This is a genomic window from Pseudomonas sp. Irchel 3E13, assembly GCF_900187455.1.
Lineage (GTDB): Bacteria > Pseudomonadota > Gammaproteobacteria > Pseudomonadales > Pseudomonadaceae > Aquipseudomonas.
This window is the reverse complement of record NZ_FYDX01000005.1, coordinates 56,391-284,232: the sequence shown is the minus strand read 5'-3', so window position 1 is coordinate 284,232 and position 227,842 is coordinate 56,391. Positions and strand designations below refer to the sequence as shown.

Below are 227,842 nucleotides of genomic sequence, written 5' to 3'. Positions count from 1 at the left end.
AAACGCGGCTGATCAGCGCTGACCCGGCAGCATGGCCCAGGAGGCCAGCAGCGCTTCGAGCAACAGCACGCGATTGAGGTTGGCTTTGGACAGGACTTTCTGCCGTTGGGCAAGAATCCAGTCCTGAATGTCCAGCACCTTGGCCTGCGAGCTCTTCTGCGCCATGTACTGCACCACTTTGCGCATATCGGCCAAGCCAAGGCCGTCTTCATCCTGGGTCAACTGATAGCGCAGGATCAGGTTCGACCAGTCGCAGAACCAGTCAAAAAGATGCAACAGGGAAATGGCATTCCAGGATTCGGCAAGCTGGGTCGGGGATTGCTGTTGCTTGAGCAGCTTCTTCACCCCTTCGACCACCTGCGCCCGATGCTCACGCACACCCTGCGCCTGCAGGCTGACGGCCATCAACGGGGAGCCCGCGGCCAGGCTCAACAGCTCGGCGCGCTCCTGCTCATCACTATCCGGTAGCGCCGAGGCCAGCCATGCGAGGCTCTGCGCTTCGCCCGGCTGGGGGCAGGCCACTTGCTGGCAGCGACTCTTGATCGTAGGCAGCAGGCGGCTTGGCTGATGAGTGACCAGCAACAGCACGGTATTGCCCGAAGGTTCTTCGAGGCTCTTGAGCAAGGCATTGGCGGCATTCACGTTCATCGCTTCGACCGGCTCGATCAGCACCAGTTTGCGTCCGCCCAATTGGGCGGTCTGGGTGACGAAGCCGACCAGGTCACGAACCTGATCCACCTTGATAGGCTTGTCCGCTTCTTCCGGCTCCAGCACGTAGTTGTCCGGATGGCTACCCGCGGCCAGCAACATGCAAGACTTGCACTGCCCACAGGCTTGCAACGCCTCCGGCCGCTGGCACAACAGCAGCGCCATCAGACGCTCGGCCAGCGCGCGCTTGCCGATACCCTGCGGGCCATGCAGCAGATAGGCATGGGCATGACGGCTGCGTCCGGCAAGTTGCTGCCAGAGCGTCGCCTGCCACGGATAGGCCTCAGCCACGGCAACGCTCCACGATCTGCCCGACCAGGCCATCCAGCGACTGCTGAACCTGAACCAGCGGCTGCGCCGCGTCGATCAGGCGATAACGCTGAGGATCCGCCTTGGCGCGATCGAGATAGGCCTGACGCACTGCCTGGAAAAAGTCCTGCCCTTCCTGCTCGAAACGGTCCAGACGCCCCCGCGCGGCAGCGCGGGACAGACCCACTTCCACCGGCAGGTCGAACAACAGGGTCAGGTCCGGCTGCAAGCCACCCTGGACAAACTGTTCCAGCATCGCGATGCGCTCGACGCTCAGACCGCGGCCACCGCCCTGATAGGCATAGGTGGCATCGGTAAAGCGATCGCACAGAACAACGGCGCCACGCGCCAACGCCGGGCGAATCACCTCGGCCAGATGCTGGGCCCGGGCCGCAAACACCAGCAACAGCTCGGTATCGGCGTTCATTTTCTCGTCGCTGGGGGCCAGCAACAGCTCGCGAATCCGCTCGGCCAGTGGCGTGCCGCCAGGCTCACGGGTCAGCACCACATCCAGACCCTGGTCGCGCAGGTGCCCGGCCAGATAGTCACGGTTGGTGCTCTTGCCCGCGCCTTCCGGACCTTCCAGGGTAATAAACAAACCGCTCACAAGCCGTCCTCGTTAGTGTTCATTGCGAAGGAGATTCGCCAGTGGCAGGCGCCTCGACCGGTGCCGCCGGGGCATCCGCCGGCTCGGCAGGCGCGTCCTGTTGTTCAGTGGGCGCCGACTGCTCGTTGCCATTTGCCGGCTGAGGTGCCGGGCTGGAGCGATAGTCCGCGCGACGCTTGAGCTGATACTCGCGGACCGCCGAATTGTGCGCATCCAGATCATCGGAGAACACATGACTGCCATCGCCACGGGCAACAAAGTACAGGCTACTTCCCGACGCGGGGTTGAGTGCCGCATGAATCGCCTCGCGGCCGACCATGGCGATCGGCGTCGGCGGCAGCCCGGGAATCACATAGGTGTTGTAGGGCGTGGACTCACGCAGGTCGGCACGAGTGATCTTGCCGTTATAGCGCTCACCCATGCCGTAGATGACTGTCGGATCGGTCTGCAGCAGCATGCCGATGCGCATCCGCCGGACAAACACACCGGCAATCTGCCCGCGCTCCTGCGCAACGCCGGTTTCCTTCTCAACCAGCGATGCCATGATCAGCGCCTGATAAGGATCGCGATAAGGCAGATCAGCGGGACGCTCGGCCCACTCCTTCGCCAGGACTTCTTCCAGACGGGCGTAAGCCTGCTGCAGCAGTTCTTCGTCCGTCATGCCGCGAACGAATTTGTAGGTATCCGGGAAGAACCGGCCTTCAGGGAAAACAGCGGGATGCCCCAGGCGATCCATCACTTCGCTGTCACTCAGGCCGTCGAGGGTGTGCTTGATCTTGTCATGCTTTGCCAGCGCGGAGCGCACCTGACGGAAGGTCCAGCCCTCGACCAGGGTCAGGTTGTATTGCACGACGTCGCCACGCCGCCAATCTTCGAAGAGGTCGCTGACAGTCATGCCGGGTGTCATCCGGTATTCACCGGTGTGCAGCGGCACGCCCGCCATGTTGAAGCGCCAGTAGAGGCGCAACCAGAACGCGTCATCGATCAGGCCGCTGTTTTCCATGCGATAGAACATGCGATTGGGGTTGGTGCCGGTGGGGACATCCAGCAACTGCTCGCCGGACAGGTGCAGCGGCTGCTTCACCGCTGAACTGACTTTCCAGGCGGAATACCCAAGCACCAGGCCGGCCAGGATCAGACCGATCTCCAGCAACAGCAACAATTTACGTCTCACGAATCAGGCATCCAGTAGCGTACGGGCAATGGCCTGCAGTTTACGGGTGAGAGGCCCCGGCGACCAGTTCAGCGATGCAAATGAACGCACCGGCCAGATGCCGTAGACACTGTTGCAGACGAACACTTCATCGGCCTGCTCGAGGTCTGCCATCGACAGGTCGGTGACGCTCACCGCGACGCCCTCCCCGGCCGCAGCCTCCAGCAAGGCCGCACGCATCACCCCGGCGACACCGCAGCGACTCAGGTCAGCGGTCAGCAGGGCATTGTTGCGCACCAGGAACAGGTTGCTGTAGACCCCTTCGATCACCCGACCCGACACATCCAGCATCAATCCTTCTGCATACTCAGCGCCCTGCCATTCAGCGCGCGCCAGTACCTGTTCCAGGCGATTGAGATGCTTGAGACCCGCCAACAAAGGCTGCTCGGCCAATCGGGTACGACAGGCAAAGAGGCGGACCCCCTGCTCGGCATGCTCGATGGGATATGCGGGGGCAGGATTGCCCTGGAGGATACGTCGCGGAATCGCACCTGCGGCGGCGGCGTAGCCTCGCTGGCTATCACCCCGGGTGAGAATGAGCTTGAGCACGCCATTGCCAAGCAAGGCGGCGTATCGACACAGCTCATCACGAATCAGCGCGTGATCAGCCTCGATCGCCAGGCGCTGGCAACCCAGCGCCAGGCGGTCGAGGTGATACTCGAGCAGGGACGGTCGCCCTGCGATGACAGCGATGGTCTCGAACAGACCATCGCCGTAAGCCAGGCCGCGGTTGTGCAGCGCCAGGGAATCGGCACTGTGACCATCGACCCAGGCTTGCATCAGTCCGCGAACCGGCGGAACACCAGCGAACCGTTGGTACCGCCAAAGCCGAACGAGTTGGACAGCACCACATCGATGGGCATGTTGCGCGCCTCATGCGGAACGAAATCCAGGTCACAACCCACATCGGGCTCGTCCAGGTTGATGGTCGGTGGCGCCACCTGCCCATTGATCGCCAGGACACTGAAGATCGCCTCGACAGCACCCGCAGCACCCAGCAAGTGACCGGTCATCGACTTGGTCGAGCTGACTGCCAGCTTGTAAGCGTGCTCGCCGAACACCGACTTGACCGCAGCAACTTCCGCCAGGTCACCCGCCGGCGTCGACGTGCCGTGGGCGTTGATGTAATTGACCTGGGCCGGGTCGACACGTGCATCACGCAGGGCGTTGGCCATGCAGCGAGCCGCGCCGGCGCCGTCTTCGGGCGGCGAAGTCATATGGTAGGCGTCACCGCTCATGCCGAAACCGACCAGCTCGGCGTAGATGGTTGCGCCTCGAGCCTTGGCGTGCTCCAGCTCTTCCAACACCAGGGCGCCGGCACCGTCGGACAGTACGAAACCGTCGCGGCCTTTGTCCCAAGGACGACTGGCGCGAGTCGGCTCGTCATTGCGGGTCGACAGTGCGCGCGAAGCACCAAAGCCGCCCATGCCGAGCCCGCAGGCAGCCATCTCGGCACCGCCGGCAATCATGACATCAGCTTCGCCGAAAGCGATGTTGCGCGCCGCCATGCCAATACAATGAGTACCCGTGGTACAAGCCGTGGCAATGGCGTAGTTAGGCCCCTGCACACCCAGGTGGATGGACAGGAAACCGGAAATCATGTTGATGATCGAACCAGGCACGAAGAACGGCGAAATACGCCGCGGGCCCTGATCATGCAAGGTACGGCTGGTTTCTTCGATATTGGTCAGGCCACCGATGCCTGAACCCATGGCCACGCCGATACGCTCACGGTTTGCATCGGTAACTTCCAGGCCGGCGTTACGAACCGCCTGAAAACCGGCAGCCAGACCGTACTGAATGAACAAATCGAGCTTGCGAGCTTCCTTGAGCGACAGATACTGCTCAACCTCGAAGCCCTTTACCGAGCCGCCAAAACGGGTGGAGTAGGCAGAAAGGTCTGTATGCTCGATCAGACCAATGCCACTGCGGCCAGCCAGAATGCCCTGCCAACTGCTCGGTACATCGGTACCCAATGGCGACAGCATACCCATACCGGTGACCACGACGCGTCTACGCGACACAGCACTCTCCTTATTCTGGATGTCTACATTTCTCGCAAAGAAAAAACCGCACGCCAGCAAAGGCAGTGCGGTTTTTCCCTGACAAGAAGCAACGACTACAAAGTCTTAAGCCTGGTGGCTGTTGACGTAGTCGATAGCAGCTTGAACAGTAGTGATCTTTTCAGCTTCTTCGTCAGGAATCTCGGTCTCGAATTCCTCTTCCAGAGCCATCACCAGCTCAACGGTATCAAGGGAATCGGCACCCAGATCTTCTACGAAAGAAGATTCGTTTTTCACTTCTTCTTCTTTAACGCCCAGTTGCTCGGCGACGATTTTCTTGACGCGTTCTTCGATGGTGCTCATACCTTGTTTTCACTCCTAATGGACATATGTCAGGCAGCTGGCCGGTGTGTAAGTTTATAGAAAGACGCCTGCTTTTCAAGCGTAAAGCGCCCTTCGAACATGACACCTGCCGGCTGCCTAGAATTTGATTGCAGCTTTATAACGGATTTTAGTCAGCTCGTATGACATTTTTTTAAAGCAATCCGTCACATTTGACTACATGTACATCCCGCCGTTGACTGGAATGGTTGCGCCAGTCACGTATGCCGCGCCGTCGGATGCCAGGAACGAAACCACTTTCGCGATTTCATCAGCCTGCCCCAGACGACCCAGCGGAATTTGCGTCTGCAGCGCTTCGCGCTGAGCTTCCGGCAACTCACGGGTCATGTCGGTATCGATAAAGCCGGGAGCCACCGAGTTGACGGTGACGGCGCGGGAACCGACTTCGCGAGCCAGCGCACGGCTGAAGCCTTCCAGGCCGGCCTTGGCCGCAGCATAGTTCACCTGGCCAGCATTACCCATGGCACCTACCACCGAGCCGATGCTGATGATACGACCCCAACGTGCCTTGGTCATGCCACGCAGAACGCCCTTGGACAAACGGTAGAGGCTGTTGAGGTTGGTGTCGATGACATCGAACCACTCGTCGTCCTTCATCCGCATCATCAGGTTGTCGCGGGTGATACCGGCGTTGTTCACCAGGATGGTCGGTGCACCGAACTGCGCCTGAATGGCAGCCAGAACCGAGCTGACAGATTCATCGCTGGTGACATTCAGCTCCAGCCCGGTACCCGTGATGCCGTGCTCCTTCAGGGTGGCAGCAATGCGCTCTGCACCCGAAGCGGAAGTGGCGGTACCGATGACGGTTGCGCCCTGGCGCCCCAGCTCCAGCGCGATGGCTTGACCAATACCACGGCTGGCGCCGGTGACCAATGCAACTTTACCTTGCAGACTCATGCAAGCTCTCCTAATTCAGGCCAGCGCCGCACGGGCGGCGGCGACGGCATCCGGGGTATTGAGGTTGTAAGTGGTTACGCCATCGGCGCACCGCTTGTTCAGGCCGGCCAGAACCTTGCCCGGGCCACACTCGACCAATTGCACCGCGCCCTTGCCGGCCAGCGCCTGTACGCACTCGACCCAGCGGACCGGTTTGTAGAGTTGTTCCAGCAGATCACGCTTGAGGGTATCCAGGTCGGTCGCCACGCCAGCACTGACGTTCTGGACAACCGGAATCTCGGGAGCTTTCCACTCGATGGCGTTGACCGATTCGGCAAAGCGCTCGGCAGCCGGACGCATCAGTTCACAGTGCGATGGAACGCTGACCGGAAGCGGCAGCGCACGCTTGGCACCGCGAGCCTTGCAGCCCTCGATGGCACGCTCGACCGCAGCCTTTGCACCGGCGATGACAACCTGGCCTGGCGAGTTGAAATTGACTGCGCTGACCACTTCGCCCTGGGCCGCTTCGGCACAAATGGCGACAACATCAGCATCGTCCAGACCAAGAATCGCCGCCATGGCGCCTTGCCCGGCCGGAACGGCCTCCTGCATCAGTTGACCGCGACGCTCGACCAGCCTGACCGCGTCAGCCAAAGTCAGGCTGCCGGCGGCGACCAGGGCACTGTATTCACCCAGGCTGTGGCCCGCGACAAAAGCAGGACGCGCACCACCTTCAGCCAGCCACAGACGCCACAGGGCGATAGAGGCGGTCAGGATGGCGGGCTGGGTTTTGTCGGTTTGATTGAGTTGCTCTTCCGGGCCGTTCTGGATCAAAGCCCAGAGATCGTAGCCCAGAGCCTCGGAGGCCTCACGGAAGGTGTCGATGACCAGCGGGTGCTGGGCGCCCAGCTCGGCAAGCATGCCGAGCGACTGCGAACCTTGACCAGGAAAGACGAATGCGAGGGATGCAGACATTGAACAAGCCCCTAGTGATCTTGTCGTCGAAAATTAAGTGTCCAGCCGTAGCTGGACACAAGAAACTGAACGTTGGATGGTAACGAGAACCAAGCGGTCACATTTAACCACTTCCTTGCGAATGCCTAAAGCAACAGATCCTCGAGACGCCCGTGCAAGCGTTGCGGCAGGTTCTCCTGGATTTCGATCAGCGCGCGCTGGATCGCACTTTGAAAGCCCTGGACGCCGGCCGAACCGTGGCTCTTGATGACGATACCCTGCAGCCCGAGAAAACTTGCGCCATTATGCCGCGCCGGAGCGAGGTCGGCCTGCAGGCGCTTGAGCAGTGGCATGGCCATCGCCCCCACCAACCGCGTGGCGATCCCGCCGCGAAACAAGGCCTCGATACGCGCGGCGATCATGGTCGCCAACCCTTCGCTGGACTTGAGCAGAATATTGCCCACAAAACCGTCACACACCACCACATCCGCCTCACCACGATACAGGCCGTCACCTTCGACAAAACCGATGTAGTTGAGACCGCGCGCCTGCTGCAAAAGGCTCGCCGCAAGCTTGACCTGCTGGTTGCCCTTGATGTCTTCCGTACCGATATTGAGCAACGCCACGCGCGGCCGGCTGATACCCAACGCCTGAGCCGCCACCGAACCCATTACCGCGAACTGATAAAGATGCTCGGCACTGCAGTCGACATTGGCCCCCAGATCGAGCAACTGGCAATAACCAGTCTGGGTCGGGATCGCCGCCACCATCGCCGGGCGATCAATACCTGGCAACGTTTTAAGCACGTACCGTGAAAGCGCCATCAGCGCACCGGTATTCCCGGCACTGACACAGGCCTGCACCTTGCCATCGCGCAATAATTCGAGGGCCACGCGCATTGATGAGTCGGGCTTGCCACGCAATGCCTGCGAGGGACGCTCGTCCATGCCGATCACTTCGCTTGCCGCAACGATTTGCAGACGCGCGCGATCCGCAGCCGGTTGGCCAACGATCAGGTCTTCAAGAAGGGAGGGTTGACCGACGAGGGTCAGGTGAAGCGAGGGTGTAGCAGAAAGGCAAGCAAGACTCGCCTGAACAATGCTGCGGGGACCGAAGTCCCCGCCCATTGCATCAACCGCAATGATCTGAGCGGACAAGGATTACTCGTCAGCGCCCTTGTCGATCACTTTACGACCACGGTATACGCCTTCTGGCGAAACGTGGTGGCGCAGGTGAACTTCACCGGTGGTTTTTTCTACGGACAGTGCGCTGGCCTCGAGGGCGTCGTGCGAACGGCGCATGTCACGGGCAGAGCGGGATTTTTTGTTCTGCTGAACAGCCATAATTGATTAACTCCTAAACGTTTGGGTCACGCTTTAACTGCGCCAATACACTGAACGGGTTGGACCGCGTTACCTCGTCCTCGCTCGATTCGGGCTCATCGGCGCCCGCCGGCTGCTGGCATTCTTCCGGATGATGAGCAGGCACAATGGGCAAGGCGAGCAGAAGCTCTTCCTCGATCAATGCCTGCAGATCCAAAGGATCCTCGCCCAGTTCCAGCACGTCATAACCTTTCGGCAACGACTGGGTATTCGCACCCTCCTTCACCACAACGTAAGTACATTCGCTGTGGATCGGCAGGGTGACCAGCTCAAGACAACGCTGGCAAACCATCTTGACCTCGACGTTCAAGTCGGTGTGTACAACCACCGAGTTCTGCTCGTCTCGTTCAAAATCGAATTTGGCCTGCACCGTACCGACATTGTCGGAAAGCGGGTCGCAGAGTCTCTCCAAACTGGCAAGCGTTACGTTTCCTTGGATGGAAACGCCACGATCGGCCAATTTGCGCGGGTCAACGTGAGGTGGAATCGGGTCATTCAACATAGGCGCAGCATTCTAGGGATGCCCCCCGCCCCTGTCAAAGGAAATTCAGCCCAGTTCAACATGTTAGGATCTGTACGAAATGCATTCGAGCGAAGGCCAGGCCTGTTTTCAACGCAGCATGGGGCGAGTTCGGATGCATTTCGTACAGAGCCCTGAATCGGCCAATCTGCACTGGAGTAACTCATGCTGCCCTTGATACTGGCTTCCAGCTCCCCTTATAGGCGCGAATTGCTGGCGCGCCTGCAACTGCCCTTCGACTGGGCCTCGCCAGACATCGACGAGCGCCGCCTGGACGAAGAGCCTGCCGTTGAGCTGGTCAAGCGCCTCGCCCGGGAAAAGGCACACGCCCTGGCCCAGCGCTATCCCACACACCTGATCATCGGCTCCGATCAAGTGGCGGTCCTCGGCGAACAGATCCTCGGCAAGCCGCACACCTTCGACAAAGCCTGCGAACAACTGCTTGCTGCCAGCGGAAACCATGTCACCTTCCTGACTGGCGTCGCTCTACTCAACAGCGATAGCGGGGAATGCCAGGTCGACTGCGTGCCCTTCACCGTGCACATGCGCGAGCTTGACCTGGCACGCATCGAGCGCTACCTGCACATCGAGACGCCCTACGATTGCGCAGGAAGCTTCAAGTGCGAAGGCCTGGGCGTGAGCCTGTTCCAGAGCACCCACGGCAGCGACGCCACCAGCCTGATCGGCCTGCCACTGATCCGCCTGGTGGACATGCTTATAAAAGAAGGCGTCAGCATCCCTTGACCCAATAAAAAGCCGGCCCCTCAGGACCGGCTTTTTCATCGCACCAACAATCAGCGCAGCGTCGGACCCTGGAAGCCCATCCACATGGCCAGGTGCTCAGCAACGCTGGCACCCAGACGCTTGGAAAAGCGATCAAACGGCGACTCCTTGACAGTAAAGTCCACCAGATCCTTTTCGCCCACGACATCCCGCGCCACATAGCCCGCACTACCCAAGGCATCTACCAGGCCCAGGCCTACGGCCTGCTCGCCAGACCAGATCAACCCGCTGAACAGCTCAGGGTGCTCCTTGTCTTTCAGGCGCTCGCCACGGCCCTGCTTCACGCTGGCGATGAACTGCTTGTGAGTGGTTTCCAGCACACTCTGCCAGAACGCCGTCTCTTCGGGCTTCTGCGGTTGGAACGGGTCAAGGAACGCCTTGTGCTCCCCTGCCGTGTAAGTCCGCCGCTCGACACCGAGCTTTTCCATGGTCCCGACAAATCCGTAACCGGCAGCCGTCACACCGATCGAACCGACGAGACTGGCCTTGTCGGCATAGATCTGATCAGCCGCGCTGGCGATGTAGTAAGCACCGGAGGCGCCCAGGTCGGTGATGACCGCATAAAGCTTGATATCGGGATACTCGCCGCGCAGGCGACGAATCTCGTCGTAGACGTAACCGGACTGTACCGGGCTACCACCAGGACTGTTGATACGCATGACCACAGCTTTGGTCTTGGGATCCTTGAAGGCCGCGCGCAGGCTGGCAATGAGGTTGTCAGCACTGGCTTCTTCCTGATCGGCAATCACACCACGCAATTCCACCAGCGCGGTATGCCCGGAACCACCAACCGCCCCCTTCTCCATATCCATCAACGGCGTCAGCAGGAACAGGAGGCCGAACAGGTAGAGAAAGGTCAGCAGCTTGAAAAATATCCCCCAACGCCGCGCTCGGCGCTGCTCCTGCACACCGGCCAGCAGGGTTTTCTCCAGCAACTTCCAGCTTTTGCCATCTTCGCTCTGCTCTTCGCGAGGCGCCTTCCACTCATCGACCATGCTTACCTACCCTGGAGTTCCGGTGCAGCAACCCGACCAAGCCAGGCCTGCAACTGTGAGAAGTGTTCGATAGACAACTGCGGTTCATAAACGCTCAGCGCTTCCAGCGACATTGCCCCATAACCCACCGCCACCGAGTGCATCCCGGCGTTTTGCGCCATGAGCAGGTCGAACGAAGAGTCCCCGACCATCAAGGCACGGGACGCGGGGACTCGGCAATGATCGAGAATTTCCTGCAGCATCAACGGATCAGGCTTGCCCCGACTCTCATCGGCAGCGCGGGTGATATCGAAGAAATCCTCCCAGCCATTGGCCCGCAGCACTCGATCCAGCCCCCGCCGGGCCTTGCCGGTAGCCACTGCCAGACGGTAGCCCTCGGCGCGAAAAGCGTCCAGCGCCTCGATAACACCGGGAAACAGCGGCGAAGGCTGGTCATCCAGAGCCATGTAGATATCGGCGTAGTGCTGACGGAATGCCATGACTTCGGCCTCCACCAACTCGGGGTACAGCGTGCTGATCGCCTCAGGCAGCGCCAGGCCAATGATGCCCTTGACCGCGTCGCCCTCGCACAATGGATAGCCCGCACGCTGCGCGGCAGCGTGCATCGCCTCGACAATGCGACCGATCGAGTCGGCCAGCGTGCCGTCCCAATCGAAAATCAGCAGATCGTAATCACGCTGCACTCAGTCGCTCCACGGTCTGGGACCACATTTCATCCACCGGCGCCTCAAGCTTCAGCTCACCACCATCCGGCAGCGGCACGGTCAGGGCATAAGCATGCAGGAACAGACGCTTGCCACCCAGCTCGCGGATTTCCCGCGTGAAGTCTTCGTCGCCGTATTTGCTGTCGCCAGCGATGCAGTGCCCGGCGTGCAAGGCATGCACGCGGATCTGGTGGGTCCGACCCGTGATGGGGCGAGCCTCGACCATGGTTGCGAAATCACCGAAACGGCGCAGGACACGGAAGATCGTCAGCGCCTCCTTGCCTTCTTCATTGACCTCGACCATCCGCTCCCCGGAGCGCAGGTTGCTCTTGAGCAACGGAGCATTGACCTGCTTCTTGGCGGTCGCCCAGTGTCCGCGAACCAGAGCCATATACCGTTTGTCGATGCCGTCGCCGCGCAACGCAGTATGCAGATGGCGCAACATGCTGCGCTTCTTGGCGATCATCAACAGCCCGGAGGTGTCACGGTCCAGGCGATGGACCAACTCCAGCTCCTTGGTGTCAGGACGCAACTGCCGGAATGCTTCGATCACGCCAAAGTTCAGGCCGCTACCACCATGCACGGCGATGCCGGCCGGCTTGTTGAGCACGATCAGCGCCTTGTCTTCGTAGACAATGGCGGCTTCCAGTCGCTGCAACAGGCCCTGGGCTACCGGAACCGGTGCGTCGCGCTCAGGCAGACGAACGGGCGGGACACGGACAACATCGCCGGCCTGCAGCTTGTATTCAGGCTTGATCCGACCTTTGTTAACCCGCACTTCGCCTTTACGCACAATGCGGTAAATCAAGGTCTTGGGAACGCCCTTGAGGACGTTGATGAGGAAATTATCGATGCGCTGGCCGGCAAGTTCCGGCGCGACTTCAATCAGTTGAACACTGGAAGCCGGGGGGGTATTGGTCGTCATTTGCGGGATCATAACAATTTTTTATGGATTTGAAGCACTTAATGATTGCTGCTATAGTCGCGAACGCCGCCAAAAGCGGCTGGCCAGCGGACCAATGGCTTCAAGCCTGCCCTGACCTACGCAATTCTTGAGGACGCGAGGCCGTCCGACGGGGCTTTCGCCAGTTTACAGAAATGCCTGGAATCGCCACCAGCACCGATGAGAGAAGACCGATAAAAAACAATAAGAGCGGTATTTGACCCTCCCACCCCGTTTTTTTTCGATGCCACTCCTTCAGTGCCAACGCTTCCACGCAGTCATGGCGAATACTTCGGAAATACCAGCCTTAGCCATGAAAATGCGCGGGCTCCCGAATTGAGCCGGCGATAAATGCAACCCGTTGCGGATTCAGCGCGCGGCAGCACCCGACTTTCAGGGATACGTGTAGGGTGGAGATGCACAACCGTCGGACCGTGTAGTACCGCGTCCAACCCGCGGGCCCCTGGCTCCGCGACAGGACCTGGTCTTGATCGAGATGCCCCCGGGCGTCCATGGCCGAAGGCTGATTCCTCCTCCTGACTGAGTGCATGACACCACAGCAAGCAGGAAGCGTCGTCGCGGTTTCGTGAGCACTGGATATCAGTCGACCGAATACCGCTGGACACGGGATGGTTCGCCACCCCTGACGCACCTGACACCGACCGTGAAGAAGTCGTGTGTGCCGAACGCCGTTTCCGGCAGCCCGGAAACCGACGGTATTACATGAAAAGAATGCTGATTAACGCGACTCAACCCGAAGAGTTGCGCGTTGCTCTGGTAGACGGCCAACGCCTCTACGACCTGGACATCGAGTCCGGTGCCCGCGAGCAGAAGAAGGCCAACATCTACAAAGGCCGGATTACCCGTATCGAACCCAGCCTCGAAGCCGCTTTCGTCGACTTCGGTTCCGAGCGTCATGGTTTCCTGCCCCTGAAAGAAATTTCCCGCGAGTACTTCAAGAAGTCGCCCGAAGGCCGGGTGAACATCAAGGAAGTGCTGAGCGAAGGCCAGGAAGTCATCGTCCAGGTCGAGAAAGAAGAGCGTGGCAACAAGGGCGCCGCCCTGACCACCTTCATCAGCCTCGCTGGCCGCTATCTGGTCCTGATGCCGAACAACCCGCGTGCCGGCGGTATCTCCCGCCGCATCGAAGGCGAAGAGCGCAATGAACTGCGCGAGGCCCTCAACGGCCTGGTAGCCCCTGCCGACATGGGCCTGATCGTTCGCACCGCCGGCCTTGGCCGCAGCAGCGAAGAGATGCAATGGGACTTGGATTACCTGCTGCAACTCTGGACCGCGATCAAGGAAGCTTCGCAAGACCGCTCCGCGCCATTCCTGATCTACCAGGAAAGCAACGTCATCATCCGCGCCATCCGCGACTACCTGCGCCAGGACATCGGCGAAGTGCTGATCGACAGCATCGATGCCCAGGAAGAAGCCCTGACCTTCATCCGCCAGGTCATGCCGCAGTACGCCAGCAAGATCAAGCTGTACGAAGACAGCGTTCCGCTGTTCAACCGCTTCCAGATCGAAAGCCAGATCGAAACCGCCTTCCAGCGCGTAGTCGACCTGCCGTCCGGTGGCTCGATCGTGATCGACCCGACCGAAGCCCTGGTTTCCATCGACATCAACTCGGCGCGCGCCACCAAGGGCAGCGACATCGAGGAAACCGCGCTGCAGACCAACCTGGAGGCGGCCGAGGAAATCGCCCGCCAACTGCGTCTGCGTGACATCGGCGGCCTGATCGTCATCGACTTCATCGACATGACGCCGGCCAAGAACCAGCGTGCCGTCGAAGAAAAAGTCCGCGAATGCCTCGAAGCCGACCGCGCTCGCGTTCAGGTCGGTCGCATCTCGCGCTTCGGCCTGCTGGAAATGTCCCGTCAGCGCCTGCGCCCTTCACTCGGCGAGAGCAGCGGCATCGTTTGCCCACGTTGCAGTGGCACCGGCATCATCCGTGACGTCGAGTCCCTGTCGCTGGCCATCCTGCGCCTGATCGAAGAAGAAGCCCTGAAGGACCGCACCGCCGAAGTCCGCGCCCAGGTCCCGATTCCGGTCGCCGCCTTCCTGCTCAACGAAAAACGCAACTCGATCACCAAGATCGAACTGCGTACTCGCGCCCGCATCATCATCCTGCCGAACGATCACCTCGAGACGCCGCACTTCGAAGTCCAGCGTCTGCGCGATGACAACCCGGAAGCCCTGACCGGCCAGTCCAGCTACGAAATCGCCGCTGCCGAGGTTGAAGAAGTTCAACCCGCCGCCGCGACCCGCACCCTGGTTCGCCAGGAAGCTGCGGTCAAGACTGCCCCGGCCCGCGCCAACGCCCCGGTACCGGCCGCTGACGAGCAACCTGCTCCGGCCCCTGTGCATGTCGCACCGGAACCAAGCCTGTTCAAGGGCCTGGTGAAATCGCTGGTCAGCCTGTTCGCCGGCAAGGATGAGCCTGTCAGCGCACCTGCTGCTGCCGAGAAGCCTGCCGCCGAGCGCCCGCAGCGCAACGAAGAGCGTCGCAACGGTCGCCAGCAGAGCCGCAACCGCAACGGTCGTCGCGACGAAGATCGCAAGCCACGCGAAGAGCGAGCGGAACGCGCCCCACGTGAAGAGCGTCAGCCTCGCGAGGAAGTGCAGAACCGCGAAGAGCGCGCACCTCGTGCCCCACGCGAAGAACGCCAGCCGCGTCCACCGCGTGAAGAGCGTCGTCCTCGCGAAGACCGTCCGGTCCGCGAACTGCGCGAGCCACTGGATGCCACCCCTGCCGTTCGTGAAGAACGTCCTGAGCGTGCGCCACGCGAAGAGCGCCAGCCGCGTGAAGAACGTGCACCACGCGAAGAGCGCGCACCGCGCGAAGAACGTGCACCTCGTGAGGAACGCGCTCCACGTGAAGAGCGTGCACCTCGTGAAGAACGCGCCCCCCGCGAAGAACGTGCACCCCGCGAGGAGCGCCAGCCGCGTCCACCGCGTGAAGAGCGTCAGCCACGCCCTGCCGAGCAGGTAGAAGAGGCTGCTGAAGAGCAACTGCCAAACGAAGAACTGCTGCAGGACGATAACCAGGAAGGCGCCGAAGGCGAACGTCCACGTCGCCGCTCCCGCGGTCAGCGTCGTCGCAGCAATCGTCGTGAGCGCCAGCGCGATGCCAATGGCAACGTCGTGGAAGGCAGCGAAGATGGCACCGACGAAGACCTGGAGCCTACCGGCGCCGAACTGGCTGCCGGCCTGGCCGTAACGGCCGCGGTAGCGACCAGCAACATCAGCGCCAACGCCGAGGCGCAAGCCAACGAGCAGGCCGAGCGCGCTACTGCTGTAGTTGAAGAAGCGGTCAAGCCAGTCGAAGCAACCTCCCTGCAAACTGAAATCGCAGAAGTTGCCGAAGCGGTCCAGCCTGCTGCCGAAGCGGTCGAAACCAGCATCGCGCCGGTCGTCGAGCAACCCGTCGCCGTAGTCGAAGTTGTCGAGCCGACTGCCGCTCCGGTTGTTGAGGTCGTCGAAGCTGCACCACAGCCAGTCGAAGCCCCTGTCGAGGTGCCTGCACCTGTCGAGGCCGAGCCAGTCGCCGCTGTGCAACCTGAAGTTCAGGAGCCAGTAGTGGTGGTCGAGCCGGTTGCTGCTGAACCCGCTCCGGTAGAAGCCCCAGCTCCGGCGGCGCCAGCCGTTGTTGCCGAGGAAGCGCCGGCAGAACAGCCAGCCGAAACCGAAGCACCGGTAGCAACCCTGGCGAATGGCCGTGCACCTAACGACCCTCGTGAAGTGCGTCGCCGCAAGCGTGAAGCCGAAGCAGCCGCTGCTGCTGCAGCCAGCGCAGCGGTCACTGCCGAGGTAGTTGTTGCCGAAGCCGGGCCAGTTGTCGAGGCTCCGGTCCAGCAGGAAGAAACGCCTGCCGACGCGGTTGAAGCGCCAGCTCCGAAGACCCTGGAAACCACGGAAGAACAGAAGCCACTGTTCTAACGCCAAGGCAATAAAAAGCCCCGCCAGTGAAAGCTGGCGGGGCTTTTTTATTCAGCCTTGAAAAAAGCGCGGAGCACCAAGCCCTCCGCGCCCAAAAACCTCAGTACAGATTCGGCTCCATCTCCAGCTCGACACCAAAGCGCTTGAAGATATCAGCCTGGATCTTCCGGGCCAGCTCATGCAACTGCGAGCCGCTGGCTTGACCATGATTGACCAACACCAGCGCCTGCAACTGGTGCACACCAGCATCGCCATCGCGATACCCCTTCCAGCCCGCCGTTTCGATCAACCAGCCCGCAGCCAGCTTCACCTGGCCATCAGCCTGTGGATAAGCCACCAGGCTCGGTTGATCCAGACGAATACGCGCCGCCAGTTCAGCACTGATCACCGGGTTCTTGAAAAAGCTCCCGGCGTTGCCCAACTGCGCCGGATCCGGCAGTTTCTCCCGGCGAATGCTGCAGATGGCGTCGCTGACCTGCTGCGCGCTCGGCTGTTCGATGCCGTGCTCGCTGAGACGCTGACGTACAGGCCCGTAATCCAGATGCAGCGGCGCGTTGCGGCCCAGCGCGAAGCGCACCCGCAAAATCACCCAACGCCCCGGGTTACGCTTGAAGTAGCTGTCGCGATAAGCGAAGTCGCACTCTTCCAGGCTAAAGTCGCGCAACTCGCCGGTCTGGCGGTCCAGCGCGGTCAGGCCGGCGAAGACATCCTTGATTTCGACGCCATAGGCGCCAATGTTCTGCATCGGCGCCGCACCCACGGTCCCCGGAATCAGGCTCAAATTCTCCAGCCCGACCAGACCATGCGCCAGCGTCCACTGCACGAACGGATGCCAGGGCTCGCCCGCTTCCGCCTCAACCACCACCCGCCCGGCATCGTCGGACAGCAGCCGGATACCGGAACTGTCCATCCGCACCACCAGCGCCGGAATGTCCTGAGTCAGCAGCAGGTTACTGCCACCGCCAATCACCATCACGGGCAATTGGTGCTCGCCGGCATAGGCCAGCAAACCACGAACGTCGTCATCGCTGCGGGCTTGGGCAAAGTAACGCGCCTTCACCTCGATACCGAAGCTGTTGAACGGTTTGAGGGAGACCTGAGATTGCACGGCCGCGCTCATAGACGCCCCTTCAATTCGACAACCAGCCCGCGGCACGCCGCCTCGATCAGGTCGAGCACCTGCTCGAAGCCCTGTTCGCCGCCGTAGTAAGGATCCGGAACTTCATCGATAGCGCCGTCGTAACGACGCAGGAACAGGTCCAGTTCAGCGGTCGCGTGCCCAGGCCGCAGGCTCTGCAGGTTGGCAAGATTGCTCTTGTCCATGGCCAGGATCAGGTCGTACTCGTTGAAGTGCTCGACGCGGACCTGCTGCGCACGCTGGCTGGACAGATCGTAACCGCGCAGTTGCGCGGCACGGCGGGTGCGGCTGTCGGGCTGCTTGCCGACATGCCAGTCACCGGTCCCGGCCGAGGCAACTTCGATCACATCGGCAAGCCCGGCTTCCGTCAATTGATGACGCAGTACACCTTCGGCGGTCGGCGAGCGGCAGATATTGCCGAGGCAAACGAACAGAACGCGCATCAAGCCTCCAGCAAGCGCCGCACGCGCTCCAGGTCTTCCGGGGTATCAACGCCAACAGGCGGCGCTTCCAGGGCATCGGCCACATGAATCCGCACGCCATGCCAAAGCGCTCGCAGTTGTTCCAGTGCCTCGGCCTTCTCCAGCCAGCACGGGCCCCAACCCACGAAGTCCTGCAAGAAACCCGCGCGGTAGGCGTACATGCCGATGTGGCGACGATAAGGCACGCCTTCAGGCAAGCGGTCACGGCTCTTGGCGAAGGCATCGCGAGCCCAGGGCAACGGCGCCCGACTGAAAGTCAGGGCCAGGCCGTTGCAGTCGGCGACCACCTTGACCACGTTGGGGTTGAACAGCGACTCGACGTCTTCGATAGGCTCGCCGAGGGTGGCGATGCCTGCCTCCGGATGCTCGGCCAGGTTGGCCGCCACCTGGTCGATGATCGAGGGCGGGATCAGCGGCTCGTCACCCTGAACGTTGACCAGGATGGCATCGGCCGGCAGGCCCAGGGCGGCGGCCACTTCGGCCAGGCGGTCGGTGCCGGATTCATGGTCTTCACGGGTCAGCAGCACCTCGGCACCGAAGGCCTTGCAGGCCTCGACAATGCCGGGATCGTCGGTGGCGATGACCACCCGGGCGGCACTGCTTTTACGCGCCTGCTCCCAGACATGCTGGACCATCGGCTTGCCGGCGATGGGCAGCAACGGCTTGCCTGGCAGGCGTGTCGAGCGCAGGCGGGCCGGGATCACGACAGTGAAGGCAACGCTCATTTGTCCAGGCGCTCGTCATCAGTAAGGGTACGGGCTTCGCTTTCCAGCATCACCGGAATGCCGTCCCGAACCGGATAGGCCAGGCCGGCGCCCTTGCTGATCAGCTCGGTCTTGTCGGCGCTGAGCTTGAGGGGGCCTTTGGTGATCGGGCAAGCGAGGATATCGAGCAGTTTGGTGTCCATGGAAAGTCCTCAGGCGTGTGGCCGGAAACAGAAAAGAATCAGGGCTGCCGGGCCGGCAGCAGGCGCGTCAGTTGCTCATCGAGCCAACGCACGAAAGCCGGCGACGGCTGTGCGTCGACGGCAAGGTACCACCAGTCCGGCGCGGCGAAACTGCGGCATTTCACAGCATCCTTCTCGGTCATCACCACCGGCAGCGTCGGACTGAAGCTCAGGGCTTCCGGGCTGAAGGCGGCGTGATCGGCGAAGGGATGCGGCACAGGCTGCCAGTTTAGTCCCTGCAAGGTATTGAAGAAACGTTGCGGGTTACCGATGCCAGCCACGGCATGCAACGCCTGGCCAGCGGGGAAGTGATCCAGCGGGCGGCGCTCGCCGCTGCTCAGGTTGACCAGCGCGGTGGGCTGGAGAGTGAACGCGAAACCGTCTTCGCGATCTGCCGCAGCCCCGTTGTAGAGCAGCGCATCGACCTCTTGCAGACGCTCGACCGGTTCACGCAATGGTCCCGCAGGCAGACAACGGCGATTACCGAGACCGCGGGCAGCATCGATCAGCACCAGTTCCAGGTCGCGAGCCAGGCGATAGTGCTGCAGGCCGTCGTCGCAGAGAATCAGGTCCAGCGGCTCGGCCTCAAGCAGCGCACGCACCGCTTGCGAACGGTCCGGGTCGATCATCAGCGGTACACCGCTGCGCTGGACGATCAACAGCGGCTCGTCACCGGCCTGACTGGCCGGCTGGTCGGCGCGTACCCGCCAGGGCAACTGTGGCGGCGTGGCGCCGTAGCCACGGCTGACGACGCCAACGCGCAGGCCGCGCTGGCGACAATGCTCGATCAGAAAGAGAATCAGCGGGGTCTTGCCGGTGCCGCCTACGGTGATGTTGCCCACCACCAGCACCGGCACGGGCGCGCGGTAGATATCACCCTGCCCCGCCAGAAAACGCTCGCGCTTGCCGCGCACCACCTTGCGGTATAGCGCTTCCAGCGGGGACAACAGCGCAAGCAGTGGATGGCCTTTATACCAGGCCTCCAGCAGGCGATCGGCGAAAGCCATCAGGGCGTCCCCGGCGCAGCCTCGACCGTGGTCATGCGCAGGTGGCTGAAGCCGAGCTTGCCGGCCGCGTCCATTGCAGTCACCACGGCCTGGTGCGGTGTCTTGCCATCGGCGCTGATCGCCAGCGGCAACTTGGTGTCACCACCCGCTTCTTTTTGCAGCGCTTCGGTCAGGGTTGCCAGGTCGCTCTTGGGCAGCAGGTGGTTGTTCACCGAATAAACGCCTTCGGCGCTGATGGTGATTTCCACCAGCTTCTGCTCGGAGTCCGGCACCGGCGCACCGCTCGCGGCCTCTGGCAGCTCCACGCGCAACTGGGTTTCGCGGGTGAAGGTGGTAGTCACGACGAAGAACAGCAACAGGATGAAGACCACATCGATCAACGAAGCCAGGTTGATATCAACGTTCTCGCGTTGCTTGCGCCGAAATTTCACGCCTTGCTCCCGGCAGCCAGATCAACGTCACGGTCGCCCTGCACCACCTCGACCAGCTTGATCGCTTCCTGCTCCATCCCGACCACCAGTTCATCGATCCGGCGCTGCAGGAAACGGTGGAAGAACACCGCAGGAATACCGACCATCAGGCCCGCAGCCGTGGTGATCAGTGCCTTGGAGATACCGCCAGCGAGAACTGCGGCATTGGTGGTCATGCCGGAGCCCATGAACGAACTGAAGATATCGATCATGCCCAGCACGGTGCCGAGCAGACCCAGCAACGGCGCCATCGCGGCGATGGTGCCGAGGGCGTTGATGTAGCGCTCCAGCTCATGGATGACCCGGGCAGCAGCCTCCTCAATGCACTCTTTCATGATCTCGCGACCATGACGGGAGTTGGCCAGGCCTGCGGCGAGGATCTCGCCCAACGGCGAATCGGCACGCAGCGCCTTGAGCTTTTCAGTGTTGAGCTGCTTGTCCTTGATCCAGCGCCAGACCTGCCCCAGCAGGTGTGGCGGCGTGACGCGACTGGCGCGCAGGGTCCACAGGCGTTCGGCAACGATAGCCATGGCAGCGATGGAACTCAGAATGATCGGCAGCATCATCCAACCACCAGACTTGACCAATTCCCACACTTTAAGGACCCCCTCGGAAAAAGTTCTGCACTCTACCATAGGGGGCCGTGGCTGCCGAAGACTGTCACGTCGGTTCGCGCCAGAAACGGCGCTGCTCGCGCAGGCCATGGGGCGCGCCGAAACTGCCCAGGCGCAGGCGTACCGCACCCAGCAGCGCGCTGTCGTAGGTAGCGATGCCCAAGGCCGCGTACCGAGCCATGACCAGCGGCGCGGGATGACCGAAACCGTTGTGACGTCCGCGAGAGATCAGCACGCCGCGAGGCGCCAGGGTTCTGAGGAAGCGCGAGCTGGAAGAACTCTTGCTGCCGTGATGTGGCGACTGCAGCCAGTCCACCGGGCCGGCCTGAAATCCCTCCAGCCACGCCTGCTCGGCATGACGGTCAATATCGCCGGCCAACAGCAAACTTTCACCGCTGGCCTCAACGCGAAGGGTGCAGGAATGCTGGTTGCTGTCAGTGGCCTGCGTCCACTGCCAAAGTGAAAACCGCACGCCATCCCACTCCCATTGCTCTGCGCTGCTGCACGGTTCGGCCTGCAGCGCTTCGGCCATCTCGTCCGGTTCGCCACCGAGCACCCTGCGCACCGGCAAGCCACGCTGCACCGCGAGCGCGCCACCGGCGTGGTCAGCATGGGCGTGACTGAGCACGATCAGGTCCAGGTCCTTCACTCCCAGCTTGTGCAGGGTCGGCAGCACCACCAATTCGCCAAGGTCCACCTCGGCCCGCGTCGGGCCTGCATCAAAGAGCATTGCGTGCTGACGGGTGCGCAAGACGTAAGCTTGCCCCTGTCCGACATCCAGTTGCCAGACCTCCACCTGCCCTTCGGGAATCCCCTCACGTGGAGTGAAACCGGCCAGCAAGAGCAACGGCCAACCAAGCACACGCATCGGCAGCCCGCTGGGCAGCAGCAACAAAAACGCCCCGACAGCCACCAGGAGCCAGCTCCACAGCGGTAATTGCGGGGCGATCCAGGCCGGTTGCCAGGCGGCCAGCCAAGCGAGCAGATCGAACAGGATGTTGAGCAGTGCACCGGCCAGCCAGAGCAGGCTTTCGCCAATGATTGGCAGCGGCAGAAACAGCGTACCCAGCAGTGCCAGCGGCAACACCAGGATACTGAGCCACGGCACCGCGAACAGATTGGCCAGCGGCGCGCTGAGGCTGACCGGCAGCCCAAGCGCAAGCAACACCGGCAGCAATCCAATCGCGATAAACCACTGCGCCCGCCCCCAGGCCAGCCACGCCGACCAGGCACCGAGGCGGCCGCTGAAAATCAGCAACAGCACCGCCACCGCCGCGAACGACAACCAGAAACCGGGCAACAAACTGGCGAGGGGTTCGAACAACAGCACGCCATTGAGGGCAATCAGCAACGGCCAGGCGATGCCAAGGTGCCGGTAGCGCAAGCGCCACGCCAGCACCACCGCGAGCATGATGCAGGCCCGCTGCACGGGCACCTGGAAACCGGCCAGCAAGCCATAGCCGAGCGCAGCGGCGAAGGCCAGCCCGCAGGCCCACGGCAACCACGGCAGGCGCCGCGGCCACCAGCCCAGTCGCGCCAAACCACTGACCAGCGCGTAGACCAGCCCCGCGAGCAAGCCGATATGCTGCCCGGAAATCACCAACAGATGGACCGTGCCGGTGGCCTGCAAGGTCTTCCAGTCCTCCCGCTCAAGCCCTGCGCCGTCACCGAGCACCAACGCAATCAGTGCGCGTTCGCGGCCATCGGCATCAACCGCCAGCAGGCGCTGGCGAATGCCATCACGCCACGCCGCACTGGCAAGCCCCAGCCGCTCGCCGGCCTTGACCGTCCCCAGCGCGCCGATGCGTCTGGCCAGCAACACCGCCTGCGGATCGGTCGCATGAGGATTGAGCAAACCGTGTGGGCTTTTGAGACTCACCGCCAGGCGCCAGCGCTCACCACTCCTGACCGGCGGCCCCTCCGGCCAGCTCAAACGCAGCAGATGCGGTAGCTCGGCGCGGCGGGATTGCGCCTCGGCCAACTCGAAACGGACACCACGCTCGCCCTGCTCCGGCAGCCCGACCACCTGCCCTTCGAGCCATAGCGTGCGGCCATCCAGATCTCGCGACAGACGATCATTCAGCGCGCTCTGGGCGCACAGACAAGCCCAACACAGGCCAAGCAGGAAAAACGCCAACGGGAAGGTGCGCCGCCAGAGGCAAACCAGCCCCAGCAACGCGAAGATGGCCAGCCAACCGACGGACGGCAGCTCCGGCATGAATCTCAGGCACAACAGCCCGAGCGCGAGCGACAACATCCCTGTGCGCGTCATTTGCACTCCGATTGAACAAAACCCCTCCGCAGGCTTAGATCAACACGGACCAACGCTCACTTATTAATTGTCACAAAGTCTGAATAGTCACTACTTGTAATACGTGCATACTTGCCCACTTCCGACCGCCGAGACCCCACATGCCGCGTCGACTTTTCAAACGCTACATGCCCGATCCGACGAGCATCCGGGAACACAAGTCCTTACGATTCCTCGGTCGGCTGCTGCATGACGCCAACCTCTGGCACCTCAATCGTCATTCGGTGGCCCGGGCCATGGCAGTTGGTATTTTCGCCGCCTTCATTCCGATTCCGATGCAGATGTTGCTGGCTGCCAGCCTGTCGATCCTGGTGCGCGGCAACATGCCGATCGCCGTCAGCCTGGTCTGGCTGACCAATCCGATCACCATGCCGCCGGTGTTCTATTGCACCTATCAGATGGGCGCCTGGTTGATGCAGATTCCGGCCCGCACGCTGCCGGAAGAAATCACCTTCGAATGGATCACCGACCAGTTATCCACATTGTGGCAACCCTTCCTTCTCGGTTCGGTAGTGTGCGGCGTGCTGCTCGGCGCCCTGGCCTACTGCCTGACCATGCTCTACTGGCGCTGGTGGGTAGGCCGGCAGTGGCGCCGGCGCAAGGCGAAATCAGCTGCGCATTCCACGTCCGCTGATCAGTAGGCGAACACACCCGAAATACAGCACCGCGGTGGCGACCAGCATGAAGGTGATGGCAACGCCGATACGGATATCGGACACGCCGAGAATGCCGTAGCGGAACGAGTTGACCATGTGCAGCACCGGGTTGGCCATCGACACGGTCTGCCAGAACGGCGGCAGCAGGTTGATCGAATAGAACACCCCGCCAAGGTAGGTCAGGGGCGTCAGGACGAATGTCGGAATAATCGAGATATCGTCGAAGTTGCGCGCAAAGACCGCGTTGATGAAGCCCAGCAGCGAGAAGATCGTCGCGGTCAACAACACCACCAGCACCGTCACCCCCAGGTGATGCACCTGCAGATGGGTGAAGAACAGCGACAGCAAGGTCACGATCACCCCCACCGCCAGCCCGCGCAGCACGCCGCCAAGGGTGTAGCCGATCAGAATGGTGTGCGGAGAGACCGGCGAAACCATCAGCTCTTCGATGGAGCGCTGGAACTTGCTGCCGAAGAAGCTCGACACCACGTTGCCGTAGGAGTTGGTGATCACCGACATCATGATCAGCCCCGGCACGATGTACTCCATGTAGGTGAAGCCACCCATGTCACCGATCTGCCGGCCGATAAGGTTACCGAAGATGACGAAGTACAGAACCATGGTGATCGCCGGCGGCAGCAGGGTCTGCGGCCAGATCCGGGTGAACCGACGTACTTCGCGGTAAACGATGGTGTTGAGGGCGACCAGATTGGCGCGCAGTTCCGAGCTCATATCGCCACCTTGGAGAGATTCTTTTCAACCAGGGACACGAACAACTCCTCGAGACGATTGGTCTTGTTGCGCAGGCTGATCACTTCGATGTTCTGCAAGGCCAGTTGGCCGAACAGCGCGGTGATGCCCACTTCCTTGTCGACCTGGACTTCCAGGGTGTGCGGATTGATCAGGCGGCAGGGATAACCGGCCAATTGTGGCGTCTGCGCCAGGTCATGCTTCAGGTCGAGCACGAAGGTTTCGACATGCAGCTTGCCCAGCAGCTGGCGCATGCTGGTGTTTTCGACAATGGTGCCGTGATCGATGATGCCGATGTTGCGACACAACTGTTCAGCCTCTTCCAGGTAGTGCGTGGTCAGGATGATGGTGATGCCCTGCTGGTTCAGTTCGGTGAGGAAGCCCCACATCGAACGGCGCAGCTCGATATCCACACCCGCAGTCGGCTCGTCGAGGATCAGCAGACGAGGCTGATGGATCAGCGCGCGGGCGATCATCAACCGGCGCTTCATGCCACCCGACAGCGAGCGCGACGGCACATCGCGCTTGTCCCACAGCCCCAGTTGCGTCAGATATTGCTCGGCGCGCTCGTTGGCCACCTTCGGCGGAATACCGTAGTAGCCGGCCTGGGTGACGACGATGTCGAAGGTCTTTTCGAACTGGTTGAAGTTGAACTCCTGGGGCACCACGCCGATGCTGCGCTTGAGCGCGGCGGGCTGGCGGTCCAGGTCGTGACCGAAGACACTGACGCTGCCGCTGGTCTTGTTCACCAGGGTCGAGAGAATGCCGATGGTTGTGGATTTGCCGGCGCCGTTGGGGCCGAGCAACGCGAAGAAGTCACCTTCGGCGACGTCCAGATCAATGCCCTTGAGGGCCTGGAAGCCGTTGCCGTAGGTCTTGGTTAGCTGCCGAATGGACAGAGCAGAACTCATAGCGGTTTTTTGCACCGTTGGAATTGTTCGTGAGTCAGGCGGCGAACGGGCGCACCCGTCGCATTAATGCGGGCCATGGTGCAAGCCCCGGCCACACAAGTACAGTCAAGCCTATCGATAATAACTATCGCATTGAGCGAAGCTTTCAGGTCAGCGCGGTCATGACCGCCGCCTGGTAGGCCGGACGCTCGCGCAGGCGCTCGTACCAGGCGCGCAGGTGACGCATCTCCGGCCGCTCGATGGGCATCTCGAACCAGGCGTAGGCGAAGCAGCCCAGGGGGATATCCCCCATGCCCGGCTCTTGGCCGGAAAGGAAGGGTTGCGACGCCAATGTCTCGTCGGCAATCGACAGCAGTTGCGCGCAGGTCTTGTGCGCGGCATTGATCGCCACCCAGTCACGCTGGTCTTCCGGCGTACGCAGGATGCCCCAGAACAATGGGCGAAATGGCGTCGCCAGCGACGACGTGGTCCAGTCCATCCACTTGTCGGCCTTGGCGCGCTCGACCGGATCCTCCGGATACCAGGCGGTGCCCGGTGCATGTTTCGCACCCAGATACCGCACGATGGCATTGGACTCCCAGAGCACCAGGCCATCATCTTCGATCATCGGCACCAGACCATTGGGGTTGAGTGCGCGATAGTGCGGTTCATTGACCTGCCCGAACGCACCACCGGCGTCCACAGACTGGAAATCCAGCCCCAGTTCCTGTGCGCACCACAATACTTTCCTGACGTTGCTGGAATTCTTCCGGCCCCAGATCTTGAGCATGACGACATCCTGATATCTGCAAGGGACGCCCAGTCTACTCCAGCGTGACGCCCAGGCAATCGCCGAGCAGTCCCGGCGAACTCCACCGCCAACAACCTGTCACTGTTCAGACAATGCCGTTCGGCAGAGGCCGGCTACGCTCTGTGGGACGTACTGACACGTGCAAGGTTTCCAGGAGGAAAGACTATGTTGCTGTTGTGGTTAGTGGTGCTCGTGCTGGGCTCGGCCTGGCTGGCGCACCGACGGACACCGGCGTTGCCGGCCCTGGCGCTCATCGCGGCCTACGTGCTGGCGATGGGTATCTTTTCGCGGGCGCCTGGCTGGCTGACCGTCCTGCTCCTGCTGGTGGTGGCCGCTATCGCCGCGCCTCTGCTGCTCCCGGACCTGCGCCGCAAGCTGTTTACCGCGCCGATGTTCAACTGGTTCCAGCGCACCCTGCCGCCCATGTCGACCACCGAGCGCGAAGCGATCGACGCCGGCACCGTGTGGTGGGACGGCGAACTGTTCAGCGGTCGCCCGGACTGGAACACGCTGCTGAGTTATCCAAAGGCCGAACTGAGCGCCGAGGAACAGGCATTCATCGACGGCCCCACCGAAGAACTCTGCGCCATGGTCAGCGACTGGCAGATCGGCCAGGACATGGACCTGCCCGCTGAAGCCTGGGCGCATATCAAGGCACATGGCTTCTTCGCCCTGATCATTCCCAAGGAGTACGGTGGGAAGGGCTTTTCCGCCTACGCCCACTCGCAGGTAGCAATGAAACTGGCCACCCGCAGCGGCGACCTCGCCTCCACCGTGATGGTGCCCAACTCCCTCGGCCCCGCAGAATTGCTGCTGCACTACGGCACCGATGAGCAACGTAACCACTACCTGCCCCGCCTCGCCCGTGGCGAGGAAATCCCCTGCTTCGCCCTCACGGGTCCCCTCGCCGGGTCCGATGCCGGTGCCATGCCCGACACCGGCATCATTTGCAAAGGACAGTGGCAAGGGCAGGAAGTCCTGGGTCTGCGCCTGAACTGGGAAAAGCGCTACATCACCCTCGGACCGGTCGCAACTCTGCTGGGCCTCGCCTTCAAGGCTTATGACCCTGACCATCTGTTGAGTGACAAGGAAGAGCTGGGAATCAGCCTGGCGCTGATTCCGACCGACACGCCCGGTGTCGACATCGGCAAGCGTCACCACCCGCTGGGCGCGGCATTCATGAACGGCCCCAACGCCGGCAAGGACGTGTTCGTGCCGCTGGACTTCCTGATTGGCGGCCAGGACATGCTCGGCAAAGGCTGGATGATGCTGATGAACTGCCTGTCGGTGGGACGCTCGATTTCCCTGCCGGCGGTAGGCACCGGTGCAGCCAAATTCACCAGCCTGGTCAGCGGCCAATACGCGCAGATTCGTGAACAGTTCAACGTGCCGCTGGCAGCCTTCGAAGGCATCCAGGAATCCCTCGCACGTATCGGCGGCAATGCCTGGCTGATGGACAGCGCGCGAATTCTGACCGCCAAGGCCGTGGACCTTGGCGAGAAACCGTCGGTACTCTCGGCGATCCTCAAGTACCACCTGACCGAGCGCGGTCGCGAATGCATCCAGCACGCCATGGATATCCATGGCGGCAAGGGCATCATCATGGGCCCGAACAATTACCTGGGGCGCAGTTGGCAAGGCGCGCCGATCTTCATCACGGTCGAAGGCGCGAACATTCTCTCGCGCAACCTGATGATCTTCGGCCAGGGTGCAATTCGCTGCCATCCGTTCGTTCTCAAGGAAATGGCGCTGGCGGGACGGGAAGACCATGAGCAGGCGCTCAAGGAATTCGACACCTTGCTGCTGCGGCATATCGGTTTCGCCGTGGGCAATGCTGCCAGCACGCTGGTGCTCGGGCTTGGGCTGGGGCATTTTGAAAAAGCGCCGGGTGACGCTCTGAGCCAGGGCTATTTCCGCGCACTCAATCGCCAGGCCGCGGCCTTCGCCCTGCTGGCGGATCTGTGCATGATGCTGCTGGGCGGCGAGCTGAAGCGGCGTGAACGGTTGTCCGCACGACTGGGCGATGTCCTCAGTCATCTGTACCTGAGTTCGGCGGCGCTCAAGCGTTATCACGACCTGAATTCACCGGAACACCTGCAACCGCTGCTGCGCTGGGCCATGGAAGAAAGCCTCGGCCAGGCGGAGAAAGCTCTGGACCGCCTGCTTGATAACTTCCCGAGTCGCCTGCTCGGCGGCGCCTTGCGGCTGATCGTGTTCCCCTTCGGCCGGCGCCATACCGGCCCCAGCGATGAACTGGACGCGGAAATCGCCGCACTGATCGGCCGCGCCGCCGGCGATCCGGCCCTGGAAGCCTTGCTCGCCGGCTGTTATCGCCCGACCGATGCGCAGGATCCGGTCGGTGCCCTGCAGCACGCCAGCCAACTGCTTGCCGACAGCGCCGCATTGCACAAACAGTTACGCCACGCCCTGAAAAATGGCGAACTGACCGTGGAGGCCGGCGAACCGTTGATCGACGCGGCCGTGCGAGCGGGCGTCATTGATGCCGAACAAGCCAGTCAGTTGCACGCCGCCGAAACCGCACGCAGACGCGTCATCGACGTCGATGCCTTCACCAAGGAGGAATTGTTGCCTGTCGAAGGCAAGGTGCGCTGAGCACAATCCGACCGGGACATCGGGCGTCGGGAGCCGTATACTCCCGCGCCCGTTTTTGCTTTAGAGGATCGCCAGCATGGCCAATGCACACCTGGACTACCATCTCGCCCTGCTCAACCACCTGCGCAGCATCCTCGTCGCCCTGGGCGAAGCCGAACAAGTGCCGGAGGAAAGTCACGGCCTGTTCCTCGAACGCTTCGACGATCTGCTGGAGCAACTGCCCCACGATCCGCTGGAAAGCCAGTACCTGGGCCAGGACCTGATGTGCCAGGTCATTCAACGTTATCCACAGATCGCCCACCTGGTACCGCGCGACCTGTTGTGGTTCTTTGGCGGTGATTGCCTGCATTTCATGCCGGACGACGAACTGGACCTGTACCAGGCCCTGGAAGAACGCCGCTACGATGCCGAACAGAATGAAGAGCCGTTTGACTGGAACCAGGAAAAACAACTGCTGAGCATGTCGCTCAACGACAGCAAGCACTGATAAAGACGCCGCTCATTGAAGCGGCGTTTTTTTTGCCTGAATGTTTGATGGCGCACAACGACGAAGCCCGCTTTCGGGCCCGCTAGACGTGAATGGATTTTTCCGCAGAAACGAAAAAAGGACCCGAAGGTCCTTTTTTCTTGGCTACAGGACTCGATTGAATCCTGTAGCACCATATTTGGAGCGGGAAACGAGACTCGAACTCGCGACCCCGACCTTGGCAAGGTCGTGCTCTACCAACTGAGCTATTCCCGCATATTGGCGTCCCCTAGGGGACTCGAACCCCTGTTACCGCCGTGAAAGGGCGGTGTCCTAGGCCACTAGACGAAGGGGACTCTGCCCAAAACATGCATCGCATGTTTCAGTGACCAGAGTTTAATCCTGAAGATTGAACCCTGGATTTCTTTACAAGCCCTGCCGTTAAGCAACGCCTTTGTAAACTGGAGCGGGAAACGAGACTCGAACTCGCGACCCCGACCTTGGCAAGGTCGTGCTCTACCAACTGAGCTATTCCCGCATTGGCGTCCCCTAGGGGACTCGAACCCCTGTTACCGCCGTGAAAGGGCGGTGTCCTAGGCCACTAGACGAAGGGGACACGCTACAACTTCACTCCCTGCCGCGTTTCGCTGTGTGCTTTACGCTGCAAGTGGCGCGCATTCTAGGGATGCTTTGAAAGGTCGTCAACCCCCAATTAGAAATTTATTTAAATCAATGACTTCGCCGTGTTTAGGACCGCCCGGGCAAGCCGCCCGCCCTATTCTTCCAGCCGTCCCTGCCGATAGAGGAAAGGACGGTAAAACAATTGCCCAAGTGTGACACAGGGCAAATTGCCATCAATCCTCCTCCAGCTTCCGCCAAACTGCTCTATCCGGGCAATAGGGAAGCCACTACACTCAATCGGTAACCCTGACTGACGAGGCGTGAACGGTGACACCACTATTGATTACCCTGCTTATCGTGGCGGGTATCGCCTTACTCATCGTGATCGGCTATCTGAATAACGTAGTCGAGAACAACAAGCTGGAGCGGGCGCGACTGAAAGTCGAGCTGGCCGAACGCTTGCGGCGTTGTGGCGAGATCACCGAAACGTTCCCGGGCCAGTTGATGACGCCGGCGCTCAAGCTGCTGCTGACTCGCCTTGAACTCAACCTCAACCAGCGCCAACTGTCGCTGGACAAGCACAACAGCAATATCCAGAGCCGTATCGCCGAGCTGGAAGCCCTGATCGCCCAGGGCGAATCGCTGCCGGTCAGCAACCCGCCCGGCCCGATCCAGACCGAAGCCCGCGCCAAGGATATCCGCTTCCTTCTGGAAGCTCTGCACAGCCAGGTCGTCCGTGCCTGCCAGGAAGGCTTCCTGGCCACCAACGAAGCCAAGTACTGGGTCAAGGAAATCCGCCACATCCTGGTCAAGCTGCATATCGAGTTCTTCAATAACCTGGGTCAGGCCGCCTTGCAGCAAAACCAGCCCGGGCACGCCCGCCTCGCTTTCGAACGCGGCGTGCAATACCTGCGCAAGCAGCCGGAGCCCGCGCAGTACCGCGAACAACTGGAATACATGGAAAAGCTTCTGGCCCGCGCCAATGCCATGGTGCTGGACACCATCGAGCCGACCGAGAGCGACGTCAACGCACTGACCGAAGGCCTGAAGACGGACGAAGAAGAAAACTGGAAGAAGAAAGTCATCTACGACTGAGAACATCAGATACAAAGAAAGAGGGGCCGCAATGGCCCCTCTTCTGTCTCCGCCAATCGCCAATCAGCAATCGGTCGCCTGCAGGAAAATCCCCGCCAGATGCTCCAGCCCCGCCTGATCCTCGACGGTAAAGCGTGCGAGCTTCGGACTGTCCAGATCCAGCACGCCAATCAGGCGTCCGTCCTTGACCAGAGGAATCACCAACTCACTGTTCGAGGCACTGTCGCAAGCGATGTGCCCAGGAAACGCATGGACATCCTCGACCCGTTGGGTCTGCAGACTGGCAGCGGCGGCGCCGCACACACCCCGGCCGAAAGCGATTCGCACACAGGCGACCTGACCCTGGAAAGGCCCCAGCACCAGTTCGCCATCGCGATTGAGGTAGAAGCCCGCCCAGTTCAGGTCATCGACCTGGTTATAGAGGAAGGCGGAAAACTGTGCGGCATTGGCGATGAAGTCACGCTCGCCCGAGAGCAAGGCTTCCAGTTGCGCCGCCAGCAGCGCGTAGCCGCCAAGCCCCGCTCCCGCCGCATTCAAGTCGATCATTTGTGTTGCTCCAGCAGTTTGAGTCCGACCCAGTAGCGGGCGAACTGGTAGGCACAGCGGCCATTTCGATTACCGCGACCGGTTGCCCAGCGAATTGCGGCCTTTTCCAGGTCCTCGTCGCGCGCCCAGACCAGACCCGGCCCCTTGGCCAGTTCGCGGATCCAGTGCTCGACCACATTGAGGAAATGCTCCTGGGTAAACGGATAGAACGACAACCACAGGCCGAAACGGTCAGACAAGGCGATCTTGTCTTCTACCGCCTCGCTGGGGTGCAGTTCGCCATCCACCATCTTCCAGTTTTCGTTGTCGCTCTGTTTCTCCGGCACCAGGTGCCGGCGGTTGGAGGTGGCGTACAGCACCACATTATCCGGGGCCTGTTCGAGCGAGCCGTCCAGCACGCTCTTGAGCACCCGGTAATCGCCCTCGCCGGCCTCGAACGACAGGTCGTCGCAGAACAGCACGAAACGCTGCGGCAACGTGTGCAATTGCTCCACCACCCGCGGCAGGTCCGCGAGGTGATCACGCTCGATCTCGATCAGACGCAAACCGGCGTCGGCGTGCTCGGCCAGCAGCGCACGGACCAACGAGGATTTACCGGTGCCGCGCGAGCCCCACAGCAGCGCGTGGTTGGCGGGCACGCCATCGAGAAACTGGCGGGTGTTGCGCCCGAGCTGGTCGCGCTGCTGATCGACCCCGATCAGGTCAGACAACCGAATGTCCAGGCTCACTTCCAGCGGCGACAGGTAACCGCTGCGCCCATCGCGCTGCCAACGCGCCGCCAGGCAGCGGCTCCAGTCGATTTCCGGGCGCAGCGCCGGCAACAGCGGTTCGAGGCGGGCCAGGACACTTTCGGCACGTTCGAGAAATGCGGTCAAACGAGGGTCCACGAGAATTCCTCAAGTCATATTCAGGCGAAAAGGAGCAAGCTGAATGTGCGACAGTACATGCCAGCAGCCGGGGTTGATCGGCTATGCTTGCGCAGCGCATGGAATGTGGAACTGGCTCGGGACCATGGATATCAAGTTCACCAATCGCCTGTCGTACAAGCAAGCCCGGTTGACAGTCCTCGTCGGCTTCATCCTGGGGACATTGCTCAGTTTCATCCAGATCGGGATCGATTATGCCAGCGAAGACGCCTCCATCAACCGCGAGATGCAGGCATTGCTGGATATCAGCCACAACACCGCTTCGCGCATCGCCTACAACATCGACGCCGAGCTGGCCCAGGAGCTGACCCTCGGCCTGCTGCAATCGCCCGCCATCATCCGCGCCCAACTGGTCGACAACAACGACACGGTCCTCGCCGACATGCAGCGCCCTCGCCAGGAAAGCGCTTACCGCGTTTTCAGCGACTTCCTGTTTGGCAACAACCGCCAGTTCAAGAATCGCCTGTATCTCAGCCACATGCCGGACGAATACCTCGGCACGCTGTACCTGGATGTCGACACCTTCGCCTTCGGCAGCCGCTTCCTCAAACGGGCCGAAGTGACGCTGCTCAACGGCTTCGTGCGCAGCCTGGTGCTGACCGGCATTCTCCTCGCGCTCTTCTATATGATGCTGACCAAACCCTTGGTGCGGGTGATCAGTTCCCTGAGCAGCAGTGACCCGCACGACCCCAACCAGGGCAAGCTGCCCTTCCCCGTCGGCCATGAGCATGATGAGATCGGCGTGCTGGTCAAGGTCGCCAACCAGCAGTTCGTCACCATGGCCACCGAGATCAAGCAGCGGCGCAATGCCGAGAACCGCCTGACCGAATACCTCAATGAGCTGGAAAACATTGTTTCCGCCCGCACCGACGAACTGAAGGCCAGCAACACGCGCCTGAGCCAGTCCAATGAGGAACTGGAAGACGCGCGACGACGCGCGCTGGACATGGCCCAGGCCCGCGCCGCCTTCCTGGCCAATATGAGCCATGAAATCCGCACACCGCTGAACGGCCTGCTCGGCATGATCGCGCTGTCGCTGGACAGCCCGCTCAACGCCGAACAACGTCAACAACTGGCCATCGCCCATGATTCGGGCAAGGTGCTGGTGGAGTTGCTCAACGATATTCTTGATCTGTCCAAGTTCGACGCCGGCCAGCTTGAACTGGAGCGAATCCCCTTCGACCTCGGCGCCCTGGTGGAAGACACCGCTAACCTGCTGTCGCAAAACACCGCGCCCAACGTCGAACTGACGTGCCTGATCGACCCGACATTCCCCGCCATGGTGCTCGGCGACCCGACCCGGGTCAGGCAGATCGTCAGCAACCTGCTGTCCAACGCCCTCAAGTTCACCCGCTTCGGACGGGTGGATGTGCGCCTGAGCACCTACAATGGCGGCGTGCGCATCGATGTCTGTGACACCGGCATCGGCATCGCCCCGGAAGCCCAGACCAGGATTTTCCAGCCCTTCATCCAGGCCGCCGCCGGAATTACCCGCCAATACGGCGGCACAGGCCTGGGCCTGACCCTGACCAACAACCTCTGCGAAGCCATGCAGGGACGCCTGAGCATCAGTTCCGAAAGCGGTTTCGGCAGCCAGTTCAGCGCCGAACTGCCACTGCCGAGCCATACCGGCGCCGTCACCTACGAGCGCCTCCACGGCAACGTGATCGCCCTCAGCAGCGCCAACAGCGGGCTGGCCGAGTTGCTGCAAACCCTGCTGCCGCGCTGGGGCGTGAATTATCAGCGGCACGATCGTATCGACGAGCTTGGCGACAGCAACCCGGACCTGCTGATTACCGACGATCTGGACAGCCTGATGAGCCTGCGCCCGGCCCTCAAGGCGCCAATCCTGCTGATCACTGCCTACGGCAATTTCCTGCCCGGCGACCAGGCCACCAGCCTCGCCCCGCTACAGCAACAGGCCCGTCCCCTGGCCCGGAGCGCGTTGTATCAGGCACTGCGCCGGGTGCTTTCGCGCGTCGATGAAGGCGCCCCCACCAAACAAGCCGAAAAACCTGCCAGCGTGCGCCGGGCACGGATCCTGCTGGTCGAGGACAACCCGGTCAACCAACTGGTGGCCAAGGGCATGCTGGGCAAGCTCGGCTGCGAAGTGAGCGTCGCCGCACACGGCGCCGACGCCCTGGAGCAATTGGAAAACGGGAGTTTTGATCTGGTACTGATGGACTGCAACATGCCGGTGATGGATGGCTACGAAGCCAGCCGACGCATCCGCCAGAGCGGACGCTGGCCGAACCTGCCGATCGTGGCCCTCACAGCCAACGCCATGCCCGAAGAGCGCGAGCGCTGCCGGGCGGCGGGGATGAACGACTATCTGGCGAAGCCGTTCCGCCGCGAGGAACTGCTGGCCGTGATCGACCATTGGGTGCCGCCGGTCATTATTTGAGCAGCGCCTCGATATCGGCGCTCAGGGCATCAGGCTTGGTGGTGGGCGAATAACGGGAGACGGTGCCGGTTCGCGGATCGAGGAGGAACTTGGTGAAGTTCCACTTGATCCCCTTCGAACCCAACAGGCCAGGCGCGCGCTTTTTCAACTCGACGAACAGCGGATGGGCATCGGCGCCATTGACGTCGACCTTCCTGAACAGCGGGAAGCTGACCCCGAAGTTCAGCTCGCAGAACTGCGAAATGGCCGTCTCGTCACCCGGCTCCTGCTTGCCGAACTGATTGCAAGGGAAACCCAGCACCACCAGGCCCTGCTCGCGATAGTGTTGCCAAAGCGCTTCGAGCCCCTTGTACTGGGGTGTGAAACCGCATTGGCTGGCGGTATTGACGACCAACACCGCCTTGGCGGGAAAGTCCGCCAGGGTCTTCTGCTCACCCTTGATGGTGGTGCAGGGGATATTCAGCAATTCACCAGCCATTCACATCGCTCCTTAATTGAATGAACGCGTTTTCAGCGCGGTACCAGGTCCAGGCACACCGAGTTGATGCAGTAACGCAGTCCGGTGGGTGGCGGTCCGTCGGGGAATACATGACCCAAATGGGCATCACACTGGGCACAGGTGACTTCGGTACGGATCATCCCGTGGGAGGTATCACGTATCTCGATCATCGCGCTGTCTTCGATCGGCTCGTAGAAGCTCGGCCAGCCACAGCCGGAGTCGAATTTTGCCTTGGAATCGAACAGTGGGGCCTGGCAGCAGATGCAATGGTAGACGCCATCGGTCCGGGTCGCGTTGTACTTGCCGCTGAACGGGCGCTCGGTACCTTTCAGGCGACAAACCTGATACTGATCGGGGTCGAGCATCGCACGCCATTCTTCAAGGGTTTTCTCTAACTTTTGCATGTGCAGGCCTCGGCAAATCAAAAAGCCCGTGCAGCTTCTTTTCGTCTGTACGGGTGGCACGTATTATTGCGCCTCAATTCAGGCGTCAGTCTGGCACCCGCGTTACTCGCATTTCAAACCTTTTCAAAGCGCAGTGCGCGGCGATCTTTTCCAAACGGGATCACATCATGCAGGTCAGCAAATCGAACAAGCTCGCCAACGTCTGCTATGACATTCGCGGCCCGGTGCTCAAGCACGCCAAGCGACTGGAAGAGGAAGGCCATCGCATCCTCAAGCTGAATATCGGCAACCCCGCGCCCTTTGGCTTCGAGGCGCCAGAAGAAATTCTCCAGGATGTGATCCGCAATCTGCCGACCGCCCAGGGCTACAGCGACTCCAAAGGCCTGTTCAGCGCCCGCAAGGCGGTCATGCAGTACTGCCAGCAGAAGCAGATCGACGGTGTCGGCATCGAGGACATCTACCTCGGCAACGGCGTTTCCGAACTGATCGTGATGTCGATGCAGGCCCTGCTCAACAATGGCGACGAAGTGCTGATCCCGGCCCCGGACTACCCGCTGTGGACCGCTGCGGTCAGCCTGGCCGGCGGCCGGCCGGTGCATTACCTGTGCGACGAGCAGGCCGACTGGTTCCCTGACCTGGAAGACATCAAGGCCAAGATCACCCCCAACACCAAGGCCATGGTGATCATCAACCCGAACAACCCCACCGGCTCCGTGTACTCTCGCGAAGTGCTGCTGGGCATGCTTGAACTGGCGCGCCAGCACAACCTGGTGGTGTTCTCCGACGAGATCTACGACAAGATCCTCTACGACGAAGCCATACACATCAGCAGCGCATCCCTGGCGCCTGACCTGCTCTGCCTGACCTTCAACGGCCTGTCCAAGTCCTATCGCGTGGCCGGTTTCCGCTCCGGCTGGCTGATCATCTCCGGGCCCAAGCAACACGCCCAGAGCTACATCGAAGGCCTCGACATCCTGGCCAACATGCGTTTGTGCGCCAACGTGCCGTCCCAGCACGCCATCCAGACCGCCCTTGGCGGTTACCAGAGCATCAACGACCTGGTCCTGCCGCAAGGCCGCCTGCTGGAACAGCGCAACCGTACCTGGGAACTGCTCAACGACATCCCGGGCGTCAGTTGCGTCAAGCCGATGGGTGCGCTTTATGCGTTCCCGCGGATCGACCCGAAAGTCTGTCCGATCCTGAACGACGAGAAATTCGCCCTCGACCTGCTGCTCTCGGAAAAACTGTTGATCGTCCAGGGCACCGCCTTCAACTGGCCGTGGCCGGATCACTTCCGCGTGGTGACCTTGCCGCGCGTCGACGATCTTGAGCAGGCCATCGGTCGCATCGGAAATTTCCTGAAGACTTATCAGCAGTAGCCTACAGTCATACCTGTGTCTGAAAAGGCGCAGGTACTTTCCCCTATTACTTCCCCCTTTCCTACCTGCGGCTCTGGACCGCGGGTTGGATTGGTGTGTCCGTCTCCCTGACATGTACACAGTTTGAAATAGTCGCTCGGTTGAATCCCAAAGGCGCGCACCTTATATACCCGCATACGCTACATATCTATCCGTCAGGAGAACGTAACAACCATGATGCGCATTTTGCTGTTTGTGGCCACTAACCTTGCGGTCGTGTTGGTCGCCAGCATCACCCTGAGCCTGTTCGGCTTCAATGGGTTCATGGCGGCAAACGGGGTTGACCTCAAGCTCGATCAACTGCTGGTGTTCTGTGCGGTGTTCGGCTTCGCCGGCTCGCTGATCTCGCTGCTCATCTCGAAGTGGATGGCGAAGATGAGCACTGGCACCCAGATCATCACCCAGCCGCGCACCGGTCATGAGCAATGGCTGCTGCAGACCGTCGAGGAGCTGTCGCGCAATGCCGGTATCAAGATGCCGGAGGTGGGTGTCTTCCCGGCCTACGAGGCCAACGCCTTCGCTACCGGCTGGAACCGCAACGACGCGCTGGTCGCGGTCAGCCAGGGCTTGCTGGAGCGCTTCTCGCGCGACGAAGTCCGTGCAGTGCTGGCCCACGAGATCGGCCACGTCGCCAATGGCGACATGGTGACCATGGCGCTGGTGCAGGGCGTGGTGAACACCTTCGTGATGTTCTTCGCGCGGATCATCGGCAACTTCGTCGACAAGGTTATCTTCAAGAACGAAGAAGGCCAGGGCATTGCCTACTATGTCGCGACCATCGTTGCCGAACTGATCCTGGGCATCCTCGCCAGCATCATCGTCATGTGGTTCTCGCGCAAACGCGAATACCGCGCCGACGACGCAGGTGCCCGCCTCGCCGGTACTGGCGCGATGATCAGCGCACTGCAGCGCCTGCGCTCGGAACAGGGCATACCGGTGCAGATGCCGAGCACCTTGAATGCCTTCGGCATCAACGGCGGCCTGAAGCAGGGCCTGGCTGGCCTGCTGATGAGCCACCCGCCGCTGGAAGAACGCATCGAAGCACTGCGCCGTCGCGGCTAAGCGACACTGAAACGAAAAAGGGCGACCCGCAATGGTCGCCCTTTTTTCATCCCGCCTCAGCCTCGCAGGACGTAGACCCGCTCCAGCAACCGGCTGACGCCCGCCTGGAGAAACTTCCAGCTCTGGCCGAGAATGTCCTGCTCGTCCTCGGCGAGGATCTGCCAACGCGGCGTGAACAGTCGCCGCACCTCGTCATCGGTGACGGCGAACGGAGGCCCGTCCAGTTGTGACTGATCGTAATCCATGGTCACCAGCACAGCCCCACAGCCTGTAGGCAGGATCGCATTCAGATGCGCTGCGTAACGCTCGCGCATCTCCGATGGCAGGGCGATCAGCGCGGCGCGGTCGTACAGGCCGACGCAATCAGCCACATCGGCGGCGCTCAACTGGAAAAAGTCTCCGCACCAGAGCTCGATGCCTTCACTGCGATAGCAAGTGAAGGCGCCATGCTCGAAGCACTCGGGCTCCAGTTGCTGCTCGGCAAAAAAGTCCTCCACGGCACGCTGCGACAACTCCACCCCCAGCACCCGCAGCCCCTGCCCCGCCAGCCAGGCCAGATCCAGGCTTTTGCCACACAGCGGCACCAGCACCCGCCCACCGGCGTTGATACCCAGTGACGACCAGTACTGCGCCAGATAGGAATTGACCTGCTCCTGATGGAAACCGATCTGGTTGCGCTCCCAGCGCTTGTGCCAAAAATCCGCGTGCATGCCGACCTCGAATAATTCGATCAAATACTGCGAAAACTTATATTAGATTTAGATCAATGATCTGCCTGAAGATGGTGGCCATCATAACCCTCAGGACTTCCGAGATGCTCCCCAGCCTGTTCATTTCCCACGGATCTCCCATGCTGGCCCTGGAACCGGGCGAAAGCGGCCCGGCCTTGGCCCGACTGGCTGCCGAACTACCTCAGCCAACAGCCATCGTGGTGGTGTCGGCACACTGGGAAAGCCACGACCTCTGGGTGACCAGCGCCCCAAATCCCGCCACCTGGCATGACTTCGGTGGTTTTCCACAAGCGCTGTACGCCGTGCAGTACCCGGCGCCCGGCGAGCCCGTACTGGCTGAGCGCCTGGTCGCGATGCTTGCAGACGCCGGCCTGCCCACCGGCCTCGATCCAAAGCGCCCGTTCGACCACGGTGCCTGGGTCCCGCTGTCGCTGATGTACCCGGCGGCCGATATTCCGGTGGTGCAGGTTTCCCTGCCCAGCCTGCTCGGCCCGGTCTTCCAGGAGCGCGTGGGTCGTGCCCTGGCCCCGCTGCGGAAAGAAGGCGTGTTGTTGATCGGCTCCGGCAGCATCACTCACAACCTGGGCGAGCTGGACTGGCGCGCCAGGGATAACGGCGCCGCGCCCTGGGCCCTGGCGTTTCGTGACTGGATGGTGGAAAAACTGACAGCCAATGATAGCGCCGCTCTGCTCGACTATCGGCGCCAGGCGCCCTTCGCCGTTCGCAACCATCCAAGCGATGAGCACCTGCTGCCGTTGTACTTCGCCCGGGCCGCGGGTGAACGATTCGGCATCGAACACCAGGGCTTTACGCTAGGTGCGCTGGGAATGGACATCTACCGCTTCGATTGACCTTGCCCAACCTTCCGTCATCTCACAGGCAAAAAAAATCCCCGAACCAGTCGGGGATTTTTTATTTACTCGCGGATCAGTCTTCGCGATAACGGCGCAGTTTCAACTGCTTACCGGCAACGCGGGTGTCCTTGAGCTTGGTCAGCAGACGCTCCAGACCATCTTCCGGCAGTTCAACCAGGCTGAAGCTGTCGCGCACCTGGATGCGACCGATAGCTTCACGGGCCAAGCCGCCTTCGTTGAGGATCGCGCCCAGCAGGTTTTTCGCGGCGATACCATCGCGAGCACCCAGAGCGGTACGGCAACGCGCACGGCCTTCACCCAGCGGGATCGGCGCACGACGCTCACGCTCGCCACGCTCCGAACGCTCACCGGTACGCTCGCGCGGAGCGGAGGTCGGAACCAGCGGCTGCTCTTTCTCTACAGCTTCCAGGGTCAGGGCCTGACCGTTGGTGGCCTTGCGCAGCAGCGCAGCGGCCAGGGCACGTGGGCTGCAACCGATATCGGCGGTCAGGCGATCCAGCAGATCACCATGGGTCGATTCTGCGTCAGCAACCAGCGGCGCCAGGCTGTTGGTCAGTTTCTTGATGCGGGCATCGAGAACTGCCTGGCCGTTCGGCAGGCGAACTTCGGCAACTTTCTGACCGGTAACACGCTCGATCACCTGCAGCATGCGGCGCTCACGTGGAGTGACCAGCAGCAGGGCACGGCCTTCGCGACCGGCACGGCCAGTACGGCCGATACGGTGAACGTAGGATTCCGGGTCGTACGGCATGTCAACGTTGAACACGTGAGTGATGCGCGGTACGTCCAGACCACGGGCAGCGACGTCGGTAGCGACGACGATGTCCAGGCGACCATCCTTGAGCGAGTCGATAACGCGCTCACGCTGGTTCTGGGCGATGTCACCGTTCAGTGCAGCAGCCTTGTAGCCTTTGGCTTCAAGAGCGCTCGCCAGATCCAGGGTGGCCTGCTTGGTGCGCACGAAAGCGATCAGCGCGTCGAATTCCTCGACTTCCAGCAGACGCAGGACGGCGGAAACCTTCTGGTCGGCGTGGACCATCAGGTGAGCCTGCTCGATGGCAGTTACGGTCTGGGTCTTGGTCTGGATCTTGACGTGCTTCGGCTCGCGCAGGTGGCGCTCGGCGATGGCACGGATCGAGGCAGGCAGGGTGGCCGAGAACAGAACAGTCTGACGGCTTTCCGGCATGGCCTTGAAGATGACTTCCAGGTCATCCATGAAGCCCAGTTTCAGCATTTCGTCGGCTTCGTCGAGAACCAGGTGGTTCACGGTAGCCAGGACTTTCTCGTCGCGACGCAGGTGGTCGCACAGACGGCCAGGGGTAGCGACGACGATTTGCGCGCCGTTGCGGATTGCTTTGAGTTGTGGGCCCATCGGGGCACCACCATATACAGCCACCACGGTAACGCCCGGCATCTGCTTGGCGTAGGTTTCAAAAGCGGTGGCTACTTGCAGCGCCAACTCACGGGTTGGCGCCAGGATCAGGGCTTGCGGCTCGCGCTTGCTCGGGTCGATACGATTCAGGATGGGCAGAGCGAAAGCGGCGGTTTTGCCGGTACCGGTCTGCGCCTGGCCGATCATGTCATGACCGGCGAGAATGATCGGGATGGATTGTTGCTGAATGGCCGAAGGCTCTTCGTAGCCAGTAGCGATTACGGCGGCAACAATACTTGGGTGAAGATTGAGAGCGGCGAAGCCGCCGATTTCCTGGGTCATGGGTCTGCCTCTAAGTGCATCCGCAAAGACCCATGCTCCAAAGCTGCACATGCCTTGTAAGACCCGAAGGTCACCCTGGCAGCTTTGTCGGCGGGGATTTGCGAAAACGATTGAAGATAAAAGAACGTCCAAGAAGAGTCCGCGATGCGGACGCGCAGCCGAAGCTGACTTCGGGAATTGCACGACTTGAACGAGGTCCGTTGAAAGACCGGCGCGCACTATACCCGATTTTGTCGCCTCCGTGAGACCTTTTTTCGGAAAACGACGAGCGCAAGCCTTGGAACGACAAGCCTTGCCGAACTCCAAGGCCCCAGGAGTGCCTGACACTGGGGCTGATAGCTGAAACGTTTTATTCAGGATGCCGGACGAATCACCTCGATCAACGGTTGCAGCGAGTAGCCCAGGCGCGGCGCCAGGGCCTCGGCGCGGGCCCGCAGGCCGGCCTGGTCAAGGGTCTGGTCGAGGTCGGCCGGCACCAGCAGGATCACATTGCCCTCCTTCACCGGCAGCTCCCAGTAATGACGATGGTAGAGCCCGCGCAGGAGTGCCGCGCCGAGTGGCTTGCCGTCATCGCCGGCCCACTGGTTGATCACCAGCCAGCCGCCCGGATTCAGATGTTTCTGACAGTTTTCCAGGAAGCTCCAGGCCAGATGCGCAACGCCCGGGCCGTGGTCGGTGTAGAGGTCGACGAAAATCAGGTCAGCCATTTCCGCAGTTGGCAGCAGTTCCATCGCATCACCGACGCGGATATACAGACGCGGGTCGTCATCCAGACCGAGGTATTCGATGGCGAGGCGCGGCACGTCGGGGCGCAGTTCGATGGCCTCGACGTCCTCCAGCGGCAGGAACTTCAGGCAGGCCTGGGTCAGCGTGCCGGCACCGAGGCCGAGAAACAGCGCGCTTTCCGGCAGCTCATGGCAGAGCGCACCAATGAACATGGCGCGGGTGTAGTCGTATTCCAGCCAGCTCGGGTCAGCGGTAAAGACGCAGCTTTGCTCGATCGCTTCGCCGAATTCGAGAAAGCGGTAGTCCTCGACCTCGAACACACTGATGGTGCCGAATTGATCGTGGACCTGCGCCAGCAGCCGCTCTTCCCGGTCTGTCATGCTGTCTCCCGGCAACCTGCGTGCCCAAGCAAAAGGCGGCATTGTCCGCCAATGTGTCCAGTGCAACAAGGCGTGTGCCTGGTGATAGCATGGCGGCAGACCTTTCCGCTTCTTTGCGATAACAAGACAGAGCCTGTGATGAGCCAACCCTGGAGTCCCGATAGCTGGCGCGCCTTGCCGATCCAGCAACAACCGACCTACCCCGACGCCGCGCGCCTGCTCAAGGTCGAACAGACCCTGGCCAGCTACCCGCCGCTGGTCTTCGCCGGGGAAGCCCGCGAGCTGCGCCGGCAGTTCGCCGAAGTCACCCAGGGCCGGGCCTTCCTGCTGCAAGGCGGTGACTGCGCGGAGAGTTTTGCCGAGTTTTCGGCGGCGAAAATCCGCGACACCTTCAAGGTGCTGCTGCAGATGGCGATCGTCATGACCTTCGCCGCCGGCTGCCCGGTGGTGAAAGTCGGGCGCATGGCCGGACAGTTCGCCAAGCCGCGCTCGGCCAATGACGAAACCATCAACGGCATCACCCTGCCCGCCTACCGCGGCGACATCGTCAACGGCATCGCCTTCGACGAGCCGAGCCGGGTGCCTGATCCCGAACGTCTGTTGCAGGCCTACCACCAGGCCACCGCCACCCTCAACCTGCTGCGCGCCTTCGCCCAGGGCGGTTTCGCCGACCTGCACCAGGTGCACAAGTGGAACCTGGACTTCATCGCCAACTCGGCCCTGGCCGAGAAATACAGCCAACTGGCCGACCGCATCGACGAAACGCTGGCCTTCATGCGCGCCTGCGGCATGGACAGCTCGCCGCAACTGCGCGAAACCAGTTTCTTCACCGCCCACGAAGCGCTGCTGCTGAATTACGAAGAGGCCTTCGTGCGCCAGGACAGCCTCACCGGCGACTGGTTCGACTGTTCGGCGCACATGCTCTGGATCGGCGACCGCACACGCCAGCTGGACGGCGCCCATGTCGAATTCCTGCGCGGGGTGAACAACCCGATCGGGGTCAAGGTCGGCCCGAGCATGAATACCGAAGACCTGATCCGCCTGATCGACATCCTCAACCCCAGCAACGACCCGGGCCGGCTGAACCTGATCGTGCGCATGGGCGCGGAGAAGGTCGGCGATCACCTGCCGGGGCTGATCCGCAGCGTCGAGCGCGAAGGTCGCCAGGTGCTGTGGAGCTCGGACCCGATGCACGGCAACACGATCAAGGCCAGCAGCGGCTACAAGACCCGCGACTTCGCGCAGATTCTCAGCGAGGTGAAGCAGTTCTTCCAGGTGCACCAGGCCGAGGGCACCCATGCAGGCGGCATCCATATCGAGATGACCGGGCAGAACGTCACCGAATGCATCGGCGGCGCCCGGCCGATCACCGAAGATGCCCTGTCCGACCGCTACCACACCCATTGCGACCCGCGGATGAACGCCGATCAGTCGCTGGAGCTGGCATTCCTCATCGCCGAAACCCTCAAGCAGGTTCGCCGCTGAGTTCGACCCGGGCCAGCGCTGCGCGCAAACGCGCGGTGCCGGCCCGGGCACAATTGATCTGCACCCGCTCCAGGCCCAGCCAGCCTGCCAGTCGCCAGAGACTGACGGCCAGGGCCTCTATCCCCTGCTCATCCAGCCCCTGTTGTTCCTCGTGCAACGCGTACACAGCCAGACGCTGGTGCGCACGTTCGGCGCGCAAATCGACCCGCGCGGCAATCCGTTCGTGGTGCAGGAACGGCAACACGTAATAGCCGTAAACGCGCTTGTGCGCCGGGGTGTAGATTTCCAGCCGGTAGCGGAAATCGAATAGCCGTTCGGTGCGGTCACGCTCCCACACCAACGAGTCGAAAGGCGACAGCAAGGCACTGGTTTCGACCTTGCGCGGTATGCGCGGGCGATCGAGGCAGTAAGCCGACTGGGACCAGCCCTGAACCTGGCAACGCTGCAAGCGACCGTCCTCGACCAATTCGTGCAGACGCTGACGGCTGTCGGCGGGCGAAAGGCGGAAGTAGTCACGCAGGTCTTTCTCGGTCGCCACGCCCAGCGCCTGTGCCGCGTGCAACAGCAAACCGCGCTGGGCCTCGGCTTCATCGGGAACCGGCTGCGCGAGCAACGACGCCGGCAGCACCCGTTCCGGCAGATCGTAAAGCCGCTCGAAGCCGCGACGGCCGGCGACGGTGACCTCGCCAGCGGCGAACAACCATTCCAGCGCGAGCTTTTCAGCGCTCCAGTCCCACCACGGCCCGGCGCGCTCCTGGCGAGTCGAGAGGCTGCCGGCGCCCAGCGCGCCCTGCTCGGTTACCGCGGCGAGCACCCGAGCAATAGTCGCCTGCTGTTCGAGACCGAATTCCGCCAGTTGCCGATAGATGCCCTGGCCCTGCCGCGAGCGCTGCATGCGCCAGCGCAGCAGCGGATACAGTTCCAGCGGCAGCAACGACGCTTCATGCCCCCAATACTCGAACAGCTTGCGCTGACGGCCACGGCCCCAGGCCAATTGATCGAAGGTTTCAGAGGAATAATCGCCCAGACGGGAAAACAGCGGCAGGTAGTGGGAGCGCACCAGCGCGTTGACCGAATCGATCTGCACCACGCCCAAACGCCGCAGCATGCGCGCCAGTTGCGCGGTGCCCGGCGGTTGGCCGAGCGGCGGGCGGGAGAATCCCTGGGCGGTGAGTGCCAGGCGTCGCGCCTGGCTCAGCGAAAAGGACTGCGCGGTGGGCATGCCTGACTCCTTGTGAACAGGCCCACTACAGTAGCCGCGGAACACCGGGGCGGCGACTCATTTTCTTGCAGCAGCAGCGATCAGATCTTGAACCCCAGCATCAACGCGCAGACCACCAGGAAGCCGCAAAACAGCGAGCGCAGAACTTTTTCCGGCATGGCGTGGGCCAGTTTCACGCCCCAACTGATGCTGAGCAGGCCGCCGGCTGCCAGCGGAATGCCCATGGCCCAGTCGACATGCTGGTGCACGCCGTAGGTGAACAGGGTCACGGCGGTACTGGGCAGTGCCAGCGCCAGCGACAGGCCTTGAGCGACCACCTGAGTAGTGCCGAAAACGCTGGTCAGCACCGGAGTCGCCACCACTGCGCCACCCACGCCGAACAGACCGCCCATCACCCCGGAAAAACTGCCGAGCACGCCCAGCCATGGCCACGGATGGCGCAGTTCACTGGACGCTGGCTTGCTGCGCAGGAACATCCGCAACAGATTCCAGGCTGCCAGCGCGACCAGAAACGCCACGAAACCAATGCGCATCGCCCTCGCGTCCAGCCCCACCGCCCAGATAGACCCGAGCCAGGCGAAGACAAAACCGGCGGCGGCCAGCGGCAACGCATGGCGCAACTCGATGCGGTTGCGCTGGTGATAGCGCCACAGCGCCAGCATCACATTGGGCACCACCATCACCAACGCCGTGCCTTGGGCGAGTTGCTGATCCAGGCCGAACAACACGCCCAACGCCGGAATCGCGATCAGACCACCACCAATGCCGAACAACCCTCCCACCGTGCCCAGGGCTGCGCCCAGGACGATATACATCAACCACTCGATCATGCCGGCCTCGATTCAATAACCAATCGCGGCATGCTACCGGGACCGGTCTAGCGGGGAAACGCACAGCAACGCACAATGGCTTTGCCGATTTCGCATAAGCGAGCCCACTGATGAATCCCGATGCCCTGACCGAACAGCTCAATCTGTTCCTCGATGTACTGGAAACCAGCAGCTTTTCCGCCGCCTCCCGCCGCCATCCATTGACGCCCTCAGCGGTGGCGCGGCGCATCGACAACCTGGAAAACGCAGTAGGCAGCCGCCTGTTCGTGCGCAGCACCCACGCGGTACGCCCGACCCCGGCCGGCGTCGCCTTCGCCGAGCGGGCCCGGCGCATCGTCGAGGAACTGCGCCTGGCCCGGGCCGAAGCGGTGTCGCTCAGCAATGCGCCGGAAGGCCTGATCCGCATGGATGCGCCGGCAGCCTTCGGGCGCCGGCACCTGGCGCCGGCGATCGCCGATTTCCTGGTCGCCTACCCGGGTCTGGACGTGCAGTTGCGCCTGATCGACAGCTTCGTCGACATGCACGGCTCCCACTTGGGCGAGGTGGATCTGGTGTTGCGCGCCGGCCCGCTGGCCGACACCCGGCTGGTGGCCACGCCATTGGCGTACATGGTGCGCATCGCCTGCGCCAGTCCGGCCTACCTGCGTCAACGCGGCGTGCCGGCCAGCCCGGTCGAACTGGTACAACACGACGGCCTGGACTGGGACGGCCTGGCCCCGCCGTTTGCCTGGCGCTTCGAGGTGGACGGCCAGATGCGGGTATTCCGCCCCTCGCGCATGCGCATGACCGCCAACAACGCGGAAACCCTGTTGTTCGGCGCCCTCGCCGGCCTCGGCATCGCCCACTTGCCCACCTGGCTGGTCAGCGAGTACCTGCTGCGCGGCGAATTGCTGCCGCTGTTCTGCGAAAACGGCCTGCCGCAAGCCGAAACCAGTGGCATCTACGCACTGCGCCTGGAACATGAAACGAACTCTCGGAGCCGTTTGCTGCTCGAATTCCTCAAGAGCCGCTTCAGCCCGGTTCCGCCCTGGGATCTGGCCCTACAGAGCGAACTGAGCTGGCGATCGCACTAAAATCTTGCGTGCTAACATCCAAGGGTCCACCGAAGAAAAGGATTTGCATGAACGCTGACACCAAAGCCTCCGACAACTGCGACGAGTTGCTGCTCGACAATCAGGTGTGCTTCGCCCTGCACTCCACCTCCTTGTTGATGACCAAGGTCTACAAGCCACTGCTGAACGAGCTGGGACTGACTTATCCACAGTACCTGGCCATGTTGGTGCTGTGGGAACAGGACGCGTTGACCGTCGGCGAGATCAGCCATCGCCTGCTCACCGATCCCGGCTCCCTCACCCCGCTGCTCAAGCGCCTGGAAGCCGAGGGCCTGCTCAAGCGCACCCGCAGCCGCGAAGACGAGCGCGTGGTGATCGTCGAACTCACCGATGCCGGGCGCGCCTTGCAGGAACAGGCCCGCCGCGTGCCGCATTGCATTCTCGGCGCCAGCGGCCAGTCGGTTGAACGCCTCAAGGCCCTGCAGGCGCAATTGCTGGAGCTGCGCGACAACCTGCAAAAAAGTCTCTGACCGCTCTGCGAAGGGGTTTCTGGCCTGATGACCAGCCCCGTCGCAACGACCGTTGGGAAAAATTCGGAAATTTATCTTGCGCACTAAATATTTGTGAACTAACTTTATCTCCGTACCCAGACGGCGCCACACACGACGCCACACACGATCAACGTTAGAGGACACCTCCATGAAATCGCTCTACATCGCACACGTAACCTCCACCGGTGGCCGCGACGGCCGTGCCGTTTCCAACGACGGTATCCTCGACGTGAAACTGGCTACGCCCAAGGAACTCGGCGGTGCCGGCGGCGCAGCAACCAACCCCGAGCAACTGTTTGCCGCCGGTTATTCGGCCTGCTTCATCGGCGCGCTGAAGTTCGTTGCAGCACAAGGCAAACGCCAACTGCCAGCAGATGCTGCGATCACTGCAGAAGTAGGCATCGGCCAGATCGAAGGCGGGTTCGGTCTCGACATCGACCTGCGTATCAGCCTGCCCGGCCTGGAACACGCTGACGCCCAGGCTCTGGTGGACGCCGCACACAAGGTGTGCCCGTACTCCAACGCCACTCGCGGCAACGTCGATGTGCGCTTGCACGTCAGTGTCTGAAGCGTTTTCCAGGCATAAAAAAACCCGGCCAAGGCCGGGTTTTTTGCGAAGCCGCCAGTCTTACTTGGCGCGGCCCTTGTAGGAACCACCTTCGCGGGTGTCGATCTCGATCAGGTCGCCGATTTCGATGAAATCAGCAACGCTCAATTCGGTACCGTTCTTCAGCTTGGCAGGTTTCATGACCTTGCCGGAGGTGTCGCCACGGGCGGAACCTTCGGTGTAGTCAACCTGGCGAACGATAGTGGTCGGCAGTTCAACCGAAACCAGACGGTCTTCGAAGAACACGGCTTCGCAGACGTCGGTCATGCCTTCTTCGATGAACGGCAGAACGGCCTCGATGTCTTCGGCGTTCAGCTCGTACATGGTGTAGTCGGTGGTGTCCATGAAGGTGTAGGTGTCACCGCTGATGAACGACAGGGTCGCTTCTTTGCGATCCAGGATCACGTCGTCCAGCTTGTCATCGGCAGAGTAGACGGTTTCAGTCTTGTAGCCGGTCAGCAGGTTCTTCAGCTTGGTCTTCATGATCGCGCTGTTACGACCCGATTTGGTGAACTCAGCTTTTTGCACCAGCCACGGGTCGTTGTCGATCCGCAGTACGGTACCGGGTTTCAGCTCTTTACCAGTTTTCATTACGAAGTATCCGAATTTGGATGGATTTATAAAAATCGAGGCCGCGTATCATATCCAATTTCGGTAAAACTGTACCAGCGTCGTGGCAAGGTCCGGTCCAGCGGCCTGTTCCGAGCACCATTTACGGGCATGAGCGGCCAGTTCGTCCCAGTGTTGCAACAGCGCTTTCCACGCCTCGCCCATATCGCGATCCATGTTCCAGGCGCGCCACAACTCGACCAGCGCCACCGCCGCGGGGGCCGACAAACCCGGCGTGTAGAGATCGAGAAATGCTTCGAGCTTCTCCCAATGCGCGTACTCCTCCTGCACATAGATATGCCAGAGCAGCGGCCGCCCCGCCCATTGCGCGCGGACGAAGGAGTCCTCGCCCCGCACCGCGTTGAAGTCGCAGCTCCAGAGCAGCCGGTCGTAGTCGTCCTGGCGGACGAACGGCAGGATCTGCACCGTCAGCGCCCCGCGCCGATGCACCTCGCCAACCCCCAGTTCGTCCAGCCCCAGCCAGTTGCGCACATCGCCTAGCACCCGCCCCTCCGGCACCAGCACATGGTTGGGCCGGCTGTCTTCGGACAACACCTGCAGCCAACTCGCCAGCCCCGGATTTTCATAAGCGAACAGCGACAGCAAGCGAGCTCCCGGTTCAGGTGCGATATCCAGCCGCTGCAAAAATGCCTCGCGCTCGTCCTGCTCGAACGCCTCGCGCCGCTCCAGCAAACCGGCTTCACGCAGCAGACCACCAGTGCGCGGGGTGAAACCGGGGAAGAAGAACACCTTGCGCAGGCCATTCGGCTGAGGCGACGGCAGACCATGACAGCCTTCGACCCAGTCCTCGGCACTGAGGTAATCGAGGTTCAACCACAATGCAGGCTTGTCCCGCTGGACCATCGCATCGATATAAGGCTGCGGAATCTGACAGGCGAACGCCCCGATCACCACATCGGCCACCGCCACCGGCTGCCATTCGGCATCCCAGCGACAAACCTCCACGCCCTCCCAATACTGCCGCTCCGCCTGCGGATCGGCTTCAGGACACAGGCGAGCGAACGCGTTCAACTCATCGACCCACAGCCGCACATTCAGCCCATGCTCGGCCACCAGTTGTCGGGCCAGGCGCCAGGTGACGCCGATGTCACCATAGTTGTCGACGACGCAGCAGAAGATATCCCAGCTCGGCTTCATATCAGGCACCTCTTGCACCGCAAACGAATAATCGCCGATTGTCCTGATATTCGAGCGCAGACAAAAGTGTTGCCGGCAACGGAAACCAGCTTCTGTCGTGCGACAATCCCGTCCCTGTCCTGGCCAGGAGGCTGCAATGTCCTACCGAGCGCGTCGTCGCGAACTGAAGATTTCCCACAAGATCCTGCCGCTTGCCCTCGGCGTGGCACTGGGCCTGTGGCTCGGCGTTGTCGCTATCGGCCTGACGTTGTGGGCCGCCTGGCAATTTGTGCCGTCCCTGCATGAGCCGCTGGCCGCAGTGATCAGCCAGCCCGCAACACCACCACCCGCCGCGCCAGCCCGCTTGCCTGCACCGGCCCGCCTGCCGGGTGCGCAGGAACAATCGCCGGAACAGAACCAGATGTTCGACCAGTACCAGCAGGCCCTGCGCACCCAGCAGATCGATGATGCGCAGAGGCATGCCGAGGAAAACCCGCGCAACCTGTCCAACCCCAGGTGCCAGTTCTGGCTGCAACAGGACCGCACCGCTCCTAACGAGAAAAGCCGGGCCAATGTCCTTGAGTTCTGCCGCTGAAATGAACAAGACCGATTTGCTGAAAGCCATCATCGAGCGCCTGGAGATTGACCTGGACATGATCCAGCGCGCTGCCCAGACCGCCTATGAAACGGCCACGGCGGAAGAAAACATCGCCGAGAACAAGTACGACACCCTGAGCCTGGAAGCCTCCTACCTTGCCACCGGCCAGGCCCGACGCATGGAAGAGATTCGTCAGGCGTGCAAGGCGTATCAGCAACTGACGATGCGTGATTACGACCCCGAGCGTGGCATCCAGATCAGCAATCTGGTGCAACTGGAAGACGCCCAGGGCAATCAGCAGTTGCTGTTTCTCGGGCCGGAAGCGGCCGGTCTGCAGATCGGCACGGGGCCATCGAAAGTCACCGTGATCACCCCGCGCTCGCCACTGGGCCAGCAACTGCTGGGCAAATTCGAAGGTGATGAAATCACCCTGGTGCTGGGCAATGGCCGGCAGGTTCAGGAAGTCGTCAGCGCCTGGTAACACTCAGGCCAACGCGTCGAACCGCCGCGCCAGCCCCTGTTCGGAAAACTGCTCCAGGATGAAATCGACAAACGCCCGGGTCTTGCCCGGCAGCAGTTTGTGCTGGGCGTAATACAGCGAAATATTGCCGTCATCCACGTACCAGTCGGGCAGCACCCGCAGCAGGCTGCCGCGCTGCAGATAGGGCACGGCGAACGGCATGCTCACCAAGGCGATACCCAACCCCTGCTCGGCCGCAGCGCAGGCCGCTTCGGAGTCGGTCATGGTCATGCGCGGGCGCAGGGTCAGCGGCGAGTGATCCTGCTCGCGACTGGTCAGCGGCCAGGAACGCACGCGGCCGGTCTGCGGCGAGCGGATCAGGATGCCGTCCGCCTTGTTGAGATCATCCGGCTCGCGAACGGCCCCGCACTTGTCCAGATAATCGGCGGACGCCACCAGCACCCGGTGCGCGGGTGCCAGCTTGCGGGCCACCACGCCCGGCGGCAGGTCGAAGCCGCCGCCGATGGCCGCATCGAAGCCCTGGGCGATCAGATCGATCTGACGATTATCAAAGTGCCAATCCGGCGTGATTGCCGGAAATCGCCGGAGGAATTCTCCCAGCAGCGGCAAGATGTACAAACGCCCGAACACCGTGCCCATGCTGACTTTCAAGGTGCCCGCCGGCTGCCCCTCGGCACTGGCCAGGTTGGCCACGGCGTGCTGGATGGTCTGGAAGCTGTCGCGTACCTCGGCAAGAAAACGCTGGCCGGACTCGGTCAGGGCCAGGCTGCGGGTGCTGCGCTGAAACAGACGAACCCCGAGCCGGGCCTCCAGGCCGGCGACGTTCTTGCCCACCGCGGCAGGCGTCAGGCTCAGGCGGCGGGCGGCTTCGGCGAAGCTGCCGACCTCGGCGCTGCGAATGAAGCATTCAATACTGGTGAAGGTTTCCATGGCGCACTCTAAACCCGTGGTTTATTCAGACTATAGCGATTAGTGGATTATCAGAGGGTAATCCAGCGCCGATACTGAGCCCATCAACAAGGCACTCGGCCTTGTCCTTTCGGGAGCATCACCATGTCGAATCAATCCAGCCTCAGCGGCAAAGTAGCACTGGTCCAGGGCGGCTCACGCGGTATCGGCGCAGCCATCGTCAAGCGCCTGGCCGAACAGGGCGCCGCAGTCGCCTTCACCTACGTCAGTTCGCAGGCAGTGGCCGACGACCTGCAACAGCAGATCCGCAACAACGGCGGCCAGGCCCTGGCGCTCAAGGCCGACAGCGCCGACGCGGCGGCGGTGCAACAGGCCGTCGCGCTGACCGTCGAGCAGTTCGGACGCATCGATATCCTGGTCAACAATGCCGGCGTGCTGGCGGTCGGCCCGCTGGACGACTTCAGCCTGGAAGACTTCGATCGCACCCTCGCCGTGAACGTGCGCAGCGTGTTCGTCGCCACCCAGGCTGCGGCCCGGCACATGGGTGAAGGTGGCCGGATCATCAATATCGGCAGCACCAACGCCGAGCGCATGCCTTTCGCCGGCGGCGGCCCCTACGCCATGAGCAAGGCGGCGCTGGTCGGCCTGACCCGCGGCCTCGCCCGTGACCTGGGGCCGCGCGGCATCACCATCAACAACGTCCAGCCGGGCCCGGTGGACACCGACATGAACCCCGCCGAAGGCGAGTTCGCCGAGAGCCTGATGGGCCTGATGGCGGTGGGCCGTTATGGCCGGGTGGAGGAAATCGCCAGCTTCGTCGCCTATCTCGCCGGCCCGGAAGCGGCCTACATCACCGGTGCCAGCTTGACCATCGACGGTGGCTTTGCCGCCTGATACCTCAGTCGGCAGCCCTGGCGGCCAGGGTTTGTTCCAGCAACTGGATGAACGCACTGGCGGCCGGGGTCGGCGACTTCGACCAGATGGCATACAGATGACGAATCGGCGCATCGCTGACCGGCAAGGCCACGACGGCCTGAAAGCCGGCAGCGATCCGCGCGGGCACCAGGCCAACGGCCAGCCCGCGCTGGACGAAGCGCTCAATCAGGCTGGTGGTACCCACCTCGAACTGCACCCGATGACGCAGGCCGGCAGCGGCAAACGCCTCGTCGGTTTGCCGGCGGGCCCCGGTTCCGGCCTGGAAGTCGGCCAGCGGCTGGTCTTCCAGTTGCGCCAGGGACAAGCGTTCGTCAGCTGCCAGCGGATGATCGGGCGGCAGCACCGCCACCAGCTCTTCCTTCGCCAGCAGGCGCCACTCTACCCCCTCCAGCGATTCCCCCGGCCACACCCCGATAAACGCCACATCCAGGCGACGCTCGCGGACATCGGCAATCATCAATTCGCTCTTGCCCATCAGCCAGCGGATATCCACCCGCGGGTACTGGTGGTGGAAGCCGGCGAGCAGGTCCACCAGGTCCAGTTCGGTCAGCGAACTGATCTCGCCGATGGACAAGCGCCCGCGCACTTCGCCGCAGGCGGCAGCCACCTCGTCGCCAATCCGCCGCGCCGCCTCCAGCGCGGTGCGGGCACTCGGCACGAACGCCTCGCCGGCCGGCGTCAGGCGCACCCAGCGCGAGGTCCGCTCGAACAGTTGCGCACCCAGTTGTTCTTCCAGCCGGGCAATCTGATGGCTCAACGCCGACTGCACCACGTGACAGCGTTCGGCCGCGCGGGTGAAGCTGCCGGTGTCGGCTACCGCCAAGGCGTATTCGATCTGTTTAAGGTTCATGCTCATCTATCTGATTTCAAGATTGATCGAATGAAAACGATACATTGGCGTCATGCTAGCGCATTTTCGATACTGCTCACCTTCACCTACGGATAGCGAGACGGTCCATGACCTCCACAGCCCCACTCAGTCGTGCACTGATCCTGCTGATGGCGACCGCCACCGGCCTGGCGGTCGCCAGCAACTATTACGCGCAGCCGCTGCTGCACAGCATTGCCGAGCATTTCGGTCTGAGCACCGCCAGTGCTGGCGGCATCGTCATTGCCGCGCAACTGAGCTATGGCGCCGGCTTGCTGCTGTTGGCACCGCTCGGCGACCTGTTCGAACAGCGGCGACTGATCGTCAGCATGATCGCCATCAGCACCCTCGGCCTGTTGATAAGTGCCTTTTCCCCCAGTCTGCCGTGGCTGTTGGTGGGTACCACGCTGACCGGCCTGTTCTCGGTGGTGGCGCAAGTGCTGGTGCCGATGGCCGCCGGCCTGAGCGAGCCGGGTGAACGCGGTCGGGTGGTGGGCACGCTGATGGGCGGCCTGCTGCTGGGCATCCTGCTGGCGCGTACCGCCGCCGGGTTCATGGCCACCCTCGGTGACTGGCGCACCATTTACCTGCTCGCCGCCGGCTTGATGGCCGTCAGCGCCATCGCCCTCGCCCGCGCATTACCGCAGCGCCGGCAACATGCCGGGCTCGCCTACCCGGCGCTTATCGCCTCGGTATTCCGCCTGTTCGCCGACGAGCCGGTGCTGCGCCTTCGCTCGTTGCTCGGCGCCTTTTCCTTCTGCCTGTTCGCCTTGTTCTGGACGCCGCTGGCGTTTCTGCTGAAGGCCGAGCCTTATCAGTATTCCGATGGCGTCATCGGACTTTTCGGCCTGGCAGGCGCTGCCGGCGCGCTTGCCGCCAACCTGGGCGGACGCCTGGCCGACAAGGGCAAGGGCGCGCAAGGCACGACCTTCGGCCTGCTTGTCCAGTTGCTGTCATGGGTGCCACTGGCGTTTGCGCCGACTTCGCTGGCGGCGCTGCTGGCCGGTGTCCTGCTGCTCGACCTGGCGGTGCAACTGGTCCACGTCAGCAACCAGAACGCGGTAATCGCCCTGCGTCCCGAAGCACGCAACCGGTTGAACGCCGGCTACATCACCTGCTACTTCATTGGCGGGGCCATCGGCTCGCTGCTTGGCACCCAATTGTTCCAGGCCTACGGCTGGAACGGCATCGTCACCGCCGGGCTGGGCATTGGTGGGCTGGCACTGCTGGTATGGGGTATTGCGGGACGTCGGGTGATGCACGTCAGTACTGTCTGACAGATGCATTACCCTCCGTCGCCTGACGATTGACTTGGCGGTAGCCGGGGCGCTCAGTAGGGATTGGTCAATAGCCCTCTCAACCTGGATACCCCTATGACAAGACTCACGGTTCAGTCCGGCGATTTCTTGCAAGGTGAAGGCGAGTACCGCAATGGATCGCTCACACTCAAGACCGCCAAAAGCCCCTCACCGGGCGAAAAAATCGCACTCTCGCGCATCAAGGACATGCAAGTCGCCAATCAGGAGTCCAGCCGCAATATCGGCAGCGCCATTGGCTGGGGCATGGCCGGTGCACTGGTGGCTGGCCCCTTCGGTCTGCTCGCCGGGCTCTGGCTTGGCGGCAAGGATGAGGAGGTGACCTTCCTGGCCACCTTCAAGGATGGGCGCAAGCTGTTGGCCGTTACCGACAGCAAGACCTGGTCGAAACTGGACGGGACCTGGCGCCGCCAGCACACGCAACCGCCCGCCCGTCACTGAATAAATCCCTTCTCCATTCGTTTCCCGCAGTAGAAGACTCACGGCAATTCGGGGCACCGCAACGCGGTCGCCCCTGCTAAGATTGCGCCCGCGCTCCGGCGCCCACTGGCGCAACGCCAGTAGCCTTTCGCACTTGCGCGCCCTTTTTGCGCCTTCCTGTCGCCGTACCGGGCTTTCAGTCTTCGGTAGTCGCCGAGTCATAACGGCGCGCCCGCTGCCGGCCCTCAAGGAGTTTTGCCGCATGTCCCTGCAACGCCCCCGCCTGCCCCTCAGCCTGCTGAGCCTCAGCCTGGCCCTGAGCACCTCGACTGCCCTCGCCCAAGACAATGTGACCCTCGCCCCAGTGAACATTTCCGACACCCAGAACGATGGTTACCAGCCACGCCAGGCCCAGGTCGCCGGCTTCTCGTCGGCGCCGCTGCTGGACACCCCGGCCTCGGTGTCGGTGTTCACCGAGCAACTGTTGAAGGACCGCCAAGTGCGCCTGCTCAGCGAAGTGCTGCAAAGCGACGCCTCGGTAGGCGAAAGCTATGCGCCGATCGGCTACTACGAAAACTTCAACGTGCGCGGCTTCAGCCTGGACGCGGCGCACAGCTACACGATCAACGGCCAGACCATCGCCGGCGAACAGAACGTGGCGCTGGAGAACAAGCAGCAGGTCGAACTGCTCAAGGGGCTGTCGGGCCTGCAAAGCGGCGTGTCCGAACCCGGCGGCGTGATCAACTACGTGACCAAGCGGCCCGAGGACGTGCGCTCGGTGACGGTGTCGAGCAACGAGCAAGGCGAACGCTATATCGCCACCGACCTTGGTGGCTGGTTCGGCAGCGAGCGGCAGTTCGGCCTGCGCGCCAACCTGGCCCATGAAGATATCCGCAGCTACGTCGACCATGCCGACGGCAAGCGCGACTTCGCCTCCCTGGCCTTCGACTGGCAGATGAACCCCGATGCGCTGCTGCAACTGGACGTCGAATATCAGACCCGCGAGCAATACTCGGTGCCGGGTTACCAGTTGCTGGGCAACACCAGTCTGCCTCACGGCATCGACCCGAAAGACCGCCTGGCCTGGCAGGACTGGGCCAAGCCGGTGAAGAGCGATTCGCTGAACCTCGGCGGGCGCTTTGAATACCGCTTCAACGAGGCCTGGACCGGAGCGCTCAGCGCATCGCACAGCCGGGTGGTGATCGATGACTACAGTTCGTTTGCCTGGGGTTGCTACGGTTCGGCCAGTTGCGGCGCCGACGCCGTGCCCAACTATTTCAGCGCGGAAGGCGACTACGACATCTATGACTTCCGCAGCCCTGACGACACCCGCCGCACCGATGAAGCGCAGGCAACGTTGAGCGGTCGCTTCGCCGCGCTCGGCGTTGACCATGAACTGACCGTCGGCAGCAGCGCGCAAAGGCGCACCGTCGATCAGCGTCCGACCTTCAACGAGTGGGTCGGCACCGGCAACATCTATCAGGACACCCCCGCCGTCGATCCAGCGCCAGGCACCCCGGGCCACAGCGAACGCCGGCTCGACAGCCGCCAGTACGGCGTGTTCTTCAGCGACCGGATCACCTTCGACGAACACTGGCAGACCGTACTCGGCTCCCGCGTAGTGCGCCTGGACGAAAAAGCCTTCGGCGAAGACGGCGAGCTGCGCCGGCAAACCCGCCAGTACGAACTGCTGCCCAACGCGGCGCTGATCTACAAGCCACGCCCCGATGTCTCGCTGTACGCCAGCTACAGCAAGGGCCTGTCGTCCGGCGGCGTGGCGCCATGGTTTGCGCTCAACAACCAGGACATCCTCGCCCCGACCACCTCGCACCAGATCGAACTCGGCATCAAGCGCGACTGGCACCGAATGAGCTTCGGCGCCGCGCTGTTCCAGTTGCGCCAGGCCTACCAGTACGCGAAACCGGACGGCGGCGATTTCGTCTACGTGCAACAGGGCCAGCAAAAGAACATCGGCCTGGAACTGTCCGCCAGCGGCTGGCTGACCTCCGACCTGCAGATCAACGCCAGCGCCGCGGCGATCCGCGCCCGGGTCAAGGGCAGTGGCACCGAGGCCTACGACGATCACCAGGCGCTCAATGTGCCGCGGCTGCGCGCCTCGCTGCAGGCCGACTACAGCCTGCCGGTTCCCGGCCTGGCCCTGCTCGGCGGCATGCGCTACAGCGCCAGCAAGTACGCCAACTACGCGGGCACGGTGGAAGCCGGGGGTTATACGGTGTTCGATGTGGGGACGCGCTACCGCACGCGAATCGCTGGCTACGACACCACGCTGCGACTGACGGTGGATAACCTGTTCGACCGCCGCTACTGGCGGGATGTCGGCGAGTACCTGGGGGACAACTACCTGTTCCAGGGCGCGCCGCGGACGGCGCGGGTCTCGGCGTCGGTGAACTTCTGATCGCGCCGATCGCGGGCCGGAGGCGGCCCGCGATCGACTGCCGGGGCAGTTATCGCGAACCCAGGTAGAACAAGCCGCCGATGAAAATAACGAAATACAGCGGCCCACGGAAGGCGACCGGGATTTTCCAGACCCCCAGGCCCCACAACCCCCAACTGCCCACCAGCAGCAGGAGCATCTGGAAGGCCATGAACATCCTGTCCTGGGAGAGCGCCTTGGGAATGCCAATGAATATCCCCATCGAGAGAATCAGCAGCCCGAGGACGATGAAAATGTCGGCACGGCACAGATTGCCTTCGTTGAGTTTTTCCTCCTCCCGCACATAGGAGGAGTTAGCGTTCTGGGCATTCTGCTCACTGTTGTGCAACTTGCCACGCTGGTCTCGATACTTGTTGTCGAACACGCGAAGTACTCCTGTAAGTTCATGCCGCCGGTCCCATCCGTTTGAATGTAGCCGATTATGGCAATACGCCATAATTTTAACGAAGGCATACAAAGACTGCGCTTTTGGAGCTGAGTTCAGGCTGACCAGAAAAAATCGACGCCACGCTGACCAGGACGGTCGAGAGATAAAACGCAGGCAATAAAAAACGGCGATTTGCAGGGTTAACCTACAAATCGCCGTTCTTTGCGCCCGGCAAGTCAATGACTTGCGAGGCGTTTGAAAGTGGCGGTGAAGAAGGGATTCGAACCCTTGATACAGTTTCCTGTATACACACTTTCCAGGCGTGCTCCTTCAGCCACTCGGACACTTCACCGGATCTCTTCAAGCAGTTCAGCCTGTCGAGGCGCGCTAATGTAGTCGAAAGGTTTATCGATGGCAAAGGTTTTTTTCAGATTTTTCATGCGTTTAAGCCAATCCGCGAAAAATGGCGGGTGGCAATGGCAATTTGGCCAATCTGTGGTGTGCTTTGCCAGTCCTGGTCAGGCGAGCCCCGTCGAGCAAGGACGGCAGGCGATACGGTGACCCACCGGTCAGTCATCGTGCTTTACCTGACTGCGGCGGCTGGGTAACGTCTTTGCCACTTCTTATAAAGGAACACCGCCATGAGTGAGCTGATTACCTACCAACTGGACGACGGTATCGCGACCCTGACCCTGAACAACGGCAAGGTCAACGCCATTTCGCCCGATGTGATCGCCGCCTTCAATCAGGCGCTGGACCGCGCTACCCAGGACCGGGCGGTGGTAATCGTCACCGGCCAGCCGGGCATTCTCTCCGGCGGCTACGACCTCAAGGTAATGACCGCCAGCCCACAGGCCGCTGTGTCCCTGGTCACCGCCGGCTCGACCCTGGCCCGGCGCATGCTCTCCCACCCCTTCCCGATCATCGTCGCCTGCCCCGGCCATGCCGTGGCCAAGGGCGCGTTCCTGCTGCTGTCGGCCGACTACCGCATCGGCGTCGAAGGGCCGTTCAGCATCGGCCTGAATGAAGTCCAGATCGGCATGACCATGCACCACGCCGGTATCGAGCTGGCCCGCGATCGCCTGCGCCGTGCGGCGTTCCACCGTTCGGTAATCAACGCCGAGATGTTCGACCCGGTCAGCGCCGTGGACGCCGGCTTCCTCGACAAGGTGGTGCCTGCCGAGCAACTGACCGCGGCGGCCCTGGCCGCGGCGCAACAGTTGAAGAAGATCAACATGAACGCCCACAAGCACACCAAGCTCAAGGTGCGCAAAGCACTGCTGGATCTGCTCGACGACGCAATCATCCGCGATCAGGAACACCTCGGCTGAATCCAGCCACCGGGCCAGGCGCAGCCGCGTCTGGCCCTTATCCATTTGCCCGGTAACACAGGACGTTTGCCGCCATCAGTGCACGACCGTACACTGGCCCGTGTTTTATCGAGTGAGTCGTACGATGCTTTTCCTTCCTCGCATGCTCCTGCTGGGTGTCCATTTCATCCTGGCGGGCGTGATCGGCGTGATCATTGGCCTGTGCCGTCCCTTCAATCCCGATAACAGCCGACTTTATGCCCGCGTGTACGCCTGGCCTTCGAGCTGGCTGCTGCGGCTGAAGATCGAGGCGGAAGTCGGGCCGCTGTTCGACCAGCCACCCGGCTGCGTGATCATTGCCAACCACCAGTCCAACTTCGACCTGTTCGTGCTCGGCAACGTAGTGCCGCCACGCACCGTGTGCATCGGCAAGAAGAGCCTGGGCTGGATCCCGCTGTTCGGTCAGTTGTTCTGGCTCGGCGGCAACGTTCTGGTCGATCGCGGCAATGCCTTCCAGGCCCGCCGCGCCATCCAGACCACCACCCGCACCCTGCGGGAAAACCACACCTCGATCTGGGTGTTCCCGGAAGGCACGCGTAACCCGGACGATCAGTTGCGCCCCTTCAAGAAAGGCGCCTTCCACATGGCCATCGACGCCGGCGTGCCCATCGTTCCGGTGTGTGTCAGCCGCTATGCGCGGCGCTTGAGCATCAATGGCTGGCGCCGCCAGCGGGTCATCATCCGCTCGCTGCCGCCGATTGCCACCGCCGGCCTGAGCCAGCAGGACGTCGCGGCCCTGGTGGAGCAATGCCGTACGCAGATGCAAAACTGCATCGATCTGATGGAGCGCGAGGTCGGACGCGGCTGAGCATTTGCCGATTCGCCAGGGTCAGACCAAGCTGTCAGTCACGTTAACGCAGAGAAATGGACAACCATGGGTCGAGTCGTTGCAGCGGCGGTGTACAGCGCCGGCAGGAAAGTTACCAATATCAGCCTCGACGAAGGCGCGGAGTGGGCGAAGAAGCCCGGGCACTTCGTCTGGATCGGCCTGGAAGAGCCCAACGCCCAAGAGCTGGCCAACCTGCAACGGCAGTTCAACCTGCACGAGTTGGCCATCGAGGACGCACTGGAAAAACACAGCCGACCCAAGCTGGAAACCTTCGGCGACGCGCTGTTCATCGTCACTTACTCGCCGGTGCGCCAGGAAGGCAAGCTGGAGTTCATCGAAACCCACATCTTCGCCGGCAATGGCTACATCATCACCTGTCGCAACGGTCACTCGAAGTCCTACGCCCTGGTCCGTCAGCGCTGCGAGGCGCGGCCGCTGCTGCTGGAACACGGTGAAGACTTCGTGCTGTACGCCCTGCTCGACTTCGTCACCGAAAACTACCAGCCGGTCAGCGAAGCCATTCATGGCGAGATCGAAGAGCTGGAACAGAGCGTGCTCAGTGGCTCGCTGAACGAACAAGACATCCGCCGCATTCACGGTCTGCGCCGCGACATCCTGCGCCTGCGCCGCTATGTGGCGCCGATGGTCGAAGTCAGCGAGGAATTGCAGCGCCTGGCCTTCCCCTTCATCGACAAGAACATGCGCCCGTACTTCCGCGACGTGCAGATCCACGTCACGCGGCAGATGGAGGACCTCGCCGGCATCCGCGACATCGCCAGCCAGACCATCGAGATCGGCATGCTGCTGGAGTCGTCACGGCAGAGCATCGTGCAACGCAAGTTCGCCGCCTGGGCGGCGATCCTGGCGTTTCCTACAGCGGTGGCGGGCATCTACGGCATGAACTTTCAGAACATGCCGGAGCTGAGCTGGCACTACGGCTACTTCGCCGTACTGGGGGTGATCGTGGTGGGTTGCACCGCGCTTTATGGCAGTTTCAAGCGTTCGGGCTGGCTTTAGGCTGCGCCACGAAACGCATCATCCATTCCGCGACAGTCTGGCCCTGGTGATCCACGCCCAGGCTGTCGACGCCCTTGCGATACACCTCCTGCCCCAGATGCTCCTGACGTAGCTCCAGCAGCGCGCGGGAATAGTCGTGGATAAATTCCGGGTGGCCCTGGAAACACAGCACCTGGTCGCCGATGTGATACGCCGCGTAAGGGCAGAAGTCACTGGAGGCAATCACGGTGGCGTTTTCCGGTAGCGCGGTGACCTGATCCTGGTGGCTGATCAGCAAGGTCAGCTCTTCAACCTGCGGACTCATCCATGGCGCCTTGGCGGCCATCACATAGCGGTGGGTGCCGACGCCCCAGCCCTGGCTGGCGCGCTCGCTCTTGCCGCCCAGCAGCAGCGCCAGCAACTGATGGCCAAAGCACACGCCCAGCAGCTTGTCACCGCGGCGGTAGCGCTCCAGCAGGAAGGTCTTGAGCGTCTGGATCCACGGATCGTCGCCGAAGGAGTCGGCCTTGCTGCCCGTCACGAGGTAGGCATCAAAGACCTCGTCATCAGGCGGGTACTCACCGTTCATCACGTTGTAGACCGTGAATTCGGCGGCGATCGGCTGGCGGGTAAACAGTTGCTCGAACATCCGTCCATAGCCCTGATACTGCTCGACCAGCTCAGGTCGCAGGACGTCGGTTTCCAGGATGCAGATGCGTAACGACATAGACTTGGCCCTGAACGACAGTGGTGAAAAAAGACCGGTAGAGCCTGCCGCGAATATGGGCTACAGGCAAGCGTTGCCTCGGACGAACGGTCATTTCATTGCAAGGCGTGTGTGTATCCCGCGCACGCGTCTAGTCGGGCACGTCTTACGCATATGGCATAAAGCCTCATAAGAAAAAACGTTAACAACACTAAAGTCGAGACGAAACCGATCTAAAACAGCGGTAACGTTGCCCCTAAGGTTGGTTGTATACCGATATCCAGCAGGTTTGTAGCCGGTACGGGAAATCCCGTGCATTTCGTGGCCAGCGGACCCTGGAAAAGGATGTCTCTCGCTCTCAGGAATAACAACAAGAAGGCAGTCAGCCATGTTCAAACAACACAAAGTACGTCAGGCCGGACTCATTCTGTTCGCCACCACACTGCTGCTGATCCTGCCGAACCTCACGCGCCTGTTCGGCTGATCGCGCCCGGTATTCTCAGCGTTCCTGCGCTCTGGTATATGCTGCCGACCCTCACTGGTTGGAGACCGTCCATGCGCCTTCGCTTCGCCCTCCTGCTCAGCGTGCTGAGCCTGCCGTTGCACGCGGCGCAATTGACCCTCCAACTGGGCGACAGCGACAAGCAATGGCAAACCGCGGAGTTGCTCCAGCACCCGCAGGCCCGGGACATCCGTATCGAGCAGGATGTGTCGTACAAGAAGCCCATGACGTATCGCGCGGTGCCTTTGGCGGTCCTGCTGGAAGGGATCAAGCCGGATGACCATCTGCAGGCCGTGGCCCTCGATGGCTTCGCTGCCGAAATGCCCGCCGCCGCGTTGCTCAAGCAAGGACCGGCACAAGCCTGGCTGGCGGTGGAAGACCCGGCTCACCCGTGGCCGCCACTGGCCAAGGACAAACCTGGCGCCGGTCCCTTCTATCTGGTCTGGACGCACCCCGAGGCCGGCAATATCAGCCCCGAGCAATGGCCCTTCCAGGTGGCCAGCATCCGTCGCCTGTCGCCGGTGGCCGAGCGTTTTCCCGCCCTGCTCCCGGCCCCCGGCCTGGCCGCGAATGACCCGGTGAACCGCGGCTTCGCCCTGTTCCAGAAGAACTGCCTGGCCTGCCACCGCCTCAACGGCGCCGGCGATGCCCAGTTCGGTCCGGACCTGAACCTGCCCTACAACCCCACCGAATACTTCCGTCCCGAGTTTCTTCGTCGCTATATCCGCGACCCGCAGAGTCTGCGCCAGTGGCCGCAAGCGCGGATGCCCGGCTTCAGCACAAGCATACTGCCGGACGCCGACCTCGACGCCCTGCTCGCCTACCTCGGCCATATGGCCAAACGCAAACCCTGACGCTTACTGCTGCGCCGAGAGCCCGGATGTCACCAGCACGTTGGCGTGCATCTGCTCGTACCCGCCGCCGCGGCGCATGCCGCGCACCGGACACGCATCAAGGTAATCCAGGCCCACCGCCAGCTTCAGATGGCGCTCGGGCACCGCGAGCTGGTTGGTCACATCGAAGCTGTACCAGGCGCCGTCCAGCCAGGCCTCGGCCCAGGCGTGGCTGGCCATGTGCTGGCTGTCGTTGTCGAACAGGTAGCCGGACACATAACGCGCCGGCACCAGCAGGCTGCGGGCGCAGGCGATAAAGGCGTGGGCGTGGTCCTGGCAGACGCCCGCACCGCCGGCGAAGGCCTGGGCGGCGCTGGTGTCTACCGCGGTGGCACCAGGGCGATAGGCCATACGCTCGTGCAGCGCCCCCATCATCTCGATCAGCGCGCTGCGATCACGGCGTTGCCCGCACTGCTGGCCGGCAAACCCACGCAGCGCCTCGTCGGCCTCGGTCAGGCGGGTGAAGCGCAGGAACGGCAAGGGTGACTGCGATTCGTGTTCGGCTTCGCGAGTCGGATCGATCTCGACTTCACCGCGCGCGGCGATCAGCAGGTCGGCATGCGGTTCTTCCAGGCTGAGCACATGCAGGATGTTGCCGAACGGATCGCGCCGGGCCTGCGCGGGACGCGGCAGGTCCAGTTCCCATTGCAGCACCTGCTGGCGCTCGTTGTCCGGGGGCGTCAGGCGCAGGTACTGGATGCTGGTTCGCACCTGGTCTTCGTAGTGGTAGGCGGTTTCGTGGCTAATGGTCAGTCTCATACGACCTCCAGGTAAGCGCTGTGAATGGCGTTGCCCAACTCACGCACTAGCGGAATGTAGTGGTTCAACCAGGGATGCAGCCCTTGCGAGAGGATTTCGTCGATGCCGGTATAGCGCAGACGGGCATCCACTTCCGCCGCCAGGCGCTGGGCCGGACGGCCGTTGGCGCCGGGCAGGCTGGCGAGGATCTGGTCGATTTCTTCCGTGCAGGCACGCAGGGAACGGGGGACATCGGCACGCAGGAGCAAGAGTTCGGCAACATGGCGCCCCGTGGGAGCGTCGCGGTAGATCTCGGTATAGGCCTCGAACGAGGACAGCGCGCGGAGCAAGGCGCTCCACTGGTAATAACCGCGGGCAGAGCTGTCGCTGACGGTTTCGGCGTCCTCACCGAACATCTCGTAACGGGCGTCGAGCAGGCGCAGGGTGTTGTCGGCCCGCTCGATGAAGGTGCCCAGGCGAATGAAGCGGAAAGCGTCGTTGCGCATGATGGTGCCGTAGGTGGCACCGCGGAACAGGTGCGAGCGCTCCTTGATCCACTCGCAGAAACGGCTCATGCCATAGCGCCCCAGGCCTTGCTCGGCGATGCCGCGAATCTCCAGCCAGGTGGCGTTGATGTTTTCCCACATGTCTGCGGTAATCCGCCCACGCACCGCATGGGCGCTGGCCCGCGCGGCGCCCAGGCAACTGTAGATGCTGGCCGGGTTTTCCGGGTCGAGGGCAAAAAAGTGCAACAGACGCTCGGCGTGCAGTTGCCCATGCCGGCCCAGGTAGTCATCCAGGGTGCCGGTGATGCGCAGCGCCAGCGCCATTTCGTCCAGGCCATCGCCGCGACCGTCCTGCGGCATCAGCGACAGCGAATAACTGACATCGAGCATCCGTGCGAGGTTTTCCGCCCGCTCCAGATAACGCGACATCCAATACAGGTCCGAAGCCGTTCTACTGAGCATGATTCAATCCTCGACCACCCAGGTGTCCTTGGTACCGCCCCCCTGGGACGAGTTCACCACCAGCGAGCCCTCGCGCAGCGCCACCCGCGTCAGGCCGCCGGGCACCACGCGGGTCTCCCGGCCGGCCAGGACGAACGGGCGCAGGTCGATGTGCCGCGGCGCAATGCCGTTCTCGACGAAGGTCGGGCAGGTCGACAGCGACAGGGTCGGCTGGGCGATATAGGCCGCCGGGCGGGCCTTGATGCGTTCGGCGAAAGCGGCGATTTCCGCCTTGGTCGACGCCGGCCCCACCAGCATGCCGTAGCCGCCGGAGCCCTGGGTTTCCTTGACCACCAGGTCCGGCAGGTTGGCCAGCACGTGGGAAAGCTCTTCCGGCTTGCGGCATTGCCAGGTAGGCACGTTCTTCAGGATCGGTTCTTCGTCCAGGTAGAAACGGATCATCTCGGTGACGTAGGGATAGACCGACTTGTCGTCGGCCACCCCGGTGCCGATGGCGTTGGCCAGCACCACGTTGCCGCAGCGATAGGCCGACAGCAGGCCGGGCACGCCGAGCATGGAGTCGGGGTTGAATGCCAGCGGATCGAGGAAGGCGTCGTCCAGCCGGCGATAGATCACGTCGACCGGCTTGGGGCCGTCGGTGGTGCGCATGAATACCCGCTCGTCGCGAACGAACAGGTCCGCCCCTTCCACCAGTTCCACACCCATCTCGCGAGCGAGAAAGGCGTGTTCGAAGAACGCGCTGTTGAACCGCCCCGGGGTCAGCACCACAACGCTGGGGTTATCCAGCGGACTGGAGCTTTTCAGGGTGTCGAGCAACAGGTTCGGGTAGTGGTCGATCGGCGCGATGCGCTGGGCGGCGAACAGCTCGGGGAACAACCGCATCATCATCTTGCGGTCTTCGAGCATGTAGCTGACACCGCTGGGCGTGCGCAGGTTGTCTTCGAGCACGTAATAGCTGCCGTCGCTGTCGCGAACCAGGTCGACCCCGGAAATGTGCGCGTAGATGTCGCGGTGCAGGTTCAGGCCCTGCATCGCCAGTTGGTATTGATCGTTGGCCAGGACCTGCTCGGCGGGAATGATCCCCGCGCGGAGGATGCGCTGGTCATGGTAGAGGTCGGCGAGAAACATGTTCAGCGCCTTCACGCGCTGGATACAGCCGCGCTCTACCACCCGCCATTCGCTGGCCGGGATGGCCCGCGGAATGGTGTCGAAGGGGATCAGGCGCTCAGTGCCCTGCTCGTCCCCGTACAGCGTGAAGGTGATGCCGGCGCGGTGGAACAGCAGGTCCGCCTCGCGGCGGCGCTGCGCCACTTGCTCAGGCGGCGTCTGCGCCAGCCAGCGGGCGAATTCCCGATAATGCGGACGGAGCTGACCGTCGGCGGCGTACATCTCATCATAGAACGTGCGAATCATGCCGAACTCCTTGTCACCCGTGCACAGGCACTGTCGCAAAGCCCGTGCCAGCGGAATTAATCCTTTTCAATCAACGGGTTGGGAAGTTCAGGAAAAGACGCCGCACCAGACTTGTGCAGCCAGCCCCACGCGAATGGGGCACGCGCTTCATTGCGAAGCGTGTGGGTTCCCGGGACGGCCAGGCCGCCCCGGGGTGCATTTCAGGTTACCGCGCGCTCCTGCTTCACTCCCCAGCCCTGGGCTTCACCGCCCAGTGGCACGACCACGGCTTCGAAATCCTGTTCGAATTCGCCGATGCCACCATAGGTGGCGTACATGATCTTGCTCAGTTCCAGTTGCCAGCCGTCGTCACTTTCATGCACCTGGGCACACAACGACTCACCCCGGAACTTTCCTGCAGCCCTGCGCGCCCGTTCCTCGTCCGGGAATACCGCATAGAACTCGATTGGATGGATTTGTGCGAAGTTGAAACCGCCTTCTTTCATGCGGCGCAATACCGTGCTGCTGATGTCCTCGTACAAGTTGCTCATGAATCGTCCTCCTCAATCACGATGGATAGACTTTCAGTGCTTGCGCACTTACCCCTGGCGCGGGACGCGGGTGGGGTTCTCGAGCGAATGCAGCAATGTTGCGGTAATGAATGTAGCGGTAATGGAAGACCAAGGCCGTCGCCATAACCGACGGCCCTGCATGCAGCGTAGCGGCTGGTGAGGCACAACGCCAGCCAGCCTGTGGATTCAGGTCCGTTCAGTGATGTCGGTGATCTCCACCCCGTTCTGTTCCTTCAGCCACTTCGCGGTCGGACAGTCGGCACGGTCCTGGAAATCATTGAGGTCGAGTTCATCCATGACCGGGAACAGGTGGCCCCTGATCCGCCGCGCTGCGTCTTCAATGCTCGGGCGGTCCGCGGCGGCAAGCAACAACGAAGTGCGTTCGCCCTTCTGGTCCACAAAAGTGATTTCCCACTCTTTCATCTGGCGTGTCCTCGATGGCAGGTACAGGAGTGTTTCCAGCCTGTCTTCCGTTGACCCTCGCCTGCGGACATTGTTCAAGTCGGTTGGCCCGGCGGCGCACCCATAAAAAACCCCGGCCAGGCCGGGGTCTTGTGCAACGAACGGATTACGCCAGGGCGATCAATCCGGGATGCCGTGGACAACACCGGCGGTATTGTCCAGCAGGCTCTTGGTTGCGGTCTGGATGAAGGACTCGAGTTTCTTGAGCATGGCGTCCTGCTCCGGATGCTCGATCAACTCGGCCTTGAACTCGCTGCCCAACTGATAACGGTACAGGCGCGGCGACATGTCCTTGGACTCGATCAACACGCGATCACCCTGGATCAGGCCGACGATCTGCTCGCTGCCCGAAGGCTTGATCATGCCGATGCCCTGGTCGCCTTCCGGCAGGTTCAGCAAGTCACGCCCCCAGCACTGGTGACGGGTTTCGCCACCCAGGCGGCCCATGACGGTCGGCACGATGTCGATCTGGGTGCCAACGGTGTGGTTGCGCTTGCCGAACTTTTCCTGGATGCCCGGAGCGATCAGCAACAGCGGCACGTTGAAACGGCCCAGGTCCAGCTCAGTGACCTGCTGGTTATTGCCGAAGCCATGGTCACCGACGATGACGAACAGGGTTTCCTTGAAGTACGGCTCCTTGCGCGCCTTCTCGAAGAACTGGCCCAGGGCCCAGTCGGAATAACGCATGGCGGTCAGGTGTTCGTCCAGGCGACCATGACCGGTCACCGGCTCAACCGGCAGGTCTTTCGGCAGGGCATACGGGGTGTGGTTGGACAGGGTCTGGAGCAAGGCATAGAACGGCTTCTTGCCATAGTTGTTCGCCAACTCCTGGTTACCGCGGTCGAACATGTCCTGGTCGGACACGCCCCAGGTCGGGTCGGAAAACACCGGATTGACGAAGTCATTACGACCGATGAAGGTGGTCATGCCCTGGTTGCCGAAGAAACCGGACTGGTTGTCCCAGGCGAAATCACCGTTGTAGACGTAGACGTCGTCGTAGTCCCGGGCGCTGAGCAGCGCGGGCAGGCCCGACAGTTTGTGGCCGCCTTCCGGGGTCTGCATCAGGTATTCGAAGCCCGGCAGGTTGGGGAAGCAGGCCATGGTGGCGAACATGCCCTGGTGGGTATGGGTGCCGTTGGAGAAGAAGCGGTCGAACAGCAGGCCTTCCTCGGCCAGTTTGTCGAAGTACGGGGTGATGTTGCCCGAAGCCCCCAGCGCGCCGACGGAATGGCCGGCGAAACTCTCCATCAGGATGACCACGACGTTCTTGATCGGCAGGGTGTTCTCGGCCGGCGGCGTGAAGTCACGGCGAATCGCGGCGCTGTCGGCGTCGACCAGCTTGTCGCTCGGCGTCAGCAGCATCTGGCGCACCGTGTCCTGGGCGACCTTCTGATCGAGGGTGGACTTCCAGATGTTGTCGCGGTCCTCGGACATGCGGCTCTTGGCCGCGTCGATCAAGGTCAGGGTGCCGTTGAGGCCCAACTGGTTGACGAAGTTCGAGTCGGTGGTGAAGGCATCACCCCAGCGCATGGGCGGGCCTTGGCGCAAGGTGCCACGGGCGGCAATCACGGCCACCAGCAGGATCATGAAAAACACCACGCCGCGCACGTACCACGGCGCCACGCTGCGAGCACCGGCGAGGTTGCTCTGGTACTCGCCACGGGGCCGGGTCAGGCGGTCGATGCCTTTGAACGCCAGGCTCATCACGATCGTGCCGCCGACCCACGCCAGCAGGTAGCGCACCACCGGGAAGCCGTACCACAGCATGCTGCCGACGGTCTTCGGATCTTCCTTGATGTACTGGAATACCAGGCCGTTGAGGCGCTGGTGGAACTCGCGGTAGAAGTCCATCTCCACCAGGCCGAGGAACAGCACGATGCTGGAGGTCAGGGTCAGCCACAGGCGGAAGAAACCGCGCGCCGCCATCACCCGCGCACTGAGGATCGCCAGCAGCAGCGGAATGCTCAGGTACACCACCACCCGCAGGTCGAAACGCAGGCCGTTGAGGAAACCTTCCACGACAGTGGACGACGGCGTATCGCCAACCATGTCGCTGTTGTAGGCCAGCAACGCGAGCCGCACCAGGCTGAGCATCGCCATGATCGCCAGGCCGCACAGCAGGGTGTAGAGCAGGTGTGATTTGACCGTTGGTTGCAACAGGCGCGAAGCAGCCCGCTGTTGACTCAAGGCGTCCGTATTAGCCATGAATTGGAAGATCCCTGGGATTCGGTTGTGGAAGGCATTGACGCGAAGCGGCGGCAGCGGCTCGGGTTATACCCGAAAAGTGCCGAACCATTAGGCGAATGGATAATTGCGCGCGCGGATTGTCTGCAATCGATTGTGAAAATTTCGTTGAGAACACCGGGGCCGCGGATCAGGCTATCTTTATTGCCCTCTCAAGCAAAGAGCCCGCCCACATGCACTATCGCTATCACCCCAGCCCCATTGGCCAGTTACTGCTGGCGGGCGACGAACAAGGCCTGCACCTGTTGCACATGGACAGCGCCCATCCCTGGGAACTGGATGCCACCTGGCGCCAGGCCGACAGCCAGCTCGACGACGTGGCGCGGCAGCTGGACGAGTATTTCGCCCACAAGCGCGAGCGCTTCGAACTGCGCCTGGCTGCCCGCGGGACGCCGTTTCAACAGGACGTCTGGCGAGCACTGGTGAACATCCCCTACGGCACCACCACCAGCTACGCCCAACTGGCCCGCACCATCGACCGGCCCAAGGCGATCCGGGCCGTCGGCACGGCCAATGGCGCCAACCCCATCGCGGTGATCGTGCCCTGCCACCGGGTGATCGGCAGCGATGGCAGCCTCACCGGATTTGCCGGCGGCCTTGAGCGCAAGCAACTGCTGCTGCAACTGGAAGGCGCGTGGCTGATCTGAAGCGCCCTACAGCCGCACATCGCCTCGCGGTCCGGCGATGGCCCAGATGATCAGACCGAGCACCGGCAACAGCAGGATCAGCAAGATCCACAGCACCTTGGCGCCAACCCCGGCGCTGCTCTTGATCACGTTGATGATCGCCCAGATATCCAGGGCAAGGATGATCAGGCCAACCAGCCCGTTGAACGCGGAACCCATGATGAAGCTCCCATGTATGAGTGAGCCTTCAGGATAGCTGGCTATTGGCCTGATAGACGCGTTTGCTTCGGCTCCGCCCTGCCGCTGTGCTTACACTCGCGCCATTGCCTTTCGGAGAAATGCGTTATGCCCTCGACGTCCAGCCACAGCCACTCCGCCCCCGTGCCGCTCTACACCGCGTGGCTGCAACAGGCGCAATCCTCGCCCTGGATGAGTGCCGGCCTGGGTCTGAGCCTGCTGGCGGTGCTCTGGCTGATGGGCGCCAGCGCCTGGAACGCCATTCACGGTGACCACCAGGAAAACCTGCACATGGCCCTGCTCGGCGGGCTGGCCGGTTTCTCCGCCACCGCCCTGGGCGCATTGCTGGCCATCGTGCTGCGCGATGTCAGCAGCCGGATGCAGGACGTGATGCTCGGCTTCGCCGCCGGGATGATGCTCGCCGCCAGCTCGTTTTCATTGATTCTGCCGGGCCTCGACGCCGCCCGGGAGATTACCGGCAGCGGCCCCTACGCGGCCCTGACGGTGGTGGTCGGCATGGGCCTGGGCGTGTTGCTGATGCTTGGCCTCGACCGCTTCACCCCGCACGAACACGAAAGTACCGGCCCTTGCGGCCCGCAGGCCGAGCGGATCAATCGGGTCTGGCTGTTCGTGCTGGCGATCACCTTGCACAACCTCCCCGAAGGCATGGCCATCGGCGTGAGCTTTACCACGGGTGACCTGAGTGTCGGCCTGCCGCTGACCAGCGCCATCGCCATTCAGGACATCCCCGAAGGCCTGGCGGTGGCCCTGGCGCTGCGCGCCACGGGGCTGTCGACGTTGAAGGCGGCGCTGGTGGCGGTCGGCTCGGGCCTGATGGAGCCGATTGGCGCGGTGATCGGCCTGGGAATTTCCAGCGGCTTCGCCATCGCCTACCCGGTGAGCATGGGCCTGGCGGCGGGCGCGATGATCTTCGTGGTGTCCCATGAAGTCATCCCGGAAACCCACCGCAATGGCCATCAGACCTCGGCGACCCTCGGCCTGATGGGCGGCTTCGCGGTGATGATGTTCCTCGATACCGCGCTGGGTTAAACGTGCAGCGCCACCCGCAGCGCTTCCAGGGCGGGCGCTGCGGTGATGTTCAGTTCGGCGCACAGTTCCAGCACCCGCGGCAGGTCATTGCCGCACACCAGCACCATCTGCAACTCGTCGTCCAGCAACTGGCTGAAGTTCATCAGCACATAGCCGCCGGCTTCCTTGTTCATGCTGCCCATCTGGATCTGGATGCGGTTGAGCGCGGTCAGCGCCTCGACCTTGGCCAGTTGCTTGGGTTTGATATTGAACGGGACGCTCTGGTCAAACGAATCGGTGATCTGCGCGAGCAGGTCCTGGTAGCTGTCGGCCTGGAACAGCACGGTGTCCGGCAGGCTGCCCACCACCACCCATTCACCCAGCGGGATCGGGAAGGTGTCGTCGTAGTTGATATCGGGGTTGGCGGCGAGGAAGCCCGCAGGATCGGCATAGGCCTGCACCGCTTCGTCGGCGATCCGCTCGATGTCCTGCTCGGTCATGCAGCCGGAGCTGATTTTGCCAAGGAGTTCGACCAGTTGGTTTTTCATGAGAGGCCCTGCGACGCTGGAAAAAAGTCGCCAAGGATAGCCGCAAAAGCCTCCCGCCGGTTAGGCCAGCGCTTGCAACTGCTGCGTGGTGTCAGCAGCGCCCATGGCCTGGGCGGCGCCGAGGGCATCGATGCCACGGGCGTCGCGGCGCTTGGGGTCGGCGCCGTGCGCCAGCAGGTAGTCGACGATCGCTGTGCGGTTGAACATCGCCGCCATCATCAGCGCCGTGCGCCCGTCGCCTGCGGCCGCATCCGGCTCGGCGCCCTGCTCCACCAGCAACCGGACCATTTCCAGGTTTCCCTTGAACGCCGCGCCCGCCAACGGCTGTTGGTTATTGTCGTTGGCGATGGACGGATCGGCGCCATGCTGCAACAACACCCGCGCCGCCTCCAGATGACCGTGATAGCTGGCGAGCATCAGCAAGGTGTCGCCCTTCTGGTTGCGCAAATTGGCTGGCAGACCGTTCTCCAGCAGGCGGGCGAGCATCGGCGCATCGCCCTGTCGGGCCCGGTCGAAGACTTGCGCGGCAAAGGCGGCGGCTTCATCGGCGTCCATGGTGACGGGCTGACGTTGATCGGACATACGGAACCTCCTGACGGGGATAAAGCCCAAGTCTTGTGAGGATTGGTCCCGAAATGGCTGTGGATAATTCCATGGCGTCGGCAGAAAAAACGCGAGGGCGGACGACCCTTGCAAAATGCACTGTGCAAAATGCACGACCTTGCACAATGCACGGCGGCCTTATTGCCAAAAAACAATAAGACACTGATTTATAAAGTATTTTTAATTACCGGAAAGCTGGCACAGTCGCTGCACCCATCACTCCATGTCTGCCACCCACAGCCAGGAGCTGATATGGACCTCATTCAGGAAAAATTCGCCTCGGTATTCTCCGCCTACCAAGTGGCCACTCAAGCCCGCCCTGATGGCGGCATCCTGCTGACGCTGCGTGCTGCCGACGGCACACAGGTCAAACGCTCGATTTCCTACGCTCAACTGCACAGCGCCGAACAACTGTCGTGGGCCATCAGTGCCATTCGCCGTGACCTGGCCGAGCAAGCCAGCGAGTTGCCGGTGATTTCGATGTTGCAGAGCCAGCAGCGCTTTGCTTTGCCGACTTATCGCTGAGCGCTGACACTATCGCGAGCAAGCTCGCTCCTACAGGGTGTAGGAGCGAGCTTGCTCGCGATGCGGAACCGGAAAAATCTCAGAACGTGTCATCCAGCCCCGGATACAACCGGGCGCTCTCATCACCCGTCAGGTGCACCGCCCGTCCTTCCTCGCTTTGGAACAACCGCACCAGCACCAGGTTCGGCTGCTCGCCGATATCGAACCAGTGCGCAGTCCCCGCCGGAACGCTGACCAGAGCGCCCCGCTCCGCCACCAGCGCATACACGTAATCGCCGATTCGCAGATTCAGCAAGCCGCGCCCGCTAATGACAAAGTGCGCGCCCTTTGCCGAATGACGACGCTCGTCGATCCAGCCAGCGCGCAGTTCATCCTTCTGAGGATGCTCGGGATTGACGCTGAACACCTCCACCACCGCGCCACACTCGGTTTTCAGCGCCTGGAGCTGTTGATCCAGCAGCGCGATCACCTCCTCTGCGGCAGTCCCGGGACGAATCCGCTCGGCCACTTCCCGCTGTTCGAAGTGCACGCCCTGTTCGGCCAGTGTCGCGCCGATATCGTCATCGTGGGTCAGGACTTTGTTGGGGGTATCCGGGGTGGACTGGTGATAAACGCTGAGGATGCTCAAGGGCAACTCCTGTTCTTTCAAGACGTGATGCGGACGCTAGATAGCGTCCTCTTTCAACCGGGTCGCAATGATAACGGCTGCGGCCAGCGCCGCGACGGCGGCAATACTAAAGGTGATACCCGGGCCCAGGGCCTTCCAGCTATAACCCGCATATAGGGCGCCCAAGGCGCCGCCGGTGCCGGACAACGCAGCGTAGAACGCCTGGCCCTGGCCCTGCTGGCGCGCGCCGAAACTGCGCTGGACGAAGGCGATGCAGGTGGCGTGGAAACTGCCGAAGGTCGCCGCATGCAGCAGCTGGGCGAACAACAGCACCAGCAAGTGCTCGGCAAAGCTGCCCAGCAACAGCCAGCGCAGCGCCGCCAACAGGAAACTCGCCAGCAGCACCCGGCGCAATGACACTCGCGCCAGGATCCGGCTCATCACCATGAACAGCAGCACCTCGGCCAGCACTCCCAGCGCCCACAGCATGCCGATGGTGCCGCGGCTGTAGCCGAGGCTTTCCAGGTGCAGGGTCAGGAAGGTGTAGTACGGGCCGTGGCTGAGTTGCATCAGCGCCACGCAGGTGTAGAAAGCCAGCACGCCGGGGCGGGTCAGTTGCTTGAGGAAGCCGCCACCGGACGGCCGCTCGGCCTGCTCCACCGGCTGGGCGTTGGGCACCCAAAGGCTGGCAAGGACGATACCGGCCATGATGCACACCAGCGCCACCGGGTAGATATCCAGGCTCAACCACTCGAACAGTCGGCCCAGGCCGACCACGGTGAGGATAAAACCGATCGATCCCCACAGCCGCACCTGGCTGTAGCGGCCGGTCTGGCCTTGCAGGTGCGCGAGGGTAATGACTTCGAACTGCGGCAGCACCGCGTGCCAGAAGAACGCATGCAAGGCCATGACCAGCGCCAGCCAGGCGTAGCTCTTGTCGACGAAGATCAGCGCGAAACTGGCCAGGGTGCACAGCACGCCGAGGCGCACGATCAACAGGCGCTGGCCGCTGCGGTCGCCCAGCCAGCCCCACAGGTTCGGCGCCACGCAACGCATCAGCATGGGAATGGCCACCAGCTCGCCGATGCGTGCGCTGGAAAACCCGAGGTGATCGAAATACAGCGCCAGGAACGGCGCGGTAGACCCGAGCAGGGCGAAATAGAAGAGGTAGAAACTGGACAGGCGCCAGTAAGGCAACGCCACGGCTAAAAAGCCGTGGCGCGATGGGCAGTGCGGGGCATCAGAGCTGGCCCAGTACCGGGGTGCTCACACGTACGTCAGCGTTCTGCCCGCGGTGGCGCAGCAGGTGGTCCATCAACACGATCGCCATCATCGCTTCGGCGATCGGCGTGGCGCGGATCCCGACGCATGGGTCATGGCGGCCCTTGGTGATGACTTCAACCGGGTTGCCATCCTTGTCGATGGAACGGCCCGGCGTGGTGATGCTGGAGGTCGGCTTGAGCGCCAGGTGAGCGACGATCGGCTGACCCGAGGAAATGCCGCCGAGGATGCCGCCAGCGTTATTGCTGAGGAAGCCTTCGGGCGTCATCTCGTCGCGGTGCTCAGTGCCGCGCTGGGCAACCGAGGCGAAACCGGCGCCGATCTCCACGCCCTTGACCGCGTTGATGCTCATCAGCGCATGGGCCAGTTCGGCGTCCAGACGGTCGAAGATCGGCTCGCCGAGGCCCGGCATCACACCCTCGGCGACCACGGTGATCTTCGCGCCGACCGAGTCCTGGTCACGGCGCAACTGATCCATGTACGCCTCCAGTTCCGGGACCTTGTCCGGGTCCGGGCTGAAGAAGGCGTTCTGCTCCACCGAGTCCCAGGTCTTGAACGGGATTTCGATCGGGCCGAGCTGGCTCATGTAGCCGCGAATGCGAATGCCCTGGCTGGCCAGGTATTTCTTGGCAATGGCACCGGCCGCCACGCGCATGGCGGTTTCGCGTGCCGAGCTGCGGCCACCGCCGCGGTAGTCGCGCTCGCCGTATTTGTGGTGATAGGTGTAGTCGGCGTGGGCCGGGCGGAACAGGTCCTTGATGGACGAGTAGTCCTTGGACTTCTGGTCGGTGTTGCGGATCAGCAGACCGATGGAGCAGCCGGTGGTGCGGCCCTCGAAGACGCCGGAAAGAATCTCGACCTCGTCGGCTTCCTGGCGCTGGGTGGTGTGGCGGCTGGTGCCGGGCTTGCGCCGGTCCAGATCGCGCTGCAGGTCTTCCAGAGAAATCTCCAGACCCGGCGGGCAGCCATCGACAATGGCGACCAACGCCGGACCATGGCTTTCGCCAGCGGTGGTGACAGTGAACAGCTTGCCGTAGGTATTGCCGGACATGCAGGACGCTCCGCGAATCAGCCTGATTTGAACAAGGCCGCCAGTATACGCAGGCTAACCATTCAGTTCATCCCTGCTGGCGAACCTTCTGCACGGGGTCAGGTCCAACCGGCATCCCCCCGCATGTAGCCCGATGATGTCGCGCCTCGCCGTCCTGCTCCTCCTGATCGTTTCCGGCCTCGCCCAGGCCGCCGCCCCCGCCGTGTTCCAGCGCCCGGTCAGCCTCGACACCGGCCAGGGCATTCTTCATGGCAGCCTGCTGCTGCCGCGCGGCGAAGCCCCGCCGCCGGTGGTGCTGATCATCGCTGGCTCCGGCCCCACCGACCGCGACGGCAACAACCCTGCAGTCGGGCGCATCGACATTCTCAAGCGTCTGGCCCTGCAACTGGCTGCCCAGGGCATCGCCAGCGTTCGCTATGACAAGCGCGGCGTTGCCGAGAGCCTGGCGGCGACCCCGGACGAGCGCCAGTTGAGCGTCGAGCGCTATGTCGCCGACGCCGTGGCCTGGAGCCACAAGATCAAGGCCGACCCACGCTTCGGCCCGCTGATCCTGCTCGGCCACAGCGAAGGCGCGCTGATCGCCAGCCTGGCCGCGGAACCGGGCGGCGCCAGCGCGGTGATCGCCCTGGCCGGCAGCGGCCGGCCGGTAGACCAGGTGCTGCGCGAACAACTGGCCGAACGCCTGCCACCGGCCCAACTCAAGCAAGCGCAACAGGTGATCGATCAACTCAAGGCCGGCCAGCCGAGCAGCGATGTGCCGCCGGCACTCGCCAATACCCTGCGCCCCAGCGTGCAGCCTTATCTGATTTCGTTGTTCCGCCAAGACCCGGCGGCGGCCTTCGCACGCTTGCAGATTCCGGCGCTGATCATTCAAGGCCGCAACGACATCCAGGTCAGCCCGGCCGACGCCAAGGCCCTGCAGGCGGCCAAGCCCGATGCGCAGCTTGCGCTGATCGATGGCATGAACCACATGCTGCGCATCAGTCCGCCAGGCATGGGCCAGCAGCGCGACAGCTACACCAATCCGGCACTGCCCCTGGCCAGCGCACTGGGCGAGCGGATCGTGGTTTTTGTGCGGCAGTTGACATCCGCCTGAGCAAATCGGGCTCCAGTCCTCGGCGAATCGGCCGATAAATCCGATGCAGGCGCTGTCACCGTAGACGGCCTGTTGCGCACACGAGGACCCTGTGATGACTGATGCACCCACCCAGGACGCTACCGCAGCGGCCGACGAACCGGTTGTTCCGGAAGCCGCCCCGCTGCCCTGGGCGGACCTGGCACCCGAACACTTCCAGTTGCTGCGCCTGGCGCCGCTGCCGACCGACCGCAACAGCGGCGCGCGTCCGTTGCGTTTCGTCGAGTTCGGCCATGCCGAGCGCCACAGCAAGGAACACAGCCTGCTGCGCATGGAAATCCGTCTGCCCGGGCAAAAAGTGCGCAAAGAACAGAACGTGCTGGATATCCGTGTCGACCACGACAAGCGCCTGGTGACCATCGGCCCCGACAGCGGCTTGCAGATCGAACCACTGAACCGCGGAATAGGCCGCTTCATGCTGGCCCAGGCCGTGCAGTGGGCACAGCGCAAGTGGTCGCACTACCGGCTCGAGGGCGGCGCCCTGGCGAACAAGGACGCACTCAACGAAGACACCCGCCTGCGCCGCGACCATGTGCTGCGTAGCCACGGCGTGGAAGTCGAATACGCCGACGCCCAGCACCTCAAGGGGCGCTACGTCGAAACCCAGGTGGGCGAGCTGAAAGGCGGCTGGAATACCGACAAGCTGCAGCGGGTCGAGATCATCGAAGCGGCCAACATGTTGCAGCAGGCCGATCAGAAGTTGCAGGAGAAGGAATCGCAACTGCGCGAGCGCGACGAGCGGGTTTCCAAGTACCGGCGCGAAGACAGCGGCCTGCGGTTCACCATCACCTGCCTGGTGGCGTTCGCAGTGTTCCAGGCCGGCTTGCTGATCTGGATCGCCACCCACCGCTGAGGGCGAAACGCGGGACTGGCTGACAAGCCGTCCCGCGCAACACCATCAGACCCGCGAAGCGAACAGCGCCTGGTGCTGGCGGCATTGCTCGGCAGTGAGCATGAACACGCCGTGACCGCCGCGCTCGAACTCCAGCCAGGCGAAATCCACTTCCGGGTACAACTGCTCGACATGCACCTGGCTGTTGCCGACCTCGACGATCAGCAAGCCCTTCTCGGTGAGGTGGTCCGCCGCCTCGGCCAGCATGCGCCGCACCAGATCCAGACCATCATTGCCACAGGCCAGGCCCAGCTCCGGTTCGTGCTGATACTCGGCCGGCATGTCGGCGAAGTCCTCGGCATCGACATACGGCGGGTTGGACAGGATCAGGTCGAAACGCTGCGCCGGAAGGCCGGCGAAACCGTCACCCTGGACGGTGTAGACGCGCTGGTCCAGGCCATGTCGCTCAATGTTCTGGTTGGCCACTTCAAGCGCTTCGAAGGACAGGTCGGCCAGCACCACTTCGGCGTCGGGGAAGACTTCGGCGCTGACGATACCGATGCAACCCGAACCGGTGCACAAGTCAAGGATGCGCGCGGGCTCGTCGGCCAGCCACGGCTCGAAGCGCTTCTCGATCAGTTCGCCGATCGGCGAACGCGGCACCAGCACCCGCTCATCGACGATGAACGACATCCCGCAGAACCACGCCTCGCCCAGCAGGTAAGCGGTCGGCACGCGGTCTTCGATACGGCGCTTGAGCAGGCGTTGCAGCTTCACCAGTTCGTCGTCTTCCAGGCGGCAATCCAGATAGCTGTCAGCCACTTCCCAAGGCAGGTGAACCGCTCCCAGCACCAGCAACCGAGCCTCGTCCCACGCGTTGTCGGCACCATGACCGAAGAACAACTCATGCTCGTGGAAGCGGCTGACGGCCCAGCGAATGTGGTCGCGCAGTGTGCGCAGGCGGGAAGTGATCACGGCAGACTCCTTGGAAGACGACCGGCGATTCTACCAGCCTCGCGCAACAAGTGGCCGCAATTGCATCGACGGGCGATTGGCTGACATGGCTGAGAGCCACTAACCACGCCACTTGTACGCTAAGCGATTCACATAAGTGTCCAAGCAGGGGAGAATAGGTAAAAAGCCCTACCCGAAGGAGCCCCTGATGTCTGTTCCAATGACGATGTTCCACCTCAGCGGACGTGGCTATCCGCCCGCCAAACTGAGCAACGCCAGCCTGATCATTATCGATGCGCAGAAAGAGTACCTGAGCGGTCCCCTGGCGCTGTCGGGCATGGACGAGGCAGTGGCGAACATCGGCAAACTGCTCGACGCGGCGCGCAAGGCCGGTCGTCCGGTGATTCACGTGCGTCACCTGGGCACCGTCGGCGGTCTGTTCGATCCTCAGGGTGCGCGCGGCGAATTCATCCCCGGCCTGGAGCCACAGGGCGATGAAGTCATCATCGAGAAGCGCATGCCCAACGCCTTCAAGAACACCAGCCTGCATGAAACCCTGCAGAACCTCGGCCACCTGGATCTGATCGTCTGCGGCTTCATGAGCCACTCCAGCGTCAGCACCACCGTGCGCCGCGCCAAAGACTACGGCTACCGCTGCACCCTGGTCGAAGACGCCTGCGCCACCCGCGACCTGCCGTTCAAGGATGGCGTGATCGCCGCCGCGCAGATCCAGCAGACTGAAATGGCGATCATGGCCGACAACTTCGCCTGCGTGACCCCTACCAACAGTCTGATCTGACCCTTGGCGCGCGGAACCACCTCCACGACTTTCGGTCCAAAACCGGATATTCACTGAGGAAATCGGAATGAAAATATCCGACGGTTTCGACGCCAAACGCCTGCGTCCGCGCCAGCCGGGCAATTGGCGTTCGCGCCTGGCCGCGGCGTTTTCGGCCCTGCTGGCCAGCGTCGGCGTGCTGCTGGCCATGGCTGGAGCCGCCAGCCTGCTGGGCCACCCCGCCGCACTGGGCGAGCTCAATGCCAACCCCGCCGCCGCCAGCCTGGTGCTCGGCGGCGGTTTGCTGGTGCTGTACCTGGGCGTGTGGCTCTGGCGCCGACGTCGCCTGCGTCTGCGCCGCGGCCGCGAACTGAACCTGTCGCCCCACCTGATGAAAAAACACGATTGACTGCAACGGCGTGTGGACTCGCGTAAACTGCGCCGCTCGCGGCGGAGACCTACATGCAAGACGACGATTTTTCCCTGTTCAAGAGCGAGGTGCGCGGCGTCAAGCCGATCAAGCATGATCGCGCCGACACCGGCAAACCCAAGACTGATCGCAAGCAACTGAACAACCTGCGGCAGAATGCGACGGTGCGCAGCGACCAGACCATCGTCGACGGCCTGTCCGACCAGTTCGTCATCGACGTGGGCCCGGAAGACGATCTGCACTGGAGCCGCGACGGCGTCCAGGAAAGCCAGATGCGCAAGCTCAAGCTCGGCCAGATCGGCTTTGAAGGCAGCCTCGACCTGCACGGCATGACCGTCGAGAAAGCGCGCGAAACCCTTTGGGCCTTCCTTGCCGAGGCCACCCGCTTCGAAATCCGTTGCGTGCGCGTCACCCACGGCAAGGCCGTGCGCCTGGATGGCAAACGCCCCATGATCAAAAGCCACGTCAATACCTGGCTGCGCCAGCACGCTCAAGTGCTGGGCTTTACCTCGTGCCAGGCCAGACACGGCGGCACCGGCGCGGTGTATGTGATGCTGCGCCGGACCATGCTCGAAGGTCGCGACGAGTAACGCCGGACTTGCGGCGCCGCCACAGCCGCCGTACCCTTCGCGTTTGCGAAATACACCACAGGTAGATCCATGTCCCTGGAACAGAACTACACCGCAATCCTCGGCCAGCTCGGCGAGGATGTCTCCCGCGAAGGCCTGCTCGACACGCCGAAACGGGCCGCGAAGGCCATGCAGTACCTTTGCCGCGGTTACACCCAAACCCTGGAAGAAGTGACCAACGGCGCCCTGTTCAGCTCCGACAACAGCGAGATGGTCCTGGTCAAGGACATCGAGCTTTACTCGCTGTGCGAACACCACCTGCTGCCTTTCATCGGCAAGGCGCACGTCGCCTACATCCCGAGCGGCAAGGTGCTGGGCCTGTCCAAGGTGGCACGGATTGTCGACATGTATGCCCGTCGCCTGCAGATCCAGGAAAACCTGAGCCGCGAAATCGCCGAGGCGGTGCAGACGGTTACCGGCGCCCTGGGCGTCGCCGTCGTCATCGAAGCCAAGCACATGTGCATGATGATGCGCGGCGTCGAGAAGCAGAACTCGTCGATGATCACTTCGGTGATGCTCGGCGAATTCCGCGATAACGCCGCGACCCGCAGCGAGTTTCTCAGCCTGATCAAGTGATCGGGAGCGTTACGCGAGCCGACCTGTCCAGGTCGGCTTTTTCATTTTGAGGAGTTGCCATGATCGTCAAAGCACTGCGGGTCGGCCTCGGCCAGGTGATCGTCTTTCTCGACTGGATCAGCCGCCCGGCCAAACGCAAGCGTGACCCCGCCGCCCAGGCGCGGGTCGAGCAGGAAGCCCGCGGGTTGAGCCTGTACCAGTTCCACGCCTGCCCGTTCTGCGTGAAGACCCGCCGCACCCTGCACCGCCTCAACGTGCCGATCACCCTGCGCGACGCGAAGAACAACGAACAGGATCGTCAGACCCTGCTCACCGAAGGCGGCAAGATCAAAGTGCCGTGCCTGCGCATCGAAGAAGACGGCAAGACCACCTGGATGTACGAGTCCAAGGCGATCATCGCGTATCTGGACCAGCGTTTTTCGGCTGCCTGATCCTTTCGGGGCCTGCTGTGCAGGCCTTCGCGACGGTTCGGCGCCCCGACGAGCTCGCTCCTACAAGAACGTCAGCCTTCCATCGCTACATGCCGCGGATGCTCTGCCACCCGCGCCAGCCACTCCCGCACTTTCGGATAAGCGCTCAGGTCGAAGCCGCCCTCATGCGCGACATGGGTGTAGGCATACAACGCCACGTCGGCGATCGAATAGCGGTCGCCCACCAGATACGGCGTCACTTCCAGTTGCCGCTCCATCACCTTGAGCGCCTTGTGCCCGCCCTTGTGCAGCTTGCGGTATTCCTCCAGGCGCTCGTCTGGCAGTCCCAGATAGAACTGGATGAAACGCGCCACCGCGATATAGGGCTCGTGGCTGTACTGCTCGAAGAACTGCCATTGCAGCACCTGGGTGCGCAACCGCGGCTCAGAGGGCAGGAACTCGCTGCCGTCGGCGAGGAAATTGAGAATCGCGTTGGACTCCCACAGGCAGGTGCCATCTTCCAGTTGCAGCACCGGAACCTTGCCATTGGGGTTCATCGCCAGGAATTCCGGCGTCTGTGTCTCACCCTTGAGAATATCCACCGGCTGCCAGGTGTAGGGCAGATCGAGCAGGTGCAGCATCAGCTTGATCTTGTAACAGTTGCCCGACTGGTAATCCCCATAGACCTTGTACATCTTGCCCCTCCCCCTTTTCTGCAAAAGCGAACCGACCTTCATGGTTGGCGACTGTACGGCTAAATGCAACGGTTGCTGTATTGCAATCGACACCCTGTCGCACGGTAGTCTGAAAAATCTGCTGACACCCGTATAAGGATTTCGCCATGCCCGACGCCACCTCCGCACAATTGCGGCCGCTGGCCGACTCGTCACCCTCCGCAGTGGTCGCCGGTTTCATCGCCATGCTCACCGGCTACACCAGCTCATTAGTGCTGATGTTCCAGGCCGGCCAGGCCGCAGGGCTGACCAGCGCACAGATTTCCTCGTGGATCTGGGCGCTGTCCATCGGCATGGCGGTGTGCAGCATCGGCCTGTCGCTGCGTTACCGCACGCCGGTGACCGTTGCCTGGTCGACGCCGGGCGCAGCATTGCTGATCACCAGCCTCGGCGGCGTGACGTACGGCGAGGCCATTGGCGCCTACATCACCTGCGCCGTGCTGGTGGTGATCTGCGGCCTGACCGGCAGTTTCGAACGCCTGGTCAAACGCATTCCCGCGTCGCTGGCCTCGGCGCTACTGGCCGGGATCCTGTTCAAGATCGGCAGTGAAATATTCGTCGCCGCCCAGCACCGCACCACCCTGGTACTGGGGATGTTCTTCAGTTACCTGCTGATCAAGCGGGTGTCGCCGCGCTACTCGGTGCTCGCCGCGCTGGTGGTGGGTACGGCGCTGTCCGGCGCGCTTGGCCTGCTGGACTTCAGCGGTTTCAAGCTGGAAGTGGCGACACCGGTGTGGACCACGCCGAGCTTCTCCCTCGCAGCGACCATCAGCATCGGCATTCCGTTGTTCGTGGTGGCGATGACTTCGCAGAACATGCCCGGCGTCGCCGTGCTCCGCGCCGATGGCTATCAAGTGCCCGCCTCGCCGCTGATTTCGGTTACCGGCCTGGCCTCGCTGGTGCTGGCACCGTTCGGCGCCCACGGGGTCAACCTGGCGGCGATCAGCGCGGCAATCTGCACCGGGCCGCATGCCCATGAAGACCCCAAGAAGCGCTACACCGCAGCGGTCTGGTGCGGGATTTTCTACGGCATCGCCGGGACCTTCGGCGCCACCCTGGCGGCGCTGTTCGCCGCCCTGCCCAAGGAGCTGGTGCTGTCGATTGCCGCCCTGGCGCTGTTCGGCTCAATCATGAATGGCCTCAGCGTGGCGATGAACGAAGCCAAGGAACGCGAAGCGGCGCTGATCACCTTCATGGTCACCGCCTCGGGCTTCACGCTGTTCTCCATCGGCTCGGCCTTCTGGGGCATCGTCGCTGGCGTGTTGACGCTGCTGATCCTCAACTGGCGTAAAAGCGCCTGACAGGCATTTCCGGACTCAGATCCGGAAATGCCCGACCATCCCTTTCAACTCCGCACCCAACTGCGCCAGCTCGATACTCGAGCTGGCGTTGCCTTGCATGGCCATCGCCGACTGATCGGCGCTGCTGCGAATCTGGGTCACGCTGCGGCTGATCTCCTCGGCCACCGAACTCTGCTGTTCCGCGGCCGCGGCAATCTGCTGGTTCATCTGCTGGATCAGCGACACTGCCGCAGCGATGCTGCCTAGCGCACTTTCAGTTTGCAGCGCATCAGCCACCGCCAGTTTGACCAGTTCGCCACTGTTCTGGATCTGCGTCACCGATGACTGGGCATTGGCCCGCAGACTGCTGACCAGGCGCTCGATTTCTTCGGTGGACTGTTGGGTGCGCTTGGCCAAGGCCCGCACTTCATCCGCCACCACGGCAAAACCGCGACCCTGCTCACCCGCGCGGGCAGCTTCGATGGCGGCGTTGAGCGCCAGCAGGTTGGTCTGCTCGGCGACGCTCTTGATCACTTCCAGCACCGAGCCGATGTGCTGAATCTCGGCACTGAGGGTCTCGATGCTGTGGCTGGCCGAATCGGCGGCACTGGCCAGTCGCTCGATGCGCTGCATGCTCTGGCGCACCACCTGCTGGCCGTTTTCCACCTTGCCGTCCGCCGATTGCGCGGCTTGCGCAGCCTCCTCGGCATCACGGGCAACGCTGTGCACGGTGGCCGTCATCTCCTGCATGGCGGTGGCAACCTGATCCGTTTCTTCTTTCTGGCTGCTGACTTCGCGGTTGGTCTGCTCGGTCACCGCCGACAAGGTGTGGGCGTTGCTGGCCAACTTGTCGATCCCGGACTGCAAACCACTGACGATGCCGCTCAGGCCGCTGCCCATCTGCTGCATGGCCAGCAGCAACTGCCCCACCTCATCACGGCGATCGACGTTGATTTCGCCGCGCAAATCCCCTGCGGCAATTTCCTGGGCACGGCTGATCACCCGGCGCAGCGGCAGCACGATGGCCCGGGTAATGAGGACCGCCGCGACAATGCCCACCAGCAGTGCCAGCAATGACGACAGCAGAATCAGCAAGGCATTGCGCTTCAATTCGGCCTGCATTCCGGCATCGATGGCCGCGTTGATCTGCTCGACCCGCGCCGTGACCTGTTCGGCGCGCGCCTGCAACTGCTGGCGTAGTTGCTCCTCGCGGGCCAGCAGGTCCGTGTATTCACCAAGCTTCTCGCCAAAGCTGGCGATGTGGGTGGTCACCTCGCCGAGTACGCTCTGATAACCGGGGTCTTCGATACTGCCCTTGAGTTGCGCGGCCAGTTCCGCCGCCTGGTCAGCCTGCTCGATGCGCCCCTGACGCACATCATCGGCGCCCTTGCGGCTCTGCTCCAGGCGCACCCGCGCCTCATCCATCGCCTGCAGCATCAGCCGCGCCACCTGACCGACCTGGCCGGCCTGCTCGACGAACTCGGCGCCCCTCTGGCCTTGGGAGTCCTTCAGCGTCCAGGTGCCATCGTCCGCCAGCCCGGACTGCAACACGTCCAGGTTGTTGGCAACGCTCGACACCGACCAACTGGCCATGTCCAGCGCCAGCTCCTTGGCCTGGGTCAACTCGACGAATTGGTCGAAGGCCTGGCGGTAGGCATTCAGCTCGGCGCCGACATCGCTGCTGGCAAGTTCCGGCAACTGCCCGGCCTGGGCACTCAAGGCCTCCACGCCCTTGCGCAGTGCTTCGGCGGCCTTGGGATCAGAACGCTGGGCGAAGCGCTGTTCGTCCAGGCGCAGGGCCAGCACCCCGTTGTTGAACGCGGTCATCTGCTTGAGCCCATCGACGCGTTGGCCGAGGCCATACAGCGCGGCAATACCGATCGCGGCCACGACCGCCGTCAATAACAGCACCAGGGTGAATCCCAGCCCCAGCTTGCGGGCCATGCCCAGGTTGGCGAAACCACCATTTGCGCCCGATTTCATTGCTCGCTGCCCCCTTCTGCCCCTGGAAAACTCGCCGCATCGCCAAGGGTGCAGAGTGGCAACGGCGCCCGTGGCAGCACAAGACACCGGCGCCGGAATAATGGCAAAAAGCTACGGAGCCGTCGTTTTCAGGAAACTGAAGGTCGTCGCGACGATAGTTGGCCAACCGTCTGAAAAAACGCTTGAGCACGCACATCCTGGGTGTAGGCAACATTGATCCGCAGCCAGTCACTGTCGGCGCCCTCCGGATCGAATGCCGAACCCGGCGAGAGCACGACGCCTTCGCGCTGGGCGATCTGTTGCAGCGCGCTGGAGTCGACACCCGGGCAGCGGGCCCAGACGAACATGCCGCCGTAAGGCTCGGCAAAAACCTCCCAGCCGGTGGCCTCGAGCAGGCGCAACGCAGTGGCCATATGCTGGGCCAGACGCACGCGCAAGCGCTGCACGCTCTTGCGGTAAACCCCGCTGGCCAGCAGTTGCGCCAGCACCTGCTCGGCAAACCGCGACGTGCCAATCCCGGTGATCATCTTCACCTCGGCGAGGCGTGCGATCAGCCCCGCATCGGCGACGAGGTAACCGACCCGCAGCGAACTGCTTTGGGTCTTTGAAAAACTCGCGAGGTAAATCACCCGCTGCTGACTGTCGAGGGTCGTCAGGCGGGTAGCCTGGCTGTCCTGAAAGTCGGCATAGATATCGTCCTCGATGATCCGCACGTCGAATTCGCCGGCCAGTTCCAGCAAACGCTGGGCGGTGCGCGGGCTCAGGCTGGTGCCGGTGGGATTGTGGTAGAGGCTGTTGATGAACAGATAACCCGGGGCGTGCTCGCGCAGCAGATCAGCCATCACCTCAAGATCGGGGCCGTCCACCGTGCGCGGCACCGGCAGCATGCGCACACCGTGCAGGCGCAGCAGGTTGTAGAGGTTGTAATAGCCGGGCGTTTCCACCAGCACGGTATCGCCCGGCTTGAGCAAAGTGCGCACCAGCAGGTCGAGGGCCTGGCTGGCACCCTGGGTGGTGAGAATCTGCTCGGGCTGCACCTGAATACCCAACAATCCGAGGCGCTTGCGCACCTGCTGGCGCAAGACCGTGAGCCCCAACGGCGGCCCATAGCCGAACAGATCCTGCTCCGCACCGCGACTGACCTGACGAATTGCCAGGGCAATTTCCTCGCTTTGCCGCCAGTTGTCCGGCAGCCAGCCACAGCCAAGCCTGAGCAACGCGTCACGGTCGTCGCTGAACAACCGCCAGCGCCCGTCGATGCCTTCTTCCCAGTGCGGTTCTTCGGCGAAAGGCGCCTGGCCCTTGCGCTCGGCGACGAAAAACCCGACACCGTGACGCGCCTCCAGCCAGCCTTGCGATACCAACCGGTCGTAGGCCTCGATGGCACAGGACTGGCTGACGCCCTGCTCTTTCGCCAAATGACGAATCGACGGCAGACGGCTGCCAGGACGTAGCCGCTGGGCGGCAATCCAGCCCTGCAGGCCATCCGCCAACTGCTGTACCAGCGTGGCCGTCAATTGCCGATCAAGGTTCAGTTTCATGGTTCAGGTGTTTGGTTATTTTGGCCGAACAGTTAATCACAAAAGACCCGGAGGTGTGCCTTTCCCCCTGCCAACGGTCACCCGAAAATCGCCTTGTCACTACAAGGAGTCCCCCATGATTACCCGCCATGCGTCCGCCATACTGGCTTTCGCCCTGTGCCTGGTCACCTTTGCCGTCAATCTCCAGGCCCCGCTGTACACCGCCTACGCGGCGCTTTCCGGCCAGGGAGCGGCGGCGACAGCGGTCGCTTTTTCCGGTTATGTCGTCGGCGTCCTGCCGGTACTGCTGTTGCTCGGCGGACTGGCGGACCGGGTCGGCCACAAGCCGCTGATCATTGCGGCGCTCTGCCTGTCGATGCTGGCCACGGTGCTGACGATGCTCGCGCCCGGCCTGACCACCCTGGCCTTCGCCCGCACCCTGCTGGGCGTCGGGACTGCGCTGGCGTCGGCCACCGGCACCGCGTACATGGGCGAATTGATGCGCAACGGCGACAACCGCGCCGCAGCCAATCGGGTCACTGCCAGCACCTCGCTGGGCTTTGGCCTCGGCGCGGCGGTCACCAGCCTGTTCCTGCTACAAGGTCCCACACTCGTACCCGGCAGCTTTGCGCTGCACCTGGGTCTGGCGTTGGTTGCGCTGCTGGCGGTACTGGGGTTGCCGGATCCTGGCGTCCGTCGCCAAACCGCGCTGCTGCGCCTGCCGTTCTACCCGACGGGAAGCCTTCCCTACGGCCTGGCGATCCTGCTGGCCTGGGGCTGTGTCGGCCTGGTCATCGCTCTGATGCCGTCGATCCTGGCACGCCATCAACTGGCCAACTGGTCGGGGATGTCGACGTTCTGTGTCATCAGTTGCGGCCTGCTGTTCCAGCCACTGGCACGACGCATGACACCCGCCCGCTCGACCGGACTGGGCTTGCTGGTGCTGCCATGCAGTTACGCACTGCTGGCGTGGGGCGCGCATAGCGGCACATTGCCGGCTGTGTTGCTGGGAGCAATCGGGGCCAGCAGTGCCTGCTACGGGTTTATCTATCTGGGCGGGCTGTCGGCGGTCAATGCGCTGGCGAGAACAGAAAAAACCCGCGCCAGCGCCGGATTCTTCCTGCTCGCCTATCTGGGCTTCAGCCTGCCGGTGATCTTCACCGGCCTGTTGGCTGACCGCTTCGGTGCCGGCACCGCCTTGACCTTGTTCGGCGCGTTGTTGCTGGTGGGTTGCCTGGTGGTCGCCGGCGCCCTGCTGCGCTCCAGCAGAAACGCCGCGGTCCAGGCCATGCTGGCCGTCAAATAGCCGTGGCACCACCGTCCACCGCCAGGGCCTGGCCGGTGGTGAAGGCTGCGCCGTCGCTGCACAGGTAGAGCACGGCACTGGCGATTTCCTCGACCTTGCCGATGCGGCCAACCGGGTGCATGGCTGCGGCAAACTCCGCCTTGCGCGGGTCGGCTTCGTAGGCACGGCGGAACATATCGGTATCGATTACCGCCGGGCAGACGGCGTTGACCCGGATCTGCTTCTTGGCGTATTCGATCGCAGCGGACTTGGTCAGGCCAATCACCGCGTGCTTGGAGGCGCTGTAGATACTCATCTTCGGCGCCGCACCAAGGCCGGCAACCGAAGCGGTATTGACGATCGCACCACCGCCTTGAGCAAGCATCAGCGGCAACTGGTACTTCATGCACAGCCACACGCCTTTGACGTTGACGCCCATGATCGCGTCGAACTCCGCCTCGCTGCCTTCGGACAGGCGGCCCTGCTCAATCTCGATACCGGCGTTGTTGAAGGCGTAGTCCAGGCGACCATAGGCTTCGACGGTCCGCGCCAGCAACTGCTGCACCTCGGCATCCTTGGTCACGTTGCAGGCGACGAAGATTGCCTCGCCACCTTCTGCGCGGATCAGCGCCACCGTGGCCTCGCCACCCGCTACGTCCAGATCGGCCACCACCACCTTCAGCCCTTGCCGGGCAAACGCCTGCGCCGTGGCACGGCCGATACCTGCGGCGGCACCGGTGACCAGAGCGACCTGGCCGGAAAACGTCATACTCATCGAAAGCTCCTGCAACAAGGTGAGGAAAGTGGCGTGAGTCTAGTCAGCCGATAGAGCGGATGGGCAGCATCATCAGGGTTCCGGTTGATGCACTATGAGAACAGGTGATTATCAACGCGGCGCTTCATCACCTTGCTCGATAGTCAGGTATTCGCCGCGAACACCGAACTTGCCGAGCGCGCCGCGAAGGTCTATCACAAAGCTTTTGCCCAACCCTTGCGAGGCTCCCATGACTGCCCAGACCAACCGCCGCTTCCTGCTCGCCAAACGCCCAGTGGGCGCCGTGAGCCGGGAGGATTTCAGCTACGAGCAGGTGCCGGTAGGCGAACCCGCCGACGGCCAGGTGCTGGTGAAGAACCTTTATCTGTCCCTCGACCCGGCCATGCGCGGCTGGATGAACGAAGGCAAGTCCTACATCCCGCCGGTCGGCCTCGGCCAGGTCATGCGTGCACTGGGTGTCGGTGAAGTAATCGCCTCGCGTAACCCGAAGTTTGCCGTGGGCGATCACGTGAACGGTGCACTGGGCGTACAGGACTATTTCCTCGGCGAGCCGCAGGGCTTCTACAAGGTTGATCCAAAACTGGTGCCGTTGCCCCGCTACCTCTCGGCGCTGGGCATGACCGGCATGACCGCGTACTTCGCCCTGCTCGACGTCGGCGCGCCCAAGGAAGGCGAGACCGTGGTCATTTCCGGTGCCGCCGGCGCAGTGGGCAGCATCGCTGGGCAAATCGCCAGGATCAAAGGCTGCCGCGTGGTGGGCATCGCCGGTGGTGCGCAGAAATGCGCTTACTTGAAAGAAGAACTGGGCTTTGACGGGGTGATCGACTACAAGGCCGAAGACGTGCTGGAAGGCCTGAAACGCGAGTGCCCGAAAGGGGTGGACGTGTATTTCGACAACGTCGGCGGCGACATCCTCGACGCCGTTCTCAGCCGCCTGAACTTCAAGGCCCGGGTAGTGATCTGCGGTGCCATCAGCCAGTACAACAACAAACAGGCGGTGAAAGGCCCGGCCAACTACCTGTCGCTGCTGGTCAACCGCGCCCGTATGGAAGGCTTCGTGGTGATGGACCATGTCGCGCAGTATGGCGCGGCCGGCCAGGAAATCGCCGGATGGCTGGCAAGCGGCAAGCTCAAGAGCAAGGAAGACATTGTGGAGGGGCTGGAAACCTTCCCCGAGACGCTGTTGAAGCTATTCAGCGGTGAGAACTTCGGCAAACTGGTGCTGAAGGTCTGAAACGAAAACGGGGCTCCCTTGGGAGCCCCGCCTTGTCTGGTCTGGCCTTAGCCGCGGATTTCCGCAACCACCGCCGCCAGCGCCTTGGCCGGATCGGCCGCCTGGCTGATCGGACGGCCAATTACCAGATAGTCGGAACCGGCGTCCAAAGCCTGACGCGGAGTCAGGATGCGGCGCTGATCATCCTGGGCGCTACCGGCAGGGCGAATGCCTGGAGTCACCAGTTGCAGCGCCGGATGCGCGGCCTTCAGCGCCGGAGCCTCAAGGGCTGAGCAGACCAGACCGTCCATCCCCGCTTTCTCAGCCAGTGCAGCCAGGCGCAATACCTGCTCCTGCGGCTCGATATCCAGGCCGATACCGGCGAGGTCTTCACGCTCCATGCTGGTCAGTACAGTCACGCCAATCAACAGCGGCTGCGGACCACTGCGCTTGGCCAACTCTTCACGACAGGCCGACATCATGCGCAGGCCGCCGGAGCAGTGCACGTTGACCATCCATACACCCATTTCCGCTGCGGCCTTGACTGCCATTGCCGTGGTGTTGGGGATATCGTGGAATTTCAGGTCCAGGAAGACTTCGAAGCCCTTGCTGCACAGGGTCTCGACGATACCGGAAGCGCTGCTGGTGAACAGCTCCTTGCCGACCTTCACCCGGCACAGCGCAGGATCCAGCTGATCCGCCAGCTTCAGGGCAGCGTCACGAGTGGGGAAATCCAGGGCGACAATCAGGGGCGTCTGGCAGACGGACATGGGCAGGGTCTCTTGGCAAGTCGAAAACGGCGCGCATTGTAAACGATGCAGCGGCGCAACGGGGGCCGGCGATCGCGAATTCCCCGCGGCGTTCCCGCCCTATAATTGAACCAACACAGAGAAGTTTTACTCGAAATTACAGATACGGCCATATTCGCCGTGCAAAGGAGAGTGCCATGCCCTGGTATGCCTGGTTGATTCTGGTGGTGGCGATCGGCTCGATCGTCGGTGGCCTCATGATGCTAAGGGACACAGCGAAAAAGTTGCCCCTGACGGAAGAGCAGTTGAAGCGGGTTCATGAAAGGAATGCGGAGATGGATGCCAAGGAGGCGCAGGACCGATAACTCTGGCCACAGAGACAAGGGGCGAGTGGTCACACTCGCCCCTGAGGCTTAGTTGACGGTTATTTTGTCGCGATTGCGGTCGACCAGCGCCTTACCGATGCCCTCGACCTCCAGCAACTCGTCCACTGAGGCGAAATCACCATTGCGGTCGCGGTAGTTGATGATGGCTTGCGCTTTCGTCTTGCCTATACCCGAAAGTTCGCGCTGTAGCGTTGGAGCATCAGCGCTGTTCAGATTCAACTTTTCCGCGACTGGTAGCTCCACGACCATGGCTTCGGATAGAGAGGTGCCAGCGGGCGACGTGGGAGTGCCGCTTGCCACCAGCGAGAACGTCATAGCAACAGCCGCCAGAATGGAGGTGATGTAGTGCTGAGTCATAGGTGTTGCTCCTTGATGTCTTGAGTTCCCAAGGCAGCTTTTCCGTAGCTGCGGCTGAACCTTAGACCCGCGCAAATCCACTGGCAAACGTCTGGGCCGAAAGAGTATTTTCAAAACTATTCAGCGGCCCGTCATAACGCATGGGTAGCAGCTTTCTATGGCACTTTGATACTGATAAGCTGCCCGGCCAGCCTTCGCATGCCGTCCCGAGCCTACCTTGCAGCCACAGCCCGGCCCTTCCCTTTTCCTTTCTTTCTCGGCGAATAATCGAGGGCGGGACTTCGTCGTCGGCGATGTTCACGGACAATTCGATATGCTTGAGGCGCTGCTGAGCCAGATCGAGTTCGATGAAGCCGATGACCGTCTGTTCATGACTGGTGACCTGATTGATCGCGGGCCGTATTCTCATCAGGTGCTGGACTGGCTGGATAAACCTTGGCTGCATGCCGTCAGAGGCAACCACGAGCAGATGGCGCTCGACTGCGTTGCGGGAACAGGCGATCCACCGCGACACACACGCAATGGCGGCCGGTGGTTCCACGAACGCCCTTGTTCGGAACAACAGCAGATTGCCGAGCGCCTGGCATTGCTTCCGGTCGCTATATCCGTCCAATTGAGGAGCGGCGATCGCGCCGGGATCATCCATGCGGAGCCCCCTGGCTGGGAGCACAGTCTCGACTGGCCGCAAGCAATAGCACTGCTCGACAGCGCGGAGCCGCAACAACAGCACCATGCCCTGACCCAGGCGCTTTACGCCAGAACCCGGATCACAACACAGGACTGCCGACCTTTCAGTGGGGTCGACAAGCTGTACGTCGGGCATTCGACGGTCCCCGAGATACTGCATCTGGGTAACGTGGTCTATGTCGATACAGGCTGTTCATTCGCGGACGGCAAATTGACCCTGATTGACATGCTGAACGGAGAAGCATTCTCCGTGCGTCCACAACAACACATGCTCTGCCTCTGACAGAGCCCTTTTACGTGGGTGAGGAGTGCCCGAAACAATGAGACCCTTGAGCGAAAAGTGCATTACATTTTTCGACTTCCTGAGATTCAGCCTGGCCCAGGTCGTATTGATAGGACATGGTATCGGCATTTTCTACGGATACTGGGGCGGCTTCTTTCCCGAGCGCGTTCCCTACCCCCAGCAAATCGCCGTCGTTGGCTTCTTCTTTGTTTCGGGCTTCCTGATTTCCCGCAGCGTGATGGCCAACTTCAAGTACAAAGGCGCGGATGCCAGTCGATATTTCGTCGACCGCTTTGCCCGTATCTATACCACCCTGATTCCCGCGTTGATCTTCGTCTATCTGGTCGACACTCTGTTCGCGCGCTTCTTCCCGCAAGCGGAGCTGCTGGTTTATGTCAACCTGCAGACGTTCTTCTACAACCTGCTGCTGATCCCCTCCGTGCCTCTGGGTACCATGCGCCCGATCTGGAGCCTGATGTTCGAGTGGTGGATCTATATCCTGTTCGGCGGCCTGGTGTTTTTCCGCAAGCGCTGGATCCTCTGCCTGATCTGTATCTGGTTCGGGGCCAAATATACCTTCAAGGTCAACTCCCAGGGCGAAGCAGGACATCTGGAGCTCATCTGGCTCGCCGGCGCCATTGGCGCTTTCTGGTTCGACCGGCTGACCCGTTTTGCCAGCACCACCCGGGTTGCACTGATTGCCTTCGTCGCCGCTGGCGCCATCTACCTTTACACCAAGAACAGCTACCACCTCGTGGCAGGCCTGATTCTCTCGGCCGGGCTGGTGGCACTGGCCGCTCGGCTCAACGCCGATGAAAGCCCCGTGAGCGCGGCGAAGAAAAGTCGATATGCCACCTTGGCTGGCTTTAGCTTTACCTTGTTCCTGACCCACTACACCGTGCTCTTCTGGATTCAGAAGGTGCTCGGAAGCAACACGCTCGGTTTCATGCTCTCCATGTTCCTGTCCAATGTCTTGGCGTTCCTGATCGCATGGTGCACGGAGCGGCATCACAAGGCCGTTTCGGAATATCTTCTGGGATTGCTGCGCCAGGGGAAATTACGCTTGGCGAAATTCTCGCGCTGATCAAGGGTCAAGAAACCGGCTTTGTCCTATCCGATATGGATAACTTGCTGGGCAGCGCCCCCCGTGAGGGGGAACCAACAAAGTCGGGCTCGCTGCATTCAGTGCTGAATGTAGTGAGCCTGTGGCGCGTCTATCGAGGAAAGAGCACCGCCGCCTTGTCGCAAGCTACTGCAAACTCACGAAAGCGATGAAACGATAGACACATCGCGGCCAGTTTGCTCGGTGTTTAGAACAGAACCGTTTGTTTAAGAAACATAAAAAATCCGATGCGTGTTTCCATGCATCGGATTTTTTGTCTTCGTATCAACGGTTCAACGAGTCAGCACCAGACGTTGCGATTGGCATTTTTTGTCACGGGTCGAGACGTCGCTGCTGATAGATCCAGTCGACAATCTCTCCATCAGGCGCATAGCCGCTGACAGTTTCCCGCAGCAATTGCCTGACCCGATTGTAGTCATCCACTTCGATCGCCCTGAGCAGTTCGCTCAGGCGCTCCTTGAGCACATCCCAGGACAGGTAGTCCTCGTTGGCGGTCATGATCATTGGGTGTCGGGTGGCGGCAACGTTGTCGCCGATCAGCAATTCTTCGTAGAGCTTTTCTCCGGGACGCAAGCCGGTGAACTCGATAGCAATATCACCGTGAGGGTTGCGGTCGGAGCGTACGCTCAGGCCGGAAAGGTGAATCATCTTTTCCGCCAGCTCGGTGATGCGTACCGGCTCGCCCATGTCCAGGACGAAGACATCGCCGCCCTGCCCCATGGAGCCCGCCTGGATCACTAACTGGGCTGCTTCGGGGATGGTCATGAAATACCGGGTGATGTTCGGGTGCGTCACGGTGAGAGGCCCACCTGACTTGATCTGCTTGTGGAACAGCGGAATTACCGAACCGGACGACCCCAGTACATTGCCGAAACGGACCATGGTGAACCGGGTCTTGTTAACCTGGGACACATTGCCCTTGTCACCGAACAGGACCGGCGCCAGCTCGCGGCTGAGCGCCTGCAGGGTCATTTCGGCAAGACGCTTGGTGCTGCCCATGACATTGGTCGGACGCACCGCCTTGTCAGTGGAAATCAGGACGAAGTTGGCAATGCCGGCCTGCAGCGCAGCCTGTGCAGTATTCAGGGTGCCGATGACATTGTTCAGCACACCTTCGGCAATGTTGTGCTCGACCATGGGCACATGCTTGTAGGCCGCCGCGTGATAAACGGTATCGACGCGCCAGGTCTTCATAATGTCGAGCATCTGTCCCTGATTGCGCACGGACCCAAGGATCGGCAGGATCTTGGTCGGCAGCGACTCGCGACGGACCCGCTGTTCCAGTTCGGACAGGATGCTGTAGAGATTGAACTCGCTGTGTTCGAACAACAGCAGTATCCGCGGGTGCAGACCGAGAATCTGCCGGCACAGTTCGGAACCGATCGAGCCACCCGCCCCCGTCACCATCACCGACTGATCGGATATGCAGCGTTCGAGCAGGTCTTCCTGCGCGGGAACCGCGTCACGCCCAAGCAGGTCGGCGATATCCACTTCCTGAATGTCGTCGACCTTGACCCGGCCACTGGCCAGGTCCATGAACCCGGGAACGCTTCGAACGTGCAAGGGAAACTCTTCAAGGAAACCGAGAATCTCCCGGCGTCGCACACGGGTCACCGAAGGAATGGCCAGAAGTATTTCTTGCGCCCCCGTTCGATCTATCATCTTTTGCAAATGACGGGGCTTGTACACCTGCAAGCCGGAAATAACACGATCGGCGATGCTGCTGTCATCATCGATGAAGGCGACCGGGCGCATCATCTTGCCCAGACGCAGAGCGGCAACCAGTTGATTACCGGCGGAACCGGCACCATAGATCGCGACCTTGGGCAATCCATCGTCCCGATTGGTGAACGGCACATGTTGCGCAGCGGTGAACCAGTCGCCGAGGAAATACTGGCGCATGGCCAGACGCAAGCCACCCACCAGAATCAGGCTCAACCACCAGTAGTTGAAGATGATCGAACGGGGTACGACATTCTGGTGGTTGCTGTACCAGTAAACCGCCACACCCAGGATCAGGGCTGAGAGACTGACCGCCTTGATGATGGCGATGAGTGCATCGTTGCCAAAATAGCGCATTACCGCCCGGTACATACCAAAGCGAATGAAGAGGGGAATAGCGATTATCTGCGCGCTGATAAAGAGCCAGAGATGGTCGCGGATGGGGTTCGCCATATCGTCGATGCCCAGGCGCACGACGAACGCCAGCCATAACGCAGCCCAGACCAATACGACATCGGCCAATACCTGCAACAGGCGCTTTTGACGGCGGGGCAGCCCAAGCAGCACCGCCCGCAATCTATCCATAACCCCTTCAAACACCTTTACTGCTCCCATAGTGAATCCGTACCTGAAAACACGTGCCTCTGCGCATGCCCGCCAGAGAATCAATCCAGGTTATTCAAGCGCACCGGCACGGTAACGCACGGCCAGTATGACCAGCGGTACATAAGCGATGATCACACCCAGCACCCCGTCCAGGCCCAGCAGCATGACGCACAAGGCAACGGGTAACAACCAGAACAGGTTGAGCGCGCCAACCGCGACGGTCACAGGCAAATGCTTGCCGTAAAGGCGCGACGCGAACTGGTAGGCATGGCTGCGATGAGCCTCATAGACTTTATCGCCCCTGGACAGACGGCGAATCAGGGTATAGGTGGCATCAACGATGAACACCCCAAGCAGGATCAGCCAACACCAGAACAATTGCGAGGATACCCAGGCAGCTTGCAATGACAGCACGCCCAGGGCGATACCAAGAAAACCACTACCTGCATCGCCCATGAAAATGCGTGCTGGCGGGAAGTTCCAGTAAAGGAAACCAGCGACGGCCATTGCCAGCAAAAGCGGCAGCATCAACAGTTGCTCAAACCCTCCGAGCCAGTACAACAGGCAGGCCCCAAGACAGGCGCAGATCGCCTCGACGCTGGCAATTCCGTCGATGCCGTCCATGAAATTGTAGAGATTAAGCAGCCAGACCAGATAGAACGCCGCGATAATCGCGCCGAGCCAGCCAAGATCCAGCGTCGCGCCAAAGACCTCCAACGCAGGCAGTCCGCCCAGCCAGAACAGCGCCCATGCAGCGGCGAGGAAATGCCCCAGGAGACGCCAGCGCGCAGCGATATGACCGTGATCGTCCATGAAGCCGATGATCGCGATCAAGGCTCCCGCGCCCCCCAAGGCAATGATCCCGTGCAGCCCGGGGCCACTGTCCGTAACCAGTAATGCCAGAGCGAGGAGAAAGGCGAGCACGATTGCCACGCCACCACCTCGCGGTGTTGGCACCGCATGGGAGCTGCGCGCATTGGGGATATCCATGATGCTCCTGGCCAGCGCGTAGCGCCGAAGCACGGCGGTCAATATCAGGGACAGCCCCCCTACCAATGGAATCAGCCAGGCTTGAGTCATTTTCTTGTTTTTTCCTGATAGTCCCGGGCCGCCAGCCGAAGCGCGTCGTCAACGCTGATCGGTGGATTCCAGCCCAGCAAAGAACGCGTTTTTTCAATATCGACTTGCAAGGAGCCACACAACCGCTGCGACAAGGAGCGCTTGCCCAGCAGGCCTGCGCCCAGCTCCAGCAGGCTGCTGGGAACCGGCAACAGCCTCGCCGGCTTGTCCAAGGCCCGGGCCATGCGGCGCAGCAAGCCGCTAGTGGACAAATCTTCGCCATCGCTGACGAGGAAGGTCTGGTTGGCCGCCGCCGGGTGGGCGACGCAAGTGACCACGAGATCCGCCAGATTGCCCAGGGCTACCAGGCTGCGACGGTTATCGATGGCGCCGAATGGTAGCGGCACGCCCTTGTCCAGCCAGCGCATCATGGCCAGGAAATTGGCTTTCACCCCGGGGCCGTAAACCAACACCGGTCGCACGATAACCACCTCGAGCCCGGTCTCCTTGGCCAGCGAACGCAGCGCCTGTTCGGCTTCCATCTTCGACACACCATAGGGATCGGCCGGGGCCGGCATATCGTCGGCACCATAAGGGCGCCCCTTCGCTGTGCCCTCGCCGTTGACCTTGATCGAGCTGATGAACACGAAGCGACTGGCACCGGCCTGCACGGCCTGGCGCGCCAGGTTCAGGGTCCCATCGACGTTGACCTTGCGGAACGCTGCCAGCGGGTCCGTTTCGGTGTCGTTCATGACATGTACGCGCGCAGCGGAATGAATGACGGTACGCACCCCGACAAGAGCGGCCGCCCAGTCCATCGAGCCGTCCAGCGCCTCGAAACGGCTGACGGCCACGCGAGGGTCCAGATCGGCGGGCACACTGCGTAACGCCGCAACCACCGAATAGTCCCGCGCCAGAAGCCCTTCAAGGACAGCCTTACCTACAAAACCGGAAGCACCGGTCAACAACACGGTATGTGACATCACTTGCCTGCCTTGCGTAGGGTGGCTTCACGAAATAACGACTCCAGGCGAGCCATGAGCTTGGGCTTGGAATAATGTTCGAGGTAGTACTGACGCCCGGCCTCACCCATCGCGTTACGTTGCGCCAAGGCGGTATCCGCGAGGGTACTGGTGATTGCGGCAAGGCCTCGGGCGTCACTGGAGTCACAGGCAAACCCGGCACCGGACTCGCGGATGACTCGAGCTGCCTCGCCGTTGATCATGCCCAGCAAAGGACGCCCGGACGCCAAGTAAGCTTGCACCTTGCCGGGAATCGTCCTCTGGAAGACATCGTTGGTTTTCAGGGTCACCAGCAACGCGTCAGCCTGGGCGAACAGGCCGGGCATCGCCTCCAGCGGGTGACGACCAAGCAGGTGCACGTTGTGCAACTGGCGCGCTTGTACCTGCTCCGCCAGCCAGGCGCTCATTCGGCCATCGCCAACGATGACCCAGCGAATCGCCGCGGTATCACGCAGCGCCTGCGCCGCGTCGAGAACCGCCGGGAAATCCTGAGCCTCGCCAAGGTTGCCGGCGAAGACCACGGTGAACACCGAGGGATCCGCCGCTATCAAAGCACTCGTCGTCGAACCTGAGGAGGAAAAATCATCTTCCGCCCAACTGGGGAAATATACCAACCGCTCATCGGCGATCCGCCGTGTGCAATATTGCCTGACGTTGTCCAGGAAACCGTGGGACTGCAGCAGCAGGTAGTCGGTGCGGTTGTAGATCCACGACACCATCTTGCCTACCAGTGCCAGCAGACGCGGGTTGCGTATCACCCCAACGGCGCGCAGCGTTTCCGGCCAGAGGTCCAGCACCCAGACAAAAACCGGTGCTTTTTTCAAACGCCCGATGACGAGCGCCGGTATCGCCGCCATGATCGGCGATACCGCGTAAACGAACAGCACGTCGTACTGGCGGCCACGTAATTTGAAAGCACCAACCGTCGAGGCACTGAGAAAGAACGATGCGTAGTTGAGCATCAGTTGGATACTGCGCTTACCTCGCGGCAGCATCGGTACCCTGACCACATCGGCACCATGATAGGCCGCAAAATTCCCGGGAGAAGTGCGGTAGCTTTCGAACACTTCACCCTCGGGATAGTTGGGCAGCCCCGTGAGGACGGTAACCTCGTGGCCCTTTTCCTTCAGGTCGCGGACCAGATCATTGATCCGCATGTTTTCAGGCCAAAAATACTGCGTGACGACAAGCACTCTCAGCTTTTTATCAGACATGCATACCACTCGGTTCAGTAACGCTTCCATACGGTCCGATTCACATAGTCGGTATAACTATGAAGAATGCGGACAACCTTATCCGAGACGTTCGGCATACTGTAATCAGCCACCAGGCGCAGGCTACGCTCATCGCCTCGAGCCTGGCTGTCGAGAATGCTCAAACCTTGCAGAACACGGTCGACCTCCAGTCCGACCATCATCGCGGCGGCTTCCTCCATACCTTCAGGACGCTCATGGGCCTCGCGGATATTGAGCGCGGGGAAGTTCAGAATCGACGCTTCCTCACTGATCGTGCCGCTGTCGGAAAGAACGGCTTTGGCCTCAACCTGGAGCTTGTTGTAGTCCTTGAAGCCCAGCGGCTTCAATAAACGGACATTCTCGTGAAAGTTCACGCCCATGGCGTCGACGCGTTTCTGGGTACGCGGGTGCGTCGATACGATGACCGGCAGATCGAATTGGGCGGCGACGGTGTTGAGCACGTCCACCAGCTTGAGGAAGTTCTTGTCCGAATCGATGTTCTCTTCGCGGTGAGCGCTGACGACAAAGAAGCGGCCCTTTTCCAGGCCGAGCCGTGACAGCACGTCCGAGGCATCGATACCGTCACGGTAGTGATTCAGTACCTCGAACATCGGGCTGCCAGTCTTGATCACGCGATCCGGTGGCAGGCCTTCGCGCAACAGGTAGTCACGGGCGATGGTGCTGTAAGTCAGATTGATATCGGCGGTGTGATCAACGATCCGGCGATTGATTTCCTCCGGCACACGCATGTCGAAGCAACGGTTACCTGCTTCCATGTGGAAGGTCGGGATCTTGCGGCGCTTGGCAGGGATCACCGCCATGCAACTGTTGGTATCGCCGAGCACCAACAACGCCTCAGGTTGCACTTCGGCGAGCACACGATCGACCGCGATGATCACGTTGCCAATGGTTTCTGCACCGCTGGCACCAGCGGCGCTGAGAAAATGGTCCGGTTTGCGAATACCCAGATCCTTGAAGAAGATCTCGTTCAGTTCGTAATCGTAGTTCTGTCCGGTGTGCACCAGCACATGATCGCAATGCTCATCGAGCGCGCTCATCACGCGGGACAAGCGAATGATTTCGGGACGAGTCCCTACGACGGTAACGACCTTCAGCTTTTTCATACAAATCTCTCTTCTGAATCCGGCAGACTTACGGGCACACAGGCAGCGCGTAGGTGTCCGGTCGTTCACGGTCAAAAATTTCGTTAGCCCAAAGCATCACGATCATCTCGTCTTCACCGACGTTCGTGATGTCATGGGTCCAACCTGGCACCGTCTCGACGATGACCGGCTTCTCGCCCGAGGTCTGCAATTCATAGAACTCGCCGGAAAGGATGTGGCGGAAGCGGAAATTGGCGTGCCCCTTGATGACCAGGAACTTCTCGGTTTTCGAGTGATGGTAGTGACCACCCCGAGTGACGCCCGGATGTGCAGTGAAATACGAGAACTGCCCAGCATCCGGGGTTTTCAGCATTTCCACGAATGTGCCGCGCGGATCGCTATAGCCAGGCACCTCATAGGTAAAGGAGTCCGGAGGCAGGTAGCTGAGATAGGTCGAGTACAAGGCTCGCACCAAGCCTGTACCCACCCGCTCACTGATCAGGCTCTGACGGCTGTCGCGAAATGCCCGCAGCAGGTCAGCCACTGCACCGACGGTAGTGCTGTAGACCGGCTCGACCTGAACCGCGGGATCGGTGATTGTGCCATCGAGAATGGAGATGCAATGGCTGACTACATCGTCGATGTAGACCAGTTGCAAAGGCGCCTGCTCGTCATGGATCTGAATCGGCAGGTCACGAGCGATGTTGTGGCAGAAGGTCGCGACTGCCGAGTTGTAATTCGCGCGCGCCCATTTGCCGAACACGTTCGGCAGGCGAAGAATATGCAAGTCGATGACCTGTTGGCCGGCGAGCGCGCGCAAGGACTCTTCGGCCTCGCGCTTGCTATTGCCATAGGCATTGTCGCGATCTGCCTGGATAGAAGAGCTGTAGACAACCGGAATCCGCTTTCCGCCGGCAAGCAAAGCCTCACACAGGACCTGAGTGAAGTCGCGGTTGCCGGATGCAAACTCGGCAGGATCCTCGGGACGGTTCACGCCCGCCAGATGGAAGATGCAATCGGCTTCTGCGACCCGAGCCCTGAGACCATCCAGGTCATCCCGCGCACACCGCAAGATCTCTACATCATCGCGCTCGCGCAGATGACTCTCCAGGTTCTTGCCGATGAACCCATTGATGCCGGTAATCAGGACCTTCATCGATCACTCCTCCGGCGTCGCGTGCTCACCACGCTGGATCGCGTTGATGAAATCAAGCTTCAACAACAACTTCTGCATACCCGCAACATCTAGGCGCTCGGTATTGTGCGAGTTGTAATCTTCGGTATGGGAGATCTTCTCCTCGCCCTGCTCTACGAACTTGCTGTAGTTCAGATCACGCAGATCAGGAGGTACTCGGAAGTAATCCCCCATATCCTCGGAGCACGCCATCTCTTCGCGACTCAGTAGCGCTTCGTATAGTTTTTCGCCGTGGCGGGTGCCGATGATCTGGATCGGATGCTCCGGCTTCCCCATCAACCCGGAAAGCGCCTTGGCCAATACTTCGACGGTCGCCGCCGGAGCCTTCTGCACGAACAGATCACCGTTGTTGCCATGTTCGAAGGCATAAAGCACGAGGTCCACGGCATCCGCCAGCGTCATCATGAAGCGGGTCATGTTCGGATCGGTAATGGACAGCGCCTTGCCCTGACGAATCTGGTCCACAAACAACGGAATAACCGAACCGCGGGACGCCATGACGTTGCCGTAGCGGGTTCCGCAGATAACGGTTTTGGTTTCGTCAAGGTTGCGCGACTTGGCAACCATGACCTTCTCCATCATGGCTTTGGAGATGCCCATGGCGTTGATCGGGTACACCGCCTTGTCGGTACTAAGGCAAACCACCCGACGAACTCCGTTCTGAATGGCTGCTTCCAGAAGGTTTTCAGTACCGATAACGTTGGTCTTGACCGCTTCCATGGGATGGAATTCGCAAGACGGTACTTGCTTCAACGCCGCAGCATGGAAGATATAGTCCACACCTCGTGTCGCGTTGAGCACACTCTGGTAGTCACGCACATCACCGATATAGAACTTCAGCTTGCTACTCGCGTAGCGCTTGCGCATGTCGTCCTGCTTCTTCTCATCACGGCTGAACACGCGGATTTCAGCGATATCCGTATCGAGGAAGCGTTTGAGCACGGCATTGCCGAAGGAGCCAGTACCGCCGGAGATGAGAAGTTTCTTTCCGCTAAACATAAATAATCCTGAATATGATGCAGACGGTCCCGACTACCGGGAGTGCAAGGCCGAGAACACCAACTCGTCCTTCTGCTGGGCCGTGGGATAACTGATCAGTACGGCCCGATAAGGTCCTTTGAACACGAAAAAACTACCCGCAGCAACGCCCACGACACCACAAGCGGCAACAACCTTGGCCATGTCATCGAGCGAACCACCGCCGCCGAGAATTGTAACAGGGATGCTTACTGCCTCACGCAGCCGGGTAGCCAGGGCAACGTCGTAGCCCTTCATGCGACCGTCGTTGTCGATCGAGTTGATGACGATCTCGCCGGCACCGGCAGTCTCCATCTCCCTCGCAACGTCCAGAACGTTGCGCTTGGTATTGCGAGTGCCATTATGGGTCCAGACATCGTGCTGCTTACTGAGCATCCGTGGTTTGTGGTCCAGCACGACGACGACCGACTGCCGGCCGATTTCGTCGGCGATCCGCGTCACCAGCGAAGGGTCCTCCAGCGCCGCGGCACTGATGGCAACTTTCTCGACCCCAAGGGAAATGATCTTTCTTGCTTGCTCCGGTGTGCGGATGCCACCACCGTAGCAAAGTGGCATACGGCATTCGGCTGCCAGGTTGGCGATTCTGTTGTAGTCCGGTTCAACGCCGTTAACTGTGGCGTCGATATCGACGACGATGAGTTCGTCGGCCTCTTTTTCGTTGAAAATCTTCACCGCGTTGATCGGATCACCAACGTATTTGCCGTCCTTGAAACGCACTGTCTTGACCAGACCGCCGTCTTGAATCAGCAAGCAGGGAATAATTCGAGGTCTTAGCATTTCAGAGTTCCGCGAAGTTTTTCAGGAGACCCACACCAAAGTGATGGCTCTTCTCGGGATGGAACTGAACGCCAAAGACGTTTTCGGCCGCTACGGCACAACTGAAATCCAGGCCATAGTTCGATGCCGCGGCGCCGTGTTCAGCCTGCTTGCATTCAAAGTAGAAGGAATGAAGAAAGTAAAAACGTGCTTCATCCTCAAACCCCTTGAACAGCGGGTTTCCATTGACCGGCATAACATCGTTCCAGCCCATGTGCGGCATCGCAATGTTCTCCAGCCCATTCACCGAGCGGAACGAACGAACCCGCCCAGGCACCCAGCCCAAACCGGCCAACTGCCCTTCGTCACTGGTGTCGGCCAGCATCTGCATGCCCACGCAGATACCGAGTACGGGGATCTTCTCCTCCTTGACCATACGATCGACCGTGTCCCGCATGCCGGAATTATCAAGGCGCTGCATGGCGTGATCGAACGCGCCAACACCGGGAAGGATGAGCTTCTCGGCACCGGCCAGGTCTTCTACGGAACGAGCGACCCGCACAGGAATATGCAGGCGCTTGTACACGTTCACGAAGGCCTGAATGTTGCCCAGGCCATAGTCGATAATGGTGATCATCTAAAGAGCCTTCTCTCCAGACCCAGCGCGCTCATGACCCGCGCACCGATGCCGATCATAAACCGCTTACTCTTGTAATCGTGGAACGTTTGATTTTTGCCGTCGAAAATGGCTTGCAACTCAGCGACCGTCAGATCGAGCTTGTTGGCGACGTATTCGAACTCCGACTTGAGGAATTGCTCGTCAAGCTCCGGCTTGGCGATACGCTCCAGCGCCGCTTCGCGGGTCATCTGACCGGTCATGATCAAACTGGAGAAGTGAGCACGGCGTTTCTCGTAGCCGAATTTGCGAGGCATCCAGTAATCCTCGTAAAAACGAGTGAAACGCGACTCATGGTGCTTGTGCTGAAATTTCTTCCAGCCATACAGGCGACCGAGGGTTTCCTCGGCTTCATGCTTGACGTACGGCAACAGATTCAACGGCCTGACCACCTGCATACCCAGGACGTAACGGTAATAGAGTTTGTAGACCATCACATCAACGACAGGAAAGCTCTTGAGCTTGCGTGATCCAAAGCGATCATGGATGTCATTGATGAGGGTCTTGTCGATACCGGGGTAAGCGCCCCACTCTTCAGGCTCGCGACAGCATTCGGTGGAATAGTTCCCACCGGTCAGCACGTACTTAATCTTGTGTGCCTTGGCAAACTTGTAGAGCCCCGAGAAGAAAGCGGTGTCCTGTGGAATGTCCTGATCCGGAACCTGAGCTTTGAGGAAGGCGACCTGCAAGCTCTTCATCTCTTCCCAGTTAATCACCTCGGTGTAGAGATCAAGGCCCAGGCCATCCACCAGCTTCTCGATGTTGCCTACCGCCTGATCGGTGTTCCAACCAGCATCAACATGGAAAAGCAAAGGCCGCAGCCCCATTTTTTCCTTGGCTACATAGGCCAAGTAGGAGCTGTCCAGACCACCGCTCAGACCAATGATGCAATCGAAATCGCGACCCTTGCCGTCAGCCTTGATGCGTTCGGCGATCTTCGCCAACTCCGCTTCGCCGCGGGCATCGGTATGCCAGTTCGGCTGGATGTTGCTGCTGAAGTTCGCACAATACTCACAGCTACCATTGACATCGAAGCGAATATTGGGATCCGACGTGTCCATTATGCAGGTCTTGCAAATTTGGTATTCCATAGAGCCTCGTTGAAACCTCAAATACTGGATCTAAGGACACTCCATAAATTGCTCTACGGAGTCCTCATCCTTAAGAAAAACAACCTTCTTTCCCAGCGCCTTGTACTCATACCCGAGGAATGAGTCATAAGAAACCATGTACGCGCATTCCGGGAAGCACGCCGCGTCGAGCACCTTGTCGGCCAAGCCCGTCAACTGCGTGGCGGATGCCTCGTAGACATGCCTAGGGTGAAGCTTGACCACGATGAAAAAGTCCAGATTATTCTTGACGCGCTGAAGAAAATCAATCTCAAACTGAACATAAGGTGCGGAAGATGCGAGGAAAAGCACCGGCCGTCCTTCGCCCACCGACTGAAGATTGAATTTGGGACGAATGATCGCTGAGCGACGAAACTCGTAATACCGGGAAAATACTGCTTCAAACTCCTGATCGAATACGTAAAGACAATCCACCGCACCGAATGAGTAGGTGAACTCAAGATCACCATGAATATACGCATGTTGAATGATCGAGCATCGGCGACTCAGATGCGTAGCAATATAATCCCAACGCTGCAAGTTGCAGTCGGTAATGAGTGCTTTCTCTGCTCGCGACATGTTTGCGACGAACAAGGAAAACCAGGTCAAGGGCAGTATATCCACCGCATGAAATATCAAATCACGACGACGAACACCTCGATGGGCACGGTGAAGCAAAATGGTTGCCAGTACACGCCATACAATGAAAACTGCGCGAACATAATCCAACGCCGACAGATACGGCAGCATCGACCAGGGGCGCTTGCAGCGAAAGCTGATTCGCTGGGCGAAGTCATCGAAAAGATAGTTGAACAATTTCACGTGACTGGAATTGGGCAAGCAGATCAACTCAGGCAGATCAGCCACCGCCTTGCTCTTCGATGAGAACAGAGCCCGGACTGCCAAAAAAAGATTGCATAGTGCGGCAACGGCCAAGAGCGGCAACAACGCTATGCGTATTGCCCACAAAACCAGAAGAAACGTGTTCCCATAACGCTTCCACAAAGAGAATAGCGGCATGATTTTGTACTGAGGCAACGCATCCGCCACCTTCTCGTCGCCGAGAAACTTTTGTTTCAAGGCTTGATCGAGGCAAACCTCATTTACATACGATTCGTAGATGACTCGAGCCAGTGATGAGGTTTTATCAGCGGACATCAACATTCTCTTTGACAAAAAGCAGACGACTTCCACCCCAGAGCATCAGGTAGAATATGATATTGAACAGGGCGATCCATTGCAGCATGCTGCCGCGGAAAACGCTGAGGAAGAACAACAGTTCGCAGGTAAAGATAAAAAGAAACACGGGACCAAGACGATAGCGCAGCGAGTACAAAGTACAGATGTATAGCGAATACATGAAGACCGGAACGGCCCAGAATATATAATTCCCATAGTTCAAATAAAGCTCGGTTTCGATCGGCCACTGCTGGGTGGCGGATCCTTGGAACCACTGCTTGGGGAAATAGATGGACGTCAGCCAGCGACTGATGTCATGCATGTAGTCTTCCGAAGGTATGCCGACGAACGTCAGCCACTTGTTCATCGGGTAACCCATGGTCAGAAGAAAGTCAGGCTGCATATCCCGAAGAATCATGTCATGCAGGAAAATGGTATTGAAATAGCTGAGGAAATATTCGAGAAGCATTTCCGGCGTACTGTAGAAACCATTAGAGCGGAAATACATCGCAAAGCTGAAAGCCAAGGTGAAGAAGACAAAAATGACTGCCCCCTTCAGCAAGGTCAGACGGGCTACCGTGAGCCAAGGAATGCTGAAGAAAATCGTGAAGTAGAAGATCCGGCTCTTCACCCCTTGGATGTAAGCGCAGAAGACCAGTGCGACAAGCACGAACAAGACCAGAAAGTAGCTTTTGCTACGCGCGGTTTTCCAGTAGAACCCCAAGGCAAAGGCCAGGAAGTTTGAACTCATGATAAGCAGGAAGTTCAGCAGACCATAGCCTTTCTTGTTCTCCAAGTAGGTATCGCTATAGTTGCCGAACCAGGCTTCGATACCGCCTGTCACTTGGAAGAAGTAAAGCCCACCGACCAATACCAGACTCGTGAACACGAAGAGCATGAAGGTATTGACCCGATACTGCTCCAGCACCGTGGAAGCGGACGTTCGTGCCAGCAGCACTTCAAAGAGACGGGTAAACAGGAAGAACAAGGTGAATACATAGGCATAGGACAGAATTGCCTCATCTGAGAGCTTCGACCAATCATTGGTCTTCCCCCACGGCAATACATATACCCAATCAACCCATTCGAGAATATAAAAAAGGGTGCTGGGAAAAATGAAATAAAGAAAGTAGCTACCAAACACCACATTGGAGGGACACAGCAGTTCCTTGTTCCGAAACAAAAGGAAGACCGTCAGCATGAACATTACAATCAGAAATAACATACGCCACGCGCCTCCTAGCTCTTGGCTTCAAGGGCGTCGAGTGCCGTCTTCACGGATTCAAAAACCAAACCATTGCCCGCGACATTCAGATGATGGTTATCGCTCAGAAATATCTCTCCAACGACACCCGCTGGATAACACTTGTTCATGAAGCCGGCTGGGAACTGCTCCTTCAGCAGCTCGTTGTATTCCTCCACCGATTGTGCGATCAGTGGATTGCGGGCCTGATAAGCCAAAGAGGGCGGCGCAATCGGAACGATCAGTATCTTCGCTCCGGCGAAAACCTCCGACAACGCCAACAGATTTGCCCGGAAGGAAGCGGGAGGCACGTAGCGGATGCTACGGGAAACAATCAAACGGGCGTAAAAACGCTTGACCAGACGATGGACAGGGCGACTGATAAACGTGGGCAAGCGCAAAAGAATGGAAAGCTCCGCCTTTTTGATGGCTCGCGGATAGCAATCGACGATCCCTACCTGCACCACGACGATATCGGGCTTCAACGCAGCATAGTAGTCACGGGACAAGGACAACAACTGGCTGCTGTCCATGCCCGGAACACTCACGGTCCGCATCCTGAAACGCCCCGCGCAGTCATCGGCAAGGCGGTAAGTCCAGCACTCGTCATCAGTGATGAGCGCCGGACTTACTCGGGGTAACCCAAGGGAGTCAGTTAATACAAGTACTTTGTTCATGATCGCCTTGAGTACGGATTTTTTTGAAAAGAATCAACACCAATGCCCCAACCAGCACCGCATTGAGCAACGGCAGAAAAACGATGTGCGGCGTTCCCGTGTACAAATAACCGAAGGTGAACGACAGCCCAAGACCGACGACCATCAAACTCAAGTAAGCGACCGCCAACACCCGCTCAAGGCGTTGGGCGAGATAAAAATTGCAAACGAATCCCAGACAAATGAGCATCGTTTTGAGCAACAGCATCGATATCAAAATCTCGAAAAGCGGCCATTCAAAACGACCGATGACCAGCAAGAATAAGCTGATCGCAACGACGAAGAACGACACGACCGCAGACAGCCAAGCCCCACACTTGATCATCATGACCTTGAAGACACCGTGCTCCGCGTCATCGCCACTGAACCGCTTTAACAACCCGGGCGTGAAATAATAAAGTACCGAAGTCATCCCCAGGAAATAGATATTGGTGAGTACATCGACATACTGGAAGTCGGCCCTGACTTTCTCGGCAGCCCCCAACGTATTGAGAACCACGCGATCCAGCGTAAGCACCACGACCAGGCCACTCGCCATCAGAAACATGTACCGGGAGGCACTGAGAATCTTCCAGAACAACCTGAGGTTTTCAGAACGGTCGCTGATGGAAGCTCTCAGTTTGCCTCGGCAATAGACAAAGAACGCAACGACCACCGCAAAGGCCGCGAAAGCCCAAGCACCGAAGAATCTGTGCTCCAGCGTACTGTCGGAAAACAACAGAAATGCCAGGCCGAAGCTGACGAAGAATGCGCTCGCCCAGGAAACGTTCAGCACATTCAGGTGAAGGTCCATGCCCAGGAGACGGAACACCGTCTGGCAGGCCGTCTTCAGATGGTTGATTCCACCGATGAACAATCCCGCCATGAGGAAAAAGCGCTCATGACAAACTGCGGCTGCGAGCACCAGCAGCACGGCGATGAATGCCGAGAACTGGATTTCCAATCGTAAAATGCGCTGTTTCTCTTCCACCGAACCGCTGATGGCTCCATCGCGGATCGCACCATTGTGAAAACCCAGCGCAAGAAACGTGCTATAGGAGATCACGATGAATGCAATGCTGGAATCCGCGAGAGCCTGTTGACTCGCCATATTGGTGAAGTACAGCGTCAACAACGCGACCAGCGAAAACTCGCTGTAGGTTGCCAACACGTATTTAATCGCACCAACCATGCCCTCACGCCTCATCGAGCGGCGACTCCCGAACGGACCAGCACAAAATCACGCATAACCAGCGATACGTGCATATAGTCGACTGTTCTCAAGGTGCTCCGCCAGAGAACAGAGCCCGTCTTGATCACCGTTCAGGAACTTGTCGACCTGGAGGTAAAGCCCCGGTTTGTAGCGGGCATCAAGACTGTCATCAATTTCCACTGGAGAGACGGCAACACTGTTGATCAGTTGCACCTGAAGCTTCTCCAACGGTTTGAAAATGAATCGACGCTTCTTCGTCAACACTTCCACTGCCCAGCGCCCAGGCGCCTCCCAGTCGCCCGTATAGGCAAACAGCGCACCCTCGGCGGTTACGCCGGCACCGGCGAAACGCGCCGCACGCTCATGCCATGACAGCGAACCGGCGTTGAACGTACTCAACTGGCTCGGGCGACCGCCCAGGTAGAAGGCCAGGTCGGTGACGTGGGTCGTGTTTGCAAAGAACCAGTTTTCCTTGACCCCCTCAGCCTTGTGGATAGCCTTGATGGTGTCTGACCACTCGGTGATTTCAAAGTTGAAGCTGGTGACCCCACCATCTTCAGCGATCAGTTCACGCGCCTTGAGGACAGAGGCAAGGAAACGACGGTTGTAGGCGATGTACACAGACGCACCGTAGTGGTCTGCTTTCTGCGTCAGACGCTCGATAGACTCAAGAGTCAAGCCGCCTGGCTTCTCGATCAACAACTGCTTTACGCCTTGCTCCAGCAAGTAAGCGCTGGTGTATTCCAGTTGCTCGACGCTGACCGCAACAATGGCGAATTCAACTGCGGGATGTTCGCCATCGAAATAAGCTTCAACACCACCCGGTACAGGTTTCACACCTACCGTTTGGTGAAAGGTCTCGGCAGATTGCGCGCTGCGCCCAACCACCTGGAATGGCGTTTCCATGCCTTTCAGAACGTTGGCATATTGAACGGCCATAGGGCCGGCACCGACTAATAGCATCATGGGTTATCCGTTCTTGATCAGGTAATGGGGCAAAGCGTGTAAGCGCCGCCGTCGTGCGTGTTGAAGAACGCCAGCACCGTTCGCAGGAACGGCGCATGCAAAGCTGCCGACTCATCGAAGGGGGTCAGTTGGCATGGACTGCCACGATAAATGGACTCCGCGACACGGTGTGTCAGTTGGCTTTGGTACAGAACAGTAAACGGCAAGGCTTCAACAGCCCCGCTTGCCTTGTCCTGAAGTTCGCACAACCCAGCCCCCTCATTGAGCGTCACCCGATAGTCTTCGGTCTCGATCTCGATCCGCAATGGCTGTGAAGCGACCTCGGCATGACAGGTCAAGGAGAAACGGCTGTCCTGCCAATTGCCAGCAAGCGTTCCAATAAGTTCCTTGTAGCCGGGACGCTTGCTCTCGACAACCACTGGATCCAGTCCGGAAACATCGGCGACATACGAGCTCGCGCCGGAAAGAAATGCCCAGATATCGATGAAGTGGATGGCGTTGCAAGCCAGTCCCCATTGCTCGCCAACGACGCGCAGGTCGAACGCCCGCTGCCCACTCAGACGCTCACGCAGGACTTCATAACCCGAGAACATGCGGCGCGGGCAGTTGACCCAGACGTTGCACCCCACATGGGCAAAAAGCTGTGCCGCAGCGTTCAGTTGTGCCTCCGACTGGAACAGTACTTTTTCCAGCAGTAGGTTCCTGACCGTCAAGCGAGCAAGCATGTCTTCCAGCAATTGCAGGCGGCAGTCAGCGTTGGTGGCGACCACACAGAAATCAATGCTGCCTTTGACCTGAGCGATGTCGGTCAGAAAGTCGATACTGCGAATCGAAGACGAACGCTCGACCTGCTCCCAGCGCTCCTTGGCCCTTTCCAGCGACGCCGCGAACGGATCTACAACCTGAATGGTGATGTCGGCGAAATCAGCGAGAGCCAAGGCCTGCAGATGGCGGCTGCCAAGCTGCCCAGCCCCTACGAGAAGAATGTTGAACATGGTTGATCACTTTTATCCGGGAGGAAGACTACAAGCTAAAGCCATCATCGACGACGATGTTCTGACCATTGACATAGCTGGCATGGTCGGAAAGCAGGAACATGACGGATCCCACGACATCCTTGATATCCAGCATGCCCTTGCCCAGTGTGTGCTGCTTGTAGGCGGCGAGGAAACGCTCGGGCTGATGATCGAAGATTCCGCCAGGACTCACGCAGTTGGAGCGGAAGTCACTGCTGGCCACATAACTGGCCAGGTATTTGCTGAGATGAATCAGCGCGGACTTGATCGCGGCGTACTCCACCGGCATCGTCATTGGCGTGTCGTCATACACTTCGAATTTTGGCGCAACCACGCCATAGATCGACGAGATATTGACCAGCGAGAAAGGCCGACGGCTGCGCTCGAAATATTTCGCGCACTGCTGCATGAACAAGAACGATGACCCCAGATGCAGAGAAACGTTCTCGTTGAAATCGGCAAGGGTCACGTTCTCGAACTTGGCACCGTATCGCTTGTTGCGTGGATAGGTACAGTTCACGGCACCGTCCAGATCGTCCAGCGATGCAAACAAGTTATCGACGGACGCCGTATCATTCAGGTCCAAGGATACGCGGATCACGTCTGGATGATTCTCGGCAACTCCTTGTTGCAGTAGACGCTCGTTCATCAAGGAGAGATTGATGTCGGCCACTAGAACCCGCGCACCTTCGCCAAGCAAGGCCGCCGTGAGCTTACTGCCGAGCAGGCCTCCCGCACCAGCCACAAGAACTTTCTTACCCTTCAGCATGCCCTTTCTCTCTATCCGCATATAACATTTCGGCCATTTTGAAATCGTAGATATCATCGATATCCACAGCGCGTTGCCGCGGCACGACTACAGATTTAACCCGTCCGGAAAAGATCCGCTCCTGCTCCAATACGAACGCTGGACGGGTCACGTACGCCACGGTAGTCATGTCGAACACTGCCGGCGCATCCTGACGACGGTGCACCGCATTCCCCGAGCAGACCAACTGGCTGTTACCCGCATCATCCCGGACGACCATATTGAAGTAGGGGCTGCGCGATGCTGGCGTAACAGTCACCACCACGTCCGTATCCTGGTCAAGACTGGCCAGACAACTACGGACATCTTCACTGTTTCTCAGGGGACTGGTGGCAGGCAGGCTGATGAAAGTGTCGAACGATTCGCCACGCTCCTGGAGGTAACCGATTGCATGTCGCCAGGCCAACCATTCGGCTGCAGTATCGGTGGCCAGTTCTTCCGGCCTAACGATGACTTCTGCGGAATAGGCACGGGCCACTTCGGCAATTGCAGACGAGTCTGTTGATACGAATACCTTGCTGATCCCTTCAACCTGTTGCGCGACCAGAATCGAGTGCGCGATTAGCGGGATTCCCCCCAAGGGTCTGATGTTCTTGCCTGGCAGCCCTTTCGAATTGCCGCGAGCAAAGATAAAGGCGTAAACACTCATGCTTGAATGCCTCCAATGGCGACAACCTGACCGGCTGCGGCCGAACGCTTCATGGCCTCAATGAGATGCAGCGTTTCCAATGCATCGGCAATACCCACAGCAGGCCGCGCAACGCCCATTGCTACCTTGGCGAAATGCCGCAACTGATCCATGTACATGTTGTTCCGATCATAATTGGGGTCATCGAACAGCACGCTCTGCTGATCCTTTGCGCTATGCAGGGAAATACGATTGTTCAGGATGTCCCAGACCAGCGTCCCGGACTGTCCGACCACTTTGCAGGTCCGCACCGGAGCACGCTGCAGGAAATCCATGTGCACATTGGCGACCAACCCGTCGTTACGCACCAACAGGGCATCCACGGTGTCTTCAACATCGACTTCCAATGCTCCTGAATTGCGCGCCACGCAATAGGCGGTCTCGAACCGACCGAACAACCAGCCGATATAATCCAGCTCGTGACTGAGCTCGAGCAGAACGCCTCCCCCCAGAGCCCGGCGGGCCGAAACATTCTTGCGGTAATCGCTGGCAGGACGCCAATCGGGCAGGTACTGACCAACGTCGACGCTGACACTGCGAACCGCACCAACCCGGCCTTCGTCGAGAAGCGCCTTGAAAGCTACGGCCGACCCCATGTAACGAAGGTTGTAAGCGACGTCGATGATGGATTCTCGATCGATAAGCAGGTCGCGCAAGCCACTCAGACGCTCGAGACTGTCGGCGATCGGTTTTTCGATGAGTACAGGGATGCCCTGCGCCACCAACAAGGAAGCATGCTCGATGTGCCAGGGAGCGGGAGAGGCAATGACGGCGAAGTCGGGTTTAGTCGCCAAGGCTTCCTGAATCGAAGCGAAACGCAGTACATCCGCCCCCACATCCTCGACCTGCAATTCCCGGCCCGATGCGGAGACGCAAGCGACTTGGGCTGGCGCGAACAACTGTCGCAGATTGGCGATATGACGTTTGGCGATGCTGCCACTACCAATGACAAGAAAACGGGAGAACTGGCTCATAGGCCGCCGAACTCGTGCTGGGCTCGTTGAAAGTCCTCCATCCGCCCGATGTCCAGCCAATACTCATGTATCGGGAACATATTGACGTCGCGGCCGGCAGAAATTTCATGTTCCAGCAAGGTTGGCATGTCGACACGGGTACCTGCCGATACGCTCTTCACCAGCTCGGGCGAAAGCAGGTAGATACCGGCGTTGATGAAGAAGCGCTGCACCGGTTTTTCCACCATGGAGCGAATTCGGTGTCCGTCGCTCTGGATAACGCCATAAGGCACGCAGTATTCGTACTCACGCACACACATCGTGGCGGAACCGCTATGGGCCTGATGAAAATCCAGTACGTTTTCGAAATCCAGCGTGGTCAGCAAGTCACCATTCATCATGAACATCGGCAGATCGATTTCATCATGAGGCAACAGTCCTAGCGCTCCACCGGTACCCAGTGGCGACTCTTCGTGGATATAACGAATGCTCACCCCCCAACGACTGCCATCACCGAAGTGTTCGCGGATCATTTCCGGCATGTAATGAGTGGAAATGAAGAAACGGTGGAAACCAGAGTTGATGAAGCGTTCCAGAATCAGTTCCAGAATGGGCTTGTCGCCTACCTTCAGCAGCGGCTTCGGGCAATTGTGGGTCAGCGGGCGCAAACGCGTACCGAACCCGCCTGCCATCAGGAAGACCGGATTGTTTCTGCGCGGTTTATTGAGCAGGTCGTGCAAGGTTTCCAGGCCGATCACCACACCATTGGCGTCCAGCACCGGCAACTGCAGCAACTGGTAGCGCTCCATCACCGCCAGAATGCGTTCTTTGCTCCAATCCCGCTCAGCGGTCCTTGGAGTAGAACACATGACCTCGCTGACCGGCGTGGTCAAGGGCCGCTGCTTCAACAAAGCACGGCGGACGTCGCCATCCGTCAGGGTTCCCAGCAGTCGCCGTTCATGATCCACAATCATGACGATTCTCACCGCGACCTTATCCAGCGTCGCAATGGCTTTTTCCATAGAGCACTCAGGATCGACGAGTGTTAGTTCCCACTGCTTCATTGCATACCTTCTCTAATATTCACGAGTCCGGCACAGACCTTGTCCGGGCCGACGGACCGATCAGAACGCCTCGGGCGGGCACGTCGCGCACGACAACGGTACCAGCCCCCACCAAGGCGTCCTCTCCAATCACGACGCCTTGGATTACAGTGGAACCACTTCCTATAAATGCGCCTTCGGCAACGGTCACGCCGCCGCACAGGGTTACGCCCGGGGCAACATGTACGTGGGCAGCTACACGGGAGTCATGGTCGATGCTGGCGCTGGTATTGACGATACTCGCACAGCCAATGCGTACATCCGCTTGCAAGATCGCACCCGCCATCACCTGGACACCCTCCTCCAGAACGACCGTATCATCGAGCCAGGCAGCCGGGTGCACCAAGGGAGGGAAGCGAAACCCCTTGGCACTTGCGCTCTCATGCACTACACGACGCAAGTTTCCGCCGACAACCTGACCGATCCCGTTTATGAGCTCGATGTCACTGGGAGCGTATTGATCCAGCACATCGTCAGCGCCCAGCACCGCAATACCTCGCCAATGGCTGATGCCCTGCCTGACCAAGCCGGGATCACATACCCCGACAACGTCGTAACCACACGCCCTGACCAAGGAAAGTAACACTTTAGCGTGACCACCCGCACCCATCAGGATCAATGGCAAAGGACGCACATCGGACTGGTTCATTTCTCGATGATCTCACCCACCCCAAAGGCGCGGCGACTTGTGCTGCCTACCAGCTCCCACAAGGCTGTCGGAGGCAATCCAGAACCGCTGCGCGCGGTAGTCAGGTCATCCCGGGCAATGATCGCACCGGCAGCAATGTCACGTGCTGCGACTACCTGCTGGCGCGCGGCCTTGCGGGTATCCCATTCGCTGGGTTGCGGTACTTTGCACGGATCTCCGAGCGCAAGCTGTAGAGCCCGGATCTGGCTAACCATCGACTTGAGTTCGTCCGGCTCGAGCGATGCCTTGTGGTCCGGCCCCGGCATCGAACGATCCAACGTGAAGTGTTTTTCAATCACGCTAGCGCCACGGGCAACTGCAGCGACGGGGATGAGACAGCCCTCGGTATGATCGGAATAACCAACAGGTAGCCCGAACGCCCTCAGGGTGTCCATCGCCAGCAGATTGACCTCATGGGCCGGTGTCGGGTACTGAGAGGTGCAGTGCAACAAAGTCACGTGCCCCTGCAGACGTTGCCGGCTCACCGGGTCGCTCCAGCACTTCCAGACCTCATCCATGTTTCCGGGCTCGGCTGTCGAGGCCAGGGCATGGGCGATGATGGCCAGGCCCTGCTCCACTTCACTCATGGTGGCCATGCCAGTGGAAAGAACCAGCGGCTTGCCAGTGCGAGCAAATTGCCAAAGCAACGGCCCGTTCGTCAGTTCTCCAGACGGAATCTTGAAAAACGGCAGATCCATCTCGCATAGAAACTGCAGGCTGCCACTGTCGAACGCAGTGGAAAGGAACTCGATACCCTTGCTACGGGCATACGCCTGAAGCTCGAAATGCCACGCCTTGGGCAACTCCAGCTTCTTGAGCATCGCCAATTGGCTTTCCGATGCATCGGTGCTCTGTTTCTGATAGCTCGCCTTGGGCGCAGCCTTGGACGCCAGTCGCTCAGCATCAAAAGTCTGAAACTTGACGGCATCAACGCCGGCATCGGCTGCGGCATCGACAAGGGCATAAGCGAGGTCGCGCTCACCGTTATGGTTAACACCTGCCTCTGCAATGATATACACCGCGCTTGCATCGGATAACTTCATGGCTTAGACCAGATCTTGAAAAGACTTGTTAGGATTCATATCGAAGCGTTCAAGGACGCTTGCGATACTGTGCGAAGCGTTGCCCGCGCCGTACGGGTTTACCGCTCTTTTGCAAACCTCGGCAAACTCTTCGGAGAGCGCCTCGCGCAACGTGCCCTCGATAGCATCTGCCTGCGCCTTGCAGTGCAAGATTGATTCCGCCGCCAGACGCCCGTCCTGTCTTGCGCCGATATTCACCGTAGGCACAGCGAACGCCGGCACTTCGATGATCCCGCTTGAGGAGTTTCCAACCACAGCGTCGGCCAAAGCCACCGCAGACAAATAGCGCTTGAACCCAAGAGAAGGAATCGCCTTAACCCTTTCAGGCGTCTGCTGGGCATAGGCTTCAAGCAGAGGAATAATGGCACGCCCGCCATTGTCGGCATTCGGATACGTGATGATTACCTTGTACTCCGGGAAACGATCCAGGGCACACAGCAACGCCTCGAAACTCGCCACAGGATCTTCCTCAGCGAGGGTTACCGGATGATAGGTAACAAGGAGGAAAGGCGAGTCGAGAACGAAGTCCAGACTTTCGGACAACTCGGCACGACTCATGCGCTCGCTGCGCAGCAGATGATCCAGACCAACAGCGCCAACATTGAATACGCGCTCTGGAGATTCACCCATCTGGATGACCCTCTGACGGTAGGCATCGGCGGCGACAAAATGCAGATACGACATTTTGGTTATGGCATGACGAATTGCATCGTCATAAGCGCCTTCGGTGATTTCCCCGCCATGCAGGTGGGCCACGGGAATCTTCATGACCAAAGCCGACTGGACAATCGCCAATGCTTCGAAGCGATCCCCCAAAACCACCAGAACGTCAGGGCGCAAACGATCAAGCGCATCGGCGAAACCGAGAATACCCAACCCCATGGACTTCACCACACCAACATCACTGTCGGAAGACAGAAGCATTTCGACTTTGGCATCGATGCCAAAGCCATCACTGTCTATGACTTTCCAGGTTTCGCCGAACTCCGGCGAAAGGTGCATGCCACTGACGATGACCTGCAACTCCAACACCTGGCTGGCCTGGATATCCTTCATCAACCAGTACAGCAAACCATACTCAGCCCGGGTACCAGTGAAGACAGCGACCTTGCGCTTCAATCCACCGACCCCGGACGAATGCTGCTGGGCAGGTTGACCACACGATCTTCCAGCCAGAGGGCATTTTCAAGATTGCCACGCAATGAACGGGAAAACGCAGGTAGATGGGTCATCAGCTTCCAGATTGGACGGGTCATCACCCCTGCCTGATTACTCTCCTGCAACAGTGCATCGCGTTGTGCCAGATCCTCACAAACCACTGCGTTCAGCCAGTAATTGGAACGGCAACCCTCAGGCTCGCGGAAAAACTGCAGAGACTGCCCCTCGAAGAACTGCTCGTAGTTCGCAGCCAGTTCACGTTTACTGGTGATGAAATCCTCCAGGCGCTCCAACTGCGCACAACCTAAGGCAGCATTCAGATTGGGAAGGCGGTAGTTGTAACCGACTTCGTCATGAACGTACTCATAGGGATGAGCCTGCTTGGCGGTGGTGGTGATGTGCTTGGCGCGTGCCCCCAAGGCATCTCCCGCGAGGATCATGCCCCCCCCACCCGTTGTGATGATCTTGTTACCGTTGAAGCTCAATGTCCCGACACAACCGAAAGTACCGGTATGGCGCCCGTGGTAAAGACTGCCTAGAGACTCTGCCGCGTCCTCCACGATAGCCAGGCTCCAGCGGGCACAAACGCTGAGCAGACCATCGATATCCACTGGATGGCCGAAAGTGTGCATAGGCAGACAGGCCCTCAGGACTCGCCCATCTTCTTTCGTCCGGCAAAGACCATCACTGCCCAAAACAGCGTTATCTTCCAGCCACACCTCTAAAGCGCTTGGGGAAAGACCCATGGTGTGCCGGTCCACATCAATGAACACTGGCTCGGCACCGCAATAGGCGATCGCATTGCAAGTTGCGACAAATGTCAGCGGCTGAGTCAGAACCAGGTCACCGGGCTTTACCCCGGCCAGCAGCAACGCAACGTGTAACGCCGCCGTTCCGTTCACCGTCGCCACCGCTCGCGGTGATCCGGTATAGGCCGCCATGTCACTTTCAAAGCGGTCCACGAACGCCCCAACACTGGAAACGAAAGTCGAATCGACCGTTTCAAGTACATACTGTTTTTCATTCCCTTGGAACACGGGTGCGTGCAACGGGATGAACTCGTCTGTACGGTACTGCTCGCGAATGAAACCGATTAGCGCTTTGAACATGGCAGGCACTCAGACGTTGTAGAGGTCGGCTTTGTATTTGGCCAGATTTTCTGCGCGGGAGAACCAGTTGATCGTTTCCTGCAACCCTTGGCGAATCGAGTATTCAGGTTTGAACCCGGTCAGACCATTGATCTTGGCGTTGTCGCACCACAGACGGAAGACTTCCGACTTCTCGGGGCGCAAGCGCTGATCATCAGTGAGAAATTCGACGTCGCTTCCCATCAGCTCACGAATCAACTCGAGGGTATCACCAACGGAAATCTCGTAGTTGGAGCCGATATTCACGGTTTCGCCAATGGCCTTCTCACAACGAGCAAGCTCCAAGAAACCTCGGCATGTATCAGCCACATAATTGAAATCGCGAGTAGGCGAAACGTCGCCCAGCTTGATCTGCTTCTTGCCGCTGGCGATCTGGGTAATGATCGTTGGGATGACCGCACGCGCGGACTGGCGTGGACCATACGTGTTGAATGGACGAGCGATGGTCAGAGGCAAGTCGAAGGCGTTGTAGAAGCTCATTGCCATGGCGTCAGCACCGATTTTCGAAGCGCTATAAGGCGACTGTGCCTGCAGTGGGTGCTTCTCATCAATCGGTACATACTGCGCGGTGCCATACACTTCGCTTGTCGAGGTATGAATAACGCGCTGGACACCGTTATCCAGAGCTGCCTGACAAATATTCAGCGTACCTTTGACATTGGTATCGACGTAACTGTCAGGAGCAACATAGGAATAAGGAATAGCAATCAGCGCCGCGAGGTGAAAAACGGCATCCACGCCCTTGGTAATATGCTTGCAGTAATGCGGGTCACGAACATCGCCATTCAACACCTCAATGTCTTTGAGGCAAGAGATATCCTCAAGCCATCCCCAGTAGTTGAAAGAATTATACTGGGACAGCGCCTTGACTTCATAACCTTCACGGACAAGCAATTCTGTCAGGTGCGAACCAATGAACCCGTCAGCGCCAGTTACCAAAATTTTTTTCATTACGTAGCACCTTCATCCCATCTGTAGGCAGACAATCAACGAATGCCCACTAAATAATTACGGCCTCATACAGAAATACCACTTCAAAGAGCGGCATTCGCCATTCCCGCCAATCTATATTTTTTGAAACGCCAACACCATCCCCGCCAGACTAAAGCAAGGAATGGTGATCAGAATACAATTTTATAAGACTTTAAAACGACCAACGGTCATTTGGATCGTAGCTATCAATGAATAGCCATGGCGCTACGACGCAGGGTCATATATCGCGCCAAAACCACGAACACCGCTCCCAACAGAGCACCCAGAAGAGCCCCCAGGACAACGAGAAGTGATTTCATAGGCTTGATCGGCGCCGGAGACTGCAGAGCGGAGCGATCGACGAGAACCATTTTCAGTTCCTGCATATCGGTGTTCAGGCCTTTCAGGCGAACCATTTCTTTCTCCATAGGTTCGATACCCAGCAGGAAAAGCTCATCATTCTGCCGACGCTTGAGGATTTCGACCTGACGATTGGCCTGAAGAAGCTGCAATTCTTTCTGAATCTCAGCAACACGATTCGTGGAGAAATCATCAGAAGTGCGCTTCTGCAAAACGGCGCGTTCTGCCTCCAACGCATCACTACCCATGAAATACAATGGAATAGTCTGATTGCTGACTTCGGTACGCACCACACTTCCGGATGAAGATTGAGCAGAGTCTCCGAGCATCGAGGGCGTAGTGGGCCGCTTGATACCCAGGGAGCGAGCGATGGAGATCGCTTCGGATAGCTCACTGATGCGATTGGATCGCTGAACCTTCAACTGCTGGCGAAGAGCATTGAGTTCGTCTTCCAGAAGGGAGCGCTTGAGGTTGTGCTGCTCAAGCAACCTGGCGATTTGCGACTTCTTGTCTCCGTCATAGACAGCCCTTTGCGCATCGATCTGAGCAGCGACTTCGTTAAGTCGATTCTTGAGAATCACATCGAAATCAGCCTGAACCAGGTTGCGCTCTGCTGCAATCGCAAAAGACACGAAACCATTGAGGATAGCCACGCCATCCACTCCAGCTGGGTAGGACATGTCGATGGTGACACGCATTCCGGCCACCCCGGAATCAGGGGCTGGCATGGTGACCTTGAGCGAACTGCGGTTGAACTCTTCAAACGCTTGTTCCACGCTCATGCCCGCGCGCAGATATGGCTTGAACAACGCCTCATTCGCTCGAAAATAACTGAGCCGAGCCTCGTAAGAGTCCAGGGCAGTCCCCACTCTCAACAAAGCGGCCTCAGGAGACAGCGAATAGAGAGCGGAACGATTCAACGCATCCATGTCGTTCAATGCGACCGGGCGCAGAACGCTTGTGACCTGATACACGGGCGTCGCAATAAAAAATGCGTAAATAGCGAAAAGCAGGCCTACCAGGGCAGCAGCCGCACCGATCAATCCTTTTTGCCGCCATACGACTTGAGATATCGTAAACAAGTCAAACTCGACACGCGTAGAAGGTGGGAAGTTGGCTGCACTAGTCACAATAAACCTGCCTTGGTAGAAATCTCAGCGCTCCGGAGACGAAACCATCACCGGAAAGACACCAGCAGGCCAGAAGATTTTCTGCCAAACCAGCATCATTTCAAAAGCAGGGAGTCTACCAGCGTTCTGATCGATTACAAGACTTGTCCCGAGTCACCCCCGCCGTGCCGACGCCTCTTTCCATGATTTCCATTATCTGGTGACAAGAAAGCAACACTTATCAGGTACCACATCAAAACAGACGCCACGCCCACCACCACGCCTAGCAAGCTCCCCACGACAACTACAAGGACGCCGCTAGGCAAAATGGACCGATCAGGAACCCCAATAGCACCATCCTGACGATAAACAGCAATGGTCGACGGTAAGATTTTCAGCGCACTGTAAAACTCAAGCTCTACTTGGCGCTCACGCAAACCGTCAATGAACGGATCATCAGAGGCCCTCGCCTCAAGACTTTCAATCTCCGCCCCCAGCGCATCACTACCCCGCATGTAACTCAAAACTCCTACCCGCCCCGGTGATAGTTCCGCCGCCACCTCCCCGGAAAGAGCCAGAGGCCTATGCAGACCTATCGACCTAGCTACCGCAAGCGCCTCACGCAAACGAGCCTCACGATCTTCACGCTTCCTCTTGGCTGTCTCGCGCTCCGCAGTGATCTCCCGCCGCAGATTTTCTGCCCTGGTGGACGCATCACTTCTTACGTTCTCCAAAACCTCAGCCTTGGCAGCGACTTCCGCCATTTCGATGTATTGCTTGACCCACAAAGCGGCCTGCTCAGGATCGGGCAGTTTCACCGACACAGAATAACGGGCAGGCGACTTACTTAGCTGAACGACCTGTAGTAGCCGCGCAAAGCCTCTATAAAGATCCTCCACAGCCCCCCTGCGTTGCACCTCGGACAATTGCGGCAGGTATACTGACTCAAAGAATTTCCGACGCTGCGACTCGGACAACAGGTGATGAACATAGATTTCATAAACATCACCAGTCGTCAGAAGGGGCAACCCCGACTCCCCTCCCCGCCCATAGTTAAGCTGGGAAATATTCTCTTGAGCGGGCGCCTCGACAATGGCTTTTGCTTCATACACAGGCACTCTAACAACAATATAAAACAAAGAGAGAGCCACAGCTAAAAATACTATTACAAACACAACAGCCCGTTGCTTCCACAGCAATTCAAGCATAGCCAGCAAATCAATTTCATGATCTTTATCACGACACTCACGGTCATTGCGCATTTACTGTAATTCCCCTTGAGCCCGCCTAACAATCATCAACAACCGTCCATTACACACCTATCAAACACCAACCCTTGACCTCCTGTCCGACAACCGTTCTAACAGAAACAAAACATAGCACAGGGCCAGTCACACCCATCACGTTCTATATCCACAAGAATAATCTGATCATCCAAAAGCAAATATAGAGTGGCGTACTGAAAGAGAAGTTCCTGCCCTCTCTTCCAAGCGCAGTCCACCACCAATCATTCAGAAACTGGGTAGCAGGCTCCAAATGCTCCCGACGCTTATCCCAACCCCTCTTTCGCAATTGAACTGCGCACCTTTTGGTGCCATGCTCAACACTTTATAGACCACCTGGGACCTCGATCCTCGCGACCCCCTCTTGCCCCGCCCTACGTCGCCTCAACGCAGCAGCCAACGCCTGCTTCGCCGAAGCCTCACCATGAACCAAAACGATCCTGTCCGGCCATCGAGGTATGCCCGCCACAAACTCCACCAACCCAGCCTGATCGGCATGAGCCGAGTATCCACCGACCGTGGTGACCTTGGCCTTGATTTCGCGCATCTCCCCATCAAGGTCAACCATCACAAAGCCCTCAGCCCCCTCGCTTGCCTGAATGACCGCACCAGGCGTGCCCCGTGCCTGATAACCAGTGAACACAACCTCATGCCTTGAGTCGCCAAGCATGGCCTTCAGGTAATTGACGATTCGACCACTCGTGCACATGCCATTACCCGCAATCACGATCGCCGGCCGGCCGGTACTGCCAAGGTAGTTGACCACCTGCTGATGCTGTTGATGGCTGTCTATGCTGCTCAACTGACGGAAACTAAAGGGGCAACGCCCTTGTGCCAGACGCTGGCGAGCGTCTTCATTCCAGTACAAACCCAGATCGCGATAAATCTGAGTAAGCCGGCCGGCCAATGGCGAGTCGAGGATCACCGGCAACTGTGGCCAGTCGATCAATTGAGTGGAGGATGCCGTCTGCCCGGCTCCGGCATCCGGTATCAGAAGAGCCTTGTCGTGCAGGATGCCCTCAAGCTCGAAGAGCAACTCCTGCGTGCGCCCGATACTGAATGAAGGGATCAACACCGTACCGCGGTCAACAAGTGCACGCTCTATAACCTGTTCCAGACGCCGCCGACGGGTGCCACTTCCTGCATGCAAGCGATCACCGTAGGTACTTTCGAGCACCAGGATATCTGCACGCTCCGGCGAATGGGGTTGACGCAACAAAGCACTGTTTCCCGCACCCAGGTCACCCGAAAACACCACGCGACAATCCGATTCCAGCTGCGCCCCCTGGATATCGAACTCAACATAGGCTGAACCCAGCAAGTGCCCCGCACGCTGCAGCCGCACCCGACAACTCGACAACGAAACGCCAGCAACGTCGTGCCATTCATCGAAAGCCAAAGGGGTAGTGGCAACACTCAGGAGGCGCAGGCAGCGCTCGATAGCATCCGGCGACCAACGTCCGGAAACCTTCATAGCATCTTCAAGCACGACAGGAAGCAGTTTCGCAGAGGGCACGCTGCAGAGAATCGGCCCGCGATAGCCTGCGGCCAATAGGTCAGGGATGCGTCCCACGTGATCCAGATGGACGTGGGTCACCACCAGGGCCTTCAAACGTTCAACAGGGAAATCAATCACCGGGTACGGCTGTGTAGATGCTTCCACACCCTGAAACAGCCCACAGTCAATCAGCACGCTGCATTGCGCATCAAGATGAAGCTGATGACACGAGCCTGTGACACCCCGCGTGGCCCCGTGATGGGTAATGATGGGGAAAACCATGCTGCCTGCACTCCTTGGACCAGGAGCAGCATTACCCCACATCTAACTCGGAGCCATCAGCAGGAAAATTCCGTAGAGGCTGTAGGAGTCGTCTGGATTACAAGGTTTTTGTAAACCCTGAAGTCCAATGAAGGCTCAGCTCAGACCACGCCTGGCCTTGAGAACGATAAGGCCACCCAACAACGGGCCAACGGCCAGACCGGCAACAAGCGCAGCCAACACAAGTGCCGCGACAGGAACAGCTGGTGCAGTCCAACCAAAAAATACCAAAACTACAGACTGCTGGTTTTCCAGGACAAAGAATAAAGCCAGCGCCGCCAGCGAGATCACAAATAGCACCAACAAAAGGCGCCTGATATTGCGCATGATCACATCCTCTTGCACAGATCAGTCTTCAGGAAGCTCATCTTCTTCATTGACTCTATCGCGCAGCTCCTTGCCAGGCTTGAAATGCGGCACGAATTTTCCGTCAAGGCTGACAGATTGCCCAGTCTTGGGATTGCGCCCCACGCGAGGAGCGCGATAGTGCAGCGAGAAGCTACCAAAGCCCCGGATCTCAATACGGTCGCCAGTAGCGAGGCACTGGGACATCTGCTCAAGCATGGTCTTGATGGCCAGCTCAACATCCTTCGATGAGAGCAGCCCCTGATGGGTGACAATACGTTCGATAAGCTCCGACTTCGTCATCTTTTTCCCTTCTGTATCAAGCAGCTAGGTCATTGCCTCCATTGGTTTTAGCATGGGCTGATGAATTTGAACAGTCCGGTTATTGACTTAAGAAAAAAATCCAGAATTGGATGATACCGCTTCACGCTGAAAGCCCCATATCTACAGGGTGTCGCGACTAAACAGCTGAAATAGCAGGCATAAAAAAAGGCGACCGAAGTCGCCTTTTTTTGATCAAGCAGAACTTAGTTCTGTTTGGCCATTTCCGCGCGCAGCAGGTCACCCAGGGTAGCGCCAGCGGCTTCTGGAGCCTTGGCGATTTGCTGGATAGCCTCTTTCTCTTCTTCAACGTCTTTCGACTTGATGGAGAGGTTGATTACGCGGCTCTTGCGGTCAACGCTGATGATCTTGGCTTCGATCTCTTCGCCTTCCTTCAGGACGTTACGCGCGTCTTCAACGCGGTCACGGCTGATTTCGGAAGCTTTCAGAGTAGCTTCGATATCGTCGGCCAGAGTGATGATGGCGCCTTTGGCGTCAACTTCTTTCACAGTGCCCTTGACGATAGCGCCCTTGTCGTTGACAGCAACGTAGTTGGAGAACGGATCGTCCTCCAGCTGCTTGATGCCCAGGGAGATGCGCTCGCGCTCTGGGTCAACCGACAGAATGACGGTTTCCAGCTCGTCGCCCTTCTTGAAGCGACGTACGGCTTCTTCGCCGACTTCGTTCCAGGAGATGTCCGACAGGTGAACCAGACCGTCGATGCCGCCGTCCAGACCAATGAAGATACCGAAATCGGTGATCGACTTGATGGTGCCGGAGATCTTGTCGCCCTTGTTGAACTGGCCAGAGAAGTCTTCCCATGGGTTCGACTTGCACTGTTTGATGCCCAGGGAGATACGACGACGCTCTTCGTCGATGTCCAGAACCATGACTTCCACTTCGTCGCCAACTTGAACGACTTTCGACGGGTGGATGTTCTTGTTGGTCCAGTCCATTTCGGAAACGTGTACCAGGCCTTCAACGCCTTCTTCCAGCTCAGCGAAGCAGCCGTAATCGGTCAGGTTGGTAACGCGCGCCATAACGCGGGTGCTCTCTGGGTAACGTGCCTTGATAGCAACCCATGGGTCTTCGCCCAGTTGCTTCAGGCCCAGGGATACGCGGTTACGCTCGCGATCGTATTTCAGAACCTTGACATCGATCTCGTCGCCAACGTTGACGATTTCCGACGGATGCTTGATACGCTTCCAGGCCATGTCGGTGATGTGCAGCAGGCCATCGACGCCGCCCAGATCCACGAATGCACCGTAGTCGGTGAGGTTCTTGACGATACCTTTGACTTGCTGGCCTTCCTGCAGCGATTCCAGCAGAGCTTCGCGCTCGGCGCTGTTTTCGGCTTCCAGGACACTGCGACGGGAAACGACAACGTTGTTGCGCTTCTGGTCCAGCTTGATGACCTTGAATTCCAGCTCTTTGCCTTCGAGGTGGGTGGTGTCGCGCACTGGGCGGACATCAACCAGGGAGCCCGGCAGGAACGCACGGATACCGTTAACGTCGACAGTGAAGCCGCCTTTAACCTTACCGTTGATAACGCCCTTGACCACTTCTTCGGCGGCGAAAGCTGCTTCCAGAACAATCCAGCACTCGGCGCGCTTGGCTTTTTCACGGGACAGTTTGGTTTCGCCAAAGCCGTCTTCCACCGCGTCCAGCGCAACGTGAACTTCGTCACCGACCTTGATGGTCAGCTCGCCAGCTTCGTTGTAGAACTGCTCGAGCGGGATGACGCCCTCGGACTTCAGACCAGCGTGGACAGTAACCCAGTCACCGTCGATATCGACAACGATACCGGTGATGATCGCACCTGGTTGAAGGTTGAGGGTTTTCAGGCTTTCTTCAAAGAGTTCTGCAAAGCTTTCGCTCATTTTAATTCCTGTAGATTCGGGCGATAAATCCGCCCATCAGCCACATTCCAGACAATGTGGGTTTCGTTCATAGTAAGGGTCGTCTGCAGGACGTTGACTGGGTAATCCTGCAGCCTCCCTGGTCATCCGGTGATGTCGCGCAGCGCGACTTCACTCAAGATGCGTTCCAGCACCTGCTCGATGGACAATTCAGTGGAATCCAGCTGAATTGCGTCGGCGGCGGGCTTGAGCGGAGCCACCGAACGCTGGGTGTCGCGCTCATCGCGCGCACGTATCTCATCTAGCAGACTCGACAGACTAACATCATCGCCTTTTGCCTTCAACTGGAGGTAACGGCGACGAGCCCGCTCTTCGGCGCTGGCTGTCAGAAAAATCTTAAGCGGTGCATCCGCAAAAACGACCGTACCCATATCCCGACCATCGGCAATCAGGCCCGGCATTTCACGGAAGGCTCGCTGCCGCTGCAGCAGCGCCTCACGCACCGCCGGCAGCGCGGCAACCTGCGACGCCCCGGCGCCGATCTGCTCGTTGCGGATGTCATTGGTGACGTCGTCGCCTTCGAGAATGATCCGCTGCAACTGACCCTCTTCCGCAGCCAGGAACTGCACATCCAGATGAGCGGCGAGCGCCTTCAGCAGTTCCTCATTGGTCAGGTCAACACCATGATTTCTCGCGGCGAAGGCCAACAAGCGATACAAGGCGCCGGAATCGAGCAGATTCCAGCCCAGGCGCCGGGCCAGCAGGCCAGCTATCGTGCCTTTGCCCGAGCCGCTCGGTCCGTCAATGGTGATGACTGGTGCGTGCGTGCTCACGACTTGCCCTCTTCAGCAACGCGAATACCCACTTGCGCACAAAGTGCGAGGAAGTTAGGGAAAGAAGTAGCGACGTTGGCACAATCGTGGATACGAATCGGCGCATTGGCACGCAACGAAGCCACGCTGAAGGCCATGGAAATACGGTGGTCGCCGTGCCCATGCACTTCACCGCCACCAATCTGGCCGCCGTCGATGATAATGCCGTCCGCAGTCGGCTCACATTTCACGCCCAGGGCCAACAGGCCGTCGGCCATGACCTGGATCCGGTCGGACTCCTTGACCCGCAGTTCTTCAGCACCGCGCAGCACGGTACGCCCTTCGGCACAGGCGGCAGCGACGAACAGCACCGGGAATTCATCGATGGCCAACGGCACCAGATCCTCAGGGATATCGATACCCTTGAGTTTCGCACCGCGAACACGCAAGTCAGCAACCGGTTCGCCACCCACTTCACGCTGGTTCTCGAGGGTGATGTCGCCCCCCATCAGACGCAGGATGTCGATTACACCGGTACGGGTCGGGTTGATGCCGACATGCTCCAGCACCAGCTCCGAGCCCTCGGCGATCGACGCCGCTACCAGGAAGAAGGCCGCCGAGGAGATGTCCGCCGGCACTTCGATATGCGTGGCGGTCAATTTTCCGCCAGACACCAGCGACGCAGTCGGCCCATCAACATTCACGTCATAACCGAAGCCGCGCAGCATGCGTTCGGTGTGATCGCGGGTCGGCGCAGGCTCGGTAACGGTGGTCTTGCCTTCGGCATACAGGCCGGCCAGCAGCAGACAGGATTTCACCTGGGCACTGGCCATCGGCAGGGTGTAGGTCAGCGCCTTGAGCGTGTGACCGCCACGAATGGTCATCGGCGGACGGCCTTCAGCCGCGGTCTCGATCACCGCGCCCATTTCCCGCAGTGGGTTGGCCACACGGTTCATCGGACGCTTGGACAGCGAGGCATCGCCGGTCAGCACGGTGTCGAACTTCTGCGCGGCCAACAGACCCGACAGCAAACGCATCGAGGTGCCAGAGTTACCCAGGTAGATCGGGCCAGGCGGCGGCTTGAGGCCATTGAGGCCCACACCGTGAATCGTGACGCGACCGTGGTGCGGACCTTCGATCACCACACCCATGTCACGGAAGGCCTGCAGGGTCGCCAGAGCATCTTCGCCTTCGAGGAAGCCCTCCACCTCGGTGGTGCCCTCCGCCAGGGAGCCGAGCATGATCGAGCGATGGGAAATCGATTTGTCGCCTGGGACGCGAATGCGCCCGGACAGGCGGCCGCCAGGTTGTGCCAGGAAAATCAGGTCGTTGGAATTCATAGCGTCCACATAGGCCCGACGGGCCAGGATTTTACTGAAATGCTCGCGGGCAACCCGGGCGCGCGTGAATACGCCCAACAACTGGTGCCCATCCCCTGCATCGACCGCGTCGCGCAAGGCGTCGAGATCGCTGCGAAATGTATCCAGTGTGCGCAGAACAGCCTCGCGATTGGCGAGGAATATGTCGTGCCACATGACCGGGTCGCTTCCCGCGATTCTCGTGAAATCGCGAAAACCACCGGCAGCGTAACGGAAGATATCCAGGTTTTCATTGCGCTTGGCCAAGGAATCGACCAGACCGAAGGCCAGCAGATGCGGCAAGTGACTAGTGGCGGCAAGCACTTCGTCGTGCCGCTCGACCTGCATGTGCTCGACATCGGCCTCCAGTGCGCGCCACAGCCGGTCAACCACGGCAAGTGCGAGCGGATCGGTTTCCGCCAGCGGCGTGAGAATGACCTTGTGACGGCGGAACAGCGTGGAATTGGAAGCTTCCACCCCGCTCTGCTCGGACCCGGCAATCGGGTGGCCCGGCACGAACCGCGACAAACGACCGGCCATCGCCTCGCGCGCCGCGCGCACGACATTGCCCTTGGCGCTGCCCACATCGGTCAGTACGGCCGACCCAAGATCCATCCCAGCCAAACGTGCCAGGAGCTTTTCCATGGCAAGGATCGGGACCGCCAACTGGATGACGTCGGCACCGACGCAGGCAGCCTCGAGGTCTTCCTCGCAACGGTCAACCACGCCCAGCTCAACCGCCAGCTTGCGCGATTGCGGATCCAGGTCGACACCGACCACCTCGCGGCACAGACCGCTTTCGCGCAGGCCCTTGGCGAAAGATCCGCCAATCAGCCCCAGGCCCACCACCACCAGGCGGCCGACGAGTGGCCCGCCCTGTTGCGTTTCAACTTCAATCACGGCGCAGGACCCTGTTCAAAACATCATGCATTAACGCGCCTCAGAGTACTGCTTTCGGGTACGAGCCCAGCACTTTCAGGGCCACCGCCTCCTGACTGATCTTCTCCAGCACGGCCTTGATCAGCGGATCGCGATGATGGCCAACGAAATCAATGAAGAAGACGTAGGTCCATTTACCGCTGCGGGACGGACGCGTCTCGATGCGCGTCAGGTCGATACCGTTTTCATGGAACGGCACCAGCAGTTCGTGCAGGGCACCCGGCTTGTTGCTCATGGAAACGATGATCGAGGTCTTGTCGTCGCCAGTCGGCGGCACTTCCTGGCTGCCAATCATCAGGAACCGGGTGGAGTTGTCCGGACGGTCCTCGATTTTCTCGGCCAGGCGCGTCAGACCATACAGGCCTGCGGCCATGTCACCGGCGATGGCGGCAGAGTTCCACTCACCCTTGACCCGCTTGGCAGCCTCGGCATTGCTCGATACCGCGACGCGCTCGACGTTCGGGTAGTGAGCGTCGAGCCACTTGCGGCACTGGGCCAGCGACTGAGCGTGGGAATAGATGCGGCTGATGCTGTCGGTCTTGGTGTTCTCGCCCACCAGCAGGTGGTGGTGAATACGCAATTCGACTTCGCCACAGATAACCATGTCGTGCTCGAGGAAGCTGTCGAGGGTGTGGTTGACCGCACCTTCGGTGGAATTTTCCACCGGCACCACGCCGAAGTTCACCGCGCCGGCGGCAACTTCACGGAACACTTCGTCGATCGCCGCCATTGGCTTGCTGATCACCGCGTGACCGAAATGCTTCATCGCAGCGGCCTGGGTGAACGTACCCTCAGGGCCGAGATAAGCGACTTTCAGCGGCTGCTCCAGCGCCAGGCAGGAGGACATGATTTCGCGGAACAGGCGGGCCATTTCTTCATTGCCCAACGGCCCCGGGTTGCGATCCATGACGCGCTTGAGCACCTGCGCCTCGCGCTCGGGCCGGTAGAATACCGGCACCTCGCCTTCAGCCAGGGAACCCATCTTGACCCGTGCGACTTCTTGCGCACAACGGGCACGATCACTGATCAGTTCGAGGATTTTCTCGTCGAGACTGTCAATGCGCACCCGCAGCGCCTTGAGTTCCTGTTCCGACATCAGGAATGTTCCTTCTCGAATTCAGCCATGTAGGCAACCAACGCTTCTACCGCTTCCAGCCCCAGGGCGTTGTAGATCGAAGCGCGCATGCCGCCCACGGAGCGGTGACCCTTGAGGTTGAGCAGGCCGCGCTCGTCGGCACCGGCAAGGAACGCCTTGTCCAGGCGCTCGTCCGCCAGGCGGAACGGCACGTTCATCCACGAGCGGGCGTTCAGGCTGATCGGGTTGGTATAGAAATCGCTCTTGTCGATGAAGCCGTACAGGCGATCTTTCTTCGCCCGGTTGCGTTGCTCCATCGCCGCGACACCGCCCTGCTCTTTCAGCCACTCGAAGACCAGGCCTGAGAGATACCAGGAGTAGGTTGCAGGCGTGTTGTACATCGAGCCGTTGTCGGCTGCGACTTTGTAATCGAGCATGGTCGGGCAGGCGCTGCGCGCGCGACCCAGCAGGTCTTCACGCACGATCACGACTACCAGGCCGCTCGGACCGATGTTCTTCTGCGCACCGGCGTAGATCATGCCGAACTGCGAAACATCGATGCCACGGGAAAGGATGTCCGAAGACATGTCGACCACCAGTGGAACGTCACCGGTTTGCGGAACCCAGTCGAACTGCAGGCCACCGATGGTTTCATTGGAGGCGTAGTGCAGGTACGCAGCGCCTGGGGTCAGCGTCCACTCGTTCTGGCCTGGGATGTTCAGGTAGTCGTAGGGCTTGGCCGAGGCGGCGACATTGACGTTGCCGAAGCGACGCGCTTCCTCGATGGCCTTTTTCGACCAGATACCGGTTTCCACGTAGTCGGCGGTGCCGTTCTCGGGCAACAGGTTCAGCGGAATCTCGGCGAACTGCTGGCTGGCACCGCCCTGGAGGAACAGCACCTTGTAGTTGGAGGGGATGGACAGCAGGTCACGCAGGTCCTGCTCGGCCTTTTCGGCGATGGCCACGTAGTCGTCGCTACGATGGCTCATTTCCATCACGGACAGGCCTTTGCCGTTCCAGTCCAGCATTTCGGCCTGGGCGCGCTGCAGAACAGCATCAGGGAGCGCAGCGGGGCCTGCGCAGAAGTTAAAGGCTCGTTTGCTCACATCCACTCTCGCTCTGCTCAAGATAACGAGGAAGCGGGGCCTTGCCCCGCTTCCTTAAGGTTACGCGTCTACAACTCAGTCCTGTGGCGCCTCTTCGTCAGCGGCGGCATCCGGCTGCTGCCCGTCGGGAGCGTCGATATCCGCCTCGCCATCAACATCCGCTTCGGCGTCGATTGCCAGCTCATCGTCGTCCTCGGACGGCTCCTGAACCCGCTCCAGACCTACCAGGGTCTCGTCGCTGGCCAGCTTGATGAGCGTCACGCCCTGGGTGTTACGACCCAGGCTCGACACTTCACCTACCCGCGTACGTACCAGGGTGCCCTGGTCGGAAATCAGCATGATTTCCTCGCCTTCCTGCACCTGCACCGCGCCGACCAGACGGCCGTTACGCTCGTTGCTGACCATGGCGATCACGCCCTGGCCGCCACGCTTGTACTCGGGGAACTCGCCGATCGCGGTGCGCTTGCCAAAGCCGCGCTCGGAGGCGGTCAGGATCTGGCTGCCCTCTTCCGGAATGATCATCGAGATCAGTTTCTGGCCTTCGTTCAGGCGCATGCCGCGAACACCGCGGGCGGTACGGCCCATGGCTCGGACATCGGATTCCTTGAAGCGGGTCACCTTGCCGGCGTCGGAGAACAGCATGACCTCACGCTCGCCATCGGTGATCGCGGCGGAAATCAGGATGTCGCCTTCGTCCAGTTCCAGAGCGATCAGACCGACGCTGCGCTGACGGCTGAACTGCTCCAGCGGGGTCTTCTTCACGGTGCCGTTGGCGGTAGCCATGAAGATGTAGTGACCCTCGGTGTATTCCTCCACCGGCAGCATGGTGGTGATGTGCTCGCCCTCGCCCAGCGGCAGCAGGTTCACCAGCGGCCGGCCGCGAGCGGCGCGGGATGCTTCCGGAATCTCGTAGGTCTTGAGCCAGTACACCTTGCCCTTGCTGGAGAACAGCAGCAGCGTGGTGTGGCTGTTGGCGACCAGCAGGTGGGAAATGTAGTCCTCGTCCTTGACGCCGGTAGCCGACTTGCCTTTACCGCCACGACGCTGCGCCTGATAGGCAGCCAGCGGCTGAGTCTTGGCATAGCCGCTGTGGGAGATGGTCACCACGCGCTCTTCTTCCGGGATCATGTCGCCGAGGGTCAGGTCCAGGCGGGCATCGAGGATTTCGGTGCGGCGCACATCGCCATATTCGGCCCGGATCAGTTCCAGTTCTTCGCGGATCACTTCCATCAGGCGCTCGGCGCTGCTGAGGATGCGGATCAGTTCGCCGATCTGGTTGAGGATTTCCTGGTACTCGGCCAGCAGCTTCTCGTGCTCCAGACCGGTGAGGCGGTGCAGGCGCAGGTCGAGAATGGCCTGAGCCTGTTCTGGCGACAGGAAGTACTTGCCGTCGCGCAGACCGAACTGCGCATCGAGGGTCTCGGGACGGCAGGAGTCGGCGCCAGCGCGCTCGACCATGACCTGCACGGCACTGGATTCCCACGGCGTGCTGATCAGCGCTTCCTTGGCCTCGGAAGGCGTAGGCGAAGCCTTGATCAGGGCGATGACCGGGTCGATGTTGGACAGCGCAACCGCCTGGCCTTCGAGGATGTGCCCGCGCTCACGCGCCTTGCGCAGCTCGAACACGGTACGACGGGTCACCACTTCGCGGCGGTGACGGACGAAAGCTTCGAGCAGGTCCTTGAGGTTGAGCAGGCGCGGACGGCCGTCGATCAGGGCGACGATGTTGATGCCGAATACGCTTTGCAGCTGGGTCTGGGCGTAGAGGTTGTTGAGGATGACCTCCGGAACCTCGCCACGACGCAGCTCGATCACGATGCGCATACCGTCCTTGTCGGACTCGTCGCGCAGTTCGGTGATGCCTTCGAGTTTCTTTTCCTTGACCAGTTCGGCGATCTTTTCGATCAGACGCGCCTTGTTCAACTGGTAAGGCAGCTCGGTAACCACGATCTGCTGGCGGCCACCGACCTTGTCGATATCTTCGATGGTGGAGCGGGCGCGCATGTAGATGCGGCCGCGACCGGTACGGTAGGCCTCGATGATGCCCTGGCGACCGTTGATGATGGCGGCGGTCGGGAAGTCTGGCCCCGGGATGAACTGCATCAGCTCATCGATGGTGATTTCCGGGTTGTCGATCAGCGCCAGGCAGCCATCGATGACCTCACCGAGGTGGTGCGGCGGGATGTTGGTGGCCATGCCCACGGCGATACCGCTGGAACCGTTGACCAGCAGGTTGGGAATCCGGGTCGGCATGACCGCCGGAATCAGCTCGGTGCCGTCGTAGTTCGGCACCCAGTCCACGGTTTCCTTGTGCAGGTCGGCCAGCAGCTCGTGGGCCAGCTTGGTCATGCGCACTTCGGTGTAACGCATCGCTGCGGCGTTGTCGCCATCGACCGAACCGAAGTTGCCCTGGCCATCGACCAGCAGGTAACGCAGGGAGAAAGGCTGAGCCATGCGCACGATGGTGTCGTACACGGCCGTATCACCGTGCGGGTGATACTTACCGATGACATCACCGACCACACGGGCGGATTTCTTGTACGGTTTGTTCCAGTCGTTACCCAGTTCACTCATCGCAAACAGAACGCGACGATGCACGGGCTTCAAGCCATCACGCGCATCGGGCAGTGCACGCCCGACAATGACGCTCATCGCGTAGTCGAGGTAGGACTGTCTCAGTTCGTCTTCGATATTGACCGGGAGGATTTCTTTGGCCAGTTCGCCCATGAGAAGCCTGATTCCTTTTTCTGGTGAAACTTCGTCACATCCATATGGGGAGAAACGAAGCTCGCCGCCACGGAGGAGTTCCTCCGCAACGACTTACGACAAATCAACGAGTTAAAGCATGGATCTGCGTAGTAAAGACGGCCCCTGTGGGCGGTCTTGGAAACCGCCGGATGTTATCACAGTCGCCGGGGGCATGGGAGTATGGCAAAGCGCCGCCCGGCTTGAAGGAAAACGTCCCGACCACCACCCGCACAGGGAGGATCAGTGCAGGCGTTTGCGACACATCAACTGGGCCAGCTTGGCGGTATCGGGACGCTCGACGATGCCCTTCTCGGTCACGATCACGTCGATCAGGTCCGCAGGGGTCACATCGAACACCGGGTTGAAGGCGTCGACATCCGGCCCGATCCGATGACCGGCAACTTCCAGCAACTCGGCGCCGTCGCGTTCTTCCAGCGGTATCTCGTCACCGCTGGCCAGCGCGAGGTCGATGGTCGAACTCGGTGCCACCACCATGAACCGCACGCCGTGGTGCATGGCGTTGACCGCCAGCTGGTAGGTGCCGATCTTGTTCGCCACGTCGCCATTGGCGGCGATCCGGTCAGCGCCGACGATCACCCAGGTAATGCCCTTGATCTTCATCAAATGCGCCGCCGCCGAGTCGGCATTGATGGTGACCGGGATGCCTTCGTTGGCCAGCTCCCAGGCCGTCAGCCGGGTGCCTTGCAGCCAGGGCCGGGTTTCACCGACGTAGACGTGTTCGATCATGCCGTCGAGCCAGGCGCCGCGAATCACCCCGAGCGCGGTACCGAAACCGCCGGTCGCCAGTGCGCCGGTGTTGCAGTGGGTCAGCACGGCCTGCTCGCTACCCTGGTACTTGCGGATCAGCTCCATGCCCAACTGGGCCATGTTCAGGTTGGCTTCACGGTCGCTTTCATGAATGGCCAGCGCCTCGGCTTCCAGCACCTGCGACGGATCGTCGCCGTCCTTGAGGCGTTGCAGCCGATCACGCATGCGGCTCAGCGCCCAGGCCAGGTTGCCGCCAGTAGGTCGCGATTCACCCAACACGGTGAAATCCGCCTCCAGCGCGGCACGCCAATCGCCGCCGGCAGCCAGGCGCTGACGCAGCCCCAGCAGCAGCCCATAAGCGGCGCTGATGCCGATGGCCGGGGCTCCGCGCACCACCATGGAGCGAATCGCTTCAGCCACGCCAGCCGCATCGGTGTAACTCAACCAGGTTTCCTCGAACGGCAGCGCGCGCTGGTCGAGCAAGTGCAAGGCGCCATCCCGCCAATCGATGGCCCTTACTTTCTCTGCAGCCAGAAGTCGATCGCGCATGCTCACCCCGTCATTCGGACATCAAAAACCGGCGATTATAACGAGCCCCAAGCGCGGACGCTCGGGTATACTTCGCCACCACCCCAGAACCCAGGGAAACCCGCCCCATGCCCAAGCCCCCCGCCCCTCTCGACCTGCTGCTCCTGCCAACCTGGCTGGTGCCCGTCGAACCGGCCGGAGTGGTGTTCAAGGAGTATGCGCTGGGTATCCGCGACGGCCAGATCGCCTTCATCGGCCCGCGTACCGAGCTTGGGCGCTTCAAGGCCGAAGAAGTCCGCGAATTGCCGGGCTGCCTGCTGGCTCCCGGTCTGATCAACGCCCACGGCCACGCGGCGATGACGCTGTTCCGCGGCATGGCCGACGACCTGCCCCTGATGACCTGGCTGCAGGACCATATCTGGCCCGCCGAGGGCCGTTGGGTCGATGAGGCCTTCGTCCGCGACGGCACCGACCTGGCCATCGCCGAACAGCTCAAAGGCGGCATCACCTGCTTCAGCGATATGTACTTTTACCCGAAGATCGCCAGCGAATGCGTGCACGAGAGCGGCATTCGTGCGCAGATCGCCATTCCGCTGCTGGATTTCCCGATCCCCGGCGCGCGCAGTTTCGACGAAGGCCTGAACCTGGGCGTCGAGCTGTTCGGCGACCTGCGCCACCACCCGCGCATCAGCATCGCCTTCGGCCCTCACGCGCCCTACACGGTGAATGACGACAATCTGGAAAAGGTCCGGGTGGTCGCCGAGGAGCTGGATGCGCCAATCCAGATGCACATCCACGAGACCGCCGGCGAAGTCCAGCAATCGCTGGAACAGCGCGGCGAGCGGCCGCTGACACGGCTGGCCCGCCTTGGCCTGCTCGGCCCAAGCCTGCAGGCGGTGCACATGACCCAGGTCAGCGATGAAGACCTGGCTTTGCTGGTAGAAAGCAACACCAGCGTCGTGCACTGCCCGGAATCCAATCTCAAGCTGGCCAGCGGCTTCTGCCCGGTCGAACGGCTGTGGCAGGCGGGGGTAAACGTCGCCATCGGCACCGACGGCGCCGCCAGCAACAACGACCTTGATCTGCTTGGCGAGACGCGCACCGCCGCCCTGCTGGCCAAGGCCGTGGCCGGTTCGGCGAGCGCGCTGGATGTCCACCGCGCCCTGCGCATGGCGACCCTCAATGGCGCCCGCGCCCTTGGCCTGGACACCGTCACCGGCTCCCTGGAAATCGGCAAGGCTGCCGACCTGGTGGCCTTCGACCTTTCCGGCCTGGCGCAACAACCGATTTACGACCCGGTATCGCAACTGATCTATGCCAGCGGCCGCGACTGCGTGAAGCACGTCTGGGTCGCCGGCAAGGCGCTGCTGGAAGACGGCCGACTGACCCGGATGGACGAGCAGGCCCTGCATGCCACCGCCGTCGCCTGGGGCCAGCGGATTGCCGGCCACACCGAATGATTGCCGGCAGCCAGGCTGCCGCACCGAATTTTCACAGCTTCAGAGGACTGTTCCATGAGCAACGTCGACCACGCCGAAATCGCCAAGTTCGAGGCCCTGGCCCATCGCTGGTGGGACCGCGAGAGCGAGTTCAAACCGCTGCACGACATCAACCCGCTGCGGGTCAACTGGATCGATGAGCGGGTCAAGCTCGCCGGCAAGAAAGTGCTGGATGTCGGTTGCGGCGGCGGCATCCTCAGCGAGGCCATGGCCCTGCGCGGCGCCACGGTGACCGGCATCGACATGGGTGAAGCGCCGCTGGCAGTGGCGCAACTGCATCAACTGGAGTCCGGGGTGAACGTCGAGTACCGGCAGTCCACCGCCGAGGCTCTGGCCGAAGAGCTGCCCGAGCAGTTCGACGTAGTCACCTGCCTGGAAATGCTCGAGCACGTGCCGGACCCGTCCTCGGTGATCCGCGCCTGCTTCAAGATGGTCAAGCCCGGCGGCCAGGTGTTCTTCTCCACCATCAACCGCAACCCGAAGGCGTATCTGTTCGCCATCATCGGCGCCGAATACATCATGAAGCTGCTGCCCCGCGGCACCCATGACTTCAAGAAATTCATCCGCCCTTCCGAGCTGGGTGCCTGGAGCCGCGCCGCGGGCCTGAGCGTCAAGGACATCATCGGCCTGACCTACAACCCGCTGACCAAGCACTACAAGCTGGCCGCCGACGTCGACGTCAACTACATGATCCAGACCCTTCGCGAGGAATGAGCATGCGTTTGCGAGCAGTACTTTTCGACATGGACGGCACCCTGCTCGACACGGCGCCGGATTTCATCGCCATCTGCCAGGCGATGCTCGCCGAGCGCGGCCTGCCGGCGATCGACGACAAGCGGATCCGCGACGTGATTTCCGGCGGTGCCCGGGCAATGGTCGCGGCGACGTTCGACATGGACCCCGAGGCGGCTGAATTCGAAGCCCTGCGCCTGGAGTTCCTCGAGCGTTACCAGCGCGACTGCGCGGTGCACAGCAAACTGTTCGACGGCATGGCCGAGCTGCTCGCCGACATCGAGCGCGGCAATCTGCTGTGGGGCGTGGTCACCAACAAACCGGTGCGCTTCGCCGAACCGATCATGCAGCGCCTGGGCCTGGCCGAACGCTCGTCCCTGCTGATCTGCCCGGATCACGTGAAGAACAGCAAGCCCGACCCAGAGCCGCTGATCCTCGCCTGCAAGACCCTCGACCTGGACCCGGCCAGCGTGCTGTTCGTCGGCGACGACCTGCGCGACATCGAGTCCGGCCGGGATGCCGGCACCCGTACCGCCGCAGTGCGCTACGGCTATATTCATCCAGAGGACAACCCCAACAACTGGGGCGCGGATGTGGTGGTCGACCATCCCCTGGAACTGCGCAAGGTGCTCGACAGCGCCCTTTGCAGCTGCTGATCCCCGCACCCATCCGCCAGGCAGGCCGGCCGCGACGCCGGCCTGTTGGCGATTGAAGCCATTCTTTCGAGGCATTCCTCATGTTCGACTATTCCGCTCGCCCTGACCTGCTCAACGGCCGGGTCATCATGGTCACCGGCGCCGGTCGCGGGATCGGCGCGGCTGCAGCCAAGGCCTTTGCTGCCCATGGCGCCACCGTGCTGTTGCTGGGCAAGACCGAAGCCAACCTGAGCGCGGTCTACGACGAAATCGAAGCCGCCGGCCATCCACAACCGGTGGTTATCCCGTTCAACCTGGAAACTGCCCTGCCGCATCAGTACGACGAGCTGGCGGTGATGGTCGAGAACGCTTTCGGCCGTATCGACGGGCTGCTGCACAACGCGTCGATCATTGGCCCGCGTACGCCGCTGGAGCAGTTGTCCGGCGATAACTTCATGCGCGTCATGCACATCAACGTCAACGCGATGTTCATGCTGACCCAGACCCTGCTGCCGCTGCTGAAGCTGTCGGAAGATGCGTCGGTGGTGTTCACCTCCAGCAGCGTCGGCCGCAAGGGCCGCGCCTACTGGGGCGCTTATGGCGTATCGAAGTTCGCCACCGAGGGCCTGATGCAGACCCTGGCGGACGAACTGGAGGGCGTTGCCCCGGTGCGGTCCAACAGCGTGAACCCGGGCGCCACCCGTACCAGCATGCGCGCCCAGGCGTACCCGGCCGAAAACCCGCAGGACAATCCGCTGCCCGAGGCCATCATGCCGGTCTACCTCTACCTGATGGGCCCGGACAGCACCGGGGTCAACGGTCAGGCGTTCAACGCCCAGTAAGCCTCAACCCTGCCCCAGGGCGCTGCGCAAGCGCACGCCCTGGCGCGACTCGGCCTGTTCCAGTTGCATGCAACGCTCCAGGAACAGGTACATATAGTCGTAGCTCTTGCAGATCGCCCGCTTCAGCTCGACCTGCAACGCCTTGCCCGGACTGTTACCCGCCAGGGTACAGATGATTTCCAGCGCTTCCCACGGATGGGCATCGTCGTACTGGGCATGCATCTTCAGCCATTTCATGGCGCGCTTGCGGCCTTCCTCGGGGAAACCCTCGGCATAGGCTCCGGTGGCACAGACCACCGCCGACCACTCGCCCACCGCCCCTTCGATCGCATAGTTGGTTGCCGCCATGGCCACCACCAGCGAATCCGCGGTGCAGGTGTGCCAGCACCAATCGCTGAGCGCCTGCAACTCTGCCGGCACATCCTGCGCCTGCAAGTCGTCAAGGCTTACGCCATGGGCTTCGCACCAGTGCACCCAGTAATCGGCATGGTTGAGTTCGACGCGGATGTTGCGCATCAGCCAGCGCCGCGCCATGTCTTCGCCAGGATGACGGGCGTAGCGGGTCTTGGTGAGGTTGTGGGCCATGTACACGGAGAATTGCTCGACCACTGGCCAACCCCCGATCAGGTATTGGTGCATGGTCGCGCTGCCCAGGCGGCCGTCGCGCATGCGCTGGTAGAGCTCGTGCTCCACCACCCTGCGCTTGCTGGCGCTGCATTCCTGGATCAGGCGCTGGGCCCAGAGGGGATAACTTGCGGCGTCCATCAATGGACCTGTCCGAATAAACGCATCAGTCACTGTCAGCTCCTTGTCCTTGTGATCTGGAAAGTGAGCGTCAGCGAAGCGTCCCCGGCGACCCGAACAGCAAGGGCCTGGCGGCGTCACGCTGACGCTGCAGGCTGGCACAGGAAAAGACCTGGGGTCGCTCGATCAGGAAGCCCTGGGCGTAGTCGACACCGATCTCCTGCAAGGCCTGCTGGATCAACGGTGTCTCGACAAACTCGGCGACGGTGCGTTTGCCCATGACGTGGCCGATGTGGTTGATCACCTCGACCATCGCCCGGTTGACCGGATCTTCGAGCATATCCTTGACGAAACTACCGTCGATCTTCAGGAAGTCTACAGGCAAATGTTTCAAATACGCGAACGACGACATTCCGGCGCAAAAATCGTCCAGCGAGAATTTGCAGCCCAGTCCTTTCAATTCGTTGATAAAACGAATCGCGCTGCCAAGATTGGCAATCGCACTGGTTTCGGTTATTTCGAAACAGATCAATTCAGGCGGAATGCCGTAGTCACTGAACTGCCGATGCAGGTATTCGAGAAACTTGTCGTCGCCGATGCTGTTGCCGGAAAGGTTGATCGAACACATGGCCAACGGACCTTCACGCCCTTCGTCCAGGCACTCGCGAATGATCGTGAAGACGCTGCGCACTACCCAGCGGTCCAGCGCGGTGATCAGGCCGAAGCGCTCGGCCGCCGGGATGAAGCTGTCGGGCTGAATGATCAGCCCGCTTTCGTCATGCAGGCGCAGAAGAATCTCAAGGTGCCCACCGCCATGGTCTCCAGGAGCGAGCGCGGCAATTTCCTGGGCGTACAGACAGAAGCGGTTTTCCTCCAGCGCGATGTGCAGGCGCTGGATCCAGGCCATCTCGCCGAAGCGCACCGACAACTCGGTGTCGTCCGCATGGTAGAGCTGGACCCGGTTGCGGCCTTTTTCCTTGGCCATGTAGCAGGCCATGTCGGCAGCCCGCAGCGCTGCTTCCAGTGAGTCCGGCGCCTGGTTCAAGTGCACCAGGCCGACGCTCACGGTATTCATGAACGGCCGCCCTTTCCACACGAAGTGCAGACTCTGCACCGCCTGGCGCAGGTTCTCGGCAATCCGCTCGGCCTGCTCGGGCGGGTAGTTCTGCAGCAGCACCCCGAACTCGTCGCCGCCCAGCCGCGCCAGCACATCACCCTCGCGCAACACCGATTGCAGCACCGCGCAGATATGCCGCAGCAACTCATCGCCAGCGGCATGACCGCTGGTGTCGTTGACCACCTTGAACTGGTCGAGGTCGAGGAACATCAGCGAATGCCGCCCAGCCTGACGGGCCAGATCGGTCAACGCCTGCTCCAGGCGATATTCGAACTCACGGCGGTTGGCCAGCCCGGTCAAGGCGTCGTGGGTCGCCTGCCAGGACAGGTTGGCGATGTACTGCCGCTCCTGGGTCATGTCATGCAGCACCAGCACGATACCGCTGACCCGCCCTTCGCTCATGATCGGCGCCCCGACCAGCGCCACCGAAACCGTGCTGCCATCCAGACGCTGGATCAGACGGATATGCTCGCTGCCCCCACGCAGGGCGCCGCTGAGGATGTGCTCGGTGAGGGTCAGGTTGTCCTTTTCGGCGTTGTCGTCGAGCACGCTGAACAACGCCGCGAGCGGCAGGCCATGGGCATGGCTGGCATCCCAGTGGGTCAGGTGCTCGGCGGCGGCGTTCATGTAGACGATGCAGCCTTCGACATCGGTGGTAATCACCCCGTCGCCAATCGAGGCCAGGGTGATCTGCGCCCGCTCCTTCTCGACCTGCAGGGCGCTGGCGAAGGCCTGGCGCTGGGCCAGCAACTTGCTCGAGCGCAACCAGGCCAGGGCGATCAGGAACAGCGCGGTGGCCAGGTTGGTCACCAGCAACAAGCGCAGCAACATCCGCGAACCTTCGCCCAGCGCGTCGCTGAAGGCGCGGGCCGCGGGCGTCACGGCTTCGTTGATCAGCACGATACGACGTTTCCAGTCCGCCAGGTCGCGGGGCGTGGCCCGGCTGTTGGCGATGCCCTGATGGATTTCACCGGCCAGGGTATCGAGTTCCTCCAGGAAACCGTCGCCCACCTGCCATAGGCCGATGGCCTGGTCCATGTAACTGACATGACGGAAGTTGAGGTAGAACCAGATGATGCTCGGCACGTCGTCCGGGTGATTGCCGCCGGCGAGAATGCCCTGACGCGCGGCCTCCAGGTCAGGAGGCTGAAGATCAAGCGCCAGGCGCAGGCGATGGCTGCCCTGGGGAATGGCCAGGGCTTGTTGGTATTTGCGGAAGTTTTCTTCGTCGCGGCTGTCGACGTACAGGCTCAGGTAGTAGATCGCGTCTTTCTGGCCCTTGGACCAGAGGCTTTCACCGCCGACGTACGCGCGCATGGCCGACATCGCATAAAGGCTGATACCGCCCAGCAATGCCTGGAACAGCACGACGGCTACAAATGGCCAGATGAGCCCCAGCAAACTGGGTGCTCCGAGCGTCCGTTTTCCCTTCATGAAGTCCCTTGCGGCATAGCCGGTGACGTGACTCACCCCGTTGTTTTCACAGACTAGGCCATTTGCCTTCATGGCAATAAGAGATTTCTGACACCGCACTACATGATGTCGCTATCAGCTTTGCTGCAAATGCCCATAGAGCTTGGCGTACAGGCCGCCCTCGGCGATCAGCTGCTGATGGCCACCATCCTCGGCCACATGACCACCGTCGAACACCAGCACGCGATCGGCCTGTTTCACCGCCGACAAGCGGTGGGCAATGATCAGCGTGGTGCGGGCACTGAGGAAGCGCGTCAAGGCGACATGCAGGTTGTATTCAGTCGCCGCGTCGAGGGCCGAAGTGGCCTCGTCGAGAATCACCACCTTGGGCTCGGCCAGGACCATCCGCGCAATCGCCAGACGCTGGCGCTGGCCACCGGACAAGCGCACGCCCGAACGGCCGACCACGCTGTCCAGCCCTTGGGGCAAGGCGCCAATGGTTTCGTCCAGTTGGGCGATGGCCAACGCCTGCCAGCAGGCGTCATCGGAACAATCGCGGCCCATGGTGAGGTTGGCGCGTACCGTGTCGTTGAACAGCGACGGGTGCTGCAGCACCACCGCGACATTCTCGCGCAGGGTTTCCAGACCGATCTCCTGCAGGGTCGCGCCGCCGAAACGGATGCTGCCGGCCTGAGCGCTGTACAAGCCCAGCAACAGCTGCACCAGGGTACTTTTGCCGCCGCCGCTGGCGCCGACGATCGCAACCTTCTCGCCGGGGGCGATGGACAGGTTCAACTGGTCCAGCACCGGCTCCTCGCCGTAGCCGAAGCGCAACCCGCGCACCTCGATGCCCACGGTGGTCTGGCCCTGGAAGGGATCGGTGCCGCCGGGGAACTGCGGCTCGTCGGCCCGTGCGAGCAGCTCGTTGATCCGGCTCAGCGCGCCGCCCGCCGCGTAGTAGGCGTATTGCAGGTTCAGCAACTGCTCAACCGGGCCGATCATGAACCACAGGTAACTGAACACCGCGAGCATCTGGCCGATGCTGAGGTCGGAGAACAGCACGGTAAGCATCGCCGCCGCGCGGAAGATATCGATACCGAACTGGAACAGCAGGCCACTGGCGCGGCTGCTCGCATCGCTCTTCCACTGCGAGGCCACCGCGTAGTTGCGTACGTCCTGGGCGCGCAGACCGAGGCGGCCGAGGAAATAGCCCTGGCGGTTGCCGGCGCGGATTTCCTGGATCGCATCGAGGGTTTCGGTCAGCGCCTGGGTGAACCGCGCGGTGCTGTCGTTTTCCAGTTTCTTCAGGTGCTTGACCCGCTTGCCCAACTGCACCGTGGCGAAGATCACCAACGGATTGAACAGCAGGATCAGCAGCGCCAGTTGCCAGTGCATCCAGATCAGGATCGCCGCAGTGCCGGTCAGGGTCAGCACCGCCACCAGGAAGCGGCTGAGGGTTTCGCCGACGAATTTGTCCACGGTGTCCAGGTCGGTCACCAGGTGCGTGGTGACCGTGCCGCTGCCGAGGCTTTCGTATTCGCTCAGGGAAATCCGCTTCAAGCGCTCGATCAGGCGGATACGCAAGCGGTAGACGATGTCCTTGGCCAGCCCGGCGAACAGCTTGGCCTGGACCACGTTGAAGGCCAGGGCGGAGCAGCGCAGGGTCAGGGTGAACGCCAACATCAGGCCGATATAGCCGGCCGCCACCTGCCAGTTGGCCGGCAGCAACTGGTTCATCCACTTCAGCGCTGCATCGCCGTGACCCAGCAGCACTTCGTCCACCAGCAATGGCAGCAACAGCGGAATCGGCACGCTGCACAGCGCCGCCAGTACGGCAACACCGTTGGCGGTCCACAAGGCTTTTTTGTGATGAAGGGCCAGGCGGCGGATTTCCGCCCAGCTCAAGCGATCGGCGGGCGCCGCCGCAGGCCCGGGGACCGGGTCGGGCGAGCCTGGCAGATCAAGCATAAGCGGCCCGCTCCAGCCAGCGACCCAGCAACGGTTCGAGGGCTTCCAGCGGCTGGTAGCCGTTGGTCAGCAAGGCAAGCTGGCCGTTGCGCTCGGCCAGCAGGGTGGGGAATCCGGCGATGCCCAGGTCCTGGACCCAGGTGATATCGGCGGCAGTGGCACTGCGCTGCTCGGGACTGGTGAAGGCTGCGGAGAAACGCGCGCGGTCGAACCCGGCCTGTTCGGCCAGTTCCACCAGCTTCGGCGCCAGGGTGACGTCTTCGCCATGCTGGTAGAACGCCTGCTGGATCAGCCCGAGCAGCGGCCAGACCGCTTGCGGATCAAGGCTGCGAGCGGTGACCAGCGCGCGGCAGGCCGGCTCGGTGTCGTAGACGAAGCCTTCCGGCATCGCGCCCTCGAGCTGGAACGGCTGGCCGGTGGCCTCGTTGACCGCCTGCCAGTGTTCGAGGATATAGCGCCGCGTCGAAGCATCCAGCGGCGAACTGCCGTTGCGCAGGCCGCCAGCCACCAGATGGGTTTCAACCCCCGCCTGCCCGGCCTGGGCGATCAAGGCGCTGGCCACCGGGGCGAATCCCCAGCACCAGGAGCACATCGGGTCCATGACGTAGAGCAGGCGAGCGGTCATGAATCACACCTCGGCTTTGCGGTAGTTGAACCCGATCGGGTGCGGCTGGTTGCGGGCCTTGGCCAGTTCGATCTGTTTCTGCCGGTCGATGGCGCTGCGGCGCGTCTTCTCGCTCAGGCTGTCCCAGCAATGCGGGCAACTGATACCTGGCGAATAGTGCTCCGAGGCCCGCTCGTCGGCGTTGATCGGGTGGCGGCAGGCGTGGCACTGGTCGTAGTCGCCTTCACTGAGGTCGTGACGCACGGTGACCCGGTTGTCGAAGACGAAGCAGTCGCCCTGCCACTTGCTCTGCTCCTGAGGCACCTCTTCAAGGTATTTCAGGATCCCGCCTTTAAGATGATAGACCTCTTCGAAACCCTCACCGAGCATATAGCTGGAGGCCTTTTCGCAACGGATGCCACCGGTGCAGAACATGGCGACCTTCTTGTGCCGCGACGGGTCGAAGTTGGCCTTGATGTAGTCGGGGAACTCGCGGAAGGACGTGGTCTTCGGATCGATCGCACCTTCGAAGGTGCCGATGGCCACTTCGTAATCGTTGCGGGTATCGATCAGCAGGACTTCCGGGTCGCTGATGATGGCGTTCCAGTCCTGGGGCTCGATGTAGGTGCCGACCGCCTTGTTCGGGTCCACACCTGGCACGCCCAGGGTGACGATCTCTTTCTTCAGCTTGACCTTGGTGCGGTAGAACGGCTGTTCGTCGCAGTACGACTCTTTATGGTCGACATCCACCAGGCGCGGGTCATTGCGCAGCCACGTCAACAGGCCATCTATGCCTTCGCGGGTGGCGGAAACCGTGCCGTTGATGCCTTCTTCGGCCAGCAGCAGGGTGCCTTTGACACCGTTGGCTTCCATGCAGGCCAGCAGCGGCTCGCGCAGCTCGACGTAGTCTTCGAGGGTGACGAACTTGTACAGCGCCGCCACGACAATGGATTGGGTCATGCTTGCAACTCTCCAGTGGTCACCCTCGTAAAGGGCGGACCGGGTCAAAAAATACAAATAAAAACGCGCCGACAAGCGGCGCGGGTGCGGATTCTAGCAAAACCTGAATTTGAAATCAGTGCTTGCTGCCTCCGGCGCAGGTGGGCGACGCCGGCGCGCTGCCGACTTTTTCCCATTCCTGCGGGGTGTAGGTGTGCAACGCCAGCGCATGGAACTGGCCCATCAGGTCGCCGAGGGTGGCGTAGACCTTCTGGTGCCGCTTGACGCTGTTCAGGCCTTCGAATTGCTCACTGACCAGCACCGCCTTGTAGTGGGTGTCCACGCCACGGCTGTGCATGTGGCTCTCGTCCAGCACCTGCAGGTGCTGGGGGGCCAGTGCTTGAAGGCTCTGTTCGATTTTCTGCTGCATCGACATGAACGGCCCCGCTTACGGCTTCTTGGCTGGAGCGGCGGCTTTGCCGGCGTTCGGGTCGAGTTCCTTGGTCATGTCATCCAGCAGCTTGTTGACCACCGGCACCGCGCTTTCCAGCTTCTGCTGGGTCAGTTGGGCCGATTGCTGGGTCACACGAGGCATGGTTTCCAGGACTTTCTTGCCCAGTGGCGACTGGTAGAAGGCCACCAGGTCTTTCAGTTCGCTCTCGGTGAAGTTGCTGGTGTACAGCTTGATCATGTCTGGCTTGAGCTTGTTCCAGCCGATGGCGTTATCCAGCGCAGCGTTGGCCTTGGCCTGGTAGCTGTCGAGCACGGATTTCTTCGAAGCAGGAGCTTTGGTCTGCTCGAAGCGCTGACCGAACATCTGCTGAACCTGCATGTAGACCGGGGTTCCGAGCTTGTCGGCGTGCGCCAGCACGAGGAATTTCTCGGCATTGGCAGCGTGGCTGGCGGCATCGGCGAAAACCTGGCCGCTGGCGCAAACCAGCGCGACAGCCGTGCAGAGGGCGCGAAGACGGGTCATCGAAATTCCTTAAAGAGTAAGTGAGTGTTTCCAGCGTAGAGCATTCTGCGCCGACGGGAGCATCTGCTCAATAGTACGAGAGACTATGGAACCGGCCCGCGTCATCAGGGCCTAAACTGCTTTGTCAGACCTTGCATCTTGCATAAGGAGTGGGTAGCGCATGAGCCGTATCGAAACTGACAGCCTCGGACCGGTCGAAGTTCCGGACCACGTTTACTGGGGCGCCCAGACGCAACGTTCCCTGATCAACTTCGCCATCGGCAAGGAACGCATGCCGCTGGCGGTGCTGCACGCCCTGGCGCTGGTTAAAAAAGCGGCTGCGCGGGTCAACGACCGCAACGGCGACCTGCCCGCAGCGATCGCCCGACTGATCGAACAGGCCGCCGACGAAGTGCTCGACGGCCAGCACGATGACCAGTTCCCGCTCGTCGTCTGGCAGACCGGCAGCGGCACCCAGAGCAACATGAACGTCAACGAAGTGATCGCCGGCCGCGCCAACGAACTGGCCGGCAAGGGCCGCGGCGGCAAGGATCCGGTGCACCCCAACGACCACGTCAACCGCTCGCAGAGCTCCAACGACTGCTTCCCCACCGCCATGCACATCGCCGCCGCCCAGGCGGTGCACGCCAATCTGTTGCCGGCGATCGCCGAACTGTCCGCGGGCCTGGCGGAGCTGTCGGCGCGGCACATGCACCTGGTCAAGACCGGGCGCACCCACATGATGGACGCCACGCCGATCACCTTCGGCCAGGAAGTCTCGGCCTGGGTCGCCCAGCTCGACTACGCCCAGCGGGCCATCCGCTCGGCATTGCCGGCGGTCTGCGAACTGGCCCAGGGCGGCACGGCGGTGGGCACCGGCCTCAATGCGCCACACGGTTTCGCCGAGGCCATCGCGGCGGAACTGGCGGCGCTGTCGGGGCTACCGTTCGTCACCGCACCGAACAAGTTCGCCGCGCTGGCCGGGCATGAACCGCTGACCAGCCTCGCCGGCGGCCTGAAAACCCTGGCCGTGGCGCTGATGAAGATCGCCAACGACCTGCGCCTGCTCAGTTCCGGCCCCCGCGCCGGCTTTCAGGAGGTGCGCTTGCCGGCCAACGAACCGGGCAGCTCGATCATGCCCGGCAAGGTCAACCCGACCCAGTGCGAGGCGCTGTCGATGCTGGCCTGCCAAGTGCTCGGCAACGACACCGCGATCAGCTTCGCGGCGAGCCAGGGCCATTTGCAGTTGAACGTGTTCAAGCCGGTGATCATTCATAACCTGCTGCAATCCATCGAGCTGCTGGCTGACGGCTGCCGCAACTTCCAGCAGCACTGCGTCGCCGGCATCGAGCCGGACCCGCAACAGATGGCCGCGCACCTGGAACGCGGGCTGATGCTGGTCACCGCGCTGAACCCGCACATCGGCTACGACAAGGCGGCGGAAATCGCCAAGAAGGCCTACAGCGAAGGCACCACCCTGCGCGAAGCGGCACTCTCGCTGGGTTACCTGACCGACGCCCAGTTCGATGAGTGGGTCCGCCCCGAGCAGATGCTCGAGGCGGGTGGCAAGGGCTGAGTCAACGGGCCAGGCGTGCGCGCCTGGCTCGCCAGCCGGCGCTGATCGACGGTCCCAGGGCGGTCAGCGCCGACCCCAGCACCACCACCAACGCACCGGCATACCCGAGGCCGTTGATCTGCTCGGCGGTTACATAATCCGGCCACAACCACGCGGCCAGCGCCACGGCGACGAACGTCACCAACGGCGTGAGCGCCAGGGTCGCGCTGACCCGCGAAGCCTCCCAGTGCGCCAGCGCCTCGGCGAACGCGCCGTAGGCAACCAGGGTGTTCAGGCAGCAGGCCAGCAGCAGCCAGCCTTGCAGCGCCGTCAGTTGCAGCACCTCCAGCGGATGCGCCCAAGGCGTCAGCAACAGCGCGCAGCACAGGTAGATCACCATCATCACCTGCATGGAATTCCACACCGTCAGCAGTTGCTTCTGGCCGAGGGCGTAGAACACCCAGATCGTCGACGCCAGCAGAATCACCAGCACGCCGGTGGTGTAGGCGCTGAGTGAGGTCAGCAATTCCTCCAGCCGCTGGTTGAAGAACAGCCCGAAACCCGCCAGCAACAGGGCCAGACCGACACCCTGCCCGGCACTGAAATGCTCCTTGAACAGAAACACGCTGCCGATCAGCAACAACACCGGCCCCACCTGCACCACCAATTGCGCGGTGCCGGCGCTGACCAACTTCAGGCCGATGAGATAAAGCACGTAATTGCCCACCAGGCCGAAGGTGCAGACCGCCACCAACAGCTTGCCGCGTCGCCCCAGCGGCGCGAACGACGGCAGCCGGCGGGTTGCCGCCAGCCACGCGAACAAGAGCCCGCCGGAGACCAGCAGGCGATACCAGGTGACGGTGATCGGGTCCATGACCAGCAGGACCTGCTTGAGCTTGACCGGAAGAATGCCCCACAGCAGGGCCGTCAACAGCGCCAGGAACAGACCATAGCCCCAGCGTCCGGAAGAGATATGCATTGATGGCCTCGATAACCCGGGGTGGTGGTTGGGTGTATGGCAACACACTGACAGCTGGACCCGGTGCGGTGCTGGTCCAGAAAGGACATCGCGCCCCTTCAAAAGGCCGGGGCTTCTCGCGGGAGCTGGCCAACCAGCTCCCCCAAGCCGCTATCTATTTCTTGTGTTTGCGAAACGCCGCTTCCAGCGCGTCGTTGATGGTGCGCAGTACTTTCACCCGGGCCCAGCGCTTGTCGTTGGCTTCCACCAGGGTCCAGGCGGCGATTTCGGTGCTGGTGCGGTCGACCATATCGCCCACCGCGTTGGCATACAGGTCCCATTTGTCGCGGTTGCGCCAGTCTTCCTCGGTGATCTTGAAGCGCTTGAACGGGATCTGCTCGCGCTCCTGGAAGCGCTCCAGTTGGGTCTGCTGGTCGATGGACAGCCAGAACTTCACCACCACCACGCCGGCATTGCTCAACTGCTCTTCGAAATCGTTGATCTCGCCGTAGGCGCGCATCCAGTCGGCCGGCGTGCAGAAGCCCTCGACCCGCTCCACCAGCACCCGCCCGTACCAGGAACGGTCGAAGATGGTGAACTTGCCGCGTGCCGGAATGTGCCGCCAGAAGCGCCACAGATACGGCTGCGCGCGTTCTTCCTCGGTCGGTGCGGCGATGGGAATGATGCGGTACTGACGCGGGTCCAGCGCCGCGGCCACCCGGCGGATCGCCCCGCCCTTGCCCGCCGCGTCATTGCCTTCGAACACCGCCACCAGCGAATGGTGCTTCATGCGCTTGTCGCGCAGCAGCCCGGCCAGGCGTGCCTGCTCGCTGAGCAGTTGGTCCTGGTAGTCGTTCTTGTCCAGCCGCACGCTCAGGTCGAGGCTGTCCAACAGGCTGAGCTGGTCGATGCTCTCGCCCAGCGGGGCAATGTGGGTGGGCTGCTTGATCGTGCCTTCGGTCTTGAGGGCGTTTTGCAGACCCTCCAGCAGAATCCGCCCGACCGCCAGGCTGCGGTAATGCGGGTCCGAGCCTTCGATCACATGCCATGGCGCATAGTCGCGGCTGGTGCGACGCAGCACCCGCTCTCCGAAGCGCACGAAGCGGTCGTAGGTTTCCGACTGCTGCCAGTCCAGCGGGCTGATCATCCAGCGGCTGTGCGGGTCAGCCTTGAGCGCCTTGAGCCGCCCCTTCATCTGTTTCTTGGACAGGTGGAACCAGAACTTGAAGATCAGCGCGCCTTCATCGCAGAGCATCTGCTCCAGGCGCTCGGCGCCGCTGATGGCCTGGTCCAGCACCGCGTCCTTGAACTGGCCATGAACCCGCCCCTGCAGCATCTGGCTGTACCAGTTGCCGAAGAACACGCCCATCCGCCCCTTGGCCGGCAGTGCCCGCCAGTAGCGCCAGGCCGGTGGCCGGGCCAGTTCTTCATCGCTCTGCTGGTCGAAGGTGCGCACCTCGATCAGCCGTGGGTCCATCCATTCGTTGAGCAGCTTGACCGTCTCGCCCTTGCCAGCGCCCTCGATGCCGTTGATCAGCACGATGACCGGGAAACGTGCCTGCTGCTTGAGTTCGAACTGCGCTTCGAGCAGCGCCTCGCGCAGGGCGGGCACTTCGGCGTCGTAGGTTTCTTTGTCGATCGCGTGACCGATTTCAGCGGATTCAAACATACCAGGCTCCCTTCTTGGATAAGCAAGACTAGCGGATCGCCATCGATTTTGTCGCTGCCGTGCGCGAGCTTGCGCCAGGTCAAACGGCCGCCGGGCGATCAGCTAGAATGCGCCATCCGCTGTAGCCGAGCCCGCCATGACCGACACCCCCGCCCCACGCCACGCCCAGATCGACTGGGACGAACAAGGCCGACCGCATTCGCGGCAGTACGACGACATCTATTTCTCCAAGGACCAGAGCCTGGCGGAAACCGAGCACGTGTTCATCGAGCAGAACGACCTGCGCGAGCGCCTCAAGGCCCTGGCGCCGGGAAGCGGCCTGACCATCGGCGAAACCGGCTTCGGCACCGGCCTGAATTTTTTCTGCGCCTGGCAGTTGTTCGAGCAACACGCGCCCGCCGATAGCCGCCTGCATTTCATCAGCGCCGAGAAGTTTCCCCTCAGCCGCGACGACCTGCGCCGCGCCCTGGCGCTGTGGCCGGAACTGACAACCTTCAGTGAGCCGCTACTGCAGCAATACGTCGCGGTGCACGAGGGTTACCAGCACTTCCTCTTCGATAACGGCCGGGTCAGCCTGACCCTGATGATCGGTGACGCCAGCGAGCAGTTCGGCAAACTGGACGGTCAGGTCGACGCCTGGTTCCTCGATGGCTTCGCCCCGGCGAAAAACCCCGACATGTGGACCCCGGAGCTGTTCGCCCAGGTCGGCCGGCTTTCCGTGCCCGGCACCACGCTGGGCACCTTCACCAGCACCGGCTGGGTGCGCCGGGCGCTGATCGCGGTGGGCTTCAAGATGAAGCGCATTCCCGGCATCGGCAAGAAGTGGGAAGTGCTGCGCGGACGCTTCGAAGGCTGGCCGGAGGATCAGCCCGCCCCGGCTCCCGTGGCGCCCTGGTATCGCCGACCGCCGGCGCTGTCCGGCCCGCAACAGGCGCTGGTGATCGGTGCCGGGCTGGCCGGTTGCGCCAGTGCCGCGAGCCTCGCCGCGCGCGGCTGGCAGGTCGAGCTGCTGGAACGTCACGCCGGCCCGGCGCAGGAAGCCTCGGGCAATCCGCAGGGCGTGCTGTACCTGAAACTGTCGGCCCACGGCACCCTGCTCTCGCAACTGATCGTCAGCGGCTTCGGCCATACCCGGCGTCTGCTGGAGCGCTTGCAGCGCGGCACCGACTGGGACGATTGCGGCGTGCTGCAACTGGCCTTCGACGACAAGGAAGACCAGCGCCAGGCCGTCCTGGCCGGCGCCTTCGACGATGAGCTGCTGCAACGCCTGGACCGCCAGCAGGCCGAGGCCGTGGCCGGCGTGGCCCTGGCCAGCGGCGGGCTGTTCTACCCGGAAGGCGGCTGGGTACATCCGCCGGCACTCTGCCGCTGGCAGTCCGCGCAGCCCAATATCCGCCTGCTCACCCACCATGACGTGCTGCAACTGCGCAAGGTCGATGGCCTCTGGCAAGCCTGGGACGGCGAGCGGCTGCTGGCCTCGGCGCCGGTGGTGGTGCTGGCCGGTGCCGCCGATATCCAGCGCTTCGAAGGCTGCGCCGGCTTGCCGCTCAAGCGCATACGCGGGCAGATCACCCGCCTGCCGGTCACCGCCGCCAGCCAGGCGCTGAACACCGTGGTCTGCGCCGACGGCTATGTCGCGCCGTCGCGGCATGGCGAACATACCCTCGGCGCCAGCTTCGATTTCCACAGCACCGACCTGACCCCGACCGCCGAGGAACATCACAGCAACCTGGAGCTGCTGCGGGAGATCTCCGCCGATCTGGCCGAGCGGCTGGATATCGAACACCAGGACCCGCAGCGACTGGAAGGCCGCGCAGCGTTTCGCTGTACCACCCCGGATTACCTGCCGCTGGTGGGGCCGGTGGCGGATGCGCCGAGGTTCGCCGCGACCTATGCGGCCCTGGCGAAGAACGCCCGGCAGGTTCCCGAGGCGGACTGCCCGTGGCTGGAGGGGCTTTATGTGAACAGCGGACACGGTTCTCGCGGGCTGATTACCGCGCCGTTGTGCGGGGAATTGGTGGCGGCGTGGATCAACGGCGATGCACTGCCGGTGCCGCGGGAACTGGCGGAGGCCTGTCATCCGAATCGGTTCATGTTGCGGGAATTGAAGCGCGGTAGCGGGAGGTAAACGAGCTTCGCGAGCAAGCTCGCGCCTACCGGGGGCGAGGTCGGGCGCAGGCGGAGTTGTCTCGGTCCGGCATTTCCACTTATTCCATATCGATCTAAAACTCCCAGGATTCGCACCGGTCAGTTTCTGAGTGCCCACCTTTCGGGCACCTTCCCCAACGGCAAAACCGGTAAGGACTTATGTGCGGATTAGCTGGAGAGTTTCGTTTCACCCCTGTAGCCACCCCTTCGCGCCCGGCGGACCTCGCCGCGGTTGAACGGATAACCCATCACCTGGCACCTCGCGGCCCCGACGCCTGGGGCTTCCACAGCCAGGGGCCGATCGCCCTGGGCCATCGTCGCCTGAAAATCATGGACCTGTCCGATGGCTCGGCCCAGCCCATGGTCGATGCGCAACTGGGCTTGTCGCTGGCCTTCAACGGTGCCATCTACAACTTCCCGGAACTGCGCAGCGAGCTGGAAAGCCTCGGCTACGTCTTTTATTCCGGCGGCGACACCGAAGTGCTGCTCAAGGGCTATCACGCCTGGGGCGAACAGCTTCTGCCACGGCTGAACGGCATGTTCGCCCTGGCGATCTGGGAGCGCGACCGCCAGCAACTGTTCCTCGCCCGCGACCGCCTCGGCGTCAAGCCGCTGTACCTGTCGCGGACCAACGAACGCCTGCGTTTCGCCTCGACCTTGCCGGCCCTGTTGAAAGGCGGCGATATCGACCCGGTGCTGGACCCGGTAGCGCTCAATCACTACCTGAACTTCCATGCCGTGGTGCCAGCACCCCGCACCCTGCTGGCGAATATCGAGAAACTGCCGCCAGCCACCTGGATGCGTATCGACGCCCAGGGCCGCAGCCAGCAGCAACAGTGGTGGAGCCTGCATTACGGGCCCCACACCGATGAACAGGACCTGGGCCTGGAAGACTGGCGCGACCGCGTTCTGGACAGCACCCGCGAGGCGGTGGCGATCCGTCAGCGCGCGGCCGTCGATGTTGGCGTGCTGCTCTCGGGCGGCGTCGATTCCAGTCTGCTCGTGGGCTTGTTGCGCGAGGCCGGGGTCGAGGACCTGTCGACCTTCTCCATCGGCTTCGAGGACGCCGGCGGCGAACGCGGCGACGAATTCCAATACTCCGACCTGATCGCCAAACACTACGGCACCCGTCACCACCAGTTGCGCATCGACGAACGCGAGATCATCACCCAGTTGCCCGCGGCCTTCCGGGCCATGAGCGAGCCGATGGTCAGCCACGACTGCATCGCCTTCTACCTGCTGTCGCGGGAAGTGGCCAAGCACTGCAAGGTGGTGCAGAGCGGCCAGGGCGCCGACGAGCTGTTCGCCGGTTATCACTGGTATCCGCAGGTGGATGGCGCGCAGGACCCGCTGGCGGCTTACCGCGCCGCGTTCTTCGACCGCAGCCACGACGAATACCGCGACACCGTGCAACTGCCCTGGCTGCTGGAGCACGACGCCGCCGGTGATTTCGTCCGCGAGCACTTCGCCCAGCCCGGCGCCCGCGAGGCGGTGGACAAGGCGCTGCGCCTGGACAGCACGGTGATGCTGGTGGATGACCCGGTCAAGCGGGTCGACAACATGACCATGGCCTGGGGCCTGGAAGCGCGCACGCCGTTCCTCGATTACCGCCTGGTCGAGCTGTCGGCGCGGATTCCGGCGCGCTTCAAGCTGCCCGACGGCGGCAAGCAAGTGCTCAAGGAAGCTGCGCGGCTGGTCATCCCAAGCGAAGTGATCGACCGCAAGAAAGGCTATTTCCCGGTGCCCGGCCTCAAGCATCTGCAAGGCGCGACCCTGGACTGGGTGCGCGAATTGCTGCTCGACCCTAGCCAGGATCGCGGCCTGTTCAACCCGGCGATGCTCGACCGCCTGCTGAGCGACCCGCATGGCCAGCTCACACCATTGCGCGGTTCGAAACTGTGGCAACTGGCGGCCCTCAACCTGTGGCTCAGCGAACAAGGAATCTGACCGATGAAGCCTCACACTTCCGCCTACGGCCAACGCTTGCTGCGCGGCCAGGTGCCGTCCTATGAACGGCTGCAGGCGCGCCTGGCCGGTGACGGCAACGAACCCAGCGACGAGCCCCGCGCCCTGCATTGCGGCTGGGGCCGGTTGCTGGTCGGCCACACCTATTCCGAGCCGGCCCTGCTGGCCGCCGCGCTGCTCGAAGAACAACCCGGCGAGCGCGATATCGCGCTCTATGTCGCCGCCCCGCAACAAGTGCTGGCCCAGGCGCCGCAGCAACTGTTCCTCGATCCGTCCGACACCCTGCGCCTGTGGTTCAGCGACTACCGCCCGGCGCAGCGGGTGTTCCGTGGTTTCCGCATCCGCCGCGCGCAGAGCGACGAGGACTGGCAAGCGATCAACACGCTGTACCTGACCCGCGGCATGCTGCCGGTGAACACCGCCCTGCTGACCCCGCGTCATCTCGGCGGGCCGGTGTACTGGCTGGCCGAGGACGAAGACAGCGGCGCGGTGATCGGCAGCGTCATGGGCCTGAACCACCACAAGGCCTTCGACGACCCGGAGCTGGGCAGCAGCCTCTGGTGCCTGGCGGTGGACCCGAACACCACCCGGCCAGGTGTCGGCGAGGTGCTGGTGCGCCACCTGATCGAGCACTTCATGAGCCGCGGGCTCAGCCACCTCGACCTCTCGGTGCTGCACGACAACCGCCAGGCCAAGCGCCTTTACGCCAAGCTCGGCTTCCGCAACCTGCCGACCTTCGCGGTCAAGCGCAAGAACGGCATCAACCAGCCGCTGTTCCTCGGGCCCGGTCCCGAAGCCGGACTCAATCCCTACGCGCGGATCATCGTCGAGGAAGCTTATCGCCGCGGCATCGATGTGCAGGTGGATGATGCCGATGCCGGGCTGTTCACCCTGATCCATGGTGGGCGCCGGGTGCGTTGCCGCGAGTCGCTGAGCGACCTGACCAGCGCCGTCAGCATGACCCTCTGTCAGGACAAACACCTGACCCACAAGACCCTCGCAGCCGCCGGCCTGAAGCTGCCGGCCCAGCAACTGGCGGGCAGCGCCGATGACAACCTGGCCTTCCTCGAAGACCACGGCGCGGTGGTGGTCAAGCCGGTGGATGGCGAACAGGGCAACGGCGTTGCCGTCAACCTGAGCAGTCTCGACGAACTCAACCACGCCATCGAACAGGCCCGTCGCTTCGACAGCCGGGTGCTGCTGGAAAGTTTCCACGAAGGACTCGATCTGCGCATCGTGGTGATCGGTTTCGAAGTGGTGGCTGCGGCGATCCGCCACCCGGCCGAGGTGATCGGCGATGGCCTGCACAGCATCGGCGCGTTGATCGAAGCCCAGAGCCGTCGACGCCAGGCCGCAACCGCTGGCGAAAGCCGCATCCCGCTGGACGACGAAACCGCGCGCACCCTGCACGCCGCCGGCCTCGACTACCACAGCGTGCTGCCCGCCGGGCAGCGCCTGGCGGTCCGCCGCACCGCCAACCTGCACACCGGCGGCTGCCTTGAAGACGTCACCGTGCAATTGCACCCGACCCTGGTCGACGCCGCGATCCAGGCCGCCCGCGCCCTCGATATCCCGGTGGTCGGGCTGGACCTGATGGTCCGCGCCGCCGATCAGCCGGAGTACGTGTTCATCGAAGCCAATGAACGCGTTGGCCTCGCCAACCACGAACCTCAACCCACTGCCGAACGTTTCGTCGACCTGCTGTTTCCCCACAGCCGGCCCACGCCATGAACCAAGGAGTGCGTATGCCCGCCCCACTACCCGAACCGGACCTGAACTACCTGCAGAAAGTCCTGCTGGAAATGCTCGCGATCCCCAGCCCCACCGGCTTTACCGACACCATCGTGCGCTATGTCGCCGAGCGCCTTGAAGAACTGGGCATCCCTTTCGAACTGACCCGCCGCGGCACCATCCGCGCCACCCTCAAGGGCCGCAAGAACTCCCCGGACCGCGCCGTCTCCGCGCACCTGGACACCATCGGCGCCAGCGTACGCAACCTGCAAGACAACGGCCGCCTGGGCCTGGCGGCGGTGGGTTGCTGGTCGAGCCGTTTCGCCGAAGGCAGCCGGGTCAGCGTGTTCACCGACAACGGCGTGTTGCGCGGCAGTGTGCTGCCGCTGATGGCCAGCGGACATGCCTTCAACACCGCCATCGACCAGATGCCGGTGAGCTGGGAGCACATCGAAGTGCGCCTGGACGCCTACTGCGCGACCCGCGCCGACTGCGAGTCGCTGGGGATCAACATCGGTGATTTCGTCGCCTTCGATCCCTTGCCCGAGTTCACCGAAAGCGGCCATATCAGCGCCCGGCACCTGGATGACAAAGCCGGCGTCGCGGCATTGCTGGCGGCGCTCAAGGCCATTGTCGAAAGCGGCCAGCAGCCGCAGATCGACTGCCATCCGCTGTTCACCATCACCGAAGAAACCGGCTCCGGTGCAGCGGGCGCCCTGCCCTGGGATGTCAGTGAATTCGTCGGCATCGACATCGCCCCGGTCGCGCCCGGCCAGCACTCCAGCGAACACGCCGTGAGCGTGGCGATGCAGGATTCTTCCGGGCCTTACGACTACCACCTGTCGCGGCACCTGCTGCACCTGGCCCATGAACACAACCTGCCGGTGCGGCGCGACCTGTTCCGCTACTACTTCAGCGACGCCCACTCGGCGATCACCGCTGGGCACGATATCCGCACCGCGCTGCTGGCCTTCGGTTGCGACGCGACTCACGGTTATGAACGCACCCATATCGACAGCCTCGCGGCGCTGAGCCGATTGCTGGGCGCGTACCTGCTGAGCCCACCGGTGTTCGCCGCCGACTCGCAGCCGGCGGGGAGTTCACTGGAGCGGTTCAGTCATCAGCTTGAGCATGACGCGCAGATGGAGAGTGATACGCGGGTGCCGGCGGTCGAGGAGGTGCTGGGCAGGCGGGATCAGTGAGTTGAATTGAGGGCCTCATCGCTGCGGTTCGGCGGCCCGACACTTCAGCGATGAGGCCCGAAAGAACAAACACAGGTAGCATGTGCCATCCCCCTCCCCCAAGGCCTGCTCCAGATGCTGATCCCCTACGACCAACTCGAAGCCGAGACCCTGACCCGCCTGATCGAGGATTTCGTCACCCGCGAAGGCACCGACAACGGCGACGACACCCCGCTGGAAACCCGCGTACTGCGGGTTCGCCAGGCGCTGGCCAAGGGTCAGGCATTCATCCTCTTCGACCTCGAAAGCCAGCAGTGCCAGTTGCTGGCCAAGCACGATGTGCCCAAGGAACTGCTCGACTGACCCGACGGCTCAACTGGCCGCCTCCTTCTCCAGTTGCTCGGCCAGGCGCTTGTAGATCTCCGCGCGATGAATCTCGACATCACGCGGCGCGCTGATACCGAAACGCACGGTCCCGCCATCCACGGCCAGAACCTTGAGCTTGATGTCGTCGCCGATGTTGATGACCTCGCCTATTTCACGTCCTATAACCAACATTCCCGAATCCTCCATTTCAAGGTGAATTCGGAGACTGGCTGTCGGGGTAGTCCGCTTCAATGGTCTGATCTTGAAAGAGAGACGACCTACGCGACTAACGGAAATGCCCTACACATTCTTCCCACAAGATCAGCCCGCGCTGTGGAACCTCGGCCCCAGCAGGATGACCGTCGCACCCGCCACACAGAGCAACCCGCCGATCCAGTCGCTGCCCAGCGGCCGGCCGCGCTCCACCAGCGCCAGCCAGAGCAATGAAGTGACGATATAGATTCCGCCATAGGCGGCATAGGCACGCCCGGCGTAAGCCGACTCGACACGGGTCAGCAGCAGGGCGAAGAGGGTCAGGCTGAGCAGCGCCGGGGCGATCCACCAGGCGCTCTTGCCCAGGCGCAGCCACATGTAGAAGGCGTAGCAACCGGCGATCTCGAACACCGCCGCGAGGAAGAACAACAGGTAATTGACCACAGGTATCCCCAAGGCTGGCAAAGCGCCGAGGATACCCGATGCCGCCGCTCAGGATTGTGGCTGACGGCCTTTGGCGCGCATTTTCTCCGCCATGCTCGCCATTTCGTCGTAGAGCGCCTGCGGATTGTGCTGCTTGAGTTGCCAGGCCATCCGGCCCTGCTCGTGCGGCAGGATCATGAACTGGCCGCGAGCGACCTGCTGGTAGATGTACTCGGCGATATCGGTGGCGCTGATCGGCGAGCTTTCCAGCAACTTGCCGACCTGGGCCTTCATCGCCGGCGTCGGGCCGCGGAAAGAGTCCAGCAGGTTGGTCTGGAAGAACGACGGGCAGACCACATGCACCGCCACGTCGAGTTGCCGCAGTTCCACCAGCAGACTCTCGGACAACGCCACCACGCCGGCCTTGGCGACGTTGTAGTTGCTCATCGCCGGGCCCTGCATCAGCGCGGCCATGGACGCGATATTGATGATCCGCCCCTTGCTGCGCTCCAGCAGCGGCAAGAACGCCTTGCAGCCCTTGACCACGCCCATGAGGTTGATCGCGATCTGCCAGTCCCAGTCCTCCAGCGACAGCTCGGCGAAGAACCCGCCCGAAGCCACGCCGGCGTTGTTGACGATCACATCGATGCCGTCGAAGTGTTCTTCGCAGGCCTGGGCCAGGGCGATCAACTGGCTGTAGTCGCGGACATCGCAGCGCTGGATAAAGCCGCTGCCGCCGGCCTCGCGGACCAGCGCCAGGGTCTGTTTGAGGCCTTCCTCGCTGACATCGCTCAATGCCAGACGCCAGCCCTCACGGGCCCAGCGCAGGGCAATTTCACGACCCAGTCCGGATCCCGCGCCAGTGATCATCATGCGGTTCTGCATAGCCAGCTGCCTTGTGTGCTTGACGGTGAAGGCCAGTGTAGCGAAGGCTCTGCGCCGGCCCACGCGGTATCAGGTTGCTGAATGGCACGGGCAAAAAAAGGCGTGAATTGCGGGGCTCTCCAAGAGGCAAAACGTGAGGTTAATTAAACTTTTCCCTCACGGCAGGAGTCGCAATTACAAGCGGGCCTGAAAGCCAGGTCTGCCCATCCGACCGAAACCAGAGGAATCGTCATGGGCACAATTCTAATCATCATCCTGATCCTGCTGCTGATCGGTGGCCTTCCGGTATTCCCGCACTCCAGAAGCTGGGGCTACGGACCATCGGGCATCATCGGTACCGTGCTGATCGTCCTGTTGATATTGCTCTTGCTCGGCTACATATGACCCGCGTCTGAACCGCCTCCCGCAGGCAAAAAAAAGACAGCCCGAGGGCTGTCTTTTTTATTGCCGGGTCGATCAGTGCGAAACCGCACCGCTGGCGCCCAGGCCGGTCTGCGAACGGACGAACTGCGGGAAGAACAGTGCGCGTTCTTCGTCGGCCGCCTTGGACTTGTCGGTGATCGAGAAGAACCAGATACCGACGAAAGCAATCAGCATGGAGAACAGTGCCGGGTACTCGTACGGGTAGATCGGTTTCTCGTGGTGCAGGATCTGTACCCAGATGGTCGGGCCGAGGACCATCAGGGCCACGGCGCTGATCAGGCCCATCCAGCCGCCGATCATGGCGCCACGGGTGGTCAGCTTCTTCCAGTACATCGAGAGCAGCAGTACCGGGAAGTTGCAGCTCGCGGCGATGGAGAACGCCAGGCCCACCATGAACGCGATGTTCTGGCTTTCGAAGAGGATACCCAGGCCGATGGCCAGCACCGCCAGGGCGATGGTGGTGATCTTCGAAACGCGGATCTCATCCTTATCGTTGACTTTGCCCTTGCGCCATACGCTGGCGTACAGGTCGTGGGATACCGCCGAAGCGCCTGCCAGGGTCAGGCCGGCAACCACCGCCAGGATGGTGGCGAAGGCCACTGCCGAGATGAAGCCGAGGAAGATGCTGCCGCCCACGGCGTTGGCCAGGTGCACCGCCGCCATGTTGTTACCGCCCAGCAAGGCACCTGCAGCGTCCTTGAAGGCCGGGTTGGTGCTGACCAGCAGGATCGCGCCGAAGCCGATGATGAAGGTCAGGATGTAGAAGTAGCCGATGAAGCCAGTGGCGTAGAACACCGATTTGCGAGCTTCTTTGGCGTCGCTCACGGTGAAGAAGCGCATCAGGATGTGTGGCAGGCCAGCAGTACCGAACATCAGCGCCAGACCCAGCGAGAACGCCGAGATCGGATCTTTCACCAGACCGCCAGGGCTCATGATCGCTTCACCTTTAGGGTGAACGGCGATGGCCTGGGAGAACAGTTCGCTGAAGTTGAAGTTGACGTGCTTCATCACCATCAGCGCCATGAAGCTGGCACCGGAGAGCAGCAGCACTGCCTTGATGATCTGTACCCAGGTGGTCGCCAGCATGCCGCCGAACAGCACGTACAGGCACATCAGGATACCGACCAGGATGACCGCAACGTGGTAGTCCAGACCGAACAGCAGCTGGATCAGCTTGCCGGCACCGACCATTTGCGCGATCAGGTAGAACGCCACCACCACCAGCGAGCCGGAGGCCGACAGGGTGCGGATTTCTTTCTGGCCGAGGCGATAGGACGCCACGTCAGCAAAGGTGTATTTACCCAGGTTGCGCAGGCGTTCGGCGATCAGGAAGAGGATGATCGGCCAGCCGACCAGGAAGCCGATCGAGTAGATCAGGCCGTCGTAGCCGGAAGTGAACACCAGGGCGGAAATACCCAGGAAGGACGCCGCGGACATGTAGTCACCGGCAATCGCCAGACCGTTCTGGAAACCGGTGATCTTGCCGCCGGCCGCGTAGTAGTCGGACGCCGAGTTGTTCTTTTTCGAAGCCCAGTAGGTGATGCACAGGGTGGCGCCAACGAAGGCGACGAACATGAGGATCGCCGCAACGTTCAGCGGTTGTTTCTGTACCGCGCCGGTCAGGGCGTCGGCGGCCCAGACGGCGGGTGCGAACGCGCCGATGGCCAGGGTTGCCAGTAGACGCCGGATCATTGCTGAGCCTCCTTGAGGATTGCGTTGTTCAGCTCATCGAATTCACCGTTGGCGCGACGCACATAGATACCGGTGAGGATGAAGGCTGACAGGATCAGTCCCACGCCCAGGGGAATACCCCAGGTAATCGAAGAGTCAGGGCTGATCTTGGTTCCCAGCAGTTGGGGACCGTAGGCAATCAGAAGGATGAAAGCAGAATAGAGACCGAGCATGATTGCCGAGAGAATCCAGGCGAATCGTTCACGTTTTGAAACCAGCTCCTTGAACCGCGGGCTGTTTTGTATCGATAGGTAAATGCTGTCGTTCATTGTTTTTGTCCTCGCAGCACAGATTAGATAGAACGACTCCACTTTATGCTGCCTATGAACGCACTCCAGACGACCTTAGTCTTAGATGTAAAAGTCTTTTGCAAACTCGGTAAAGGTCCGTAAACAGAAGGGCCGCCCACCGGATAAACCGGGGGCGGCCCTGGAAGGCTCAGGATAGAGGCATCAAGCCATTATTTGCCGACCCACTCGGCAACGCGTTCGGGGTGTTTGGCGACCCAATCCTTCGCGGCGGCATCGGGCTTGGCGCCCTCTTGAATGGCCAACATGACCTCGCCGATTTCGTCTTTCGACTGCCAGGAGAACTTCTTCAGGAACTCCGCCACTTCCGGCGCCTTGGTCGCCAGTTCCTTGCTGCCGATGCTGTTGACGGTTTCCGCGGCGCCGTACACGCCCTTGGGGTCTTCGAGGAAGCGCAGTTTCCACTTGGCGAACATCCAGTGCGGTACCCAGCCGGTGACGGCGATGGACTGCTGCTTGGCATAGGCACGGCCCAGTTCAGCGGTCATCGCCGCGCCGGAACTGGCCTGCAGTTTGTAGCCGGTGAGGTCGTAGTCCTTGATCGCCTGTTCGCTCTTGATCATCACGCCGGAACCGGCGTCGATGCCGACGATTTTCTTCTTGAAGCTGTCATCGGTCTTGAGGTCGGCGACTGACTGCGCCTTGACGTATTCCGGCACGATCAGGCCGATCTTGGCGTCCTTGAAGTTGGGGCCGTAGTCGACGACGTTGTCCTTGTTCTTGGTCCAGTATTCCCCGTGAGTGACGGGCAGCCAGGCCGAGAGCATGGCGTCGAGTTTGCCGGTGGCGACGCCCTGCCACATGATCCCGGTCGCCACGGGCATGAGTTTCACGTCATAGCCCAGCTTCTGTTTGATGACCTCCGCGGCCACATGGGTGGTTGCCACACTGTCGGACCAGCCATCGACATAGCCGATGCTCACTTCCTTGGCCATCGCCGTCACGGCGCTCATTGCCAATACCAGGGCGGTGCCCGCCCCCAGGAGTCGTCGCATTTTCATCAAAGCTTCCCCTTGTCACGTCACGGATAGTCATGCGCCCGACGCCGGTCGGACCACGTCTTGTTCTGGTGCACGGCGCCCCCATCACGCCTCGTTGCCTGGACCGAGAGAGCATCAGCGGAGTACTGATGCGCCCATCATCAACCCCGGCTCGTGGTGGACCTGCTCTGTCAGCGACCTCGAAACATCGAGAAACGACACCAGTTTGCCAGCACCGCCCGCAATCCCGGGGCCCTGCGCAAAGCCCGCCCGAACTTTGCATGCCAAAGGCAAAACCGCCGGTGTTTACGGGTAGTATTGGCGGCTTTGTTGCCTCACCGGATCGTTCCATGTCCTCGACCGCCCGCTTTGCGCTCCCCCCTTATCTGTTCGCCTGCCTGCTCGGCCTGTTCGCCCTCGCGGGCCTCTGGTACGGGCTCGGCAAGCCGGTGGTGCTGCCGGATGCCGCCAGCGCCACGCACAAATTGCAGTGCGCCTCCTACACCCCGTTCGACAAGGACCAGTCGCCCTTCGACCAGCCCTTCACCCTGCGCCCGGAACGCATCGACGCCGACCTCGCGCTGCTGTCGAAACGCTTCGAATGCATCCGCACCTATTCCATGACCGGCCTTGAAGGCATCCCCGATATCGCCCGCAAGTACGGGCTGAAAGTGATGCTCGGAGCCTGGGTCAACGGCAACCCGGTGGATACCGACAAGGAAATCAAGGCACTGATCGCCTCGGCCAACGCCAACCAGGATGTGGTCCGCGCAGTGATCGTCGGCAACGAAACGCTGCTGCGCAAAGAGATCACCGGCGACCGCCTTGCCGAATTGATCGGCCGGGTGAAAAGCCAGGTCCAGGTGCCCGTGACCTACGCCGATGTCTGGGAGTTCTGGCTGCAGCACCCGCAAATCGCCCCGGCGGTGGACTTCCTCACGATTCACCTGCTGCCCTACTGGGAAGATGATCCACGCGGCATCGACGACGCGCTGGCCCATGTCGGCGAGATCCGCCAGGTGTTCGGCAACCAGTTCGCGCCCAAGGACATCCTGATCGGTGAAACCGGCTGGCCCAGCGAGGGCCGCCAGCGCGAAACCGCGGTGCCAAGCCGGGTCAACGAAGCGCGCTTTATCCGTGGTTTCGTCGCCATGGCGGAAAAGAACGGCTGGCACTACAACCTGATCGAAGCCTTCGACCAACCGTGGAAACGCGCCAGCGAAGGCGCGGTAGGCGGTTACTGGGGCCTGTACGACGCCGATCGCCACGACAAGGGCGTACTCGAAGGCCCGGTGAGCAACCTGGCGTTGTGGCCGCAGTGGCTGGCCGCCAGCGTCGCGCTGTTCCTCGCCACCCTGGTGCTGGCGGGCCCGGTCCGCAGCACCCGCAACGCCCTGGCCCTGCCGCTGCTGGCAGCGATAGGTGCCGCCAGCATCGGCCTGTGGGGCGAACTGGCGCGGACCAACAGCCGCTTCTTCGGCGAATGGTTGTGGGTGGTGCTGCTGGTGGGGCTCAACCTGATCGTGCTGGCCCATGGCACGCTCGCCCTGGCATCGCGCAGTGGCTGGCGTGAGCGAACCTTCGCCTGGCTGGAAGCCCGTGCGGGCTGGTGGGTACTGGCGGCGGGCTTTGCCGCGGCGGTGAGCATGCTGGCGCTGGTGTTCGATCCGCGCTATCGCAGTTTCCCGAGTGCCGCGTTCGTATTGCCGGCACTGGTTTACCTGCTGCGTCCAGTGAAGGTGGCGCGGGCTGAAGTAGCGCTGTTGACCTTGATCGTCGGTGCCGGGATCGGACCGCAGTTGTATCGCGAAGGATTGGAAAGCCTGCAGGCCTGGGGCTGGGCGGTGGTCAGTGTGTTGATGGTCGCTGCGTTGTGGCGCTGCCTGAAAACCCGATAGTCCTTTCGGTCCTCATCGCTGCGGTTCGGCAGCGATGAGGCCCTCAAATGCCCTGTCAAAGGGCGCGGCTCATCTGGCCCGACGAACCAAACGCAACCCCGCCAGCACCACCGCAAACACCGCGATACTCGCGGTGTACAACACCAGCGCCGGAATCCCCGCCACCAGCGCCAGCACCGCCAGCCAGCGCCCGGCCCGGTGCGCCACGACCGTCCCCAGCAGCGCCAGTCCCAACGCCAGCCACGCCAGAATCCGGAAGTGAATGGTCAGGCCCAGCGTCGAACGCACCGAGCATTCCCATACCTGCACCTGCGCCGAGCAGACCCCCACCCACTGCGGATCCTCCATGAACCCGTAGCGAACCCCATAACTGGCGGCCAGCCACAACGGCACGAACAGCAACAAGGCGATAAGTGGCAAACGCTGAGACATGGTGACTCCAAAATCAGAAAAATCGGCGCCCAGCATAATCCTCCAGGCGGTCTGCGCAAGGCGAAAGCGCCAGCCTCGACTACTTTTAACGCCAGGATAAATGGAACCAATTGTTGCAGAGTCCAAGCCCGTCACGGCAACATCCGGGACGACAAATACCGTGGCACCCGGCAACTTTGCCGGTAACACAGATGTCCTAGGCTGGACTACGCACCACGCTTTCGTGCCTTTTTCTGGGGATCCGTCATGTTTCGACCACTGCGCCTCGCTGCCCTGTTGGGCGGCCTTCTGTTGTGTGCGGCCGCGTCGGCGGCGGACATCGATGCCGCCACCTACGGCTATCCGCTGACCAACCCCTTCGAGGCGACTATCGCCACCACGCCGCCGGACATGCGCCCGGAACTGCCCACCGACGATGACATCACGCAGTCCGACTACGACCTGAACGTGCGCCCGGAACGCGCCTTCACCCTGCCGGACAATTTCTGGCCGGTGAAAAAACTGCGCTACCGCCTGGCCCGCCAGGACCACGAAGCACCGCTGATCTTCCTCATCGCCGGCACCGGCGCACGCTACAACGCCAGCATCAACGAATACCTCAAGCGCCTTTATTACAAGGCCGGCTACCACGTGGTGCAGTTGTCCTCGCCGACCAGCTTCGACTTCATCAGCGCCGCGTCGCGCTTCGCCACTCCCGGCGTCAGCACCGAAGACGCCGAAGACCTCTACCGGGTGATGCAGGGCGTGCGCGCCCAACACCCGCGGCTGCCAATCAAGGAGTTCTACCTCAGCGGCTACAGCCTCGGCGCGCTGGACGCGGCATTCGTCAGCCACCTGGACGAGACCCGGCGCAGCTTCAACTTCAAGCGCGTGCTGCTGCTCAACCCGCCGGTGAACCTCTACACCTCCATCAGCAACCTCGACCGCCTGGTGCAGACCGAGGTCAAGGGCGTGACCAGCCACACCACCTTCTATGAACTGGTGCTCAACAAGCTGACCCGCTACTTCCAGCAGAAAGGCTACATCGACCTCAACGACGCCCTGCTCTACGACTTCCAGCAATCGCGCCAGCACCTGAGCAACGAGCAGATGGCCATGCTGATCGGCACGTCGTTCCGCTTCTCTGCGGCCGATATCGCCTTCACCTCGGACCTGATCAACCGCCGCGGCCTGATCATCCCACCGAAATTCCCGATCACCGAAGGCAGCAGCCTGACCCCGTTCTTCAAGCGTGCGCTGCAATGCGATTTCGACTGCTACCTGACCGAGCAGGTGATCCCCATGTGGCGCGCCCGCACCGACGGCGGCAGCCTGTTGCAATTGATCGACCAGGTGAGCCTCTACGCCCTGCAGGACTACCTGAGCAAGACGCCGAAGATCGCCGTGATGCACAACGCCGACGACCTGATCCTCGGCCCCGGCGATATCGGTTTCCTGCGCAAGACCTTCGGCGACCGACTCACCCTGTACCCCCATGGCGGCCATTGCGGCAACCTCAACTACCGCGTCAACAGCGACGCCATGCTGGAGTTCTTCCGTGGTTAAACGCCTGCTGATCACCGCCCTGCTGCTGTCCGCCGGCCCGGCGTTCGCCGACGAACCCGCGCCCGCGGCCAGCGTCATCGACACCGACGGCTTCACCGAGCCGCTCAAGGAGCTGAAATTCAACCCCGGCCTGGACCAGCGCGAATTCGAACGTTCGACGCTCAACGCCCTCGCCGTCTACGACCCGCTGGAGTCCTGGAACCGCCGGGTCTATCACTTCAACTACCGCTTCGACGAGTGGGTGTTCCTGCCGGTGGTCAATGGCTACCGCTACGTCACCCCGCAGTTCGTGCGCAGCGGCGTGAGCAACTTCTTCAGCAACATCGGCGACGTGCCGAACCTGCTCAACAGCCTGTTGCAGTTCAAGGGCAAGCGCTCGCTGGACATCACCGCACGGCTGCTGGTCAACACCACCATCGGTGTTTTCGGCCTGTGGGACCCGGCAACCATGATGGGCGTGCCGAAACAGAACGAGGACTTCGGCCAGACCCTGGGCTTCTATGGCGTGCCGGACGGCCCGTACCTGATGCTGCCGATCCTCGGCCCGTCGAACCTGCGCGACACCGGCGGGCTGGTGGTGGACTACAGCGCCGAGAACCAGATCAACTTCCTCAACGTCGCCGAAGTCAGCAGCAACCACCCCGAACTGTGGGTGCTGCGCGCCATCGACCGGCGCTACACCACCGCGTTCCGCTATGGCCAGATGAATTCGCCGTTCGAGTACGAGAAGGTGCGCTACGTCTACACCGAGGCGCGGCACCTGCAGATCGCCGAGTGAGGGTTCAGGCGCGGACGGTTGGCAAGCCAAGGAAGGCGCATAGCTGATCGCGCTTGGCCAGGGCATCACGCCGGCCGAGTTCGATCAGTTCGCTGCAATAGCCAGCTTCGAACAGCAAATAGCTGAGCACCCCGGCCCCGCTGGTCTTGGTCGCGCCCGGGCCGCGCAAGAACAGGCGCAGGGCCGCCGGCAGTTCGCGACGATGGCGCGCGGCGATCTCGTCCAGTGGCTGACTCGGCGCCACCACCAGCACCTCCACCGGCTCCAATCCGAGTCGGCGCGGATAAGCCTGCTCCGGCACCAAGTGACTCAGGTGATTGAGGCGCTGCAACAATTCCAGATCGTCTTCCAGGCTGTCGATAAAGGTGCTGTTGAGCAGATGCCCGCCGATCTGCGCCAGGCTGGGCGGCTGGCCGCTGTAAATACGCTGGACCGGCTCGCTGACCGAGGGCCCGCGCGGGTTACCGCTGACCCCGACCACCAGGATGCGACTCGCCCCCAGGTGCAGCGCCGGGCTGATCGGTGCCGACTGGCGCACCGCGCCGTCGCCGTAATACTCGTGACCCAGCTTGACCGGCGCGAACAGCAGCGGGATCGCCGAACTGGCCAGCAGGTGCTCGACGCTCAAGCGGGTCGGCACGCCGATACGCCGATGGCGCAACCAGGGATCGATCGCGCCGCGGCCCTGATAAAAGGTCACCGCCTGCCCCGACTCATAGCCAAACGCGGTCACCGCCACCGCGCGCAGACAGTGCTGCTCGATGGCGTGACCGATGCCTCGCAGGTCGAGGTGTTCGTTGAGCAGGCCGCGCAACGGCGAGCTGTCGAGCAGCGCCACCGGCACTTGCCGGCCGAGGCCGAGCAGGCTGTGGCCGACGAAACGGCTGGCCTGGCGCATCACGCCGGGCCAATCGCTGCGCAGCACCTGATGGCTGCGAAAGCCCTGCCAGAAGCTGGTCAGACGCCGGATCGCCTCGGCGAAATGCAGGGCGCCGCTGGCCAGCGTCACCGCATTGATGGCGCCCGCGGAGGTGCCGACGATTACCGGGAAGGGATTGGATGCGCCCTGCGGCAGCAGATCGGCGATCCCTGCCAGAACCCCGACCTGATAGGCGGCACGGGCGCCACCACCGGAAAGGATCAGGCCGGTGACCGGTTCTGCTGCTGCCATGCTCGTGCTCCCTGAGATAAATGTGCGCCGCGCTTAACGCCGATACAGCTTCGGCTCTCCTGGCGGGCGCGACTTGAAGCGCCGATGCGCCCACAGGTACTGCTCCGGGCAGGCCCGCAGCGCCTGCTCGATCCACTGGTTGATGCGCAGGCAGTCGGCTTCTTCGGTTTCTCCGGGGAAGTCCGCAAGCGGCGGGTGAATCACCAGCCGGTAACCACTGCCGTCGGCCAGCCGCTCCTGAGTGAACGGAATCACTCGGGCCCGGCCCAGGCGGGCGAACTTGGTGGTGGCGGTCACGGTTGCCGCCTGGATGCCGAACAGCGGCACGAACAGGCTCTGCTTGGCGCCGTAATCCTGGTCCGGCGCGTACCAGATCGCCCGGCCGGCACGCAGCAGCTTGAGCATGCCGCGCACATCCTCACGCTCCACCGCCAGCGAATCGAGGTTATGACGCTCGCGGCCGCGGCGCTGGATCAGGTCGAACAGCGGGTTCTTGTGCTCGCGGTACATGCCGTCGATGGTGTGGACCTGGCCCAGCAGCGCCGCGCCAATCTCCAGGGTGGTGAAATGCAGGGCCATGAGGATGGCGCCCTGGCCATCACGCTGCGCGGCCTGCAAATGCTCCAGCCCCTCGATATGCGCCAGGCGCGCCAGCCGGGCCTTTGGCCACCACCAGCTCATGGCCATTTCGAAGAAGGCGATGCCGGTGGACGCGAAGTTTTCCTTTAACAGGCGCTTGCGTTCGACGGACGGCAGTTCCGGGAAACACAGTTCCAGGTTGCGCGCCGCAATCGCCCGACGAGCACCGGCCACGCGGTACATCAACGCACCGAGGACACGACCGATGCCCAGCAAAACCGGGTACGGAAGCTGGACGATCAGCCAGAGCAGCCCGAGCCCCAGCCACAGCGGCCAGAAACGCGGGTGCAGGAAATAAGGACGAAAACGCGGGCGATCCATTCAAGATTCCGGAAAGAAAAAGGCCGGGCATTCTACAACGGTTCGGCGCGGGTTGCGGCTAACCGGCGTTCTCGTTATAAGTCTGGGCACTTTTTTCGCAACAAGGCGCCTCGACGCAGACATGAGCCAGACCCCGACGCCCGACCAAGCCCCCGTGTTCCAGCTCAAGGGCAGCATGCTCGCCATCACGGTGCTGGAGCTTGCCCGGAACAACCTCGAAGGACTCGACCGGCAACTGGCGGCCAAGGTGGCCCAGGCGCCGAACTTCTTCAGCAACACCCCGCTGGTGCTGGCGCTGGACAAGCTGCCGCCCGGCGAAGGCGCGGTGGACCTGCCGGGGCTGATGCGGGTCTGCCGCCAGCACGGGCTGCGCACGCTGGCGATCCGCGCCAGCCGCATCGAGGACATCGCCGCCGCCATCGCCATCGACCTGCCGGTGCTGCCACCGTCCGGCGCCCGCGAGCGGCCGGTGGAGCCGGAAGTCGAGGTGGTGAAGAAGCCCGAACCGGCCCCGGCGCCGCCTCCACCGCCCGAACCGACCGTCCGCCCGACCAAGATCATCACCTCGCCTGTACGCGGCGGCCAACAGATCTATGCTCAAGGTGGCGATCTGGTAGTGATATCGGCGGTCAGCCCCGGCGCGGAACTTCTCGCCGATGGCAACATCCATGTGTACGGGCCAATGCGGGGGCGTGCACTGGCAGGTATCAAGGGCAATACCAAGGCGCGGATTTTCTGCCAGCAGATGACCGCCGAACTGGTCTCCATCGCCGGGCAATACAAGGTCTCCGAAGACCTGCGCCGTGACCCTCTGTGGGGTGCCGGCGTGCAGGTCAGCCTGTCCGGTGACGTGTTGAACATCACCCGCCTTTAACGGATACTGCCGCCATTTTCCGCGCAACTTAGTCAGATGTTGCCGTTTTTGTATTTTGGGACCGATCGTCCTTTTTCATCATTTTTAGGGGTGATACACCTTGGCCAAGATTCTCGTGGTTACTTCCGGCAAGGGTGGTGTGGGCAAAACCACCACCAGTGCCGCCATCGGTACCGGTCTCGCGCTGCGCGGCCACAAGACAGTGATCGTCGACTTCGACGTCGGCCTGCGTAACCTCGACCTGATCATGGGCTGCGAACGCCGCGTGGTGTACGACTTCGTCAACGTGGTCAACGGCGAAGCCAACCTGCAGCAAGCCCTGATCAAGGACAAGCGCCTGGAAAACCTGTACGTGCTGGCCGCCAGCCAGACCCGTGACAAGGACGCGCTGACCGTCGAAGGCGTCGAAAAGGTCCTGATGGAACTGAAGGAAAACTTCGAATACGTGGTCTGCGACTCCCCGGCCGGTATCGAGAAGGGCGCGCACCTGGCGATGTACTTCGCTGACGAAGCCATCGTCGTGACCAACCCTGAAGTGTCCTCGGTACGTGACTCGGACCGCATGCTGGGCCTCTTGGCCAGCAAATCGCGCCGCGCCGAGCGCAACGAAGACCCGATCAAGGAACACCTGCTGATCACCCGTTACCACCCCGAGCGCGTCAGCAAGGGCGAGATGCTTGGCGTCGAAGACGTCAAGGAGATCCTCTCGGTCGCCCTGCTCGGTGTCATTCCCGAATCCCAGGCCGTGCTCAAGGCCTCCAACCAAGGCGTCCCGGTCATCCTCGACGACCAGAGCGATGCCGGCCAGGCGTACAGCGACACTGTCGACCGCCTGTTGGGCAAAACCGTGGAACACCGGTTCCTCGATGTACAGAAGAAGGGATTCTTCGAGCGCCTGTTTGGAGGCAACTGAACCATGAACCTTTTTGACTTCTTTCGTGCCAACAAAAAGCAGAGCTCCGCGTCGGTTGCGAAAGAGCGTCTACAGATCATCGTGGCGCACGAGCGCGGTCAGCGCAGTACCCCGGACTACCTGCCAGCCCTGCAAAAGGAACTGGTCGAAGTGATCCGCAAGTACGTCAACATCGGCAACGATGATGTGCAGGTCGCTCTGGAGAACCAGGGCAGCTGCTCGATCCTGGAACTGAACATCACCCTGCCCGAGCGCTGATAGCGTCTGCGGGTAACCTGCCACGGCGACGGCCGGGCCCGGGCTGCGCAAGCCCGGGTTCGACCGTCGCCGTTGGCGTTTGCAGAGAACACGCAATGCCGCTGTCCAACGTTCACATCCTGCACGAGGATGACGCCATCCTGGTGATCAACAAACCGACCCTGTTGCTCTCGGTGCCCGGCCGGGCCGACGACAACAAGGACTGCCTGATCACCCGCCTGCAGGAAAACGGCTATCCCGACGCCCTGATCGTCCACCGCCTGGACTGGGAAACCTCGGGGATCATCCTCCTCGCCCGCGACGCCGACAGCCACCGCGAGCTGTCGCGGCAGTTCCACGACCGCGAAACCGAGAAGGCCTACACCGCACTGTGCTGGGGCCAGCCGGAGCGTGACAGCGGCAGCATCGACCTGCCGTTGCGCTACGACCCGCCGACCAAGCCGCGCCACGTGGTCGATCACGAGCAAGGCAAACATGCCTTGACCTTCTGGCGCATCGTCGAACGCTGCGGCGACCACTGCCGGGTCGAGCTGACGCCGATTACCGGGCGTTCGCATCAACTGCGCGTGCACATGCTGTCGATCGGGCATCCGCTTCTGGGTGACCGCCTGTACGCCAACCCCGAAGCCCTGGCCGCCCACGAACGGCTGTGCCTGCACGCCAGCATGCTGAGCTTCACCCACCCGGTGACGGGTAAGCGCCTGAAGTTCGAGTGTCCGGCGCCGTTCTGACAATTCAGGCCTACTTTGAAGGCCATCGCGAGCAAGCTCGCTCCTACAGGCCATGCCGTGATCCTTCGTAGGAGCGAGCTTGCTCGCGAAGCCCCGCCCCGCCTGCCACGCACCCCCTTCGCCCCCACAAAAACCCGCGTCAGCCCTCGACCATCTGCGTTAAACTCGCGCCCACTGCTGTCTGGAGTGACTTATGCGCGACGCCCTGAACCAAGGCCTGATTGATTTCCTCAAAGCCTCCCCCACGCCCTTCCACGCCACCGCCAGCCTGGCCCAGCGCCTCGACGCCGCCGGCTACCAGCGCCTGGACGAGCGCGACAGTTGGGCCACGGTGCCCGGCGGTCGCTACTACCTGACCCGCAACGACTCTTCGATCATCGCCTTCAAGCTCGGCCGCCATTCGCCGCTGCTCGACGGCATCCGCCTGGTCGGCGCCCACACCGACAGCCCGTGCCTGCGGGTCAAGCCACAGCCGGAACTGCAACGCCACGGTTTCTGGCAACTGGGCGTGGAAGTCTACGGCGGCGCGCTGCTCGCGCCCTGGTTCGACCGCGACCTGTCGCTGGCCGGCCGCGTCACCTTCCGCCGCGACGGCAAGGTGGAAAGCCAACTGGTGGACTTCAAGCTGCCGATCGCCGTGATCCCCAACCTGGCGATCCACCTCAACCGCACCGCCAACGAAGGCTGGGCGATCAATCCGCAACTGGAACTGCCGCCGATCCTGGCGCAGGTCGCCGGTGACGAACGCGTCGACTTCCGCGCCCTGCTCACCGAGCAACTGGCCCGCGAACACGGTCTCAACGCCGACGTGGTGCTGGATTACGAACTGAGCTTCTACGACACCCAGGACGCCGCATTGATCGGCCTGCACGGCGAGTTCATCGCCGGCGCGCGGCTGGACAACCTGCTCTCCTGCTACGCCGGCCTGCAAGCGCTGCTCAATGCCGACAGCGACGAAACCTGCGTGCTGGTCTGCACCGACCACGAAGAAGTCGGTTCGTGCTCGGCCTGCGGTGCCGACGGCCCGATGCTGGAGCAGACCCTGCGCCGCCTGCTGCCGGATGGCGACGAGTTCGTGCGCAGCATCCAGCGCTCGCTGCTGGTCTCGGCCGACAACGCCCACGGCGTGCACCCCAACTACGCCGACAAGCACGACGGCAACCACGGCCCGAAACTCAACGCCGGCCCGGTGATCAAGGTCAACAACAACCAGCGCTACGCCACCAACAGCGAAACCGCCGGTTTCTTCCGCCACCTGTGCATGGCCGAGGAAGTCCCGGTGCAGAGCTTCGTGGTCCGTAGCGATATGGGCTGCGGCTCGACCATCGGCCCGATCATCGCCAGCAACCTGGGCGTGCGCACCGTCGATATCGGCCTGCCGACCTTCGCCATGCACTCGATCCGCGAGCTGTGCGGCAGCCAGGACCTGGCGCATCTGGTCAAGGTGCTGACCGCCTTCTACCGCAGCCGCGAGCTGCCCTGAAGTCGACGCGGGGCACTCTGCCCCGCCGTTTTCCAAACCGCGCGGGCGCCCCGTTTGCGCGGACTGTGACACCGGTCAAACCGCTCCCGCCGCTTTGCGCCTATGCTGATGCCTGACATTTCCCAGGAAAAAGAAGGATCTTGCGCATGTCCGCGTTTCAATCGATGTTCCTCCCGGTGCTCGCCGGCCTGATCCTGCTGACCATCGGCTTCAGCAAGCGTGAAAGCAATTACGGGGTACTGATGATGTGGCTGGGCATGCTGTCGATACTCGGCATCATGGTCTGGAAGATCCTCGAGAAACTCGCCTGACAAATGCTCTACACTGCGCCGATCACGTGTTTGAGGTTGATCGTCCGGTGCCTGCCTTCCTGCGTTGTCTCGCCCTTTTCCTGTTGTTGTTCGGTGCCCTTGGACCGGTGCATGCGGCCGGCCTGCCCAGCCTGCTCGGCGGTGGCGGCACAGCGCAGCCGCAAGCCAGCGAACCGCTGGGCAAGTCCCTCGATGAAGTCATCACCACCCTGGAAAACGACCAGCAACGCACTCGCCTGCTCAACGACCTGAAGAAGCTTCGTGACAGCACCCGCAAAGCCCAGCCCGAGCCGGAACAGGGTGTGCTGGGATTGATCGGCAGCACCTTCGCCGAGCTGGAAAAGCAGTTCAGCGGCGAGGCCAGCCCGTTCAAGCGCTGGGCCGCGGAAATGGAGCTGGCGCAGATCGAACTGGTCGCATTGAAAGTCCCGGTGCAGCAATGGCCCGCGATGTTCTTCGGTTTCATCGCCATCATCGCCTTGTGGAGCCTGCTGGCCTACGCGCTGAACTGGGTCAGCCACCAGGTGCGCCTGCGCTTCGGCCTGACCGAAGAACTGCCACAACACCCGCGCACCTGGGACCTGGTGCGCTTCGCCCTGCGCAAGCTCGGACCCTGGCTGGTCGCGCTGGTGATCACCGTCTACCTGAGCTTCGCCCTGCCCTCGTCGCTGGGCAAATCACTGGCCATGGTGCTGGCCTATGCACTGGTGGTGGGCACTTGCTTCTCGGCCATCTGTGTAATCGCCTTCTCCCTGCTGGACGGCCCTCATCGCCACCGCGCCCTGCATATCCTGCGGCACCAGGCTTTCCGCCCACTGTGGCTGATCGGTAGCTTCGCCGCCTTTGGCGAGGCAATGAACGATCCGCGCCTTTCCCTCGCCCTCGGCGGTCACCTGGCCCATGCCCTGGCAACCCTGGCCAATGTGCTCGCGGCCTTGTCGACGGCGCTGTTCATCCTGCGCTTCCGGCGTCCCATCGCGCACCTGATCCGCAACCAGCCGCTGGCCCAGCGCATCAAGCGCAAGGCACTGAGTGACACCATCGAGATCCTCGGCACGTTCTGGTTCCTGCCGGCGCTGGTGCTGGTGGGGATTTCCCTGTTCGCCACCTTCGTTTCCGCCGGCGACACCAGCACGGCGTTGCGCCAGTCGCTGATGTGCACCGTGCTGGTCATCCTGTGCATGGTGATCAATGGCCTGGTTCGCCGCCACGCCCTCAAGCCGCGCCGCGCCAACCGGCGCCAGGCGGTGTATACCGAGCGCCTGCGCAGCTTCGGCTACACCCTGTTGCACATGACCATCTGGCTGCTGTTCATCGAACTCGGCCTGCGGGTCTGGGGCTTTTCGCTGATCGCTTTCGCCGAAGGCGACGGCCATGAAGTCGCCATGCGCCTGGTCGGACTCGCTGGCACCCTGGTTGCCGCGTGGCTGGTCTGGATCCTCGCCGACACCGCCGTGCACCACGCGCTCACCCGCTCGCGCAAGGGCCTGGCCAATGCTCGCGCGCAAACCATGATGCCGCTGATCCGCAACGTGTTGTTCGTGGCGATTTTCATCATCGCGCTGATCGTCGCCCTGGCGAACATGGGCATGAACGTCACCCCGCTGCTCGCCGGTGCCGGTGTCATCGGCCTGGCGATCGGCTTCGGCGCACAGTCGCTGGTGGCCGACCTGATCACCGGGCTGTTCATCATCATCGAAGACTCCCTGGCCATCGACGACTACGTCGATGTCGGCGGCCACCTCGGCACCGTCGAAGGCCTGACCATCCGCACCGTGCGCCTGCGCGACATCGACGGCATCGTCCACACCATCCCGTTCAGCGAGATCAAGAGCATCAAGAACTACTCGCGTGAGTTCGGCTACGCGATCTTCCGCATCGCCATCCCCCACAGCATGAACATCGACCAGGCCATTACCCTGATCCGCGATGTCGGGCAGAAGATGCGCAACGACCCGCTGCAACGCCGCAACATCTGGTCGCCGCTGGAGCTGCAGGGCGTGGAAAGCTTCGAGTCCGGCTCGGCGATTCTGCGGGCACGGTTCAAGACCGCGCCGATCAAGCAGTGGGAAGTCTCGCGGGCCTTCAACCTGGCGCTCAAGCGCCGCCTCGACGAAGCCGGGCTGGACCTCGCAACCCCGCGCCTGTCGGTGCAGGTCCTCACCACACCCGGCAGCACGCCGGCCACCGGCACTGAAAACGCTTAGCCGGCGTCGGCACGAATGCGGATCGCGTCGTGCCGCCAGTACTCCAGGTCACAGTCGATCAGTCGTCCCGCCTGGTCGCTGTTGACCCGGGTGATGTGCAGGCCGGCACTTCCCGGCGTCACCTTCAGCGCCGAAGCCGCCGCCGCTGGCAAGGCTGTTGGCAATATCTCGAAACGCACCCGCCCGTAATGGATGTCGTAGTGCTGGGCATAGATTTCGGTCAGTGACTGACCGAGGTCGTGCTCAAGGATGCCCGGAAAGTAATCCGGGTTCAGGTAGTGCTCGGCATACAGCACCGCCCGCCCATCGATGCGCCGCAAACGGCAGATCTGGATAACGCTCGACAACGGCGGACGCTGTAGCCGCGCGCAGATTGCCGCCGCGGCCGGCAGCAAGCGCGCCGACAGCAGCTCGGTGGCCGGGGTGCGACCCTGGTCGCGGACCATGGCGTGGAAGTGGCTGCGCTCGATCAAGTCGTAGGTCAGCCGCTGCGGCGCGACAAACCAGCCACGCCGCTCTTCGCGGTAAATCAGGCCCTGCGCCTCCAATTGCACCAGCGCCTCACGCAGGGTGATGCGGGTAGTGTCGAACACTTCACTGAGCTTGCGTTCGGCCGGCAGCTTGCAGCCCGAGGCGAGCAAGCCGTGTTCGATCTGCTCCTGCAGGGCATGGCAGATCGCTGTTACTGCGCGTGGCGGCAGTGCGTGCATCAACGGGTTCCTTTCTGGACTAGTCCAGCCTGTGCACAGCCCCATGACGGAGCAGCGACGCAATGCCGGACAACCTCTCAAGCCTAGGCAAAACAAATGAACAGTAGATGACAAGGCCGCCTGATGCTGGCCTGCGAACCCCGCAGAAAGCCTTGTCGGGCGCGGTTTTTCATCTGGTCTACGCTGTAACCCCAAGGTCAGTTGGCGGGCCTCGGGCTAGCGCCTCGACATCAAACTGTCATGCGAACTCCCTACCTTGGCTCAGGTATTGCTGACCTAGACCAACCGAACCGCAACGACGTCTTACCCCTTACACGTTTTGCAAGGCACCCCATTAAGGAGCTTCGGATGAAACAGCTTTTCCTGGCCTCTCTGTTAGGCGCGAGCATTGCCCTGTCCCACTCGGCCGTCGCCGCCGACACTGATCTCAAAGCCCTCGAAGATGCTGCCCGCAAGGAAGGCACCGTGAACAGCGTCGGCATGCCCGACGCCTGGGCCAACTGGAAAGGGACCTGGGCCGATCTGGCCAGCAAGTACGGTCTCAAGCACATGGACACCGACATGAGTTCGGCCCAGGAAGTGGCCAAGTTCGACGCCGAGAAAGACAACGCCAGCGCCGATATCGGTGACGTCGGCGCAGCCTTCGGGCCGATCGCCGTGACCAAGGGCGTGACCCAGCCCTACAAGCCGAGCACCTGGGACCAGGTGCCTGACTGGGCCAAGGATCAGGACGGCCATTGGGCGCTGGCCTATACCGGCACCATCGCCTTCATCGTCAACAAGCAACTGGTGAAGGAAGAAGACATCCCGAAAACCTGGCATGACCTGGAAAAGGGCAAGTACAAGGTCGCCATCGGTGACGTCGGCACCGCCGCCCAGGCCGCCAACGGCGTACTGGCCGCAGCCATCGCCTACAAGGGTGACGAGAAGAACATCGAGCCGGGCCTGCAACTGTTCACCAAGCTGGCCCAGCAGAAGCGCCTGTCGCTGGCCAACCCGACCATCCAGACGCTGGAGAAGGGTGAGATCGAAGTGGGCGTGGTCTGGGACTTCAACGGCCTGAGCTACCGCGAGCAGATCGATCCGAAGCGCTTCGAAGTGCTGATCCCCTCCGATGGCTCGGTGATCTCCGGCTACACCACCATCATCAACAAATACGCCAAGCACCCGAACGCTGCCAAGCTGACCCGCGAATACATCTTCAGCGATGCCGGCCAGACCAACCTGGCCATCGGTCACGCCCGGCCGATCCGCGCCGACCACCTGAAGCTGCCGGCCGAGGTTCAGGCCAAGCTGCTGCCGAACGAGCAATACCAGGCCGCGCAACCGATCAAGGATGCCGCAGCGTGGGAAGCCACCTCGAAGGCCCTGCCGCAGAAGTGGCAGGAGCAGGTCATCATCGAGATGGAGTGAGGCCCTATCGCGAGCAAGCTCGCTCCTACAGACGATCGCGTCGTTCGTGTAGGAGCGAGCTTGCTCGCGATTGACCGCACCGCCGCTTTCGGAGCTTCCAATGAACCACAACGTCATCCTGGTCCTGCTCGACGGTCTCAATCACCAGGTCGCGCACCATGCCATGGGCCACCTGCACGCCTACGTCGAAGCTGACCGCGCCGCGCTGTACCGCCTCGAATGCGAGCTTCCGGCGCTGTCCCGCCCGCTCTACGAATGCATCCTCACCGGCGTGCCACCGATCGACAGCGGCATCGTGCACAACCAGGTGTCCCGCCTGTCCAGCGAACGCAGCATCTTCCACTACGCCCGCGATGCTGGCGTGGGGACCGCCGCGGCGGCCTATCACTGGGTCAGCGAGCTGTACAACCGCACGCCGTTCGACCCGGTGCGCGATCGCCACACGAACGCGCCCAAGCTGCCGATCCAGCACGGCCTGTTCTATTACGCCGACCACTACCCGGACTCGCACCTGTTCGCCGATGCCGAATACCTGCGGCGCAAGTACCGGCCCGGCTTTCTCCTGGTGCACCCGATGAACATCGACGACGCCGGCCACCGCCATGGCCTCGACAGCAGCCAGTACCGCAACAGCGCGCGCAGCGCCGACATTCTCCTGGCCGACTACCTCGGCACCTGGCTCGCCGAGGGCTATCAGGTGCTGGTGACCGCCGACCACGGCATGAACAACGACCGCTCGCACAACGGCCTGCTGCCGGAAGAACGTGACGTGCCGCTGTTCGTGTTTGGCGACGGCTTCAGCCTTGACCCCAACGCCAAGCCCCTGCAAACCGAGCTGTGCGGAACCATCTGCGAACTGCTCGGTGTGGCCCACGACAAACCGTTCTGCCGGGAGTTGCTTTCGTGAATCCGCTGACCCGCGGCAAGTGGCTGGCGCTGCTATGCCTGCTACCCTTCGCAGTGTTCTTCATCATTTTCCAGATCGCCCCGCTGGCCTGGGTGGCGATCCACAGTCTGCAAGCCGAAAGCGGCTGGGGCCTGGACAACTTCAGCAAGATCTTCGCCTCGAAGTTCTACCGCCAGGCGATCCAGCACAGCCTGGAAATCAGCTTCTGGTCGAGCCTGTTCGGGATCGTCATCGCGGTGCTCGGCGCCTATTCGCTGCAGCGGGTGGACTCGCGCCTGCGGGATTTCGTCAACGCCTTCGCCAACATGACCAGCAACTTCTCCGGGGTGCCGCTGGCCTTCGCCTTCATCATCCTGCTCGGCTTCAACGGCGCCCTGACCCTGGCACTCAAGCAGGCCGGGCTGATCGAGGACTTCAACCTCTATTCCAAGACCGGGCTGATCATCCTCTATACCTACTTCCAGATTCCGCTCGGCGTGCTGCTGCTCTACCCGGCCTTCGATGCCCTGCGCGAAGACTGGCGCGAGTCGGCCGCGCTGCTCGGCGCCAACGCCTGGCAGTACTGGCGGCATATCGGCCTGCCGGTGCTGACCCCGGCGCTGCTGGGCACCTTCGTCATCCTCCTGGCCAACGCCCTCGGCGCCTACGCCACGGTGTACGCGCTGACCACCGGCAACTTCAACGTGCTGCCGATCCGCATCGCCGCGCTGGTGGCCGGTGATATTTCCCTCGACCCGAACCTGGCCAGTGCCCTGGCGATCATCCTCGTCGGGCTGATGAGCCTGGTGACCCTGGTCCATCAATGGCTGCTGAAGAGGAGCTACCATGTTGCGCGCTGAACCGGGGGCCAGCCGCCTCTACCACCGGCTGGTGGTCTGGGTGCTGTTCCTGATCCTGTTGCTGCCGCTCGCCGGCACCCTGCTCTATTCGTTGTCCACCAGTTGGTCGGCGAGCCTGCTGCCCAGCGGCCTGACCTTCAAATGGTACGTGGCGCTGTGGAGCGACCCGCGCTTTCTCACCGCCTTCGCCCAGTCGCTGCTGGTCTGCGTTGGCGCGCTGCTGCTGTCGGTGTTGCTGATCCTGCCGCTGCTGTTCGTGGTGCACTACCACTTCCCGCGGCTCGACGCGCTGATGAACATCCTTATCCTGCTGCCCTTCGCCGTGCCGCCGGTGGTGTCCTCGGTGGGCCTGCTGCAACTCTACGGCTCGGGGCCGATGGCCATGGTCGGTACGCCGTGGATTCTGATCGGCTGCTACTTCACCGTGGCCCTGCCGTTCATGTACCGGGCGATCACCAACAACCTCCAGGCGATCAACCTGCGTGACCTGATGGACGCCGCCCAACTACTCGGCGCCAGCACCTGGCAGGCGGCGTTCCTGGTGGTCCTGCCGAACCTGCGCAAGGGCCTGATGGTGGCGCTGCTACTGTCGTTCTCGTTCCTGTTCGGCGAGTTCGTCTTCGCCAACCTGCTGGTGGGCACCCGCTACGAGACCCTGCAGGTCTACCTCAACAACATGCGCAACAGCAGCGGCCACTTCAACAGTGCCCTGGTGATTTCCTACTTCCTCTTCGTACTGGTGCTGACCTGGGCAGCCAACCGCCTGAACAAGGACAAGACCTGATATGAGCTTCGTCAGCATCCAGAACCTGGAAAAGACCTACGCCGGCAGCCCGGTGTTCAAGGACATCAACTTCGAGATCCAGCGCGGCGAGTTCATCACCCTGCTCGGCCCGTCCGGCTGTGGCAAATCCACCCTGCTGCGCTGCATCGCCGGGCTGACCCCGGTGGACAGCGGCAAGATCCTTCTCGACGGCCACGACCTGGTCCCGCAGAGCCCGCAGAAACGCGGGATCGGCATGGTGTTCCAGAGCTACGCACTGTTCCCCAACATGACCGTGGCGCAGAACGTCGCCTTCGGCCTGCGCATGCAGAAGGTCAAGGGCGACGACAGCAAGACCCGCGTGCAGGAAGCCCTGCGCATGGTCGAGCTACAGGACTTCGCCGGACGCTACCCGCACCAGCTTTCCGGCGGGCAATGCCAGCGCGTGGCGTTGGCGCGCTCGCTGGTGACCCGGCCGCGCCTGCTGTTGCTGGACGAGCCGCTGTCGGCCCTCGACGCGCGGATTCGCAAGCACCTGCGCGAACAGATCCGCCAGATCCAGCGTGAACTGGGACTGACCACGGTGTTCGTCACCCACGACCAAGAAGAAGCCCTGACCCTGTCCGACCGCATCTTCCTGATGAACCAGGGCAAGATTGTCCAGAGCGGCGACGCCGAAACTCTCTATACCGCGCCGGTGGACGCCTTTGCCGCGGGCTTCATCGGCAACTACAACCTGCTCGACGCCGACAGCGCCAGCCGCCTGCTGCAGCGTCCGGTGAACGCCCGCCTGGCGATCCGCCCGGAAGCCATCGCGCTGAGCCTCGACGGCGAGCTGGACGGCCAGGTCCGCAGCCACAGCCTGCTGGGCAACATCATCCGCTACCGGGTCGAAGCCCGCGGCGTCGAGTTGCTGGTGGACGTGCTGAACCGCTCATCCGCAGATCTCTATCCGGACGGACAACGGGTATCCTTGTCGATCGATCCAACTGCCCTGCGCGAAGTCGCGTAGGGGATGCACGGGAGTTTTCTTGAATGGCTTTAGCGATCTTCGATCTCGACGAAACCCTGATCCACGGCGACTGCGCCTCGCTGTGGAGCGAGCAGATGGTCCGACTGGGCTGGGTCGACGGCCCGTCTTTCCTGCGCCGCGACCATGAATTGATGGAAGCCTACGGCAAGGGCCACCTGGCCATGGAAGACTACATGGCGTTCAGCCTGGAGCCCGTGGCCGGCCGCACGCCCGAGGAAGTCGAGCACCTGGTGGAACCCTGGGTCGAGGACGTCATCGAGCCGATCATCTTCAGCGACGCCTGCCGCTGCATCGCCGAGCACCGGCGCAAGGGCGACCGGATCCTGGTGATCTCCGCCTCGGGCACGCACCTGGTCGGGCCGATCGCGGCGCGGCTGGGCATCGACGAGTTTCTTGCGATCGAGTTGGAAGTGGTCAACGGCGTGTACAGCGGCAAGACCAGCGGTGTGCTCACCTATCGCGAAGGCAAGATCACCCGGTTGCTGGAGTGGCTGGATCAGGAAGAAGAGAACCTGGAAGGGGCGAGTTTCTATTCGGACTCGCGCAATGACCTGCCGCTGTTGCTGAAGGTGGATCACCCGCATGTGGTCAACCCGGACCCGGTGTTGCGCGAGCATGCAGAGAAGAATGGCTGGCCGGTGCTGGCCTGGAGCTGATTCGCGGCCAATGAGGGCCTCATCGCGGCGATGAGGCCCTGACCATCACACCAGTTCTGGATCGATCACCAACACCAGCTTCCCGGACACCTGGTTCCCCTCCAGTTCCGCAAAGGCTGCTTCGGCGTCCTTCACCGGATAGCTGCGCACCAGTTGCGGCTTCAGCCGGCCTTCAGCGAACAACGGCCACACCTGCTGCTGCAGGTCACTGAGCAGGTCCGCCTTGAACTGATCGTCGCGGTTGCGCAGGGTCGAGCCGGTCACCTGGATGCGCTTGCCCAGCAGCAGGGCGAGGTCCAGATCGGCCTTGCGCCCGCCCATCAGGCCGATGATGACCCAGCGTCCATCGCGGCCCAGCAGCTTCAGGTTCAGCGCCGCATAGCTGGCGCCCACCGGATCGAGGACTACGTCGAACGGCGCGAAATCATTCAGCGCCTCCAGATCATCGCCACGCACCACGCCACCGCTGGCGCCCAGGCTTTCGCAATACGCCAGGCGCTCGGCGGAACCGACACTGACCCAGCACGGGCTGCCAAAGGCCTTGCACAACTGGATCGCTGCCGAGCCCACGCCACTGGCGCCGGCGTGCAGCAACACCTTCTCACCGGGCCTCAGGCCGCCAAGCTGGAACAGATTGAGCCAGGCGGTGGCGTACACCTCAGGCACCGCGGCCGCTTCGTGCAAGCTCAGACTGTCTGGCACGGCCATCACATGACGGGCATCAGCCACCACTTCCTCGGCCATGCCACCGCCCGCCAGCAACGCGCAGACCCGGTCACCGACCTGCCACGACGAACCGGCACCCACCTCGGTAATCACCCCGGAGCATTCCAGGCCAAGGTATTCACTGGCGCCAGGCGGCGGCGGGTAGAGACCGGCACGCTGTAGCAGGTCGGCGCGATTCAGACCAGCAGCGGCAACACGAATTCGTACTTGACCTACATCGCAGGTTGGACTTGTCGTATCAACCCACTCCACATGTCCTTCAACGCCTTGCAATGCCTTCACAGTGCCTCCATAGTTGAGTCAAGACTGAGCCTGGGTGCTGTGGCCCCGGGCTTTTTGCATTATGCGACCGGCTCCATGGAGCCGGCGAATTCAAAGACGGCCCACTATGCGTTATCAATTGCCCCTGCGTCGAATCAGCATGAAGCACTTTCTTCCCAGCACCGCCCTCGCCCTGCTGATCGGCCTTGGCAGCCTGCCCCTCGCGGGCAATGCACTGGCCGCCAACAGTTGGGAATCGCTGCACCCGGACCGCGACCAGGTGGTCGCCAGCCTGAACGTGGTCGAGTTGCTCAAGCGCCACCACTACAGCAAGCCGCCCCTCAACGACGCCCGCTCGGTCATCATCTACGACAGCTACATCAAGCTGCTGGACCCGGCGCGCATCTACTTCACCGCGGGTGATATCGCCGAGTTCGACAAGTGGAAGGCCCAGTTCGACGACTTCCTCAAGAGCGGCAACCTGGAGCCCGGCTTCGATATCTACAAGCGCTACCTGGACCGCGTGAAGTCGCGTCTCGACTTCACCCTGGCCGAGCTGAACAAAGGCATCGACAAGATCGACTTCACGGTCAGCGAAACCCTGCTGGTGGACCGCAAGGACGCCCCGTGGATGAAGACCGACGCCGAGCTGGATGACCTGTGGCGCAAACGTCTGAAAGACGAAGTGCTGCGCCTGAAGATCGCCGGCAAGGAACCCAAGGCCATCCAGGAACTGCTGACCAAGCGCTACAAGAACCAACTGTCGCGCCTTGACCAGACCCGTTCGGAAGACATCTTCCAGGCCTACATCAATACCTTCGCCCAGTCCTACGACCCGCACACCAACTACCTGTCGCCGGACAACGCGGAAAACTTCGACATCAACATGAGCCTGTCGCTGGAAGGTATCGGCGCAGTGCTGCAGAGCGACAACGACCAGGTCAAGATCGTGCGCCTGGTACCGGCCGGCCCTGCCGCCAAGACCAAGCAAGTCGCACCCGCCGACAAGATCATCGGTGTCGCCCAGGGCGACAAGGAAATGGTCGACGTGATCGGCTGGCGCCTGGACGAAGTGGTCAAGCTGATCCGCGGTCCGAAAGGCTCGGTGGTACGCCTTGAAGTGATTCCGGCGAACAACGCGCCGAACGACCAGACCAGCAAGATCGTCTCGATCACCCGCGAAGCGGTGAAGCTGGAAGAGCAGGCGGCGAAAAAATCCGTGCTCAACCTCAAGCAGGATGGCCGCGACTACAAGCTCGGCATCATCGAGATTCCGGCCTTCTACCTCGACTTCAAGGCCTTCCGTGCCGGCGATCCGGAGTACAAGAGCACCACCCGCGACGTGAAGAAACTGCTCACCGAGCTGCAGAAGGAAAAAGTCGACGGCGTGGTCATCGACCTGCGCAACAACGGCGGCGGTTCCCTGCAGGAAGCTACCGAGCTGACCAGCCTGTTCATCGACAAGGGCCCGACCGTGCTGGTGCGCAACAGCGACGGCCGCGTGGACGTGCTTGAAGACGAAAACAGCGGCGCCTTCTACAAAGGTCCGTTGGCACTGCTGGTCAACCGCCTCTCGGCTTCGGCCTCGGAGATCTTCGCCGGCGCCATGCAGGACTACCACCGCGCGCTGATCATCGGCGGCCAGACCTTCGGCAAGGGCACCGTGCAGACCATCCAGCCGCTCAACCATGGCGAGCTGAAGCTGACCCTGGCCAAGTTCTACCGCGTGTCCGGCCAGAGCACCCAGCACCAGGGCGTACTGCCTGACATCGATTACCCGTCGATCATCGACACCAAGGAAATCGGCGAAAGCGCCCTGCCCGAAGCGATGCCGTGGGACACCATCCGCCCGGCGATCAAACCGGCCAGCGATCCGTTCAAGCCGTTCCTTGCGCAACTCAAGAACCGCCACGACGACCGCAGCGCCAAGGACCCGGAGTTCGTCTACATTCGCGATCGCCTGGCCCTGACCCAGAAGCTGATGAGCGAGAAGACCGTCAGCCTCAACGAGGTCGAGCGCCGTGCGCAGCACGCCGATATCGAAAACAAGCAACTGGTCCTGGAAAACACCCGCCGCAAGGCCAAGGGTGAGGAACCGCTGAAGGAACTGAAGAAGGAAGACGAAGACGCCATCCCCGCCGAGCCGGACGATACCAAGCCGGAAGACGATGCTTACCTGAGCGAAACCGGGCGCATCCTGCTGGACTACCTGAGCCTGAATTCGGCGGTGGCCAAGCACTGAAAAGTGGCTGAAACGATAATGGCGAAATAGTATGAGCGCATAGCGTTACGTCATTAAACAGTCATCAAACTGTCGTGAAATAAGGGACTGAGCACCACTGGCGCTCAGTCCCTTTTTTTCAAGGTAGTCCCGACATGACCATGACCGAACAGCTCAGCGCGTTGAGTTCCATCCTGACTCAAAGCGGCTTGCACAGCCTGTTCCAGCCCATCGTCTGCCTCTCCGAACGGCGCATCCTCGGTTACGAAGCCTTGAGCCGCGGCCCGTCCAACAGCCCGTTGCACTCGCCGATCAATTTGTTCGCCGTGGCACGCCACGCCGGTCGCCTGACCGAGCTGGAAATCGCCTGCCGGGAAAGCGCCTGCCGCCGCTTCAGCCAGCAGAAACTGGACGGCAAGCTGTTCCTCAACGTCTCGCCCGAGTCGTTGCTCGAACCGCAATACCAGTCCGGGCTGACCCTCAAGCTGTTGCAGAACCTCGGCATCCCCGCCAGCCAGGTGGTCATCGAGCTGACCGAGCAGACCCCCACCGACGACTTCCAACTGCTGTTCAACGCCCTGCACCATTACCGCGACATGGGTTTTTCCATTGCCCTGGACGACCTCGGTGCCGGCTATTCGAGCCTACGTCTCTGGTCCGAGCTGCGCCCGGACTACGTGAAGATCGACCGCCACTTCATCGACGGCATCCACCTGGACGCGGTGAAGCGCGAGTTCGTCGGTTCCATCCTGCAGATCGCCAAGGCCTCGCGGGCCAAGGTGATCGCCGAAGGCATCGAGCTGGCCGAGGAGCTGGCGGTGCTGACCGAGATGGGCGTCGACCTGGTCCAGGGCTATTTCATCAGCCGCCCGCAGGAGCAACCACCACGGGACGCCGCGCAATTGCTGCCCGGTCCGGTGACGAGCAGCGTACCGGCGCTGGTCGACGAACCCTCGGACCTCGGCGCCCTGCTGATCGAGCAACCAGCGGTCACCGGCAGTACCGCCACGCCGAAGGTGCTGGAAGCGTTCCGTCGTCAGGCCAACCTCAACTCGCTGGCGGTGCTCGATGAGCAGCAGCGGCCTTGTGGCATCGTCCACCGCCACTCGCTCTCGGATGCGCTGCTCAAGCCCTTCGCCACCGACCTGTTCGCGCGCAAGCCGATCAGCCGGCTGATGAACGAGGACTTCCTCGCCGTGGAACTGACCCAATCGTTGCAGACCGTCAGCCGCTTGCTCACCAGCCGCGCCCGCCAGCGCATCGAGGAAGATTTCATCATTACCCACCTCGGCCGCTACGTTGGCCTGGGGCGGGTCATTGACGTGCTCAAGCTGATCACCGAGCAGAAGATCCAGCAGGCTCGCTATGCCAATCCGCTGACCCTGCTGCCGGGCAACGTGCCGATCAAGCAGTGCCTGACCCGCTTGCTGCAGCAGCAGCGCAAGGCGGCAATCTGCTACGTCGACATCGACAGCTTCAAGCCCTTCAACGATATCTACGGCTACGCCCGGGGCGATGAAGTCTTGTTGTGCCTGGCCCAGTGCCTGAATGACCGGGTGGATCCGGCCCGGGATTTCGTCGGACATATCGGTGGCGACGATTTCATGCTGGTGCTCGGCTCACTGGATTGGGAGCAGCGCCTGAACGTGCTGCTGGAGGACTTTCAAAAGCAATGCCGGCGCTTCTACCGCGCCGAGCATGTGGAAGCCGGCTGTTTCATTGCGCACAACCGCCTCGGCCAGCGTCAGGAATTTCCTCTGCTGTCGCTGTCCATCGGCGTCGTGCAGTTGCGCCCAGAAGCCTGCGCGCAGCTCGATGCCGACCAGTTGGCCGACCTCGCCTCGCAGGCCAAGCACCACGCCAAGGATGTCGCCGGCCACAGCCTGTACCTGATCGATACCGCTGTCGCCTGAACGAAAAAACCGGGGCCAGGCCTAATGTCAGTCAGTTAGCGTTTTATGCAGCCCTTCGCGAGCAAGCTCGCTCCTACAGTGTAGGAGCGAGCTTGCTCGCGAAGGGTGTCAACAGGCTTAACTGACTGGCATTAGGGCCAGGCCCCGGTTTTCTGTCAGCGTTCGGCTCAAGCCTTCGGCGTGACCCGATCGGCGGTCATCGCGGCTTGCGCGTCACCGTTTTCGATCATCAGTTGCTTCAGACCCTGCGGGAAACCAGGGAATGGCGCGTCGAAGCGGAACTTGGAATGGCTCATCAAGCCACCCGCCTTCTCTACCGCCGCCTGACTCCAGCTCACCTGATAAGCGCTACCAGCGATCGACTCCAGGTCAATGTTGACCAGGAACAGCGCATGCATCGGGGTGATGCCGGCGTAGTCGGCGGCATCCAGATCAGCGCCCGCGGCAACCAGCCCGTCGATGAACTGCGGGTTCTTCTTCATGCAGTAGTGCAACGCGGTCTTGCCCTGGTAGTCCTTGGCGTTGACGTCCTGATTGGCGGCAAGGCTCAGCAGGCGCTCATCGGCACTCGTGTTTTCGCGGAAGCCCATGAACTTGGCCGAACGGCACAGCAGGTGCAGCGGGGTGTTGCCGTACAGATCGACCTGCTTGCCCGCCGGCTCGGCGGCCAGGCGCAGGACGTGGTCGGCGGAGCAGCTCAGTTCATTGGTCATGCAGCGCATCAGGCGATTCTGGCCGTTGAACGACTGCTTGGAGGCATCGGCGCCCAGCTTGATCATCAGCTCGTAGGCGTTTTCCGCGACACGGTGAATCGGCCGGTTGCCGTACTGATCAAGGGGTGCGTTGATATCGACCTTGCTGTTGGTCAGCAGGTATTCCAGGCCCTGCAGGTCCGCCACCTCGTTGGCGTAACCCTGTTGCCGGCCTTCAAGCATCTTCGCCAGTTGGTAGTTCTCGCCGTCGTTCAAGCTGCGCTCGTAGACGTTGGCCTTGCCGTAGGTGAAGGTGGTCAGGGTCTTTTCGCTGTCGTTGACGATGTCCTGACGCTCTTTGACCGTGCCTTCCGGGAACGGCGCGCGGAAGTAACTAAGCTGCTCGCCATCGCGCTTGCCATTAACGTAGTTGTTCACCTTGGCAAGACGCGAAGTACCGTCTTCGAGTTGGTAATACTCTTCGCTGCGACCGCTGAGTTCGCCGGCCTTGTAGGCCTTGCGCACACCAATGACACCGGAAGGGAAATACACCTCGCTGATGCCCTCGAGCTTGCCGCTGCCGTCGGTGGCGTAACGCTCGACGCCGCGCAGCACTTGCTTGCCCTCGACGATTTGCCAGGCCTTCTGCTCGCCAACGGTCTTGCGGTGATTCGGCGTACCCGGATCATCGATCTTCGCGGTCTCGCGCAGGCTGAAGCCGGTGGCGCAGTCGAAGGTGGTGTCGGTGCGCACACCGCTTTTCACCACAATGGTCATGGACGGCTTCTTCTCGTCGCCCTTGCTGGTGCAGTACACGGTGGACGAACCGGTGAATTCGCCGGCGCGCAGTTCCAGGTCCTGGGTCAGGTTGCCCTGCTCGTCGTGAGCCACCCACTTGCCATCGGCGCGACCGTCCTTGACGCTGAATTCCAGAGTCTTCACGCCATTTTCGGTACGGGTCACCGAACCGTTGGCCGGCTTGCCGCCATCACGCTCGGCGTAGCGGGAGCCCGGGTTGAAACGGTCACCGTCGGACGACTTGAGGTCCTTGGCGTCATAGCCACCGCAACCGGTGAGGATCAGGCCAATGGCGGCGGGCAACAGAAGTTTGCGCATGCGTTTCTCTCCGTGAATGAGCACAGTCATTTGACGCGAACCAAGGTGACGTTGAGCAGGTTGCCCTCGCCGACCACTTGCAGGCGGTTGCCGCCGTCGAGCACGCGGGCGTGGATGATTGCCTGGCCGTCCTTGTCACGGGCGGTGACCATGCCGTCGGCCTGTTCCCACTCGTCGACCACGTACTTGTCGCCTTCGATGACGATGCTGTCGGACTTGAGTACGGCCTGGCCGCCGTTGATCTGCATACCCATGACGCTGCTCTGGACCTGGAAGGTGCCTTCGATGGCGTCATTGCCGCAACCAGTCAACAGCGTGGCGGCGCACAGCAGGGAGAGAAATTTGAGTTTCACGAGGAAGCTTCCTTGTCGCGGGGTATGGGCCCGACTCAAGGTAGCGTGCCATCCACGAATGGCTGACGTTCGTCCCTGAACCCGGCGTTGGAGAGATAACGCGCCACCCACAATGATGGCTACTCAATATCTTGACGCCATTGACTTGCCACTATCGGGAAAGTTCCGATAAACGGTCAGGAAAGATGAAAAAGTTTTCATTCTGGTGGGAAAATCCGGCCCGCACGTCACCACGTCAGGGCGAGGGGCAGCCCCGAAGACGCGCGAAAAAACCGTCAGGCTTCTTCGGGGTAACTGAACTCGAAGACCCGCACCACTTCAGAGGCATGCCACGACGCTGCGGCCATGCCGTCCGAGGGCCCGGAAAAACGCCCCAGACGCTCCACACACTCGAAGAAGCCGGTTCGCGGCAACCGGCTGGCGCCCTGGCTGATCACCAGCGAGCTGCGCAGTGGCTGCTCGGCACGTGCATCCAGAAGCGCCAGGTGCTCCAGGGCGGCGGTCAGCGTCTGCATCGCCGGGCTGGGCAGTTGCAGACGTTCGAGCAGGGCGCGGTAGGTCAGCAGATGGCGCTGGCGGCGCGCGACATCCAGCTCGCCGAGCAGCCCGTCCCAGTGCTGCCGGCTGATCCGCACGGCGCTCATGACGGATCGCTCCAGCCCGGCAACCCCAGCTCCCACGCCAGGCTGCGGCGAATCGCCGAGTCGGGCAGGCGCTCACCGCTTTCGATCATGGCCAGGTAGTGCGGGCTGATGCCAACGCTCCGGGCCAGTTGCTCCGCCGCCAGGCCCTTGGCCTGACGCAATACGGCCAGCTCGCTCAACAAAGGCAGGCTGGCCGGTTCGGAGGGTGCTTCAATGGCGGTCTGCGCGGCCGGAGATACGGCCTCCGGCTGACCCGCCGCCTTGAGTAACGCCTGATAGTGGTCCCAGGGAACAACCGCGTACTCGGGTTGACCGTCTCGGCTAATAACCTGAATAGCCATCACAACCCCCTTGTCGGACTTCTCGCATGTAATCTGTAGGCATAATCGTTATGCCAATAATATTACCAGCCAACGGGGGAATTGCAGCAGCCCGGTTTTACTCAGTGCCGGTTCTGCTCCAGGCGCAGGGCTTCCGGGGTGTCTGGCAGGCGTTCGACCACCCGCAGTTTTTCCGGAGTTTGACGCTCGCGCCAGGCACGGAAAGCGTCCAGTTCATCACTCACGGTCTTGAGCACCCAGCCCAGCACGGCAATGTCGTCGAGCAGGCCGACGCCGAGCAGCCAGTCAGGAATGGCGTCCAGCGGGCTGACGAAATACAGCAGGCCCGCCACGATGGTCACCAGCGCCTTTGGACTGATGGCCCGGTACTCGCCGCGCCACCAAGCGACGCAGAGCGCCTGCAACAGCCGCACATCGTCCTTGAGCTGGCCCAGCCGCGGGCCTTTGCGGGCGACGGCGAACAGCAGCGCCGGCAAACGGCCGCGACTGAGCAGGCGTTCGGCCAGGGGCAGGAAGCGAGCGAAATTCCACGGTGCTTTCATGTGACCTCCAACGGCAATGCCGGAAGGTTATCCACATTAATTGTGGATAACCTTGTGAACAGAGCCTCTTTTTAGGCCCGCGAATCCCGGTGGGCAAGGCCCGGGGTTAAATCGGGCGTTTTTTACACACTTGTTTCAATGCGCAATCGTTTTGCGAAGGGCTTCACAATCTGGCCGCAAGCGCCCCTTGCGTCCCGCACAAACGACAACGCCCCGTCATGACGGGGCGTTGGACAACAGCAGCGGCCGAATTACTTGGCAGGTGCTTCCGCTGGTACTTGCGCAGGAGCTTCCGGTGCTTCCGGAGCATCCAGCTTGGCCTGATCCTTGATGCCCAGCAGTTCCAGGTCGAAGACCAGAACCGAGTTGGCCGGAATCATCGGGCTCGGGCTCTGTGCGCCGTAGGCCAGGTCAGCCGGGATGAACAGCTTGACCTTCTCGCCAACGTGCATCAGTTGCAGGCCTTCAACCCAGCCCGGGATCACGCCGCTGACCGGCAGATCGATCGGGCTGCCGCGCTCGACGGAGCTGTCGAACACCTTGCCATCGATCAGTTTGCCTTCGTAGTGAACAGTCACCACGTCGGTCGGCTTGGGCTGGACGCCGTCGGCCTTCTCGACGATTTCGTACTGCAGGCCCGAAGCGGTGGTAACGACACCGGTCTTCTTGCCGTTCTCTTCGAGGAATTTCTTGCCAGCCGCGGCGGACTCTTCGCTCATCTTGGTCAGGCGCTCTTCAGCGCGCTTCTGCAAGGCGGCGAAGGCTTCGATCAGCTCTTCGTCCTTGAGACGCTGCTCTTTCTTGCCTACGGCGTCTTCGATGCCCTGGGCAACAGCCTTGGAATCGAGGTCGTCCATGCCTTCCTGAGCCAGGCTCTTGCCCATGTTCAGGCCGATACCGTAGGAGGCTTTCTGTGCCGGGGTTTTCAGCTCGACGCTGGTCTGCGAATCGCAACCCGCCAGGACCAGGCTAACCAGGGCAACCGCAGCCGCCAACCGATGCTGTTTCATGCTATTTCCTTGTTCATGCGCCAAAGGGGCAATCGGGTAAAGCCGCGAGAATATCAGGCGGCCACGACCAATGGCTACCGGCAATAGGAACGAGAAAAGTCCTAGAAGTTCAGCAAGATGAACAGGTCTTCATGCAAGCATCCGGCACAGGGCCAGTATGGAAGGTCCGCCCCGGGCAAATGTGCCTTTGCCGGGCTTTACGGATAGTCGCCGTCGCGGTATTGCGCTGCAACTTCACGCAACACTTCACACAGCCATTGCGCTGGCAACGGCAGTGGCAAGGCAGCATTGCTGCAGATCCCCACCGAGCCGCCCGGCTCGCTGACGCCCAGGTCCAGCTCGCACAACTCGCCGCGGTCCAGATCGACCCGCACGGCGTCGCGCGGCGCCACCCAGATCGCATCGCTGCCCTGCACATAACGCCGGCTCAGGGCCGGTGACAGGGTTTCCAAACGCTGGCGCGGCTGCTCGATGGCGCATTGCACGAACAGGCTGTCGGCATGCTTGCGAATGGTGGTGCCGGCCAACGGCAGCACCAAGGGATAGTCGCCGAGCTGGCTGCGCTCGATCGGCAGGCGCGCCAGCAATGGATGGCCGGGACGCACCACCAGCGACATTGATTCGCTGTACAGGTGCTCGAACAACAGGCCCTGGATTTGCGGGCTGTCGGTCATGCGACCGATCACCAGATCCAGCTCACCGACATGCAATTGCGCCAGCAGGTGCGCGCTCGGCCCCGTGGCGACACTGACCACCAGGGCGGCATGCCGTTGGTGCAGGCGGCAGAGGGCTTCCGGCATCAGCAGGCTTTCCACGGTGGAAAGCACGCCGACCCGCACCTGCGGCGGCGCGTGTTCTTCGCCGCGCAAGGTGCTGACCCCTTCACGCAGCGCCTGCACGCAAGGCCCGGCGTAGCGCATGAAACGGACCCCGGCCGGGGTCAGTTCGACGCCCTGGCGACCGCGTTCGAACAGGCGGGTCTGGAGCAGGTCTTCCAGTTCCTTGAGGGTCTTGGAAATCGCCGGCTGGGTGATGGCCACGGCATCGGCGGCCTTGGCGAAACTGCCCTGACGGGCAATTTCGAGAAAGCACAGGAGGTGGCGAAATTTGATTCGGGTGTCGAGGTTCATGGGTGGGGAGTTTATCGGCTTCCGAGCCTCAAGTTGCAAGCTTCAAGCTGTAAGAAACAGCGGCCGGCGTCGCCGCTGCTTTCCCCATGTACCTTGTAGCTTGCGGCTTGCAACTGCGATCAAGCGCCGATCTCCACCCGCCCCTCATTCACCCGCACCGCCCAGACGCGCAACGCCTGCCCGTCATCCTCCAGGCAGCGCCCGTCGCGTAGAGAGAAATGCTGCTTGTACAACGGCGACGCCACCACCAGTTCGCCCTTCAGGCTGCCGATCAGGCCACGCCCGATCACATTGGCACCAGAGCGCGGGTCATGGTTGTCCAGCGCATGCACTTCGGTCTCGGCACCCGGCACATAGAACAACGCCACCTGCGCGCCCTCATGCCATACCACCACCCCCGACTGGGCCACCAGGTCGGTTTCGGCGCACACCGGGGTCCATTGGGTTGGCGTTTGCACCGCTACGTTCGACAGGTTCATCAGAGCACCTCCTCGGTGGTCGGGATCAAATGGAGTTCAGCCGCAGCAATCGGCCGGCGCTGGCCGCGCTCGCGGACGAAATGCACGCCCGGATCGGCGCGGTGGTCGTTGACGAAGGTGCGGAAGCGCTTGAGCTTTTCCGGGTCTTTCAGGGCGTTGGCCCACTCGCATTCGTAGCGGTCGACCACATGCTGCATCTGCGCTTCCAGCTCGGCGGCAAGGCCCAGGCTGTCGTCGAGGATCACCTGCTTGAGGTAGTCCAGCCCGCCCTCCAGCCCCTCGCGCCAGACCGAAGTGCGCTGCAGCTTGTCGGCGGTGCGGATGTAGAACATCAGCACGCGGTCGATGAGGCGCACCAGGCTGTCGTCGTCGAGGTCGGTGGCGAACAGTTCGGCATGCCGCGGGCGCATGCCACCGTTACCGCAGACGTAGAGGTTCCAGCCCTTCTCGGTGGCGATCACGCCGATGTCCTTGCTCTGCGCCTCGGCGCACTCGCGGGTGCAGCCAGACACCGCGAACTTGAGCTTGTGCGGCGAGCGCAGGCCCTTGTAGCGGTCCTCCAGCAGCAAGGCCATTTTCACGCTGTCCTGCACGCCGTAGCGGCACCAGGTGCTGCCGACGCAGGACTTCACCGTGCGGGTCGATTTGCCGTAGGCGTGGCCGGTCTCGAAACCGGCGGCGATCAGCTCTTCCCAGATCAGCGGCAGTTCATGCAACTGGGCGCCGAACAGGTCGATGCGCTGGCCGCCGGTGATCTTGGTGTAGAGGTCGTATTTCTTCGCCACTTCACCGATCACGATCAGCTTGTCCGGGGTGATTTCGCCGCCGGGAATCCGCGGCACCACCGAGTAGGTGCCGTTCTTCTGCATGTTGGCCATGAAGGTGTCGTTGGTGTCCTGCAACGGCACCAGCGCCGGGTCCATGATCGGCTGATTCCAGCACGACGCGAGGATCGAGCCTACGGTGGGCTTGCAGATATCGCAGCCGACGTGACCCTTGCCGTGGCGATCGAGCAGCTCATCGAAGCTGCGGATGCCCTCGACCCGCACCAGCGCGTAAAGCTCCTGGCGGGTGTAGGAAAAGTGTTCGCAGAGGCTCTTGTCCACGGTCACGCCACGGGCAGTCAGTTCATGTTCGAACACCTGCTTGAGCAGCGCCGCGCAGCCGCCGCAACCGGTGGCAGCCTTGGTGCAGCCCTTGACTGCGGCGAGGTCGCTGCAACCGCTGTCGATGGCGGCGCAGACCGCGCCTTTACTGACGTTGTGGCAAGAGCAGATGGTCGCCGTATCCGGCAGCGCGTCGGCGCCGAGGGCCGGGGCGCCGGCCGATTGCGGCAGGATCAGCGACGACGGATCGGCCGGCACCGCGATGCCGTTCTGCACGTATTGCAGCAGGGTGTCGTAATAGCTGTTGTCGCCCACCAGCACCGCACCGATCACCCGCTTGCCGCTGGGGTCCAGCACCAGCCGGCGGTAAGCGCTGCCGGCCTCGTCGATAAAGCGATAGCTGCGCGCACCGGGCGTGGCGCCGTGGGCGTCGCCGATGGAGCCGACGTCCACGCCGAGCAGCTTGAGCTTGGTGGACATGTCGGCGCCCTCGAAGGCGCTGAACGACTGCCCCGCCAGTGCCGCCGCGAGGTTGCGGGCCATGTTGTAGCCGGGCGCCACCAGACCAAAGACGCTGCCGTTCCAGGACGCGCATTCGCCAATGGCGTAGATGCGCGGGTCGCTGGAGCGGCATTCGCCGTCGATGACCACGCCGCCGCGCGGGGCGATCTCCAGGCCGCAACCACGGGCCAGAGCGTCCTGCGGCCGGATGCCGGCGGAGAACACGATCAGGTCGGTCTCAAGGCTCTCGCCGCCGTCGAAGTTCATGCGGTAGCGGTAGTCCTGGCCCTCGACGATCGCCTGGGTCGCCCGCGAGGTGTGCACGCCGACGCCCAGCGCCTCGATCTGCGCACGCAGGGCCGCGCCGCCTTCGCTGTCCAATTGCACCGGCATCAGCCGCGGCGCGAATTCCACCACATGGGCTTCCAGGCCGAGGGACTTGAGCGCGTTGGCCGCCTCCAGCCCGAGCAGGCCCCCGCCCACCACCACGCCGCGCCGGGCGTTGGTGGCGGCGTCGCGGATGGCGTCAAGGTCATCGAGGGTCCGGTAGACCAGGCGCGCCGCGCCTTCCGAACCCTGGATCGGCGGCACGAAGGGATAGGAGCCGGTGGCCAGGATCAGCCGGTCGTAGGGGTAACGGCCCTCGGCCGTCACCACTTCGCGACGCTCGCGGTCCAGCTCCAGCACCGTCTCGCCCAGGTGCAGGGCAATGCCATGCTCGGCGTACAACCCCGCCTCGCCCAGCGCCAGCGCCTCGGCGTCGCTGCCACTGAAATACTCCGACAGGTGCACCCGGTCGTAGGCGCGCTGACGCTCTTCGCCAAACACCCGCACCTCGAAACGGGCCAGGGCGCCGCGCTCGATCAGGTGTTCGACGCAATGGTGGCCCACCATGCCGTTGCCGACGATGACCAGCTTTTCTCGTTGTTCGATGGACGCGATGGCGTTCATGTGCGGATCCTCACGGTGCGGGGCGTACCCCGAAAAAAACACAAAAAAAGGCGCCTGGAGCCGAAGCTCCAGGCGCCTTTGCCTGGTCTTGAATCGTTATGTAGTCCGTAGCGGTGATCGACGTTGACCACCTGGGACGTTGTGGAGTTGTAAAAGCAGGGAGTGTGCCAAGTGGGGAAATCAGGGAAATTGCAGAGAAACCGTGGGGAAATCGAACCACGCTGGTGCAATTCATTCCGGAGGTGAACCCTAATGGGGCTGCTTCGCGAGCAAGCTCGCTCCTACCGAGTCGGCCCGGTTGGCCTCAATAGACATCCCGCAGATAACGCTTGTCCCGCCCCATCTGCGCGACATAGAGCGCAGCATCCTCGGCACTCATCCCACCCTGCACGGCGATCACCTCTTTCAGCGCGGCATCCACATCCTTGGCCATCCGCGCCCCATCGCCACACACATAGAAGCAGGCGCCCTCTTCCAGCCATTGCCACAACAGCGCGCCCTGTTCACGCATGCGCTGTTGCACGTAGATCTTTTCCGCTTGATCCCGCGAAAACGCCGTATCCAGTCGAGTCAGAACACCGCTCTCACACCACGCCATCAGCTCATCGCGGTAGTAGAAATCACAGGCCTCCCGCTGCTCACCGAAGAACAGCCAGTTACGCCCCTTGGCCTGCCGCGCCTCCCGCTCCTGCAGAAACGCGCGAAACGGCGCAATCCCGGTGCCGGGGCCAACCATGATCACCGGCACGCCATCATCCGCCGGCAACCGAAAACTCGCCGACGGCTGCGGGAAAATCTCCACCCTCAGGTTTTCGGCGCGATCCGCGAGGTAGCTGGAGCAAACGCCTTTGCGCTGACCAAAGCGCACGGTGGACATGGTCAGGTGCACCTGCGTCGGGTGCAGCTTCGGGCTGGAACTGATGGAGTACAGCCGCGGCTGCAACGGTTTGAGCAGCGCCAGCCACCCTGTCTGGGAAAGGTTCAAGGGAAATTCTGCGAGCAGATCGACCAACTGCCGTCCCCAGAGCCAGTCATTCAACGCGGCCTTGTCACCGGGCAGCCCGGACACTTTGGCCAACACCTGCGGGGTGATGCGGGTGATATCCAGGTGCTCGTCCAGCGCCACAGCCAACGGCATCGGTTCCTTGAGGTTGACCACCGCATCACCGTCCAGCCCGCTGCAACGCAGGAACTCCTCCACCAGTTGCGGACAGTTGCGCGGCCAGACACCCAGCGCATCGCCCGCCTGGTAACTCAGCCCGCTGTCGCCAAGGTCAAAGACGATCTGCCGGGTTTCCTTGCTCGCCCCCGGCCCATTGAGCACGCGGTTTTCCAGCAGTTGCGCGGGCAGCGGATGGCTTTTGCCGAACGCCGGCTTTGCCACCTCGGCGACCGGCACCGGCGCTTCGGCGAGTTTTGCCGTCAGCGCCTGCAGCCAACTGGCGAAGGGCTCATCGAAATCCGGCTCGCAATCGACCCGTTCCAGCAGGCGCTCGCCACCCAGCTCAGTCAGACGCTGATCAAGTTTTCGCCCGAAACCGCAGAACTGGTCGTAGCTGGAATCGCCCAGGGCCAGCACTGCATAAGGTCGCTTCGCCCAGGCGGCGTCATCCTGCAGCGCCTGCCAGAAGGTGGTGGCGCTGTCGGGCGCTTCGCCATCGCCGAAGGTGCTGGTGATCAACAACAAGCTGGCGGCTTCGCCGACCTGCGCCGGCTTCGCCGCTTCCATGCAGTCCAGGTGCACGCTCAGCCCCGCCTCCCGCAGGTGGCTGGCGCAACGCTCGGCGAGGGTCTGGCTGTTGCCGGTCTGGGAGGCCCAGAGCACCAGGTGCGAGGGCTTTTGCTCAATCGCCGCGAGCTCGCTGCGCCCGCTGCTGGCCGGCGCCTCACCGCGGGAATACATCCCGGCCAGCAGCCCATCGACAAACAGGCGCCGCGCCGGGGCGAGGGGCGCATTGGCGGGCAGTACCGGCACCCCACCGGGCGTCGCCGCGCCGAGTCCGAGCAGGAAGCCATGCAAATACTGTTGTTCGCTTTCGGCCAGGGCCAACGCGGGGGGCGCACCCAGGCCCAGGACCTGGCGCAAGGTGTCGGTCGGCATCAGCCCGGCCTCCTTGGTAATGACGGGATTCAGTTGAAGTGCATCGATGCGCTCGCCGCTGACCCGGGTCAGCGCCACCGCACAGTGCTTGAACGCCGGTTGCAGGGAAATCGGGTCCACGGCATCGCAGGTCACGGCGTTGATCGCCAGTTGCTCGCCGTACAGGTCGTTCCAGTGAAACGGCGCGAAGCAGTTGCCCGCCATCACCCGTGTACTGACCCGCGCCGGCAGCACGGCCTGGCCGCGACGGGAACTGACCTGGACCTGATCCTTGTCGGCGATGCCCAGGGCGGCGGCGTCTTCGGGGTTGATTTCGAGGAACGGCCCAGGCTCGAGCTTGTTCAGGCTGGCGACCTTGCCGGTCTTGGTCAGGGTGTGCCACTGGTGCTGGACACGGCCGGTATTGAGCACCAGCGGGTAGGACTCATCCGGTAATTCGGAAGGCGGCAGCCAGGGCCGGGCGAAGAATCGGGCCTTGCCGCTGGCGGTAGCAAAAACGATGGCCGGGCGTTGACCATCGACACCGTCGCGTGGCGTCTGGCTCAGCCCGTCATTGAGGTAGCGCAGCGGACTGCGGCGATCGGCCCGCCCCGGCTCGCACGGCCATTGCCGCGGGCCTTCCCGCAGTTGCGGATAATCGAGGCCGCGCAGGTCGTAGCCGGTCGCCGGGTTCCAGGCCTGGCGGATTTCCTCGAATACCGCTTCGGCGCTGGCATAGCTGAAACCCTCGGCGTAGCCCATGGCACAGGCTACCCGGGCAATGATCTGCCAGTCCGGCAGACTATCGCCGGGGGCATCCACCGCCTTGGCGGTAAGGGTCAGGTTGCGTTCGGAATTGATCATCACGCCTTCGGATTCGGCCCACAGCGCGGCGGGAAGAAGGATGTCGGCGTAGCGATTGGTTTCGGTGTCGAGAAAAGCGTCCTGGCTGATCACCAGTTCCGCCGCGCGCAGGCCGTCGATTACCCGCTGGCGGTTAGCGACACTGGCCACCGGGTTGCTGCAGATAATCCAGCAGGCTTTCACCTCGCCCGCCGCCATCTGCTCGAACAGGCCGATGGTGCCCTCGCCGCCTTCAGCGCGCAGGCTGCCCGGCGCAATGTTCCAGAGGCCTTCGACGAACTGACGATCGGCCTCGACCAGCGCCGAACGCTGCCCGGGAAGGCCGGGGCCCATGTAGCCCATTTCCCTTCCGCCCATGGCATTGGGCTGGCCGGTCAGCGAGAACGGTCCGCTGCCAGGACGGCAAATCGTTCCGGTTGCCAGGTGCAGATTGCACAGCGCATTAGTGTGCCAGGTGCCGTGGATGCTCTGGTTAAGGCCCATGGTCCAGCAGCTCATCCAGTCCTTCGCCGCACCGATCCAGGCGGCGGCCTGGCGGATATCGGCTTCAGCCAAACCGGTGATTTCAGCAACCCGCGCCGGCGTGTAATCGCCGAGGAAAGCCGGCATCTCGTCCCAGCCCTCGGTGTAGCGGGCGATGAAGTCGTTATCGGTATGGCCGTTTTCGTGCAGCAGGTGCAGCAGGCCGTTGATCAGGGCGAGGTCGGTGCCGGGACGGATCTGCAGGAACAGGCCGGCCTTGTCGGCGGTGGCGCTGCGTCGCGGATCGACGACGATCAGCCGCGCGCCAGCCTTGAGCCGGTCGAGCAGACGCAGGAAAAGGATCGGATGACAGTCGGCCATATTGGCGCCGATGACGAAGAACACCTCGGCGTGTTCAAAGTCCTGATAGCTGCCCGGCGGGCCGTCCGCGCCCAGCGACAACTTGTAGCCGCTGCCAGCGCTGGCCATGCACAGGCGCGAGTTGGATTCGATATTCCGGCTGCGGATAAAGCCCTTCACCAGCTTGTTAGCCAGGTACTGGGCCTCCAGCGACATCTGCCCGGACACATACAACGCCACGGCGTCCGGCCCGTCGCGGTCGATGATTGCGCGCAGGCGGCGGGCGGTCTGCTCGATGGCCTGATCGATCCCCAGACGCACCGGGTCGCGCTGACGCTGATCGCGCAGAAAAGCCCATTCCATGCGCCCGGACTCGCGCAGCGGCTGATGGCAGCTCAGCCCTTTGGTGCAGAGCCGGCCGAAATTGCTCGGGTGCTGCTTGTCACCGCTGACCTTGGTCACCCGGTTGTCGGTCACGCTCATGACGATGCCGCAACCGACACCGCAATACGGACAGACACTGCGCACCGTCGTGCTGGTCATGGCCCTGACTCCCCTGCCTTTTGCACAAAAACAAAAAGGCGCCATGCCGCTCCGCCCTGAAAACAGGGGAAGCAGCACGGCGCCTTTGTCGTGAACGGGGCAATCGACGTTGATTGCCTGATAGGCAGTTGAAAGCAAGGTGCGCGCCAGAGTGCTCGAAGCCCTGATTCATTGGGCGTGGCGGTCTGGCGTAAGGAAATGGCTGCACCGTGATGGTGAGCTGTGCACCAAGGCGCGGCATGGTGTGCGGGAGAAATCGCAGGCACAAAAAAAGCGACCCTAAGGTCGCTTTCTTTGTAACTTCCGGGTGTTCAGTGGGCCCTGGAAGTTGAATATGGCGCAGCGGACGGGACTCGAACCCGCGACCCCCGGCGTGACAGGCCGGTATTCTAACCGACTGAACTACCGCTGCGCTTAACACTGAGTGGTGGGTGATGACGGGATCGAACCGCCGACCCTCTGCTTGTAAGGCAGATGCTCTCCCGGCTGAGCTAATCACCCTTCGTCTCGGTGTGGCGCGCATTCTACGGAGCACCCCAAGGTCTGTAAAGCACTTTTTGAAAAAAATTTTTCAGGCGTTCCAACGACTTAGCGGGGTTGGCCTCAGCGGGTCCGTCGGAGAATAATGCCCCCCTTATATAGAGAGGAGTGATCCGCCCCATGTGGTTCAAAAACCTGCTGAGCTACCGCCTGACCCAGGACATCCCGTTCGATGCCGAAGCACTGGAAACTGCACTGGCCACCAAGCCCGCTCGCCCATGCGCCAGCCAGGAGTTGACCACCTACGGTTTTGTCGCCCCCTTCGGCAAAGGCGAAGACGCGCCGCTGGTGCATGTCAGTGGTGACTTCCTGCTGATCGCCGCGCGCAAGGAAGAGCGCATCCTGCCCGGCAGCGTCGTGCGCGATGCGGTCAAGGAGAAGGTCGAAGAGATCGAGGCCGAGCAAATGCGCAAGGTCTACAAGAAGGAACGCGACCAGATCAAGGACGAGATCATCCAGGCCTTCCTGCCGCGTGCCTTTATCCGCCGCGCCATGGTCTTCGCCGCCATCGCGCCGAAGCTGGGCCTGGTGCTGGTCAACTCGGCCAGCGCCAAGCGCGCCGAAGACCTGCTGTCGACCCTGCGTGAAGTGATCGGCTCGCTGCCGGTGCGTCCGGTGACCGTGAAGATCGCCCCGACCGCCACCATGACCGACTGGGTGAAAAGCCAGAAAGCCGCCCCGGACTTCTATGTCCTGGACGAATGCGAACTACGCGACACCCACGAAGACGGCGGCATCGTCCGCTGCAAGCGCCAGGACCTGACCAGCGACGAGATCCAGATGCACCTGGGCACCGGCAAGCAAGTCACGCAACTGTCCCTGGCCTGGCAAGACAAACTGTCGTTCGTCCTCGACGACAAGATGGTCATCAAGCGCCTGAAGTTCGAAGAACTGCTGCAGGATCAGGCCGAGGAAGACGGTGGCGAGGAGGCCCTGGGCCAGCTCGATGCCAGCTTCACCCTGATGATGCTGACCTTCACCGAGTTCCTGCCGGCGCTGTTCGAAGCGCTGGGCGGTGAAGATATTCCGCAAGGCATCTGATGAAGCGCGGGGCCGCAGTTGCGGCCCCGCCTACATCCTGTTTGCCCTTCGCACCAAGACTGTGCACTATACTGCGCACTGCGAGGACGGCCTCGCGACGCACCGCGTGACCATCCGGGGACGGCCCCATCACCTGATGGAGTAACGAGCATGTCCTGGATCATTCTGTTTTTCGCCGGCCTTTTCGAAGTCGGCTGGGCTGTCGGCCTGAAATACACCGACGGCTTCACCCGCCCCCTGCCCACCGCCCTTACCGTCGCCGCCATGGCTGTCAGCCTTGGCTTGCTCGGTCTTGCCATGAAGGAATTGCCGCTGGGCACCGCCTATGCAATCTGGACCGGTGTCGGCGCGGTGGGTACGGTCATCGCCGGGATCATCCTGTTCGGTGAATCCATGGCGCTGGTGCGACTGCTCAGCGTTGCGCTGATCGTCGCCGGCCTGATTGGATTGAAGGTCAGCGCAAGCTGACCTTCTTCGGTCACGCCGCTCAGCGAAACTCGCCGCGCAACGCCCCTACCCGTTCGCGCAACAACGCCGGCTCCGCCTGTTCTCCCGCAACAGCGGGGCCGGCCACCAGGGTCACCCGCGACCAGAATCGGCGGAAGAAGCCCTTGCCCGGATCGCGGCTGAAGAAACTCCCCCACAACCCCTGCAACGCCAACGGAATCACCGGTACCGGCGTGCGCTGCAGAATCAGCTTCATCCCGCCCTTGAACTCATCGATCTCACCGTCGCCGGTCAGCTTGCCTTCCGGGAAGATGCACACCAGCTCACCGTCCTCCAGGTACGCGGCAATCCGCTCGAAGGCTCGCTCGTAGGTGGCGAGGTCTTCACTGCGCCCGGCAATCGGGATGGCGCCGGCGGTGCGGAAGATGAAGTTCAGCACCGGCAGGTTGTAGATCTTGTAGTACATGACAAAGCGCATCGGCCTACGCACCGCACCGGCGATCAGCAACGCATCGACGAACGACACGTGGTTGCACACCAGCAGCGCCGCGCCTTCGTCCGGGATCTGCTCCAGGTCGCGGTGCTTGACCCGGTACATGGAATGGCTCAGCAGCCAGATCATGAAGCGCATGCTGAATTCGGGAACGATGCTGAAGATGTAGGCGTTCACCGCAATATTGAGCAGGGACACCACTAGGAACAGCTCGGGAATCTCCAGCCCGGCCACACCCAACAGAGCCATGGTGACAACGGCCGAGACCACCATGAACAGCGCGTTGAGGATGTTGTTCGCGGCGATGACCCGGGCCCGTTGGTCTTCTGGGGTGCGCGCCTGGATCAGCGCATACAGCGGCACGATATAGAAGCCGCCGAACACGCCGAGGCCGACAATCGACAGCAGGATCCACCAGGCCTTGGCCATGCCCAGCAGCGCCAGCCAGTCATACGGCGCGACGCCGGCCGGGATATCGCCGGAATGCCACCACCAAAGCAGGCCAAACAGGGTCAGGCCAAAGGAACCGAACGGCACCAGGCCGATTTCCACCTTGCGTCCGCTCAAGCGCTCGCAAAGTAGCGAGCCGAGGGCGATGCCCACCGAGAACAGGGTCAGGATCAGCGTGACCACGGTTTCATCGCCGTGCATCCACACCTGGGCATACGCCGGAATCTGCGTCAGGTAAATCGCCCCGACAAACCAGAACCACGAGTTACCGACGATCGAGCGCGACACCGCCGGGGTCTGCCGCAAGCCCATGCGCAGGGTCGCGCCGGTCTGGGCGACGATATTCCATTGCAGCTTGAGTTCCGGCGACGCCGCGGCAGCCCGGGGAATGGCGCGACTGGCGAGATAACCGAGCACCGCGGTGCCGACGATGCCACTGGCCACCACCGGGGCGTAGGTGCTGCTGGACATCATCACCCCGGCGGCGATGGTGCCGGCGAGAATCGCCAGGAACGTGCCCATCTCCACCAGGCCGTTGCCGCCGACCAGTTCTTCTTCACGCAGGGCCTGGGGCAGGATCGAGTACTTCACCGGGCCGAACAACGCCGAGTGCGTGCCCATGGCGAACAGTGCCAGGAGCATCAGCCACAACTGGTTATAAAGGAAGCCGACCGCGCCGATGCTCATGATCACCACCTCGGCCAGCTTGATCGCGCGGATCAGGGCGTCCTTGGTGTACTTCTCGCCGAATTGCCCGGCCAGCGCCGAGAACAGGAAGAACGGCAGGATGAACAGCAGTGCACAGAGGTTGACCAGCATCGAGCCATCGCCGCCGATGCTGAGCTTGTAGAGGATCGCCAGGATCAACGACTGCTTGTACAGGTTGTCGTTGAATGCCCCCAGCGACTGGGTAATGAAGAAGGGCAAGAAGCGGCGTTTCTTGAGCAAGGCGAACTGCGAGGTGTGGCTCATCGTCCATGTACCTGAGTGGGCTTTGTGATTTGAGGCGCCGAGCGCGAGAAAAGCCACACTTTGCCGGATTGGCCGTCTTTCAATCCAGTGCCGCTTGCCGCGATCGGTCAGCCCTTCTTGCGGCCACAATCGGCAATACACGGCGAAACGAACAACTCTCCCCGCCACGCCCCGCGCACGGTGCGCCAGGCCACCACCGACCACATCCCGATCAACGCCAGCACCAGCACGCCGCCGAGGGTCTGGAAGAATCCGAGCTTGAGCCACACCGCCAGTTTCAGCGTCGCCAGGGCGTACACCCCCAGCGGGAAGGTAAAGCCCCACCAGCCCAGGTTGAACGGCATGCCCTGATGCAGGTGACGCAGGGTGATCAGCACCGCGGTCAGCAACCACCAGAACCCACAGCCCCAGAGCACGATCCCGGCGATCAGGCCCAGGCCGCGGGCGATTTCGCCAAAGCCGGCCAAGCCGTTGGCGGCGAAGATCGCCGGGGCATCACCGCCGAGCAGCAGCATGCCGAGCGCGCCGGTGCCGATCGGGCCGAGCGCCAGCCAGCTCGAGGCGGCCATGTGCGCCGGTGGCAGTTTGTGCAGGGCCATGCGCAGGATAAGGATGGTCAGGATGCTGAACGCCACTGGCAACGACACCGCCCACAGCACATAGCTGGTGATCAGCACCTGGAACTGCCGCGCGGCGTCGTCCAGATGAACTGCCAGCAAGCCGCCGCTGGCCGCCGCCACTTCCGCCGCCACCACCGGCAGCAGCCAGACCGCCGTCATCTGGTCGATGCTGTGCTCCTGGCGCGTGAACATCAGAAACGGAATCGCCACGCCACACAGCAGCGCCAGCGCCACATCCAGCCACCACAGCGCTTCGACCCACGGCAGGATGCCGTCGCCAAACCGCGCGAGGCCAAACGCCAGGGCGCCGTTGAGCAAGGTCGCCAGCGCCATGGGAATGGTGCCGAAGAACATCGACACCGTGGAGTGGGCGAAGATGCGCCGCGCTTCATCGAAGAACAGCACCCAGCGCGCGCCATAAAGAACACAGAACAACACGAACAACCCCATGGCCAGCCACCACAGCGCTTCGGCGACGCCCGCCAGTGCCGGCATCGCCTGCGGCAAGGCCAGCGCCAGCACACCGGTGCCCATAACCACGGCGAACCAGTTCGGCGTGAACTGGCGAATCACCTCGCGGGGATGGGCCAACTGGTTGAAAGGGCGTAAGGGATGGGCAGTGGTCTGGCAAGTCATGGCGGTTATCTCCTGTCCTCTGATGAGGTAGGAATGAGCTTACAACTGACAGGAATATCCATATAACGGGTATTTTCTCTATCTGTTATCGATTTAACAGATAACAGAACCCCGCAATTGCGCCACAACCCGTCTGGATCGCCTCTTCCCTGCGACACCCCGCCACTGCGACCTTGGTCGGCGCTGACGAAGCGTTGGCGGCATGCCAGACTGATTGATCGAGGCTCGCCGTCTGCCATGCCGGCCAGCTCATTTTTTGTTCGGAGTTGTCATGTCGTTGTCCAGCGGGCTGATCGCGGTGGTCGCCCTGGCCTATATGGCCATCATGTTCGCTATCGCCTTCTACGGTGACCGTCGCAGCACCCCGCTGCCGCCGCGCCTGCGCGCGTGGGTCTACAGCCTGTCGCTGGCGGTGTACTGCACCAGCTGGACGTTCTTCGGCGCGGTCGGCCAGGCCGCCGAACAACTCTGGGCGTTCCTGCCGATCTACCTCGGGCCGGTGCTGCTGATGATCTTCGCGCCCTGGGTGCTGCAGAAGATGGTGGCGATCAGCAAACAGGAAAACATCACCTCCATCGCCGACTTCATCGCCGCCCGCTACGGCAAATCGCAGGCGCTCGCGGTGGTGGTCGCGCTGATCTGCCTGGTCGGCGTGCTGCCCTATATTGCCCTGCAACTGAAAGGCATCGTCCTCGGCGTCAACCTGCTGATCGGCGCCAACGCCGACGCCACCGGCAGCCGGGTGCAAGACACCGCGCTGGTGGTGTCGCTGGTGCTGGCGCTGTTCTCCATCGTCTTCGGCACCCGCAGTCTCGACGTTACCGAGCACCACCGCGGCATGGTCCTGGCCATCGCCTTCGAAGCCATCGTCAAGCTGCTGGCCTTCCTCGCCGTCGGCGCCTTCGTGGTGTTCAACCTGTATGACGGTTTCGACGACCTGTTCAGCCAGGCCAAGGCCTCGCCGGCGCTGGACGCCTACTGGCAAGAGACCATCAACTGGCCGTCGATGGTGGTGCAGACCGGGGTCGCGATGATGGCGATCATCTGCCTGCCCCGGCAGTTCCAGGTCACCGTAGTGGAGAACATCGAGCCGCAGGACATGCGCATGGCCCGCTGGGTGTTTCCGATGTACCTGGTTCTGGCCGCACTGTTCGTGGTGCCGATTGCCCTGGCCGGACAAATGCTGCTGCCGGGCACGGTTATTTCCGACTCCTTCGTCATCAGCCTGCCATTGGCCGAGGCCCATCCGAGCCTGGCCCTGCTGGCGTTTATCGGCGGTGCTTCGGCCGCTACCGGCATGGTCATCGTCGAGGCCGTGGCGCTGTCGACCATGGTGTCCAACGACATGCTGCTGCCTTGGCTGCTGCGCCGAAACAACGCCGAGCGTCCGTTCGAAGCGTTCCGCCACTGGATGCTCACGGTGCGCCGGGTGACCATCGTGGTCATCCTGCTGCTGGCGTATGTCAGCTACCGCTTGCTCGGTTCGACGGCGAGCCTGGCGACCATCGGCCAGATCGCCTTCGCCGCGGTCACCCAACTGACCCCGGCCATGCTCGGCGCGCTGTACTGGAAACAGGCCAACCGCCGCGGCGTATTCGCCGGTCTCGCCACCGGCACCTTCCTCTGGTTCTACACCCTGGTGCTACCGATCGCCGCCCATAGCCTGGGCTGGTCGCTGGAGCTATTCCCCGGCCTGGCGTGGCTGCACGGCAACCCGCTGGACCTGCCGATCACCCCGCTGACCCAAGGCGTGGTGCTGTCGCTGGCCGGTAACTTCACCGTGTTCGCCTGGGTCTCGGTGCTGTCGCGGACCCGGGTCACCGAGCACTGGCAGGCCGGGCGTTTCATCGGCCAGCAAAGCAGCGCGCGGCCGAGCAACCGGTCGCTGCTGGCGGTGCAGATCGATGACCTGCTGCACCTCGCCGCGCGCTTTGTCGGCGAGGAACGTGCACGGCAGAGCTTCATCCGCTTCGCCTACCGCCAGGGCAAAGGCTTCAACCCCAACCAGAATGCCGACGGCGAGTGGATCGAACACACCGAACGCCTGCTCGCCGGTGTACTGGGCACGTCCTCGACCCGCGCGGTGGTCAAGGCGGCCATCGAAGGCCGTGACATGCAGCTCGAAGACGTGGTGCGCATCGCCGACGAAGCCTCGGAAGTGCTGCAGTTCAACCGCGCTCTGCTGCAAGGCGCCATCGAGAACATCAGCCAGGGCATCAGCGTGGTCGACCAGTCGCTGCGCCTGGTGGCGTGGAACCGCCGCTATCTTGAGCTGTTCAACTACCCGGACGGGCTGATCAGCGTTGGCCGGCCGATTGCCGACATCATTCGCTACAACGCCGAACGCGGCCTGTGCGGCCCCGGCGAAGCGCAGGTCCACGTCGCCCGGCGCCTGCACTGGATGCGCCAGGGCCGCGCGCATACTTCCGAGCGGCTGTTCCCCAACGGCCGGGTCATCGAGCTGATCGGCAACCCGATGCCGGGCGGCGGTTTCGTCATGAGCTTTACCGACATCACCCCGTTCCGCGAAGCCGAACAAGCACTCAAGGACTCCAACGAAAGCCTCGAACAACGGGTCGCCGAGCGTACCCGCGAGCTGTCGCAACTGAACCTGGCGCTGACCGAAGCCAAGAGCCATGCCGAGGCGGCGAACAAGTCCAAGACCCGCTTCCTCGCTGCGGTCAGCCACGACCTGATGCAGCCGCTGAACGCCGCGCGACTGTTCTCGGCGGCACTGTCGCACCAGGCCGAGGGCCTGTCCGGCGAGGCCCAGCAACTGGTCCAGCACATGGACAGCTCGCTGCGTTCGGCGGAAGAACTGATCAGCGACCTGCTGGATATCTCGCGCCTGGAAAACGGCAAGATCACCCCGGATGCCAAGCCCTTCGCCCTCAGCGAGCTGTTCGACACCCTCGGTGCCGAGTTCAAGGTGCTGGCCCGCGAGCAGGGCCTGGACTTCCGCCTGCGCGGCAGCCGCCTGCGGGTGAACAGCGACATGAAGCTGCTGCGGCGCATCCTGCAGAACTTCCTGACCAACGCCTTCCGCTACGGCAAGAGCCCGATCCTGCTGGGCGTGCGCCGCCACAAGGACCACCTGTGGCTGGAGGTCTGGGACCGCGGGCCGGGCATCGCTGACGACAAGCTGCAAGTGATCTTCGAAGAATTCAAACGCCTGGACAGCCACCAGACCCGCGCCGAAAAAGGCCTCGGCCTGGGCCTGGCGATCGCCGACGGTCTGTGCAAGGTGCTCGGCCATCCGCTGGAGGTGCAGTCATGGACCGGCAAGGGCAGCGTGTTCCGGGTCAAGGTGCCGCTGGCCAGTGAACGGGCTATCGAGCCGGTGAAGACGCCGGAACAGGCGGGCCAACCGCTGGCGGGCCTGCAAGTGCTGTGCGTGGACAACGAAGACAGCATTCTGATCGGCATGAACAGCCTGCTCAGTCGCTGGGGCTGCCAGGTCTCCACCGCGCGCAACCGGGAGGAATGCGCCGCATTGCTGGACAAGGGCCTGCGCCCGCACCTGGCGCTGGTGGACTATCACCTGGACGACGGCGAGATAGGAACAGAACTGATGGCCTGGCTACGCACCCGCCTCGGCGAGCCGGTGCCCGGCGTGGTGATCAGCGCCGACGGCCACGGCGAAACCGTGGCCAAGGTGCATGCCGCGGGCCTCGACTACCTGAGCAAGCCGGTCAAGCCGGCAGCCTTGCGCGCCCTGCTCAATCGCCATCTGAGCCTGGTGCAGTAAGCAGATCGTTGGCCGGGTTGTCGCCGGCCTGCATGGCTCGCTCCAGCAGATCGGTCGGCAGGCTCTTGCTGGCCCGGGCGCCGAGCAGCTTGAGCTGCTCGCTGCGGCTGATCAGGTTGCCGCGCCCCTCGCAGAGCTTGTTGCGCGCCGCCGCGTAAGCCTTGTCCACCTGTTGCAGGCGATTGCCAAGCTCGTCCAGGTCCTGGATAAACAGCACGAACTTGTCATACAGCCAGCCGGCGCGCTCGGCGATTTCCTTGGCGTTCTGGCTCTGCCGCTCCTGTTTCCACAGGCTGTCGATAACCCGCAAAGTGGCCAGCAGCGTGGTCGGGCTGACGACCACGATCTGCCGGTCGAAGGCTTCCTGAAACAGCGTCGGCTCGGCCTGCAACGCCGCCGAAAATGCCGCTTCGATCGGCACGAACAGCAGAACGAAATCCAGGCTGCGCAAACCTTCAAGGCGGCTGTAATCCTTGCTGGACAAGCCTTTGATGTGGCTGCGCAACGAGTGCACGTGCTGCTTCAATGCGGCTTGGGCGACATCGTCTTCGGTGGCGGCGACGAACTGCTGATAGGCGGTCAGGCTGACCTTGGAGTCCACCACGACCTGCTTGTCGTCCGGCAGGAAAATCAGCACGTCCGGCTGGAAACGCTCGCCATCGGCGCTTTTCAGGCTGACCTGGGTCTGGTACTCGCGGCCCTTCTCCAGGCCGGCATGTTCCAGCACCCGCTCCAGGATCAGTTCGCCCCAGTTGCCTTGGGTTTTCTGCCCCTTGAGGGCCTGGGTCAGGTTGGTTGCCTCGTCGCTCAGGCGCAGGTTGAGTTGTTGCAGCCGCTCCAGCTCCTTGCCCAGCGAGAAACGCTCGCGCGCTTCCTGCTGGTAGCTTTCTTCCACCCGTTTTTCGAAGGCCTGGATGCGCTCCTTGAGCGGATCGAGCAACTGCCCGAGGTGCTGCTGGCTGGTCTGGGCGAAACGCTGTTCGCGCTCGTCGAAGATGCGCGTGGCCATTTCCGCGAACTGCGCACGCAACTCATCCCGCGAGCCTTGCAGGTCATTCAGGCGTTGCTGGTGGCTGTCCTGCTGCTCGCGCAGCTCGGCGTCAAGGGCGGCGCAGCGGGCATCGAGGTGGCGCAGCTCGGCTTCGCGGGCGCTGCGTTCAAGGTTCCAGGCGTGGGCGGCATCGCGCGCGTTGTCGCGGTCGATCTGCAGCAGGTCCAGTTCGCGGGCCTGGGCGGCGAGATTGGCCTGTTTGACCGCGTTGGCCTGGCTGAGGTCGCTGATCTCGTCACGGCTGGCGTCCAATTGCGCCTGCAAGCCTTCCTGGGCCAGTAGCGCGCTATTCAGGCGCTCCTCGTGCAGAATCGCCAGGGCCTGGCGCTCCGTCTGCTGGCGCTGCCAACGCAACAGGAGCAGGCCCGACGGCACCAGGGTCAGCACCACACCCAGCATCACACTGGCCAGATCGATTGCAGCCATCGACAACATGCTCACCCCCGGAAAAAAGTCCCGCAGAGCTTAACAGCACCCGAGCGCGGTGCAGCACTCAGCCGCGCGGCAGTTGTCCCAGCAGGCGGCTGGCTTCTGCCGAGCCCTTGGCCGCGGCCTGCTCAAGCCAGTGACGGGCCTGTTCCGGCTCGTTGACTTCGGGCTGGCTGCAGAGCCGGCCGTATTCCAGTTGCGCCCGCCGGTCACCGGCCCGGGCCGCCTGGCGCAGCAGTTCGTGACCGATACGCCGGTCGCGGGCATTGCCGCAATCGCGGCAGAGCATCTGGCCCAAACGGCTTTGCGCCACCACCACGCCTTCGCGGGCCGGCTGCTTGAGCAGGCGACCGGCAAAATGCTTGACCTGGGGTTTGTCACCCAGCCGCGGGCTGTCCAGCAGCCACAGGGCAACCTTCAGCGAGAAACGCCGAGGCTCGGGAACGGACGATGACGAAGGATTGGAGTCTGAGGATTTACCGCGAAACTTCATAAAAACAGGCAAGGCATTTCTTGGGGCGCGCACTCTACCCGATTTTTCCGACGATCGCCCGGCTCATTTCTGAAGTTTTTTTCGATTCCGCTGAAGTTTTTTCTTGACCTTTCTTAGGTGATTTTTTAGCCAGTACTACGCCCAAGGAAAATTGTCTGACAGCTTCCGACAAGCTAGCACGCCCGTCCTAGAGCAACCGCTCGGGACAATCCACAGAAGCTGTGGATAACTCGGTGGACAACCGCCCCTGACACCCCGCAAACCCCGGTGGAATGGGGCTCCCAGTCAAACTGTCGATTTTTTCACCAGCTCAAAAAAGTGTTTTTTTTCATTGACTTGTCCGTTCGAGCAAGTCAATGGCAGGCGTATCTCAGGCTGTTACAGCGTTGTGACACAGGTCGCTCCAAGTGTGTACAAGCGCCCCAAAGCGAGGCGACACACTGCACCATCACAGCGATTCGCGACAAGAAGCGGGGCTTCACAGCGACCAGCAAAGTGGACATAATGCTCGGCTCGCCGGACGAAAGATAAAAAAGCTTGCCAATCCCAGGCGAGCCCGATACTCTTGCCGCCGTTAGTACCAAGCTGAAACTCATTCTGGCAAAAGCGGTCCTTGCAGCATCGCCCACTCTTCAGGGCCATCCTGCTGAAACAGGACCCGCCACTCGAAAGCTCCCCAGGCAAATCCATACCCGCCCTGCCGAGCCAAAAAGCAGATTGAACAGGATCCTCACCCAGAGGCGCAGAACCCTGCCCTGGTGTGTTGCCCGTCTTCTGAAGTACCTACCAGTCAGCCCAGGCGCCACTTATTAATTGCGCTCATCACTGGCTGCCCTGTTCCAGTCAGGTTCTCCGCATCGCCTCATTAAAGGCCAGCGTTACTGGAACGTTTGAAATATATACGGCTCAAACTTGCCGTATCTCATGCAGGAACTTCCAATAATGATGAATCAAAACACCCGTACTCAGGCTGCCATTCGCACCCTATCCCAGGCTTTTGCGCCACTGAACTGCATCATTCTCGCCTCGCGCAAGAACAGCTTCAGCTTCACCCTGGTCGACGAAAACGGTATCGCTCAACACAGCGAGCGCCTGTACCCCGACCAATACACCGGTGCCGAACCGCTGCAAGCGGTCATCGACCGGACCCGTCAGGCGCTCGTCGCCTGATGGACACACGCCCAAGCCCCTCATTCGAGGGGCTTTTGCTATCCGCATAGCCGTTCCGGCACCCTCGAAACACCCCTGTTTTTTAAGTACCTAACGGCATATGACCTATAACGAAAAGCCGGAAATGATTTAAAAACAGCCCTTTACAGCGCAAATATGACACTACACTTCAACTCAAGCGGCCCTGTCCGCTTCCGGCGGGCCTGACCCCCGACCACCTGCTGCCAAGCACCAGCGTCCCGCCGGCCACTTTCGAGTTCGAGGGCATTATGGGTATCGCCGCGAGCGAGTTGAGCCAATACGTGATCCGTCCGACCTTGATCTACCTGGACCGTCACTGCCCCAGCGCCGAAGCCCTGCTACTGGGCGTAGCGGCCAGCCAGTCAGCCCTCGGCGCCGCCCTCCACGACCGTCGCGGCCATGGCCTCTACCGCATCGCCGAACTGCGTCACCAATCCATCTGGGATCACTTTCTCGCCCGCGATCCGGAACTGGCCAGCCTCGTGCGTGGTCTGGCTAGTCAACATGCCTTTCTCAATGGCCCGCACCTGGAACTGACAGTCAACCTTCGTTACGCGACCGCCATTGCCTGGATGCTGATCGAAGAACAGGCGCCCCGCTTGCCCGATGCCGATGATCTGCTCGGCATGGCGAAAATATGGCGCCAGATATTTCAGCCACAGGGCCGGCTGCGCGACTTCACCCGGGCCTGGCAGGCGTGCATCACGCCATTGGAACGTCAGGCATGTTAGGAAAATAACGACATCAGCAAACGGAAAGAATTGCCAACTATGGTCGGATTGTCCTACAAAACCGCTCTATCTCCGGCGATACAGCCTATAGCGCATGTAGGAAAATGTTGGTAATTTGCGCCCCGGTGATCCCCTGGAGTTTCTAATAATGAAAAAAGTCACACTCATCAAAACCACCCTCAGTCTTGCCGTTGCCCTGGCCTCTTCCAACCTGTTCGCCAGCGGTTTCGCGCTCAACGAACAGAGCATCAGCGGCATGGGCACCGGTTTCGCGGGCCGTTCTTCTTCTGCCGATGACGCCAGCACCGTGTTTGGCAACCCTGCCGGCATGTCGCGCCTGAAACGTGAACAAGTCACCGTTGGCGGCGCCGCCGTCATTGCCAAGACAGATATCAAGCACGCAAGCGGCACCTTCGGCGGCAGCAATGACGGCGACATGGTTCCCGTGGTTGGCGTCCCGATGGGCTACTACGTCAAGCCGATCGACGACCACTGGAGCTTCGGCTTCGGTATGTACGTACCGTTCGGCCTGCTGACCGACTATGAAAACGGCTTTGCCGGCCGTTACTTCGGGAGCAAGTCCGAAGTGCAAGTCGTCACCCTGCAGCCAACCATCAGCTACGCCTTCAACGACAAGGTCTCGATCGGCTTCGGTCCGACCATCAACCGTATCGAAGGCGCCCTGGAATCTGCTGCGCTGAACCGCGCAACCCTGGGCCGCAACGACGGCAAGGTGAAGATTTCCGGTGACGACACCGCTATCGGCTACAACATCGGCATCCTGGTGCAGGCCACCGACAGCACCCGCGTCGGCCTGACCTACCACTCGATGGTCGACTACAAGCTCGAAGGCGACACCAAGATCCAGGGTTCCGGCTTCGGCCCGCTGAGCGGCTCCAAGTACGACGCCTCGCTGAAGATCAAGACCCCTGAGTCGGTGGACTTCTCGGTTACCCACGAACTGGACGACCAGTGGACGATCTACGCGGGCAGCACCTGGACCCGCTGGAGCCGCCTGGAAGCCATCACCGTCAACAACGAAGGCGTGCCGGCGGCCCTGGCGCCAACCCTCGGCCAGATCAGCGAAGAGCAGAACTGGCATGACACCTGGGCACACGCCATCGGTGCTTCCTACAAGCTGAACAAGGAATGGGTACTGCGCACCGGCTTCACCGTCGACCAGTCGCCGACCAACAACGTCAACCGCTCGCCGCGCATTCCGACTGGCGATCGCAAGATCTTCAGCCTCGGCGCCGGCTGGAGCCCGAATGACGACATGACCATCGACGTCGCCTACTCCTACCTGTGGGAAGAAGACGCGAAGATCAACCAGACCACGTCGCCGACCGACCCTGCGCACTTCAAGGGTTCGTACCGCGCCACCTACGAAAACAGTGCACACGGCGTGGGCGCGTCCCTGACCTACCGCTTCTGATTTCGCTTCTGGCTGTATGAAGAAACCGCCCTCGTGGCGGTTTTTTCATGGGTGCGATTTGACCTTCCACTCGTCGCCCAGATTCGCCTGCAGAAACGCCTGGAACGCGCGCACTTTCGGCGTCATCGCCAAACGGTCGGTGACGCACAGGTAGATGTCCATCGGCTCAGTCTGGGCGTAGGCCTGCTCACCCCCCTTGTCCTCGAATAACCGCACCAGCTCCCCGCGCTCGATATAAGGCCGGGCGACGAACTCGGCGAGCCGGGTCACGCCGCCGTCGCGGGCAGCCATCTGGGCCAGGACGTCGATATCGTCGCTGATCAGCACATCGCCGAACTCGGCATCGAAGCGCAAACCATCGCGCACGAAGCCCCAGCGCAGGAAGCGCCCATCCACCGGGTAGCGGAACACCAGGCAACGGCGCTGCTTCAGCTCTTCCGGACTTTGCGGCCAGCCCTCGCGCGCCAGGTAGCCAGGGGATGCGCAACAGACAAACGGCACTTGGGCGACGTGTCGCGCCAGCAGGCCATCTTCAAGCTGCGGGGTGATGCGGATACTCACGTCCACACCCTGGCGGGCATGGTCGACTTTGTTGTCACTCGTAAGCAATTCAATCGAAAGGCGTGGATACAGCGCGCTGAACTCAGGAATCAACCGCCCCAGCACGTGACGACCGAACGCCGACGAAGTGGAAATGCACAGGCGGCCTTGAGGCTCGCTATCCACGGTGGTCACGGCCTGTTGTGCTTCTTCGAGGTCGCGTTCGATATGCCGGACTTTCTCGTAATAGAGCGTACCGCTCGCAGTCAGCACCATGCTGCGAGTGGTGCGGGCCAGCAGGCGGACCTGCAGGTGCGCTTCGAGACGGGCGATATTCTGGCTGACTGCGGCCGCACTCAAGCCGAGACTGCGGGCGCCGCCAGCGATGCTGCCGGCCTCGACCACCTTGATGAAACTCTTGATCAGGCCCAGCAGGTTCACGGGCAATCTCCTGGATTCGTAATTTTCCCTTTATAAAGACCTAACACCTGCCCGTCTACTTGCGCCGCGAATGCCTTGTTAACCTGCGCCCCACTCAACTGGATCCTTCGAGGAGCATTCATGAATTCATCCGCCGTCACCCGCCGTCCGAAGCTCGGCGTTCGCGCCACCCCGTACGTCTTCGCGTTCTATATGTCGTCCATCATGGCCATGCTGATGTGCTTCGTGATCACCGCCGCCAACAGCGGTGTCAACGAGCATTACCTGGGCAATGTGCTGCGGGCCTATCAATTGGCCATGCCGGTCGCGTTCGTCTGCGTGCTGGTGGTTCGGCCGATCGTGATCAAGCTGGTGTCGTGGACTGTTCACCCGCCGAAATGATCCCGCGCCGCATCAGGGCCGGGAGGCGATGGCTTTTTCGATGGCTGCCTTGAACTCCGGATCATCCGGCTTGGTCAGGCTGGAGAAATTGGCCACCACCTTGCCCTGGCGGTCGACCACGTACTTGTAGAAATTCCACTTCGGCGCGCTGCTCTGCTGCGCCAGCTCGCGAAACAGCGGCGTGGCGTCATCGCCGCGCACCCGCTGCGGCTCGGTCATGATGAAGGTCACGCCGTAGTTGGCGTAGCAGACCTTGGCGGTCTTCTCGCTGTCGGCGTCTTCCTGCTTGAAGTCATTGGACGGCACCCCGAGCATTTCCAGCCCTTGTCCGTGGTACTCCTTGTAGACCGCTTCGAGCCCTTCGAACTGCGGGGCGAAACCGCAATAGCTGGCGGTGTTGACCACCACCAGCGGCTTGCCGGCGAACTGCTCGCACAGATCGATCCGCTCCTTGGCGCGCAGTTTCGGCAGTTCGCCCTGGAGCAAGGCCGGGCAGCCATCGGCCAGGGCGAAACCACTGAAGCCGAGCAGGAGTGAGGCAATCAACAGGCGGCGTACGTGCATGAAGGTTCTCCTTTTGGGGTGCGAACCGTCAGCCTACGCCTAACAGACGCCCATGCCCAATTGCATCAGGGCGAGCCCGCCTTTTTGCCAGCCCCACCAGGCCAGCACCAGCAGCAGGGCTGCCAGCGACAGCCCGACCAACCACAGACCGTAACGACTCACGCCGCCCCCGCCGTGGCTTGCAGACGCGCCACGGGACGCTCGCGCACCGGCCAGTTCAACGCCGCCGCCAGCAGGCTGAGCACAATGGAAATCTGCCAGACCAGGTCGTAGTTACCGGTCTGGTCGTAGACCACCCCGCCCAGCCAGCCGCCCAGGAAAGCGCCCAATTGGTGGAAGAGGAAGACGATACCGCCGAGCATCGACAGATTGCGCACGCCGAACAGGGTCGCCACGGTGCCGTTGGTCAGCGGCACGGTGGACAGCCACAGCAGGCCCATGGCGATACCGAACAGGTAGGCGCTGAACGTGGTGATCGGCGCCCACAGGAACAGCACGATGACCACGCTACGCAGCAGGTACAGCGCAGCCAGCAGGCGCGGCTTGGACATCCGCCCGCCAAGCCAGCCGGCGGTGTAGGTGCCGACGATATTGAACAGGCCGACTAGCGCCAGCACCGTGGTCCCAGTGGTCGCCGGCAGGTGCTGGTCCACCAGGTAGGCCGGCAGGTGCACGCCGATGAACACCACCTGGAAACCGCACACGAAGAAGCCCAGCGCCAACAGCCAGAAACCCGTGTGCGAACAGGCTTCGCGCAGGGCCTCGCCGAGGGTCTGTTCATGACCCTGGGCCGGCAACGGACGGTCCTTGAGCATGCTCACCAGCGGCACGATGAACGCCACCATCAGGCCCAGCGCCAACAACGCCAGCGACCAACCCAACCAGTTGATCAAACCGAGGGTGCCAGGAAGCATGGCGAACTGGCCGAACGAGCCGGCAGCGCTGGCGATACCCATGGCCATGCTGCGTTTTTCCGGGGGGACGGCGCGACCAACCACACCGAGGATCACCGAGAACGAGGTGCCGGACAGGCCGATACCGATCAGCAAGCCGGCGCTGAGGGACAGCGTGACAGGCGAGTCCGACATGCCCATCAGCACCAGGCCACAGGCGTAGAGGATGCCGCCGATGACCACCACTTTCGCCGCGCCCAACCGATCGGCCAAAGCGCCGGCGAAAGGCTGGGCCAGGCCCCAGACCAGGTTCTGCAAGGCAATGGCAAAGGCGAAGACGCCGCGGCCCCAGCCGAATTCGGCACTCATCGGCGCCAGGAACAGGCCGAAGCCGTGTCGCACGCCCAGCGACAACGCCAGGATCAGCGCCGCGCCCAGCAACAGCCAGCCACTGGTTCGCCATACGGATGTCATTGTTCTTCTCTCCTGTGCCGGAAATTATTTGCGGGTATATACCCGCTTAAGGTCGTTAAAACTCAGGCCAACTGTTTCAGCAAGCGGACCAGCTCATCGCGCTGCGTTTCACCCAGGGTGTCCACCAGCCGTTCCTGAGCCTGCTCCCAGGCGGGTTCGGCGGCCTGCAAGCGGGCCTTGCCCTGCTCGGTGAGCAACACCAGGCGATTGCGCAAGTCATCGCCCTCGGTCATGGCCACCAAACCGTCAGCCTGCAACACCTTGAGGTTGCGGCCCAGGGTGCTGCGGTCCAGACCCATGGCGTCGGCCAAGGACGAAATACTGGGCTTGTCGAGGCGTTGCAGGTGCCGCAGCAGGGAAAACTGGGCGACATTGATGCCGAAGCCTTCGAGGGCTTCGTCGTAATGCCGGCTTACCCCTCGGGCAGCGCGACGCAGATGAGTGCAGATGCAAATACCGGTCAACATGAAAGCGTGTATATACCCGCATCTCGACAAACGCAACAAAACATTTCAGCCGAGCCCCAGGGCAAGGCTCAACAAAACCACCGTTTCCAGCAACTCCAGCAAGGCGCCAGCGGTATCGCCGGTGGTGCCGCCCAGTCGTCGCATCATCGAGCGACGCAAGGCGAAAAAGGCCAGCGCCGCCGCCAGCAATGCCACTGCCGCCGCCCCGCCGCCCATGAGCAGACAACCCGCGCCACTCAGCAACAACATCCAGGTCGCGCCACGACGCGGCAGGTGTTCGGCCAGCGCCTGGCCGAGGCCGCCGGGCCGCACATAGGGCGTAGTGAGAAACAGCGCCAGCATCGCCGCCCGCCCTATCACGGGTGCGAGCAACAGCAGTGCGCCCTGCCCCGCCTCAATCAGGGCCAGCAACGCGCAGAACTTGAGCAGCAGCACCAACACCAGCGTAACCACCGCAATCGGCCCGCTACGCGGGTCCTTCATGATGGTCAGCGTGCGCTCGCGATCGCCGAAACCACCCAGCCAGGCATCGGCGCTATCGGCCAGCCCGTCCAGGTGCAGGCCACCGCTCAAGGCGACCCAGGCACTCAGCAGCAGCGCCGCATGCAACAGCGGCGGGCTGCCGGCCAACACGGTGTTCAAGCCCCAGAGCAGCACACCGAACAACAGCCCCACCAACGGATAGAAGAGCAGCGACCGCCCGTTCTGCTGGGGCGATGGCATGCCCGGCAAGGTCACCGGCAGGCTGCTGAGGAACTGCAAGGCGATCCAGAATGGCAACATCAGCAGATCTCCCGCAACCGGCCACCCGCCTCGACATCCAGCCGATGCAGCGCACCATGGCCGACCTGCACCTGCAACAACTGCTCACGGGGCAACCCACGGGCGCGCGCCAGCAACAGGCGCATGACCCCGCCATGCGTCACCAGCAACACCCGCTGACCGGCATAAGCCAATTGCAACCGCTCCAACGCGGCCAGCACCCGCGTGGAAAACGCGTCCACCGGCTCGCCCCCCGGCGGGGTGAAACCGTAGGGGTCGGCCCAGAACTGGCCCAGCGCCTGTTCGTGGTCTTGCATCAGATCGAGGGCGCTGCGCCCTTCCCAGTCGCCGAAATGCAGTTCCTGAAGTCCCGGCTCCAATGCCAACGGCAGCTCCAGACGCGCGGCCAGGACCTCGGCGAAGCGCGCGCAGCGCTGCAACGGTGAACTCACCAGTTGATCCCAAGGCCCGACCTCGGACACCGCAGCGTGCATCTGCGCCCAACCCTGCTCAGTCAAGGCGTCATCAAGGCTGCCGCGAAAGCCGCCGCCCAGTTCGGTTTCACCGTGCCGCAGCAGGTCGAGGATCATGCCGGACGGTCCGCCACCGCGGCTTCGGCGAATGTCGCCATCTGCCCGTGCAGATCGCAGGCCAGGCGCAGCAGCGGCACCGCCAGCGCCGCGCCACTGCCCTCGCCCAGGCGCAGGCCCAGTTCCAGCAGCGGCTCGCCGCCCAGCTCCGCCAGCACGCGGCGATGGCCCGGCTCGGCGCCGCGATGACCGAAGAACAGCCATTCACGGCAAGACGGATTGATCCGTACCGCCACCAGCGCCGCCACGGTGCAGATAAACCCGTCCACCAGCACCGCCACGCCTTCCTGAGCGCAGGCCAGATAAGCGCCGACCAGCGCCGCGATTTCCAGGCCGCCGACATGCAACAGCGCCTGCAGCGGATCGCCGCTCACCCCGGCATGACGCTTCAGCGCCGCCTCGATCACCGCCGCCTTGTGCCGCACGCCCGCCGCATCCAGGCCGGTGCCCGGCCCGCTCAGCTCCGTCGCCGGGCAGCCGAGCAACGCGCAGGCCAGGGCGCTGGCGGCGGTGGTGTTGCCGATGCCCATCTCGCCGCCGATAAACAGCCGCGCACCCGCCGCCACCGCCCGCAACGCGCTGTCGCGACCCGCTTGCAACGCCTGCCGGCCCTGCTCGTCGGTCATCGCCGGCTCGCGGGCGAAGTTGGCAGTGCCGGGGGCGATGCGCAGATGGCGCACGCCAGGCAGGTCCAGCGCCAGGTTCACCGTGCCCAGATCCACCACTTCCAGGCGAGCGTCCAGTTGCCGGGCAAGCACGCTGATGGCCGCGCCGCCGCTGACGAAATTCAGCAGCATCTGCCCGGTGACTTCTTGCGGATAAGCGGAAATACCTTCGGCCACCACCCCGTGGTCACCCGCGAAAATGCTGATCCAGACCTGTTCCAGCGCCGGTTTCACCCGCCCCTGCAGCGCGGCCAGGGTTACTGCCACCTGCTCCAGCCGGCCGAGGGAGCCGGCCGGTTTGGTCAGTTGTTGCTGACGCGCCAGCGCGGCATCGCGCACCGATTCGTCGGCGGCGCGACAAGGGTTCAGCCACCAGGTTTGACTCATGATTCGGCTCCTTTGAGGAAAAGCGGCAGGCCCGCGACAGTCAGCACCACGCGCTGGCAACGTTCGGCGATGGCTTGATGCAACCAGCCGGCTTCATCGACGTAACGCCGGGTCAGTTCGCCCATGGGCACCACGCCAAGGCCGGTTTCATTGCTGACCAGGATGATCTCGCCCGGCAGTGTCGGCAGGCAGGCCAGCAGCGCGTCGCGCTCGGCGGCCAGGCGCTGCGGGTCTTCGAGCATCAGCAGGTTGGTCAGCCACAGGGTCAGGCAGTCCACCAGCAGGCAACGGTCGCTCGCGGCCTCGGCCTGGAGGACTCGGGCCAGGGCCACGGGTTCTTCGATCAGGGCCCATTCGGCGGGGCGGCGCTCGCGGTGCAGTTGCACCCGGGCGTTCATTTCACCGTCGAGCGGTTCGCTGGTGGCGATGTAGGTCACCGCCAGGCCGCTGGCCGCGGCACGCTGTTCGGCCAGGCGGCTCTTGCCCGAGCGGGCGCCACCGAGAATCAGGTTGAGCATGTCAGTCGAGCCCACAGAGTTGACGGAGCCGGGCGCAATCCAGGTGGGCATCCACCAAGTCGGCCAGGCGTTCGATATCGCGTTCGCGCAGGGCGTGATAGTCGACCCGCTGGACCTCCCTCAGCCCGGCCCAGCGCAGCAACGCGGTGCAAGAGTCCGGCGCTTCGAACAGGCCGTGCAGGTAAGTGGCGAGGATCTGCCCGTCGGCGCTGATGGCACCGTCGCGACGGCCATCGGCCAAGTTCACCGCCGGGCGGTCCAGGGCCGCGCCGCGGGTCACGCCGGCATGAATCTCGTAACCGCTGATCGCCGCCTGCTCCAACTCAAGGACGCCGCTGACATTGCGCAGTTGCTTGTGGGTTTCCAGCACCGTGGCGTAGTCCAGCAGGCCCAGGCCCGGACTGCTGCCAGCGGCGCCTTCCAGACCCAGCGGATCATGCACCTCGCGCCCGAGCATCTGCAGGCCGCCGCAAATCCCCAGAACCTTGCCGCCGTAGCGCAGGTGCCGGGTGATGGCCTGTTCCCAGCCGCGCTCGCGAAGTTGCGCGAGGTCGCCGCGCACGCTTTTTGAGCCAGGCAGGATAATCAGATCGGCGGGCGGAATCGGCTGGCCGGGGCCGATGAATTGCAGGTCCACTTGCGGGTGCAGGCGCAGCGGGTCGAAATCGGTGTGGTTACTGATGCGCGGCAGCACCGGCACGATCACTTTGAGTACCTGCTCGGCTTTTTCGCCCTGGCGCCGGTCGAGACCGTCCTCGGCTTCCAAGTGCAGGTCGGTGACGTAGGGCAGCACGCCGAGCACCGGTTTGCCGGTGCGCGCCTCCAGCCAGTCCAGGCCCGGCTGCAACAGCGCGATGTCGCCACGAAAACGGTTGATGACGAAACCCTTGACCCGCGCCTGCTCGCTCGGCGAAAGCAACTCCAACGTGCCGACCAGATGGGCGAAGACGCCGCCGCGGTTGATGTCGGCGATCAGGATCACCGGGCAGTCCACCGCCTCGGCGAAGCCCATGTTGGCGATATCACCCGCGCGCAGGTTGATCTCGGCCGGCGAGCCGGCGCCTTCCACCATCACCACCGGCCAACCGGCGCTGAGCCGCTGATGCGAGGCCAGCACCGCCTGCATGGCGATGGCCTTGTAGTCGTGATAGGCCACCGCGTTCATGCTGGTGACCGCGCGGCCATGGATGATGACCTGCGCGCCCGTGTCGCTGTTGGGCTTGAGCAGCACCGGGTTCATGTCGGTGTGCGGTTCCAGGCCCGCGGCCTGGGCCTGGACCGCCTGAGCGCGGCCGATCTCGCCGCCGTCGGCGGTCACCGCGCTGTTCAGCGCCATGTTCTGCGGCTTGAACGGCACCACGCCGACGCCCTGGCGTTTCAGCCAGCGACACAGCGCGGTCACCAGCGTGCTCTTGCCGGCATCGGAGGTAGTGCCTTGCACCATCAGGGTGGTCATGGCGTTTCCTTGCGGTAGTCGTCGAGCGCCACGGCGAGCCGCTGCCAGTCGGCATCCTCGGCGGGCAGGCCGAAGCGCAGGCTCGGGGGATGATCGAACAGGCGCAGGAGAATGCCGCGCCGGGCCATGAAGTCGTGAATCGCGGCGGCCTGGTCATGGCGCAGGTACTGGAACAGGTCGCAGCCGCCGGCGGGCGTGAGTCCGGCGCTGTCCAGCAGCGCGGCGAGACGGGCGCTGGCGGCGGCGCAGCGTTCGGTCTGCTGGCGCTGGCTGGCCAGATCAGTGAAACAGGCCTGGGCCAGCGCCCGGGTCGGACCGCTGACAGACCACGGCCCCAGCTCTTCGGCCAGCGCCCGCAGCAGCAACGGCTCGGCCAGCACACAGCCGAGGCGCACGCCGGCCAGGCCGAAGAACTTGCCGAACGAACGCAGGACGATCAGGCCCTCGCGCGCGCTGTGGGCGGCGATGCTGTGCGCCGGCGTGTTGTCCATGAAGGCTTCGTCCACCAGCAGCCAGCCGCCGTGACGCGACAGGCGCTGATGCCAGTCGAGCAAGGTGTCCGCCGGCAGCAGGCGGCCCGTGGGATTGTTGGGGTTGACCACCACCAGCACGTCGAGGTGGTCGAGTTGCCCGGCGAGCTGTTCCTCGCTCAGTTCCAGCACGTGATGGCCAGCGCGGCGCCAGCCTTCGGCATGCTCGGCATAGCACGGCGAGAGCACGCCGACGGTGCCGCGCGGGCGCAAGCGCGGCAGCGCCTGGATCGCCGCCTGCGAGCCGGCCACCGGCAGCAGGTGCGAAACGCCGTAATACTCGGCCGCAGCCTGCTCCAGGCCATCATCGGTTTCAGGCAGTCGCGCCCAGGCGCGCAGTGGAATCTCGGGGATCGGAAAAGACCAGGGCGCGATGCCGCTGGACAGGTCCAGCCAGTCCTCGCGGGCGATGCCGTAGTGCTCGATCGCCCGCAGCAAGCGGCCACCGTGTTCAAGCATAGAATTCGGCTCCCAGGCACAGCAGCAACAGCCACAACCAGACGCCCTGACGCACCAGCCGCCAGCCGCGCTCGATGGATCCGGCGTCGGCCGCCGGGCCTTCGCCCAGGCGGGCGCGCTCGTGCAGTTCACCGTGATAGACCGCCGGCCCACCCAGCTCGACGCCCAGGGCACCCGCCCCCGCCGCCATCACCGGGCCAGCGTTGGGGCTGTCCCAGTGCGGCGCCTGCTGGCGCCAGCATTTGAGCGCCAGGCGGGTCTTGCCCAGCAGCGCGTAGGTCAGCGCCACCAACCGCGCCGGCAGGTAATTGAGCACGTCGTCGATACGCGCCGCGGCCCAGCCAAAGCGCTCGAAGCGTTCGTTGCGGTAACCCCAC

216 protein-coding genes, 7 tRNA genes and 3 pseudogenes (1 of these 226 running past the window's edge) are annotated in these 227,842 nt (G+C 62.0%); 76 read left to right on the top strand and 150 right to left on the bottom strand.

Features of this window, described 5'->3' with window-relative positions:
• Positions 1–12 precede the first annotated feature (12 nt).
• From CKW37_RS10450 to CKW37_RS10400, 11 genes are all read right to left on the bottom strand, one after another.
• Entirely contained in the window at positions 13–999 is a 987-nt protein-coding gene (locus CKW37_RS10450; RefSeq protein WP_095155620.1) for a DNA polymerase III subunit delta', read from the bottom strand.
• Positions 992–1,624: a dTMP kinase gene (gene tmk / locus CKW37_RS10445; protein WP_095155619.1), complete on the bottom strand. Its 633-nt coding sequence runs from the start codon at positions 1,622–1,624 to the stop codon at positions 992–994. Before tmk ends, CKW37_RS10450 begins: the two co-directional genes overlap by 8 nt.
• A 19-nt stretch (positions 1,625–1,643) precedes the next feature.
• Positions 1,644–2,798 (bottom strand): endolytic transglycosylase MltG, encoded by a 1,155-nt coding sequence (gene mltG / locus CKW37_RS10440; RefSeq protein WP_095155618.1) that lies wholly within the window; start codon positions 2,796–2,798, stop codon positions 1,644–1,646.
• Between the two features lie 3 nt (positions 2,799–2,801).
• On the bottom strand, positions 2,802–3,617 hold the full coding sequence (gene pabC, locus CKW37_RS10435) for an aminodeoxychorismate lyase (RefSeq protein ID WP_095155617.1): 816 nt from the start codon (positions 3,615–3,617) through the stop codon (positions 2,802–2,804).
• Positions 3,617–4,861: a beta-ketoacyl-ACP synthase II gene (gene fabF / locus CKW37_RS10430; RefSeq protein ID WP_095155616.1), complete on the bottom strand. Its 1,245-nt coding sequence runs from the start codon at positions 4,859–4,861 to the stop codon at positions 3,617–3,619. Before fabF ends, pabC begins: the two co-directional genes overlap by 1 nt.
• 105 nt (positions 4,862–4,966) lie before the next feature.
• On the bottom strand, positions 4,967–5,203 hold the full coding sequence (gene acpP, locus CKW37_RS10425) for an acyl carrier protein (protein ID WP_010223225.1): 237 nt from the start codon (positions 5,201–5,203) through the stop codon (positions 4,967–4,969).
• Positions 5,204–5,398: 195 nt separating this feature from the next.
• A complete protein-coding gene (gene fabG, locus CKW37_RS10420) occupies positions 5,399–6,139 on the bottom strand; it encodes a 3-oxoacyl-ACP reductase FabG (RefSeq protein WP_095155615.1) in 741 nt (246 codons plus the stop codon).
• Between the two features lie 15 nt (positions 6,140–6,154).
• Positions 6,155–7,093 carry an ACP S-malonyltransferase gene (fabD, locus tag CKW37_RS10415; RefSeq protein WP_095155614.1) on the bottom strand — a complete coding sequence of 313 codons (939 nt, stop codon included), beginning with the start codon at positions 7,091–7,093 and terminating at the stop codon, positions 6,155–6,157.
• Between the two features lie 125 nt (positions 7,094–7,218).
• Complete coding sequence (gene plsX, locus CKW37_RS10410; protein WP_095155613.1) at positions 7,219–8,229, bottom strand: phosphate acyltransferase PlsX; 1,011 nt, start codon at positions 8,227–8,229, stop codon at positions 7,219–7,221.
• A 3-nt stretch (positions 8,230–8,232) separates the two neighbouring features.
• Positions 8,233–8,415, bottom strand: coding sequence for a 50S ribosomal protein L32 (gene rpmF / locus CKW37_RS10405; protein WP_010447173.1), 183 nt, complete (start codon positions 8,413–8,415; stop codon positions 8,233–8,235).
• A 13-nt stretch (positions 8,416–8,428) separates the two neighbouring features.
• Positions 8,429–8,956, bottom strand: a complete 528-nt coding sequence (locus CKW37_RS10400) for a YceD family protein (protein WP_095155612.1) — start codon at positions 8,954–8,956, stop codon at positions 8,429–8,431.
• A gap of 183 nt (positions 8,957–9,139) precedes the next feature.
• Here CKW37_RS10400 and CKW37_RS10395 point away from each other — a divergent pair, with 183 nt between their 5' ends.
• A complete protein-coding gene (locus CKW37_RS10395) occupies positions 9,140–9,718 on the top strand; it encodes a nucleoside triphosphate pyrophosphatase (RefSeq protein ID WP_095155611.1) in 579 nt (192 codons plus the stop codon).
• Between the two features lie 50 nt (positions 9,719–9,768).
• On the opposite strand, the gene CKW37_RS10390 is transcribed toward CKW37_RS10395, so the two are convergent.
• Genes CKW37_RS10390 through rluC form a run of 3 tightly spaced genes read right to left on the bottom strand, consistent with a single transcriptional unit; the run spans position 9,769 to position 12,381 of the window.
• Positions 9,769–10,752 (bottom strand): S49 family peptidase, encoded by a 984-nt coding sequence (locus CKW37_RS10390; RefSeq protein ID WP_095155610.1) that lies wholly within the window; start codon positions 10,750–10,752, stop codon positions 9,769–9,771.
• Positions 10,753–10,754: 2 nt separating this feature from the next.
• On the bottom strand, positions 10,755–11,435 hold the full coding sequence (locus tag CKW37_RS10385; protein WP_095155609.1) for an HAD-IA family hydrolase: 681 nt from the start codon (positions 11,433–11,435) through the stop codon (positions 10,755–10,757).
• Positions 11,425–12,381: a 23S rRNA pseudouridine(955/2504/2580) synthase RluC gene (gene rluC, locus CKW37_RS10380; RefSeq protein WP_095155725.1), complete on the bottom strand. Its 957-nt coding sequence runs from the start codon at positions 12,379–12,381 to the stop codon at positions 11,425–11,427. The genes CKW37_RS10385 and rluC overlap by 11 nt, the downstream gene beginning before the upstream one ends.
• A 741-nt stretch (positions 12,382–13,122) precedes the next feature.
• On the opposite strand from rluC, the gene rne reads away from it, so the two are divergent.
• A complete protein-coding gene (rne, locus tag CKW37_RS10375; protein WP_095155608.1) occupies positions 13,123–16,341 on the top strand; it encodes a ribonuclease E in 3,219 nt (1,072 codons plus the stop codon).
• A gap of 100 nt (positions 16,342–16,441) precedes the next feature.
• On the opposite strand, the gene murB is transcribed toward rne, so the two are convergent.
• The 8 genes from murB to CKW37_RS10335 form a co-directional block, all read right to left on the bottom strand.
• Positions 16,442–17,461, bottom strand: a complete 1,020-nt coding sequence (gene murB, locus CKW37_RS10370) for a UDP-N-acetylmuramate dehydrogenase (RefSeq protein WP_095155607.1) — start codon at positions 17,459–17,461, stop codon at positions 16,442–16,444.
• The gene (locus CKW37_RS10365; RefSeq protein ID WP_095155606.1) at positions 17,458–17,922 is read right to left on the bottom strand and encodes a low molecular weight protein-tyrosine-phosphatase; all 465 of its coding nucleotides are present in this window, start codon (positions 17,920–17,922) and stop codon (positions 17,458–17,460) included. Before CKW37_RS10365 ends, murB begins: the two co-directional genes overlap by 4 nt.
• Positions 17,922–18,686: a 3-deoxy-manno-octulosonate cytidylyltransferase gene (gene kdsB, locus CKW37_RS10360; RefSeq protein ID WP_095155605.1), complete on the bottom strand. Its 765-nt coding sequence runs from the start codon at positions 18,684–18,686 to the stop codon at positions 17,922–17,924. Before kdsB ends, CKW37_RS10365 begins: the two co-directional genes overlap by 1 nt.
• Positions 18,683–18,868 carry a Trm112 family protein gene (locus CKW37_RS10355; protein ID WP_028633616.1) on the bottom strand — a complete coding sequence of 62 codons (186 nt, stop codon included), beginning with the start codon at positions 18,866–18,868 and terminating at the stop codon, positions 18,683–18,685. Before CKW37_RS10355 ends, kdsB begins: the two co-directional genes overlap by 4 nt.
• A 38-nt stretch (positions 18,869–18,906) precedes the next feature.
• The gene (gene lpxK / locus CKW37_RS10350; protein WP_095155604.1) at positions 18,907–19,914 is read right to left on the bottom strand and encodes a tetraacyldisaccharide 4'-kinase; all 1,008 of its coding nucleotides are present in this window, start codon (positions 19,912–19,914) and stop codon (positions 18,907–18,909) included.
• Entirely contained in the window at positions 19,914–20,345 is a 432-nt protein-coding gene (locus CKW37_RS10345) for a biopolymer transporter ExbD (protein WP_095155603.1), read from the bottom strand. The genes lpxK and CKW37_RS10345 overlap by 1 nt, the downstream gene beginning before the upstream one ends.
• Positions 20,342–20,980: a MotA/TolQ/ExbB proton channel family protein gene (locus tag CKW37_RS10340; RefSeq protein WP_175653649.1), complete on the bottom strand. Its 639-nt coding sequence runs from the start codon at positions 20,978–20,980 to the stop codon at positions 20,342–20,344. Before CKW37_RS10340 ends, CKW37_RS10345 begins: the two co-directional genes overlap by 4 nt.
• Positions 20,981–21,044: 64 nt before the next feature.
• The gene (locus tag CKW37_RS10335; protein WP_256587723.1) at positions 21,045–23,270 is read right to left on the bottom strand and encodes a DNA internalization-related competence protein ComEC/Rec2; all 2,226 of its coding nucleotides are present in this window, start codon (positions 23,268–23,270) and stop codon (positions 21,045–21,047) included.
• Between the two features lie 140 nt (positions 23,271–23,410).
• Here CKW37_RS10335 and CKW37_RS10330 point away from each other — a divergent pair, with 140 nt between their 5' ends.
• On the top strand, positions 23,411–23,950 hold the full coding sequence (locus CKW37_RS10330; protein ID WP_095155600.1) for a DUF2062 domain-containing protein: 540 nt from the start codon (positions 23,411–23,413) through the stop codon (positions 23,948–23,950).
• Here the strand turns inward: CKW37_RS10330 and CKW37_RS10325 are convergent.
• The 3 genes from CKW37_RS10325 to CKW37_RS10315 form a co-directional block, all read right to left on the bottom strand.
• Complete coding sequence (locus CKW37_RS10325) at positions 23,918–24,697, bottom strand: ABC transporter permease (protein WP_095155599.1); 780 nt, start codon at positions 24,695–24,697, stop codon at positions 23,918–23,920. The genes CKW37_RS10330 and CKW37_RS10325 overlap by 33 nt on opposite strands.
• Positions 24,694–25,626 (bottom strand): ABC transporter ATP-binding protein, encoded by a 933-nt coding sequence (locus CKW37_RS10320; RefSeq protein WP_095155598.1) that lies wholly within the window; start codon positions 25,624–25,626, stop codon positions 24,694–24,696. Before CKW37_RS10320 ends, CKW37_RS10325 begins: the two co-directional genes overlap by 4 nt.
• A 145-nt stretch (positions 25,627–25,771) precedes the next feature.
• Positions 25,772–26,395 (bottom strand): glutathione S-transferase family protein, encoded by a 624-nt coding sequence (locus CKW37_RS10315; RefSeq protein ID WP_095155597.1) that lies wholly within the window; start codon positions 26,393–26,395, stop codon positions 25,772–25,774.
• Positions 26,396–26,581: 186 nt separating this feature from the next.
• Here CKW37_RS10315 and CKW37_RS10310 point away from each other — a divergent pair, with 186 nt between their 5' ends.
• Positions 26,582–29,029, top strand: a complete 2,448-nt coding sequence (locus tag CKW37_RS10310; protein WP_095155596.1) for an acyl-CoA dehydrogenase — start codon at positions 26,582–26,584, stop codon at positions 29,027–29,029.
• 76 nt (positions 29,030–29,105) lie between these two features.
• Positions 29,106–29,516 carry a PA2817 family protein gene (locus tag CKW37_RS10305; protein WP_095155595.1) on the top strand — a complete coding sequence of 137 codons (411 nt, stop codon included), beginning with the start codon at positions 29,106–29,108 and terminating at the stop codon, positions 29,514–29,516.
• A gap of 179 nt (positions 29,517–29,695) precedes the next feature.
• Here CKW37_RS10305 and CKW37_RS10300 read toward each other — a convergent pair.
• The 4 genes from CKW37_RS10300 to CKW37_RS10285 all read right to left on the bottom strand — a co-directional run bounded on the left by CKW37_RS10300 (position 29,696) and on the right by CKW37_RS10285 (position 30,111).
• Positions 29,696–29,771: transfer RNA gene (locus CKW37_RS10300), tRNA-Gly, on the bottom strand.
• A gap of 4 nt (positions 29,772–29,775) precedes the next feature.
• Positions 29,776–29,851, bottom strand: a tRNA-Glu gene (locus CKW37_RS10295).
• Between the two features lie 106 nt (positions 29,852–29,957).
• A tRNA-Gly gene (locus CKW37_RS10290) sits at positions 29,958–30,033 on the bottom strand.
• Between the two features lie 2 nt (positions 30,034–30,035).
• Positions 30,036–30,111 (bottom strand) — tRNA-Glu (locus tag CKW37_RS10285).
• A 332-nt stretch (positions 30,112–30,443) separates the two neighbouring features.
• Here CKW37_RS10285 and CKW37_RS10280 point away from each other — a divergent pair.
• Complete coding sequence (locus CKW37_RS10280; protein WP_095155594.1) at positions 30,444–31,211, top strand: hypothetical protein; 768 nt, start codon at positions 30,444–30,446, stop codon at positions 31,209–31,211.
• 63 nt (positions 31,212–31,274) lie between these two features.
• On the opposite strand, the gene CKW37_RS10275 is transcribed toward CKW37_RS10280, so the two are convergent.
• Entirely contained in the window at positions 31,275–31,757 is a 483-nt protein-coding gene (locus CKW37_RS10275) for a GAF domain-containing protein (RefSeq protein WP_095155593.1), read from the bottom strand.
• On the bottom strand, positions 31,754–32,644 hold the full coding sequence (locus CKW37_RS10270) for an ATP-binding protein (RefSeq protein WP_095155592.1): 891 nt from the start codon (positions 32,642–32,644) through the stop codon (positions 31,754–31,756). Before CKW37_RS10270 ends, CKW37_RS10275 begins: the two co-directional genes overlap by 4 nt.
• 83 nt (positions 32,645–32,727) lie before the next feature.
• Between CKW37_RS10270 and CKW37_RS10265 the strand changes: the two are divergent.
• Positions 32,728–35,087, top strand: a pseudogene (locus CKW37_RS10265) (response regulator).
• Here CKW37_RS10265 and CKW37_RS10260 read toward each other — a convergent pair.
• A complete protein-coding gene (locus CKW37_RS10260) occupies positions 35,080–35,565 on the bottom strand; it encodes a glutathione peroxidase (RefSeq protein WP_095155590.1) in 486 nt (161 codons plus the stop codon). The pseudogene CKW37_RS10265 and the gene CKW37_RS10260 sit on opposite strands and share 8 nt — an antisense overlap.
• A gap of 32 nt (positions 35,566–35,597) precedes the next feature.
• The gene (gene msrB / locus CKW37_RS10255) at positions 35,598–35,990 is read right to left on the bottom strand and encodes a peptide-methionine (R)-S-oxide reductase MsrB (RefSeq protein WP_095155589.1); all 393 of its coding nucleotides are present in this window, start codon (positions 35,988–35,990) and stop codon (positions 35,598–35,600) included.
• Between the two features lie 167 nt (positions 35,991–36,157).
• On the opposite strand from msrB, the gene CKW37_RS10250 reads away from it, so the two are divergent.
• Positions 36,158–37,369 carry a pyridoxal phosphate-dependent aminotransferase gene (locus tag CKW37_RS10250; RefSeq protein WP_095155588.1) on the top strand — a complete coding sequence of 404 codons (1,212 nt, stop codon included), beginning with the start codon at positions 36,158–36,160 and terminating at the stop codon, positions 37,367–37,369.
• 213 nt (positions 37,370–37,582) lie between these two features.
• A complete protein-coding gene (gene htpX / locus CKW37_RS10245; protein WP_095155587.1) occupies positions 37,583–38,470 on the top strand; it encodes a protease HtpX in 888 nt (295 codons plus the stop codon).
• Between the two features lie 56 nt (positions 38,471–38,526).
• On the opposite strand, the gene CKW37_RS10240 is transcribed toward htpX, so the two are convergent.
• Positions 38,527–39,180, bottom strand: coding sequence for a thiopurine S-methyltransferase (locus CKW37_RS10240; RefSeq protein ID WP_095155724.1), 654 nt, complete (start codon positions 39,178–39,180; stop codon positions 38,527–38,529).
• Positions 39,181–39,284: 104 nt separating this feature from the next.
• On the opposite strand from CKW37_RS10240, the gene CKW37_RS10235 reads away from it, so the two are divergent.
• Positions 39,285–40,052: a class III extradiol ring-cleavage dioxygenase gene (locus CKW37_RS10235; RefSeq protein WP_095155586.1), complete on the top strand. Its 768-nt coding sequence runs from the start codon at positions 39,285–39,287 to the stop codon at positions 40,050–40,052.
• Positions 40,053–40,128: 76 nt separating this feature from the next.
• On the opposite strand, the pseudogene CKW37_RS10230 reads toward CKW37_RS10235, so the two are convergent.
• Both CKW37_RS10230 and CKW37_RS10225 read right to left on the bottom strand, forming a co-directional pair.
• A pseudogene (locus CKW37_RS10230) lies at positions 40,129–41,824 on the bottom strand (DEAD/DEAH box helicase).
• A 319-nt stretch (positions 41,825–42,143) separates the two neighbouring features.
• The gene (locus CKW37_RS10225) at positions 42,144–42,896 is read right to left on the bottom strand and encodes a spermidine synthase (RefSeq protein WP_095155584.1); all 753 of its coding nucleotides are present in this window, start codon (positions 42,894–42,896) and stop codon (positions 42,144–42,146) included.
• Positions 42,897–43,034: 138 nt separating this feature from the next.
• On the opposite strand from CKW37_RS10225, the gene CKW37_RS10220 reads away from it, so the two are divergent.
• Positions 43,035–44,381 carry a class II 3-deoxy-7-phosphoheptulonate synthase gene (locus CKW37_RS10220; protein ID WP_095155583.1) on the top strand — a complete coding sequence of 449 codons (1,347 nt, stop codon included), beginning with the start codon at positions 43,035–43,037 and terminating at the stop codon, positions 44,379–44,381.
• Here CKW37_RS10220 and CKW37_RS10215 read toward each other — a convergent pair.
• Both CKW37_RS10215 and CKW37_RS10210 read right to left on the bottom strand, forming a co-directional pair.
• Positions 44,362–45,603 (bottom strand): winged helix-turn-helix domain-containing protein, encoded by a 1,242-nt coding sequence (locus CKW37_RS10215; RefSeq protein WP_095155582.1) that lies wholly within the window; start codon positions 45,601–45,603, stop codon positions 44,362–44,364. The two genes, CKW37_RS10220 and CKW37_RS10215, sit on opposite strands and share 20 nt — an antisense overlap.
• Before the next feature lie 80 nt (positions 45,604–45,683).
• Complete coding sequence (locus tag CKW37_RS10210) at positions 45,684–46,433, bottom strand: sulfite exporter TauE/SafE family protein (protein ID WP_095155581.1); 750 nt, start codon at positions 46,431–46,433, stop codon at positions 45,684–45,686.
• A 110-nt stretch (positions 46,434–46,543) separates the two neighbouring features.
• Between CKW37_RS10210 and CKW37_RS10205 the strand changes: the two genes are divergently transcribed.
• From CKW37_RS10205 to CKW37_RS10195, 3 genes are all read left to right on the top strand, one after another.
• Complete coding sequence (locus CKW37_RS10205) at positions 46,544–47,506, top strand: LysR family transcriptional regulator (protein WP_095155580.1); 963 nt, start codon at positions 46,544–46,546, stop codon at positions 47,504–47,506.
• Positions 47,507–47,553: 47 nt separating this feature from the next.
• Positions 47,554–48,015 carry a MarR family winged helix-turn-helix transcriptional regulator gene (locus tag CKW37_RS10200; protein ID WP_095155579.1) on the top strand — a complete coding sequence of 154 codons (462 nt, stop codon included), beginning with the start codon at positions 47,554–47,556 and terminating at the stop codon, positions 48,013–48,015.
• A 169-nt stretch (positions 48,016–48,184) separates the two neighbouring features.
• Positions 48,185–48,604 (top strand): organic hydroperoxide resistance protein, encoded by a 420-nt coding sequence (locus tag CKW37_RS10195; RefSeq protein WP_095155578.1) that lies wholly within the window; start codon positions 48,185–48,187, stop codon positions 48,602–48,604.
• A 60-nt stretch (positions 48,605–48,664) separates the two neighbouring features.
• On the opposite strand, the gene CKW37_RS10190 is transcribed toward CKW37_RS10195, so the two are convergent.
• Positions 48,665–49,234, bottom strand: a complete 570-nt coding sequence (locus CKW37_RS10190) for an elongation factor P (protein WP_095155577.1) — start codon at positions 49,232–49,234, stop codon at positions 48,665–48,667.
• A 48-nt stretch (positions 49,235–49,282) separates the two neighbouring features.
• The gene (earP, locus tag CKW37_RS10185; RefSeq protein ID WP_095155576.1) at positions 49,283–50,410 is read right to left on the bottom strand and encodes an elongation factor P maturation arginine rhamnosyltransferase EarP; all 1,128 of its coding nucleotides are present in this window, start codon (positions 50,408–50,410) and stop codon (positions 49,283–49,285) included.
• A gap of 136 nt (positions 50,411–50,546) precedes the next feature.
• On the opposite strand from earP, the gene CKW37_RS10180 reads away from it, so the two are divergent.
• Both CKW37_RS10180 and CKW37_RS10175 read left to right on the top strand, forming a co-directional pair.
• Positions 50,547–50,984, top strand: coding sequence for a hypothetical protein (locus CKW37_RS10180; RefSeq protein ID WP_095155575.1), 438 nt, complete (start codon positions 50,547–50,549; stop codon positions 50,982–50,984).
• Position 50,985: 1 nt separating this feature from the next.
• On the top strand, positions 50,986–51,468 hold the full coding sequence (locus CKW37_RS10175; RefSeq protein ID WP_095155574.1) for a GreA/GreB family elongation factor: 483 nt from the start codon (positions 50,986–50,988) through the stop codon (positions 51,466–51,468).
• 3 nt (positions 51,469–51,471) lie between these two features.
• Here the strand turns inward: CKW37_RS10175 and CKW37_RS10170 are convergent, their stop codons facing one another.
• A complete protein-coding gene (locus CKW37_RS10170; protein ID WP_095155573.1) occupies positions 51,472–52,398 on the bottom strand; it encodes a LysR family transcriptional regulator in 927 nt (308 codons plus the stop codon).
• 123 nt (positions 52,399–52,521) lie between these two features.
• Here CKW37_RS10170 and CKW37_RS10165 point away from each other — a divergent pair, with 123 nt between their 5' ends.
• Positions 52,522–53,271: a 3-oxoacyl-ACP reductase family protein gene (locus tag CKW37_RS10165; protein ID WP_095155572.1), complete on the top strand. Its 750-nt coding sequence runs from the start codon at positions 52,522–52,524 to the stop codon at positions 53,269–53,271.
• A gap of 4 nt (positions 53,272–53,275) precedes the next feature.
• Here CKW37_RS10165 and CKW37_RS10160 read toward each other — a convergent pair whose 3' ends face one another.
• Complete coding sequence (locus tag CKW37_RS10160) at positions 53,276–54,163, bottom strand: LysR family transcriptional regulator (protein WP_095155723.1); 888 nt, start codon at positions 54,161–54,163, stop codon at positions 53,276–53,278.
• A gap of 107 nt (positions 54,164–54,270) precedes the next feature.
• Here CKW37_RS10160 and CKW37_RS10155 point away from each other — a divergent pair, with 107 nt between their 5' ends.
• The 3 genes from CKW37_RS10155 to CKW37_RS10145 all read left to right on the top strand — a co-directional run bounded on the left by CKW37_RS10155 (position 54,271) and on the right by CKW37_RS10145 (position 58,333).
• Entirely contained in the window at positions 54,271–55,458 is a 1,188-nt protein-coding gene (locus CKW37_RS10155) for an MFS transporter (RefSeq protein ID WP_095155571.1), read from the top strand.
• A 96-nt stretch (positions 55,459–55,554) separates the two neighbouring features.
• A complete protein-coding gene (locus tag CKW37_RS10150) occupies positions 55,555–55,938 on the top strand; it encodes a hypothetical protein (protein WP_095155570.1) in 384 nt (127 codons plus the stop codon).
• Between the two features lie 241 nt (positions 55,939–56,179).
• Positions 56,180–58,333 (top strand): TonB-dependent siderophore receptor, encoded by a 2,154-nt coding sequence (locus tag CKW37_RS10145; protein ID WP_095155569.1) that lies wholly within the window; start codon positions 56,180–56,182, stop codon positions 58,331–58,333.
• 49 nt (positions 58,334–58,382) lie between these two features.
• Here CKW37_RS10145 and CKW37_RS10140 read toward each other — a convergent pair whose 3' ends face one another.
• Together CKW37_RS10140 and CKW37_RS10135 are read right to left on the bottom strand one after the other, a co-directional pair.
• Positions 58,383–58,736: a hypothetical protein gene (locus tag CKW37_RS10140; RefSeq protein ID WP_095155568.1), complete on the bottom strand. Its 354-nt coding sequence runs from the start codon at positions 58,734–58,736 to the stop codon at positions 58,383–58,385.
• Positions 58,737–59,001: 265 nt separating this feature from the next.
• A tRNA-Ser gene (locus tag CKW37_RS10135) sits at positions 59,002–59,091 on the bottom strand.
• Between the two features lie 289 nt (positions 59,092–59,380).
• On the opposite strand from CKW37_RS10135, the gene CKW37_RS10130 reads away from it, so the two are divergent.
• The 3 genes from CKW37_RS10130 to CKW37_RS10120 all read left to right on the top strand — a co-directional run bounded on the left by CKW37_RS10130 (position 59,381) and on the right by CKW37_RS10120 (position 61,955).
• The gene (locus CKW37_RS10130) at positions 59,381–60,070 is read left to right on the top strand and encodes a crotonase/enoyl-CoA hydratase family protein (protein WP_095155567.1); all 690 of its coding nucleotides are present in this window, start codon (positions 59,381–59,383) and stop codon (positions 60,068–60,070) included.
• A 124-nt stretch (positions 60,071–60,194) separates the two neighbouring features.
• On the top strand, positions 60,195–60,917 hold the full coding sequence (locus CKW37_RS10125) for a 1-acyl-sn-glycerol-3-phosphate acyltransferase (RefSeq protein ID WP_095155566.1): 723 nt from the start codon (positions 60,195–60,197) through the stop codon (positions 60,915–60,917).
• Between the two features lie 66 nt (positions 60,918–60,983).
• Entirely contained in the window at positions 60,984–61,955 is a 972-nt protein-coding gene (locus CKW37_RS10120; protein ID WP_095155565.1) for a magnesium and cobalt transport protein CorA, read from the top strand.
• On the opposite strand, the gene CKW37_RS10115 is transcribed toward CKW37_RS10120, so the two are convergent.
• Positions 61,933–62,661 (bottom strand): amidotransferase, encoded by a 729-nt coding sequence (locus CKW37_RS10115; RefSeq protein ID WP_095155564.1) that lies wholly within the window; start codon positions 62,659–62,661, stop codon positions 61,933–61,935. The two genes, CKW37_RS10120 and CKW37_RS10115, sit on opposite strands and share 23 nt — an antisense overlap.
• A 534-nt stretch (positions 62,662–63,195) precedes the next feature.
• Between CKW37_RS10115 and CKW37_RS10110 the strand changes: the two genes are divergently transcribed.
• Positions 63,196–63,996 (top strand): cytochrome c, encoded by an 801-nt coding sequence (locus CKW37_RS10110; RefSeq protein WP_095155563.1) that lies wholly within the window; start codon positions 63,196–63,198, stop codon positions 63,994–63,996.
• Positions 63,997–63,999: 3 nt separating this feature from the next.
• On the opposite strand, the gene CKW37_RS10105 is transcribed toward CKW37_RS10110, so the two are convergent.
• From CKW37_RS10105 to CKW37_RS10080, 6 genes are all read right to left on the bottom strand, one after another.
• Complete coding sequence (locus CKW37_RS10105; RefSeq protein ID WP_095155562.1) at positions 64,000–64,794, bottom strand: transglutaminase family protein; 795 nt, start codon at positions 64,792–64,794, stop codon at positions 64,000–64,002.
• Complete coding sequence (locus CKW37_RS10100; RefSeq protein ID WP_095155561.1) at positions 64,791–65,741, bottom strand: alpha-E domain-containing protein; 951 nt, start codon at positions 65,739–65,741, stop codon at positions 64,791–64,793. The genes CKW37_RS10105 and CKW37_RS10100 overlap by 4 nt, the downstream gene beginning before the upstream one ends.
• Positions 65,742–65,744: 3 nt before the next feature.
• Complete coding sequence (locus tag CKW37_RS10095) at positions 65,745–67,154, bottom strand: circularly permuted type 2 ATP-grasp protein (protein ID WP_095155560.1); 1,410 nt, start codon at positions 67,152–67,154, stop codon at positions 65,745–65,747.
• Positions 67,155–67,354: 200 nt separating this feature from the next.
• Entirely contained in the window at positions 67,355–67,684 is a 330-nt protein-coding gene (locus tag CKW37_RS10090) for a ribonuclease E inhibitor RraB (RefSeq protein ID WP_095155559.1), read from the bottom strand.
• A 207-nt stretch (positions 67,685–67,891) separates the two neighbouring features.
• Entirely contained in the window at positions 67,892–68,128 is a 237-nt protein-coding gene (locus tag CKW37_RS10085; RefSeq protein WP_095155558.1) for a hypothetical protein, read from the bottom strand.
• Positions 68,129–68,287: 159 nt separating this feature from the next.
• Complete coding sequence (locus tag CKW37_RS10080; protein WP_095155557.1) at positions 68,288–70,372, bottom strand: LTA synthase family protein; 2,085 nt, start codon at positions 70,370–70,372, stop codon at positions 68,288–68,290.
• Positions 70,373–70,584: 212 nt separating this feature from the next.
• On the opposite strand from CKW37_RS10080, the gene CKW37_RS10075 reads away from it, so the two are divergent.
• Complete coding sequence (locus CKW37_RS10075) at positions 70,585–71,058, top strand: methylated-DNA--[protein]-cysteine S-methyltransferase (RefSeq protein WP_095155556.1); 474 nt, start codon at positions 70,585–70,587, stop codon at positions 71,056–71,058.
• A gap of 6 nt (positions 71,059–71,064) precedes the next feature.
• Here CKW37_RS10075 and CKW37_RS10070 read toward each other — a convergent pair whose 3' ends face one another.
• Positions 71,065–71,256, bottom strand: coding sequence for a PLDc N-terminal domain-containing protein (locus CKW37_RS10070; protein WP_095155555.1), 192 nt, complete (start codon positions 71,254–71,256; stop codon positions 71,065–71,067).
• Between the two features lie 126 nt (positions 71,257–71,382).
• On the opposite strand from CKW37_RS10070, the gene CKW37_RS10065 reads away from it, so the two are divergent.
• Positions 71,383–72,324: a ZIP family metal transporter gene (locus CKW37_RS10065; protein WP_095155554.1), complete on the top strand. Its 942-nt coding sequence runs from the start codon at positions 71,383–71,385 to the stop codon at positions 72,322–72,324.
• On the opposite strand, the gene CKW37_RS10060 is transcribed toward CKW37_RS10065, so the two are convergent.
• Both CKW37_RS10060 and CKW37_RS10055 read right to left on the bottom strand, forming a co-directional pair.
• A complete protein-coding gene (locus tag CKW37_RS10060) occupies positions 72,321–72,851 on the bottom strand; it encodes a hypothetical protein (protein ID WP_095155553.1) in 531 nt (176 codons plus the stop codon). The genes CKW37_RS10065 and CKW37_RS10060 overlap by 4 nt on opposite strands.
• Positions 72,852–72,911: 60 nt before the next feature.
• Positions 72,912–73,433, bottom strand: a complete 522-nt coding sequence (locus CKW37_RS10055) for an ankyrin repeat domain-containing protein (protein WP_095155552.1) — start codon at positions 73,431–73,433, stop codon at positions 72,912–72,914.
• A gap of 273 nt (positions 73,434–73,706) precedes the next feature.
• Between CKW37_RS10055 and CKW37_RS10050 the strand changes: the two genes are divergently transcribed.
• Positions 73,707–73,979 carry a DUF3509 domain-containing protein gene (locus CKW37_RS10050; RefSeq protein WP_095155551.1) on the top strand — a complete coding sequence of 91 codons (273 nt, stop codon included), beginning with the start codon at positions 73,707–73,709 and terminating at the stop codon, positions 73,977–73,979.
• A gap of 79 nt (positions 73,980–74,058) precedes the next feature.
• Here the strand turns inward: CKW37_RS10050 and CKW37_RS10045 are convergent, their stop codons facing one another.
• Genes CKW37_RS10045 through aroC form a run of 3 tightly spaced genes read right to left on the bottom strand, consistent with a single transcriptional unit; the run spans position 74,059 to position 76,918 of the window.
• Positions 74,059–74,607, bottom strand: coding sequence for an acireductone dioxygenase (locus tag CKW37_RS10045; protein WP_095155550.1), 549 nt, complete (start codon positions 74,605–74,607; stop codon positions 74,059–74,061).
• 36 nt (positions 74,608–74,643) lie between these two features.
• Positions 74,644–75,789: an MFS transporter gene (locus tag CKW37_RS10040; protein ID WP_095155549.1), complete on the bottom strand. Its 1,146-nt coding sequence runs from the start codon at positions 75,787–75,789 to the stop codon at positions 74,644–74,646.
• 37 nt (positions 75,790–75,826) lie between these two features.
• Entirely contained in the window at positions 75,827–76,918 is a 1,092-nt protein-coding gene (aroC, locus tag CKW37_RS10035) for a chorismate synthase (RefSeq protein ID WP_095155548.1), read from the bottom strand.
• Positions 76,919–77,051: 133 nt separating this feature from the next.
• Here aroC and CKW37_RS10030 point away from each other — a divergent pair, with 133 nt between their 5' ends.
• Positions 77,052–78,014, top strand: a complete 963-nt coding sequence (locus tag CKW37_RS10030; RefSeq protein WP_095155547.1) for an alpha/beta hydrolase — start codon at positions 77,052–77,054, stop codon at positions 78,012–78,014.
• 94 nt (positions 78,015–78,108) lie between these two features.
• Positions 78,109–78,906, top strand: a complete 798-nt coding sequence (locus CKW37_RS10025) for a hypothetical protein (RefSeq protein WP_095155546.1) — start codon at positions 78,109–78,111, stop codon at positions 78,904–78,906.
• A gap of 45 nt (positions 78,907–78,951) precedes the next feature.
• On the opposite strand, the gene prmB is transcribed toward CKW37_RS10025, so the two are convergent.
• A complete protein-coding gene (prmB, locus tag CKW37_RS10020) occupies positions 78,952–79,860 on the bottom strand; it encodes a 50S ribosomal protein L3 N(5)-glutamine methyltransferase (RefSeq protein ID WP_095155545.1) in 909 nt (302 codons plus the stop codon).
• A 187-nt stretch (positions 79,861–80,047) separates the two neighbouring features.
• On the opposite strand from prmB, the gene CKW37_RS10015 reads away from it, so the two are divergent.
• The 5 genes from CKW37_RS10015 to CKW37_RS09995 all read left to right on the top strand — a co-directional run bounded on the left by CKW37_RS10015 (position 80,048) and on the right by CKW37_RS09995 (position 82,683).
• On the top strand, positions 80,048–80,638 hold the full coding sequence (locus CKW37_RS10015) for a cysteine hydrolase family protein (protein WP_095155544.1): 591 nt from the start codon (positions 80,048–80,050) through the stop codon (positions 80,636–80,638).
• Positions 80,639–80,705: 67 nt separating this feature from the next.
• On the top strand, positions 80,706–81,026 hold the full coding sequence (locus CKW37_RS10010; protein ID WP_095155543.1) for a hypothetical protein: 321 nt from the start codon (positions 80,706–80,708) through the stop codon (positions 81,024–81,026).
• Between the two features lie 53 nt (positions 81,027–81,079).
• On the top strand, positions 81,080–81,637 hold the full coding sequence (locus CKW37_RS10005; protein WP_095155542.1) for a Smr/MutS family protein: 558 nt from the start codon (positions 81,080–81,082) through the stop codon (positions 81,635–81,637).
• A 69-nt stretch (positions 81,638–81,706) separates the two neighbouring features.
• The gene (gene folE, locus CKW37_RS10000; protein ID WP_095155541.1) at positions 81,707–82,252 is read left to right on the top strand and encodes a GTP cyclohydrolase I FolE; all 546 of its coding nucleotides are present in this window, start codon (positions 81,707–81,709) and stop codon (positions 82,250–82,252) included.
• 59 nt (positions 82,253–82,311) lie between these two features.
• Positions 82,312–82,683 carry a glutathione S-transferase N-terminal domain-containing protein gene (locus tag CKW37_RS09995; protein ID WP_095155540.1) on the top strand — a complete coding sequence of 124 codons (372 nt, stop codon included), beginning with the start codon at positions 82,312–82,314 and terminating at the stop codon, positions 82,681–82,683.
• Between the two features lie 71 nt (positions 82,684–82,754).
• On the opposite strand, the gene CKW37_RS09990 is transcribed toward CKW37_RS09995, so the two are convergent.
• Positions 82,755–83,357, bottom strand: a complete 603-nt coding sequence (locus CKW37_RS09990) for a glutathione S-transferase family protein (RefSeq protein WP_095155539.1) — start codon at positions 83,355–83,357, stop codon at positions 82,755–82,757.
• A 146-nt stretch (positions 83,358–83,503) separates the two neighbouring features.
• Between CKW37_RS09990 and CKW37_RS09985 the strand changes: the two genes are divergently transcribed.
• Positions 83,504–84,697 (top strand): benzoate/H(+) symporter BenE family transporter, encoded by a 1,194-nt coding sequence (locus CKW37_RS09985; RefSeq protein ID WP_095155538.1) that lies wholly within the window; start codon positions 83,504–83,506, stop codon positions 84,695–84,697.
• A 15-nt stretch (positions 84,698–84,712) separates the two neighbouring features.
• Here CKW37_RS09985 and CKW37_RS33590 read toward each other — a convergent pair whose 3' ends face one another.
• From CKW37_RS33590 to CKW37_RS09975, 3 genes and pseudogenes are all read right to left on the bottom strand, one after another.
• Complete coding sequence (locus tag CKW37_RS33590; RefSeq protein WP_371864280.1) at positions 84,713–85,417, bottom strand: methyl-accepting chemotaxis protein; 705 nt, start codon at positions 85,415–85,417, stop codon at positions 84,713–84,715.
• 207 nt (positions 85,418–85,624) lie between these two features.
• Positions 85,625–85,798 (bottom strand): annotated as a pseudogene (locus CKW37_RS33585) (methyl-accepting chemotaxis protein); the annotation flags it as partial.
• A gap of 989 nt (positions 85,799–86,787) precedes the next feature.
• Positions 86,788–88,200 carry a PLP-dependent aminotransferase family protein gene (locus CKW37_RS09975; protein ID WP_095155536.1) on the bottom strand — a complete coding sequence of 471 codons (1,413 nt, stop codon included), beginning with the start codon at positions 88,198–88,200 and terminating at the stop codon, positions 86,788–86,790.
• Here CKW37_RS09975 and CKW37_RS09970 point away from each other — a divergent pair.
• Entirely contained in the window at positions 88,199–89,485 is a 1,287-nt protein-coding gene (locus CKW37_RS09970; RefSeq protein WP_143501962.1) for an MFS transporter, read from the top strand. The two genes, CKW37_RS09975 and CKW37_RS09970, sit on opposite strands and share 2 nt — an antisense overlap.
• On the opposite strand, the gene CKW37_RS09965 is transcribed toward CKW37_RS09970, so the two are convergent.
• Entirely contained in the window at positions 89,478–90,239 is a 762-nt protein-coding gene (locus tag CKW37_RS09965) for an SDR family oxidoreductase (RefSeq protein ID WP_095155534.1), read from the bottom strand. The two genes, CKW37_RS09970 and CKW37_RS09965, sit on opposite strands and share 8 nt — an antisense overlap.
• A gap of 229 nt (positions 90,240–90,468) precedes the next feature.
• Between CKW37_RS09965 and CKW37_RS09960 the strand changes: the two genes are divergently transcribed.
• Positions 90,469–91,473, top strand: coding sequence for an NADP-dependent oxidoreductase (locus CKW37_RS09960; protein ID WP_095155533.1), 1,005 nt, complete (start codon positions 90,469–90,471; stop codon positions 91,471–91,473).
• Between the two features lie 47 nt (positions 91,474–91,520).
• Here the strand turns inward: CKW37_RS09960 and pyrF are convergent, their stop codons facing one another.
• On the bottom strand, positions 91,521–92,222 hold the full coding sequence (pyrF, locus tag CKW37_RS09955) for an orotidine-5'-phosphate decarboxylase (protein WP_095155532.1): 702 nt from the start codon (positions 92,220–92,222) through the stop codon (positions 91,521–91,523).
• Positions 92,223–92,398: 176 nt separating this feature from the next.
• Between pyrF and CKW37_RS09950 the strand changes: the two genes are divergently transcribed.
• Positions 92,399–92,566, top strand: coding sequence for a DUF2897 family protein (locus CKW37_RS09950; protein ID WP_095155531.1), 168 nt, complete (start codon positions 92,399–92,401; stop codon positions 92,564–92,566).
• Positions 92,567–92,614: 48 nt separating this feature from the next.
• Here the strand turns inward: CKW37_RS09950 and CKW37_RS09945 are convergent, their stop codons facing one another.
• On the bottom strand, positions 92,615–92,944 hold the full coding sequence (locus CKW37_RS09945; RefSeq protein ID WP_095155530.1) for a helix-hairpin-helix domain-containing protein: 330 nt from the start codon (positions 92,942–92,944) through the stop codon (positions 92,615–92,617).
• Between the two features lie 217 nt (positions 92,945–93,161).
• On the opposite strand from CKW37_RS09945, the gene CKW37_RS09940 reads away from it, so the two are divergent.
• Together CKW37_RS09940 and CKW37_RS09935 are read left to right on the top strand one after the other, a co-directional pair.
• Positions 93,162–93,914 (top strand): metallophosphoesterase, encoded by a 753-nt coding sequence (locus tag CKW37_RS09940; RefSeq protein ID WP_256587722.1) that lies wholly within the window; start codon positions 93,162–93,164, stop codon positions 93,912–93,914.
• Positions 93,915–93,951: 37 nt separating this feature from the next.
• Positions 93,952–94,998 carry an acyltransferase gene (locus tag CKW37_RS09935; RefSeq protein ID WP_095155528.1) on the top strand — a complete coding sequence of 349 codons (1,047 nt, stop codon included), beginning with the start codon at positions 93,952–93,954 and terminating at the stop codon, positions 94,996–94,998.
• A 351-nt stretch (positions 94,999–95,349) separates the two neighbouring features.
• Here CKW37_RS09935 and CKW37_RS09930 read toward each other — a convergent pair whose 3' ends face one another.
• The 37 genes from CKW37_RS09930 to mtnA form a co-directional block, all read right to left on the bottom strand.
• Positions 95,350–97,374 carry a nucleoside-diphosphate sugar epimerase/dehydratase gene (locus CKW37_RS09930; protein WP_256587720.1) on the bottom strand — a complete coding sequence of 675 codons (2,025 nt, stop codon included), beginning with the start codon at positions 97,372–97,374 and terminating at the stop codon, positions 95,350–95,352.
• A 60-nt stretch (positions 97,375–97,434) separates the two neighbouring features.
• Positions 97,435–98,445, bottom strand: a complete 1,011-nt coding sequence (locus tag CKW37_RS09925; RefSeq protein ID WP_095155526.1) for a glycosyltransferase family 4 protein — start codon at positions 98,443–98,445, stop codon at positions 97,435–97,437.
• Positions 98,442–99,407 (bottom strand): SDR family oxidoreductase, encoded by a 966-nt coding sequence (locus CKW37_RS09920; RefSeq protein WP_095155525.1) that lies wholly within the window; start codon positions 99,405–99,407, stop codon positions 98,442–98,444. The genes CKW37_RS09925 and CKW37_RS09920 overlap by 4 nt, the downstream gene beginning before the upstream one ends.
• A complete protein-coding gene (locus tag CKW37_RS09915) occupies positions 99,407–100,660 on the bottom strand; it encodes a glycosyltransferase family 4 protein (protein WP_095155524.1) in 1,254 nt (417 codons plus the stop codon). The genes CKW37_RS09920 and CKW37_RS09915 overlap by 1 nt, the downstream gene beginning before the upstream one ends.
• 14 nt (positions 100,661–100,674) lie before the next feature.
• A complete protein-coding gene (wecB, locus tag CKW37_RS09910) occupies positions 100,675–101,805 on the bottom strand; it encodes a non-hydrolyzing UDP-N-acetylglucosamine 2-epimerase (RefSeq protein WP_095155523.1) in 1,131 nt (376 codons plus the stop codon).
• 28 nt (positions 101,806–101,833) lie between these two features.
• Positions 101,834–102,940, bottom strand: a complete 1,107-nt coding sequence (locus CKW37_RS09905) for an NAD-dependent epimerase/dehydratase family protein (protein WP_095155522.1) — start codon at positions 102,938–102,940, stop codon at positions 101,834–101,836.
• 3 nt (positions 102,941–102,943) lie between these two features.
• The gene (locus tag CKW37_RS09900) at positions 102,944–103,978 is read right to left on the bottom strand and encodes a polysaccharide biosynthesis protein (RefSeq protein WP_095155521.1); all 1,035 of its coding nucleotides are present in this window, start codon (positions 103,976–103,978) and stop codon (positions 102,944–102,946) included.
• Between the two features lie 33 nt (positions 103,979–104,011).
• Complete coding sequence (locus tag CKW37_RS09895; protein WP_095155520.1) at positions 104,012–104,794, bottom strand: AglZ/HisF2 family acetamidino modification protein; 783 nt, start codon at positions 104,792–104,794, stop codon at positions 104,012–104,014.
• A 1-nt stretch (position 104,795) separates the two neighbouring features.
• On the bottom strand, positions 104,796–105,410 hold the full coding sequence (gene hisH, locus CKW37_RS09890; RefSeq protein ID WP_095155519.1) for an imidazole glycerol phosphate synthase subunit HisH: 615 nt from the start codon (positions 105,408–105,410) through the stop codon (positions 104,796–104,798).
• On the bottom strand, positions 105,407–106,540 hold the full coding sequence (locus CKW37_RS09885; protein WP_095155518.1) for an N-acetyl sugar amidotransferase: 1,134 nt from the start codon (positions 106,538–106,540) through the stop codon (positions 105,407–105,409). Before CKW37_RS09885 ends, hisH begins: the two co-directional genes overlap by 4 nt.
• Before the next feature lie 30 nt (positions 106,541–106,570).
• Positions 106,571–107,716 carry a hypothetical protein gene (locus tag CKW37_RS09880; RefSeq protein WP_095155517.1) on the bottom strand — a complete coding sequence of 382 codons (1,146 nt, stop codon included), beginning with the start codon at positions 107,714–107,716 and terminating at the stop codon, positions 106,571–106,573.
• On the bottom strand, positions 107,706–108,938 hold the full coding sequence (locus tag CKW37_RS09875) for a hypothetical protein (RefSeq protein WP_143501960.1): 1,233 nt from the start codon (positions 108,936–108,938) through the stop codon (positions 107,706–107,708). The genes CKW37_RS09880 and CKW37_RS09875 overlap by 11 nt, the downstream gene beginning before the upstream one ends.
• A gap of 38 nt (positions 108,939–108,976) precedes the next feature.
• Positions 108,977–109,657: a hypothetical protein gene (locus CKW37_RS09870; RefSeq protein WP_143501958.1), complete on the bottom strand. Its 681-nt coding sequence runs from the start codon at positions 109,655–109,657 to the stop codon at positions 108,977–108,979.
• Positions 109,632–110,867: a hypothetical protein gene (locus tag CKW37_RS09865; protein WP_143501956.1), complete on the bottom strand. Its 1,236-nt coding sequence runs from the start codon at positions 110,865–110,867 to the stop codon at positions 109,632–109,634. Before CKW37_RS09865 ends, CKW37_RS09870 begins: the two co-directional genes overlap by 26 nt.
• A gap of 48 nt (positions 110,868–110,915) precedes the next feature.
• Positions 110,916–111,854: a Gfo/Idh/MocA family oxidoreductase gene (locus CKW37_RS09860; protein WP_095155513.1), complete on the bottom strand. Its 939-nt coding sequence runs from the start codon at positions 111,852–111,854 to the stop codon at positions 110,916–110,918.
• A 17-nt stretch (positions 111,855–111,871) separates the two neighbouring features.
• Positions 111,872–112,849: a Gfo/Idh/MocA family oxidoreductase gene (locus tag CKW37_RS09855; RefSeq protein ID WP_095155512.1), complete on the bottom strand. Its 978-nt coding sequence runs from the start codon at positions 112,847–112,849 to the stop codon at positions 111,872–111,874.
• Between the two features lie 28 nt (positions 112,850–112,877).
• Complete coding sequence (locus CKW37_RS09850; RefSeq protein ID WP_095155511.1) at positions 112,878–113,639, bottom strand: oxidoreductase; 762 nt, start codon at positions 113,637–113,639, stop codon at positions 112,878–112,880.
• Complete coding sequence (locus CKW37_RS09845) at positions 113,626–114,327, bottom strand: cytidylyltransferase domain-containing protein (RefSeq protein WP_095155510.1); 702 nt, start codon at positions 114,325–114,327, stop codon at positions 113,626–113,628. Before CKW37_RS09845 ends, CKW37_RS09850 begins: the two co-directional genes overlap by 14 nt.
• Positions 114,324–115,340 (bottom strand): Gfo/Idh/MocA family protein, encoded by a 1,017-nt coding sequence (locus tag CKW37_RS09840; RefSeq protein WP_095155509.1) that lies wholly within the window; start codon positions 115,338–115,340, stop codon positions 114,324–114,326. The genes CKW37_RS09845 and CKW37_RS09840 overlap by 4 nt, the downstream gene beginning before the upstream one ends.
• Positions 115,337–116,383: a nucleotidyltransferase family protein gene (locus CKW37_RS09835; protein ID WP_095155508.1), complete on the bottom strand. Its 1,047-nt coding sequence runs from the start codon at positions 116,381–116,383 to the stop codon at positions 115,337–115,339. Before CKW37_RS09835 ends, CKW37_RS09840 begins: the two co-directional genes overlap by 4 nt.
• Before the next feature lie 19 nt (positions 116,384–116,402).
• On the bottom strand, positions 116,403–117,071 hold the full coding sequence (locus CKW37_RS09830) for an acetyltransferase (protein WP_095155507.1): 669 nt from the start codon (positions 117,069–117,071) through the stop codon (positions 116,403–116,405).
• Positions 117,068–118,153, bottom strand: coding sequence for an N-acetylneuraminate synthase (gene neuB, locus CKW37_RS09825; protein WP_095155506.1), 1,086 nt, complete (start codon positions 118,151–118,153; stop codon positions 117,068–117,070). The genes CKW37_RS09830 and neuB overlap by 4 nt, the downstream gene beginning before the upstream one ends.
• 3 nt (positions 118,154–118,156) lie before the next feature.
• Positions 118,157–119,311, bottom strand: a complete 1,155-nt coding sequence (neuC, locus tag CKW37_RS09820; RefSeq protein WP_095155505.1) for a UDP-N-acetylglucosamine 2-epimerase — start codon at positions 119,309–119,311, stop codon at positions 118,157–118,159.
• Positions 119,308–120,459 carry a LegC family aminotransferase gene (locus CKW37_RS09815; protein WP_095155504.1) on the bottom strand — a complete coding sequence of 384 codons (1,152 nt, stop codon included), beginning with the start codon at positions 120,457–120,459 and terminating at the stop codon, positions 119,308–119,310. The genes neuC and CKW37_RS09815 overlap by 4 nt, the downstream gene beginning before the upstream one ends.
• 9 nt (positions 120,460–120,468) lie before the next feature.
• The gene (locus CKW37_RS09810) at positions 120,469–121,449 is read right to left on the bottom strand and encodes an NAD-dependent 4,6-dehydratase LegB (protein WP_095155503.1); all 981 of its coding nucleotides are present in this window, start codon (positions 121,447–121,449) and stop codon (positions 120,469–120,471) included.
• A 227-nt stretch (positions 121,450–121,676) separates the two neighbouring features.
• Positions 121,677–122,960, bottom strand: a complete 1,284-nt coding sequence (locus CKW37_RS09805; RefSeq protein ID WP_177454412.1) for a Wzz/FepE/Etk N-terminal domain-containing protein — start codon at positions 122,958–122,960, stop codon at positions 121,677–121,679.
• A gap of 134 nt (positions 122,961–123,094) precedes the next feature.
• Positions 123,095–124,201: a Wzz/FepE/Etk N-terminal domain-containing protein gene (locus CKW37_RS09800; protein WP_095155502.1), complete on the bottom strand. Its 1,107-nt coding sequence runs from the start codon at positions 124,199–124,201 to the stop codon at positions 123,095–123,097.
• A 346-nt stretch (positions 124,202–124,547) separates the two neighbouring features.
• Positions 124,548–126,002 carry an MBL fold metallo-hydrolase RNA specificity domain-containing protein gene (locus tag CKW37_RS09795; protein ID WP_095155501.1) on the bottom strand — a complete coding sequence of 485 codons (1,455 nt, stop codon included), beginning with the start codon at positions 126,000–126,002 and terminating at the stop codon, positions 124,548–124,550.
• Between the two features lie 135 nt (positions 126,003–126,137).
• Positions 126,138–126,368: a lipopolysaccharide assembly protein LapA domain-containing protein gene (locus tag CKW37_RS09790; protein ID WP_095155500.1), complete on the bottom strand. Its 231-nt coding sequence runs from the start codon at positions 126,366–126,368 to the stop codon at positions 126,138–126,140.
• A 21-nt stretch (positions 126,369–126,389) separates the two neighbouring features.
• Positions 126,390–126,689 carry an integration host factor subunit beta gene (gene ihfB / locus CKW37_RS09785; protein WP_095155499.1) on the bottom strand — a complete coding sequence of 100 codons (300 nt, stop codon included), beginning with the start codon at positions 126,687–126,689 and terminating at the stop codon, positions 126,390–126,392.
• Between the two features lie 224 nt (positions 126,690–126,913).
• Positions 126,914–128,587: a 30S ribosomal protein S1 gene (rpsA, locus tag CKW37_RS09780; RefSeq protein ID WP_095155498.1), complete on the bottom strand. Its 1,674-nt coding sequence runs from the start codon at positions 128,585–128,587 to the stop codon at positions 126,914–126,916.
• A 122-nt stretch (positions 128,588–128,709) separates the two neighbouring features.
• Positions 128,710–129,399: a (d)CMP kinase gene (cmk, locus tag CKW37_RS09775; RefSeq protein ID WP_095155497.1), complete on the bottom strand. Its 690-nt coding sequence runs from the start codon at positions 129,397–129,399 to the stop codon at positions 128,710–128,712.
• Entirely contained in the window at positions 129,396–131,636 is a 2,241-nt protein-coding gene (locus CKW37_RS09770; RefSeq protein ID WP_095155496.1) for a bifunctional prephenate dehydrogenase/3-phosphoshikimate 1-carboxyvinyltransferase, read from the bottom strand. The genes cmk and CKW37_RS09770 overlap by 4 nt, the downstream gene beginning before the upstream one ends.
• A 40-nt stretch (positions 131,637–131,676) precedes the next feature.
• The gene (gene pheA, locus CKW37_RS09765; protein WP_095155495.1) at positions 131,677–132,771 is read right to left on the bottom strand and encodes a prephenate dehydratase; all 1,095 of its coding nucleotides are present in this window, start codon (positions 132,769–132,771) and stop codon (positions 131,677–131,679) included.
• Positions 132,771–133,856, bottom strand: coding sequence for a 3-phosphoserine/phosphohydroxythreonine transaminase (serC, locus tag CKW37_RS09760; protein ID WP_095155721.1), 1,086 nt, complete (start codon positions 133,854–133,856; stop codon positions 132,771–132,773). The genes pheA and serC overlap by 1 nt, the downstream gene beginning before the upstream one ends.
• A 75-nt stretch (positions 133,857–133,931) precedes the next feature.
• Positions 133,932–136,583: a DNA gyrase subunit A gene (gyrA, locus tag CKW37_RS09755; protein ID WP_095155494.1), complete on the bottom strand. Its 2,652-nt coding sequence runs from the start codon at positions 136,581–136,583 to the stop codon at positions 133,932–133,934.
• A 261-nt stretch (positions 136,584–136,844) separates the two neighbouring features.
• Positions 136,845–137,921 (bottom strand): S-methyl-5-thioribose-1-phosphate isomerase, encoded by a 1,077-nt coding sequence (mtnA, locus tag CKW37_RS09750; RefSeq protein ID WP_095155493.1) that lies wholly within the window; start codon positions 137,919–137,921, stop codon positions 136,845–136,847.
• Positions 137,922–138,028: 107 nt separating this feature from the next.
• Between mtnA and CKW37_RS09745 the strand changes: the two genes are divergently transcribed.
• The 4 genes from CKW37_RS09745 (at position 138,029) to CKW37_RS09730 (ending at position 141,608) form a co-directional block, all read left to right on the top strand.
• Positions 138,029–139,360 (top strand): TRZ/ATZ family hydrolase, encoded by a 1,332-nt coding sequence (locus CKW37_RS09745; RefSeq protein WP_095155492.1) that lies wholly within the window; start codon positions 138,029–138,031, stop codon positions 139,358–139,360.
• A 54-nt stretch (positions 139,361–139,414) separates the two neighbouring features.
• Positions 139,415–140,113, top strand: a complete 699-nt coding sequence (ubiG, locus tag CKW37_RS09740) for a bifunctional 2-polyprenyl-6-hydroxyphenol methylase/3-demethylubiquinol 3-O-methyltransferase UbiG (RefSeq protein WP_095155491.1) — start codon at positions 139,415–139,417, stop codon at positions 140,111–140,113.
• Between the two features lie 2 nt (positions 140,114–140,115).
• Positions 140,116–140,787 (top strand): N-acetylmuramic acid 6-phosphate phosphatase MupP, encoded by a 672-nt coding sequence (gene mupP, locus CKW37_RS09735; protein WP_095155490.1) that lies wholly within the window; start codon positions 140,116–140,118, stop codon positions 140,785–140,787.
• 80 nt (positions 140,788–140,867) lie between these two features.
• Complete coding sequence (locus CKW37_RS09730; RefSeq protein WP_095155489.1) at positions 140,868–141,608, top strand: YciK family oxidoreductase; 741 nt, start codon at positions 140,868–140,870, stop codon at positions 141,606–141,608.
• A gap of 3 nt (positions 141,609–141,611) precedes the next feature.
• Here CKW37_RS09730 and CKW37_RS09725 read toward each other — a convergent pair whose 3' ends face one another.
• The 7 genes from CKW37_RS09725 to CKW37_RS09695 all read right to left on the bottom strand — a co-directional run bounded on the left by CKW37_RS09725 (position 141,612) and on the right by CKW37_RS09695 (position 149,369).
• Positions 141,612–142,406: a TenA family transcriptional regulator gene (locus tag CKW37_RS09725; protein WP_095155488.1), complete on the bottom strand. Its 795-nt coding sequence runs from the start codon at positions 142,404–142,406 to the stop codon at positions 141,612–141,614.
• Positions 142,407–142,443: 37 nt separating this feature from the next.
• A complete protein-coding gene (locus tag CKW37_RS09720; protein ID WP_095155487.1) occupies positions 142,444–144,903 on the bottom strand; it encodes an EAL domain-containing protein in 2,460 nt (819 codons plus the stop codon).
• Between the two features lie 114 nt (positions 144,904–145,017).
• Positions 145,018–146,850 carry an ABC transporter ATP-binding protein gene (locus tag CKW37_RS09715; RefSeq protein WP_095155486.1) on the bottom strand — a complete coding sequence of 611 codons (1,833 nt, stop codon included), beginning with the start codon at positions 146,848–146,850 and terminating at the stop codon, positions 145,018–145,020.
• Complete coding sequence (locus tag CKW37_RS09710) at positions 146,843–147,475, bottom strand: DsbA family protein (protein WP_095155485.1); 633 nt, start codon at positions 147,473–147,475, stop codon at positions 146,843–146,845. The genes CKW37_RS09715 and CKW37_RS09710 overlap by 8 nt, the downstream gene beginning before the upstream one ends.
• A gap of 3 nt (positions 147,476–147,478) precedes the next feature.
• Positions 147,479–148,414, bottom strand: coding sequence for a rhodanese-related sulfurtransferase (locus tag CKW37_RS09705; RefSeq protein ID WP_095155484.1), 936 nt, complete (start codon positions 148,412–148,414; stop codon positions 147,479–147,481).
• A gap of 115 nt (positions 148,415–148,529) precedes the next feature.
• On the bottom strand, positions 148,530–148,829 hold the full coding sequence (locus tag CKW37_RS09700; RefSeq protein WP_095155483.1) for a BolA family transcriptional regulator: 300 nt from the start codon (positions 148,827–148,829) through the stop codon (positions 148,530–148,532).
• 12 nt (positions 148,830–148,841) lie between these two features.
• Positions 148,842–149,369 carry a DUF2059 domain-containing protein gene (locus tag CKW37_RS09695; RefSeq protein ID WP_095155482.1) on the bottom strand — a complete coding sequence of 176 codons (528 nt, stop codon included), beginning with the start codon at positions 149,367–149,369 and terminating at the stop codon, positions 148,842–148,844.
• 160 nt (positions 149,370–149,529) lie between these two features.
• On the opposite strand from CKW37_RS09695, the gene CKW37_RS09690 reads away from it, so the two are divergent.
• Positions 149,530–150,924 carry a class II fumarate hydratase gene (locus CKW37_RS09690; RefSeq protein WP_095155481.1) on the top strand — a complete coding sequence of 465 codons (1,395 nt, stop codon included), beginning with the start codon at positions 149,530–149,532 and terminating at the stop codon, positions 150,922–150,924.
• A 1-nt stretch (position 150,925) separates the two neighbouring features.
• Here CKW37_RS09690 and CKW37_RS09685 read toward each other — a convergent pair whose 3' ends face one another.
• Complete coding sequence (locus tag CKW37_RS09685; protein ID WP_095155480.1) at positions 150,926–151,882, bottom strand: DMT family transporter; 957 nt, start codon at positions 151,880–151,882, stop codon at positions 150,926–150,928.
• Positions 151,883–152,036: 154 nt separating this feature from the next.
• Positions 152,037–153,530 carry a polyphosphate:AMP phosphotransferase gene (gene pap / locus CKW37_RS09680; protein ID WP_095155479.1) on the bottom strand — a complete coding sequence of 498 codons (1,494 nt, stop codon included), beginning with the start codon at positions 153,528–153,530 and terminating at the stop codon, positions 152,037–152,039.
• Positions 153,531–153,666: 136 nt separating this feature from the next.
• Between pap and mnmC the strand changes: the two genes are divergently transcribed.
• The 5 genes from mnmC (at position 153,667) to CKW37_RS09655 (ending at position 160,918) form a co-directional block, all read left to right on the top strand.
• The gene (gene mnmC / locus CKW37_RS09675) at positions 153,667–155,658 is read left to right on the top strand and encodes a bifunctional tRNA (5-methylaminomethyl-2-thiouridine)(34)-methyltransferase MnmD/FAD-dependent 5-carboxymethylaminomethyl-2-thiouridine(34) oxidoreductase MnmC (protein WP_095155478.1); all 1,992 of its coding nucleotides are present in this window, start codon (positions 153,667–153,669) and stop codon (positions 155,656–155,658) included.
• Positions 155,659–155,837: 179 nt separating this feature from the next.
• Positions 155,838–157,625 (top strand): N-acetylglutaminylglutamine amidotransferase, encoded by a 1,788-nt coding sequence (locus CKW37_RS09670; RefSeq protein WP_095155477.1) that lies wholly within the window; start codon positions 155,838–155,840, stop codon positions 157,623–157,625.
• 3 nt (positions 157,626–157,628) lie between these two features.
• Positions 157,629–159,374, top strand: a complete 1,746-nt coding sequence (gene ngg / locus CKW37_RS09665; RefSeq protein WP_095155476.1) for an N-acetylglutaminylglutamine synthetase — start codon at positions 157,629–157,631, stop codon at positions 159,372–159,374.
• A 14-nt stretch (positions 159,375–159,388) separates the two neighbouring features.
• Entirely contained in the window at positions 159,389–160,576 is a 1,188-nt protein-coding gene (locus tag CKW37_RS09660; protein WP_095155475.1) for an osmoprotectant NAGGN system M42 family peptidase, read from the top strand.
• Positions 160,577–160,690: 114 nt separating this feature from the next.
• On the top strand, positions 160,691–160,918 hold the full coding sequence (locus CKW37_RS09655; RefSeq protein ID WP_095155474.1) for a YheU family protein: 228 nt from the start codon (positions 160,691–160,693) through the stop codon (positions 160,916–160,918).
• A 9-nt stretch (positions 160,919–160,927) separates the two neighbouring features.
• On the opposite strand, the gene csrA is transcribed toward CKW37_RS09655, so the two are convergent.
• From csrA to CKW37_RS09640, 3 genes are all read right to left on the bottom strand, one after another.
• Positions 160,928–161,113: a carbon storage regulator CsrA gene (gene csrA, locus CKW37_RS09650; protein ID WP_095155473.1), complete on the bottom strand. Its 186-nt coding sequence runs from the start codon at positions 161,111–161,113 to the stop codon at positions 160,928–160,930.
• Between the two features lie 129 nt (positions 161,114–161,242).
• Positions 161,243–161,578, bottom strand: a complete 336-nt coding sequence (locus CKW37_RS09645; protein ID WP_095155472.1) for a YnfA family protein — start codon at positions 161,576–161,578, stop codon at positions 161,243–161,245.
• Between the two features lie 48 nt (positions 161,579–161,626).
• Complete coding sequence (locus CKW37_RS09640) at positions 161,627–162,442, bottom strand: SDR family oxidoreductase (RefSeq protein WP_095155471.1); 816 nt, start codon at positions 162,440–162,442, stop codon at positions 161,627–161,629.
• Positions 162,443–162,667: 225 nt separating this feature from the next.
• Between CKW37_RS09640 and CKW37_RS09635 the strand changes: the two genes are divergently transcribed.
• Positions 162,668–162,826, top strand: coding sequence for a DUF3309 family protein (locus CKW37_RS09635; protein ID WP_175652484.1), 159 nt, complete (start codon positions 162,668–162,670; stop codon positions 162,824–162,826).
• Positions 162,827–162,898: 72 nt separating this feature from the next.
• Here the strand turns inward: CKW37_RS09635 and CKW37_RS09630 are convergent, their stop codons facing one another.
• The 3 genes from CKW37_RS09630 to CKW37_RS09620 all read right to left on the bottom strand — a co-directional run bounded on the left by CKW37_RS09630 (position 162,899) and on the right by CKW37_RS09620 (position 165,905).
• Positions 162,899–164,557, bottom strand: a complete 1,659-nt coding sequence (locus CKW37_RS09630) for a cation acetate symporter (RefSeq protein ID WP_095155469.1) — start codon at positions 164,555–164,557, stop codon at positions 162,899–162,901.
• Positions 164,554–164,865: a DUF485 domain-containing protein gene (locus tag CKW37_RS09625; RefSeq protein WP_095155468.1), complete on the bottom strand. Its 312-nt coding sequence runs from the start codon at positions 164,863–164,865 to the stop codon at positions 164,554–164,556. The genes CKW37_RS09630 and CKW37_RS09625 overlap by 4 nt, the downstream gene beginning before the upstream one ends.
• 191 nt (positions 164,866–165,056) lie before the next feature.
• On the bottom strand, positions 165,057–165,905 hold the full coding sequence (locus tag CKW37_RS09620; RefSeq protein WP_095155467.1) for a glycine betaine ABC transporter substrate-binding protein: 849 nt from the start codon (positions 165,903–165,905) through the stop codon (positions 165,057–165,059).
• A 329-nt stretch (positions 165,906–166,234) separates the two neighbouring features.
• Between CKW37_RS09620 and CKW37_RS09615 the strand changes: the two genes are divergently transcribed.
• Positions 166,235–167,782: a beta (1-6) glucans synthase gene (locus CKW37_RS09615; RefSeq protein ID WP_095155466.1), complete on the top strand. Its 1,548-nt coding sequence runs from the start codon at positions 166,235–166,237 to the stop codon at positions 167,780–167,782.
• A gap of 69 nt (positions 167,783–167,851) precedes the next feature.
• On the opposite strand, the gene CKW37_RS09610 is transcribed toward CKW37_RS09615, so the two are convergent.
• Positions 167,852–168,214 (bottom strand): hypothetical protein, encoded by a 363-nt coding sequence (locus CKW37_RS09610; RefSeq protein ID WP_095155720.1) that lies wholly within the window; start codon positions 168,212–168,214, stop codon positions 167,852–167,854.
• Positions 168,215–168,460: 246 nt separating this feature from the next.
• Here CKW37_RS09610 and CKW37_RS09605 point away from each other — a divergent pair, with 246 nt between their 5' ends.
• Positions 168,461–169,759, top strand: coding sequence for a serine/threonine protein kinase (locus CKW37_RS09605; RefSeq protein WP_095155465.1), 1,299 nt, complete (start codon positions 168,461–168,463; stop codon positions 169,757–169,759).
• Entirely contained in the window at positions 169,752–170,537 is a 786-nt protein-coding gene (locus CKW37_RS09600; protein WP_095155464.1) for a VacJ family lipoprotein, read from the top strand. The genes CKW37_RS09605 and CKW37_RS09600 overlap by 8 nt, the downstream gene beginning before the upstream one ends.
• Positions 170,538–170,541: 4 nt before the next feature.
• Here the strand turns inward: CKW37_RS09600 and CKW37_RS09595 are convergent, their stop codons facing one another.
• A complete protein-coding gene (locus CKW37_RS09595) occupies positions 170,542–171,708 on the bottom strand; it encodes a patatin-like phospholipase family protein (protein WP_095155463.1) in 1,167 nt (388 codons plus the stop codon).
• Positions 171,709–171,741: 33 nt separating this feature from the next.
• Positions 171,742–172,668: a lipid A biosynthesis lauroyl acyltransferase gene (locus CKW37_RS09590; RefSeq protein WP_095155462.1), complete on the bottom strand. Its 927-nt coding sequence runs from the start codon at positions 172,666–172,668 to the stop codon at positions 171,742–171,744.
• A gap of 121 nt (positions 172,669–172,789) precedes the next feature.
• Here CKW37_RS09590 and minC point away from each other — a divergent pair, with 121 nt between their 5' ends.
• The 7 genes from minC (at position 172,790) to CKW37_RS09560 (ending at position 179,445) form a co-directional block, all read left to right on the top strand.
• Positions 172,790–173,542, top strand: coding sequence for a septum site-determining protein MinC (gene minC / locus CKW37_RS09585; protein ID WP_095155461.1), 753 nt, complete (start codon positions 172,790–172,792; stop codon positions 173,540–173,542).
• 100 nt (positions 173,543–173,642) lie between these two features.
• Positions 173,643–174,455, top strand: coding sequence for a septum site-determining protein MinD (gene minD / locus CKW37_RS09580; protein WP_095155460.1), 813 nt, complete (start codon positions 173,643–173,645; stop codon positions 174,453–174,455).
• A gap of 3 nt (positions 174,456–174,458) precedes the next feature.
• On the top strand, positions 174,459–174,713 hold the full coding sequence (gene minE / locus CKW37_RS09575; RefSeq protein WP_095155459.1) for a cell division topological specificity factor MinE: 255 nt from the start codon (positions 174,459–174,461) through the stop codon (positions 174,711–174,713).
• Positions 174,714–174,808: 95 nt separating this feature from the next.
• Entirely contained in the window at positions 174,809–175,444 is a 636-nt protein-coding gene (locus CKW37_RS09570) for an RluA family pseudouridine synthase (RefSeq protein ID WP_095155458.1), read from the top strand.
• Between the two features lie 193 nt (positions 175,445–175,637).
• Complete coding sequence (locus tag CKW37_RS09565; RefSeq protein WP_095155457.1) at positions 175,638–176,927, top strand: M18 family aminopeptidase; 1,290 nt, start codon at positions 175,638–175,640, stop codon at positions 176,925–176,927.
• A 146-nt stretch (positions 176,928–177,073) separates the two neighbouring features.
• A complete protein-coding gene (locus CKW37_RS32955) occupies positions 177,074–177,238 on the top strand; it encodes a hypothetical protein (RefSeq protein ID WP_177454411.1) in 165 nt (54 codons plus the stop codon).
• A gap of 47 nt (positions 177,239–177,285) precedes the next feature.
• Positions 177,286–179,445, top strand: a complete 2,160-nt coding sequence (locus tag CKW37_RS09560; RefSeq protein ID WP_095155719.1) for a mechanosensitive ion channel family protein — start codon at positions 177,286–177,288, stop codon at positions 179,443–179,445.
• Here CKW37_RS09560 and CKW37_RS09555 read toward each other — a convergent pair.
• Positions 179,442–180,155 carry a UTRA domain-containing protein gene (locus CKW37_RS09555; protein WP_095155456.1) on the bottom strand — a complete coding sequence of 238 codons (714 nt, stop codon included), beginning with the start codon at positions 180,153–180,155 and terminating at the stop codon, positions 179,442–179,444. The genes CKW37_RS09560 and CKW37_RS09555 overlap by 4 nt on opposite strands.
• 348 nt (positions 180,156–180,503) lie before the next feature.
• Between CKW37_RS09555 and CKW37_RS09550 the strand changes: the two genes are divergently transcribed.
• The 6 genes from CKW37_RS09550 (at position 180,504) to CKW37_RS09525 (ending at position 185,766) form a co-directional block, all read left to right on the top strand.
• Positions 180,504–181,568, top strand: a complete 1,065-nt coding sequence (locus CKW37_RS09550) for an ABC transporter substrate-binding protein (RefSeq protein ID WP_095155455.1) — start codon at positions 180,504–180,506, stop codon at positions 181,566–181,568.
• A gap of 100 nt (positions 181,569–181,668) precedes the next feature.
• Entirely contained in the window at positions 181,669–182,475 is an 807-nt protein-coding gene (locus CKW37_RS09545) for an alkaline phosphatase family protein (protein WP_095155454.1), read from the top strand.
• On the top strand, positions 182,472–183,314 hold the full coding sequence (locus tag CKW37_RS09540; protein WP_095155453.1) for an ABC transporter permease subunit: 843 nt from the start codon (positions 182,472–182,474) through the stop codon (positions 183,312–183,314). The genes CKW37_RS09545 and CKW37_RS09540 overlap by 4 nt, the downstream gene beginning before the upstream one ends.
• Entirely contained in the window at positions 183,301–184,098 is a 798-nt protein-coding gene (locus tag CKW37_RS09535) for an ABC transporter permease (RefSeq protein ID WP_095155452.1), read from the top strand. Before CKW37_RS09540 ends, CKW37_RS09535 begins: the two co-directional genes overlap by 14 nt.
• A 1-nt stretch (position 184,099) precedes the next feature.
• Positions 184,100–185,089, top strand: coding sequence for an ABC transporter ATP-binding protein (locus tag CKW37_RS09530; RefSeq protein WP_095155451.1), 990 nt, complete (start codon positions 184,100–184,102; stop codon positions 185,087–185,089).
• A 23-nt stretch (positions 185,090–185,112) separates the two neighbouring features.
• Entirely contained in the window at positions 185,113–185,766 is a 654-nt protein-coding gene (locus CKW37_RS09525; protein WP_095155450.1) for an HAD family phosphatase, read from the top strand.
• A gap of 45 nt (positions 185,767–185,811) precedes the next feature.
• On the opposite strand, the gene CKW37_RS09520 is transcribed toward CKW37_RS09525, so the two are convergent.
• Positions 185,812–186,774 (bottom strand): NAD(P)H-quinone oxidoreductase, encoded by a 963-nt coding sequence (locus CKW37_RS09520; protein ID WP_095155449.1) that lies wholly within the window; start codon positions 186,772–186,774, stop codon positions 185,812–185,814.
• Positions 186,775–186,913: 139 nt separating this feature from the next.
• On the opposite strand from CKW37_RS09520, the gene CKW37_RS09515 reads away from it, so the two are divergent.
• Positions 186,914–188,995: a carboxy terminal-processing peptidase gene (locus CKW37_RS09515; RefSeq protein WP_177454410.1), complete on the top strand. Its 2,082-nt coding sequence runs from the start codon at positions 186,914–186,916 to the stop codon at positions 188,993–188,995.
• A gap of 134 nt (positions 188,996–189,129) precedes the next feature.
• Positions 189,130–190,887, top strand: a complete 1,758-nt coding sequence (locus tag CKW37_RS09510; RefSeq protein ID WP_095155447.1) for a bifunctional diguanylate cyclase/phosphodiesterase — start codon at positions 189,130–189,132, stop codon at positions 190,885–190,887.
• A 167-nt stretch (positions 190,888–191,054) separates the two neighbouring features.
• Here the strand turns inward: CKW37_RS09510 and CKW37_RS09505 are convergent, their stop codons facing one another.
• From CKW37_RS09505 to CKW37_RS09450, 12 genes are all read right to left on the bottom strand, one after another.
• Positions 191,055–192,695 (bottom strand): hypothetical protein, encoded by a 1,641-nt coding sequence (locus CKW37_RS09505; protein ID WP_095155446.1) that lies wholly within the window; start codon positions 192,693–192,695, stop codon positions 191,055–191,057.
• A gap of 26 nt (positions 192,696–192,721) precedes the next feature.
• Positions 192,722–193,048, bottom strand: a complete 327-nt coding sequence (locus CKW37_RS09500) for a hypothetical protein (RefSeq protein WP_095155445.1) — start codon at positions 193,046–193,048, stop codon at positions 192,722–192,724.
• A gap of 275 nt (positions 193,049–193,323) precedes the next feature.
• Positions 193,324–193,692, bottom strand: coding sequence for a hypothetical protein (locus CKW37_RS09495; RefSeq protein ID WP_095155444.1), 369 nt, complete (start codon positions 193,690–193,692; stop codon positions 193,324–193,326).
• The gene (locus tag CKW37_RS09490; RefSeq protein ID WP_095155443.1) at positions 193,689–194,033 is read right to left on the bottom strand and encodes a helix-turn-helix transcriptional regulator; all 345 of its coding nucleotides are present in this window, start codon (positions 194,031–194,033) and stop codon (positions 193,689–193,691) included. The genes CKW37_RS09495 and CKW37_RS09490 overlap by 4 nt, the downstream gene beginning before the upstream one ends.
• A 101-nt stretch (positions 194,034–194,134) precedes the next feature.
• Positions 194,135–194,575 carry a YkvA family protein gene (locus CKW37_RS09485; protein ID WP_095155442.1) on the bottom strand — a complete coding sequence of 147 codons (441 nt, stop codon included), beginning with the start codon at positions 194,573–194,575 and terminating at the stop codon, positions 194,135–194,137.
• Positions 194,576–194,826: 251 nt separating this feature from the next.
• Complete coding sequence (locus CKW37_RS09480; protein ID WP_095155441.1) at positions 194,827–195,585, bottom strand: FKBP-type peptidyl-prolyl cis-trans isomerase; 759 nt, start codon at positions 195,583–195,585, stop codon at positions 194,827–194,829.
• Between the two features lie 197 nt (positions 195,586–195,782).
• A complete protein-coding gene (gene pcaQ / locus CKW37_RS09475; protein WP_095155440.1) occupies positions 195,783–196,715 on the bottom strand; it encodes a pca operon transcription factor PcaQ in 933 nt (310 codons plus the stop codon).
• A gap of 119 nt (positions 196,716–196,834) precedes the next feature.
• Positions 196,835–197,194, bottom strand: a complete 360-nt coding sequence (gene nirD / locus CKW37_RS09470; protein WP_095155439.1) for a nitrite reductase small subunit NirD — start codon at positions 197,192–197,194, stop codon at positions 196,835–196,837.
• On the bottom strand, positions 197,194–199,752 hold the full coding sequence (gene nirB, locus CKW37_RS09465) for a nitrite reductase large subunit NirB (protein WP_095155438.1): 2,559 nt from the start codon (positions 199,750–199,752) through the stop codon (positions 197,194–197,196). Before nirB ends, nirD begins: the two co-directional genes overlap by 1 nt.
• A gap of 304 nt (positions 199,753–200,056) precedes the next feature.
• On the bottom strand, positions 200,057–204,061 hold the full coding sequence (locus CKW37_RS09460; protein ID WP_095155437.1) for a bifunctional nitrate reductase/sulfite reductase flavoprotein subunit alpha: 4,005 nt from the start codon (positions 204,059–204,061) through the stop codon (positions 200,057–200,059).
• 335 nt (positions 204,062–204,396) lie between these two features.
• Positions 204,397–204,473 (bottom strand) — tRNA-Asp (locus tag CKW37_RS09455).
• 13 nt (positions 204,474–204,486) lie between these two features.
• Positions 204,487–204,562 (bottom strand) — tRNA-Val (locus CKW37_RS09450).
• Positions 204,563–204,721: 159 nt separating this feature from the next.
• Between CKW37_RS09450 and rdgC the strand changes: the two genes are divergently transcribed.
• Positions 204,722–205,642 (top strand): recombination-associated protein RdgC, encoded by a 921-nt coding sequence (gene rdgC, locus CKW37_RS09445; protein ID WP_095155436.1) that lies wholly within the window; start codon positions 204,722–204,724, stop codon positions 205,640–205,642.
• Positions 205,643–205,792: 150 nt separating this feature from the next.
• Positions 205,793–206,110, top strand: coding sequence for a quaternary ammonium compound efflux SMR transporter SugE (sugE, locus tag CKW37_RS09440; RefSeq protein WP_095155435.1), 318 nt, complete (start codon positions 205,793–205,795; stop codon positions 206,108–206,110).
• A 19-nt stretch (positions 206,111–206,129) separates the two neighbouring features.
• Here sugE and CKW37_RS09435 read toward each other — a convergent pair whose 3' ends face one another.
• Together CKW37_RS09435 and CKW37_RS09430 are read right to left on the bottom strand one after the other, a co-directional pair.
• On the bottom strand, positions 206,130–208,004 hold the full coding sequence (locus CKW37_RS09435; protein WP_095155434.1) for an MFS transporter: 1,875 nt from the start codon (positions 208,002–208,004) through the stop codon (positions 206,130–206,132).
• A 107-nt stretch (positions 208,005–208,111) separates the two neighbouring features.
• Positions 208,112–209,260, bottom strand: a complete 1,149-nt coding sequence (locus CKW37_RS09430; RefSeq protein WP_095155433.1) for a TDT family transporter — start codon at positions 209,258–209,260, stop codon at positions 208,112–208,114.
• Between the two features lie 271 nt (positions 209,261–209,531).
• On the opposite strand from CKW37_RS09430, the gene CKW37_RS09425 reads away from it, so the two are divergent.
• Positions 209,532–213,008: a hybrid sensor histidine kinase/response regulator gene (locus CKW37_RS09425; RefSeq protein WP_095155432.1), complete on the top strand. Its 3,477-nt coding sequence runs from the start codon at positions 209,532–209,534 to the stop codon at positions 213,006–213,008.
• On the opposite strand, the gene rmuC is transcribed toward CKW37_RS09425, so the two are convergent.
• Positions 212,980–214,494, bottom strand: coding sequence for a DNA recombination protein RmuC (gene rmuC / locus CKW37_RS09420; RefSeq protein ID WP_095155431.1), 1,515 nt, complete (start codon positions 214,492–214,494; stop codon positions 212,980–212,982). The two genes, CKW37_RS09425 and rmuC, sit on opposite strands and share 29 nt — an antisense overlap.
• 58 nt (positions 214,495–214,552) lie before the next feature.
• On the bottom strand, positions 214,553–214,981 hold the full coding sequence (locus CKW37_RS09415; protein WP_095155430.1) for a tetratricopeptide repeat protein: 429 nt from the start codon (positions 214,979–214,981) through the stop codon (positions 214,553–214,555).
• A 945-nt stretch (positions 214,982–215,926) separates the two neighbouring features.
• On the opposite strand from CKW37_RS09415, the gene CKW37_RS09410 reads away from it, so the two are divergent.
• The 3 genes from CKW37_RS09410 (at position 215,927) to CKW37_RS09400 (ending at position 218,338) form a co-directional block, all read left to right on the top strand.
• Positions 215,927–216,151: a hypothetical protein gene (locus CKW37_RS09410; RefSeq protein ID WP_095155718.1), complete on the top strand. Its 225-nt coding sequence runs from the start codon at positions 215,927–215,929 to the stop codon at positions 216,149–216,151.
• 269 nt (positions 216,152–216,420) lie between these two features.
• Complete coding sequence (locus tag CKW37_RS09405; protein ID WP_095155429.1) at positions 216,421–216,903, top strand: hypothetical protein; 483 nt, start codon at positions 216,421–216,423, stop codon at positions 216,901–216,903.
• Between the two features lie 148 nt (positions 216,904–217,051).
• On the top strand, positions 217,052–218,338 hold the full coding sequence (locus CKW37_RS09400; RefSeq protein WP_095155428.1) for an OmpP1/FadL family transporter: 1,287 nt from the start codon (positions 217,052–217,054) through the stop codon (positions 218,336–218,338).
• A 45-nt stretch (positions 218,339–218,383) separates the two neighbouring features.
• On the opposite strand, the gene CKW37_RS09395 is transcribed toward CKW37_RS09400, so the two are convergent.
• Positions 218,384–219,319: a LysR family transcriptional regulator gene (locus CKW37_RS09395; protein WP_095155427.1), complete on the bottom strand. Its 936-nt coding sequence runs from the start codon at positions 219,317–219,319 to the stop codon at positions 218,384–218,386.
• Positions 219,320–219,439: 120 nt separating this feature from the next.
• Between CKW37_RS09395 and CKW37_RS09390 the strand changes: the two genes are divergently transcribed.
• The gene (locus tag CKW37_RS09390; protein WP_095155426.1) at positions 219,440–219,700 is read left to right on the top strand and encodes a DUF2798 domain-containing protein; all 261 of its coding nucleotides are present in this window, start codon (positions 219,440–219,442) and stop codon (positions 219,698–219,700) included.
• Positions 219,701–219,712: 12 nt separating this feature from the next.
• On the opposite strand, the gene CKW37_RS09385 is transcribed toward CKW37_RS09390, so the two are convergent.
• From CKW37_RS09385 to cbiB, 11 genes are all read right to left on the bottom strand, one after another.
• Positions 219,713–220,264, bottom strand: coding sequence for a glutathione peroxidase (locus CKW37_RS09385; RefSeq protein WP_095155425.1), 552 nt, complete (start codon positions 220,262–220,264; stop codon positions 219,713–219,715).
• A 39-nt stretch (positions 220,265–220,303) separates the two neighbouring features.
• Positions 220,304–220,426, bottom strand: a complete 123-nt coding sequence (locus CKW37_RS33180; protein ID WP_256587719.1) for a hypothetical protein — start codon at positions 220,424–220,426, stop codon at positions 220,304–220,306.
• Positions 220,423–221,631, bottom strand: a complete 1,209-nt coding sequence (locus CKW37_RS09380) for an MFS transporter (RefSeq protein ID WP_095155424.1) — start codon at positions 221,629–221,631, stop codon at positions 220,423–220,425. Before CKW37_RS09380 ends, CKW37_RS33180 begins: the two co-directional genes overlap by 4 nt.
• 62 nt (positions 221,632–221,693) lie before the next feature.
• Positions 221,694–222,098: a MarR family winged helix-turn-helix transcriptional regulator gene (locus CKW37_RS09375; RefSeq protein ID WP_095155423.1), complete on the bottom strand. Its 405-nt coding sequence runs from the start codon at positions 222,096–222,098 to the stop codon at positions 221,694–221,696.
• A 45-nt stretch (positions 222,099–222,143) separates the two neighbouring features.
• Positions 222,144–222,881, bottom strand: a complete 738-nt coding sequence (locus CKW37_RS09370; protein WP_095155422.1) for an adenosylcobinamide-GDP ribazoletransferase — start codon at positions 222,879–222,881, stop codon at positions 222,144–222,146.
• Complete coding sequence (gene cobC, locus CKW37_RS09365) at positions 222,881–223,450, bottom strand: alpha-ribazole phosphatase family protein (RefSeq protein WP_095155421.1); 570 nt, start codon at positions 223,448–223,450, stop codon at positions 222,881–222,883. The genes CKW37_RS09370 and cobC overlap by 1 nt, the downstream gene beginning before the upstream one ends.
• Positions 223,447–224,502 carry a nicotinate-nucleotide--dimethylbenzimidazole phosphoribosyltransferase gene (cobT, locus tag CKW37_RS09360; protein WP_095155420.1) on the bottom strand — a complete coding sequence of 352 codons (1,056 nt, stop codon included), beginning with the start codon at positions 224,500–224,502 and terminating at the stop codon, positions 223,447–223,449. Before cobT ends, cobC begins: the two co-directional genes overlap by 4 nt.
• A complete protein-coding gene (gene cobU, locus CKW37_RS09355) occupies positions 224,499–225,020 on the bottom strand; it encodes a bifunctional adenosylcobinamide kinase/adenosylcobinamide-phosphate guanylyltransferase (protein ID WP_095155419.1) in 522 nt (173 codons plus the stop codon). Before cobU ends, cobT begins: the two co-directional genes overlap by 4 nt.
• A gap of 1 nt (position 225,021) precedes the next feature.
• Positions 225,022–226,476, bottom strand: a complete 1,455-nt coding sequence (locus tag CKW37_RS09350; RefSeq protein ID WP_095155418.1) for a cobyric acid synthase — start codon at positions 226,474–226,476, stop codon at positions 225,022–225,024.
• The gene (cobD, locus tag CKW37_RS09345; RefSeq protein WP_095155417.1) at positions 226,473–227,465 is read right to left on the bottom strand and encodes a threonine-phosphate decarboxylase CobD; all 993 of its coding nucleotides are present in this window, start codon (positions 227,463–227,465) and stop codon (positions 226,473–226,475) included. Before cobD ends, CKW37_RS09350 begins: the two co-directional genes overlap by 4 nt.
• Positions 227,458–227,842, bottom strand: partial view of an adenosylcobinamide-phosphate synthase CbiB gene (gene cbiB / locus CKW37_RS09340; RefSeq protein ID WP_095155416.1) — the end only. 524 nt of this gene lie beyond the right edge of the window; the window shows 385 of its 909 coding nt (coding positions 525–909); its start codon lies off the right edge, out of view; it ends in the stop codon at positions 227,458–227,460. Before cbiB ends, cobD begins: the two co-directional genes overlap by 8 nt.

Bases quoted from the DNA above. Each gene is read 5' to 3' on its own strand.
- pabC (WP_095155617.1), bottom strand. From the start codon at position 3,617: ATGCAAGCCTGGGTCGATGGTCACAGTGCCGATTCCCTGGCGCTGCAC.
- acpP (WP_010223225.1), bottom strand. From the start codon at position 5,203: ATGAGCACCATCGAAGAACGCGTCAAGAAAATCGTCGCCGAGCAACTG.
- fabG (WP_095155615.1), bottom strand. From the start codon at position 6,139: ATGAGTCTGCAAGGTAAAGTTGCATTGGTCACCGGCGCCAGCCGTGGT.
- fabD (WP_095155614.1), bottom strand. From the start codon at position 7,093: ATGTCTGCATCCCTCGCATTCGTCTTTCCTGGTCAAGGTTCGCAGTCG.
- rpmF (WP_010447173.1), bottom strand. From the start codon at position 8,415: ATGGCTGTTCAGCAGAACAAAAAATCCCGCTCTGCCCGTGACATGCGC.
- CKW37_RS10400 (WP_095155612.1), bottom strand. From the start codon at position 8,956: ATGTTGAATGACCCGATTCCACCTCACGTTGACCCGCGCAAATTGGCC.
- CKW37_RS10395 (WP_095155611.1), top strand. From the start codon at position 9,140: ATGCTGCCCTTGATACTGGCTTCCAGCTCCCCTTATAGGCGCGAATTG.
- CKW37_RS10390 (WP_095155610.1), bottom strand. From the start codon at position 10,752: ATGGTCGATGAGTGGAAGGCGCCTCGCGAAGAGCAGAGCGAAGATGGC.
- rluC (WP_095155725.1), bottom strand. From the start codon at position 12,381: ATGACGACCAATACCCCCCCGGCTTCCAGTGTTCAACTGATTGAAGTC.
- rne (WP_095155608.1), top strand. From the start codon at position 13,123: ATGAAAAGAATGCTGATTAACGCGACTCAACCCGAAGAGTTGCGCGTT.
- murB (WP_095155607.1), bottom strand. From the start codon at position 17,461: ATGAGCGCGGCCGTGCAATCTCAGGTCTCCCTCAAACCGTTCAACAGC.
- CKW37_RS10365 (WP_095155606.1), bottom strand. From the start codon at position 17,922: ATGCGCGTTCTGTTCGTTTGCCTCGGCAATATCTGCCGCTCGCCGACC.
- kdsB (WP_095155605.1), bottom strand. From the start codon at position 18,686: ATGAGCGTTGCCTTCACTGTCGTGATCCCGGCCCGCCTGCGCTCGACA.
- CKW37_RS10355 (WP_028633616.1), bottom strand. From the start codon at position 18,868: ATGGACACCAAACTGCTCGATATCCTCGCTTGCCCGATCACCAAAGGC.
- lpxK (WP_095155604.1), bottom strand. From the start codon at position 19,914: ATGGCTTTCGCCGATCGCCTGCTGGAGGCCTGGTATAAAGGCCATCCA.
- CKW37_RS10335 (WP_256587723.1), bottom strand. From the start codon at position 23,270: ATGACGCGCACAGGGATGTTGTCGCTCGCGCTCGGGCTGTTGTGCCTG.
- CKW37_RS10330 (WP_095155600.1), top strand. From the start codon at position 23,411: ATGCCGCGTCGACTTTTCAAACGCTACATGCCCGATCCGACGAGCATC.
- CKW37_RS10325 (WP_095155599.1), bottom strand. From the start codon at position 24,697: ATGAGCTCGGAACTGCGCGCCAATCTGGTCGCCCTCAACACCATCGTT.
- CKW37_RS10320 (WP_095155598.1), bottom strand. From the start codon at position 25,626: ATGAGTTCTGCTCTGTCCATTCGGCAGCTAACCAAGACCTACGGCAAC.
- CKW37_RS10315 (WP_095155597.1), bottom strand. From the start codon at position 26,395: ATGCTCAAGATCTGGGGCCGGAAGAATTCCAGCAACGTCAGGAAAGTA.
- CKW37_RS10310 (WP_095155596.1), top strand. From the start codon at position 26,582: ATGTTGCTGTTGTGGTTAGTGGTGCTCGTGCTGGGCTCGGCCTGGCTG.
- CKW37_RS10305 (WP_095155595.1), top strand. From the start codon at position 29,106: ATGGCCAATGCACACCTGGACTACCATCTCGCCCTGCTCAACCACCTG.
- CKW37_RS10275 (WP_095155593.1), bottom strand. From the start codon at position 31,757: ATGATCGACTTGAATGCGGCGGGAGCGGGGCTTGGCGGCTACGCGCTG.
- CKW37_RS10260 (WP_095155590.1), bottom strand. From the start codon at position 35,565: ATGGCTGGTGAATTGCTGAATATCCCCTGCACCACCATCAAGGGTGAG.
- msrB (WP_095155589.1), bottom strand. From the start codon at position 35,990: ATGCAAAAGTTAGAGAAAACCCTTGAAGAATGGCGTGCGATGCTCGAC.
- CKW37_RS10250 (WP_095155588.1), top strand. From the start codon at position 36,158: ATGCAGGTCAGCAAATCGAACAAGCTCGCCAACGTCTGCTATGACATT.
- htpX (WP_095155587.1), top strand. From the start codon at position 37,583: ATGATGCGCATTTTGCTGTTTGTGGCCACTAACCTTGCGGTCGTGTTG.
- CKW37_RS10240 (WP_095155724.1), bottom strand. From the start codon at position 39,180: ATGCACGCGGATTTTTGGCACAAGCGCTGGGAGCGCAACCAGATCGGT.
- CKW37_RS10235 (WP_095155586.1), top strand. From the start codon at position 39,285: ATGCTCCCCAGCCTGTTCATTTCCCACGGATCTCCCATGCTGGCCCTG.
- CKW37_RS10225 (WP_095155584.1), bottom strand. From the start codon at position 42,896: ATGACAGACCGGGAAGAGCGGCTGCTGGCGCAGGTCCACGATCAATTC.
- CKW37_RS10220 (WP_095155583.1), top strand. From the start codon at position 43,035: ATGAGCCAACCCTGGAGTCCCGATAGCTGGCGCGCCTTGCCGATCCAG.
- CKW37_RS10215 (WP_095155582.1), bottom strand. From the start codon at position 45,603: ATGCCCACCGCGCAGTCCTTTTCGCTGAGCCAGGCGCGACGCCTGGCA.
- CKW37_RS10210 (WP_095155581.1), bottom strand. From the start codon at position 46,433: ATGATCGAGTGGTTGATGTATATCGTCCTGGGCGCAGCCCTGGGCACG.
- CKW37_RS10205 (WP_095155580.1), top strand. From the start codon at position 46,544: ATGAATCCCGATGCCCTGACCGAACAGCTCAATCTGTTCCTCGATGTA.
- CKW37_RS10200 (WP_095155579.1), top strand. From the start codon at position 47,554: ATGAACGCTGACACCAAAGCCTCCGACAACTGCGACGAGTTGCTGCTC.
- CKW37_RS10195 (WP_095155578.1), top strand. From the start codon at position 48,185: ATGAAATCGCTCTACATCGCACACGTAACCTCCACCGGTGGCCGCGAC.
- CKW37_RS10190 (WP_095155577.1), bottom strand. From the start codon at position 49,234: ATGAAAACTGGTAAAGAGCTGAAACCCGGTACCGTACTGCGGATCGAC.
- earP (WP_095155576.1), bottom strand. From the start codon at position 50,410: ATGAAGCCGAGCTGGGATATCTTCTGCTGCGTCGTCGACAACTATGGT.
- CKW37_RS10180 (WP_095155575.1), top strand. From the start codon at position 50,547: ATGTCCTACCGAGCGCGTCGTCGCGAACTGAAGATTTCCCACAAGATC.
- CKW37_RS10175 (WP_095155574.1), top strand. From the start codon at position 50,986: ATGAACAAGACCGATTTGCTGAAAGCCATCATCGAGCGCCTGGAGATT.
- CKW37_RS10170 (WP_095155573.1), bottom strand. From the start codon at position 52,398: ATGGAAACCTTCACCAGTATTGAATGCTTCATTCGCAGCGCCGAGGTC.
- CKW37_RS10165 (WP_095155572.1), top strand. From the start codon at position 52,522: ATGTCGAATCAATCCAGCCTCAGCGGCAAAGTAGCACTGGTCCAGGGC.
- CKW37_RS10160 (WP_095155723.1), bottom strand. From the start codon at position 54,163: ATGAACCTTAAACAGATCGAATACGCCTTGGCGGTAGCCGACACCGGC.
- CKW37_RS10155 (WP_095155571.1), top strand. From the start codon at position 54,271: ATGACCTCCACAGCCCCACTCAGTCGTGCACTGATCCTGCTGATGGCG.
- CKW37_RS10150 (WP_095155570.1), top strand. From the start codon at position 55,555: ATGACAAGACTCACGGTTCAGTCCGGCGATTTCTTGCAAGGTGAAGGC.
- CKW37_RS10145 (WP_095155569.1), top strand. From the start codon at position 56,180: ATGTCCCTGCAACGCCCCCGCCTGCCCCTCAGCCTGCTGAGCCTCAGC.
- CKW37_RS10130 (WP_095155567.1), top strand. From the start codon at position 59,381: ATGAGTGAGCTGATTACCTACCAACTGGACGACGGTATCGCGACCCTG.
- CKW37_RS10125 (WP_095155566.1), top strand. From the start codon at position 60,195: ATGCTTTTCCTTCCTCGCATGCTCCTGCTGGGTGTCCATTTCATCCTG.
- CKW37_RS10120 (WP_095155565.1), top strand. From the start codon at position 60,984: ATGGGTCGAGTCGTTGCAGCGGCGGTGTACAGCGCCGGCAGGAAAGTT.
- CKW37_RS10115 (WP_095155564.1), bottom strand. From the start codon at position 62,661: ATGTCGTTACGCATCTGCATCCTGGAAACCGACGTCCTGCGACCTGAG.
- CKW37_RS10110 (WP_095155563.1), top strand. From the start codon at position 63,196: ATGCGCCTTCGCTTCGCCCTCCTGCTCAGCGTGCTGAGCCTGCCGTTG.
- CKW37_RS10105 (WP_095155562.1), bottom strand. From the start codon at position 64,794: ATGAGACTGACCATTAGCCACGAAACCGCCTACCACTACGAAGACCAG.
- CKW37_RS10100 (WP_095155561.1), bottom strand. From the start codon at position 65,741: ATGCTCAGTAGAACGGCTTCGGACCTGTATTGGATGTCGCGTTATCTG.
- CKW37_RS10095 (WP_095155560.1), bottom strand. From the start codon at position 67,154: ATGATTCGCACGTTCTATGATGAGATGTACGCCGCCGACGGTCAGCTC.
- CKW37_RS10090 (WP_095155559.1), bottom strand. From the start codon at position 67,684: ATGAGCAACTTGTACGAGGACATCAGCAGCACGGTATTGCGCCGCATG.
- CKW37_RS10085 (WP_095155558.1), bottom strand. From the start codon at position 68,128: ATGAAAGAGTGGGAAATCACTTTTGTGGACCAGAAGGGCGAACGCACT.
- CKW37_RS10080 (WP_095155557.1), bottom strand. From the start codon at position 70,372: ATGGCTAATACGGACGCCTTGAGTCAACAGCGGGCTGCTTCGCGCCTG.
- CKW37_RS10075 (WP_095155556.1), top strand. From the start codon at position 70,585: ATGCACTATCGCTATCACCCCAGCCCCATTGGCCAGTTACTGCTGGCG.
- CKW37_RS10070 (WP_095155555.1), bottom strand. From the start codon at position 71,256: ATGGGTTCCGCGTTCAACGGGCTGGTTGGCCTGATCATCCTTGCCCTG.
- CKW37_RS10065 (WP_095155554.1), top strand. From the start codon at position 71,383: ATGCCCTCGACGTCCAGCCACAGCCACTCCGCCCCCGTGCCGCTCTAC.
- CKW37_RS10060 (WP_095155553.1), bottom strand. From the start codon at position 72,851: ATGAAAAACCAACTGGTCGAACTCCTTGGCAAAATCAGCTCCGGCTGC.
- CKW37_RS10055 (WP_095155552.1), bottom strand. From the start codon at position 73,433: ATGTCCGATCAACGTCAGCCCGTCACCATGGACGCCGATGAAGCCGCC.
- CKW37_RS10050 (WP_095155551.1), top strand. From the start codon at position 73,707: ATGGACCTCATTCAGGAAAAATTCGCCTCGGTATTCTCCGCCTACCAA.
- aroC (WP_095155548.1), bottom strand. From the start codon at position 76,918: ATGTCCGGCAATACCTACGGCAAGCTGTTCACTGTCACCACCGCTGGC.
- CKW37_RS10030 (WP_095155547.1), top strand. From the start codon at position 77,052: ATGATGTCGCGCCTCGCCGTCCTGCTCCTCCTGATCGTTTCCGGCCTC.
- CKW37_RS10025 (WP_095155546.1), top strand. From the start codon at position 78,109: ATGACTGATGCACCCACCCAGGACGCTACCGCAGCGGCCGACGAACCG.
- CKW37_RS10015 (WP_095155544.1), top strand. From the start codon at position 80,048: ATGTCTGTTCCAATGACGATGTTCCACCTCAGCGGACGTGGCTATCCG.
- CKW37_RS10010 (WP_095155543.1), top strand. From the start codon at position 80,706: ATGAAAATATCCGACGGTTTCGACGCCAAACGCCTGCGTCCGCGCCAG.
- CKW37_RS10005 (WP_095155542.1), top strand. From the start codon at position 81,080: ATGCAAGACGACGATTTTTCCCTGTTCAAGAGCGAGGTGCGCGGCGTC.
- folE (WP_095155541.1), top strand. From the start codon at position 81,707: ATGTCCCTGGAACAGAACTACACCGCAATCCTCGGCCAGCTCGGCGAG.
- CKW37_RS09995 (WP_095155540.1), top strand. From the start codon at position 82,312: ATGATCGTCAAAGCACTGCGGGTCGGCCTCGGCCAGGTGATCGTCTTT.
- CKW37_RS09990 (WP_095155539.1), bottom strand. From the start codon at position 83,357: ATGTACAAGGTCTATGGGGATTACCAGTCGGGCAACTGTTACAAGATC.
- CKW37_RS09985 (WP_095155538.1), top strand. From the start codon at position 83,504: ATGCCCGACGCCACCTCCGCACAATTGCGGCCGCTGGCCGACTCGTCA.
- CKW37_RS33590 (WP_371864280.1), bottom strand. From the start codon at position 85,417: ATGACGGCCACCGTGCACAGCGTTGCCCGTGATGCCGAGGAGGCTGCG.
- CKW37_RS09970 (WP_143501962.1), top strand. From the start codon at position 88,199: ATGGTTCAGGTGTTTGGTTATTTTGGCCGAACAGTTAATCACAAAAGA.
- CKW37_RS09975 (WP_095155536.1), bottom strand. From the start codon at position 88,200: ATGAAACTGAACCTTGATCGGCAATTGACGGCCACGCTGGTACAGCAG.
- CKW37_RS09965 (WP_095155534.1), bottom strand. From the start codon at position 90,239: ATGAGTATGACGTTTTCCGGCCAGGTCGCTCTGGTCACCGGTGCCGCC.
- CKW37_RS09960 (WP_095155533.1), top strand. From the start codon at position 90,469: ATGACTGCCCAGACCAACCGCCGCTTCCTGCTCGCCAAACGCCCAGTG.
- pyrF (WP_095155532.1), bottom strand. From the start codon at position 92,222: ATGTCCGTCTGCCAGACGCCCCTGATTGTCGCCCTGGATTTCCCCACT.
- CKW37_RS09950 (WP_095155531.1), top strand. From the start codon at position 92,399: ATGCCCTGGTATGCCTGGTTGATTCTGGTGGTGGCGATCGGCTCGATC.
- CKW37_RS09945 (WP_095155530.1), bottom strand. From the start codon at position 92,944: ATGACTCAGCACTACATCACCTCCATTCTGGCGGCTGTTGCTATGACG.
- CKW37_RS09935 (WP_095155528.1), top strand. From the start codon at position 93,952: ATGAGACCCTTGAGCGAAAAGTGCATTACATTTTTCGACTTCCTGAGA.
- CKW37_RS09930 (WP_256587720.1), bottom strand. From the start codon at position 97,374: ATGGGAGCAGTAAAGGTGTTTGAAGGGGTTATGGATAGATTGCGGGCG.
- CKW37_RS09925 (WP_095155526.1), bottom strand. From the start codon at position 98,445: ATGACTCAAGCCTGGCTGATTCCATTGGTAGGGGGGCTGTCCCTGATA.
- CKW37_RS09920 (WP_095155525.1), bottom strand. From the start codon at position 99,407: ATGTCACATACCGTGTTGTTGACCGGTGCTTCCGGTTTTGTAGGTAAG.
- CKW37_RS09915 (WP_095155524.1), bottom strand. From the start codon at position 100,660: ATGTCTGATAAAAAGCTGAGAGTGCTTGTCGTCACGCAGTATTTTTGG.
- wecB (WP_095155523.1), bottom strand. From the start codon at position 101,805: ATGAAAAAGCTGAAGGTCGTTACCGTCGTAGGGACTCGTCCCGAAATC.
- CKW37_RS09905 (WP_095155522.1), bottom strand. From the start codon at position 102,940: ATGAAGGTCCTGATTACCGGCATCAATGGGTTCATCGGCAAGAACCTG.
- CKW37_RS09900 (WP_095155521.1), bottom strand. From the start codon at position 103,978: ATGTTTAGCGGAAAGAAACTTCTCATCTCCGGCGGTACTGGCTCCTTC.
- CKW37_RS09895 (WP_095155520.1), bottom strand. From the start codon at position 104,794: ATGCTAAGACCTCGAATTATTCCCTGCTTGCTGATTCAAGACGGCGGT.
- hisH (WP_095155519.1), bottom strand. From the start codon at position 105,410: ATGATCACCATTATCGACTATGGCCTGGGCAACATTCAGGCCTTCGTG.
- CKW37_RS09885 (WP_095155518.1), bottom strand. From the start codon at position 106,540: ATGGAATACCAAATTTGCAAGACCTGCATAATGGACACGTCGGATCCC.
- CKW37_RS09880 (WP_095155517.1), bottom strand. From the start codon at position 107,716: ATGTCCGCTGATAAAACCTCATCACTGGCTCGAGTCATCTACGAATCG.
- CKW37_RS09875 (WP_143501960.1), bottom strand. From the start codon at position 108,938: ATGCTGACGGTCTTCCTTTTGTTTCGGAACAAGGAACTGCTGTGTCCC.
- CKW37_RS09870 (WP_143501958.1), bottom strand. From the start codon at position 109,657: ATGAACAAAGTACTTGTATTAACTGACTCCCTTGGGTTACCCCGAGTA.
- CKW37_RS09865 (WP_143501956.1), bottom strand. From the start codon at position 110,867: ATGGTTGGTGCGATTAAATACGTGTTGGCAACCTACAGCGAGTTTTCG.
- CKW37_RS09860 (WP_095155513.1), bottom strand. From the start codon at position 111,854: ATGATGCTATTAGTCGGTGCCGGCCCTATGGCCGTTCAATATGCCAAC.
- CKW37_RS09855 (WP_095155512.1), bottom strand. From the start codon at position 112,849: ATGTTCAACATTCTTCTCGTAGGGGCTGGGCAGCTTGGCAGCCGCCAT.
- CKW37_RS09850 (WP_095155511.1), bottom strand. From the start codon at position 113,639: ATGCTGAAGGGTAAGAAAGTTCTTGTGGCTGGTGCGGGAGGCCTGCTC.
- CKW37_RS09845 (WP_095155510.1), bottom strand. From the start codon at position 114,327: ATGAGTGTTTACGCCTTTATCTTTGCTCGCGGCAATTCGAAAGGGCTG.
- CKW37_RS09840 (WP_095155509.1), bottom strand. From the start codon at position 115,340: ATGAGCCAGTTCTCCCGTTTTCTTGTCATTGGTAGTGGCAGCATCGCC.
- CKW37_RS09835 (WP_095155508.1), bottom strand. From the start codon at position 116,383: ATGAAGCAGTGGGAACTAACACTCGTCGATCCTGAGTGCTCTATGGAA.
- CKW37_RS09830 (WP_095155507.1), bottom strand. From the start codon at position 117,071: ATGAACCAGTCCGATGTGCGTCCTTTGCCATTGATCCTGATGGGTGCG.
- neuB (WP_095155506.1), bottom strand. From the start codon at position 118,153: ATGAAGTTATCCGATGCAAGCGCGGTGTATATCATTGCAGAGGCAGGT.
- CKW37_RS09815 (WP_095155504.1), bottom strand. From the start codon at position 120,459: ATGTTCAAAGCGCTAATCGGTTTCATTCGCGAGCAGTACCGTACAGAC.
- CKW37_RS09810 (WP_095155503.1), bottom strand. From the start codon at position 121,449: ATGAAAAAAATTTTGGTAACTGGCGCTGACGGGTTCATTGGTTCGCAC.
- CKW37_RS09800 (WP_095155502.1), bottom strand. From the start codon at position 124,201: ATGCGCAATGACCGTGAGTGTCGTGATAAAGATCATGAAATTGATTTG.
- CKW37_RS09795 (WP_095155501.1), bottom strand. From the start codon at position 126,002: ATGGTTTTCCCCATCATTACCCATCACGGGGCCACGCGGGGTGTCACA.
- CKW37_RS09790 (WP_095155500.1), bottom strand. From the start codon at position 126,368: ATGCGCAATATCAGGCGCCTTTTGTTGGTGCTATTTGTGATCTCGCTG.
- ihfB (WP_095155499.1), bottom strand. From the start codon at position 126,689: ATGACGAAGTCGGAGCTTATCGAACGTATTGTCACCCATCAGGGGCTG.
- rpsA (WP_095155498.1), bottom strand. From the start codon at position 128,587: ATGAGCGAAAGCTTTGCAGAACTCTTTGAAGAAAGCCTGAAAACCCTC.
- pheA (WP_095155495.1), bottom strand. From the start codon at position 132,771: ATGTCGGAACAGGAACTCAAGGCGCTGCGGGTGCGCATTGACAGTCTC.
- gyrA (WP_095155494.1), bottom strand. From the start codon at position 136,583: ATGGGCGAACTGGCCAAAGAAATCCTCCCGGTCAATATCGAAGACGAA.
- mtnA (WP_095155493.1), bottom strand. From the start codon at position 137,921: ATGCGCGATCGACTTCTGGCTGCAGAGAAAGTAAGGGCCATCGATTGG.
- CKW37_RS09745 (WP_095155492.1), top strand. From the start codon at position 138,029: ATGCCCAAGCCCCCCGCCCCTCTCGACCTGCTGCTCCTGCCAACCTGG.
- ubiG (WP_095155491.1), top strand. From the start codon at position 139,415: ATGAGCAACGTCGACCACGCCGAAATCGCCAAGTTCGAGGCCCTGGCC.
- mupP (WP_095155490.1), top strand. From the start codon at position 140,116: ATGCGTTTGCGAGCAGTACTTTTCGACATGGACGGCACCCTGCTCGAC.
- CKW37_RS09730 (WP_095155489.1), top strand. From the start codon at position 140,868: ATGTTCGACTATTCCGCTCGCCCTGACCTGCTCAACGGCCGGGTCATC.
- CKW37_RS09720 (WP_095155487.1), bottom strand. From the start codon at position 144,903: ATGAAGGGAAAACGGACGCTCGGAGCACCCAGTTTGCTGGGGCTCATC.
- CKW37_RS09715 (WP_095155486.1), bottom strand. From the start codon at position 146,850: ATGCTTGATCTGCCAGGCTCGCCCGACCCGGTCCCCGGGCCTGCGGCG.
- CKW37_RS09710 (WP_095155485.1), bottom strand. From the start codon at position 147,475: ATGACCGCTCGCCTGCTCTACGTCATGGACCCGATGTGCTCCTGGTGC.
- CKW37_RS09705 (WP_095155484.1), bottom strand. From the start codon at position 148,414: ATGACCCAATCCATTGTCGTGGCGGCGCTGTACAAGTTCGTCACCCTC.
- CKW37_RS09700 (WP_095155483.1), bottom strand. From the start codon at position 148,829: ATGTCGATGCAGCAGAAAATCGAACAGAGCCTTCAAGCACTGGCCCCC.
- CKW37_RS09695 (WP_095155482.1), bottom strand. From the start codon at position 149,369: ATGACCCGTCTTCGCGCCCTCTGCACGGCTGTCGCGCTGGTTTGCGCC.
- CKW37_RS09690 (WP_095155481.1), top strand. From the start codon at position 149,530: ATGAGCCGTATCGAAACTGACAGCCTCGGACCGGTCGAAGTTCCGGAC.
- CKW37_RS09685 (WP_095155480.1), bottom strand. From the start codon at position 151,882: ATGCATATCTCTTCCGGACGCTGGGGCTATGGTCTGTTCCTGGCGCTG.
- pap (WP_095155479.1), bottom strand. From the start codon at position 153,530: ATGTTTGAATCCGCTGAAATCGGTCACGCGATCGACAAAGAAACCTAC.
- mnmC (WP_095155478.1), top strand. From the start codon at position 153,667: ATGACCGACACCCCCGCCCCACGCCACGCCCAGATCGACTGGGACGAA.
- CKW37_RS09670 (WP_095155477.1), top strand. From the start codon at position 155,838: ATGTGCGGATTAGCTGGAGAGTTTCGTTTCACCCCTGTAGCCACCCCT.
- ngg (WP_095155476.1), top strand. From the start codon at position 157,629: ATGAAGCCTCACACTTCCGCCTACGGCCAACGCTTGCTGCGCGGCCAG.
- CKW37_RS09660 (WP_095155475.1), top strand. From the start codon at position 159,389: ATGCCCGCCCCACTACCCGAACCGGACCTGAACTACCTGCAGAAAGTC.
- CKW37_RS09655 (WP_095155474.1), top strand. From the start codon at position 160,691: ATGCTGATCCCCTACGACCAACTCGAAGCCGAGACCCTGACCCGCCTG.
- csrA (WP_095155473.1), bottom strand. From the start codon at position 161,113: ATGTTGGTTATAGGACGTGAAATAGGCGAGGTCATCAACATCGGCGAC.
- CKW37_RS09640 (WP_095155471.1), bottom strand. From the start codon at position 162,442: ATGCAGAACCGCATGATGATCACTGGCGCGGGATCCGGACTGGGTCGT.
- CKW37_RS09630 (WP_095155469.1), bottom strand. From the start codon at position 164,557: ATGATCCGGCGTCTACTGGCAACCCTGGCCATCGGCGCGTTCGCACCC.
- CKW37_RS09625 (WP_095155468.1), bottom strand. From the start codon at position 164,865: ATGAACGACAGCATTTACCTATCGATACAAAACAGCCCGCGGTTCAAG.
- CKW37_RS09620 (WP_095155467.1), bottom strand. From the start codon at position 165,905: ATGAAAATGCGACGACTCCTGGGGGCGGGCACCGCCCTGGTATTGGCA.
- CKW37_RS09615 (WP_095155466.1), top strand. From the start codon at position 166,235: ATGTCCTCGACCGCCCGCTTTGCGCTCCCCCCTTATCTGTTCGCCTGC.
- CKW37_RS09610 (WP_095155720.1), bottom strand. From the start codon at position 168,214: ATGTCTCAGCGTTTGCCACTTATCGCCTTGTTGCTGTTCGTGCCGTTG.
- CKW37_RS09605 (WP_095155465.1), top strand. From the start codon at position 168,461: ATGTTTCGACCACTGCGCCTCGCTGCCCTGTTGGGCGGCCTTCTGTTG.
- CKW37_RS09595 (WP_095155463.1), bottom strand. From the start codon at position 171,708: ATGGCAGCAGCAGAACCGGTCACCGGCCTGATCCTTTCCGGTGGTGGC.
- CKW37_RS09590 (WP_095155462.1), bottom strand. From the start codon at position 172,668: ATGGATCGCCCGCGTTTTCGTCCTTATTTCCTGCACCCGCGTTTCTGG.
- minC (WP_095155461.1), top strand. From the start codon at position 172,790: ATGAGCCAGACCCCGACGCCCGACCAAGCCCCCGTGTTCCAGCTCAAG.
- minE (WP_095155459.1), top strand. From the start codon at position 174,459: ATGAACCTTTTTGACTTCTTTCGTGCCAACAAAAAGCAGAGCTCCGCG.
- CKW37_RS09570 (WP_095155458.1), top strand. From the start codon at position 174,809: ATGCCGCTGTCCAACGTTCACATCCTGCACGAGGATGACGCCATCCTG.
- CKW37_RS09565 (WP_095155457.1), top strand. From the start codon at position 175,638: ATGCGCGACGCCCTGAACCAAGGCCTGATTGATTTCCTCAAAGCCTCC.
- CKW37_RS32955 (WP_177454411.1), top strand. From the start codon at position 177,074: ATGTCCGCGTTTCAATCGATGTTCCTCCCGGTGCTCGCCGGCCTGATC.
- CKW37_RS09555 (WP_095155456.1), bottom strand. From the start codon at position 180,155: ATGCACGCACTGCCGCCACGCGCAGTAACAGCGATCTGCCATGCCCTG.
- CKW37_RS09550 (WP_095155455.1), top strand. From the start codon at position 180,504: ATGAAACAGCTTTTCCTGGCCTCTCTGTTAGGCGCGAGCATTGCCCTG.
- CKW37_RS09545 (WP_095155454.1), top strand. From the start codon at position 181,669: ATGAACCACAACGTCATCCTGGTCCTGCTCGACGGTCTCAATCACCAG.
- CKW37_RS09535 (WP_095155452.1), top strand. From the start codon at position 183,301: ATGTTGCGCGCTGAACCGGGGGCCAGCCGCCTCTACCACCGGCTGGTG.
- CKW37_RS09530 (WP_095155451.1), top strand. From the start codon at position 184,100: ATGAGCTTCGTCAGCATCCAGAACCTGGAAAAGACCTACGCCGGCAGC.
- CKW37_RS09525 (WP_095155450.1), top strand. From the start codon at position 185,113: ATGGCTTTAGCGATCTTCGATCTCGACGAAACCCTGATCCACGGCGAC.
- CKW37_RS09515 (WP_177454410.1), top strand. From the start codon at position 186,914: ATGAAGCACTTTCTTCCCAGCACCGCCCTCGCCCTGCTGATCGGCCTT.
- CKW37_RS09510 (WP_095155447.1), top strand. From the start codon at position 189,130: ATGACCATGACCGAACAGCTCAGCGCGTTGAGTTCCATCCTGACTCAA.
- CKW37_RS09505 (WP_095155446.1), bottom strand. From the start codon at position 192,695: ATGCGCAAACTTCTGTTGCCCGCCGCCATTGGCCTGATCCTCACCGGT.
- CKW37_RS09495 (WP_095155444.1), bottom strand. From the start codon at position 193,692: ATGAGCGCCGTGCGGATCAGCCGGCAGCACTGGGACGGGCTGCTCGGC.
- CKW37_RS09490 (WP_095155443.1), bottom strand. From the start codon at position 194,033: ATGGCTATTCAGGTTATTAGCCGAGACGGTCAACCCGAGTACGCGGTT.
- CKW37_RS09485 (WP_095155442.1), bottom strand. From the start codon at position 194,575: ATGAAAGCACCGTGGAATTTCGCTCGCTTCCTGCCCCTGGCCGAACGC.
- CKW37_RS09480 (WP_095155441.1), bottom strand. From the start codon at position 195,585: ATGAAACAGCATCGGTTGGCGGCTGCGGTTGCCCTGGTTAGCCTGGTC.
- pcaQ (WP_095155440.1), bottom strand. From the start codon at position 196,715: ATGAACCTCGACACCCGAATCAAATTTCGCCACCTCCTGTGCTTTCTC.
- nirD (WP_095155439.1), bottom strand. From the start codon at position 197,194: ATGAACCTGTCGAACGTAGCGGTGCAAACGCCAACCCAATGGACCCCG.
- nirB (WP_095155438.1), bottom strand. From the start codon at position 199,752: ATGAACGCCATCGCGTCCATCGAACAACGAGAAAAGCTGGTCATCGTC.
- CKW37_RS09460 (WP_095155437.1), bottom strand. From the start codon at position 204,061: ATGACCAGCACGACGGTGCGCAGTGTCTGTCCGTATTGCGGTGTCGGT.
- rdgC (WP_095155436.1), top strand. From the start codon at position 204,722: ATGTGGTTCAAAAACCTGCTGAGCTACCGCCTGACCCAGGACATCCCG.
- sugE (WP_095155435.1), top strand. From the start codon at position 205,793: ATGTCCTGGATCATTCTGTTTTTCGCCGGCCTTTTCGAAGTCGGCTGG.
- CKW37_RS09435 (WP_095155434.1), bottom strand. From the start codon at position 208,004: ATGAGCCACACCTCGCAGTTCGCCTTGCTCAAGAAACGCCGCTTCTTG.
- CKW37_RS09430 (WP_095155433.1), bottom strand. From the start codon at position 209,260: ATGACTTGCCAGACCACTGCCCATCCCTTACGCCCTTTCAACCAGTTG.
- CKW37_RS09425 (WP_095155432.1), top strand. From the start codon at position 209,532: ATGTCGTTGTCCAGCGGGCTGATCGCGGTGGTCGCCCTGGCCTATATG.
- rmuC (WP_095155431.1), bottom strand. From the start codon at position 214,494: ATGTTGTCGATGGCTGCAATCGATCTGGCCAGTGTGATGCTGGGTGTG.
- CKW37_RS09415 (WP_095155430.1), bottom strand. From the start codon at position 214,981: ATGAAGTTTCGCGGTAAATCCTCAGACTCCAATCCTTCGTCATCGTCC.
- CKW37_RS09410 (WP_095155718.1), top strand. From the start codon at position 215,927: ATGAATCAAAACACCCGTACTCAGGCTGCCATTCGCACCCTATCCCAG.
- CKW37_RS09405 (WP_095155429.1), top strand. From the start codon at position 216,421: ATGGGTATCGCCGCGAGCGAGTTGAGCCAATACGTGATCCGTCCGACC.
- CKW37_RS09400 (WP_095155428.1), top strand. From the start codon at position 217,052: ATGAAAAAAGTCACACTCATCAAAACCACCCTCAGTCTTGCCGTTGCC.
- CKW37_RS09390 (WP_095155426.1), top strand. From the start codon at position 219,440: ATGAATTCATCCGCCGTCACCCGCCGTCCGAAGCTCGGCGTTCGCGCC.
- CKW37_RS09385 (WP_095155425.1), bottom strand. From the start codon at position 220,264: ATGCACGTACGCCGCCTGTTGATTGCCTCACTCCTGCTCGGCTTCAGT.
- CKW37_RS09380 (WP_095155424.1), bottom strand. From the start codon at position 221,631: ATGACATCCGTATGGCGAACCAGTGGCTGGCTGTTGCTGGGCGCGGCG.
- CKW37_RS09375 (WP_095155423.1), bottom strand. From the start codon at position 222,098: ATGTTGACCGGTATTTGCATCTGCACTCATCTGCGTCGCGCTGCCCGA.
- CKW37_RS09370 (WP_095155422.1), bottom strand. From the start codon at position 222,881: ATGTTGCCATTCTGGATCGCCTTGCAGTTCCTCAGCAGCCTGCCGGTG.
- cobC (WP_095155421.1), bottom strand. From the start codon at position 223,450: ATGATCCTCGACCTGCTGCGGCACGGTGAAACCGAACTGGGCGGCGGC.
- cobT (WP_095155420.1), bottom strand. From the start codon at position 224,502: ATGAGTCAAACCTGGTGGCTGAACCCTTGTCGCGCCGCCGACGAATCG.
- cobU (WP_095155419.1), bottom strand. From the start codon at position 225,020: ATGCTCAACCTGATTCTCGGTGGCGCCCGCTCGGGCAAGAGCCGCCTG.
- CKW37_RS09350 (WP_095155418.1), bottom strand. From the start codon at position 226,476: ATGACCACCCTGATGGTGCAAGGCACTACCTCCGATGCCGGCAAGAGC.
- cobD (WP_095155417.1), bottom strand. From the start codon at position 227,465: ATGCTTGAACACGGTGGCCGCTTGCTGCGGGCGATCGAGCACTACGGC.